This is a genomic window from Streptomyces sp. NPDC051133 (assembly GCF_040682635.1).
GTDB lineage: Bacteria > Actinomycetota > Actinomycetes > Streptomycetales > Streptomycetaceae > Streptomyces.
This window is the reverse complement of the sequence record NZ_JBFBBK010000002.1, coordinates 1-217,304: the sequence shown is the minus strand read 5'-3', so window position 1 is coordinate 217,304 and position 217,304 is coordinate 1. Positions and strand designations below refer to the sequence as shown.

Below are 217,304 nucleotides of genomic sequence, written 5' to 3'. Positions count from 1 at the left end.
TTCGTCCGGCCGCCGGGCCGTGCCCAGCACGCAGTACGAGGTCGGCAGCGCCGGACCGCTCTCCGGCAGCAGCAGCCGCCGGTACGGGCCCAGCCGGAACCCGGCCTCGCGCAGCGCGGCCACCGGGTCCCGGGACACATGGCAGCCGCCGAACAGGGCCGGCCACACGGTGCGGTCCAGCGCCTGCTGGGTCAGCGTCATCACCCGCCCGCCGCCCCGCCCGTGCTCGAAGAACCGCACCTCGCCACCCGGCCGCAGCACCCGCCGTACCTCGCCCAGCGCCCGCGTGAGGTCACGGACGCTGCACAGCACCAGCGACAGCACGGCCGCGTCGAAGGCCTCGCTCTTGACCGGCAGCGCCTCCGCGGCGCCCGGCACCACGTCGACCGGCACCTGGGCGCGCAGCGCGGACCGCAGCGCCAACTGCCTGTGCAGCGCCTCCGGTTCGATCGCCACGACCTCCGCGACGGCCCCCGGATAGTGCGCGAAGTTCAGTCCGTTGCCCGCGCCGATCTCGATCACCCGCCCGGACAGGCCGGCGAGCAGCCGCTGCCGCACCGCGGCCATGCCCAGCCGGGTCTCGGCGCCGGCGCTGAGCCGGGCGTAGCAGCGGGCGAACAGCGGATGGTGGACGGGACTCCGCGCCACCTTGCCGGAGCCGGTGGACAGCAGCCGCATGGCAACCTCCCGGAACAGGGGACGGCCTCAGGGGAATTGTCCCCCGCAGGAAGGCGGCGCACCCGTACCGGGCGAGTCGCGCGCGAGGGGCGCGCGCCCCCGGGGGCGCCGCCCCGCCCCCGTCCGGTCGCGGCAGCCCCTCAGGGCGCCTCCCGCACCTGGAACGCCTCCGCGTTCCAGGTGCCGTCCAGCCGCGGGGCGAGCCAACTCGGTGCCGCCGCGCGGAAGTCGGCCGGCGCCAGGTTCCCCGCCCCGGCGGGCACCGCGCCGAGCAGCGGGGCGTCGGCGACCTCCGGCAGGTCGGCCACGTTGCAGCGGGCGGCCAGATCCGGAGAGCCGGGCCAGCTGCCGATCACCACGCCGGCCGGCTCCAGCCCGCGCCGCCGCAGTTCGAGCGCCGTCAGCTCGGTGGTGTTGAGCGTGCCCAGTCCGGCCTGCGCGACGACCAGCACCGGCGCGCCCAGCAGCACGGCGGCGTCCGCCAGCGTGCCGCCCGCCGCGTCGAACCGCACCAGCAGCCCGCCCGCGCCCTCGACCAGCACCAGATCGTGCTCGGTGGCCAGCTTGGCGGCCCGGTCGGCCACCTCCTGCGGGTGCACCGGAGCCATCCGGGCCCGCCGGGCCGCCGTACCCGGCGCCAACGGCTCGGGATAGCGGGCCAGTTCACCGGCCGTCACCGGACCCGCGAGCCGCACGACCTCGTCGGCGTCCCCGGGTTCGTCCGGCCGGACCCCGGTCTGCGCGGCCTTCAGCACGGCCACCGAACGCCCGGCCGCGAGCGCCGCGGCGGCGACGGCGGCGGTGGTGACGGTCTTGCCGACCTCCGTGCCCGTCCCCGTGATCACCAGTACCGGCATGTCATCCCTCCCGCGCCGCGGCGCACACCGCGCGCGTGATCCGGGCCACGTCCTCGTCGGAGGTGACGTACGGCGGCATCGTGTAGATCAGATCGCGGAACGGGCGCAGCCACACGCCCTCCCGCACGGCGGCGTCCGTGGCGGCCCGCATGTCGACCGCGTGGTCGAGCTGCACCACGCCGATGGCTCCGAGGACCCGGACGTCCTTCACCCCGGGCAGCCCGCCGGCCGCGGACAGCCCCTCGCGCAGGCCCGCCTCGACGCGCTTGACCTCCGCCCGCCAGTCCTGCCCGAGCAGCAGCCCGAGCGAGGCACAGGCCACGGCCGCCGCGAGCGGGTTGCCCATGAAGGTGGGGCCGTGCGCGAGCACCGGCACCTCGCCGCGCGAGATGCCGTCGGCCACCCGCGCGGTGCACAGCGTCGCCGCCAGCGTCAGGTAACCACCGGTCAGCGCCTTGCCCACGCACATCACGTCGGGGGTGACGGCCGCGTGGTCCGCCGCGAACAGCGCGCCCGTGCGGCCGAAACCGGTGGCGATCTCGTCGAACACCAGCAGCACGTCGTGCGCGTCGCACGCCTCGCGCAGCACCCGCAGATAGGCGGGGGAGTGGAAGCGCATCCCGCCCGCGCCCTGCACCACCGGCTCCACGATCACCGCGGCCAGCTCGTCCGCGTGCCGCGCGATCAGCTCGCGCAGATGGTCCGCGTACGACTCCTCGTACTCCGTGGGCGGGGCGTCCGCGAACACCTGGCGCGGCAGCACGCCGGACCACAGCTCGTGCATCCCGCCCTCGGGGTCGCACACCGACATCGGGTTCCACGTGTCGCCGTGGTAGCCGCCCCGCCACGTCAGCATCCGCTGCTTGCCGGACCGCCCGAGCGAGCGCCAGTACTGCAGGCACATCTTCACCGCCACCTCGACCGACACCGAGCCGGAGTCGGCCAGGAAGACGTGCTCCAGGCCGTCGGGTGACATGTCGACAAGGAGCTTCGCGAGCCGTACGGCGGGCTCGTGCGTGAGCCCGCCGAACATGACATGGCTCATCCGGCTCAGCTGCTCGCGCACCGCCTCGTCGAGGACCGGGTGGCGGTAGCCGTGGATGGCCGACCACCACGACGACATGCCGTCGACCAGCTCGCCCGAACCGTCCGCGAGCCGCAGCCGGACCCCGCTCGCCGACTCCACGACGAGCGGGTCCACGCGTCCGGGCATCGGGCCGTACGGATGCCACACGTGCCGCCGGTCCAGGTCCAGCAGCTCGGGCACGCTCAGGGGCGACCGGTCAGGCATTGGGCGCGAGGTCCGTTCCGGCACCGCGGCGGCGGACCGCGACGAGGTCGGTGCGCGGCTCCTGCGTCGCCGCCGCGGCCGCCGTGCCGCAGACACCGCCGCCCTCGTGCGACCCGCAACCCGCCTCGGCGTGCGACCCGCAACCCGCCTCGGCGTGCGACCCGCAGCCCGCGTCCTCGTGCGAGCCGCAGACGGATCCGCAGCCGCCCGCGGCCTCGACCCGGTGCTCGGGCAGCGTCACCTCGCCGGTGCCCTCCACCTCGAAACCGGCGTCCGCGATCATCTCCAGGTCGGCCTTGCCGGCCTGGCCCTCACTGGTCAGGTAGTCGCCGAGGAAGATGGAGTTGGCCAGGTGCAGCGCGAGCGGCTGCATCGTGCGCAGATGGACCTCGCGGCCGCCCGCGATGCGCACCTCCACGTCCGGGCAGACGAACCGGGTCATCGCGAGGATCCGCAGACAGCGCTGCGGGGTGAGGTTCCACTCCTTGGCCAGCGGGGTGCCCTCGAACGGGATCAGGAAGTTCACCGGAACGGAGTCCGGGTCCAGCTCGCGCAGCGAGAAGACCACGTCCACCAGGTCCTCGTCGCTCTCGCCCATGCCCGCGATCAGCCCGGAGCAGGCCGACAGACCGGCCGCGTGCGCCTTGTTCACCGTGTCCACCCGGTCGGCGTACGTGTGGGTGGTGGTGATGTCCCCGTACGTCCCCTCGGACGTGTTCAGGTTGTGGTTGTAGGCGTCCGCGCCCGCCTCGCGCAGCCGCTCGGCCTGGCCGTCGGAGAGCAGGCCCAGACAGGCGCACACCTCGACGCCCTCGTTCTGCTCCTTGATGGCCTTGATGGTGTCCGAGACCCGGTCCACGTCCCGGTCCGTCGGGCCGCGCCCGCTGGCCACCAGACAGACCCGCTTGGCGCCGCCCGCCAGGCCCGCGGCGGCCGCCTGGGAGGCCTCGTCCGGCTTGAGCCAGGTGTACTTCAGGATGTCGGCCTTGGAGCCGAGCCGCTGGGAGCAGTAGGAGCAGTCCTCCGGGCACAGGCCCGACTTGAGGTTCACCAGATAGTTGAGTTTCACCCGTCGCCCGAACCAGTGACGGCGCACCTTCCCGGCCGCGGCCACCACATCGAGCAGGTCGTCGTCGGAGGTGGCCAGTACGGCGAGCGCTTCCTCGCGGGTCGGCAGCTCGCGCCGAAGCCCCTTGTCCACCAGCGTGTTCAGCAGGTCCATGAAGCCTGATCCTGTCCTACGGGACCGCCCCGGGCCAAGGAGAGTTTGCACAACGGAGACGGTTCACCGTGTGGGTATTGCCACACCTCGCGTGGCCGGTCGTCCCGCTAGTGTCTGTCCGCTACCTACAAAAGCCCCGGAGGACACATGGCGTTCGGCTGGATCGACGAGCAGGCCGAGGCGCGCCGCCGCGCCGGACTCGTGCGGACCCTGCGCCCGCGCCCCGCCGCCTCCTCCCTGCTGGACCTGGCGAGCAACGACTACCTCGGGCTGGCCCATCACCCCGAGGTCACCGAGGGCGCGGCCCGGGCCGCCCGGACCTGGGGCGGCGGCTCCACGGGCTCCCGGCTGGTCACCGGCACCACCGAGCTGCACACCGAGCTGGAGCGCGAGCTGGCCGCCTTCTGCGGCTTCGAGGCGGCCCTGGTCTTCTCCTCCGGGTACGCCGCCAACCTGGCCGCGGTCACCGCGCTCGCCCCGCACGGCTCGCTGATCGTCTCCGACGCGGGCAACCACGCCTCGCTGATCGACGGCTGCCGGCTCGCCCGGGCCGAGCGGCAGGTCGTCGGGCACGCCGACCCGCAGGCCGTGCGCAAGGCCCTCGCCACGCACGACGGGGAGGCGATCGTCGTCTCCGACACGGTGTTCTCGGTCGACGGGGACCGGGCGCCGCTCGCCGCGCTGGCCGAGGTGTGCCGGGAGCACGGGGCGGGGCTGGTCGTGGACGACGCCCACGGTCTCGGCGTGCTCGGCGACGGCGGCCGGGGCGCTGTGCAGGCGGCCGGACTCGCGGGCGCGGCGGACGTGGTCGTCACGGCCACCCTCTCCAAGTCGCTGGGCAGCCAGGGCGGGGTGGTGCTGGGGCCGGCGCGGGTCGTCGACCATCTGGTGAACGCGGCCCGGACGTTCATCTTCGACACGGGCCTGGCCCCGGCGGCGGCCGGTGCCGCGCTGGCGGCGCTGCGGCTGCTGACGCGGGAGCCGCAGCGCGCGGCACGGGCCCGCGAGGTGGCCGCGGAACTGCACGCACGGCTGACCGCCGCGGGTCTGGAGGCGGTGCGTCCGGACGCCGCGGTGGTCTCCGTGCGGGCTCCGTCCCCGGAGCAGGCGGTGCGCTGGGCGGCGGACTGCCGTACGGCAGGCCTGGCCGTGGGCTGCTTCCGTCCTCCTTCCGTGCCCGACGGCATCTCGCGGCTGCGGCTGACCGCCCGGGCGGACCTCACCGGGGCCGAGATCGAACGCGCTGTACGGGTGATCGGCGAAACGCGACCATGAGTCGGCGTGACACGGCCGGGCCTCGCGCGTGAACGGCTACTGGACGGTGGTCACGAACCCCGCCCAGCTCCGGGCGGAGAAGAGCAGCGCGGGTCCGGCCGGGTTCTTCGAGTCGCGCACGGCGAGCAGTCCGGCCCAGGGGCCGGAGCGCGGCCGGGCCGTCTCCACGCAGTTGTTGGCTCCCGTGCTGTAGCTGCTGCGCAGCCAGCGCACGTCGTGCAGGTCGGTACTGGCAGGGACGTTCCGAGGCAGTGCTGACATGGTGCCTCCTTACGCGCCGTCACCTATCCCGGCGATGTAGTCCAACGAGTCCTCGGGGGAAAGGGCGTGGAACTGAAGGGTGTCGAAGGCCTCCGAGTAGGCCATGAGGTCTTCTTTCCGTTCCAGATAGAGGCTACTCGTCAACTGGTCGAGAACAACCACGTCCAGATCAGAAGTGCTCGGAAATGAGAAGATAACGAAAGGCCCGGTGAGGCCGACATGCGCTCCCGCGCCGAACGGGAGGACCTGCAGCCGCACCTGGGGCAGCCGGGCCGCCTCCAGCAGCCTCTCCAGCTGACGGGCCATCACCTCCGGGCCGCCGACCTCCCGCCGCAGCACCGCCTCGTCCAGCACCGCGCTCAGCCGCAGCGGCGGGCTGACGCGCAGCACGTCCTGCCGGGCCAGACGCACCTCCACCAGGGCGTCCAGGCGCTCCTCGTCCAGGTCCTTCACGGCCGCCCGGGTCACCGCGCGGGCGTACTCGGCCGTCTGCAGCAGGCCGGGCACCACCGTGGTCTCCAGGGTGCGCATCGCGCTCGCCTGCGACTCCAGGCTGATGAAGTCCCGGTACGTCGGCGGCAGCACCCCGCGGTAGGCGTGCCACCAGCCGTGCCGGCCGCCGGTCTCCTCGGAGCCCGCCAGCATCAGCAGCAACTCGCGCAGGTGCCCGTCCCGCACGTGATAGGCGTCCAGAAGCAATCGCAGATCGGCCGGTTTCACCCCGCTGGCGCCGGTCTCGATGCGGCTCACCTTCGACTGGTGCCAGCCGACCAGCCGGGCCGCCTCACCGCTCGTGAGCCCCGCTCCGGTGCGCAGCGTGCGCAGTTCGGCGCCCAGCTTGCGACGGCGCACCGCCGGCCCGTTCTGCATGGGCTCCTCCTTACTCCTTCCGGGCCGCCCAAATACGGTCTCCCGTCGTAGAGTTCACCGCTTCGAGCGACAGATATATGCATATCTTGGTGGATCGCTCCCCGTGACCGCCCGGTGATGGCAGTCTGACGAAGAAGCACCAGTCCGGGACCGTACTCGAACCATCCGCTCCATGTCGGGCCGCGGTCCCGTGGGAAAGGGACGACGTCGCATGGCAGACCATCTGGAAGCATCCGTCACTCTGCCGAGCGATCCCGCCTCGGTCTCCGCCGCCCGCTCCTACGTCGTCGGCACCCTCGCCGAATGGGGCCTGCCGTCCGACACCGACGTGGCCGACACTGTACGGCTCATCGTCTCCGAACTCGCCACGAACGCCGTACAGCACACCTTCGGTCAGTCACCCACCTTCACCGTCGACCTCGCGCTGCTGCGGGACGAACAGCTGCGCATCGGGGTGACGGACAGTCACCCCCGCTTTCCCAAAAGGCTGCCCGCCGCGGTCCAGCAGGACAACGGCCGCGGGATGGTCATCATCCGCTGGCTGACCGCGGAGTGCGGCGGCAGGCTCCGCGTCCGCCCCACCCGCGAGGGCGGCAAGACGGTGTCCATCGAACTGCCCTGGACGACGGCACAGGACCCGGGACCCGCCCACCCGGCCACGACGGCACCGCAGCCGACCGACACCCTCTAGCTCAGTACGCCTGGCGCCCTGCCCGGCCGAAGGCCCCCCGCAGCAGCGCCCGGAACGCGTCCGCCGCCGGGGCCGCCTCGTCCGCGCGGTGGGCCACCGAGATCGTCCGGCGCAGGTCCGCCTCCAACGGCCGGACACCGACCGGGGTGGCCGCCGTCCGCGCCACCATCTCCGGTACGACCGCCACCCCCAGCCCCGCGCTGACGAGCGCGCACACCACCGCGTACCCCGGGGTCGGCACCAGCAGCGCCGGTGTGGCGCCCGACTCGGCCAGCAGCGCCTCGATCTCCCGCCGGGCCGGATGCCGCGGGGCCATGCTGATCAGGGGCTGCCCGGCCAGCTCCGCCGTCGGCAGCCGGGACGACGACGTGCTCAGCGCGTGCCCCGGAGCGGTCACCAGGACCAGCTCCTCCACCAGCACCGGCTCCAGCCGCACCGAGGACGGCACCGGGACGGGCTCGGCGGGGTGGTAGGTGTGCGTCAGCGCCAGGTCCACCTCGCCGGCCGCCACCGCGGTGACCCCGGCCGGCGGGTCGTAGTCCGCCACCGACAGCGTCACGTCCGGATGCGCCCGGCGGAACGCGCTCAGCGCCGGCGGCAGCAGATGCACCCCCGCCGTCGGAAAGGTCCCGAGGCGCAGCGCGCCGCCGGTGAGTCCGGTGAGCCGGGACAGCTCGTGCCGGGCCTGCGCCAGTTCGTCGAGCACCCGCCGGGCGCGCGCCACCAGCACCTCGCCCGCCTCGGTCAGCCGCGCCCCGCGGTGATGACGGACCAGCAGCGCCGTGCCCGCCTCCCGCTCCAGCTTGGCCAGCTGCTGGGAGAGCGCGGGCGGGGTGTAGCCGAGCCGGTCGGCGGCCCGGGTGATCGAGCCGGCCTCCGCGACGGCCACCAGCGCGGCCAGCCGGGTGGGGTCGTACATGAGCCCAGCCTAAAGCAATGCTTAAGGCTCATCCAGAGAACTCGAAATACCTGCTGAAGGCCCGATCGCGGCAGGCTGGTCGCATGGACGGACAGCTCATCGCCTTCACCGGGATCGCCGCAGGACTCGTCGCCATGCCCGGCGCCGACTTCACCGTGGTGGTGCGCAACGCGCTCGTCTCCCGGCGGGCCGGCGCGGTCTGCGGGCTCGGCATCGCGGGCGGACTCCTGGTGCACACCACCCTGGCGGTGGCCGGGGTCGCGGCCGTGCTGGTGGCCGTGCCCGCGCTGTTCCGGGCGCTGCAGCTGCTGGGCGGCGCCTATGTGCTGCAGCTCGGGGTGCGCACCCTGGTGGAGCTGCGGCGGCCGGCCCGCACGCCCGAGGAGGCCGCGGCCGAGGCCACGCACCCGCTGCGGCAGGGCTTCGTCACCAACGTCCTCAACCCCAAGGCCTCACTGACCTTCCTCAGCCTGCTGCCGCAGTTCGTGCCCGCGGGGAGCCACGCGCTGCCCCGGACGCTGCTGCTCGCGCTGATCGTGTGCGCGCTGGCCCTGGCGTGGTTCCAGGTGGTCGCCCTGCTGGTGGACCGGCTCGGCGGATGGCTGCGCCGGCCCCGGGCCGCCCGTGGGCTTCAGGCGGGCACCGGGGTGGCGCTGACGGCGCTGGGAGCGGCCCTGCTGCTGGAGCCGCTCCTGGCCTGACCCCGGATCAGCTGACCCGGCCGTACCAGACGCTCTTGGTCCAGATCTTCTCGAGCCTGACCACGGAACCGGTCCTCGGGGCGTGCCAGATCTTGTTGTGGCCGGCGTAGATGCCGACGTGGTAGACGCTGGAACCCGAGTGGAAGAAGACCAGGTCACCGGCCTTGCGGTGGCCGGAGGAGATGTGGTGCGTCTTGTTGTACTGCTGGGCTGCGGTACGCGGCAGCGTCTTGCCCGCCTTCTTGAACGAGTAGAGCGTCAGCCCCGAGCAGTCGAACCGGCGCGGCCCGGTGGCTCCGTACTGGTACGGCGACCCCTTCTTGGAGGCCGCGACCTGGAGTGCTTTCGTCGCGAGCGTCGCGGCCGAGGCGTCGGTGGCGAGGCCCGGGACCGCGATGGAGCCGCCCACGGCGGCCAGGGTGAGGGCCGAGGCCGTACCGGCCCGGGCCATGAGCGACGGGACACGATTGAGCGCAGTCATGCGCAACCCTTCGTCAGCCGCCTGTGAAGGATGACCTGTCGGATTCGGGCTGGCGAAGTTGCCCGGCCGCGTTGCCGCGGCTTCACCCCAAGGGCTGCTCGGAACCTCCGCCCGTCTGCCACGAGCAGACGAACATCCGTCCCGGCGACCCGTCTTGCCTGGGTCCTCCACTCCTGCCGATCCACTCCTGTCGACCGGTCATCCGTGCGGCGGCAGGACTCGGCGTCCGCCCGGATCGCCCCGCCGTTGTGGCGGGGGCTTGTCGTCAGACAGGGATCTTCACCTACAGCTGTCCGAAAATCCCAACGGAACCGGGGATTTGTGGCGTTACTCACCACTCACCCGTTCGGGTGGACAGAGCTGTGTTCGAGGCACCGTCAGATGCCGGACGTAGCCCCGGACCTGGGGCGGAACACCGATTCGGGGATCTCGCGACGGCGCGGAGCGCAACTCGAAAGGCCCGGAAAACGACGCGGAAGTACACCGGTCGGCGGTACGTCGTTCGGGCCGTTTCGTGTCCGGCCCGAACGATTCGTGTCGACGCGGCGGCCCCCTCGGGCCGGAGCGGTGTCCGGATCAGCCGACGCAGTCCGGCGGGAGCGCGACGCGCGCGGTCCGGCGTTCCCCGTCCAGCACCCGCAACGCCCGTGCCAGCGTGTCCCCGTGCAGCTCCGTCTCGCCCCGACGGTGCATCAGCGCGAGCGCGTCCCGCAGCTCTGCCGCCTTGCGCACCAGAGCCTGGGCCGCCCGCAGGCCGGCGTAGGTGTCCCCGTGCCGGGCCGGATTGACGCGGCCCAGCAGGTCGGCGGCCTCCAGGTAACGGTCGATCAGTTCCCCCTCGGCGCGGGTCAGTGCGGGCAGCGGGGGCAGTTCGGGTGGCAGCATCCGCGGCTCATCCCGCGTCCCGCGCGCCGGGCATGCTCCGGCGGCTGGGCACGATGCCGTCCACCAGGCCGTAGGCCAGTGCGCCGGGCGCGTCCAGGACCAGGTCCCGCTCCAGGTCCCGGTGCACCTGCTCCGCCGTGCGCCCGGTGTGCCGTACCAGCATCTCCTCGGTCAGGGTGCGGGTGCGCACCAGCTCCGCGGCCTGGATGACCAGGTCGCTGGGCTGGCCCTCGACCGGCTCCGGCAGCTGGGGCTGTTCGATCACCATGCGGGCGCCGGGCAGTGCGAACCGCTTGCCCGGCGCGCCGGCCGCGAGCAGCACCGCGGCCTGGGAGACGGCCTGGCCCAGGCAGTAGGTCCGCACGTCGCAGCCGACGTAGCGCATCGTGTCGTAGACGGCCGTGAGGGCGCTGAACGAACCGCCCGGGCAGTTGATGTACAGCGTGATGTCCCGCTCAGGGGCCGCGTGTTCGAGGTACATGAACTGGGCCGCGACGTCGTTGGCCGCCGCGTCGTCGAGCGGGGTGCCGAGGAAGACGATCCGGTCCTCGAAGAGCTTGCCGTACGGATCGAGCGTGCGGGTGACGCCGCCGGCGCGCTCGGTGAACTCGGGCAGCACGTGGCGGGCGATCGGTCGGGACATGGGCACACCCCTCCTCAGGGCACGGGCCTCCGGTGGGCCCGTGTTCTGTACAGAATGTACAGGACGTACGACGCGTTAGAATGGGGACATGTTCTAGTGATCGTTTAGAACTCGCAGTTCAGAGGCCAGATTTGACCCTCGCAACGGGCCCGGGTCTCACAAAATCTCACAACTGCCCTGTCAGGCAGCGACGTCTTCCCCGAAGCCGAGCAGCGTCGTGAGGTGATCCGAAGCGGCCCGCAGATCCTCGGGCGCCGGGTGGACGTACACCCGCTTCGTGAAGTCCGCCGACACGTGACCGGCCCAGGCCGCGAGGATGACGTCCGGGACGCCGTTCACTGCGAGGAACGTCAGGCAGCTGTGACGGGCGTCGTAGAGCCGCACCTTACGCAGCTTCAGCTGGTGCATGAGCGCGTAGGCGTGCTCCCGCAGGTGCCGCGTCGTGAGCGGCTCGCCGATGTGGTCGACGAACATGTAGCCGGACTCGGCGTAGAAGCCGCCCATCGACATCTGCTCGATCTCCTGCAGCGCCTTGAAGGCGAGCAGCGCCTGGCGTACCGGCTCCGGCAGCGGCAGCACACGCCCGCCGGCCTCTGTCTTCGGGTCCTTCTCCAGGACGCGGGCGTTGCCGATCATCGTGCGCGTGTTCGTGATGGCCAGCGTTCCCGTGTCGAGGTCGATGTCCGTCCACCGGAGGCCGGCCACCTCCGCTGGCCGGAGCCCCATCAGGCTGAGCATGAGGGGAGCGAAGAGCCTGTCGGTCCGCATGCCGAGGAGGAAGTCCTTCACCTCGACGACGTTCCACGGCTTCTCGCGCTGGTTGGTGCGGCGGTCCTCTTTCCAGGCTTTCCGCGGCACCTGCACGTATTGCGCCACGTTCGCGTGCACGTACTTGCGGACCACCGCCCAGCCGAGGGCCTCCTTCAGGCGCGCGAGTACGCCCTCGGCAGTGGACGGCCGCAAACCGGTGCCGACTTTCCCGCCCCGTCGGCGGGCCGCGACGAGCAGCCAGGCCACCATGGACTCGACCTCGTCCTCCGTCAGCTCCTGGAGGCGGAGGTGCCCCAGGTACTCGTGGACGTGGCAGAGGGCGTTGCGGTAGCCCTGGATGGTGCTCTCTTCCAGGTCTCGCGCCTTCTTCTCGATCCACTTGTCGAGCAGCTCGGTGAGGGTCATCTTGTTCGGCAACACGAAGGTGCCGTGGGCCCTCTGGTTCACGATCCGGGCGAGTTCGTTCTGCACCTCCTTCTTCGTGTCCTTGGTGATGGTGATCTGCTTACGCTTGCCGGTCTCGTCGCGGCCGGCGTCGATGACCGTGCGGTAGCGGACCTTGCCGCTACCGAGCACGATCTTCTTGATTTCTGCCACGGGCTCCTTCTCTCGTAGCTCCAGGGTCAGTTCATCTGCCTCCTCGGGAGACAGACGGACAGGTCGAAAACCGGCCGCGCGGCCAGCCCGAGGCATGCCCGGGGCGTGCGGGGCGCATGTGGTGGCGGGGGCGTCGCGGATGGATCAGCCGTAGGCGACGGATCGGGTGGTAATGCAGTGCCCGAGGCCGACGGGCGCGGATCCGCGCTCCGTCCCGATGATGCATCACCAACAGGCGGCCCGGTGGTCGGTTCACTGATGACCACGGTATGGCTGAATGTGCTGCCTGCTGAGCTCGGCAGCGCGTCCGGGGGACTGGCTGCGGAGCTGTGGCTGGGCCGCGGGCCGGCCGATGGTGATTGGGATGGGCCTGGGGGAGTTGTCCCGGCGGTCGGCACGGTCGCCGTCGGAGCGGAAGGCGGCGGAGCGTGGCCATTGTGGGCTGTCGTATGGGTTCCGACGAGGGCAACTGCGGCCGTTGTAGCAACCGCAGCCCCTGCGACCCCGGCAACGACCAGCTGGGGGTTCTTCTTCCAAGCCTTGCGGGCGCTGTTGCCCAGTGCCGCGATGACGGCGGCGCCGCCTTCGCCCAGGAACAGGCCCAGGTGTCGTTTGCGGCGCACTGGCTGCGGGCCGGCGAGGGGTTCGTAGCCGTCGCCGGTGGCAGCCGGTGCTACCTCTTGTTCGTCGGGCGCGGCCCGGAGGGCGCGCAGTATCCATTCGCTGTTGCGCTCGGCACGCATGTCACTGAGCTGCCGGGAGAGTTGCCTCTCCCGCCGGAAAAGCAGCGCAACGAATGTGAAGTTAGCTGTGCAGAGCCCAGCCGCGAGAACGATCCAGATCATTCTCGTCCCCTGTGCACGGATGGTCTCGGTTACCGCACAAGTCGGCGCACGTGTGCGGGGTACACACGATGCGACAGAAGTTGACTCCCGGGATCCTAGTAAACACGGATCGTGGCTGATTCTTTACTATCCGGTATGACGATAGGGCTGACCTGGGGCTTGCGGAGCGTCAGCCTCCGCATCGCCGGACTCCTCCAGTTCGCCGGACTCCACGCGCTCGGCCAGCCTGCGTAGCGCGGGACCCCGGTCCTCTGGGGGGAGTTGCTTGAGCATGTCGACGATGATGCGCTGACGCTCCGCCCCTAGGGCGGCCAGGGGATCCGGCAGGCTCGCCGACTCGCCGGCGCGCTGGATCTGGATCTCGCGCAGGATCGCCGCCGCGCCCTCTCGGCCCACCTCGGTAAGCCGGTTCGGTGCGACGCCGACGGTGAAGGCCATGTGCGCCAGGGTCTTGTCCGGCGCGCGGACGGGGTCGGACTCGCCGATCTTGCCCTTGTAGCCGTTCTCGATCTGACGCCAGCGGAAGCCTTTGATCCGGATTGGGGTCCGGTCGGCTGCTTCCTCCGGGCTGAGGCCGCGCGCCTGGCGGGCGAGGCGGATGAGTTCTCCCTCGGGCGCCGGCTGGGGGGTGCCGTGCTCGGGCGACATCTCTACTTCCTCCTACTCCTGTGGAGTTTCGTCAACTTCAGTCAACTCTCGCAGAGTCCCGGCCCCGCGCCCAGCGGAGAACCCCTCGACACAACTCCTTCACAAACCAGTTTCTACTTTCCGCAACTACAGCCTTGACTCGCTTCTACTTTCATCTACTCTTGAGTTATGGCACACCCCACCCAAGACCCCCAGAGACTGCGTCGACGGCGGATCGAGGCGGGACTGAACCAGGGCGAACTCGCCGAGAAGGCCGGAATCTCCGAGTCCTACATGTCGTGTCTCGCCCTCGGCACTCGCAACGCCTCGCCCCGCGTCCTCCAGCGGCTCGCGAAAGCCCTCAACTGCGACGTCAGCGACCTGATGCCGCCCGAACCCGACACCACCGCAGACGCCCAGGCGGGAGCAGCGTGATGGCGACGACCAACACCCCAACCCTCGACGAAATCCGCTCCTGGCCGGCCACCGTCAGCGTGCCGATGGCCGCCACGGCGATGGGCATCTCGAAGACCTACCTGCACGACCTGATCAAGCGCGGCGAGTCCCCGGTCCAGACACTGCCGCTCGACGGCCGTCACCGCGTCATCACCGCGGCCCTCGTCCGGCTCCTCGAAGGCGCCTGATGCGCCGCATCCGCGCGCGGCTCGGCTGGGTCTGCCCGACCTGCGAGCACCGCAACCCGCCGATCCGGATGGCCTGTCGGCGCTGCCGGCGGGACCGCCCGCTCGGCTCCTGACCCCCTGAAAACGCCGAAGGGCCGCTCCGACTGTGCCGGCCTGAGCAGCCCAACGACTCGGCGACCCCAACAACCAGTGAAAGAGAGGTCCCCGTGACCACCGAGACTACCTTCCTGGCCCCGTGCCCGATCATCGAGCAGGGCGCCGCGGTGGAGGCGCTGGCCGCGTTGATCGAGATGTTCGGTCAGCTGCCCGGCGGCTACATCAAGATCCACCAGCCGGTATTGACGATCCCGGCCTCCCTCGGACTGCAGGTCGACACGGCGCAGAGCTTCGAGCTGTGGAGGGCCGCCCTCGGGATCGCGCCGTCCGGGGTGGAACTGCGCGCGACGTCCGACGACTGCGTGTGGCTGCAGGCCGACGGCGTGTTCCACGGCGTGGCCGTGCACCTGACCGGCTTCAACGTGCCGCTGACCGCCGAGCAGGCGAACACGCTGCAGGACACGCCGGCGGTGGTGGCGTGAACACCAGGCGCGTGAACGCCGCGGCGGACGTGATCTGCCGCGCGATGGAGAACGGGCGCCGGGTGCCGGCCGCTATGGCTGTCGCGCTGGAGTCGGCGCAGATGCTCATGTCGCCGGAGAAGGCGGCCGAGTACGAGCGGCTGCAGGCCCGGGTGGACGAGGTCGAGCGGAAGTACACGTTCGACACGGCCGAGCTGAAGCGGCAGCTGGAGTCGGCTCGCGTCGACGGCGAACGGCTGATCCGGGCGGAACAGCGGCGCGCGGAGTTGGAAGCCGTCCATGCGACGCACCGCAAGGACGACCAGTCCGAGATCGAGCGTCTGCGAGCCCAAGTCGCGGAGCTGGAGCGCCGCATTGCCGCCGAGGAGTGCCGCTGCCCGGAGCCCGCGCCGCTGTGCCAGGGCTGCCGCTGCAAGTGCCACGCCGAGCAGGTCACGGCGTCGGTGGACAAGCTGACGCGGCTGCTGGCACCGACGCAGGCCCCCCGCGAGGGCGAGGCCGCTCCGCTGGTGGTGTTCCGGGCGTCGCACGACGCGATCGTGATGGGCCACTACACCTCGGCCGCTGAGGCGCGGAAGCACTGCGAGACCGAGATGCGTCGCGAGTACGACGAGAGCACGAAGGTGTCGCTCTGGTGGCGCGAGGACGAAGACACCGTCGACCAGCCAGAAGACGGCGAGGCCGAGCTGTACGCGCACGTGACCCCGTCCGGTATGGACCGGGGGCGCACCTGGCGCACCGGCTACGTGATGACGCCGGTGGAGGTCGCCTCCGAGTACGACCCGGACGGTGACGAGTGATGGCCGCCGTCAGCCTCGCCGGCTGGGCCGCATTCCTGTCGCTCGGCCTGTCGATCAGCGCCGCCGGCGCGATCCCGGTCCTGCTGTGGGTCGACGCCGACTACTTGCTCGTCGCCGACTGGCAGGCCGTCGGTGACCGGGTGCTGGTCGAGATCGTCCGCGCCTCCCACACCGTCCGCGCGGTGCCGGTGACCGCCGCCGCGCTGCTCATGCTCCTCTCGCCCGCTGCCCCGGAGGTGGCCCGATGAAGCTCCGCCTCAACCTGCATCGCCTCTTCCGACGGCCGGCCGTCACTGGCCCGTACCGGATCTACGTCTCCGCCACTCCGACCGGCGTGCGCCTCGATGTAGAGCACTACCTGATCGCGATGATCCAGACGATCGCCGACAACGCGGACCTCATGGATCTGCTGGTCGAGATCGAGGACGACCGCCGGACCGCGAAGGCTCACCGGCACGACGGCTGGGAGCCGGACGAGCTGCTCGTCGAACGGCTCACAGCGGCGCTCGGCTACGAACTACCCGTCCACGGTCGGGAGCTGACCGCGCTCGCCGACCGGCTCCGCGCGGCGGACTGGGCCGTGAACAGCACGGCGATCCCGACCCAGCTCCGCGAGAGCGAGGCCGCCGCATGAGCGCCGTCGTCCACTCGATCAGCGAGAACCCGCGCCTGCGAATCGCGTGCCTGGTCCAGCTCCTCGTCGCCCGACAGGAGCTGGCCGCGATCGACGAGATGCGCAGCCACCTACCGCTCGACGACCCCGACCGGCACGACCTCGACCGCGTCGACACCGCGTGCGGCCGGATGACGATCACAACCCCGGATGCGGACGTTGTGACCGCTCAGCGGCGGACCGCGCTCCTGCGCGCCGTGAAGGCGGAAGGCGGCCGGTGGAAGTCCGGCCGCGCCGTCCGCCTGTACGAGCACCTCGGCTACGGCCACCTCGGCCAGGGCACCGCCGCCCGCGACCTCCTCCACCTCGCCGCCGCCGGCCACCTGGCCCGCTACGAAGGCGACGGCTGCCGCTACTTCACCCTCCGCGGAGACGACCGTGCCTGATCTGCTCACCCGGCGCGCATACCTGCTCGACGCCATAAGGACGGACGGCCGCCCCGTCACCACCCAGCTCGCTGCGCAGCTGCTGGCGGACTCGCCGTGGCCGACGGCCGGCCGGAACACCGCTCGGAAAGACCTGCGGGCGCTGGCCGCGCAGGGCCACCTCGCCCCGGCCGGGGCCGAGGGGCGCCGCGCCTACACCCTCAAGGACTGCGCATGAACAAGCCACTCAGCCCGCGCCTGGTCGACGTGCTCCAGGCGCTCGCAGCGGGCGAGACCCTCAGCGAGACCGCGACCCGGCTGTCTCTCTCCGAGGACACGGTGAAGACGCACCGGCGCCGCCTGTACGCGCGGTTGGGCGCACGGACCGGCGCGCATGCCGTAGCGATCGCGAGCCGCAGCGAGCTGCTCACGCCGATTGGCGGTGGCCGCTGATGACCGCACGCGAGATCGGCCGTGCGCTCGCCTACTACGCGGTGGTCGGCACGGTGGCCGCCTGCCTGGCCACGGTCGCAGCAGTCCCGTTCGAAGGCCCCGTCGGCGTCGCAGTGACGGTGGTCACCGTCCTCACGGCCGGCTGGCTGACGACCGTCGTCCTCGACGCCGTGACGGCCCGGGCGAAGGGCGGCCGGTCATGACCGAAACGACGACCCGCCGCTCCTACCTGCTCGCCGTTCTCAGGAACCTCGGCGGCACCGTCACCACCAGGTTGGCGCTGCAGATCTATGCCGTCTCCCCGTGGCGTGCCACGAGCAGGAACACCGCACGCCGCGACCTGCGAGATCTCGCCCGGCGCGCCTATCTCGTCCCGGTGGGCGGTGACGGAGCTCGCGCCTACGTGCTCGGTGACAACCCGGAGCCGGCTCACCCTGTGCGCGGCATCCGGCAGCCCCTGGTGGAGGTGGTCCGCCGTGAAGGCGGCGAGTGGACGGTCGGCCGGATGAAGCGAGCGTGCCGTCGGCTCGTCGGCACGCACATCTACCGGTCGACCGCCCGCCGCTACCTCGCGGAACTGCACAGGCTCGGCCACCTCGACCGGCACGGCGACGACACGCCCCTCCGCTACTACACGCACCGCCAGCAAGGGCCCACCGCATGACCGCCGCCATGGAGCTGGAGGCCGCGAAGGTCGTCGATGGTCTTCCGGCCGAGGCGTACCACGCCGACCGGACGAGTATCTCTTCGTCCGGGCTGCGTGCCCTGCTCGCCCCTGGCTGTCCCGCCCAGTTCAAGTACGACCGCGACCACCCGCAGCCGCCGAAGCGTGAGTTCGACCTGGGGCACGCCGCGCACAAGTTCGTGCTCGGGGAGGGCTCGGACTTCAAGGTCATCGGCTTCCCGGACTACAAGAAGAAGGCCGCCCAGGACGAGCGAGACGCCGCCCACGGCGCAGGCCTGGTGCCGCTCCTGGAGAAGGAACACGACCAGATCCAGGCGATGGCCGACGCCATCCGCCAGCACCCGGTAGCGGGCCCGCTGTTCACCCCGGGCGGCGGTGTCGCCGAACAGTCGATCTACTGGACCGACTGGAAGACCGGCGTCCGCTGCAGGTGCCGCCCGGACTGGATGCCGCACCACGGCGACGGTCGACTCGTCGTCGTCGACTACAAGACGGCCAGAGCAGTGGACGACGCGGCCCTGGCGAAGGCCGTGTACGAGCGCGGCTACCACGCCCAGGCCTCGTTCTACCTGGACGGCGTCAAGGCCGCCGGCCTCCACGGAGGGCAGGAGCCCGCCTTCGTGTTCGTGTTCCAGTCCAAGACCGCGCCATACCTGGTGCATCTGGTCGAACTCGACTTCCCTGCCCTCGCGCTCGGCGCGGCCCGCAACGAGCGCGCCCTGCGCATCTACGCCGAGTGCGAGCGCACCGGCATCTGGCCCGGCTTCAACGACCGCATCACCTACCTGCCGCTGCCCCCTTGGGCCGAGCGGCGCGACCACGAGGAATACGCGTGAACCAGCCCATCCCCATCCCGTCCAACAACGCGCCGTCCCGCATCGGACAGGGCACCGCGGTCGAGCAGTCCAGGGCCGCCGCCGAAGTGCAGGCAGCCGTCGTCGTCGCCCAGCAGTGCCCCCGCAACATCCAGACCGCCGTCGCCGAGATGCGCGACTCGTGCAAGCAGATGACGCTCGCCGAACGCGCCTTCTACCGCTACCCCAAGGGCGGCCAGACCATCACCGGCGCCTCCGTCCACCTCGCCCGCGAACTGGCCCGCTGCTGGGGCAACGTCCAGTACGGCCTGGTCGAAATGCGCCGCGACGACGACTACGGCCAGTCCGAGATGCAGGCCTTCGCCTGGGACGTCCAGACCAACTCCCGCAACAGCAGCACGTTCATCGTCCCCCACCGCAGGGACACCCGGAACGGCCCGCAGAAGGTCACGGACATGCGGGACATCTACGAGCTGAACACCAACAACGGGGCCCGTCGCGTGCGAGAGGCGATCTTCGCGATCCTGCCTCCGTGGTTCGTCGAGGAGGCCAAGGACCTCTGCAACCAGACCCTCAAGAACGGCGGCGGCAAGCCGCTCGCGCAGCGGGTCGCGGACGCCATCAAGGCATTCGAGGGCATCGGCGTCACAACCGACCGGATCGAAGCCAAACTGGACCGCCCGTCGGGAAAGTGGACCGAGCACGACGTCGCGCAGCTGATCGTCGCCTACAAGTCGATCCAGCGCGGCGAGATCACCGCCGAGGACGAGTTCCCGGCGCCCCGTGTCAGCGCGGAGGAACTGACCGGCGGCAAGGAGCAGAAGCCCTCAGCGGCAGGCGAGCAGCCTTCCACTGAGTGGCCGGCAGCGCGGCAGCCGGGCGGTGCGTCGTGACCATGAACCACCGCGACGAAGCCGAGAGGCTGCTGGCGTCCCTGGACACCAGCATGACGGCAGCCCTCGAAGGGACTCTGCCGATCGAGGACCAGCAGCACGCCGCTGTCCTCACCGGGATCCTCACCAACCGTGCGTTGGCCCACGCTGCGCTCGCGCAGAGCGCCACGACGACAGCTGACGTCATGGCGTACCGGCACACGATCCAGACGATGCGGTTCGCGCTGATCCGGCAGGTCGCCGAGGGTCTCGCCCTGAGCGAGGGCGACGAAGCCCACCTGCACGCCCGCGGTCTCTCCCAGTACCTGGACTCGGTGGGCCTGAACGTCGACCTCGAGGTGGATGCCTACATCGAGGGGCACTGCGGCTACAGCGACGCCCGCGACGCGTGGCTGTCGCCCACGGAGCGCCGCGCCAAGCGGGACGCCGAGCCCACTCCCTGGGACAACCCGCCCGCGTAGCCCGCACGCAGAGGCCGCCCCCGCAGCCGACTTTGCGGGGGCGGCCAGCACCAGCAGACCACAGCACCGAACGGAGAACCAGCCATGAAGTGGCCGATCGTCTCCCTCCGTCGCCACGAGCGCGAGCTGGAGGACCTCAAAGCCGATCGTGAGCGGATTCGCGGCGAGCGGGACCAGTTCGCCAAGGACCGTGATGCTCAGCGTGCCGTCGCCAGGACCGCTACCCGCCAGTTCGCCGAGGCCGACGCCACGAACAGGCGCCTGGCGGGCCGCAACCGAGCGCTGGCCGAGCAGTTGGAGGCGGCCCAGGTCGGTTCCGGGTTCAACGCGGCGAAGGCCCAGCAAACCGCGAACCGGATCGAGCGGCTGCGGCGCGCCGTCGCCAAGGCCCGTAGGGAGGCCGCAGAGGCTGCCACGCGGCCCGGCGCCGACCGGGCCCGATTGGTCACCGAGCTGCAGCTGGCTCAGCGCGCGCACCGCTCACTCGACGAGCACGCCCGAACCCTCCAGGCCGCGAACGAGGCCCTCACCCGGGAACTGCACGACACCCGGCAGGACGAGGAGGTGTCGTCGTGAGCCCGATCCGTTACCTGCGGCAGCTCGTCGCCCCGCACGGCCGGCACCGCGCGGTAGCCGCTCCGACGGGGGGCCGGACCGATGACCTTCTCGGCCCGTGGCCGCCGGCCGTCCCGGAGCGGACGCACGGCGCGGCGGTCGTGCAGTCATGGGAGGACTGCCCGCACTGCGACAAGGCGACGGCCGGTGTGTTGCACCGGGACGGCTGGACCTGCGGCGAGTGCCTGAACACCGTCACCCCGGAGGGCGCCTCGTGACGGGCCAGCTGATCACTGACGCCGTGCAGACGGGCGAGACCGTGGTCACCGGTGCCGTGCTCATGTTCGGCGTGCTCTCCATGGTGGCCGCTGTGCTGTTCCTCGGCTCGCTGTATCTCGCCTTCCGCTTCGTCACCCGCCACCGGCGCGCGGCCCAGCCCTACCGGGACGAGCGGCCGGCCGTGTCGCCCGCACAGCCTGCGCCGCAGCCCGCCGTGGCCGTGCTCGATCTCGAGCCCGGCGCCGATCTCGGCCTCCGCGACGAGTGCGAACTGATCTTCGGCATGCCCGCCCGCGAGCCGGGCCTCGACCGCCTGAGGTGGGCCATCCGCGACGAGCAGAAGAAGGGAGACCAGTCGTGACCGGCCGACGCCCGATCGTCGTCTGCACGGCATGCAAGGAGACGCGTGCGCACCGAGCGCATGGCTGGTGCGAGCCGTGTCACCGCCGCTGGCGGTACCACGGCCGCCCGGCCGACGGCCCGCCCCCGGTCCGCGCGCTCGCCCACGAGGACGTGGCGGGCACGCCACGGGGCTGGGACTGGCACAAGCGGCACCACACGGCGCCCTGCCAGCCGTGCCGGGACGCGCACAACGCTGACGTCCGCCTGAGCTATCAGGTCACGGTGATGCGACGTCGGGCGCGGCAGCACTACTTCCCCGCTGAGCAGGCCGTGGGGGTGAGCGCGTGATGCAGATCCCTGTCGACGTCGCCGAACTTCTGCGGGACGGCCAGTCCAACGCCGAAGTCTCCCGGCGCACCGGTATCCATCCCATCAAGATCGGAGACGCCCGGCGCGCGCTCCGCCTGCCCGACCACCGTGACATGCGGGCCGGGTACATCGCACCGCCCAGCCACCGTGACCACGGCAGCCGTGCCAAGTACGTCATCGAGAAGTGCCGTTGCAAGGCCTGCAAGCAAGCCAACCGGCAGGCGCATGCCGAACGTGACCGTCTCCTGGCCTACGGCCGCTGGCAGCCCTACGTCGACGCGGCACCAGTCCGGGCCCACATCCGCTACCTGCAGTCCTGCGGCATGGGCCTGCGCGCCCTGGCCGCAGCCGCGGACGTGGACCGAAAGCGGCTCCAGGCCATTCTCTCCGGGCGACCGGAACGCGGCACGGGTCCCCAGGAAAAGGTCCGGCCGGCCCTCGCCGCCGCGGTGCTGGGTGTCGAGCCGACCCTCGAAACCCTTGCCCCGTCCACGCTGATCAGCCCGATCGGCACCCGTCGCCGCGTACAGGCGCTGGTTGCGGCTGGCTGGCCGCAGCAGTACCTCGCCGTGTATCTCGGCCTGTCGCCGTCCAACTTCGGCGCCATGCTCGACCGCGAGCACGTCCTCGTACGCCGCGCCCTCGCGGTGCGCGCCATGTACGACGCGCTGTGGAAAACCGACCCGGCGAACCACGGCGCAACGGCCGCCGGCATCACCCGAGCCCGGAAGCACGCGGCGGAGCACCGGTGGGCCCCAGTCGGCGCGTGGGACGACGACCGTCTCGACGATCCGGAAGCCTTCCCCGACTGGACTGGGCACTGCGGGACGCCCGCAGGCTACGCAGAGCACCGGCGCCAGAAGCTGCCTCTCTGCCAGCCCTGCAAGGACGCACACACAGCGGCCAGCACGGTCTTGCCGGGGGTGGCGTGATGAGGATCCGCGCCGACATCGCCGAGCTGCTCCGCGAAGGCGTCCCGGAGATCCGTATCGCCCGCCAGCTAGGGGTAGCGCCCGCCACGGTGCGGCGCGCTCGGGAAGCGCTCGGCTTGCCCCGGCCACGCCGTGGACGCAGGGACAGCTACAGCTCCCTCGAGGAGGCATTCCGCGCCCATGTCGAGCGGATGGGCGAGGGACACCTGCGGTGGACGGGCTACGTCGACGCTCGCCGCAACGTTCCGTACGTCTGCCATCGCCAACAGCGGGTCACCGCGGCCCGGGTTGCGTTCCGCCTCCACCACGGCCGCACCCCTGAGGGGCCGGTCTGGCCCAGCTGCGACATGGAGCACTGCGTTGCAGGCGCGCATCTCGAGGACCGGCGGATCCGTGAGGCGAACCGGCGCGCCGATGCCGCAGACGAGGCGCTCTTCGGAGGTGCCGCATGAGTCACGACAGCGGATCCGGTCCTGGCCGCGCCCGAGCCGCCGACTGGCGGCACCGGGCTGCGTGCCGGAACGAGGACAGCGAGCTGTTCTTCCCGAAGGGCACGGATGGCCCGTGGGCGCTGATCATTCAGCAGGCCAAGGCCGTGTGTCGCCGATGCCGGGTCGTTGAGGACTGCTTGCAGTGGGCTCTGGATACGGGAGAGGAGGCCGGCGTCTGGGGTGGGCTGAGCGAGGACGAGCGCCGCGCCAGACGGCGCAGCACCCCGGCGCCAGACCTCCCAACTCCCGTGCGTCCGGCATCGGGTGAACGCAGCTGCCGAGCCCTCCACGCCCAGTTTGCCGTGCACACCGAGGACGGCCACGTCCGCTGGACTGGGAAGCGGGCCATCTCGATCAACCGCCGGTCGTACACCTACCGGCAGATCGCCTACGCCGCCGACCGCGGGCACGCCCCGACGGGCCGGGTCCTGACCGAGTGCGACGTCACCGACTGCATCCACCCACAGCACATCACCGACGCCGAGGAGCGGGACGAGCGCGACCTTCAGCGGCTGGCCGCCGCCGAAGTGGCGGCGGCCGCCGAGGCGCCCCTCCTCGAGGAGCCCGCTGCCGCCGTCGTGCACGAGGAGCCACGGTGCGGGACGCCCGCGGCCGCGCTCGTGCATGAGGAACGCGGCGAGGAACTGTGCGATGCATGCTGGGCAGCCGTCTCGACGGCGGTACGCCAGCTGAGCCGAGTAGGTGAAGCATGACCAGCCGCGACCCGCAGCCGTGCGAGATTCCGGCTGACGAGCATCAGGGCCGCGTCCGGTTCTACATCACGGGCTGGCGCTGCAACGCGCACGCCCCGTGGGCGGAGAAAGGCCTCCCGGAACCGCAGCCAGGTCCGGGCATGCCGGCCGGGGCGTGGTCGACGCCGTCGCCACAGTCGGCGTCCGCGGTCTTCGATAACAGAGCCATCGCCTCCGGCAAGAGGAGGTCGAGCCCCGCGGCGTACCGGGCTGCGCGGGCCGCCGTCGGCCGCGCACCGGAGCCGGCGCCCGGGATTCGCCTCGACCCGGGCCAGCGAGACGCCACCGGCCGGACGTGGATCCGGGTTCCGAACGCGGACTACCTCTGCCCGGCCTGCTGCCAGACCGAGTCCGCTTCCGGCGACCAGGTCGCCCACTTCGCCGCCCACATCGAAGCCGAGCACGCCGAACGCTGCCCGGCCAACCAGCAAGGAGCACCCACCGCATGACGGAGACACGGCCGAAGCGCCGCTACCTGACCAGCGGCGAACGCCACGCCCTGGCCGCCGACCTCAAGACGCGCTACGAGGCTGGAGCCAGCGTTCGCCAGCTCGCTGAGGAGACCGGCCGCTCGTACGGATCGGTCTCCGGCCTGCTGCACCTCGCCGACACGCAGATGCGGCCCGCCGTCTGGCCTGCCGATCGCCTCACTGGCGACGCCCGCGCCACCGCCAAGCAGGCGGCCGCCGACGTGTACGAGGCCGGGCACGCGATCCGCTGCGCCGCCGACGCCATCGGCCGCTCCTGGACGTACACCCGGAATCTCCTCGTCGAGGCCGACATCAAGTTCCGGCCACGCAACTCCCGCTGCACCGCCAGCCACTAACCCGAACGCCCCGACCGCCCGAATCGGCTGGGGCACCCACACCCAACCCTCCCCAGGAGAACAGCACATGACCCGCATCAGTCGCCGCGACGTCGGCGACGCCGCCACCGGCTTCAGCCTCAGCGCCGTCGCCATCACCCTCTCCGTCCTCTTCGTCTGCGGCCTCGCCGCCCTGCTGTGGTGGCTCGGCGTATTCACCTCCGGCATCAAGGGCGCCGGCGATGTCACACGCGACCAGAACGACGCGAAGAACCGCGAGCACTGGTCCGCCACGTTCAACAGCGAGTTCCAGCAGATCCAGGCCGACCAGGGCGTCATCGCCAACCTCGAGCACACCGCCACCTCGGCCGGGGCCACCGTCCAGGACCACGACAACCTCACCGGCGCCCAGAACAACTGCCGCCAGGACGTCGCCCAGTACAACGCCGACGCCTCCTCCACCCTCGGCGCCCCCTGGCTGCCCGAAGGCCTGCCCACCCAGATCAACGCCGACAACTACTGCGGGAGCTGACCCCAGATGACCCTCAACCGCCGCACCGCCGCCCTCACGGCCGCCATCGCCACCACCGGCCTGCTCCTCACCGGCTGCACCAGCTCCAGCAGCGCCGACAAGGCCCAGTCCGCCAACAACGCGCTGGCCGGCAACACCTACCAGAAGTTCAACCAGGCCGTCCCGTACCCGTACGCGAACGGGATGCCGTCGGACCCGCTGGAGCGGAAGAACCTCGCGGCCCGCCTCACCCAGTACAACTCCAAGGGCTCGACGAACTACGTGTACGTCTTCGCCGGGATGACTGACAAGGTCATCGGCTACTACGTCATCCGCGGCAAGGTCTCCTCGACCAGCTCTCAGATGACGTCCACGCAGGTCAACGTCCACTGCGGGTACAGCGGCGACCACCAGTCCTGCACGAACGACGCCATCGGCGACGACGGCTCGTACGGACAGGACGAGGGCGGCGAGAACGGCGTCTTCTTCTTCACGACCTCGGGCGTGCTCGTCGAGACCGATCAGCCGTTCCTCGTCTCCTCCCAGCCGATCAAGGTCTACTCCAGCGTGCCCCAGCTCGACGCGCCAGCAGGCAAGCAGTGAGCCGCTTCCTGGCCGGCCTCGGAGCCGCGCTCATCACGGGAGGCATCACCCGCCTGTTCACGGCCGCCGAGCCCTGGTGGCTCGCGGTCGGCGGAGTCACCGCCCTCATCTGTTGGTTCGGCGCCGGAGCGCTCGACGTCATCGCTGACGCACTGGACGACCTCTTCTGACCTCGCCGACCGGCCGCGCGCTCCCCACTGGCGCGCGGCACCCCGGGCGTCCGGGCCCGACCTTCCCCGCCGCTCACGGGCCCGGACGCCCCCTCTTCGACCTGGAGAACCACATGCGCACCACCAGACACCCCGCCGTCACCGGCGCCGAACGCAGGGCCGTCGCCGAAGACCTCGCCGAGCTGTACCGCGCCGGTTCCAGCATCCGCGGCATCGCCGCTCGCACCGGCCGCTCGTACGGATGCGTCCACCAGCTCCTTCTCGACGCCGGCGTGACCCTCCGGCCCCGCGGCAGCGCCCGCATCCGATCCAACTGACCCGGAGACCACGATGCCCGAACTCCTCGTCCGCCTCGGCGACCAGACGCACCCGCTGCACGACTGCTGCTGGGTGGAGTGGGCGCCGTGCGGCTGCGCCGTCAGCGTCGTCATGGCCGCCATGCACGACGGCGCCCGCGCGCTCCCGACCGAAGACGACGCCCGCCGCCACCTCGAGCCCCACAAGCGGGCCCACGAGAAGCAGATCCGCGAGGGCTACCGGCTCGAGCTGATGCCGATGGACCGCTACCGCGCCGAGGTCGACCTCGCCGTCAGCTGCCCGCACCCCAAGGGACCGACCAGCCAGCAGACCCTCGACGCCGCCACACCCACCGGAGGCGATGCGTGAGGTACTTCCACGGCGGCATCCCCGGCCTCAAGCCCGGCGACCTCATCACCCCACACCCACCGCGCGTCATCGACGACTGCCCGATCTGCGTCGCCCGTGCGGCCGGTCAGAACGCTGTCGTCGAAGGCCTCGGTGTCGTCGACCCGGCGACCGCCCGCCCGGACCGGGTGTACATCACCTCGGACCGCGAGTACGGCCGGTTCTACGCCTCGAAGTACTGGCAGGGCGACCTGTACGTGGTCGAGCCCGTCGGCCAGCTGGAGCCGTCAGTGGAGGACCGGTTCCCGTCGTGGACATGCGAGGCCGCGCGCGTCCGGTCGGTGTACCAGCGGTGCGTCTTGCTCACGCCGAAGCAGCGCCGCGCCCTGCTCAAGCGGTGGACGGCCGCCGACCTGGCCGCAGAAGGGAGACCGCTCCCGTGACGTGCGACCTGCCCCGCTCGAAGCACGAGCTGTACGACACGTGGCGCGCCATGATTCGCCGCTGCCACAACCCCGCCGCCGACAACTACCCCCGGTACGGCGGCCGCGGCATCACCGTCTGCCAGGCGTGGCGCGACAGCTTCGACCAGTTCCTCGCCGACCTGCCGTCCCGGCCCACCGCCGAGTACTCCCTCGAGCGGATCGACAACAACCGCGGCTACGAGCCCGGCAACGTCCGCTGGGCCACGGCCACCGAGCAGGCGCGGAACCGGCGCGACAACCACTACCTCCGCGCGAACGGGCAGACCCGCCTCCTCGAGGAGTGGGCCGACATCACCGGCATCCCGAAGTCGACGCTCTACAACCGCATCGCCGCCGGCTGGACCGACGAGGCCGCCGTCACCACGCCCGTGCGCCCCAAGGCACCGGACAACAGCATCGCCCCGGCTGGCATCCGCAGCATCGCCGCCGACCGGCAGCTCAAGCCCGAGACGGTCATCTCCCGGCTCCGCCGCGGCTGGGACTACGACCGGGCCATATCCCAGCCGCCGGCACCCCGAGCGCATCGAGAGTGAGCGCCCGGATCTTGCCGAAACGTTCCACAACATCACAAAACCCCGCACACCGTACGGGGTCCAAGGAGAAGGGAGGGGCGCAGTGTCAGGAGTCGGCCGCAGGCTTCTTCCGCCGCACGACGACCTTGCGCTTCGGCGCCTGGACGCCCCGCTCCTTACGCCAGGCAGCGACGCGCGCGTGAACGTGCCGGCGGATGTCGTCGGCACGGGAGGTGCCCTCTTCGTCGCACAGCTCGCCGTACGCCGCCCACGTCTCGTCGTCGATGCGGATCATGCGGCCCGGCGTGCCCTTGCTCGTCATGCGGTCAGGGTAGCTGACTGTGCACCGGCAACACACCCTGAGGCACTGTTGTGTATTGCTGATGTATTGCGGGTGACTACACACCCCGCGCTAGACTCTACGCCAGGCAAGGTCATCGTCATGCCGCCCTGAACTGGGGGTTTCTTCGACATGCCCTGACCCAGCACAGCCCAGAGAGAAGACCCAGTTGAGCACTGAGGAGCAGGCCAGTCCGGCGAGCGGCAGCGTGCCGCACGCCTTCGGCAACGCCCTCGCATGGAGGTGGGTACCGAACATGCCTGCCGCTCTGAAGCGGGCGCACCTGCACACGCTGCTCTACGCCGCCAGGTCCATGGCCAACGCCTCCGGGGAACTCCGGTTCCACGGCGACCGGAAGCCCATGCGGATCCGGGACATCGCCCGCGCGGCCGGCGCCGACGAGAAGGACACCCGCGACCGCCTGGAGGCCGCGCGCCTGGCCGGTGTCCTCGGCGTCGTAGGGGAGCGGAAGCGGGGCCGCTCGGCGCTGTATGTCCTCGTGCTCGCCCCGGCGCCGGACTGGTCCGCGGCGGTCGCTCACCTCGAGGGGGCGAAGGCGCTCCGGGAGGAGGCGCGGCAGCGTCGCGAGGCCGAGCGGCGGGCGGCTCCATGGGTCGAGGAGAACGGGGGGCGGACCCCCGAACTTGAAGGACCGGAGAACGGGGGACCGCCCCCCGAACTTCGAGGCCCTGAACAGAAGTCAGAACGAGGGACCGCCCCCCGAATGAGTTCGGGGGACCGCCCCCCGAACGGTTCGGGGGACCGCCCCCCGAACAACCCAGGGAGAACCCAAGACCTAACCCAAGACGGGGCCGAGGTCCTTCCCCAACCTCAGGTGGTTGGGCCCCCCGGAGAGCAGAACGAAGCCCAGGACACCCCACGAGCCGACCCCGCCGACGGCTTCACCCGCTGCGCCCGCTGCGGCGACCCGATGCTCCCCCGCTACGGCCGCACCACCCATGCCCACTGCCAGCCCCTCACCACCGCCGAGAGGACCAGCGCATGACCACCGACGTCCCCGGCATGGCCGCCGTCGAGCGCGGCCTGGCACGCACGGCCAGCCAGCCCACCGACCAGACGACCGGAGTCCCGGAGTGACCGACTGCCCGACCCCGACCAAGATGCGGTACGCCACCAAGGCCGCCGCCGAAGCCGCCGCAGCGCGCGCAGTCGTCCGCACCGACACCACGCTGCGCCCGTACGAATGCCCGTGCACCTGGTGGCACCTCTCCAGCAAGCCCGGCGAAGAGATTCCCGAGCCCGACCTCACCGACCAGGTCACGATCGAACGCCTCGTCTCCATCCCAGACAGCGACTTCCGCGAGATCGTCGTCGCCGACACCCGCGGCGACGGCCTCCTCGAGGAGCGGGCCGCGCTCCGCCACCCCCGCGCCCTCAACCGCTGGCGCGACCACCTCGGCGAACTCACCCGCGACATCGAACAGCAACTCGCCGACCGCCGGACCGACAAAACCCTCATCACCGTGGACTGGCGCAAGCGCGCCACCGCCTACCGCGACACCCTCGTCACCCGCGCCACCGAATGCCGCCGCCGCCGCTCCGAAGCCCACGTCGCCCTCATGCGCCGCCACGACGTCAAACGTCTCGACCAGGCGGTCGCCGCCGCCCTCGGCAAGACCGCCCGCGAACTCCGCGCCGAAGCCGGCGAGGTTGCCGTCGACCAGCTGATCACCGCCCACCGCGACGAGTTCGAGCAGTACCTCGTCGACGCCTACCAGGCGCTCGGCCTCCAGATCCCCGAACGGTTCGAAGAGCGGACCCGCACGAAGACCTCCGAACCCGAGCTGACCGGAGGTGCTACGTGACCAGCCCGTACGACCGACTCATGGCCGAGGACATCCCCACCCGACCACCAGCCCTCCCGAAAGCCGACCTCCCCCCGACCCGCCCCATCCAGCCCTGGACCTCCGAAGAGCAGGCACAGCACCTCGCCGACATGCTCGCCGCCCTCCACGGCTGGACCTACCGCGAACCCGACCCCGAGACCCACCTCCGCCTCGTCGAGCCGACCGACACCGCCGACCCCGACCACGAAAGGCACAGCGCATGACCACCACCACCGAGTCCCGCAAGCTCACCCAGGCCGAACTCCTCGCCGAAGCCACCGAACGCTTCGGTACCGATCCGCTGAAGTGGGCGTTCATCTGCCCGTCCTGCGGTGACACCGCCGACGGCCAGGACTTCAGCGACGCCCTCGCCGCCAACCCCCGCACCCACCGCTCCGGAGAGACCGTCATCGCCTCCGACATCGTCGGCCAGGAATGCATCGGCCGCACCCTCGGCGCCCTCAGCCGCGGCAAGTACACCGGCCGCGGCTGCGACTGGGCCGCCTACGGCCTCATCGCCGGCCCCTGGCAGATCGAACTCCCCAACGGCCACACCATGCACGCCTTCCCCCTCGCACCCGCACCCTGCTGACGAATCTGTCAGCAACCCCACTGACCGAACCCTCAGGAGCAGCACCCGATGGCAACCGAAGCCACACACGCCCCACAGGGGCCCGAACAGCACCACGAAGCAGCCGGAGCCCCAACCGACCCCCAGCGGCCGTCTGGACGGCCGCCGGAAACCCACCACGCGCCTCTCACCGCCGACGAGGGCGCCGCGCTCCTCGGCAAACCCGAACAGCTCCGCAAGGCCCCCCACCAGCCCGCCCCGGCACCCGCGGCCCAAGCACTCACCGACGAGGCCCGCGCCGCCGCGCACTTCGCCAGCGACGCGAAGACCCACAAGCTCACCGTGCACCGCGAGGACGGCGTCTTCCGGCACCTGGAGTTCACCGGCCTCGCCGGGATGTCCCGCATCGCCATCGTGACCTGGCCGTACAACCTCCTCGTCGCTGGGAGCCACGGCAGCTTCCACTTCGAGCGATTCGGGCCGGACACCGAGGACATGTTCAACTGGCTGCGCGGCGCCCGGGTCAGCCCGTCCTCGTGGGCGAGCAAGCTCGTCAACGGCCGCCAGTCCGTCGAGGAGTACGACCGGACCAGGCTGGAGCGCAAGGTGCGCGAGCTGGTCGCCGAGGCGGTCCGGGACGGCTGGGCACCGGCCGGTCTGGAGGCCGAGGTCCAGGAGGAGATCCTCGACAGCCACTGGATGGACGAGGAGCAGAACGCCCTCCGCCTCGTCAGCGAGTTCCAGCTCGGGATGCAGTACCAGTCCGAGTGCTCTTGCGGCGAGGGCGACGATCACGACTCGTACAGCTCGGCCGCCTGCTGGAACCTCCTCACCCACAAGGGCGGCGACGGCCACAAGGTCAAGATCCGGCAGACCGCCGGCTTCTCCTTCGACGACTTCACCGAGTGGAACATCCACACGCTGAACTACCACTACCTGTACCAGTGCCAGGCGATGGTGTGGGCCGTCGCCCAGTACGACGCCGCGCGGAAGCCTGCGGAGGTGTCGGCGTGACGCGCCCGAACACCCCGGACCGCGTCAACGCGGACGGCTCGACGACCATCACCACGAAGCGGGCCTGCAACGGCTGCGGGCAGCTGCTCGGTGACATCACCGCCCAGGAGGTGGCCCTCGCGATCGCCGGGGCCCCGCTGCCGGACGTCCGCCGCGAGTGCCCGGCCTGCGCGCCGACCGCGCCGGAGCCCGTGTGCCGGCCGATGCGGATCGTCGCTGGGGACGCGATGTGCGTGGAGCAGGACTGCGACCACGAGCCCGACGGAACCGGCTACTGCGACGAGGTGACCGAGGAGATCGTCTGCGCCACCCACTCCGACCTCACCACCGCGGGGGACATCGGCCACGCCGAACCCTGGCCCTGCACGCGCACGAAGGCGGTGACCGCATGAACGCGGAGCAGTGGAACGAGCGGTTCCCCGTTGGCACGCCAGTCCTCGCGTACCCGGGGGCCCGCCCGGAGCACGACCCGAGCGCGGAGCCGCTCATCACCCGCACCCGCAGCCACGCCCAACTCATCGGCGGTCACACCGACGTCATCTGGGTCGACGGCCACGGCGCCTACATCACCCTCACCCACGTCGACCCGATCACTGAGGAACAGTGGGCTCAGGCACAGGTCGACCGTGAGGCGACCACGGCGGCTCGACGTGCCGCCCTGCTCGACGCCATCCGGACCCGCCCCCAGGGCGGTTGGAAGCCGGAGCGTGCGGCCTTCGCGATGAAGCGGGCCGGGTTCGGCTGGGTCAGCGAACGCACCGCATCCACCGACCTTGAAGCCCTGGTCGCTGAGGGCCACCTGACGCCGGTCACCGAGGTCGTCATCCGCCACTACGACCTCACGGAGGCCTCCCGATGACCGAGCAGATCGAAGACGACTTCTGGGCCGAGGAGCGGGCCCGCGCCGCGGCCGAGCGCGGCCAGCAGGCCGACCCGTCCGCGTGCGGCACCTGCCGGGGCCGCGTCGCCGCCGGCGGCCAGGTCGAGCACGAGGAGTGCGCGCAGCGGGCCACGCTCCTGCAGGCGCCGGACCACCCGTACTACGAGCTGATCACCGGCATGAGCGAGGAGGAGGTGTGGGCGCTCCCGGCCCGCTTCCACGTCCCCGTCTTCCTCGACTCGTGCACGCCGAAGGCCTGGGTGTGCGCGGTGTGCTGGGGAGACGGCTGGAACACCCAGTGGCCGTGCAAGACCGCGCAGGACCACGGCGCCGCGGTGTTCACCCCGGCGCACCAGGCCGAGACCGCGGCGAAGAAGCAGGCCGCCGAACTGGCCGCCTACCGTGCGCTCGAGCTCGGCGACCTCGACGGCCGCATGTCCGCCTCGTGCGGCAACCCGGACCACCCGGCCTGGCTCCGCGCGCCGGACGATACCCGCGGCTGCCCGTGGTGCCGCATCGCAGAACTCACAGCACCGGCCCAGGACGGCGTAACGGCCGAGCAGGCGCTGATCACCTACGCAACCAGCACCCGCACCGTCACCGCCGACGGCCTCGTGCCGTACCTCACCGCGGTCAAGGCCGAGGCCATGTTCGCCGAATGGGAGCGCCACCGGTCCATGCGGGAGGAACGCAAGCGACTGAGGGCCGAGGTCAAGCAGTGGCGCGCGACGTACGGTCGCGACGCTCTGCCGGGCACCCGGGCTCAGATGGAGCACCTGCGAGCCCGCATCACCGAGCTGGTGGCCGAGCTGGCCGCCGCGGAGGAGCGCTACGCCGCCGGCCTCCGCCGGGCCGACGAGGACGTCAACGCCATGTCCGAGGAGCTGAAGCGCTACGCGGCCGGCGAGGAGCGGCCGGTCCTGTGGTCGGTGTACAACGCGATGCACAACCGCGCGGCCACCGCCGAGGCCCGTGTCGCCGAGCTGGAGCGCGAGCGCGCGAAGTACGTCGGTAAGGAGCCGACGATCGCCGAGGAGATGGCCTACCTCTCCCGCTGCATCGACTCGATCCTCGACCTGTGCACCAAGGCCGAGGAGCAGGCCGGCCGCTGGGAGCAGCCACTCCCCGTCCCCGAGTGGGTCGCCGAGGTCCGCAAAGCCGCCGAGGGCCTCATCGAACGCCAGACGTACCCGCCCGCCCTGCCCTGGGCCCGGCTCATGGACACCGAAGACCTCACCGACTTCCTCCGTGACCTCGACGCCGGCATGCGCGACGCAGCCCGCCAGGCCCACTTCGCCGGACGGCCGCAAGCGCCCGCAGTCCTCGCCGCGCTCGAGCAGGCCTGCTCGACATGGCGCGCCATCGCCGAAGCCCAGCACGCCCACAACACCGCGATCGGACCGGAAGCTGGTGAGACCCGATGACCGCACCCCTCACGCCGGTCGGCTACTACTGCGACCACTCCGACGAGCCGTCCGGCTCCCGTACGCACCACGACTGGGAGTTCGTCGAGGGCGAAGGGTTCGTCTTCCAACACGGGCCCGGCACCAACAGCGCCTTCACCTACGTCGACCGGCCGTACCTGAAGCCGGAGGACCGCGAGCGCCGCTGCCCGCGCGCCGTCCCCCTCTACCCAGGCCCGGCCGTCGACGCCGAGCTCGACCGGCTCCGCGACGAACTCGCCGAGGTCCGCGCCGGGCAGGACCCGCGGCTGCGCTGCCTCATCGTCAAGGCCGCCCCCGACCGGGACCTGTACATCGGTTGGTCGAACAGATGCGAGATGCCCGCGGGCGCCTGGACTCGGGACGAAGCCCTCGCGTACGGCTTCCACCGGTCCCGGCTCGACCGCGCCGACAAGAACGGCAGCAGCGACCTCTCCTGCGGCGACGGCCACTGGGACGACGCCGGGTTCGTCGCCGAGCAGCGCGGCTGGCTCAAGCGGGACCGGCTCGCCGACTACGCACTCCTGTGGCTCGCCGACCGCCAGGCCGAGGCCTTCGACCTGCTGGAGCCCTTCGAAGGCGAGACCGAGGTACGCCGCACGTGACCGATGGCCCGAGGTGCCAAGGCTGCAAACGCCGGCTGAAGCACCCGTCCCCGTCCGGCTACGGCCCGGTCTGCGAGCGCCGCATCAACGGCGCACCACCGGGCCGGGCCGCGAGCGCGGCCCGGCCGGCGGCCGCCGCCGAGGCGATGCCCGGCCAGGGCGAACTGCCCTACGACGACCAACTCGAACTTTGGAGCTCCTGATGTCCTACCCCCACCTGCTGTCCCCGGAAGAGATGCTCGCCACCGCGAAGGAGCGGCTCGATATTCCGCGGATCGTCGTGATCTGCGGATCCATGCGCTTCGAAGCCGACATGCACGCAGAGGCTTTCGCCGCGTCGGTGGCCGGGAAGATCGTGGTGATGCCGCACGTCAACACCAAGCTGTGGCGCCTCGGCGCTGTGGCGAAGGCGAAGCCCGCGCTGGACGACCTGCACCGGGCGAAGATCCGGCTCGCGGGCGAGGTCCTCGTCGTCGGCGACTACATCGGCGACAGCACCCGCGCCGAGATCGCCTACGCCCGCTCGCTGGGCAAGCCCGTCCGGTTCACGCACCCCGAGGTTGACCCCGGCGAGCCCGACGGCGACCCGGCTACCGAGGAGACGCACGTCGTCGCCGACGACAGCGACGACCCCGAGCACGTCGACGACTGCCCCGGCTGCCAATGACCGTCGCCGCCCTGCGCCGCCTCCTCGACGAGATCGACCGCCAGGGCGGCCCCGAAGCCGCCCGCCAGAACCGCCTCAACCTCCCCGACGAAGGAACCCAACCCATGAGCACCGCACCCGCCATCCCGCAACCGCCGGCCGTCGACGTCCGCCTCCGGTCCGTCAGCGAGCAGCCTGCCGAGCAGATCTCCGTCGGCCAGCTCCTCAAGTGGGGCGACGATCACAGCGACCCCACCGTGCAGGACCAGGCCGCCCGCGCCCGCATCGCACTCCACGGCCTCCGCCAGCGGTACGGCGCCGACCGTGAGCTGACCGTCCTCACCAGCGAGGAGGAGCAGCTGGAGAAGCGCCTGGCCGAAGTCCGCGCCCGGAAGGGCGAGCTGGCGCCGGCCAAGGCGAAGAAGCCGCGGAAGACCGTCGACTACCCGGCGGCCGAGGTCCGGGCCTGGGCCGCGGCGAACGGTCACGACTGCCCGTCCGTCGGCCGCGTACCCAAGGCCGTCGTCGACGCCTGGCGCGCCGCCAACCCGGCCGCCTCGTGACCCGCCCGATACCCACGGCCGCCCGCACCCCACCGCGCGGGCGGCCCCCACCCAACCCATGGAGAACAGGATGACCGAGCAGACCGGCCCGCCCGTGTGGCAGCACCTCGTGCAATGGCAGCCCGCCACCGCAGCCGCGCTTGTCCAACACATCCGCGCCCTACCCGACGACTGGCCCCTGCGCGTCTTCGGCGGCGGCCGCCCGGACGCCGCCCTCACCCTCGAGCCCGGAGCGACCGGCGAGCAGTTCCCCGACCGCACCCCTGAAATCGCGCCGTACGACGACACCGCGCCGCTCGAGGACTGTCCGGCCTGCAAGGAGGTCGAGGTCACCTGCCGGTGGCACGAGGGCTACGCGGCCGGGCATCACGAGGCCGTACAAGCGCAACTTGACGCTGTCCGGACACGCCCAGAGATGAGACTGCGGGAATTCATGCGGTGGCAGGCCGATGTGGACGAAGCTGAGGACCAGGGGCAGGAGCCGCCCCTGCTGCCCGCCGCTGTGTCTGCCAGCCCGGCGCCCGCCACCGAACGGACGGCGCTGCGGGAGCGGATCGCCGAGGCGCTGTACGAGCGTGAGCGCTCGCCCCGAGACCCGGCATGGGCCGACGCCTTCGCCATGGACCGGGAGACGTTCGAGCCCATGGCCGACGCGGTCCTGGCCGTGCTGCCCGCGCCCGACCAGCAGGCCGCCATCACTTCGGGAGACGCCGCAGTGATGGGCCGGGCCGCCGACATCGCCGAGGACGTAGCACTCCGCCTGCGCGGCGAATGCCTGCTCGACCAGATGAACGGCGCCTACGAGGTGATGACCGAGCTGCGTCGTCTGGCTGGCGAGGCGCGCGCGGATCGTGACGCGTGGACCGACGCGGCAGACTGGCTGGACGCCCTGCCCCTCAGCGGCGTGGAAGGCGGCGTGCGGACCGCGCTCACTGGCCTGCTGCGGGACCAGGCCCGCGAGGCGCGGCAGGACCCGACACAGGACGGCACCGAGCGCCGCGAGACCGTCCTGTACTTCCTCCAGTCCCGCCCAAACAGCGGCCAGTGGGAGTCCAGCAGCACCGTGACGGCAGACCTCGCCGAGGCAACCCGGCAGTTGGCCAAGCGTCGCGGTCTGGTGCCGGACGTTGAGTACCGGCTGGCGAAGCACACGACGACCGTCGTCGTTCAGCCCCTGGCCGAGCAGCCCACCGCCGTGGCGCGGCCCGGCCAGCCCGAGACGGAGGCCTGACCGTGATCCTCCACGACGCGGCCACCGCCTGGCTCGACTTGATCAACGCCGCCGTCTTGTGGGTGGAGACATTCGCCGCCGCGGCCGCCTTCACCCTGTGCGTGGTCGGCTTCTGCCTCGGCCCGCTCATCGCGCCAGCCGCGCGGACCGTGTGTCGCGCCGTCGTACTCCCGGCCGCACCGGCCCGCCGACGCCCCGTGCCCAGCTGGGCCCACACCGAGCCCTACGACTACGACGAGGCCGCATGAACAGCCGGATCCTCCCCACCCTGACCGCGGCCTGCCCCGCTGCCGCAGTGCTCACCGCCACCCTCCCGTTCGACACCACCACCCGCCACGCCGAACGTGCCGCCCTCACCCACGCCCTCCGCTGCCCGACCTGCCAGCCCATCGCCGACGACCTACGCCGCATGCAGGCCGCGCAGACACGGCGGCTGGCCGCTGAAGCGCGCCGGGAGACGGAGCAGGAGGTCATCTCGGTCCTGGACCAGGCCGCCGACGTCATCGAAGGCAACGGCTTCTACCGGCATTACCTGTGGGACACCCGGCAGCACAACGCTGGAACCCCGATCGACCAGTGCCGTGTCGACATCGCGGGCGCCCTCGCGATCGCCCTGCACGGCAGCCCCACCTACGCCGGCACCCCCGCCGTCCGTACGATCGAAGCACTGCTCGTCGAACAGACCCCCGCGCCCAGCCTCGCCGCCTGGTACACCCACCCCGGCATCGGCCAGAAGCAGGCCACAGCACTCCTGCGGGACACCGCACGCGTGTTCCGCGGCCACGCACTCCGGAACGTCGCATGACCGCCGCGGACCCGCGCCGGGCAGTGCAGCGACCCAAGTGACCGATGGCGGCGGTCGCTGTTGCGTGTCAATTCACCAGAATCAGCTGCGGCTTACACACGCTCCCTGCACACTTCCTCCACACGCCCTCAGTGACGGGAGACGCCATGGTCAGCCCCTACATCACCCAGCCACTCACCCCGGCCCGGCCGCGCATGTTCGCGTCCACGCTGGCCAAGGTCATCTGGACGCTCGTACCGATCGTCACCGTCGGCCTGGCCGGCGCAGTGCCGTTCGTCGTCGCCGCGGTCAAGGGCGTCATCAAGCCGTGGCTGGCCATCACTTACGTAGCAGTGGAGATCGCCGTCTACTCGGTGGCCATCGCGATCAACCCCTCCGCCCACGACGACAACCCGGTGCCCGGCCTCCTGATGGTGCTATGGATCATCGCCGCCGCCACACACACAGCGCTCCTCGACAACGAAAAGGTCAGCGTCGGCAAGTAACGCCGCGGCCCTCTAACCAGACCACGCCCTGGCGCAAAAGCATCGACGACACCTACAGGATCAACGCATGCTCATCTCCCCCAGACCCGGCACCCACCGGGAGAACCTCCTCCAGACGCTCCGGAACGTTCACACCAGCGTCATCAACGCACGTAGTCACGGAGACTCCGGCTACGAACGCCTGCTGCACTACCTTGAGTGGGCTGAAAACGCAGCCCGTCAACTCCGCAACCAGGTCAGCGCCGCGGACCTGACAGCACTCGTCCTGACCCCGCGCCATGACACCCTCCTGGACGGCGTCGGGCATATGGCCGCTACAGCCCAGCAGCGTCTGGTGAACCTCCTGGTCGAGCAGGAACTGTCAGACCGTGCCGAGACACTCGAGGACGCGATCAAGCAGCTGCAGGAACGGATAACCGAGTGGACCGAGCGAGAGTGGTTCGTGGTCGCCGACTCGAGCTTCTATATCCAGAACGCGGAGCCGCTGGCTGACGCCGACCTGCACGCCATCCTCAAACTTCCGCCAGCAGAGCACATCCGACTGCTTTTCCCCATCGCGGTCGTCGACGAGCTGGACGCTCTGAAGGAGTCGGGGAAGCATCGATCCCGCTGGCGCGCCGGTCACACACTCGGTCGCCTGGACGAGGTCCTCGACGGCAACACCTTCGGCATCTTGCGCCACGCCGACTTCGACGGCGAACCGGCCTTGTGGCGCGGCCAAGTAGGCATGGAGATCGTCCTGGACCAACCCGGCCACGTTCGTCTCCCCATCGCCGATGACGAGATCATCGACCGGGCCGTGGCCATCCAGGCCCTCGCCGCGCGCCCGATTCGACTGCTGACGTGCGACACCGGGCAGCACACCCGCGGCCGCGCCGCCGGACTGCGGGTCACGAAAGTACCGGCGAAGGACCCAGGCCCGGAGCCCGACTGGGAGTCCCAGGAAAAGTCCGGCACCGGTGTACGGGCCCAGCGACGCCAGCGGCAAGCGGCGAATGGCGTCACGCCGAAAGAGCCGTAGGTTGATACGACTACCGGTGTTGTGTCCGAACGTCGGTGTCGGGAAGGGGACTAGATGACTTCCGGCCACGGCGGGAGCAGGGCTATTCCCCTGGTCCCGAGCATCCCCGCGGCCGTAGGATCCTGGCCCCGGTTCAGGAGGAGCAGTCGATGGCCCTGAAGAAGATCGAGCACGCCGCACCCAAGAAGCAGATCATGACGCTCGACGAGCTCGAGGCCTTCGTCCGCGACGCTCGCAGCACCGGCGCAGCCGGCAGCGAAGAGATCCTGGCCAGCGTGAGCTGGGGCGGGAAGCTGCAGAGCATCGCCGTCGAGGTCGAGATGGCGCCCGCTGACCGACCGTCCCTCGACAAGCAACCCTGAGACAGTCGCCCTGGATGCCTCAACGCACGCGGCCCGCCGGACGTGTACCCCTACAGCCGGCGGGCCAGGCACCCCCAAGGTGCCCCTTCGCGGGACCGCCGAGGCTACGCCGCGCCCGGCTGAAACGGTAGATGTCTACGACCGTGGGCTTCCCGGTCGTGGACGCACAGCGCACGCGGCAGCAACAGCGGGAGGCGGCCGCCGTGAGGGCCGTGACGGCTGCCAGGCGGAGTGATTGGGTGTCGATCAGGGGTGGCGGCGAGCGCCGGACGGCCGCTCCTACGACGTCGGCGTCGCTGGTGCTGGCACCGAGTCCGACGTCCCACCTGGGACCGCGGAGGCGGCTAGGCGCAGGCCGGCAGATGCCAGGGCGCTCTCCACCGTCTCCTTGATCGCTCGCGCGTTGAAGGCCAGGCCCAGGTTCAGCTCTTGCGCGATCTTCACATGCTCGGCGTTCGCCACCTCTACAGGAAGTTGGGCGTTGCGGAGCAGGGTGGCGGCGATGATGCCGACCAACCTGAGTCGGCTCCCGACGACCAGTGAATTGTTCGCCCCCCTGTAAGACCCCTCGTTGAACAAAAACACGGGGCTGCCGCTGCTCCCTCCAAACACGGAGCCGTCAACGAGGAACGTCGGCTTCCCGGAAAAGTCCAGTTCCATTGGGGTCGCCGTGATGCCGCGCCTGACGAACGGCGTCAAGTGTTTCTCATCGTAGTGACCGTTCGGATAACCAATGAACGTGATCTCCTCGATCGCGTCGACGTAGTGGTTGGCGATCTCAGTGGAGAGGAGGGAGAAGGGGAGCGGCTCAGCGTAGAGGAGGTGACCATACTGCTGAACGACGTGAGCGATCGGAACGACCGCGACGTCAACCTCTGGGTCCGGATGGCCAATCCAATCAGCAGGGCCCAAGGTAACCTCAGCGCCACGTCCGAGGTCCGGCTCGTTCGCATCAGCCTTCCTGGCGATGAAGTGAGCGGACAGCTTGGCAGCGTTCGCCACCACATGCTTGTTGGTGACCAGCAGCGGGGAGAACCCACCATCGTCGAGCGGAACGGTGAGGTGGAAGGCCGTCCCCGTCGTCGCTATGCCCGAGGTCGTGAGGTTGGCTATGCGTACCGTCGAGAACAGCAGCCTTTTGCCCGTCGTATCTACGATCACTTCCGCAGCATGCCACGACATGCGCCGATTGTGTGAAGGTTGTACAGACTCTGTCGCCACTGATGGGCGAAGGTCACGGGCGGCGCGGCAACCACACCTCCGGGCCGCCGCCCCGCCACTCCACCCAGTCCGCGGCTACCACATCCTCTGGATCCTCGATATCCAGGCCGGCCTGCTCCAGGAATTCAGCCACGTCGAGCAGCGTGTACGCCATCCCCACGAACCGGTCCCCGACGCGGACACGGCGGCCGCCGTCCTGGGCGGGTGGGTAAACGACGACCTGCACCATCATGAGACCAGCGTCAGCGATCGCCCCGCCGGTCGCGCGCTGGGGGGGGCACCCTCCGCGTGCACAGCAGTTGGCCAGCGCGTACATGTGGGCTGTGGCCCTCACACCGCCGATCGAACCGATGCTCGCCGAGGCATGGTCCGTGCTCCCACCGGACCGGGCGCTGCAGGGCGGGCATGCCTACGAGCAGAAGCCCGACGGGTACAGAGCCCTGCTCTTCGCTCAGCCCGGGCACGCCTACTTGCAGTCCCGCAACGGCGCCGACCTCACCCCGGCCTTCCCTGACCTGGCCGCCGCCGCGCTCGCCCTCGATCGCCCCCTGGTCCTGGACGGCGAACTGGTCGTCGTCCACGACGGCCGCCTCCACTTCGGAGCGTTGCAGGCCCGGGCCCGGCGCCGAGGGCGCGGCGCAGTACAGGCCGCAGCCGATCAGCCTGCCCACCTGATCGTGTTCGACGTCCTCGAGGCGGGCATCGAGCTACTGGATCAGCCCTACCTCGAGCGCCGCGCGTCCCTCGAGGGCCTCTTCGCCGACGGCGTCCTGGTCGCACCCTTCACCCTCTGCCCGGCCACCACCGACAGGGCTATCGCCGAAGACTGGCTCGACCCCGCATGGGGGACCGCAGGCATCGAGGGCGTCGTCGTGAAGGGCCTCGACCAGCCGTACTGGCCCGGACGCCGAGGCTGGATCAAGGTCCGCGCCCGGGAGACAGCGGAAGGGCTCGTCGGGGGCGTCACAGGCAGCGTGCGTGCGCCGGGCACCCTGCTGCTGGCCCGCTATGACAGTGCTGGCCGTCTCCGGCTGGTCGCCCGCACTGCGGCGCTGCCGGCCGCCGCGCGCCGGGAGGTCGGCGCCCTGCTGACGCCAGCCGGAGCCGATCATCCGTGGCACGGGGCCCGCTTCTCTGCCGGCTGGGGCCGCGGCGACCTCGACTTCACGCCGGTCGAGCCTGAGCTGGTTGCCGAGTTCCTGGCCGACACAGCCGTCGACGATGGCCGGTGGCGGCATCCGGTGCGGTTCGTCCGAATCCGAGCCGACCTCAATGTGGACGAGGCGCCGCTCTTCCAAGGCTGACAGGGGGCCGTTCACCCAGGCACGACACGCCTCAGCAGCAGGCGCAAGTCCAGCCTGTGCAGTACTTTGCGCCCATGTGGGGTGAAGTGCTCAGTGCGGCCATCGGCTCGGTAGCTGGTGCAGCGGCCACTGAGGTGCTCAACTTCCGGAGACGGCGGCGAGAGCAACCCAGCATTCAGCTCATCGTCAAACCCGGTGCCGGGCCAGGCGAGTACGTCCTAAGCAACGCGGGCCACAAGATCGCGTATCGCGTAGCTGTAACCGTCGGCTGGATCTCCCCACGAGGAGGCCATCGCGACACAGAGTTCGTCCGGTCCTGGCGTGATTTCGCAGCTGGCGCAGAAGCGCACTTCACCGTCTCACCCGACCTAGCGCACGTCGATGGCGCAGCGATCTTCGTGAGCTGGCGTGCCACGACTAACCCCATGGAATCCAGAAAGTTGCAATCGTGGCCCATCTGAGCCCGTAGCGCCTGGCAGCCGGCTCAGGCGGCGCACCGCCTAGCTGCGGGCGCCCAGGACCCCGTCGGGCCGACAGTGCATACAGGACGGCACATGCTGGCGGAGCGCGTCGAGGGCCTGTTCTCGGGTCGCTGGGCGGCAGCGGCCACTCTTCTTCGCCGCCCAGCAGTCCCCGCGGTGTACAGCGTCCACGTTGTCCCGGTTGAGGCCGTACTGGATTAGCCACTCCGGGGCCGGTGGACGTCGGTCCTCGCCCTGCTGTCGCTCACGCTGCCGCCGTTCTTCGTCGGCGATCCACCGGTCGATGAGGGCCAGCTGGTCGGTGGTCTGCTGGGCGACGATGCGGCGGGCGAAGCGGAGGGCGTCGAGCCGGGACATGTGGTCGTCCACCTGCAGCTCCTCTCCGCTTGCACCAAAAATCGAACACGTGCTCTAGTCAGAGTATGCACCGCGTAGACCACCTCACCGACACCCAGGAGCGCATCCTCCGCCACATCCGCCAGGCCATCCTCGACCGCGGCGAAGCACCCACCGTCGCCGAGATCGGCGCAGCAGTCGGCATGCGCAGTAGGGCCTCCGTGCACTACCAACTGGTCGAGCTGGAGACCAAGGCGGCAATCGTCCGCGAGCCCGGCCGCTGGCGCGGGATCCGCCTGACATGACCAGCCCCGGCCGCTACCACCTGCTGCTGTCGTCCGATGGCCGGCCGATGATGCACGGCTGGTGGGGGAGCGAGGCCACCGCGCGCAGGAAGCTGATCCGCTGGATCGGTGAGCGCGGCAGCCTGCCCGGCGCCCGGATCACCCTCACCGACGAGGGCACCGGCACCGTGTTGACGACCTGGCCCGAGTAGCAGTGACCGTCTGCCATCCTGGCCGGGACGAAGGGGGACACCCATGGGCCACCGTCCACACCCGAGCCGGCAGCGCGCGCTGCGGCAGATCGAGCGGCACACCTACGAACTCGGCCCAGTCGCCCCGCCGCGGCCACTGACGGACTTCGAGCAGCAGCTCCTCGACGGCACGGCCACCATCGTGAAGGCGGTAGCACCCATGGTCACGTCGCTCACCCGGAGCGTGCCGCCCGTCGGCGAGTACCGCATCTCAACGCGGTGACCGGCGGCCGGCGACTACTCCGCCGGATCCTCATCGCCGTGCCGAACCGCCTTCTTCACGGCCTGCTCCAGCTCGTACCGGTTGCACCCGGCCGCCTCCGCGTGCTCGGAGATCGCCGCCTGCGCAGCCGTCGACGCGGCACGCCAGCGACGCCACTGCTCGTCGTACTCCTCGCCAGCCAGGCCCGCGAGCTTCGCCCGCGCCTCCTCGGCGGAACGTTCCAGCTGGATCAGCTCATCGGGGATATCTGCCACATGCACGGATCCTAGACGCTGCGCTCACCGGACCGTCACAGGCGCCCGGCCCGAGCGCGACGAAGCCCCGGTAGCAGCGACCGGGGCTCCCTTGCCTGTGCCGCTACTCGGCGGCCTGTCGGTGTTGGTACAGGCTCTCACCCTCGATCCGGTAGCGGCTCACGGTCTGCTGCGAGACTCCGATCTCGGTCGCGATCTCGCGGGTGGTGACGCCCTGCTCGACTGCGATGTACACGCGGATCTTGAACGCGTCCTCCGCGGCGCGCGCCGCCTCGTGGGACAGGCGCAGGTCGTCGCCGATCATCTTGCGGACGTGCGGCGGCCAGTCGACGCCCCTCCGCGTCACGACGCCCCCTCCGACGGCTCAGTCTCCTCGGCGAGGATCTGCCGGACGCGACCGAAGCTGATGTCCAGCTCGGCGGCGATCTGCCGGTACGTCATGCCGCCCTGATGCATCTCCCGCACCGCGGCCTGCCGCTCCCGTCGCACTCGCACCTGCACCTCGTCCAGCAGCTCAACCAGCTGCTTGGCGCGCGAGGCGGGCGATTCATTCGCCGCCAGGGCGTCGATGGCATCGAGCACGCGCTGCACCTCCTCCGCCCGGTCTGTCATGTCCGTTCCTCTCCGGGGTGGGGAGGCGGATCCTTCCGTGCCGTCTTGTGTAGGGAGCCTACACGCGTGTAGCTTAGCTACACAACGGCTCGGAGGTCGCCTCCGACCGCTATGCACAACGGCCCCGTCCCGCTGAGTTGGCGCTCCGGGACGGGGCCAGGCCCACCTCAACCATCACGAAAAGGCAGGCCCTGATGGCCAACCGTACCGACCGCCCGCCCGAGCAGCACACCCCCCACACGGCCCGCGACTGCAACCTCTGCGCCAGCCTCCGCCACCCCGGCCTCGCCGCGCAGGGCCGCGCCCTCACCGCCCACCTCGCCGAGCACCCGTTCCCGCACCAGGCCGGCGGTGCCCGATGAACCAGCAGCCCACCCCCGACACCACCCGCGTCCCGCTCTGGGGCCAGGACGCCCTCCGCATCCGCGACGCCCTCCGGCAACTGCTCGCTCCGACCCCCGCGGTCGAGCCGTGGCCCGACGGGGTCATCGCCCGGTACGTCACCAAGGCCGCCGACCTCACCGGCGACGTCGAGCTGACCGTCGACGTCACGAAGATCGACGGCGGATTCCGGCGCCACTGCCGCGGCTGCGGCGACAGCTTCGAGAACTTCTGGGAGCCGGCCGTCCGCGACAGCGCCCAGATCCACGCCGAGCGCTGCCGCGCCCTCCCGAAGCCGGAGGCCACCCGGTGATCGCGCCACTCTGCTCCGGCTGTGGCGACAGGGGCGGCTTCCCCGACACCACCCCGCTCCCCGGCGGTGGACACGTCACGGTCTGGCGACGCTGCACCACCTGCCGAGGATGGGGGAGCCGCTGATGGGCTTCCTCGACAAGCTGCTCGGCAACGACCGCGAGCGCGCCGCCGAGAAGTACCCCGGCGCTGAGTCCGCGAGCGACAAGGCCGCCCGCCAGCGCCGCGAACGCCACCGTGCCCGAGTAATCCGCGACGGCGACCAGGCCGGAACCAAGGTGCCCCGCCGGCACCGCCGACACGGCAACGGCGCCTGGAATTAGCCCCCTGAGGAGACCCATGCGCTGGCTCTACCTGCTCGCCATGGCCTGGCCGCTGGTCATCATCGCCTTCCTCATCGGCCGCCACCTCCACTGACCCACTCCGACCGCCGACCCCGCCTACATCCCCCAGGGCGGGGTCGGCACCGCTCCGGAGGAGCACCGTGAACATCGCAGCAACCGGCCGCAGACTTTCCAACTCCATCCGTGCCGCGTGGGTCTTCGTCCTCGGCATGCTCCTCACCGCCGCCGCCTGGTCCCTGTCCGGGCAGCTCATGCGCTGGGGTATGAACCAGTGGATCGCCTGGCCCCTCTCCATCATGTTCGACGCGGCCGGCCTCATCTGCGCCACCTACGCGCGCCGCGCCGTCGAACGCGGCACCCCTGCAGGCCTCGCCCGCCTGGCACTCGCCGTCTTCGTGGCCGTGGCTGGCCTCCTCAACTGGAATCACGGCCACGACATCGGCGGCGCCCCCGCGGCCGCCGGCTTCGCTTCGCTGTCCGTCGGCGTCGAGCTGCTCTTCGAGCTCCACCGGCGGGACGTCCGCGACGAACAGCGCGCCGCCCGAGGCCTCATCGCCGAGCGCCTCCCGCACATCCCCACCCTCGGCTGGATCATGTACCCCCACCGGTCCTGGCAGACCCTCCGGGCCGCCGTCGGTGTCCGCCTCGACCTCCTCGACCCCGTCCAGACCGAACACCGCCTCACCACCCCGGACACGGACAGCAGGCCGGACAAGCGCGGACAGGCCACCGTCCGCTCCGCTGTCCGCGCCGCCGCCCACACCCTCCCGGACGCGACCGCCGAGGACATCGTCGAGCACCTGTCCGCCGCCGGAATCGACACGGACACGGACACCGTCAACGCCGTCCTGGACGAGGACACGGACACCCGTCCGGACAGCAAGGACAGCAGGTCACAGCGTCCGACCGTCCGTCCCGTCCGGCCGATCGCACCGCCCGGACAGACCATCGCGGACACCATCCGGACAGCCCTCGCGTCCGGCATCACAGACAAGACCGCCGTCCTGTCGTACGTCCGCGACATCCACGGTCAGCAGGTGTCCGCCGACACCGTCCGCCGGACACGCGACCGCATCGAGGGCAAGGCCTCATGACCGTCCTCCTCCTCTTCGCGGCCGCGGTCCTCGGCGCAGCAGCCCTCCTTCACGCCGTCGCCCCGCGCCGAACCCCGCTGCTCTACCTCGGCCCCGCCGCCCGCACCGCCGCCCTGATCGCTGCCGCCACCGCGTACGTGGCCATCATCTGGAGTCACTAGCTATGCCGTACATGGCCATCAACCTCGGCGGAGTCGCCGTAGGGGTCGCCGTTGTCCTCGCCTTCCTCGTCCGATGGTGGTTCCGGGAGAAGCACGAATGGACCGCCCTCGTGCCGTTCGTGCTGGCCCACCTGTACGGCATGCTTGCCGCGCTCGCAGGCCTCGGCACCGTGTCAGCCCTGGGCATGGCCGCCTGGGCCAGCGTGTGGGCCGCGAACGTCGGCGGCTACGTAGGTCTCGTCTGGGGTGTCGGCGGGAGCGCGCCCAACGTCACCCGCGCGCACCAGCTCGCCCTCACCTCAGGCGGCTACGTCATCGTCTTCCTGATGACCGTCCTGTTGTTCGCCCTGTGGAAGTGGGCGCCGCGCGTGCCGAACGGCAAGCTCGCGGCGGGCGCGTTCTCCGGCGTCTCCGTGGCCCTGTCCGGCACGGTCGCCGGCGTGGCCGCGGTCCCGCTGGGCTCCTCAGCGAATCTGCTGGGCACCTGGTTCACACAGGCCTTCGCGTGAGCGGGGGAGAGACGGCCGAGCCGGAAGCCGTCAAGGAGGCCGTCCAGGCGGGAGAGTCGAAGCAGATGAGCGAGCGGACGGCGCGGTTCGTCCTGCTCGTCGTCGCGTGCGGTGCGATGTGGGGTCTCGTGGCCGCGTTCCCGTGGATCGCCTACGTCATCGTCGGCATCCTGAGCACGCTGGCATGGCAGAAGGCGCACAGCTGGATCGCCGCTCGGCGGGGGAGCGACGAGGACTCCGAGGCTGCTCCCGGAGAAGCGACCGCAGACCAGGGCACCCCGTCCCTGCGCCGGGAGATCGTCGTCGCCCTTCACACGGTGGGCGCTCCGCACGCCCACATCACCGCGCTCGCCGAACACCTCGGCGCCCCCAACGACCGCGTTCGGCAGGCCCTCAACGAGGTCGGCATCCCCATCTCCGGCGGGGTGCGCATGAAGGGCCGCAAGGTGGCCGTATCGCCGGGGGTGAAGCGGGAGGACTTCCCGCCGCTCCCCTCTCCTGCTGTAGCTGACGCTCAGGAAGGAGTGTTGACCAGCAACAACAACAGCAACAACGCCTTCGACCTAGTCGATGACGACGAGAATCCTGTGCGTACTCACGTGCGGTGGCGCGCCCAGTAGCCGGTCTGGAATCGTGAAGTCATGCCCGCCACCATCCGGTTCACCGGCGACGACAAAGACCTGACTCTCGACGAGCTGACCAAGTTCGTGAAAGCCGCACGCCAGGCTGGCGTGCCCGGCGACAACCCGGTGCGTGCTGGCCTGTCGACTTCCGGGAAGATCCAGCAGGTTGAGGTCCTGCTAGATGACGACCGCAGCTGACAGTCAAGCCGCCGCCGAAAGGTGAGTGACCCAATGAAATTCGACGAGCGGTACGTGGACGACGTCGACTACGACGAGGACGAACTGGCGGACGAGGACGCCGCTGAGGAGTGGCAGGAAGGCGAGTGCGACATGTGTCTCGGGTCCACACCGGAAGACCTGGCGCGTGCCTCCGAGCCCGACGCCCTGGTCCCCGTCTGCGCATGCGCCCTCGGACAGGGCGCGCCGGCCGACGAGTGCCGATGCGGCCCGGAGGACCTCGAGGACTGACTGAGGGGACACTGATGCCAGGCCCCGCCGTCGCCCCCGTCGACGTCGGGGCCACCGTGTTGTCAGACCCTTCCGGCACGATGCCCTCGTGAACTGTGTGATCTGCGGCAACCCCGAGGGACGTCCCTGGGGTTCGTACGGCCCCACCCCGGCGTGCGACGCCTGCCACTCCGATTGGGTCAGCCAGCACCGGGCCGCCCTGGACGCGAAACCGACCTGCTTGTACCGCCTCTACGACGCTTCCGGCCGACTGCTGTACGCCGGAATCACCGCCAGCATCGCGCGCCGGTGGAAGGAACACCGCACGGAGCATTCGGGGTGGTGGCCGCAGGTCACCGAGCGACGCGTCGTCTGGTACCTCGAGCGCGGCCACGCCTGGTACGCCGAACGCGAGGCCGTACGGGAGGAGCTCCCACTCCACAACGGCGAGGCCAGCGCCTACGCGGCGGGCGCCCTGCTTCCGCTGCCGCCAGGCATCGGGCCGACACCGGCGCCGCCGACTCGCGAGGAGTGGTGGCGGGACGAGCGGGCCGTGGCGGCTTACAGGCTGGCGTGGAAGGCCTGGCTGACGCTGCTGCGCGAGGCGGAACTAGCCGAAGAGGACTGGCTGATCCTCTGACTGCGAGGGTGGGTCAGTCCGCTCACCTTCTGGCTGCCGGGCAAGAGTGGTTCCATCCAGGCCGTGACCTCACCGCCTACATCAACGAGCTGCGCGACGCGGCTGGGATGAAGGCGATCAGCGCGTAATCGGATCGCCATGGCCCTGGCCGTCGTTGGCGGGGGCCGGCGGCCGGGGTACGGCGCGGGCCATCCACCGGTCGCCGCCGATCTGCGCGGGCAGCATGACCGGCACGAGGTCGAGCTGCACGAGCTGCTCCAGGCCCTCGACGCACTCCTCGCGCGTGCTCGCCTGGACGGAGAACCGGATCGCCATGAGCCCAGTGTGGCGGCCGAGTTGGGCGGACGTTACCGGTTCGCGTGGATTCGAGTCACAGATCGGCGACTTCTCCTTCACGTCGCCTCCGCGCAGGCGCATCATGCGGCGGAACGAACGCCACCACATCGGGGGGACCTATGCGTCGCACCGTCGTCGCTCTGCTTGCCGCCGGCCTCGCGCTGGCCGGCTGCTCCAGCTCAACCCACGGGAGTAGACCGGACGCGAAGCCGAGCCCCTCGAAGACCGTCAGCAAGGCTGAGCAGTACCTGAAGGTGGCGCACGAGATCAGCTTCAACGGCAGCCCGTCCGACATCGACCTGCTGCTGTTTCCGCCGGAGTGGTGCAAGGCGCTCGACGCGGGTCACAGCGTGGAGTGGATGCTGTCGATCGCCGGTGGTGGCTTGTACCCGGCTGGGGACGACTGGGGTACGGCGAAGGCCGACGCGTACACGCTCATCGTGTCGGGCACCAAGCAGTTCTGCCCCCGGAACCTGGCCGACGTGAAGGAGCAGCTGCGGGCGTCCGGCGGCTACTGAGGGCGGACCTGCAGCGGCCCCGCACCGGGAGTTGCCCGGGCGGGGCCGTCGTCACGTGGTTGGTGTGCCATCGGGTGGCGGGAAGTGCTCGTCGAGGATCTCTGTCCACCGCTCGAATGGCACGTAGCGGCCGAGATCCTCGGCTTGCTCGCCGAGCAGCTGCAGGAGGGCCGCCACGAATGGCTTCGCGTGGTCATCGAAGTCCTGGGCCAGGCCTGCCTTCATCACGCGCTCAAAGGCGGCCGGGAACGCCTTGTGCGCCCACTCGGTGCGCTCCCTGGACCGTCGAATGGCGTCCTCCGTGAGGATCTGCTCGACGGTGTAGGCCGGGCAGTCACTGCTGTGCCAGGTCTCGATCGTGTAGTAGTCGCCCGTGGTTTCGTCTTTGCGGCCCGTGATGATACGAGCGTCCCGGTTTTCGGGTGTCGCCTGGCAGTCTGGGCAGATCTCTGCGCGACGCTCGTGGCCGCTCATGCGGCCGACTCCTTCCGCGGCCGGCCGCCCTTGCGTGCGCGGCGTTCGGTCAGTTCTTCCTCGGCGGCGGCGAGTTCGGCCTGCTCGTGCTCGTTGCCGTGCTCGGCGAGGTAGGCGCGGACGTGGTCGACGAGGTCGGCGCTGCGGTCGGTTCCTTGGCGTGCGGTGGCGGTTCCGTAGGCGTCCCACATGCGGCGGGGGATGCGGAACTTGGGTGAGTAGGTGTGGTCCTTGTCGTCTGGGGCCATGCAGTCATGTTCCCACACGGTTTTTTCAGCGCAACCCCTTGTGTGGGTACACGGTTCAGGATTACTGTGTACCCACAAGGAAATGAACGAGGGGGCCGCAATGCAGAACACCACCCACACCCACTGCCTCCGCTGCGGTCGCCCCCTCACCTCCGCCAAGAGCCAGGCCGCCGGCTACGGCCCCACCTGCGCCCGCCACATCCGCCGCGCCCAGGTCGAGCTCACCGACTACAAGGCCCACCAGGTCGCGTCTGCCATCGACCTGATCGAGGACGGCGCCATCGTCCTCATCCGCGACCAGGTCTTCGCCGCCGTCTCCACCGACGGCACCGAGACCCACCTGGTCCACCCCGCCGCCTGCAACTGCAAGGCCGGCCTGCGGGGGACGCGCTGCTACCACCAGCTCGCCGCCCGCATGCTGCTCGCCGCCTGACCCCCCGCCATACCCTCAACCCACCGCCACGAAAGGACCCCAGCCGTGCCCCGCTTCACCTACTCCGAGACCGTGGACCGGGCCGCCCGCGTCCTATTCGCCAAGCACAAGGTGTCCGTCAGCGACGAATACGGGAAGTGCACTGCCCCCGGGTACGTCGTCGACGAGAGCAGCGACACCGCGGTCCGGGTCTCCCACCGGATGCCCGAGCCGGACCTGCTGGACGACGACCGGATGAGCGACGACGAGATGGCCGCGGAACGGCACCGCATGGTCGACGCCTACGCGGCCACCCTGGAAGCGGCTGGCTACACGGTGAAGCGGCGAGGCCCGCACTCCCGCAAGCCGTACCTGCTCGCCCGCCCCGCCGCCTGACCCCTGCACGACCGAAGCCCCCGCCTCTGACCTAGAGACGGGGGCTTCCACCTGGGCACACCTCAGTCCAGGAACGACCCATCCGCCCGCCGCTGATGACGTGACGCCAGGTGCCTGCACTGTGGGCAATGCCGCATCCCACCCCGCTTCACCACCCAGCTGATTCCGCATGTCATCAGGTGCATGAACCCCACGCTGAGATTCTGCCCAGCCCGGCCAAATCCCGGCATCGTGCACGTCTGACAGTCCCGACACCCAGCCATCACAACCCCCAACGAGTGGCACGCTCCCCAGCGCGCGGTGTCGGGGATGCTACCGACGGGGGCCACCGTTACCACCCCACTTGCTTCGAACGCACCATCACGAAACCGCCACAACCCAAGCGCGAACCTCAGTAACCCCTCACCATCACCCCCATGAGACGAGCCTTCACTACGGCGGCTGCCGCCGCCGTCGCCGCCCTGATACTCGCCGGCTGCGGCAGCGACGCCCCCAGCGCCAAACAGAAGGAGTACGCGGACGCCGTGGCCGCTGCCGACCCGGACGACTTCGGGGACATCGCCACCAACGACCTCGCCAGCACCCTCGGCGACGAAGGCCAGCAGATCTGCGACCAGCTGAAGATCTCGTTCGCTGATGCGGCGGCGTACGCCAAGCTCGCCCGCTCGCAGAAGGAAGCGTCGGCGCTCATCGCCGCCGCCGTGGTCGTGGACTGCCCGAACCTGAAGAGCAAGCTCCCCCCAAGCTAGGGCGCATGCTGGCGGAGTGCGCCGCGACGCCGCAGACGCCTCTGTCTGCCGTCTCGGCGAGGCGCCTCAGGTCTCCGCAGCCCAGGGCGAGTGATCACCACCTAGGCACACTGGGAACAACACCCTCAGCATCACCTGGGAGGCCCACCGTGCCTGAGCCCACTCCTGAGTCCCCCCTCACCGAACTCGCCGCAGCCGCCGCCCAAATCCACGAGCTGTTCGTCTCGTACGTCAACGCCGGGTTCACCGAGAACCAGGCCCTCCGTCTCGTCATCGGCGTCATCACCGGCAGCGCCGGAGGCGGCCAGTGAGCGTCACACCATGTCCCGGACCCTGCAACAACGCCTGGCGCAAAGCCGAGCAGCAGCTCGCGGCCGACGGCACCGAACACCACCTCACCCCTGCGTGGGGCCAGCCCATCCACTGCCAGTACTGCACCGACCGCGCCCACACACAGCTCGGCGACCTCCCCGAACTCGTGGTGGCCGTGCGGTGTGAAGCGGTCTACGGCACCGCCACGAAACTCACCGGCACCATCGGTCGCACCGCCACCACGCAGTCCTTCCCCGGCCAAGCCTCACGCGTCCTGGCCGAGCACATCATCACGGGCCTCCTCGGCCTCGAAGACGTCATCCGCGCTGGCCGACGCCTGCCCGCCCGGCCCGCCCGCGGCCGTGAAGGCCACGACCTCATCGCCGCCGTGACGTTCCTGCGTGCACACCTCGACTGGGCCCTCGACCGCTACCCAGGGGAGACCGACCCCGAGACCGGGGAGACGATGGACCCGGCCGCGATCATCCGCGGCTGGCACCGTGGCGCCGAGCGGTTCACGCGCCGGGACCCGCGGCTGGAACACCGGCGGGTGCCCTGCCCCCGCTGCGAGCTGCTCACGCTCTTCCGCGCGGAAGGCGACGACTACATCGGCTGCCGGAACATCGCATGCGAGGTGCTGCTCACGCCTGCGGAGTTCGAGGAGCACGCCGAGCAGCTGGCCCGCCAGTACGGGCTGGCGAAGGCGGCTTGACAGATCGTTTCGAGCAGTGTCAGATTTGCGGCGGATCACTATGCCTTCCGAAGGGCCCCGGACACAGCTCCGGGGCCCTTTCGCGTACCGCCGGAAGGGAGCAACGCATGCACCTCGATGGAGACCTCCAGCACACCACCTGGACCACGGCCGAAGCCGCCGAAGCCGCAGGGGTCACCACGGATGTGATCTACCAATGGAAGCGGCGCGGCAAGCTCGTCCCGGTCAACCGGCGCGGCTGGCCCCGCTACCGCGCCATGGACGTCCTCCAGGCCGAGCAGTCCACCCGCCAGCGCGCCGGCCGCACGCACGCGCTCACATAGTCGTCCGCCGTCGGCTGCGTTGAGGGTCGCAGCCGACGGCGGATCACCACTTCCAGGCAAGACGGAGGGGCTCTCGTGCAGCACCACACCGTTCAGCAGCTCGACCGCGGCCCGCGCGCCGGCAAGTGGATCTACACCGGCGGCAACGCCCGCATGGGCCGTTACGCCGAGTGCTGCGCAGACGCCTGGCTGGAGATCCAGCGAACGCCGGCCGAGCAGCGCGACGCGTCCCCGGTCTGGGAGCGGATCGGCCATGACACCGCCGAAGAGGCGTACGCCCACATGCGCACGGTGCTCCTCGAGAAGCTGCGCCTGGACGTGCAGTACGCGGACTGGTCCGGATGCCGCGCGCCCGCTGGTGACAGCCCCTGCGACGTACCGACGAAGCGCGGTGCGTCCATCCCACCGATCCACTTCGAAGCACCTCTGTGCGACGCGCACCGCACCCGAGAGACCGTTGAGGCCATGTGGCAAGGGCCCGGGGACTGGTCAGGCTCCTGGTGAAGCCGGTCACCCAGTCGATCCTGCACGGTGACCCGTCCGGCCGGCCCGGTGACTGCCTGCGCGCCGCAGTTGCGTCGCTCCTCGAACTGCCGCTGCTCGCCGTCCCGCACTTCGTCGAGTACGAGGACTGGGAAGAGCGGCTCGCCGAGTTCTGCCGCGCCCACCGCTACCAGCCAATCCTGCGCAGCCCGGACGCCGACGTGCCGTACGGCATGGCGTGGGGGCCCTCCGAACGCGGCGTACGGCACGCGGTCGTCTGGATCGACGGCGCCATCGCCTGGGACCCGCACCCCACCCGCGCGGGTCTGCTCCGCGTCACCCAACTGATCGCGCTGGAGCCCCTGGACGTGACGGGAGGCTGAGCGGTGGCATCGCTGCTCGGTACGCACGTGCCCGTCGAATGCCCGGCCTGCACAGAAGGGATGAGCCTCCCGGTCAAGGACGGCGGCAGAGAAGGCAACGCCATCACTGTCGTCATCGACCTGGGCCCACTCCACGCCCACATCGCAGCAGCCCACAAGCCGCCCGGGGAGGCGCCGTGACGGAGCCTCCCGCCAAGGCCTCCCACCGAACCGTGCGCACAGAGTTCGTCATCACCCGCGCGGACGGCACCCTGGTCAACCTCGGCGTTGGCGCGTACTGGCACCGCAATCCCCTCCGCCGCGCTTGGTGGCGGCTCTGGGGACAGCCCCGCTTCACCCGCCGCGCACGAGCGGCCAACCGCGCGGCCCGAGCCGCCGACACGCAGGAGAGGTAGCCATGGCCACCACGGTCGCATTCACCAGCAAAGGCCGCGAGATCGTGGCCGGCCGACTCATCGGCACTAGCCCCACCCAGGCCGAGCCGAAGAACCTCGGATGGGGCACCGGCGCTGGCACCGCGGCTGCCACTGACGTCGCTCCGTTCACCGAGGCCGCCGAGTCCCGGGTCGCCGGCACCAGCTCGCAGGTGACGACCACCAGCACCTCCGACACCTACCAGGTCGTCGGGACGCTCACGAGCGCCTCGGGACAGACGATCACCGAGACGTTCCTGTCAGATTCCTCCTCAAAGCCGCAGTCGACGACTCTCTCGGCAGCGATCTCCACCACCGGCGCCACCTCGATCAGCGTCACCAGTGCGAGCGGTTTCCCGGGCAGCGGCAACTACAACATCCAGATCGACTCCGAGGTGCTCACGGTCACCGGCGGCCAGGGCACCACCACCTGGACCGTCACCCGCGGCGTCAACGGCAGCACGGCGGCGACGCACTCCAGCGGTGCGACCGTGACCGGCGGGAACACTCCCGGCTCGACGGCGGTCACGAACGGCAACCTGATGATCCACGCCTCGTTCACAGGCCTGGCCCTCAACACGGGCGATTCGCTCACCGCGACGACAAAGCTCTCCTTCTCCTGACCGCCGGCGCCCGCGGAGGAGAACCTCGTGACCATCTCCGCCGTCGGGACTCTGCAGGCCGCGCGCGGCACCGGCGTGACGACGCTGACGGTGTCCAGCCCGACCGTGGGCAACGCGTGGCTGCTGGCCGTGCGCGTCGCGGACCGGACCATCACGGTCTCGTCGGTCTCGGGTGGCGGCCCCTCCTCCTGGTCGCGGATCGCGTCGGTCTCCGAGGTCACGGTGAACGGCACGCTGGAGATCTGGCTCGGTGTGGTCGCCGCGACCACGCCGACCACCATCACGGTCACCTTCAGCGGGTCCGTGGCCGGCATCAGCACGGAGCTGTGTGCCGAGCAGTTCTCCTCCAGCCTCGCGAACACCGCGTGGGGCGCCGACGGCACCGGCGACAACACCGCGGCGTCCGCCACCACCGCGATCACGTTCCCCACTCTGACACCGACCGCCGGCGCCCGCCTCTACTTCGGGTACGCGTACGTCTCCAACACCGCGGCGGCTGGATCAACCTCCGGGTTCACCTACACGATCACCGCTGCCGGGAACGCCGTCATCTGGAACCCGGGCGTCGCCGCCGCGTCCACGCCGACGTGCACGCAGAGCCCCGCGGGCAATGTTGCCTGCCTCGGCGTGCTCGTCCAGGCGTCGGGAACCCTCAGCCTCCCCAGCGCATCTACCGGGGCGAGCACCTTGGTACGGCAGGCCAAGCCTGTGCAGTCGGCCACCGGCACGAGCAACGCACGCCTCACCCGCGGCGCAGCAGTAGCCCGAGCAACCGCCTCGACCGCTGCGGCGAGCCTGGTCCGTAGCGCGGGCCGGCCGCTCGCCGCCGCAGCTACGGCAGCACGAGCCCTGGCCACGACCATCGGGCGCGTGTTGCTGCTGACCGCCGCTGTTGTCGGCGGCCGATCCGTTGCCCGGGCCGTGGCCCTCCCGCTGACGGGCGGCAGTAACGGGCAGCCGCAGGTACTGCGCGGCCCGGGCCGACTCCTCAGCACGGCGCCCTCCGGCGTTACGGCACTCCGGCGCGGCATTGGCGCGACCGCGGCGACCAACCGGACGGCCGCGACCGCCCTCACCCGGCGCACGCAACTCGGTCTCGCTCAGAGCGCGCACGGCACGAGTCTCCTCACCCGCCTGGTGGGCCTCCGACTGGCCGGGATGGGGACCGGGGCCGGGCAGGCAGCACGGGGCACCGGCCGCATTCTGGCGGCGTCGGCAACCAGCGGAACCGCACTCGTGCGAGGCGTAGGGACCCTGGCTGCAGTCGCTGCCCTGACCGCAGCAAGCCTGCGCCGGGCCGCCGCCCGCGCGTACACCGCCACAGCAGCTGCCGCACCGGTCACGGCCGTGCATGCCGCGCTGCTCCGCGCGTACACCGCGACAGCCACCGCCACGCCCACGCTCGCCGTTCAGGCCGCGCTCTCCCGTACCTACGCGGCAGCAGCGGGCGCGGCCACCAAAGTGACGCGGGCGATCGGACAGCGCCAGACCACGGCAGCCGCCGGCACCGGTGCGGCCGTGGTGGGCACCGTCCGAACGGTCGTCCTGGTCGCGGCCAGTGTGGCCGGCACGGCGCTGATGATTGGCCGGGCCGCGTTCCTCACCGCCGCTGCCGCGGCGACCGGGACGGGCAGCATCCGCCGCGCTCTCTCCCGGCTCTACCCGGGCGCTGGCAGCGGCGCGGGCAGCATGACCCGCGGTGCCACCCTCGGCCAGCAGACCAGCGCCACAGGCGGCCCACAACTCGGCCGAGGCCTCACCCGCCATCTGGCTACCGCCGCAACCGGCACGGCAGCCACGATGGTGGGCACCGCCCTGTCCCTGCTCCTGACCGTCACCGCGACCGTCGGCCGCGCGCTCACCGTCTCCCGGGCCACGCTCCTGAACCTCCCGGCCTCGGCCCTCGCAACCGGCGCCCTCGGACGGCGTACCAGCACCACCGTGGGCGCGGCGAGCAGCGCCGGCGGCGGCCTCACCCGGCAACCTCGGCTGACGGCCGGTGCGACCGCCACCGGGGCCGGCACGCTCGGCCGGTCCCTCGCCCAGACCATCACCACCGCGGCGAGCAGCGTGCGCGACGTCGCCCGTACGATCGGCCGCCCGTTCACCGCCGGGGCCGCGGCGGGCACGGCGGTCACGGTGATGCGGTCCACGCTCGAGCTGCTCCTCGAAGCGAGCGCCACGGTCAGCGTCCGCATGCTGCGGGGCGCGGTGCTCGTCCACGCTGCCAACGCCACCACCAGCCGGGCCATGGCCCGGGCCGCCGCGCTCACCCGGCGCGCGGACGTACTCGGCGCCGCCCTGCTGCAGCGGCGGACAGCCCGCACCACGGCCGCGTCGGCAACTGGCAGCGCCACGGCGAGCATCGCGCGCGGGTTCGCCGTCCTCCTGGCGGCCGCAGCCTCCGTCGTCACCGCGGTGGCCGTGCAGGTGTTCCGGCCGCTGCGCGACCTCACTATCCGCGTGGCCGGACCGTTCGCTCGCTGGACCGCGCACAGCATCACCAGTAGGTGGACGGCCGAACAGACCCAGCCGCGCTGGCCACTTCACGAGCTCGCCGCCCGTTGGCGGGCCCGTATCTCCGGCAGCCGCTGGACCTCAGACGACTGACAAGGGGGCCACGGATGCTGAGCATCGACCGCGACTCCCGCCAGTACATCCAGGTCACCGTCGACGTCACCGTCCAAGGCCAGGTGTACAACCCCACCACCGACGTGGTGGAGTTCGCCTTTACCAGCGTCTCGGACCGTCCCACCACTTGGTACACCGGCACCTGGGACGGCACCAGCCCGATCCCCGGCACGATCGCTTACCGGGCGCAAGTCCTCGTCGGCCCCGGCAGCACCGGGCCCGCGCTCACCGTCGGGAAGTGGGCCATGTGGGTCCGGATCACCGACAACCCCGAGCAGCCGGTCATCCCCGTCGGGCAACTCAACGTCACATGAGGAGGCCGGCGTGGACACCCTCACTACGCCACCACGTGCCGAACAGTCCGGAGTCGCGTGATGGGGCAGCGCGGCCGCGGCTGGGACCGGGAAATCCCTGAGGGGTTCGAGCCGTACTTGAAGGACGGGAAACCCCGCTGCTGGGGCCGCTCGAAGAAGACCGGCAAACAGTGCGGCCAGGCCTCCAGGCCGGGGCAGCACATCTGCCGCTTTCACGGCGGTAACGCGCCCCAGAACGTGGCCAAGGCGCAGGAACGCCTCACCGAGGAGAAGGCACGGGCCATCGTGGAAACCTACGGCCGGAAGATCAACACGACGGCAACCGAGGCCCTCCTCGAAGAAGTCCAGTGGACCGCTGGCCACGTCGCCTGGCTGCGTGAGCGAGTGCAGGAGATCGAGGGTGCTGCGGTCGCCTCTGGGATGGACAGTGAGCACCCTCTGGTCTGGGGCAAGACGCGGGAGAAGCACGGTGGCGAGGACTTCGGGACGACCGAGGAAGCCGCTCCGAGTATCTGGCTGAAGCTGTACCAGCAGGAGCGCGCGCACCTGGTGAAGGTGTGCGCCGAGGCGATCAAGGCCGGGATCGAGGAGCGTCGGATCCGGCTCGCGGAGCAGCAAGGCGCGCTCGTCGCGCAGGCGATCCGGGCTATCCTCGGCGACCTTCAGCTCACGCCGGAGCAGGAGGCCCGAGTCCCGGAGGTCGTGCCGCGGCACCTGCGCGCCCTCGCCTCCTGAACGATCGGGGTGGTGACTATGACCGCCGCCCTCGACTGGGCTGAGTACGCCGCCCGCGCGTTCGAGCCGGCCAGCGCACACCAGCGGTGGGCCACGCCCGGCGCGCTGGCCCGGCACATGGACCCGCACACGGTACAGACCGCCGCCTTGGATCTGCTGGACGCCAACCTCGTTGATGTCGCCGAGGGCCGCTGCCGCCGCCTGATGTGGTCGATGCCGCCCCAGGAGGGCAAGAGCGAGCGCACATCGCGCCGCTTTCCGACGTGGCTGCTCACCCGCAACCCGGACCTGCGGATCGCGATCATCTCGTACGAGATGGGCGTGGCCCGCCGGTGGGGCCGGGCGATCCGCAACGACATCCGCGAGCACCCCGAACTAGGACTCGTCGTCCGGGACGACACCTCCGCCGCGCACGAGTGGCAGCTCGAAGGCCACCGCGGCGGCGTGTACTCCGTCGGCATCGGCGGCGCCCTCACAGGCCGGCCGGTCGATGTACTGCTGATCGATGACCCGCTGAAGGGCCGCAAGGAGGCCGACAGCGAGGCGTACCGGCAGGCATGCAAGGACTTCTACACGGACACCGCTCGGACCCGTCTTGCGCCGGACGCGCTGCAGATCATCATCCAGACGCGGTGGCATGAGGACGACCTGACTGGCTGGCTCCTGGCTGGGGCTTCGGGGCCGGAGTGGCGGTACATCAACGTGCCGGCCCAGGCCGAGACCGACGACGACCCGCTGGGCCGTGCGCCCGGCGAGTTCCTGATCTCCGCGCGCGGCCGCACGACCGCAGACTGGGAGGCCACACGGCGGGACGTCGGCTCCCGCACCTGGGCCGCGCTGTATCAGGGCAAGCCGGCTCCGGCCGAGGGTTCACTGTTCAAGCGGCAACACTGGCGCTGGTACACGGCCCCGCGCGCGGTGCGCCGCGAGGACGGCACGATGTGGGTCCATGGCGCGGACGAGCTGATCCAGTCATGGGACATGGCCTTCAAGGACACCCGCAAGTCCGACTTCGTCGTCGGCCAAGTGTGGGCCCGCTTCGGCGCCGACGTGTACCTGCTCGACCAGATCCGGGATCGCCTGGACTTCCCGGCGACGCAGCAGGCAGTGAAGGCACTGTCGGCCAAGTGGCCCCAGACGCACGCGAAGCTCGTCGAGGACAAGGCCAACGGGCCAGCCATCATCGCGCAGCTGCGGTCCGTGGTCCCCGGCCTGATCCCGATCAACCCGAAGGACTCGAAATACGCGCGGGCCTCCGCTGTGGCGCCGTTCCAGGAGTCCGGCAACGCCTACCTCCCAGACCCGTCGCTCGCCCCCTGGGTCGACGACTACGTCGTCGAGCACACCAGTTTCCCGAACGCCAGCCACGACGACCAGGTCGACTGCACCAGCCAGGCCCTTGAGCGGCTACTCGGCAGCCACACCGGCGTCGAGCAAGCCATGGACTGGCTCAAGCAATTCAGCAGCGCAACCGCCTGACCCGATGGGAGGTGCCGTGGCCCGCTGGAACCCGCTCCGCTGGCTCTCCCGCCCGGAGAAGCCGGCCACCGAGCCCGACACCACGAAGGCCATCGCCCCCGCCGGGGCGCAGACCTTCACGCCAGCCCAGGTCGGCACGCTCGTGGCCGCGACCGCGCAGGCCGCTCGTACGGACGGCACGTTCCAGCCTCTGCCCCGTGTCGAGCCGCAGGTGCCGTTCGGGCCGGGCGTGCCGCTCTCCCCGGCCGCGATCGACCCGCTGCGCCCCGACGGCCGGACAGAACCCCGGTTCAACGAGTACCCCGTCACTAGCAACCTGCCGGGCGTCGGCGACAGGCTCGTCCCCTGGAAGGTGCTCCGCGACGCAGCCGACGCCGGCGGGTTGCCGCGCCGCTGCATCGAGATCCGCAAGGCGGAAGTGACCACGCTCGACTGGGCGATCACGATCACGAAGGAGGCCGTGGAGGCCGCGCAGGCCGCATCCGACCGGCCGCGCGCCGAGGTGGAGCAGGAACTCCGCCAGTCGCTCTCCGCCGAGATGGTGCGCTGCACCCGGTTTTGGCAGAAGCCCGACCCCGGCCAGGACGAGAGCTTCGCAGACTGGGTAGGCAAGATCCTCGAGGAGCACTTCGTCCTCGACGCCATCGCCATCTACCCACGGCTCACCTACGGCGGTGACCTGTACGCCCTGGAGGTCCTCGACGGCTCCACGATCAAGCCGCTGCGCGACCACCGCGGCGGCCGTCCGCTGCCGCCGAACCCGGCGTACCAGCAGATCCTTTGGGGCTTCCCCCGCGGCGAGTTCGTGGCCGACGTCGACGACACCGGTGAGGTGATCGGCGGCTACCGCGCGGACCAGCTGGTGTACAAGCGCAGGAATGTCCGCGCGCACACCCCGTACGGCTACTCCGCGGTCGAACAGGCCCTTGAGGACGTCGACGTGTGGCTGCGGCGCCGGAAGTGGATCCGCGACGAGTACTCCGAGGGCACGGTTCCCGCGGGGTTCGTCACGAACAACGGCCAGACGTCGTGGACACCGCCGCAGCTCGCCGAGTACGAGACCGCGCTGAACGACGCCTACTCGGGGTCGACGGCGGCCCGGCACCGGCTGCGAGTGCTGCCGCCCGGCTTCGACATCGAGACCCCGGAGGACTTCGGTGAGAAGTACAAGCCGGAGTACGACCTGTTCCTGATCAAGCTGTTGGCCGCGCACTTCGACACCACTATCGCCGAGCTGGGGTTCACCGAGACCGGCGGCCTGGGCTCGACCGGCTGGCACGAGGGACAGGCCGCTGTCCAGCAGCGCAAGGCGACGCTACCGACGCTGCGCTGGCTACAGCAGCTCCTGACCGCGATCTCTCGGGCCCACCTGCGGATGCCGCAGGAGCTGGAGTTCCGGTTCCTCGGCCTGGAAGAAGAGGACGAGGCCGGCGCGGACGAGGTGGCCCGCCAGCGGGTCATGTGGGGCCGAATGACGATCAACGAAGACCGGGACAGGATGGGGCAGCCGCGGTTCGACTTCCCCGAGGCAGACATGCCGATGGTCATGACCACCCGCGGTGTGATCATCCTGGAAGGCGCCTCGGAGCGGGCCGACCCTGGCACCAGCGTCGGCGTCCCGAAAGAGGGCGCGGGCCAGCCCGCGAAACTCCCGGGAAGCGACGATGACGCGGAAGCGGACGTCGACGACACAGAGGAGGACGACGACGCCCGGGCCCACGCGGTGAAAGCGGAGCTGGCGTCATACCGACGGTGGGCCAAGCGCAACCCCTCCCCGAGCAGACCGTTCGAATTTCAGACGGCCACCAAGGCAGACGCCCCCGACCTGGCCTTCAACGAGTGGGTCCTGTTCGCGCCGGAGGCTGATGCCGGCCCAAAAGCCCCGACGGCCGCCGTCGCTCGTGACTGGCCCGGCTGGGAAGCGGATCACCGCGCGGTCGCCTACTGGGTGCCACGGATCCGAAAGGCGATGCGGGACGCGTTCGACACCCGGCGGATCGCCGAGCAGTGGATCGCGGAACGCGCCATCGTCGTCAAGGCCGACGAGCCTGACCTTGACGATGTAGAGGACGCCGACTACGACGAGTCCGAGACCAGCAACGAAGACGGCGCCGGTGGATGGCTCACCGCCCACGGCGTCAGCCTTGTCACCGCGCTCGGGTTCATCCACGAGCTGCACGCCGAGGGCTACGTCATCGGCGAGCGGTCCGCCACGGCCGTTGTCAGCGGCCACGCCACGGTCGACTGGTCCAACTGGAAGCCCGGCGACGCCCGGGCAGCGAGCCTGGTCCGTGACGCCGACGGACTGCAGCGGCTCCTGGCCGAGGCCGGCGTCACGATCCGGTCGGTGGCTGCGAACCGCCTGGGCAAGCTCGCCAAGGCCCTGTCCGACGCGCTCGCCCGCGGCGACAGCGTGGACACCCTCGCGCGCAGCCTGCGAGATGTCCTGGACGATGCCCGGTGGGCGGACATGGTGGCCGTAACGGAGATCTCTCGCGCCGTGTCCGCGGCCACGGCCGACATCTACCGGACGAACGGCATCACGCTCGTGTCCTGGGTGACGGCCGCCGACGAGCACACGTGCATGCCGTGCTCCGTCAACGAGGACACCTCGCCGATCCGCCTCGGTGCGTACTTCCCCGGCGGAGTGACCACACCACCGCAGCACCCTCTGTGCCGCTGCTGCCTCGTCCCCGAGATCGGCAGTTTCTGACCCACCAGATCGCGCGCTCACCGAAGGGAGCCGCCAGATGACTGTCGCCTACGCGTGGGCGCCGATCACCAAGACCGAAGAGCAGGACGACGGCACGCTGATGGTCTACGGGCCCGCAGCGTCGAGTGATCTCGACCGGGACCAGCAGCGCCTCAACGCCGACTGGCTGGACCGGGCCATGCCCGAGTGGGCACAGGTCGGGAACATCCGCGAACAGCACGACGCCAAGCGGGCCGTCGGCGTCGGCGTCGGCCTGTCGAAGGCCGCCGACGGCAGCCACCACATCGCCGCGCACATCGTCGACGACTCGGCCATCAAGAAGATCAAGAACAAGGTGCTGAAGGGATTCTCCGTCGGCATCAAGAACCCGCGGGTCGTTCTCGGGAAGGCCGACGCGCCGGGTGGCGAAATCGTCGACGGCAGCATCTGCGAGATCAGTGTCGTCGACCGGCCCTGCAACCCCGGCACGCTCTTCGAGATCGCAAAGGCTGACGGCGCCGGCGCGCTGGAGGTTGTGGAGGGCGCGGTCGTCGAGAAGACGGACGCGGAGGCTTTCGGGATCCCCGCCGACGTGTACGAGCGACTCCCGGAGGGCGTACGCACGGCACTGACCAGCCTGGCGTCGGCCGGTGCCGCGATTTCCACCGAGGCGGCTAAGGCCGAGGGTGCGCAGGGCGGGGCGATCTCGCCGCCGACGTTCCTGCTGAAGCTCGACGGGGTGACCGTATCCGAGACCATGATCCGCGGTCTCGTCGATGCGCGCGTGGCCGAGCTGGAAGACGTGGTCAAGGCCGACACGACGGCCGCTGGACGCCGGGCAGCGGCGGGGACCGGAGCGGCGATGCCGGACGGCTCGTACCCGATCAAGACGAAGGCGGACCTGCGGAAGGCCATCCGGGCCGTCGGCCGCGGGAACGCCGATCACTCCGCGATCAGGAAGCACATCATCAAGCGGGCCAAGGCCCTTGGACTGGAGGCCATGGTGCCGAGCAACTGGAATGCCGACGGATCCCTGAAGGACGCGGCCAAGGCCGACGGCAGCGAGGAGCTGGTCGCCAAGGCCGAGCAGATCCTCCGCGACGCCCGGGCGCTCGCGCCATCGCTGACGAAGGCCGATGACGACAACACCGACGATGCGGCGGCCGCGGGTGGTGAGGACGAGGTTCAGGACATCACCGGCGCGGACGAGGCGATCGCCTGCATCGCACGCCTGATCATCTCGGAGGCCGAGTCGCTCGCGCAGGGCAATCTGAACGAGGCCTGCGACATCGACCTCCTGCTGTCCGCCGTGCGCTCCCTCACCTGGTTCAAGCGGCGCGAGGAAGCCGAGCAGTCGGGCGAAGGCGACGCCGACATGGGCCTCGCCGACAGCGCGAAGTCCGACAGCGCGGAGACCACCGATGGTGCTGGCGCGGCCGGCACCACCGAGACTTCTGCTTCCGCCGAGGAGCAGCAGGCTGCCGCCGACGGCCAGCAGGCCGAGGACGGCACCACCGACGGCACCGAAACCGGCGAGACCGGCCCGGAGCCCGACGCAGTGACGAAGGCCGACGTGGCCGAACTCGTCAAGGCCGCAGTCGCGGAGGCCACCACCGCTTCAGAGGAGCGCACGAAGGCGCTCGAGGCGGAGCTGGCGAAGGCGCAGCGGGCCATCGAGGAGTTTCGGGCCATGCCCACCCCGGGCGGACCCGCGCTCACTCGCACCGCAGCACAGCAGGCCCAGGCGAAGAACTCGGACGCCGACCGCATGCGGCACGAAGCCCAGACCCTGATGGCCAAGGCCGACCAGGTGTCCGACCGCGACCTCCGCGACGGCTACCGCGACCGCGCCAAGGCCCTACTGGCCAAGGCCGACGCCTGACCCCCTGCACCCTTCACCCTTCACCCTTCTCCAGCTCCGGCCCCGCACGGGGCCTTTCGCATGAAAGGAGCCAGCGATGGCTCTGCCCCGCGCCGAAGTCCTCTTCGGTGACTCCCCCGAGGCCCCGACCCTCTCCAAGGCCGAGGTGTCCTCCCGCTTCGACGAGCTGATGGCGGCCGTCGACCAGGCGCCCACCCGTACCCTCGGCCCGGCTGATGTCGTCCAGGCGTTCACCGAAGGCCGCGGCATCAGCTTCGAGCAGCAGCCGACCACGGCGTACGGCGCGCTCACCAAGACCCTGTCCAGCCCGGACCTGGTCAAGGGCCTGTCCGCCGCGTCCCTGGCGTCCATCTCCGGCGCGCTGGACGAGCTGAAGGCCCAGCAGCCCGACCTCGTCAAGGACATCACCACCTCCAGCCCGGTCTCGGGCGGCCTGGTCGCCTTCGACCTGGAGGCGCCGGCGAAGATGCTGACGCCGCGCCCGACTCCGCTGCGGAACCGGATCCCGCGGAAGAAGGGCATCGGCCTGAGCCACCGGTTCAAGGTCATCAGCGGGTTCTCCGGCACGGGCACGGGTGGCGTCGGAAACATCCACCCGGGTATCGCCGACACCACGCAGAACAACTTCGCCCCGTCCGGCGCCAGCAACTCCCTGTACTACGCGCGCGGCCCGAAGATCTCGTACGCGGGCTACGACAAGAACGTCGCCTACAGCCAGTTCTCCGTGTCGGACCAGGTCACCTGGTCCGCGCAGTACTCCGGCCAGGGCTACCAGGACATCCGCCAGCTGTCCCGCACCAGCCTCATGTACTCCAGCATGCTGCTGGAGGAACGCATGCTCCTCATGGGCCGCGGCACCTCCGGCAACGGCTTCCTCGGCGCCCTGGCCGCGCCCACCGGCCTGACCCTGACCGCTCGCTCCGCCGCCGCCGGCGAGACCGCCCTGACCGGTGTCAGCACGAACATCTACGTCAAGGTCACCTCAGACGCCGGCGACTTCGGCCAGTCCGTGCTCTCCTCGGCCGCGAACGTCGCCCCTTCGACGCAGGTCGTCGACGTCACCGTGACCCTCCCGGCCGGCGCGACCGGCATGCGGGTGTACGTGTCGACCGGCGCGTCGGACCCGGGCGACTCCGCCCGCTGGTACGCGGGCAAGTCGGGCACGAACACGTTCACGCTGCAGGGCGCGCTGCCCACCTCCGGCACCGCGGCGTCGACCGTCACCGCGGACACCACGGCGTACGCGTCCGGCTACGACGGCATCCTGCCGATCTGCACCGGCTCGGACTCCGGGTACGTCAACCGGCTCAACGCGGCCCTGTCCACGTCGAACCCGGGCGTGGAGTGGCAGAACGCGTTCGTCTCGCTCTACAACAGCGTGAAGGCCGACCCGGACCGGACGCTGCTGAACGGCGCCGACCGCAAGCAGCTGTCCGACGCGCTGAAGGGCTCGTCGTCCTCGAATTACCGGATGACGATCACCCAGGACCAGCTGACCGGCGTGACCATCGGCGACGTCGTCAACACGATCATCAACGAGGTCACGGGCAAGGGCGTCTCGGTCGAGGTCCACCCGTGGATGCCGCAGGGCAACTCGGTGATCCTCTCCGACAGCCTGCCCATCCCGGACAGCGAGGTCTCCGACATCTGGTCGGTGTTCAACGTCCAGGACCTGATGGGCATCGACTGGCCCGTCAACCAGTTCGCCTTCGAGTCCTCGAGCTACTGGTTCGGAACGCTGCTCTGCTACGCCCCGGCCTGGAACGGCGCCATCACCGGCATCAAGAACGTCTGACCCATCCCCCTCTGATCGTCCGCGGCCCCTCGGGTGCGGGGGCCGCGGACACCCTTCAGGAGCAGACCGTGGCACGACTGTGCATGCCCGACGGCGCCTGCCGCGGCATCGACATCCAAGGCGCCCAGACCGGCGCCACCACTGCCTACACCCCCGGCCGCGACGGCAGCGTGACCGTCGACAACCCTCAGCACGAGCGCGCGCTCCGCGAGTACGGTGCCTTCCCCGCCAACCTCGGCGGCCGCACCCGCGGCGGATACCGCTGCACCAGCTGCGGATTCGGGGCGTTCTTCAAGACGTGCTCCCGCTGCGGCGACACCTGCGAGAGGGAACCCTGATGGCCAGCATCGTCTCCGGGTCCGCTCACCCCGCCGTCACCCAAGGCACCTCCAACCCGAGCAGCCCCGCGGCCATGGCCGTCGCGCTCACGGACGGCGAGGGCCGCCTGCTCCGCAGCACCGACAACGGCGACGGCACCTGGTCCCTCGCCAGCGGCGCCACCGTCCCCCTCGTCTACCCGCCTCAGGCGCGCACGGGGCCGAACACGGGCGACTCGTTCTTCACCGTCGGCTACAGCAGCGTCGCCATCGACATCAACGTCACCACCTTCACCGGCGGCTCTTCGCCCAGCGTGACCTTCTTTCTGAACCGGCTGGGCGGCGACGGTCTGTGGTATCCGATCTGGACGTCCGGCGCGATCAACACCACCAAGCAGCTGTCCGCGTCGCTCGGCCCGGGCCAGTCCGGAGGTTCCAATGGCGCCGGCGGCTTCCCCGCCGTGCTCACCACCCAGGCGCAGTTCGGCTGGACGTACGCCGGCTCGCCGACGTCCGTCACCTTCTCCGGGTCCGTCGCCTCACGCGGCTGACCCATAACTGCCTCCCGCCTGACAAGGAGCGATCCCCATGGCAGCCGCACGCAAAACCACCGCAGCCACGCGCAAGCCGGCCGACGAACCGCCCGCGACCGAGCCGCAGACGGAGCCGCAGGACACCGCCGCCGACGAGACCACGCCCAAGGCCGAGGACACGGAGCCCAAGGAGCCGGCGGAGCCGGACGAGCCGGAGACAGCTGGTGGCGAGGACGGCACCCCGGAGCGCAGCGACCTGCAGGACGGCCTCTGCCAGGAATGCTTCCCGAACGGCTGGCCCGCGCAGGCCTTCGCGGTCGGCTGCACCCACGGCACCTGGGCCCGCGAAGGCTCCTGAGCTGAGAGGAGGGTAGGCGTGCCCGCCACACCGTACGTGTCCGCCGCGGCGTTCCGCGCCCACCCCACCTACCTCGATCTCGACGGCCTCGTCACCGGCAACCCGGACCCGGCCGCGCAGGAAGCCGAGCTGACCACCCTGCTGCTGCAGGCCTCAGCGTGGGCGGACAACGAGTGCAACCAGCCGCTCGGCGCGCACCTGCACACGCAGTCCACCCGGGTGCGCACCGACCGCTCCGGAATGCTCCGGCTTCACGCCGATCACGGCCCGGTGAGCACGGTCACGGCTGTGTCGTACGGCTCGTCGCCAACGTCACTTACCGCGCTCACCTCGCCACAGGCCTGGGTCGAAGACGGCTCCAACCTGGTCATTCCCATGGCTGGCACGTCCACGGCATGGAGCGGATCCCTACAGATGGGGTTCGGCACTGCACCGGGGGCGGAGCTGTTCGTACGGACCTCGTACGTCGCCGGGGCAGTGGCCACCCAACTCACGGCCGCCGCCGTGCAGGGGGCGACGAGTATTTCGGTGGCGGACCCGACCGGCATGGAGCCCGGAGGCCAGTACCGGATCTGGGAGCCGGGCCGCGAGGAGACGATCACCGTCTCCCCGCTGTGGCAGGCCCCCGTTCCAGCCACTGCGCCTACGCCGTCCACCGTGCTGCTGGCGTCGCCGCTCCTCTTCGCCCATGACGCCGGCCACGACCTGTCCGGGCTGCCGGCCGAAGTGCGCCTGGCGGTCGTGAAATACACGACAGCGTTGCTGCTGCGCCCGGACACATCCGCGGAGGACGAATTCCCGGATGCCTCGACGAACTCCACTACGCGCGGAAGCGACTCCCGCAAGACCGGTCAAGGCCTGGTCGACGAGGCCCGTCGCATCCTCAGCTCCTACGGCCGAGTGAGGTGAGCCGTGAGCGTACAGACAGCGCTGGACGGCATGTGCCGCTACTTCGGCGGCCCCTACGACGAGGCAACCCGCACCTACCGCTCCTCTCCGCTCTCCTCGGCCGGCGTGGGCGTCGTGCGGCGCGCCTGGCCGAAGAGAGACGACCACCAGGATTATTTCTGGGGGCTGCCGGACGGCGCCCGCACCGGCTGCCAGATCGTCGTCTACATTCCCCGGCACAGCGAGCGCCGTATCGCTCTCGGCGGCGAGCACAGCGGCATGAAGCAGATCATCTACGAGGTTCAGCTCTGCTGCTACATCCGCTCCCGCACCCCGTACGCCGAGGACGCCCAGGATGACGTCCACGCCCTCAGGGACGCGCTGGTGGAACACATGCGTCTGTCCCGGACGCTCGGCGATGCCGTCTTCCAAGCAGGCGAGCACATCGACGGCGGCATGGACGGCATCGACGTCCGGTACAGCCAGCCGGAGACCAAGGCCGAGCTGACCAAGAGCTACCTCGAAGTGACCTTCGCGGCGATCGAGTTCGTCAACGCGTAGCCGACCCGCCCCATCGTCCTTCTGACCACCTTCTCTGCCTGCGGAGTCCGCATGCCTACTGCCAAGTCCCGACAGGACTCGACCGAGCCGACGCCGCAGCAGGACGAAGCTGCCGTCCCGGCCGCCGAGTCCGCATCCGACGCTCCCGCGGCCACCGACCCGCCGGCCGGGCCCGAGCCGGGCGTGTACGAGTACGTCCACACCGACGACTGCGTCTACCCGCACGTTCCCCTCACCGCCCGCGCCGCACGGTCCGGGCGCCCGGCCACCGACGACGAGCCCGGTGAGCCCGCCGTGGACGCCACGGTCTTCGACTGGCCGTTCGGGCCGCCGGACGACGGCCGTTGGAAGAAGACCCGCAAGACCAAGCCCAACCAGGCCGCGGACAACGCCGGGCCTCTCATCAGCGAGGAGTGACCGGTGCCCACCACATTCGCCCCGGCCAAGCAGTTCGTCGGCATCGCCAACGAGTCCGCGCAGGGCACCCCGGTCGCTATGACCGCGACCGTCCTCGTCAACGAAGTCAAGCCGAAGGACAACCCGACCTGGCTCGACGACAAGTCGTGGCGCGGCAGCATGGTCTCCGACGCCTACGCCAAGATCCAGGGCGTCAAGGTCGCCGAGCTGGAGCTCGGCGGCCCTGCCTACGGCGACGGGCTGGGCTATTTCCTCAGGAACATCCTGGGGGACATGGCCGTCGTCGGGACCTCCACGGGCACTGGTGGCACCACGCTGTCCGCGTCGGCGGCGGCCGGAGCCACGAGCATTTCAACGGTCGCCACGATTCCGAACGGAACCGTCGTACAGATCGGGTCTGGTGCCACGGCCGAAGTGTTCACCACCGGCACGCCGACCGGTAGCGGCCCGTACACGATCCCGCTGGCCACGCCGGCAGGGGGACTGGCCTACGCGCACGCCAGCGCGCAGGCCGTGCAGCCGGTCACCGGCCCGTTCACACAGGCCCACAGCCTCCTCAACTCCGGTAGCGGCCAGCCGATCTCCCACACGATTACGCACTTCCTCGGTCCGACCGCCACGTCCGGTGCACGCCAGTACCCGGGCGCCTGCTTCTCCGAGATCGGCCTGAAGTGGAACGCCGAGTCGGAGCTGCTCACCTGGTCAGGGAAGGCCACCACCTGGCCGTCCGTGGCCCTCGGCTCGGCACCGACAGCCAACCCCTCCACCGTGCTGCCGGTCGCCTCGTGGCGCATGCTCGTCGGTATCGGCGGACCCGCGACCGGCGGAACCCTGATCAACACGGTGACCGACGGCGAATTGACCATCAAGCGCGAGCTCAACCCGTACTACACGGTCACCGGCAGCCAGAACCCCTACGTCATCCAGCGCGGCGGCATCAGCGTCGAGGGCAAGCTGAACTTCGTCGCGAGTGACGAGTCACCGCTGCTGTACATGCTCAACAACACGCAGCCGCAGCTGCAGATCGTCCTCGACAACGGGCTGAGCGGCCTCAACAAGGTCACCTTCCAGATCGACTGCCAGATCGCCGCCTTCACCGACAGCGAGCCCGACGGATCCAAGAGCGCCGTTGAATACGGCAACAGCTTCACGGCCCTGCCGAACACCGTGAACTCCGGCGGCAGCGGCGGCTACAGCCCGATCAAGCTCAGCCTCACCAACAACGTCGCCGCCGGCACCTTCTAGTCCCACAACCCGAGCACCCACGGGAGCACCCGCCCATGTCCACCACCGAACGCATCAAGCTGCCCTCCGGCGCCTGGATCCAGCTCAAGGATCCGAACACGCTGCGCCGCGGCGACCGTCAGTCCGTTCTCCGGGCCATCCGCGACCCGGAAGAAACGATGGGCGCGGGCCTCGACATGATCAACGGCCTGCTGCGGGTCCTCGTCATCGACTGGTCGTACAGCCTGCCCATCCCCAGCGAGTCCCCGGGGAGCCTGGACCTGCTTCCGCTGGAGGACGACGACGCGATCACCGAGGCCATCGAACCGATCCGGCTGAAGCTGTTCCCGAACAAGCCCGACCCAGTCAAGGATGCGACGGATCCGGCGTCCCCTACCGAGCCCTCCGCCGACTGAGAGCACGGCTGGAGGGACACAAGATCCCCGACGGGCACCCGATCACACCCGTCGACGAGGCGTACGACTACCTCTGGTACGCCGAGCGATACAAGTGGACGCCCGAGCAAGTCGACAACCTCCCCGCCTGGGTCGACACATGGCTGCCGCTGATGGCTGCGGAAGTCGACGCGGCCCGGGAAGCCGCTCACGAGAAGGCCATGCGGGACGCCGACCGGAGGTGATCCGTATGGCCGGCGGCGTTGAGTTCCACGGCCTGGCCCAGCTGAACGCGGCCATTGAGGGTCTGGCCACAGCGCTGAACACGGCCACGCGGAAAGCGACCGCGACGGCGTCGCACATGCTGGAGCGGGAGATCAAGCAGCAGCTGGCCACCTCCAGCCACCAGCGCGGGACGCCGACCCCGTCCTCGCCCGGAGAGCCACCGTCCCTGGTATCGGGCACGCTGCGCCGGTCCATCACAGTGGATGGCCCACATCCGCTCGGGCTGGGCCGCTTCGAGTCGCAGATCGGCCCGACCGCCGTGTACGGCCGCATTCAAGAGCTGGGCGGCGTCACCGGCCGCAGCGATGCCACCGTCCTGCCGGCCCGCCCGTACGTGCAGCCCGCCTTCGAAAAGCTCGCCCGGAGCGGGGCACTCGCGGCCGCCTATCAAGCGGCGTGGCGCGCCGTCCTCGCGCACTGACCCATCCCCCCTCACGCGCTCACGGCGCCCAACTCATGAAGGGGGTGCCGTGTCCGAAGGAGGTGGAGGCGGAGGGCTCCTGCCGCCGGTCGTCGTCCGGCTGCTCGGCGACATGACCCAGCTGCGCGGCACGCTACGTGAGGCGCGCACGCAGATCGACGGCACGGCCACAGGCCTGAAGTCCGCCGGGGCCACGGCGTTTGCGGGCATGGCGCGGCTGGGCCGCTCGGTCTCGATCATCGGGGTCGGTGCGGCTGTCGCCTCGGTGAAGATGGCGTCCGCGTTCCAGACGGCCACCACGCAGTTGGTCACCTCCGCCGGGGAGACCGACGACAAGCTGGGCATGGTCCGCAAGGGCCTGCTCGACATGGCCGGTCAGGTCGGTGTGAAGGCGACGGACCTGGCCCACGCCATGTATTACGTGGAGGCGGCTGGCTACCACGCGGCCGATGGCCTGACCGTGCTGAAGGCGTCGGCGCAGGGCGCGGCTGCCGAGGGCGCCGACACCACGACCGTCGCGAAGGCGCTCACGGACGTCCTGAAGGATTACCACCTCGGCGCCAGTCACGCGGGCGACATCACCTCCAAGATGATCACCGCCGTCGCGCACGGCAAGGTCAGCCTGGAGGACTTCTCCTCCGCGTTCGCCAACATCATCCCGGCCGCCTCGGCGGCCGGCATCAGCTTCAACGACGCAGGCGCGGCCCTCGCGGAGATGACCAATCACGGGTTCACCGCCCAAAGGGCGAGCCAGAACCTCGCGCAGGCCCTGCGGTCGCTCCTCAACCCGACGAAGCCCATGCAGAAGGCGTTCTCCGAGTTCGGGGTGTCAGCGAGTGAAGTGTCGAAGAAGCTCCACGGACCCAACGGCCTGACAGACGCCATGCAATACCTGTCCGAGAAGGCGTCCAAGGCGGGCAAGGAAGGCACCCCGGAGTTCGCTGCCGCGCTGAAGCGGCTCATGGGTACGGCGCCCGGTGCGAACGCGGCCCTGACGACGACCGGCGAGAACTTCAAGGACACCGCCGCCACGATCAAGGCGATGGCCAAGTCCACGACCGACAGCTCCGGCAAGGTCAAGGGCTTCGCCGAGGTCCAGGCCAACTTGGGCCAGAAGGTCAAGCAACTCAAGGCAGGCTTCGACAGCCTGATGATCCAACTCGGCACGAAACTGATCCCGATCGTCACCTCGGTGATCACGTGGTTCACGAAGCACCAGCAGGTGGCCGTCGCCTTGGCAGAGGTCATCGGTGGCGTGCTCGCGCTCTCCGTCGTCGCCTACGCCACGAAGCTGGTCATGTCGGCCGCGAAGACGGTCGTGAGCTTCGGGAAGATGGGGGTCGGCGCGGTCAAGGCCGGCCTCAACGTGGCGCGCGGGTTCCGTAGCGCATCGGCTGCCGCGGATGACGCGACGGGTCTCGCGGGGACCTTCGGTGGCAAGCTCCGTAAGGGTTTCGACGCGGTGGTGTCCGGTGCGAAGACTGCTGGTGGAGCCGTGAAGACGTTCGCCACCAGCGTCGGCCGGATCTCGGCCACGGCCGGTAAGGCCGCCTGGACCGGCCTGGTCAACGGCATCAAGGGTGTCGGCTCGGCGATGAAGGCCGCCTCGGTGCAGGCACTGCAGTTCCTGCGCAGCATGGCCGCGTCCGCGCTGACGGCCCTACGGGCCGCTGCGGCGTGGACGGCGGAAAAGGTCGCATTGATCGCGTCCGCGATCGCGGAGAAGGCCGCAGCGATCGCCGAGTGGGCACTGAACGTGGCGATGGACGCCAACCCGATCATGCTGATCGTGCTGGCGCTGGCCGCGCTCGTCGGAGCGCTCATCTACGCGTGGAATCACTTCGCCTGGTTCCGCGACATGGTGAAGGGCGCCTGGTCGTCGATCGTGTCGGTGGCGGAGGCAGCCTGGACTGGGATCAAGCAGGTGCTCGACTGGATCGTCGGGAAACTCGGCGAGGCGGTCGGCCGTGTGACCGGGGCCTGGAAGTCGATCTCGCAGGGCTTTGCGGACGGCTGGCACTGGGCGGTCAAGTTCGGGACGAGCCTGCTGAACTGGGTGAAGGCACTGCCCGGCCGGATCGTCAGCTACTTGGCCGGCCTGGCAGGGCGCCTGGCATCGCAGGCCTCGGCTGCCTGGAATTCCTTCAAGTCGGCGGCCGTCAGCAAGGGGTCTGCGCTGCTGTCGTGGGTGAAGGGCATCCCGGGCCGGATCACGTCAGCGCTCGGCAACCTGGGACGCCTGCTGGTCCACGCGGGTGCCAGCATCATCAGCGGCCTGATCTCCGGTATCAAGTCCGCGCTCGGCAGCCTCGGCAATGTACTGGGCAGCGTCGGCTCGTTCATCACCTCCCACAAGGGTCCGCCCTCGTACGACAAGGTCATGCTGACCCCCGCCGGTCAGATGATCATGCAGGGGCTCGTCGACGGCATCAACAGCCACCTGCCGAAGCTCGCCGCCACAACCGCGAAGGTCGGCGCGACCGTGGAGGATTCGTTCCGTCAGCGACTCGGCATCGCCAGCCCTTCGAAGGTGTTCCGGTCCCTCGGCATCTACGTCAACGAGGGCCTGGTCGACGGGCTCACCGGGTCCACGGCGAAGGTGAAGGCAGCGACCCGCCGGATCGAGACACTGCTCCAGCAGACGTACAACAGGGTCGCGGACCTGCGGGGGTCGGGAGGAAGGGGGCGCAAGGGCCGGGCGATGAATGCCTGGGTGACCGCGCACGAGCACACCATCAAGCGGCTCGAAGCGTACGCCCGTAAGGAAGACAAGGTGATGCGTGGGCTGGCGGCGAAGCGGGACTCGGTCGCCGCGAAGATCAAGACGGCGCAGAAGAAGCTCGCGGACCTGCAGAAGCAGTGGTCCGACGAGGTGAAGAACGTCTCCTCCGGCATCATGCAGGGCTTCAGCATCGTTACCGAGGCCCCGCAGGAGGGCTTCGCTCTGACCGCGCAGGACGTGGTCAACAAGATGCGCGACCAGATGCAGAAGGCTGTGCAGTTCGCCGCCCAGCTCCAGGCCCTGAAGAAAAAGGGACTGAGCGCGGACCTGATCGCCCAGATCGCGGCCGCGGGCGTGGACCAGGGCGGGGCGACAGCCGCCGCTCTGGCCGGCGCCTCGAAGGGGCAGATCGACCAGATCAACGCACTGAACAAGACCACCAAGTCTGCGGCCGACAACGCCGGTAAGGCCGTGGCGGATGCGATGTACGGAGCCGGGATCAAGTCCGCTCAGGGCCTGGTCAAGGGCCTGCAGTCGCAGGAGAAAGCGATCGAGAAGCAGATGATGAAGATCGCCAAAGCCATGCAGAAGGCGATCAAGAAGGCACTCGGCATTCACAGCCCCAGCCGCGTCTTCGAGGAGATCGCCACGTGGATCCCCAAGGGCCTCGCCAAGGGCGTCGACGGCAGCGCGCACCATGCCACCAACGCGGTGAACCGGCTCGCCGGGCAGATGGTCGGGGCGGGCACCTTCGCCGGCGGCGGCCTGGCCACGGCTCGCCAGGGCGCTGGGCCCACGGTCGTCAACCAGCGCTTCGAGTTCCACATCGAAGGCAACGTCACGACCGTCGACAAGCTGGCGAAGGACATCGAGGCGGCGTTCCTGCGGCGCGGCATGCGAAACCCCACCACGTACCCCTCGTACAAGCGCTGACGAAGTTCGGATCGAGGGCGCCACCGGGCGCCAGATTGGTGGTGCCCGGTGGCCAACCCCCAGCTGACCCAGCTGCAGGACGCGTTCGCCGCGTCGTCGCTCAACGCTGCCCTGTGGAACTCGGTCACCGGCGGCGCGGCAACCCTGGACACGGTCAACGACCTCGTCACGCTGGCGGTTCCTACGACCAGTGGCGCCACCAACACCTTCGGGTCAACCCTGCTGTGGGACGCGACCTCCAGCAGCGTCTACGCGCAGGTCGGCGTCGCACCGAACGGGAACGGCGGCACCAAGACGGCGCTCCGGCTGTTCGTGGACTCCAACAACAGCGTGGCGATCCGACTCGAATCGGGCGTCTTCAAGTTCACCCTGCAGACCGCAGGGACGACCGTCACGACGACGCTGCCCACGTACGACCCGCACCAGCATCGCTGGTGGCAACTCCGGGAGACCGGCGGATCGTGGGCCGCCGACACCTCCCCGGACGGCCTGACGTGGACGAACCAGGTCACCAGCAGCTATTCCTGGGCTGGATCCGCCACCGGCATGCAGTTCGTGTTCCAGACCGGCGCCAGCACCACTGAGGTGTCCGGGAACACCGCCTCCATCACCAACCTCAACGTGCGCGGCACCGGACCGTTCAACCCGAACTGGCCGACCCTGGAAGACGCCTGGGCCCCCTACTGGGGCGCCAACGCGGGCAGCCAGCCGCTGGACCGGTACGTGGAGGTCACCGACCGCACCCGCGGCAGTAGCACCATCAGCCGCGGCCGGCAGTACGAGCTCGACCAGGTCCGCAGCGGCGAGGCGGGCCTGACCCTGGCTAACACAGACGCTGCCCTTGATCCGACCAATGCGTCCGGCCCGTGGGCCGGGCACATTCAGCCCTACCAGCCATTCCGTAAGCGCGCGCAATGGCCGCCGACCCGGAACCTGCTGGACCAGGCGGTGGCGAGCGGCGGTGATGCTGGTGGCTACAGTCTCGGTACGCTCCCTACCGGCTCTGCTGGCGTGGACATCGGCTCGGACACCGGCGGCGGCAGCTTCATCTCCTCGACCTCGGCGTGGCAGGGCTCTGTCGTCATGCAGTTCTCGGTGCCGTCCGGCTCGACGGCCCCAGCCCGGATCTGCCACACGCCTCGCTGGTCTCCGATCCCCGGGCAGACGTACACGATGCAGATGCGCGTCCGCGACGTCACCGCCTCCACGAGCCTGTCCGTGCAGCCGTTCATCGGCTGGTTCACCGCCGGCGGTGGCACCTCGCCGACGAGCTTCACCTACGGCAGCAGCGCCACGCTGACGGGCTCGACGACGGCGGGGTGGACGCTCATCACCGTGACGGCCACTGCTCCGGCGAACGTCGCGGGTATGGACGTCGGGGTGGCGCTCGCGGCTACGGCCGCCGCGATTGCGAGCCTCCAGGTGGACGGCTGGCAGCTGGAGAAGGGCGCGACTGCCACGACGTGGCAGTGCCCGGGCGTGTGGTTTCCCCTGTACGCGGGGTGGACGGAGCGGTGGCCGTCTCAGTGGGACATGGCCGGCACGTACGGCACCGTGCAGCCGACGACCGTGGACAGCTTCTCGCTGCTGTCGCAGCAGCAGCTGTCTGACCCGCTAACTCAGGAGATCAACAGCCACAGCCCGCGGTTCGTGTACAAGCTGGATGATCCCGCCGGGTCCTTGTCGGCCACGGACTGGACGGGTAACTATCCGCCGGCGCAGTTGGCGATCAGCAAGTACGGGGCGGGAAGTCTCGTCTTTGGCACCACGATCACTGCCACGGACTCCACGGGCCTGTACACGGGGTCGAGCGGCACGGTGGCTACGCTCAACAATTCCAACCCCGGTACCAACCTGGTGTCTGGTGGGGCGACTTTCCTGAAACTGACAAATTCGGGAATCAAAGGGCCCACCGACCCGACCTTGTGGACGCGGGTGATTGCCTTTCGGTACACGGGGCCTATGCCGGTCACGAATGCTTGTCTGTGGTCGAGCATGGACGCGCAGCGGTCCGGGGGTAACCCGAGCGGCTCGCATATCTACGTCTACCTGTACAGCGACGGCAAGCCCGTCTTCCACATGCAGGGACCGACAGGCACCAACGTCAACACTTACTTCCAAGGCGCCACGAACTGCGTGGACGGAGACTGGCACTTCCTGGCCTTCGGCTACAACCAGGCCCTCAACCAGGTGATGTTGTCCCAGGACGGGTCTGTCGGTTTCATGGGTGGTGTGTCCACGGCCGTCACACCGACGGGGATCGTGGGAGACAACCTGGGTGGCTTCGTCGACATCACCGTCGGTAACGGCACGATTTGGAACTGGAAAGGCGATCTCAGCTTCGCCGCCGAATTCTCGGCCTATCTCACGACGACTCCCGTGCAGAACATGTACAACGCGTGGAAAGCCGCGTGCGCGGGTGAATCCTCCGATGCGCGCTACGCACGGATCCTCCGCTACGCGGGATACACCGGCTCGACGTCGATCCAGACTGGACTGACGACGAGCATGGGCCCGGCCGCCATCGACGGCCAAGACGCCATGTCAGCGCTCCAAGCAGTCGTGGACACGGAGAACGGCGAGCACTACGTCGACCGGTCAGGCGCCGTCACCTTCAAGTCCCGCTCCGCCCGCTACAACGCCACCACCCCCGTCTACGTATTCGGAGAGAACACCGCGGCCGGGGAATGGCCGTACGAGGACTGCACACTGGACTACGACAGCACCCACCTGTCGAACCAAGTCACAGTCACCCAAGAGAGCAGCTCGCAGAACTTCTACGCCACCGACGCCACCAGCGTCACCGCGTACTTCCCCCGCACCATGTCCCGAACGATCAACAGCAACGACACAGGCGAATGCCAGGACGCCGCGAACTACCTCCTCAGCCGCTACAAGCAGCCCGCCACCCGCGTCAGCTCGATCAAGCTCCACCCGAGCGCGAACCCCGCATTGTGGGCTGTGTGCCTGTCGCTGGAGCTCGGCACCCGGGTGCGGGTGATGCGCCGCCCGCCGAACCTGCCCGTGATCCAAGTCGACTGCTTCGTCGAGAACATCCAATGGGACCTGGACGACGCAGGCGAGGCGTGGGTCACGCTCCAGTGTTCACCAGCGGACCTCACCCCCTACGGGATCTTCGCCAGCTTCCACACGACGCTGGCCAGCAGCACCACATCGGGCGTCACGACGATCACCATCAACGCGGGCGCCGACAACACCAACCCTGCCGCGGCGCAGATCGGGCAGGGCCAGCAGCTGGTGCTGGGCCTGGGCACGGCGACTCAGGAGACCGTCACTGTCCTCAGCGTCGCGTCGACGTCGGCGGGCTGGTCGACGGTCGCCATCACGCTGCAGGCTGCGACGACCGCCTCCCATACGGCGGGGGACCTCGTGTGCGAGCCCCTGCCCTCCGGAGTGACGGATCCGACCATGTACGACAGCTCAGCCAAGTTCGATGCCGTCAACTTCGCCTACTGAAGGGCGGTGACCTGTGGCGAACCTGGCAATCCCCACCCTCACCGCGCCGTCGGTCAGCAACTACGACACGGCGGCGTGGTGGAACGCCAACGTGTACCAGCTGCTCACCTACGGCCTGAACCCGCCGATCTTCGTGGGCACGCAGACGATCGCCCAGTCCGTCGCGACCAGCACATGGAGCGCGATCACCCTCGACACCGAGCAGCAGGACACCTACGGCGGACACTCGACGACGACGAACAGCTCCCGATATACGGCGCAGGTGGCCGGCTGGTACACGGTGTGCGGCGTTGTCACGTGGACGCAGAACAGCACCGGCCGCCGAGGCGCGCGGCTCCACGTCAACGGATCCTCCGTCGCGGGTAGCGCGCAGCTTTTCGCCCCCGCCAGTGGAACGACGTTCACCGGCGTGATGACCGCGGTCCGGGCAGTCCAGCTCGGCGTGGGCGACTACGTGGAGGTCGCGGGAACGCAGTCGTCCGGCAGCGCGCTGTCGACCGGTGTCGCGGCCGGTGGCGACCTGGCGAGCGCCCTGTACGTGGCCTGGGCCCACACCTAGGAAGGGAGCAACGACGTGGCGAATCTTCCGGTGCCGACGCTGGCTTCCGAAATCAGCGGCAACTTCTTCACGGCGGCGTTGGCCCGCGCCGGCATCTACAACGCGGGCACGTTCCTGCTGAACCCGCCACTGTTCGTCGGCACGCAGGGCACCACGCAGTCGGTGACAAGCAGCTCGTGGACGGCGCTGACTCTGGATACGGAGCAGGTCGACAGCTACGGCGGGCACAGCACTAGCAGCAACACCTCCCGGTACATCGCGCAGGTCGCAGGCGTGTACGCGGTGTGCGGCGTTGCGTCCTGGGCGTCGAGCGCGACAGGGGTACGCGGAACTCGACTGCACGTGAACGGCAGCGTGGTGCAAGGATCCGCACAGATGACGCTCCCCTCCGGCGACTCCGGCAGCGCGATCGCCACCCCGGTCCGCACCGTCCGGCTCGCGGCCGGCGACTACGTCGAGGTCGCCGGATGGCAATCCTCCGGCGGAGCCCTGGCCACGACCGTCACGACCGACGTCGCCTGCGCCCTGTGGGTGTGCTGGAGCGGCACATGACCTCACGCCGAAGGAGGTGACAGCATGACCAACTTGCCTGTCCCAGTCCCGGCGTCTGAAGTGCCGGGCGGCTCGGTCGCGAGCTCGCTATGGAACTCGCAGGTCCGCGACGGGCTCGGCTTCCTGCTCGCCGATCCGCTCTTCGTGGGCACGCAGACCACCTCGCAGAACGTCCTCACCAGCACGTGGACGCCGATCAACCTGAACACCGAGCAGTTCGACACCTACGGCGGCCACGACAACACAACGAACAACTCCCGGTACACGGCCCAGGTAGCGGGCTACTACGCGGTCTGCGGCGTCGTCTGCTTCGCCACCAACTCCACTGGAGTCCGGGCGGCCCGAATCCACGTCAACGGGGCAGTCGTTCAGGGCACGAGCCAGATGTTCCCGACCCTGCCATCGAACACCTCGGGCGTCGCGACCCCGCTCCGCACGCTGTATCTGAACGTCGGCGACTACGTCGAGGTCGCAGGCTGGAACAACTCTGGCCTCGCCTCGCCGGGGCTCGCCACCGGTGTTGCCCCAGATCTGTCCTCCGCGCTCTACGTCGCGTGGGCTCACGCATGACGAGGAGACCCTCTTGATCACACCCGCCCCCGAGCCGGGCCCGCCGGTCCTTCCGCTGCCACCGTCACCGACACCCGGCTGCTCCTCCGCAGGGTGCCTGGCGGCGCCGCTCGTGCAGTGGCAACGCCGCCCCACCGACGGCGAGCTGGAGGCCGTCGTCGCCGCCGAGCAGGCCCGCCGCGACCAGGTTCTCGCCGTCGCCGCCCCGCACCAGTCGACACCGGTGTTCGGGCCGCTCCCGACAGCAGCAGACACCACGATCGCTGTGTACGCGTGCGGGTCGCACGCCATCTCGATGAACCTAGCGGCGCTCGTCCACGCCTCCAGCTGCACCGCCCCCGACCCGGAGCTGCTGCCTCGCTGCAACTGCACCCCTGAGCCGCCCCCGGCGCCGGCGCCGGTGCACACCGACGCGCTGCCGCTACCGGACCACTGGCAGTAGGCCACCTCCGAGCCCCCGACCGCGGCCCCGATCCCGGGCGCCCGCGCCGCCCTCAGCCCCCGGCCCTGTCGGGGGCTTTCGCATGCCCAGGAGCAGCATGACCAGTCGCACCCGCAAGTACGGCCGGCGCGCGCCGAAGAACGCCCCGGCCCTGAAGTTCGCCCGGTTCTTCACCGGGAAGGTCCCGGCTCACCCGGCTGCGGCCGACTACCTCGCACGGCTGGCCGCGTGGGGGATGTTGGGGAATGACGTGGCCGGTGACTGTGTGGCCGTGACGTGGGCCAACGTCCGGCGTCTCGTCTCCTTCATCGCGGGGGCTGAGAGCTACCCGTCGCAGGACGAGGTCTGGGAGGTCTACCGCACCCAGAACCCCGACTTCGACCTGAACGGCGACCCGAACGTCAACGGGCCTGGCTCATCGGCCGACGGTGGCATGGACATCCAGACCCTGCTGGAGTACCTCCACAAGGTCGGCGGCCCGGACGGCAAGAAAGTGCTGGCCTTCGCGAAGGTCGATCCCTCCTCGCCGGACGAGGTCAAGGCGGCGATCAGCATCTTCGGGTTCGTGTGGACCGGGATCGTCGTCCAGGACGCCAACATGGACGACTTCAACAGCGGTCGCGCGTGGGACTACCACCGCTCCTCGCCGGACGACGGCGGCCACTCCGTCATCACCGGCGGCTACGGCGCGCCCGGCAAGGGCCCGCTCGGCGGTGACGAGCGCTTCATCACCTGGGCGCAGGAGACGAGCTTCACGGACCGGTACTGGTCACGGAAGGTCGAGGAGGCCTGGGTCGTCATCTTCGAGGAGCACCTCGAGCACCCGGCATTCCAGGAAGGCGTCGACCTGGTCTCGCTCGCCGCGGACTACACCGCGCTGACCGGGAAGCCGTTCCCCGCCGTCGTCCCGCCCCAGCCGGCGCCGGTGCCTTCCCCTCCTCCGTCGCCCACTCCTGCTCCGGATCCTCGCCTGGCTCAGGCGGCTGCTCTGGCCCAGCAGCTGGATGCACTGATGCAGCCGTGGGCGTCCAACGCACACGCCGGCTGACCAACCGCCGTACTTCAGGCCCCCGCCTGGCGGGGGCCTTCGCACACCCGGGAGCACCTATGGCAACAACACCCGATTGGAAGCGGCTGCTCGACCACGTGATGGCAGTCCCCGAGAAGATCTACGAGGGCTGGAACTCCGTCGACGGCTGGGACAACCACACGATCTTCGGCGTCGAGTACGGCTGGGACGGCGTCGCCTGGTGCGCCATCTGGAACTGGGACATGTACCACGACGTCGGCCTCGACGCCATCGTCCCCAAGACTGCCAGCGTCGACGGCATGACTGCCTGGGCGAAGCAGAAGGGCCAGTGGAGCCAGTACCCGTCCGTGGGTGCCTGGGTGAACTTCTCCAACGGCGCCCACACAGAGCAGGTCATCGGCTTCGACGGCACGTACGTGTACACCAAGGGCGGCAACAGCCTTCAGACCGGCGCTGTCGACAACGGTCAGGGCAACGGGGTCTGGAGCCACCAGAACCTCCGCCGATCGAGCAAGGTGGTCGGCTACTTCGCCCCGCACTTCCCCGACGGTCAGTGCCCGCCTACGGCGGACCCAGCTGACCCCCGCGGCGGGACGGCGGTCGTCTCGTACACGTGGCCCGGGCCCGACGCGCCGGCCGACCCGACGCCAGCTCCCGGCTCTGACGTCGCCCGCTACCAGGTCACGATCAGCGGTCTGGTCTACGGGTACGGTGCGCACGGCGACCACGTCACGAAGGTCGGCGAGGCCCTCGTCAGCAAGGGCTTCGGCCAGCACTACACGAGCGGCCCCAGTCCGGACTGGACGGACGCGGACACGCTGAACTACAGCGCCTTCCAGCAGTCCCTGGGCTACACCGGGACCGCGCCGCACGAGGACGCCGACGGCGTGCCGGGCCCGACGACGCTGAAGCAACTCCTCGGGTACCTGCCCAGCGCCCCGGTGCCCGCGCCTGTGCCGGCGCTGAAGGCGCCCGCCTTTCCCGGCCGTGACAAGTTCGTCCTCGGAGCGCACAACGACTTCGCCCTCCAGCTGCAGCAGTGGCTGGCGAAGGGCGCCTGGGGTCCGGCGTACACGGTCGGCCCGTCCCGGACCATGACCCAGCTCGACCTCGACAAGGTCCGGGCCCTGCAGCAGCACTACCTCGCTGACCTCGGCCCCGCCGACGGCAAGTGCGGCCCCAAGACCTGGCTGTACGCCTGGCAGGTCGCCCACGGCCTGCGGAAGAAGTAAGCCCACCCCCACCGAACTGGAGTACACCATGCCTCTGTCGAACCCCGAGCTGTGGGCTGCGGCCCTCGCCGTAGTCCTGCCGCCCATCATCGCCATCGTCAACCAGCCGCGATGGAGCGGCGCGGTGAAGGGCCTGTTCATGCTGCTCGTCGCCGCGGCTGACGGCCTCGGCACCGCCTACTTCAACGACAGCTTCCACGGCCGGACGATCGTCTCCTGCATCCTCCTGGCGGTGATCGTCATCGGCGCGACCTACCACACCCTGTGGAGGCCCTCCGGGATCGCGCCGGGGATCGAGCAGGCCACGTCGACCGGTGTTCCTCGGCACGCCGCCAGCCCGGAGGCCTGATCTCGCTCGTAGCGCACCTCAGGGAGGTGGCATGAACGCCGCCATGGTCACGGCGGTCTCCGCGCTGATAGCGGGGCCTCTGGCTGCGGCGGCGGCCATGTACGGCTCCCGGGGCGCGACTCGGGCAACCCGGGAGGGCACCGCGTTGACGGGCTACGACAACCTGACCCAGCGGCTGATCGCCGAGCGCGACAAGGCTGAGCTGGATGAGAAGACGGCTGAGGCCCGGGCCACGACCGCCGAGGCGCAAGCCACAGCCGCCGAGGCGCGGGTGGCCGGGCTGGAGGCGGAGATCGCGCGTCTCCGGCTGCTGGTGACGCAGCTCGGGGGGACACCGTGACGCGTGCCGAGAGTGCGCTGTACCGGGCCAGACATCTCCTGTGGATCGTGGCCGCGCTCCTGTTCCTCGGCGGCGGCCTCGGTCTGGCGTTTCTACTGATCGACGAGCAGTCGCATCGCGCCGATGCTCTGGCACGCGAGGCCGACCTCCGGGGGACCGCCGTGTCGACGCTTGCAGGGGACGTACGGGCGCTACGGCAGCAGGTGAAGGCACGCGGGGGGACACCGGTGGCGCCGGACCCGACCAGGGCGGTGCCGTCGTTGTCGGCGCGTGCTGAAGTGCCGGTGCCGATCCCAGGGCCTGCGGGCCCAGCTGGTGCGCCGGGCGCTTCTGGGGCCCCGGGCGCGCCGGGGTCTAGCGGGGCACCCGGGCGGGCGGGAGAGGCTGGTGCTCCCGGTGCGGCTGGGGCCACGGGCGCCGCTGGTGCCGCGGGCGCGGCCGGGCCTGCTGGACCGCAGGGCCCTGCTGGGCCGGCCGGCCCGCAAGGTTCGCCCGGCCGAGACGGGAAGGATGGCAGTCCGCCAGCGGGGTGGAGATTCTCATACGGGGGCGTGACGTACACGTGCAGCCCGGCCGCCGACTTCGACCCTTCGAGCCCGCGGTACGACTGCACGTCCGATCAACCGGTGCCGTCACCGTCCGCACCGTCGAACCCGCAGGCTGTGCTGCTGGCGGCCAGCGCCGCTCTCGGCCGAAGGAGAAACCATGGCCCACGCTCAGCAACAGCCGCTCCACGCCAGCCCGGATGCCACCGGGCAGCCCACGGCACGCGTGGTGCACACCGCTGACCGCCGGCCGCGCGTGCAGTACGAGGGACTGTTCCTCGAGCCGGACTGGCCGCCGCCAGAGGATGACTCGGAGGTGTGACGCCAGCGCCCACGCTCTGACCCACAGAGCCCCCGCCGCCTTCGGGTGGCGGGGGCTTCTTCGCTTTCAGCTGGCCACAGCGCCGGTGCGGGCGGCGAACTCTCGGACGCCCGCCACCCGGGTTGGCCCGTAGAGCAGGCCGGTCGTTAGCGCCCGCAGCGCAGGCCGACGGACCTCCTGCGGCGCCTCCTGCTCGACTCGTTGCAGCGCGGCGAAAGTCTGCGGCGCGTCGCCGAGCGCGTTCCACATGCGGGCGATGTCCGTCCAGGCTCGCGCGCGCCGCTCCGCTGTCGGCATGTGGTCGACGTCCAGGCGGGCCGCGACGTCGACCCCCTCGTCCGGGGTGCCGAGCGCGGTGAGCACGCTGATCCGGTACGCGTCGACCTGGGCTCGAGTGGCTTCCACGGTGAACAGACCTGGAACGGCCGGCCTGCGGTCGGCTTCCTGCCCAGCCTCTTCCATCAGGGCCAGCGCTGTCGTCCGGTCCCTGCCTGTGGCCGCCGAATATGCGCCGGTGAGCAGCAGCGTCGTTCGAACCGCGCCGGTCTGGTCGTATGACGGGTCGAGGTCGGCGGCTTCCTTGGTCAGCAGACTCACCGCTGAGGTGGGCCGACCTGAGCGGCGCATGGCAATCGCCAGCTGACGAGATGCCTCGCCCACGGCGACCGGGATGCCGCTCGAGCGTGCAGCGGCCAGAGCGCGGTCGGCGGCCACCCACGCTGCGTCGCTGTGCTGCTTGTTGGCGAGTTCTGCAGCCAGCACGTACGAGCGGGCCAGCGCCAGGTTCGCCTCGTCACGGCTCCGGCCTTTCGAGACGTCCCGCGTGGCCGCCGCTGCCGCGATCAGCGCGGGCAGCACCTGCCCGAGGCGAGCGTACTGAGTGGCGCAGTAGTCCCGGCGGGCGGTGGCGATCTGCCCGACCAGGCGGGGCAGCGGTACTGGCTCGCCCTGCGGTAGCCGGAACAATGCCACATCCAGATCCACCGGTGCGGCGGTGGCTGGCCCGGCGCCGACGACGGCCGTCGCCCCCGCTGCCACCACTCCCGTCAGCAGCTCCCTACGACGCACCTCGTCCTCCTCGTCAGACCGGCAACCTCCGGCCACCGTAGCGATATTGGTCATGCCGGGCACGGCAGACGCACGCAGCTGGTCGGGTGTGATCCGTAGGAATGCGGCGAGCTTCAGCAGGGTGGGGTAGTCGACACCCATCTGCCCGCTCTCGATGCGGGACACAGCCGACGGCGAATAGCCACAAGCTGCGCCGACCTGCGCCTGGGTGAGCCGGGCGGAGCAGCGCGCCCCTCGTAAGAGGGCACCGATTTCAGCATCCGCGCCCATGGGCACCTCCTTGGACCCGGGTTGGGGTGGTGCAGAACCTAGCGCCACCCGAGGGACGTTGGGAGGGCGCGCGGATGCACACCGTGTGCCGGATCCGCACACCGCTTGCCGATGCCCGTCTGTCGACTCCGCACGGCCCGTGCGGCCCGCCATCGTGAGGACCGCACCCGGCAACCGCTGGGCGTCTCCACGACCGGACCCCCCAACGCGGCCCACCCATGCCGTCGGCCGGTCATCCTCACCGGAGGCACGACATGAAGCTGTTGGTTACCGGCGGTGCCGGTTTCATCGGCTCACACTTCGTCCGGCGCATGCTGCGCGCCGACGACATCGAGCAGGTCACCGTCCTGGACGCGCTGACGTACGCGGGCAGCAGGGGCAACCTCGGGCAGGCTTTCCTCAACCCGCGGTTGGAGTTCGTCGTCGGCGACATCTGTGACGCCGCCCTGGTCGACGATCTCATGGCCCGGCACACCGCGGTCGTCCACTTCGCCGCCGAGTCCCACGTCGACCGCTCGTTCACGACCGCCGGAACGTTCGTCACCACGAACGTCATCGGCACCCAAACTCTCGCGGACGCAGCCATGCGGCACGGCATCGCCAAGTTCGTGCACGTCTCCACGGACGAGGTCTATGGGCCGCTGCTGGAAGGCGCCGCCACTGAGGACTCCCCGCTGCGCCCGACCGTCCCCTACGCCGCCTCGAAGGCGGCCAGCGACCTGATCGCCCTCAGCTACTGGCAGACGTACGGGGCGCCCGTCTGCGTCACCCGCTCCTCGAACAACTACGGGCCCTGCCAGCACCCCGAGAAGATCATCCCGCTGTTCGTGACCCGCCTACTGCGCGGCGAGCCCGTCACCCTCCACGACCAGGGCCAGCACATCCGCAACTGGCTGCACGTCGAGGACAACTGCGCCGGCGTCGAACTCGTCCTGCGCGCGGGCACGCCCGGCGAGGTCTACAACATCGGCGGCGGCACCGACCTGTCCAGCAAGGAACTGACGGGGGAGCTGCTGCGGATCTGCGGCGCCGACTGGGACCAGGTCACCTACATCCCGGACCGGCTGTCCAACGATCTCCGCTACGCCATGAACTGGGGCAAGCTCGCCGCCCTCGGCTACAAGCCGGCCCGCGACTTCCAGGCCGGGCTGGAGGAGACCGCCGACTGGTACCGGCGCAACGCCGACCGGTGGGCCCCGCTCTCCCGGAGCCCGCTCCCGGCCCTGCCCTCTCCGCGCACGGCCCCGACCTCCCAGAAGGAGCGACAGCATGCCTGACCAGACCTCGCGCCGGATCCTCGTCACTGGCGTCGGCGCCAACCCCGGCTTCGGCCTGGCCCGCAGTCTCCTCAAGCTCGGGCACCGGGTCGTCGCCGTCGACGCCAACCCGCTCGCCCCCGGCTTCTTCCTGGACGACGTCTCGCCGTACGTCATCCCGCTCGCCAAGGACCCCGACTACCCCGAGGCCATCGTCGGACTGTGCCAGGCGCTGGCCGTGGACGCCATCGTCGCCGGCATCGAGAATGACCTGCCGCCGCTGCTCGACCTGCGGCCCCGTCTGGAAGCCGCGGGCGTACGCCTGTGGCTGCCGGACGTTAAGTCGGTGCACGACTGCATCGACAAGGCCCGCTTCCACCAGGTCCTGACCGAGCACGGCATCCCCACGCCACGCACCTGGGACCCCGCAGACCTCGACCTGGTGCCCACCGAAGTCGACCTGGTCGTCAAGCCCCGCAACGGCCACGGCGCCCAGCACGTCTACATGCCGACGTCGCGGCGGCACGCCCGCGCGCTGTGCGATCTGGTACCCGGCGCAATCGTGCAGGAGCGTGTCCTGGGCACTGAGTTCACCGCCGACTGCCTCGTGGACCGTGACGGCCGTGCCTCGGCGATCCTGCGCCGCCGCGACCTGGTCAAGGCCGGATGCGTCGCCGTCTCCACGACATTCGAGGACCAGGCCGTACACGACCTGGTCGTGGACACGCTGCGCGCCGTTCGCGCGCAGGGTCTCAGCTGCGTGCAGGGGTTCATCACCGACAACGACCGAGTCACGATCACCGAGGTGAACGTCCGCGTGGCCGGAGGGTTCGCCCTCACCGAGGCGGCCGGCGCAGACCTCATCGGCCAGATGGCCAACGGCCTGTTCGGACTGCCGGTCGACCACGACCAGCTCACCTACCGCACCGGCATCTTCCTCACGAACTACCTGGAGACGCTACGCGTCGGCGACGTCGCCGAGCTGGAGATCGCAGCCGCCCCGAAGGGAGTCACCGCATGACGATCACCGTCAGGCCGGGCGCCGGGCGCAACGCCAGCCCGTACCTGTTCGGCGAGGAGGCCGCCGCGGTCGCCGAGGTGCTGCAGAGCGGCCAGTACGGGCACACCGACGTCACCGAAGAGTTCGAGCGCCGCGTCGCGGAGTTCCTCGGCGTCCGTGACGCCGTCGCCGTCATGTCCGGCACGGCGGCCCTGCACACGGCGCTGCTCGCCGCCGAGGTCGGCCCCGGGCACGAGGTGGTCGTGCCGTCCATGACGTTCTGCGCGACTGTCCAAGCGATCCTCGCCGTCGGCGCCACCCCGGTCTTCGTGGACGTCGACCCGGCCACGCTGTGCGTCACCGACCAGCTCGTCATGGACGCCGTCACCGACCGCACCCGCGCAGTGATGCCGGTGCTGTTCGGCGGCCGGGCCATCGACTTCTCCCGCTGCCGCAAGGAGCTGGCCGCCCGGAACATCACCATCATCGAGGACGCCGCGCACGCCTTCGGCTCCCGCAACGGCGCCCGCCGTGTCGGCGCGACCGGAGACCTGACCTGCTTCAGCTTCGGCCCGATCAAGAACCTGACCTGCGGCCAGGGCGGCCTCGTCATCCCGCGCGGCCACGTCGAGGCCGCCACGATCCGCCGGATCCGCCTCCTCGGCGTCGTCCAGTCCCAGGCCGAACGCGCCAGCACCACCAGCTACCAGGTGGAGGGCTTCGGGCTGCGCTACCAGATGTCCGGCATCAACGCCGCCATCGGCCTTGCTCAGCTCCCGCACTTCGAGAAGGCGGCCAACACGCGCCGCATCCTGTGGCGCGCCTACCAGCGGGCGCTCGCCGGCCTGGACGGCGTGAGGCTGGTCGACGTCGACCCCGACCGCTCCGTGCCGCACCTGTGCCAGGTCCTCATCCCGCACCGGGACAAGGTGCACGCGCAGATGAAGGCCCGAGGCATCGGCGTCGGCGTCCACTACCCGCCCAACCACCTGCAGCCGGCCTTCTCCCAGTGGCGGCGAGACTTGCCTGCCACCGAGCAAGTCGGCAGGCAGGTTCTCACGCTGCCGTTCCACCAGCACCTCACCGAGGCCGACATCGACCAGATCGTCACCGCCCTCGGACAAGCCCTCAAAACAGTGGGAGCAGCATCGTGCACAAGGTCCTGACCGTCTGCCTCGGCAACTACTGCCGCAGCCCGTTCGCCGCGCTCGCCCTCGCCAAGCGGGGCGCCGGCGAACTCGAGGTCCGCTCGGCCGGGCTGATCGGGAAGTGGGAAGGCGAGCCCGCCAACGATTCGATGATCGTCGCAGCTCGGCGGCTCGGCCTCGACCTCACCGGCCACCGTGCCCAGCAGCTCACCCGGGAGATGCTCGGCTGGGCTGACAGCGTCCTGGCGATGGACGCCTCCGTCCTGGAAGTCCTCCGCGAGATCTCCGACGACGACGTTCAGCCGAAGCTCGGCCTGTACCTCGGCGACCGCGATGTCCCCGACCCGATCGGCAAGGACCAGGAGACGTTCAACTCCTGCGCCATCCTCATCGAGGCAGCGACGACTCTCCACGTCGGCCAACCCCAGCAGTGACCGGCTGTCCCGCCGCGGCGGCCAGGACCTCGTCCACGAGCCTGTCCGCCGCGTCCGGGCGTCCGTACGCGCGGGCCCGCTCCGCCATGCCCCATCGCACCTGGGCATCGGCCAGGAGCGGGCCCACCGCCGTCTGCAGCCGCGCCGTCGTCACCTCACCGGTCAGCGCGACCGCCGCTCCGGCCTGCTCGAGATGCCGGGCGTTGTGCACCTGCTCGTTCCCCGCCGAGGATGCCAGCGGCACGAAGACAGCCGGCTTGCCCAGTGCGGTCAGCTCGGCCAGCGTCCCTGCACCGCTCCGCGACACCACGACGTCGGCCAGGGCCAGGACGTCGGGCAGCTCCGGGCCGACGAACCCGGCCAGGTAGTAGCGGGCCGCCAGCTCGGGAGGCAACCCCGCCGCCCGGGCCTGCGCCCGCAGGCCCTCCTCGTTGGCCGGGCCGCACTGGTGCACCACGTTCGCCTGCTGCAGCAGCCACGGCAGTGAGGCGGCCACCAGCTCGTTGATCTGCTGCGCGCCTTGCGCCCCGCCGGTCACGTATACGGTCGGCAGCTGCCGGTCGAAGCCCCACAGGCCCAACGCCTGGACAGCCCTGTCCGCCTGTCCGGACAGCACCTCGGGCCGCACCGGGTTCCCGGTCACCACGGCGACCGAGCGCGCCGACTCCGACAGCAGCTCAAGCGTCGACTCCGACGACACACAGATCCGGGCGGCCGATGCCGCCAGCTTCCTGTTCGCCAGACCCAGCTTCACCGTCTGCTCGTGCAGCACGAGCGGCCGGTGGCACATACGCGCCGCCAGCCCGGCCGGCACCGCCACGTAGCCGCCCGTGGCCAGCACCACATCGGGCTGGAACTGTTCGATGGCCCGCCTCGCCTGCAATACACCGAGCGGCACCCGAGCCATGTCGCGCACGTTCGCCGGCGACGCCAGCTTGAGCGGGTTCTTCGAGCGGCGGATCTTGCCGGTGGCGACCGTGGTGAAGGCGATGCCCGCGCCCGGGGCGACGCGCGCCTCCAGGCCGTCAGCCGTTCCGATCCAGAGTGCCTCGAGCGCCCGGCCCTCGGCCGCGAGCCGGGCCTGCAGCGCGCGAACCGCGGTCAGCGCGGGATACGTGTGTCCACCGGTCCCGCCGCCCGTGACGACGAGACGGAAAGGGGCGCTGTTCATCTGGGGCTGCTCCAAAATCCTGCGGATCAGGCGGGCCGCCACAGTAGCGTGCGGCCCGATGGTCGAAGGGCCGGACCATGCCAGGGGCCGGAAGTGGTCGGGTTACGCGGCAGTGACGACCTCGGCGCGCATTGACTCTGCCCACTCGGCGACGAGCCGCTGGTAGGTGGGCCGATCCTGGGGCTTCAGGTGCCCGCCCGCGCGCAGCATGAGCCCACGGATCTCTTTGTTCACCTCGGCGGCAGACCGCACAGAATCCGAGGAGGTTGCAGAGGGAGGCATAGCTCTGAGGGTACGGTCGAGCACTGACACTGCCCACCTGGCTGCACATGCCGGTCACCGCGGACGAAGGACCCGCTGTGCCCGGGCAATCACATTCTGCGCGTCAGCCCCGTACACCGCCGACTCTCGGAGCGTCTCCCACACGCGCAGGTAGGTGGCGACGCTGTCGGCGTCGTCCAGCCACAGCTCGGCGTGCCAGTCCTCGGCGATGACAAGGCGGTCGTCCAGCACCCAGAACCCGTTCGCTGCCGGGACCTTGAGCGATGCAGACAGGGGGACAACGCCCAGCTGCACGGTGTCCATTCCGACCATGCCCGCCAGCCGGTCCAGCTGCGCGGCGAGGACGTGGGGCGGGCAGACCAGGGCGTGAAGCGCGGCCTCCCAGACCAGGGCGTGAAACTGTCGCCCGGCCTCGTACAGCCACGCCTGCCGCAGCATCCTGGCGCGCACCGCCTCGGCGGTGTCGCGCACGGTGCCCTGGAGGTCGGCGTACCGGAGGAAGATATGCCGCGCGTAATCGGCAGTCTGCAGCATGCCGGGAATGACGGCCTCCTCCCATGCGTGGATGACCTTGGACCGGGATACCTCGAGGTTCCAGCTGTCCTGGACGGGCCGATGGCCGGCAGCGAGCTGGCGCCGCCAGGACCGGATGTGCGTCTCGAAGCCTTTGAGTCGAGCATCGAGTTCCTCGAACGTGTCTGGCTGTCCGACCGCGACTGCCCAGGCCCGCAGGTCCTCGCTGGTTGCGGTCTGCCGGCCGCCCTCCAGCTTGTAGATTTTTGAATGCGGCCAGCCGAGCCGCTCGGCGAGTTGCGTACCGGTGAGCCGACCACCAGGGGCCGAGATGCGCAGTTCCCGAAGGCGCACCCCGAGAGCCACCCGGGCCTGCTGGTAGTCCGTGCTCACCGGCGCCGCTCACTACTCCTTCGCGCCGAGCTGGGCTGCGAACTGGTCGTACGGAACGGACGCGTGGACGGCGGCGTCCCGGACCTGGCAGTACCGCAGCACTTCGGCCGGCTCGGTGATGACCTCCACGTCGTGGAACTCGTCATCGCTGTCGAACCGCAGCACGGCGACGAGGCGACTATCGAAGATCCAGAAGTCTTCTGCGGGCAGGTGCGCCTGGTCGGCGGTGGCCCGCCACAGGTTCCTCGCGTCCTCGCCCGTGGCCGCGTTGCACCGGGCGTAGCTGAGCAGGAACAGCTGGCCCTCGGTGGGCGGGTTGTCGACCACCCGGACGCGGCCCACGTACTTGCCGGCTGCCGTCTGTGCGCTGATGTTCGCGCACCAGTCGCTGTCGAGGTCCATGGGCGCCTCGCCTGTGTCGAGGAACTCCGCGAAGGCCGGATCATGTCGGTCGGAGGCGTAGCCACGCCGGGTTTCCAGGTGCCAGGCGGAGTGCTCGAAGTGGTGGAAGAGCTGGCCGAACTCCTCCAGACTGATGATCTTCGACACGCGGCCCATCTCCTTCGGCGCGTGGTTGACCAGCAGCTCCCGAGGCACAACCACCGCGGCGTCATCTGGGCCGAAGTGCTGCAGCTGGGCGAGGTCTTCCGGGTCCGTCAGCGGTCGCCCCTGCACGACCACCTCACCTGTGTCGACGTCCTCGTGAATCGCCGGGCAGCCGCCGTTCTTGCTGTCCGTGCCGGTGAACCGCAGTCGTCGCGCCATGTCGCCTCCCTCGGAACGGGTTTGTCGCCACCAGCATCACGGCACCGATGGCCCGCTTCCACAGCGGGACGGCCCCGCCACGAGACCACACGCGAACAATCGGTCATCCTTCGAGAACATTCGAGAACATCACCTGGCTCACGTCAACTCCTCCTTCGTACGGTCCCGTTCATGGCCTCACCAACTGACCAAGACGTTGACCCGTTCACCGCGGTCGAGGCGCTCCGGGCCGCGCTCGACCAGGCTGGGATCGTCCTGCCGTCGCTCGGCGTCGACCCCGGGTCGCCGTCGCTGGCGCTCGTCGACCTCGGCCGCGTCCGCGCCCCTGTCGCCGTGCGTCTGGCTGAGGCCCTCCAGCGTGGAGGGGCGGCGGCATGACGACCGCCGCGCCCACGGCACAGCGCAAGACCCTGGCGTCCCTCGAACTGCCGGGCACCGCGCGGCTGACCGCCGAGCAGTTACGCGGCGCCGACTGTGTGTGGTGCGGTACCGAGCTGCACGGCGACACCTCCGTCGATCTCGAGCAGCGGTACAACAGCATCGCCGGTGTGGTCGGCCGCTGGTTCCCGCGCGGCTGCCGCCGGTGCACGCTGCAGACGGTCCTGGCCGCCTATAAGACCCACCAGGGATCCTGCGAGCAGTGCGTGGACGACCCGACCCTCTGTGACACGCACCGTGCGCTGCGTCGCCTGGCCCTGGAGCTACGCCGATGATGTGCGCACGATGCGAAAAGCCGATCAAGGGTGAGCCAAAGCCGGTCACCGTTGAGACAGGAAGCGGCGCGAGCAGCACGGTCTTCGTGTGCCCCTTGCCTTGCCGGTCCCTGCCGCGACAGACCTACCCGGCGCGCCGGTTCCGCGCATAAGGGGGAGTCAGCGAAGCAGGTGGGCGAGGGGCACGTCGACGGCGTCGGCGACGAGCAGCAGGTCGGTGAGCGTCGGGTTGGTGGCTCCGGCTTCCCATCGGTGGATGGTCTTGTGGTCGCGACCGATGCGCTCCCCGAGTTGGACTTGGGACAGGCTCGCGGCGCGGCGGGCTTCGCGGATCTGTGAGCCGATCTGCTGCCGGCGGCGGAGCACCCAGTCGGGGAAGGGGTCGAGCACCCGACCACGCTGGAATGATCTTGGCAAAAAGTCTTTACCAGCCGGTGGTAAATCTTGCTCACTGCGGGTACCGGCAGATATATGCACCTGTAACCGGTGCACCAGGCGCCCGCCCCGTCCGGAGGACCGGAAACCTCTGACGGGGCGGGTCTTTCTCTCGCTCGCGAGGCATATGCCAGCCAGAGGTCTAGAACGCACGTTCGACCTACGCTACGGTCTGAACGCACGGCCCCGGTCGGCGGAGGAACCGGAAACCTCTGCCGGCCGGGGCCTGTTCTGGCCGTGAGCAGCGCGCTTCGATGGCTGCTCATCTCACACACATCTCACAGCCCCTGCGTGAGACAGCTTCCGCGGCCGCCCTCGGCTACTCCATTCCAGTGAATTCCCGGACCGACCGGAAGCCATGGACGCTCCGTAAGCTAGGGACATGGCCTACGAGATTCCGGTGACGCAAGCCAGGGCTGAGCTCGCCGACCTGATCAACCGCGTGGTGTACGGCGGTGAGCGCGTCGTCGTGACCCGGCACGGCAAGCCGTTGGTCGCGCTGGTCTCGGCCGCCGACCTGGAGCGGCTCGACGCGCTCGACGAGCCGGCCGAGGAGCAGGTCATCAGCTCCGTGTCGGGGGTCCACGAGGTCGGTTCCGCCGTGCGGGAGCAGCAGCGCTTCGGCATCGCGGCCGAGCACCGCAGGCCCGGCATGCGGTGAGCCGCCACCCGTAAGAGTGAGACCATCGCGCGGTCATGCGCTGATCAAGGTCTGGTTAACGTCGTTGAAACTCCGGCGAACTAGCCTGCGGATCCATGCCACCAGGGGATTTTCTGCCCGAATTGACGGCGATCCCGGGGATTTGTCTGTGTGTTACATCTATCCCCGTCGCGGTGGCTGCGGCAGCCGGACCCCGCACGGTCCGGAGCAAGGACTGTGAGGTGGGACGTGCAACTGACCCCGCACGAGCAAGAGAGGCTGCTCATTCACGTGGCGGCCGACGTCGCCGAGAAGCGCAGGGCCCGCGGCCTCAGGCTCAACCACCCCGAAGCGGTCGCCCTCATCACGTCGCACGTCCTCGAGGGCGCGCGTGACGGCCGCACGGTCGCCGAACTGATGTCCTCCGGACGCAAGTTGCTGAGCCGGGACGACGTCATGGAGGGCGTCGCGGAGATGATCCACGACGTCCAGGTGGAAGCCACCTTTCCGGACGGCACCAAGCTCGTCACCGTGCACGAGCCGATCATCTGAGGGGCCGCGATGATTCCCGGAGAGATCCTGTTCGCGGACGGCCCCGTCCCCTTCAACGCCGGCCGCGAGGTCACCCGGCTGACCGTTCTCAACGCCGCCGACCGGCCCGTCCAGGTGGGCTCCCACTACCACTTCGCCGAGGCCAACCCCGGCCTGGAGTTCGACCGCGAAGCCGCCCGCGGCAAGCGGCTGAACGTCGCCGCGGGCACCGCCGTGCGCTTCGAGCCCGGCATCCCCGTCGACGTCGAGCTCGTGGCCCTCACCGGCGCCCGGATCGTGCCGGGCCTGCGCGGGGAGACCGGAGGTGCCCTCGATGCCTGAGATCTCCCGCGGCGCCTACGCGGACCTGTTCGGGCCCACCATCGGTGACCGCATCCGGCTCGCCGACACCGACCTGCTGATCGAGATCGAGGAGGACCGCTCCGGCGGCCCCGGCGCGTCCGGGGACGAGGCGGTCTTCGGCGGCGGCAAGGTCATCCGCGAGTCCATGGGGCAGTCCCGCGCCACCCGGGCCGAGGGCACCCCGGACACCGTGATCACCGGCGTGGTGATCGTCGACCACTGGGGCGTCGTCAAGGCCGACGTCGGCATCCGGGACGGCCGGATCACCGCGCTCGGCAAGGCCGGCAACCCCGACACCATGGACGGTGTCCACCCCGACCTGGTCATCGGCCCCGAGACCGAGATCATCGCGGGCAACGGGCGGATCCTCACGGCCGGCGCCATCGACGCGCACGTCCACTTCATCTGCCCGCAGGTCGCCGACGAGGCGCTGGCCTCCGGCATCACCACGCTGGTCGGCGGCGGCACCGGCCCCGCCGAGGGCTCCAAGGCCACCACCGTGACGCCCGGCCCCTGGCACCTCGCGCGGATGTTCGAGGCGATGGAGGCCTATCCCGTCAACGTCGGCTTCCTCGGCAAGGGCAACACCGTCTCGCACGAGGCGATGCTCTCGCAGATCCGCGGCGGCGCCGTCGGCCTGAAGCTGCACGAGGACTGGGGTTCCACCCCGGCCGTCATCGACGCCGCGCTGACCGTGGCGGACCGGACGGGCATCCAGGTGGCCATCCACACCGACACGCTGAACGAGGCCGGCTTCGTCGGCGACACCCTCGCCGCGATCGCGGGCCGGGGCATCCACTCGTACCACACCGAGGGCGCCGGCGGCGGGCACGCGCCCGACATCATGAGCGTGGTCTCGCAGCCGAACGTGCTGCCCAGCTCCACCAACCCGACCCGGCCCTTCACCGTCAACACGACCGAGGAACACCTCGACATGCTGATGGTGTGCCACCACCTCAACCCGGCCGTCCCCGAGGACCTCGCCTTCGCCGAGTCCCGGATCCGGCCGTCCACCATCGGCGCGGAGGACATCCTCCACGACCTCGGCGCGATCTCGATCATCTCCTCCGACTCCCAGGCCATGGGACGCGTCGGCGAAGTGATCCTGCGCACCTGGCAGACCGCCCACGTCATGAAGCGCCGACGGGGCGCGCTGCCGGGCGACGGCCGCGCGGACAACCACCGGGCCCGGCGCTACGTCGCCAAGTACACGATCAACCCGGCGCTCGCCCAGGGCCTCGCCGCCGAGATCGGCTCGGTCGAGTCCGGCAAGCTCGCCGACCTGGTGCTGTGGGAGCCCGCGTTCTTCGGGGTCAAGCCGCTGCTCGTGCTCAAGGGCGGCCAGATCGCCTACGCGCAGATGGGCGACGCCAACGCCTCCATCCCCACCCCACAGCCGATCCTGCCCCGCCCGATGTACGGCGCGATCGGCCGCGCCCCCGCCGCCAACTCGGTCAACTTCGTGGCCGGGGCGGCGCTCGACGACGGGCTGCCGGAGCGGCTGGGGCTCGGCAAGCGGTTCGTGGCGATCGAGTCGACGCGCGGCGTCACCAAGGCCGACCTGCGCGAGAACGACGCCCTGCCGGACGTACGGATCGACCCCGACAGCTTCGCCGTGCACATCGACGGCGAGCTGGTCGAGGCGACACCGGCCGCCGAACTTCCCATGGCCCAGCGCTACTTCCTCTTCTGATGGCGGCGTGATGTCACGAGCGGCACTTCTCGTCCTGGCCGACGGCCGCTTCCCCGCCGGAGGGCACGCGCACTCCGGCGGGGCGGAGGCCGCCGTCACGGCGGGCCGGATCACCTCCGCCGCGAGCCTGGAGGACTTCTGCCGGGGCCGGCTGCACACCGTCGGACTGGTCGCGGGCGCGCTCGCGGCAGCCGCCGTACTCGGCGTGGACCCCACGGAGCTGGACGCGGCGGCGGACGCCCGTACCCCCGCCCCGGCCCTGCGGGCGTCCGCGCGGCGGCTGGGGCGGCAACTGCTGCGGGCCGCGCGCGCGACCTGGCCGTCGGCCGAACTCGAAGCGCTGGCAGGGGCGTTCCCCAAGGGGGCGCACCAGCCGGTGGTGCTCGGGATCGCGGCGCGGACGGCCGGTCTCGGGCCCGAGGACGCGGCGTACTGCGCGGCGTACGAGAGCGTGAGCGGGCCCGCGAGCGCCACCGTGCGCCTGCTGAGCCTCGACCCGTTCGACGCGACCGGCGTGCTGGCCCGGCTGGCGCCGGAGCTGGACCGGGTCGCGGACGCGGCGGTGGGCGCGGCGCGCAGAGCGCTCGACGAGGGTGTGGACGCGCTGCCTGCGTCGTCCGGGCCCTTGCTGGAGATCGGCGCGCAGTGGCACGCGGCCTGGCCCGCGCGGCTGTTCGCGTCGTAGACACCGCCCCCGCCGTCCCTGCCCGTCCCACCCCCGAGGGCTTCGGCCCCGGGACCCCCGACCGGCCTGAACGGCCTCGGCCCCCGGCCCCGGACGGGCCGAGCGGACCAGGCCGGCCACCTAGGAGCCGTACATGCACCTCGACCACACCCACCACGGCGCCGCCGCCCTCAGCGCGGACGCCCACCGCCCCGACGGCAGCCGCCGCGCCCTGCGCATCGGGCTCGGCGGGCCCGTCGGATCCGGCAAGACCGCCACCGTCGCCGCGCTCTGCCGGGCCCTGCGCGAGGAGCTGTCCCTCGCCGTCGTCACCAACGACATCTACACCCGCGAGGACGCCGAGTTCCTGCTCCGGGAGGCCGTGCTGCCGCCTGAGCGGATCACGGCCGTCGAGACGGGCGCCTGCCCGCACACCGCGATCCGCGACGACATCTCCGCCAACCTCGAAGCCGTCGAGGACCTGGAGGAGGCGGTCGGACCGCTGGACCTGATCCTCGTCGAGTCCGGCGGCGACAACCTCACCGCCACCTTCTCCAAGGGGCTCGTGGACGCGCAGATCTTCGTCATCGACGTGGCCGGCGGTGACGACATCCCGCGCAAGGGCGGCCCCGGTGTCACCACCGCCGACCTCCTCGTCGTCAACAAGACCGACCTCGCCCCGTACGTCGGCTCCGACCTCGCCCGGATGGCCGCCGACGCCAAGGCGCAGCGGGCCGAACTCCCGGTGGTGCTGCAGTCGTTGCGCGGCGAGAGCGGTGTCGCCGACGTGGCCGCCTGGGTGCGCGGGCGGCTCGCCGCGTGGACGGCGTGACGGCCACCGGGGTCCGGGCGGACGCGCGGATCGTCGCCCGCGCCGACGGCCGGGGCGGTACGGCGCTGCCCGTGCTGGACGGCGAGGGCCCGCTGGCCCTGCGCCGCACCCGGTCGGCCGGCGCCGAGGCGAAGGTCATGGTGGTCGGCGCGATGAGCGGCCCCCTCGGCGGGGACCGCTTCACCCTCACCGCGCGGGTGGAGGAGGGCGCCCGGCTGCACGTCGGGTCGGCCGCCGCCACCCTCGCGCTGCCCGGCCAGGCAGGGGGCGAGGCCCGCTACGACGTGCGGCTCGACGTGGCCGACGGCGCCGAACTGCATTGGCTGCCGGAGCAGTTGATCTCCGCCAGGGGCAGCGACCTGTACGTCGCCACGCGGGCCGAACTCGGCGCCGGCGCCCGGCTCGTGCTGCGCGAGGAACAGGTGCTCGGGCGGGCCGGGGAGGAACCCGGGCGGCTCACCAGCCGGCTGACCGTCCGGGTCGCGGGCCGGACTGTGCTGGACCAGGAACTGGCCTGCGGGCCCGGCGCGCCGGGCGGCTGGGACGGCCCGGCGGTGCTGGCCGGGCATCGGGCGGTGGGTCAACTCGTCGTCGTGCGACCTGAGTTCGCAGAGCATCCGGTCGAGCCTCAGGTGGTGGACGAGTGCGCCGCCCTGACACCGCTGGCCGGTCCGGCGGTCCTGGTCGGCGCCGTGGCGCCGGACGCGCTGCGCCTGCGACGGGTCCTGGACCAGGCCTTGGCCCGGCTGGACCGGAACACGGGACGACACGTCGCGGCACGAACATGATCGTCCGGTTATCGGATTGGTAAAGATGGGCGGCGACCCCTGTTCCCAGGCGACTCACAGCCGAGAGGATCCCCGGACTGACCACTCGCAGCGATCCTGATGTAGGGGGAGGGGCCCACGTGAGGGAGAACAGACCGAAGAGCCGCCTTTTGGCGCTCGGTTCGGCCGGAGCGCTCGTCACCGCCACGCTGATCGCCGGTGCCGTCTCGGCGCCCGCGGCCGATGCCGCGGGCCGGCCGAGCCAGGACCGGGAGGCCAAGGGCGCCGAGATTGCCGCCGCCCGCGCGGCCGAGACCGGCATCGACTGGCAGGACTGCCCGGCCGACTGGGGGTTCGCCAAGCCCATCCAGTGCGGCTGGGTCAGCGTGCCCGTCGACTACGCACACCCGTACGGCAAGCAGATCAAGCTCGCCGTCGACCGCATCGGCAACACCGGCACCCAGAGCGAGCGTCAGGGCTCGCTCGTCTACAACCCGGGCGGCCCCGGCGGTTCGGGGCTGCGCTTCCCGACCCGGGTCACGAACAAGAACCCCGTCTGGGCGAACGTCGCCAAGGCCTACGACTTCATCGGCTTCGACCCGCGCGGCGTCGGTCACTCGGCGCCCATCTCCTGCGAGGACCCGCAGGAGTTCGTGAAGGCGCCGAAGGCGGACCCGGTGCCGGACACCGAGGCCGACAAGAGCGCGCAGCGCAAGCTGGCCCGCCAGTACGCGGACGGCTGCCTGGACCGCACCGGCCGGGCGATGCTCCAGCAGATGACCACGCCGAACACCGCGCGCGACCTGGACGTCATCCGCGCCGCGCTCGGCGAGAAGAAGCTGAACTACCTGGGCGTCTCCTACGGCACCTACCTCGGCGCCGTCTACGGCACCCTCTTCCCGGGCCACCTGCGCCGCATGATCGTGGACAGCGTGGTCAACCCCGCCCGCGACAACATCTGGTACCAGGCCAACCTGGGCCAGGACATCGCGTTCGAGGGCCGCTGGAAGGACTGGGAGGACTGGGTCGCCGCCAACGACGCCTCCTTCCACCTCGGCACCACCCGCGCGGCCGTCCAGGCCAAGTGGCTCGAACTGCGCGCCACCGCCAAGAAGAGCCCTCTCGGCGGGGTCGTCGGCCCGGCCGAGCTGATCTCCTTCTTCCAGAGCGCGCCGTACTACGACTCCTCGTGGGTGCCGGTCGCCACGGTGTTCAGCAAGTACGTCGCCGGTGACACCCAGGCGCTGGTCGACGCCGCCGCCCCGGACCTGTCGGACACCGCGGGCAACATCTCCTCGGAGAACGGCAACGCCGTCTACACCGCCGTCGAGTGCACCGACGCCAAGTGGCCCACCAGCTGGCACACGTGGGACCGGGACAACACCCGGCTCAACAAGGACTACCCGTTCATGACCTGGGCCAACGCCTGGATGAACCTGCCCTGCGCCACCTGGCCGGTCAAGCAGCAGAACCCGGTCGACGTCACGACCCACAAGGGCCTGCCCCAGGTGCTGATCGTGCAGTCCACCCGGGACGCCGCCACCCCGTACGAGGGCGCGGTCGAGCTGCACAAGCGCTTCCACGGCTCCCGTCTGATCACCGAGAAGGACGCGGGCTCGCACGGTGTGACCGGCCTGGTCAACCCGTGCATCAACCAGCGCGTGGACGCCTACCTGATCGACGGCAAGCTGGACGGCTCGGACGTGACCTGCACCCCGCACGCCACGCCCAAGCCGTAACCGTTCCGGTCTGACGAGGGGCGGCCGGAGCCTTCGGCCGCCCCTCGCTCATGCCGTGCGCCAGGCGTCCTCCGCCGTGTAGTCGAAGAGGTCGGGATACGCACGGGCGAGGAGCGGGAAGCACTCCCGCCACTTACGCCCGCCGAGCACACCGGTCAGCCACTCGACCGTCGCCGGCAGGCTCTCGGCGTAGGAAACCACCGGGCGGTAGCCCAACTCCCGCTCGGCGGCGGCCATGTCGAAGACGACCGGCAGCGGCACCGACCACGGAGTCTGTCCGACGGAGCCGGCGGGCGGACCGTCGAGGAGGGTCGTCCGCGTGCTGACCCCCATGGCCGCGTCGACCGCCGCGCCGATCTCCGCGACCGTCGGCGCCTCACCGTCACAGGCGTTCAGCACCCGGGAACCGGGCCGGGCCGCGGCCAGCCGGACCAGCTCGGCGATGTTCCGGGCGCTCGACGGATGGAACCGGCTCTCGCCCCGGTACGCCAGCACCCGTTCGCGCCGCCCGTCGAGATTCCGCTTCACGAAGTACAGCTCGCGGGGCAGCGGACTGTGCGGCCCGTGCACCGCGCCCGCCCGCAGCAGGGTCACCGGCAACTTCTCGCCCGCCGCGAGCAGTTCGCGCTCCAGAGCGGCCTTGCGCGTGCCGTACGACGTCTCGCCCGGAGCGGCCGTCGGCTGGGTCTCGGGGACGGGCACCGGATAGGCCGGGAAGCCGTCCGGTCCGCCCTGGGTGTCGAACCCACGTCCCCGGTCGTCCTCGTACACGGCCACGCTGGAGACGACGACCGCCGAGCCGACCCGGTCCGCCAGGGCCGTCAACTGCCGTGCGTGGGCGGCGTCGTAGGCCACCACGTCGAGCAGCAGGTCGCAGCCGTCGCCGACCAGCGCGGCCAGGGCCGCGTCGTCGGCGCGGTCCAGCCGGACCGTTCGTACCCCCTCGTCCCACGCTCCGTCGCGGCCGCCGCGCCGTGAGGCGGCCGTCACCCGCCAGCCGTCCCGCACCAGCGCCTCCACCGCCGGACGCCCGATCTGCCCCGTCGCCCCGATCACCACAGCCGTCTTCATACGGGAAGGCTAGGCGCGCCGGCGCGGTCCGCGATGCTCCTTCTGCCGACGGCAGAGGCTCAACCCAGCGGGGCGCGCGGGAACTTGCGCTCCTTCTTCGCCCCCGCCCCATCCGCCTTGACGACGGCCGCGTACTGGTCGACGTACTCCTGCTCCGACAAGGTCAGGATGGCGTACATGATCTCGTCGGTGACGGCCCGCAGGATCGCCTTCTCGTGCTCCATGCCGGCGTAGCGGGAGAAGTCGAGGGGCTTGCCGAACCGGATGGTGACGGGGTGGATCCTCGGGACCACCGTGCCGGGCGGCTGGGCCTCGAAGGTCCCGATCATGGCGCAGGGCACGACCGGGACGCCGGCCGTCAGCGCCATCACCGCGACACCCACCTTGCCCTTGTAGAGCCTGCCGTCGTGCGACCGCGTCCCTTCCGGGTAGATGCCGAGCAGCTCGTCCTTGCGCAACACCCCGAGGCCCTCCCGGATCGCGGCCTGGCCCGCCTCCTTGCCCGAGCGGTCCACCGGGATCTGACCGGCGCTGCGGAAGAAGAACGCGGTGAGCCGGCCCTTCAGCCCGGGCCCGGTGAAGTACTCGGCCTTGGCGAGGAAGGTGATGCGGCGCTTCAGTATCGCCGGCATCAGAAAGTGGTCCGAGAAGGAGAGGTGGTTGCCGGCGACGATGGCCGGGCCGTGTGCCGGCACGTTCTCCAGACCCTCGATCCGGGGCCGGAACACCAGCCGGAGCAGGGGTCCCAGCAGCACGTACTTGAGCAGGTAGTAGAACACGGCTCACTCCTCACTCGGCCGGCCACCCCGCCGGGCCGGCGTCTCCCCAGGGTCGGTGCAGGGACCACGGTTCGGCTCATGCGCGCCTGGGGTCATCTCTAGCCACGTTCGGCCGGAGTCATGCTGCCACTTCGCTCGGACGGGGACGGCCGATGTCCTGCCCCGCTTCCCGCCGCGGCCGTCATCCCGGCTCCCGTTCCCCGCTGGTGCGACCGGCCGCGACTGCATAGCGTGATCGCATGACCACAGAAACGGCCCGGCCCGCTCTCGACGACCGGCGGTGGAAAGCGCTGGGGGTCTGTCTGACCGCGGGCTTCATCTCGCTGCTCGACGTGTCGATCGTGAACGTGGCGCTGCCGTCCATGGAGCGCGGGCTCGGTGCCTCCGAAGCCACCCAGTCCTGGGTGGTGTCCGGGTACGCCCTCGCCTTCGGGCTCGCGCTGGCGCCGGCCGGGCGACTGGGTGACCTGCGTGGACGCCGCCAGGCGCTGTTGCTCGGCCTCGCCGTGTTCACGGCCGCGTCGGTGGGGTGCGGACTCGCGGCCGGCCCCACCTGGCTGGTGGCGTTCCGGTTGCTCCAGGGCGCGGCCGCCGGTGTGGTCGCCCCGCAGACCTCCGGGCTGATCCAGCAGATGTTCCAGGGCGCCGAACGGGCCCGGGCGTTCGGTTTCCACGGCAGCGTCGTCGCCGTGTCCACCGCGGTGGGTCCGCTCGCGGGCGGGCTGCTGATCCAGGCGTTCGGCACGGACGAGGGCTGGCGCTGGGTGTTCTTCGTCAACGTGCCCATCGGGGTGGCCGCCCTCGTCGCGGGACACCGGCTGCTGCCCCGCCTCCCGGTGCCGGGCGACAGACGGGAGAAGTTCGATCCGTTCGGCGTACTGCTCCTCGGCGCGGGCGTGCTCGCGTTGCTGCTTCCCCTGGTCCAGGAACAGCAGTGGCACGGGCGGGCGAAGTGGGCACTGCTCCCGGTGGGCGCGCTGCTGCTGGGGGCCTTCTGGGTGTGGGAGAGGATCCGGGGCCGCCAGGGCAAGGCGCCGCTGGTCGACCTCGGGCTCTTCTCCCTGCGCTCCTTCACCCTGGGCGCCCTGATCAGCCTCACGTTCTTCGGCGGCCTCACCACCCTCTTCTTCGTCCTGTCACTGTTCCTGCAGAACTCCGTGGCCTACAGCGCCCTCGCCGCCGGTGTGACGATCCTGCCCTTCGCGGTCGCCTCGGCGGTCGGCGCGGCCTTCGGCGGACGGCTGGTGATGAGCTACGGCCGCAGCCTGGTCGTCATCGGCCTGAGCGGGGTGGTTCTCGGACTGCTCGGCGTCGTGCTGGCCGTTGAACTGGTGCCCGGCGTGGGCGTGGGCTGGGCCATGGCGCTGCCACTGGTCGTCGCCGGGCTCGGGTCCGGTCTCACGGTCTCGCCCAACACGACCCTCACCCTCGTGCTCGTGCCGGTACGCCGGGCCGGTGCGGCCGGCGGGGTGATGCAGACCGGCCAGCGCATCGGCTCGGCCATGGGGATCGCCGTGGTCGGCGCCGTGTATTTCGCACACCTCGCCCACCACGGCCGTGCCACGACGGCCCTGCAGCTCGGGCTGCTCACCGCCGTGGCCATCATCCTCGTCGCGCTCGTCCTGGCCGTGGCCGATCTGCGGGAGCGCCGGGTGCGTCCGGGCCGCGACCATCTCTCGGCGACGCTGCGGCGGGGCGCGGGGGAGAGCGGGGCGGGCGAGAAGGCGGGCCACGGGGCCTGAGGCCGGGCCCGGTCCGGGGCGCGTCAGCCCTTCGAAGCGGCCGGGTCAGCCCTTCGAAGCGGTCGCGTCAGCCCTTCGAAGCGCCGGGCAGCCGGCGCGCGGCGAAAAGGGCCATGGAAATCTTCACCGCGGTCGAAATGGTCAAGGCCTGTAGGAAAGGCATTCCCATGAGCCACAGGGCCACCATCATGACCGTGAGGACCAGGAAAGCCGGAAGCAGATGGGCCTGCTTGACCGCGAAACGCGCCACACCCGTGAACGGCCGAGGCCGAACCGCCGTACCGACCGCGTCACCACGGATCTCTTCTTCGTCGGCGTGCGGCATTCTTCTTTCCTTCCCGCGGGCTCGTTTCCGCTAGCGAGCCTAGATACGGCCCGAGGGGGCTGCCACCGCTGCTACTCCGACGTCGTCCGTACGCGGCCGGTGATGTGAACCTTTACGCCCGTTGGGAGGCATGCGGGCGAGTGTCGCGCGGGTGTCCGCCGATTCGGTCCTACGTTCCGGACATGAAACGGAACCATGTTCGCCACGCCGCGTTCGTCGCCGTCCTTCTCGGTGCGGGCCCGGGTGCCTTCCCGGCCTCGGCGGTCTCCTTCCCGGCCTCGGCGGCCCCGCGGACCTTGACGGTGCACCCGGGCGAGTCGATCCAGAAGGCGGTGAATGCCGCCCGTGCCGGTGACACGGTCCTGGTGCGGGCCGGCACCTACCACGAGAGTGTCACGGTCAAGACCTCCGGTCTGACCCTGCGCGGCGTCGGTCCGCGCACCGTGATCGTGCCTCCCCTGAAGAAGGCCCTTTCCGCTCCCAAGGGCACGGTCGGCTGCGTGGAGGGCGGCAAGGGCATCTGCGTGGTCGGCCTCAGGAACAAGCCCGTCACGGGCGTGACCGTCTCCGACCTGAAGGTGACGGGCTTCTCCCGCGTCGGTGTGTGGTCCCTGGCCACCGACCGCCTGACCGTGCAGCGGGTGCGGGCCGAGCACAACGGCCAGTGGGGCATCTCGCAGGAGCACTCCACGCGCGGTGTGTTCAGGAACAACATCGCCCGCGACAACGGTGACGCCGGCCTGTACCTCGCCAACACGACGATGTCGGAGAAGGGGGCCACGGACAGCCGGGGCCTGGTCGTGGAGGGGAACGCGCTGGAGGGCAACCGGAACGGCCTGACGGTGCTGCGCCTGCGCAACCTCACGGTCCAGCGGAACTACCTGACCGGGAACTGCACCGGGATGATCGTGATCGGTGACGAGAACAAGCCCCGGGCCGGCGCGCTCACCGTGAGGGAGAACCACGTGCTGCGCAACAACAAGTATTGCGCCAAGACGGCCCGGCTGCCGTTCGTGCAGGGCTCCGGGATCGTCCTGTCCGGTGCGGAGAGCGTGTCGCTGACGCGCAACGTGGTCGCGGGCAACAGCGGCCGGTCGCCGCTGTCGGGCGGGGTCGTGCTGTTCAAGAGCATGGTGGGCGCGGCCAACGTCAAGAACCGCGTCGAAGGGAACTGGTTCACCGGCAACGCCCCGGCCGACCTGGTCGATCAGAACGCCCCGAAGAGCGGCAACCTCTTCCGCGGCAACTTCTGCCGGACCTCGGTCCCGGCCGGGCTGTGCTGAGCTGAGCCGGGCGGTGTCCCTTCGCGCCGCTCCCCGCGAGCGGTACGAGGGGACACCGCCGGCACACCGGCCGGTGCGGGCGGCCCGCGTGAGGGTCCCGGGCGCGCTCAGGCAGGGGCGAGCGCGGGCAGCAGACGCAGGGCGTTCCCGCGGTTGATGCGGCCGCGTTCCCGCTCGCCGAGCGCGGGGTCCCCGTCCAGGGCGGGGGTGGTCACCTCGGTGACCACGCGCGTGGGGGTGGGCGGCCAGTCGCTTCCGTAGAGGATCCGGGAGGAACCCGCGGCGGCCAGCAGCGTGGGGGTGGCCGAGGGGGACATGGGGGCGGCCGTGTCGTAGTAGAAGCGGTGCAGGTAGTCGCGGACGCGGCCGGGGTCGACGGCGGGGACGAGCTGGCGGCCGAAGACCTCGATCCGGCTCGCGATGTAGGGGAGGTACCCGCCGCCGTGCGGGAGGACGAAGGTCAGCCGCGGGAAGCGGTCCAGGGTGCCGTTCATGATCAGGCTCAGGGCGGCGCGGGTGGTGTCCATGAGGAAGTCGCACACGAACGGCGGTACGCCGTTCGGTGCGCCGGCGGAGTTCACCTGCATGGGGTGCGTGCTGATGACGGCGCCGCGTTCGTCCAGTTCCGCCATGATCGGGTCGAGTGCGGGGTCGCCCAGGAACGTGTCGCCCGCGCTGGTGCGTGCGCTGACGCCCACGGCCCCGAGCCGGTCCATTCCGTAGGAGACGGACCAGCGGGAGAGTTCGGCGTCGTCGAGGAAGACGGGCGTGAAGAAGGCGAAGCGGCCGGAGTGCCGGGTGGTCAGGGCGCCGGCGGCGTCGAGGGCGACACGCGTGCTCTCCTTGCGTGCCGCCGCCTCCTTGAAGCGTCCCAGCATCGCGACGGTGAGGACGCTGGTGCGCGTGCCGGTCCGGTCCATCAGGTCCAGGGCGGCGGTTTCGTCCCACCGGGTCCACGGCGGCAGGCTGTCACGGTGCGCGATGCCGTTCTTCTCGGCCCACGACACCCACTCGGGGGCGGTGTAGTGGTGGTGGACGTCTATTCGTTCGTGTGAGGCGTCGTCACCGCTCAGCGCGGTGCGGTGGCCTATGTCGCCCGGAGCTTGCAGATCGGTCGTCTCGGCGGCGTGCGGCATGGAAGGGCTCCCTAGGGTGGAAGGGTCCGGGGGCGTAAGAGAGCGGGAGAGCGGGATCAGCGGCTGAGGAGGCCTTCGAGGACGTGCGTCAGCACGGCCTCGGGGTTCGCGGGGAGGTCTGCGGAGCGCCAGGCGACGATGCCGTCGGGGCGGACGAGCACCGCACCCCGGGGAGTGACGCCGTGGACGGCGGCCCAGTCCGCGCCGGCGCCACCGCCGTCGGTGCCGTGGGCGGCCGTGGTGTCGAGGTCGAAGTCCGGGCCGGCGCCGACACGGTAGGACACCAGGGGGACGCCGAGCCCGGCCGCCGCGGCGAGGGCGGCCGACGGCCACGGCCCGTCCGGGAGTCCGGAGAGCAGGACGAAGCACCGTTCGTACAGATCCACGGTCGACTTGGTGTCCCCGTCGTGCACGACGGTCATGTGCGGGGCCCGGGTACCGGGGTCCGCCAGCAGGCGGAGTGTCTCCGGGATGATCGGCTCCGCGGTGTCCGCGCCGGACACGGCCGTGGAGAGGTAGCGGTAGCCGAGGGACACGGTCATCAGGTCCGCGCTCTGGCCCGGGCCCTGCGCGGCGGCGTAGCCGGGGTGCTCCTCGCGCGCCGCCTGCTCGATGGCCCGGGCGATCGTGGCGAGGGCGACCGGGCGCCGTTCGTCCTCGTAGGTGTCCAGCAGGCCCTCGCCCGCCCAGCCGCGCAGTACCGCGGTGATCTTCCAGGCCAGGTTGTGAGCGTCCTGGATGCCCGTGTTGGATCCGAACGCGCCGGTGGGGGGCATCTCGTGGGCCGAGTCACCGATGAGGAAGACGCGTCCCTGCCGGTAGCGGTCGGCGACCCGGTCCGCCGCGTGCCACGGGGCCCGCCCGGTGACCTCGACATCCAGGTCCCGTACGCCGGCGGCGGCCCTGATGTGGTCCGCGATGCGCGTGTCGGTGAAGTGCTCGAGCGTCTGGCCGCGCTCGGGGAACCACGGGATGTGGAAGACCCACTTCTCCTCGTTGTCGACGGGCAGCAGGACCCCGTCGCCCTCGGTCCCGTTCAGGTAGCAGACGAGGAAGCGCTGGTCGCCCACCACCTGGCGCAGGAGCTTGCTGCGGAAGGTGACGCTGACGTTGTGGAACAGGTCGCCCCCTCCGCTCTGTCCGATGCCCAGACGCTCGCGCACGGGGCTGCGCGGCCCGTCGGCCGCCAGGAGGTAGGCCGTGCGCATCGTGTACGTCCGGCCGCTCTCCCGTTCGCGCAGGTCGCACGTCACGCCGTCCCGGTCCTCCGCGAAGGAGACCAGCTCCGTACCGAAGCGCACGTCCCCGCCCAGTTCACGGGCGTGGGCCAGCAGGACCGGCTCCAGGTCGTTCTGGCTGCACGCGCACCGGACGGTGGAGCACACGTCCTTCTCGGGGGCTCCGCCGGTGAGCCGGGCCGAGAGCCATCTGCTCTGACCGCCCGACAGCCTGTCCGTCTGCATGATGCCGTGATTGCCGGACAGGTTGGCCGCGGCCTTTCTGATGTCCGGTTCCACGCCGGCGGTGCGGAACAACTCCATGGTCCGCATGTTGTTCCCCCGGCCCCGGGGGTGTTCGGACGTGGCGGCCCGGCGTTCGGCGACCGTATGGCTGACGCCCAGTCTTCCCAGGAACACCGACGCGGACAGTCCGACCAGCGAACCGCCCACGACCAATACCGGCACCATTTCTTCGTCGCGCCTGTCCACGGCCCGTCCTCCTCCAGTGACCCAGCGGTAGATCGGGCAGCGATTCGCATGCATGGCGGCCCTGGGGTCGAACCTGTCATACGCCCCCGGGGTCGGCAATCGAGCATTCCCCCGGACGGCGCACTCCTCTTTTCCGCGTCCGCGCCGTGCCGAAGAGGCAGGCCAGCGTCAGGGTGAATCGCGTTTTCCCGTCACGAGCGGCGTCAATGCATTCCTGCGTTCCGGCGTTCAGCCGACCGGTGCCACTGCGGGAAGAGAAGAAGGGCCGTCGATGACTCAGATGCAAGAGCAGGAGACCGCGGACGAGACAGCCCGGGCAGTGGACGCGGCGTCCCGCGGTTGCCCCGTGTACCGGTCCGATCCGCACCCCGTCTACCGGCATCTGCGTGAGCACGCGCCGGTGTGCCGTCTCACCCCGCCGCACGGTGTGGACTCGTATCTCGTCACGCGCTTCGAGGACGCGAAGGCGGCCCTGGCCGACCCGCGGATCAGCAAGGACATGTACGCGGCCATCGACGCCTACCGTTCCATCTTCGGCGACTCCTCCATCGCCCTGGACGACAACATGCTGTTCGCCGACCCGCCGAAGCACACGCGGCTGCGCCGGATCGTCAACCGCGCCTTCGTCCCCCGCCGCATCGAGGCCCTGCGCCCGCGGATCCAGGAGATCACCGACGCGCTGCTCGACACGTGCTCCACCCTGCGGCCCGTCGATCTGCTGTCGTCCTTCGCCTTCCCGCTGCCCCTGCAGGTGATCTGCGAGCTGATCGGTGTCCCCGAGGAGGAGCGGCAGGAGGTCCAGCAGTGGTGCAGCGTCGTCGCGCGGACCGGTTTCAGCAAGAAGGACAAGGACCGGCTGGCCGAGGCGGAGACCGCGCTCCGGGAGTACTTCGAGGTCCTGATCGCCCGTAAGCGGAAGGCCCCCGAGGACGACCTGCTGAGCGTCCTCATCCAGACCCGGGACGAGCAGGAGTCGCTGACGGACGGCGAGTTGCTGTCCACGCTGTGGGTGCTGCTGTTCGCCGGCCACAAGACGACCGCCTACCTCATCGGCAACGCCGTCTACACACTGCTCACGCATCCCGAGCAGCTCACGCGGGTGATCGACTCGCCCGAGCTGCTCCCGAACGCCATCGAGGAGATCATCCGCTTCGAGGGCTCGGTCGAGAACGCGACCTTCCGTCACGCGCTCGAGGACGTCACCATCGCGGGGACGCTCGTCCCCAAGGGCTCGCTGGTGCAGATCGCGGTCACCTCGGCCAACCGGGACGCCGCCGCGTTCGAGGACCCCGACACCTTCGACATCGCCCGGCCGGGCGTGCAGAGCAACCATCTGGGATTCGGTACGGGCCCGCACTACTGCCTCGGCGCACCGCTGGCGAGGATGGAGATGCAGATCGCCCTGGCCTCGCTCTTCCGCCGCTTCCCGAAGCTCACCCTGGCCGTGCCGGCCGACGAGGCCAAGTGGCTGACCGTGCCCTTCCCCGCGTTCCGCGGCCTGACCGAGCTGCCCGTCGCGCTGGACCCGTCCCGGGTTCTGGAGGACTGGGCCTCCGGGATCCCCGACATCGCGTGAGCCCACGGGCCTCGGCCCCCGGCCCCGGCCAGGCGCACTGCCGGTAGGCAGCAGCGCCGCCGGGGCCGGCGCGCGCCCGCACCCCGGAGCGTTACGCAGCCGCGACAGCACTCCCCGCCCAGGCTTCCCGGAATACCCCCTGGGGGTATAGCGTTGACGCCGGAGAGCCGATCGCGAAGGGGAGAGCGACGATGGACCACGCCGCGCAGGACCACGGGCACGACGCACCTCACGAGCACCGACACACACACCACAACGAGCACGCGCACCACCACGAACAGTCGGCCGGCACCTCCTGGCGCACGGCGGTCCAGGCCACACTGCACTGCCTCACCGGCTGCGCCATCGGGGAGGTCCTCGGCCTGGTCATCGGTACCGCCGCAGGACTGCACAACGGGGCCACCGTGGCCGTCTCCATCGCCCTGGCCTTCGTCTTCGGCTACGCCCTGACCATGCGCGGCGTCCTGCGCGCCGGCGTCCCCGTCCGTCAGGCGCTCAGGGTCGCCCTGGCCGCCGACACCGTGTCCATCGCGGTGATGGAGCTGATCGACAACACCGTCATGGTCGGCGTGCCCGGCGCCATGGACGCGGGCCTGTCCCAGTGGCTGTTCTGGGCGTCGCTGGTGCTGTCCCTGGTCCTGGCCTTCGTGCTGACCACCCCCGTGAACCGGTGGATGATCGGCCGCGGCAGGGGGCACGCGGTCGTGCACGCCTACCACTGAGCCCGCCCGGATGCACTCACCGCGCCCCTGGGCACCGGCCGCCCCCGGCCCCCGTACGATGGCCCCGATGCCCAGTACCGGACCGCACGCCGCGCCCCCGCCCCCACGGCGGTGGCGTGCGCTGCTCGTGCTGTCGGTGCTGGCGGGGCTGCTGGGCATGCACGCCCTGGCGCCCGGCGGGGGTATGGGCCACGCGGAGCACATGCGGTCCGCGCCCCGTGCCGTCGCGGTCTCCGCGCCGGACGACTGTGCGGGCGGCGACGGCCACTGCGGTGGCAGCCGGATGCACCACGCGGACCCCACCTGTGCCTCGGGCGCGGTGAACGGCGGCCCGCAGTTGCCCGCACTCGCCCCCGACCCCGTGGCCGCCCCGGTGTCCGCCCACTGCCCGCGCTCCCGCGCGGCCGCGGCGCCCGAGGGCGCACGAGCGCCGCCCTCGCTGGCCGAACTCCAACTCCTGCGGATCTAGAGGCCGCACCGGCCGCCCGCACCCGACGACGGTGCGGCGGCCGTGTCCACGCGTGCCCGAAAACACCTCAGAACACCAGGAGTTCCCGCATGACCACCCGTACCTCCCTGCGTCGTGCCGCCCTGGCCGCGGTCACCGCGACCGCCGCCCTCGTCCTCACGGCATGCGGCGCGAGCAGCGACGGCGGCGGCCACGCCGGCCCCGGCCACGACGCCTCCGCCACCCCCGGCGCCTCCGCCGGCGCCGGCCGCCACAACGCCCAGGACGTCGCCTTCGCACAGACCATGATCCCGCACCACCGGCAGGCCCTGGAGATGGCGAAGCTCGCCGCGGGCCGGGCCTCCTCGGACCGGGTGAAGGACCTCGCCGCCCGCATCGAGAAGGCACAGGACCCCGAGATCCGCACCATGACCGGCTGGCTGAAGGGCTGGGGCGAGCAGGTGCCCATGGCCGGCATGGACCACTCCGGCCGCTCGGGTCACGCCGGCATGGCCGGGATGGCCGGGATGGCCGGGACGTCCGGGATGATGAGCGACGATGACATGGCCGCACTGCGCAAGGCCGGCGGCAAGGACTTCGACACGAAGTTCCTGACCATGATGGTCCAGCACCACCAGGGCGCCGTCGACATGGCCGGCGCCGAGCGGAACAAGGGCGCCTACGGGCCCGCCAAGGCCATGGCGGGCGACATCGTCACCGGGCAGACCGCCGAGATCAAGGAGATGAAGAAGCTCCTCGGCGGCAGCTGACGCACAACGGCGGGGGCCGGTGCGTGGTGCACCGGCCCCCGCCTGCGTCCGCCGTCCGCTCAGGCCAGCACCTTCTCCAGCGCGGCCAGCGCGGAGCGCAGTTCCTCGGCGGTGATGGTCAGCGGCGGGGCCAGCCGGATCGTGGAGCCGTGGGTGTCCTTGACCAGGATCCCCTCCCGCATCAGCCGCTCGCTGATCTCGCGGCCGGTGCCGATCGCCGGGTCGATGTCCACGCCCGCCCACAGACCGCGCGAGCGGAAGCCGACCACGCCCCGGCCGGCCAGCTCCGTCAGTCCGTCCCGCAGGACGACCCCCAGCTCGGCGGCCCTCCGCTGGAACTCACCGGTCTCCAGCAGCTCGATCACCGCCGTGCCGACCGCCGCCGCGAGCGGGTTGCCGCCGAACGTCGAGCCGTGCTCGCCCGGGTGCAGCACCCCGAGCACCTCGCGCCGGCCCACCACCGCCGACACCGGCACGATGCCGCCGCCGAGGGCCTTGCCGAGCAGCAGCACGTCCGGCAGGACGTCCTCGTGCTCGACGGCGAGGGTGCGGCCGGTGCGGCCGAGGCCGGACTGGATCTCGTCCGCGATGAACAGGCAGCCCTTGCGGCGGGTCAGTTCACGGACGCCGGCGAGGTAGCCGTCGTCGGGGATGAGGACACCCGCCTCGCCCTGGATGGGCTCGATCAGCACCGCCGCCGTCGTCTCGTCGACCGCCGCCTCCAGCGCGGCCAGGTCGTTGTACGGCACGACGCGGAAACCCGGTGTGAACGGACCGAAGCCCGCCCGGGCCGTCTCGTCCGTGGAGAAGCTGACGATGGTCGTCGTACGGCCGTGGAAGTTGTCCGCCGCGACGACGATCGTCGCCCGGTCGGCGGGGACGCCCTTCACGTCGTAGGCCCACTTGCGGGCCACCTTGACGCCGCTCTCCACCGCCTCCGCGCCGGTGTTCATCGGCAGCACCATGTCCAGCCCGGTCAGCTGCGCGAGCCGCTCGGCGAACCCGGCGAGCCGGTCGTTGTGGAAGGCCCGCGAGGTGAGCGTCAGCAGGTCCAGCTGACGGTGCGCGGCCTCGATCAGCGCCGGGTGCCGGTGGCCGAAGTTCAGCGCCGAGTACCCGGCGAGCATGTCGAGGTAGCGGTTGCCCTCGACGTCCTCGACCCAGGTGCCCTCCGCCCGGGAGACGACCACCGGCAGCGGGTGGTAGTTGTGCGCGAGGACCGGCTCCTCGGCCCGGATCAGGTCGGCGGACGTACGGGAGCGCGCGGGTGCGGTCATCAGCGGATCTCCTGGGTGCAGCACTTGATGCCACCGCCGGCCTTGTGGAACTCGGACAGGTCGACGGGGACGGGGACGTAGCCGTGGTCGGCGAGACGGTCGGCGAGGGCCTCGGCGCGGGGCGCGATGAAGACGTTCCGGCCGTCGGAGACGGAGTTCAGGCCGAACGCCATCGCGTCCTCACGGGTGGCGAGCACCGCCTCCGGGTACAGCCGCCGCAGCACCTCCCGGCTGCCCGCCGAGAAGGCCTCGGGGTAGTAGCAGATGTTGTCGTCGTCGAGGACGAACAGGGCGGTGTCCAGGTGGTAGAAGTACGCGTCCACCAGGGTCAGGCCGATCACCGGGTGGCCGAGGAACTCCTGTGCCTCCCGGTGCGCCTCGCGGGTGGTGCGGAACCCGGTGCCGGCGAGCACGTACCGGCCCGTCCACACCAGGTCGCCCTCGCCCTCGGACACCGCTTCGGGGCGGTGGACGTCGTAGCCCGCCGCCTTGAACCAGGTGTCGTAGTGCAGCGACTCGGGGCGCCGCTCCGGTGCGTGGAAGAGGGAGCCGAAGACCCGGCCGCCGACCACGACGGCGGCGTTCGCGGCGAACACCATGTCGGGCAGGCCGGGCACCGGCTCGACCGCCTCGACGGTGTGCCCGTGGGTCCGGTAGGCGCCGATCAGGGCCTGCCACTGTTCATGGGCCAGGTCGACGTCGACGGGCCGGTCGGGATGCATCCAGGGGTTGATCGCGTACTGGACGGCGAAGTGTCTGGGTTCGCAGACGAGAAAGCGCCGGGAGCGCGGCACACGACGTTCGGACACAGAGGGTCTCCTCCGGTTTCCTGTGTGTCACTGGGGGGTGACACCACGGTAGGAAGGGAGGGATACGGACGACAAGAAAAGAAAGCTGCGCGGTGACGCAGCATCGCTGCGTTTTCTGCGGCCCCTGCGCACGGGTACTGCGCACTTTCCGGTCACTGGGGGGCCGGATGGGTGGCGCCCGCCTCCGGACTTTCCGGGAGGAGATGGGACAAAACCATCACGCTGATCGTCTTCCGGATGAACGGCTCGGTGCGGATCCGCTCCAGTACCTCCTCGAAGTGCCCCACGTCCCGCGCCCGCACGTGCAGCAGCGCGTCCGCGCCCCCGGTGACCGTCATGGCGGCCGTGATCTCCGGGTGGTTGCGGACCACCTCCGCCAGCCGCCGGGGCGGGGCGGCGCCCTCGCAGTACACCTCGACGTAGGCCTCCGTGCGCCAGCCCAGCGCCGAGGGCTCCACCGTCGCCGTGAAACCGGTGATCACGCCGGTCTCCCGCAGCCGGTCCACGCGCCGTTTGACCGCGGTGGCCGACAGCCCGATCACCGCACCGATCTCGGCGAAACTGGTCCTGGCGTTCGCCATCAGGGCGGTGATGATCTTGCGGTCGAGCTCGTCGAACGCCGGTGTCCTGCTGTTCATGCGGGCACTGTAATCAGCCCCGCGAGAGGCGGTCGTCCGCTACGACTGCGTGACGACCATGGCGAGCGTCAGCAGACCCAGCACCACCCATCCGAACCACAGCCAGCCGTTGCTGCCGAGCGCGACCGTGTAGGCGGTCACGACGACGAGACCGCCGACCGTGAGAGCCCCCATCGCCTTGGTGGAACCGTTCGTGGAACCGGGCATCGCGACACCCCTCCTCATGGTCCGTCCTCGCCCATGGTGCCCCGATTCCCGTCCGGAGGGGATACGGCGGACCGGCCCGTGCGGGGCCGCGGCCCGCGGGCGTTCAGCTCTCGCGCGCGTTCAGCGAGGCCAGGTAGGCGTTGTACGCCTCCAGCTCCTTGTCGCCGTCCCGGTCGGCGGCCCGGTCCTTGCGCCTGGCCTGCCGCTGCTCGGAGCCGTACCACTGGAACAGCAGCGCGATCAGCACCAGCACGGACGGGATCTCGCTGAACGCCCAGGCGATGCCGCCGGCCGCGTTCTGGTCCGACAGCGCGTCGATCCCGAGCGAGGCGGGCGGGTTCCTGAACGTCTCCACCATCGGCGTCGACGCCATCATCAGCGCGATGCCGAAGAACGCGTGGAACGGCATGCCCGCGAACAGCTCCAGCATCCGCATCAGGTACCCCGGCCGGTGCGGGCCCGGATCGACACCGATGATCGGCCAGAAGAAGACGACACCGACCGCGAGGAAGTGCACCATCATCGCGATGTGCCCGGCCCTCGACCCCATCAGGATGTCGAAGATGGAGGTGAAGTACAGCGCGTACAGGCTCGCGATGAACAGCGGGATCGTGAACGCCGGGTGGGTGACGACCCGCATGTACCGGCTGTGCAGGAGCGCCAGCAGCAGCTCGCGCGGACCCTTGCGGCCCCGGCCCGCCGCCGGCAGCGCGCGCAGCGCCAGCGTGACCGGGGCGCCGAGCAGGATGAGGATCGGCGACAGCATGCTGATCACCATGTGCTGCACCATGTGCACGCTGAACATGACCATGCCGTAGTCGTTCAGCCGGGTGCACATCATCAGGGCGACGGTCAGCACACCGACGACGTAGGAGACGGTCCGGCCCACCGGCCAGGCGTCCCCGCGCCGCCGCAGCCGCAGCACCCCCCAGCCGTACAGGGCCAGCCCGGCCACACAGGCGACGAGGAAGAAGGGGTCCGCCGACCACTGCAGCCCCCGCCCCAGCGTGAACGGCGGCAGATCCATCATCATGCCGTGCCCGCTGTGATCCATCCGGCGGCTCCTGATTCGTGGGGGTTGTGCGAGTTGTCCGCCCCAAGAGTAGAACCGCCCCCGGTCACGATCGTGACCGGGGGCGGGTTGTTCTCGGGTGGACCACGGGTGGGCTACAGCACGCACTCCGCCTCGTCGTACCGCTCCACGGGAACGGTCTTCAGGGTCTCCACGGCCTCCGCCAGCGACACCATCACGATGTCGGTGCCGCGCAGGGCGGTCATCCTTCCGAACTCACCCCGGTGCACGGCCTCCACCGCGTGCCACCCGAAGCGGGTCGCCAGCACCCGGTCGTAGGCGGTCGGCGTGCCACCCCGCTGGACGTGCCCGAGGATGACCGGCCGCGCCTCCTTGCCGAGCCGGTGCTCCAGCTCGACGGAGAGCTGCCGGGCGATCCCGGCGAACCGCTCGTGGCCGTAGATGTCCTTGCCGCCCTCGTCGAAGTCCATGGTGCCGGCCTTCGGCTTGGCGCCCTCGGCCGCGACGACGATCGCGAACCGCTTGCCCGCCTCGAACCGCTCGCCGACCTGCCTGGTCAACTCGTCGATGTCGAAGGGCCGTTCCGGTACGACGATGGCGTGGGCGCCGGCCGCCATGCCGGAGTGCAGCGCGATCCAGCCGGTGTGCCGGCCCATGACCTCCACGATCAGCACACGCTGGTGCGACTCGGCGGTGGTCTTCAGCCGGTCGAGCGCCTCGGTCGCCACGGTGACGGCCGTGTCGAAGCCGAAGGTGACGTCGGTGACAGCGATGTCGTTGTCGATGGTCTTGGGCACGCCCACGATGGGCAGGCCGTTGTCCGACAGCAGCCGGGCCGCCTTCAGCGTGCCCTCGCCGCCGATCGGGATGATCGCGTCCAGACCGAGTTCCGCGACATGGCCCCTGGCGCGCTCCACGCCGTCCCGCAGATGCTCCGGACGGACGCGGGAGGAGCCGAGGATGGTGCCGCCGCGGGCCAGGATGCCGCCCACGGCGTCGAGGTCGAGCTTGAGATAGTCGCACTCCAGGAGGCCCTTCCAGCCGTCCCGGAAGCCGATGACCTCGTCGCCGTGGTCGGCGACGGCACGGTGCACGACGGACCGGATGACGGCGTTCAGGCCGGGGCAGTCGCCGCCTGACGTGAGGACACCAATGCGCATAGCCCGAAATACCTTCTCAACGTGGGCCGGGAACCGGACCACGTCGTCCGGCGGATTCCCGGCCACCCTACCGGCGTGAGGGGGTGGCGCCGTAGCGGGCGTCCGCCTGCTGGACGCGCCCGCACATGTGAGCGGACGGCCCGTCAGGCGGGCCCGCGACGAGCCTGCCGGAGTGCGCTGAAGACTCCCTGACGTGCGTCTTAAGCAGGCTGCTGAGCAGCGGTGATGCGCTCGTTGCGGAGCGCGTCGTACCACCGGTCGTCGACCGGCGGCAGCGCGTTGACGTCGAGCGCCAGCTTCAGCAGCAGGTCGGCGATCAGCGGGTTGCGGGCGAGCACGGGGCCGTGCATGTACGTGCCGAACACGGTCCCGTTGTACGCGCCCTCGGTGCCGTCCCCGGTGCCGTTGCCCTTGCCGATCTTCACGCGGGCGAAGGGGCGGGCGGTCGGGCCGAGGTGGGTGACGCCCTGGTGGTTCTCGAAACCGGTCAGCTGGGGCAGGCCGAGCTGCGGGTCGATGTCGCCCAGCACGTCGCCGACGCACCGCTCGCCCTCGCCGCGCACCGAGACCACGTCGAGCAGGCCGAGGCCCGGCTCGCGCTGACCGAGGTCGTTGATGAACTCGTGGCCGAGGATCTGGTAGCCGGCGCAGACGGAGAAGACGATCGCGCCGTTCTGCACGGCCTGCTGCAGATGCCCGTCACGGCGCAGCCGCTCGGCCGCGAGCCGCTGCGGACGGTCCTCGCCGCCGCCGATCAGGTAGATGTCGCCGGAGGTCGGGATCGGCTGGTCGCTGCGCACGTCGAGCCGGGCCACGTCCAGGCCGCGCTGGCGGGCGCGGCGCTCCACGACGAGGGCGTTGCCCTGGTCGCCGTAGGTGCTCAGCAGGTCCGGGTAGATCCACACCAGCCGCAGTTGGTTGTCGCTCATGAGGTGATCGCCCTTCGAAGATCAGTTGCCGACGCGGCGGCGCAGGTCCTGGAACGCGGTGTAGTTCGCGATGACCTCGATCCGGCCGGGCGGGCACATCTGCACGGCCTGGTCGAGGTTCTCGCAGACCTGGAAGTGCTGGTTCGCGACCTCCAGGCGGACGGCGAGGTCCAGCTTGCGGTCGCCGATCACGAAGATCGGGTGGCCGGTCAGCCGGGTGTAGTCGACGTCCCACAGCCAGGAGGTGTCGGTGCCGTCGGCTCCGCGCGCGTTCACGGACAGGATCACCGGGGCGGGCGGCGGGTCGATCAGGGAGAACGTCTCCAGCCAGCCGGCCGGGTTCTTGGCCAGCAGCAGCCGCAGATCACGGTTCTCGAACTGCACGACGTCGTACCGTCCGGCCACGGCCTGGACCTGGTACATCCGCTCCAGGGCGACCTGCGGCGGCACTCCGAAGACGGCGGCGACGGCCGCGGAGCTGGCCGCGTTCGCCTTGTTGGCGCGGCCGGGCAGCTGCAGGTGGATCGGCCAGGCGGACCCGTGCGGGTCGAGGACGTGGTCGCCGGAGAGCGCCCAGGTCGGCGTGGGCCGCCGGAACCCGCACTCACCGCAGAACCAGTCGTCGCCGGGGCGCTGCATCACGCCACCGCAGGACGGGCAGGACCAGGCGTCGTCCTTCCACATCTGTCCCGCCGCGACCCAGATCACATTCGGGGAGGAGGAAGCGGCCCACACCACCAGCGGGTCGTCGCAGTTGGCGACGACGACGGCCTTCGACCCGGCGAGACCCTCGCGCCAGTTCTCGGCGAGCATCCGGGTCTCGGCGGCGCGGTCGAGCTGGTCGCGGGAGAGGTTGAGCAGGGCGATGCACTTCGGGTCGGTGTCCCGGGCCACCCCGGCCAGGTACTTCTCGTCGACCTCGATGACGCCGAACTTCGCTTCCGAGCCGCCCGCGAGCGCGGAGGTGATACCGGCCGGCATGTTGGCGCCGAGCGCGTTCGACACGACCGGGCCCGCGGCGCGCAGGGCCTCCGCGATGAGCCGGGTGGTCGTGGTCTTGCCGTTGGTGGCGGACACCAGGATGACGTCCAGGTTCTGGGCGAGCCGCCCGAGGAGATCGGGGTCCAGCCGCAGCGCGACGCGGCCACCGATCACCGACCCGCTGCCGCGTCCCGCGGCGCGCGATGCCGCAGCGACCGCCTTGCCCGCGGTCACGGCCAGCTTGGCCCGCGGCGAGAGCGGGTCCGAGTTGCCTGCCATCAGTTCTCGATCCTCCTTGCGTACGCGCCGCGCCTGGGGCCATCCGGCAGCGTGGTGTGGACCTGAAGCCTATCGAGATCCATTCGCACACCCGAATCCCGGCCCACACCTGTGCGGCGGGCATGACCTGAAGGAACCGTACCCTTGCCGCTATGCGACACGGCACGATCCCGGGCGCCCACGGGCGCGTTCGGCCCCTTTCCCTGCTCGGTGACGCCCCGCTGCGCGAGCAATGCCGGGAAGTCACCGACTTCGGCCCCGGCCTGGCGGCCCTCGTGGAGGACCTGTTCGCCACGATGTACGCGGCGCAGGGGGTGGGCCTGGCCGCGAATCAGATCGGGGTGGGTTTGCGGGTGTTCGTGTACGACTGCCCGGATGATGACGATGTGCGCCATCTCGGGCATGTGGTGAACCCGCGGCTGGTCCAGACGGACGGGGTGGTGATCCGTGGGCCCGAGGGCTGCCTGTCCCTGCCGGGGCTGGAGGCGGGGACGGAGCGGTACGACCACGCGGTGGTCGAGGGCCGCACGGTGACGGGGGAGCCGGTCACCGTGCACGGCACGGGGTTCTTCGCCAGGTGTCTGCAGCACGAGTGGGACCACCTGGAGGGCCGGGTGTACGCGGATCACCTCGGCGGCTGGCGCAAGCGAAGACTGACGAGGCAGATCTCCCGGGCTTCCTGGCGCCGGTGAGGCGGGCCGTCCGGGGAGAGCGGCCGTCAGAACCCCGGGCCCCCCATCCTGTCCCCGGCCGCCGCCAGCCGCCCCCACAGCAGGTCCGCGAGGGAGCGCACCAACTCGGCCCGGCCGCACGGGCGTTCACCCAGCCACCAGTCTCCGGCCGCGTGCATCATCCCGACGATCCCGTGTCCCCACACCCGGGCCAGCCGCTGGCTCTCCGGCCCCAGATCGACCCGCTCCTCGATGACCTGGGCCAGCTCCTCGCCCATCCGCCGAAGCAGTGGAGCGCTGTGCTTGCCGACGTCGAAGCCCTGGTCGCCTCCGCTGCTGCCCTCCGCCGGATGCATGAGGAACCGGTACACCTGGGGCCGTGCCTCGATCGCGGCGAGGTAGGTGTCCAGCGTCGACTCGACCCGCTCGCGCCGGCCGGCCGGCGCGTCCAGCGCGGCCCGCAGCGAGTCCAGCAGCGCGTCCGTGTGCCGCTTGGCCAAAGCCGCGTAAAGGCCGCCCTTGTCCCCGAAGTGCCGGTACAGGATCGGCTTCGTGATTCCCGCCTCCGCCGCGATCGCGTTCATCGACGCCTGCGGGCCGTCGCGCAGCACCACCCGGTCGGCGGCCTCCAGCAGCTCACGCCGTCTGCGGTCGGCGGACCGCTGCTGATCGGTCCGCTGTGTGGTGTCCATGTGCTCTCCCCACCCGTGCTGATTCGGTGACGCCTGCGCAAACTAACACTGACTGTGCCCCTGACATCGAACGGGATGCCGACCGTCATCACCGGTTGACTTTTCCTACCGGTCGGTAACACACTCGGGTTACCGCTAGTAACATCGTAGTGCCGCCGCTGGAGGGGACATGGCCGAGTTCACCATGGAGCTGAACGACGAACAGAAGGAAGTCCGGGACTGGCTCCATGGCTTCGCCGCGGACGTGATACGCCCCGCCGCGGCCGAGTGGGACGAGCGCGAGGAGACCCCCTGGCCGGTGATCCAGGAGGCCGCGAAGGTCGGCATCTACTCCCTCGACTTCTACGCGCAGCAGTACTTCGACCCCACCGGCCTCGGCATCCCGATGGCGATGGAGGAGCTGTTCTGGGGTGACGCGGGTATCGCCCTCTCCATCGTGGGCACCGGGCTCGCCGCCGTGGGCGTGCTCGCCAACGGCACCGAGGAGCAGATCGGCACCTGGATCCCGCAGATGTACGGCGACGCCGACGACGTCAAGGTCGCCGCGTTCTGCTCCTCCGAGCCCGACGCCGGCTCCGACGTCGGCTCCATGCGCACGCGTGCCGTGTACGACGAGGCCAAGGACGAGTGGGTGATCAACGGCACGAAGACCTGGGCGACCAACGGCGGCATCGCCAACGTCCACGTCGTCGTCGCCGTCGTCGACCCGGAGCTGGGCTCCAAGGGGCACGCCTCCTTCATCGTCCCGCCGGGCACGCCCGGGCTGTCCCAGGGGCAGAAGTTCAAGAAGCACGGCATCCGCGCGTCGCACACCGCCGAGGTCGTCCTCGACCAGGTCCGTGTCCCGGGCTCCTGCCTGCTCGGCGGCAAGGAGAAGCTGGACGAGCGGCTCGCCCGGGCCCGGGAGAGGGCGAAGTCGGGCGGAGAGCGCCTGAAGAACGCGGCGATGGCGACCTTCGAGGCCTCCCGGCCGGCCGTGGGCGCGATGGCGGTGGGCACCGCGCGGGCCGCGTACGAGGTCGCCCTCGACTACGCCACGACCCGTGAGCAGTTCGGGCGGCCGATCATCGACAACCAGGGTGTGGCGTTCCAGCTGGCCGACATGCGGACGCAGATCGACGCCGCCCGGCTGCTGGTGTGGCGGGCCTCGTGGATGGCGGTCAACGGCAAGCCGTTCACCGCGGCGGAGGGGTCGATGTCCAAGCTGTTCGCGAGCGAGACCGCGAAGAAGGTGACCGCGCAGGCGATCCAGATCCTGGGCGGCAACGGGTACACCCGTGAGTATCCGGTGGAGCGGATGCACCGGGACGCCGCCATCTACACCATCTTCGAGGGCACGAGTGAGATCCAGCGGCTGGTGATCGCCCGGACCCTGACGGGGATGCCGATCCGGTAGTGCCGTGGGGGTCGCGGGAGTCCCGCGCCCCCTCAGGCCGGCCCGCTCACCGGTGTTTCAGAGGGGTGAGCTGCTCGATGTCGTACTTCACCCGCAGCGCCTCGATGGCCTCGTGGTCCGGAGGGCCCCCGTTGCCGAGGATCTCCAGCAGTTCCTCGAAGTAGCGCTCGTGATCCGGGGGCGGCGACGCCTGGAAGAACATCCTCGCGGGCGTCTCCGTCGGATTCGCGAACGCGTGCGGGCACCCCGGCGGCACGACGATCACCGTGCCCGGTGTGGCCCGCACCACCCCGCCGCCCGAACGCGACTGCCACTTCTGCCAGTTGTCGGGGGTGCGGATACGGGGCTCGAAGGCCAGGACGTCCAGTTCGCCCTCGAGGACGTAGAACAACTCCTCGCTGCGGGTGTGCAGATGGGCGCCGACGTCGAAGCCGGGCGGGACGTCCACCTCGAAGGTGGAGGCCATCCGCGAGTGCACGCCGGTGACCTTGTACGTCACCCGCTGCGCGGGCGTCTCGACCACCCGGCCGTGGCCCGGTGGGACGAGCAGCCCGTCGACCGGTGTCGCTTCCTCCCGGGACGGCGGATCCGTCTGGGCCCGCGCCGCATCCCGTGCCGCGGGCCCTTCGGGTACCCCCAGTCCTTCGGCCGCGGTCATCGGCCGCTCACCATGTCACCGGCAGGGACTCGGGCCCCCGGATCAACGCGCCCTTCCTGAAGGGCACCTCGTCCGGTGGCACGGCCGGCCTCATACCCGGCACCCGGTCCAGCAGGGCGTCCACCAGCAGCTCCGACTCCAGCCGGGCCAGCATGCCGCCGGGGCAGTAGTGCGGGCCGAAGCCGAACGCCACGTGCGGGTTCGGGGTGCGGGAGAGGTCGATGGTCTCCGGGTCGGGGAAGACGTCCGGGTCGCGGTTGGCGGCCAGGTAGGAGACGTAGACGGCGTCGCCCGCGCGGATGCGGACCTCCCCGACCCGCACGTCCTCCTGGGCGATCCGGGACAGGCCGACGGCGTTGCGGTGCGGGAGGTAGCGCAGCAGCTCGTCGATGGCCCTCGGCCGGATGCCGGGTTCCGCGCGCAGCCGTTCCGCCAGCTCGGGGCGGCTCAGCAGCAGATGGAACATCTGCCCGGTGTTGTTGGTCACCGCCTCACCGCCGATCTGCAGCAGGACGGCGAGGCCGACCGCCTCCTCCAGCGCGACCTCGCCCCGGCCCACGGCGGCACCGAGCAGCGAGGTGACGTCCTCGGCCGTACTGCCCTCACGCAGCCCGATCAGGTCGGCGAAGTAGGTGCTCATCTCCCGCTTGGCCTGCTCGCTGACCTCCTTGCCGTGCGCGGAGGACAGGATCAGCTGGGTCCAGGTGTGCATGGTGTGCCGGTCGCCGGCCGGGACGCCCATCAGCTCGCAGATCACCGCGATGGGGAACGGGCCGAGGACCGTCGCCGTGAGGTCGGCGGGCGGGCCGTCCTGGAGGAGCTCGTCGATCAGCTCGTCCAGCATCCCCCGTGCCTTCTCCCGCACCCGCCCCACGCCCCTGGCGGTGAACGCGGCGGCGACCGAGCGGCGCAGCCTGGTGTGGTGGGGCGGGTCGAGGAAGCCGACGGCGCCCGGGTCCGGGATGAAGTGCGGGGCGAGCCGGGTCACCTGCCGGCCGATGACCGCCTCCCGGCTGAACCGGGGGTCGTTGGCCACCGCCCGCACGTCGTCGTACCGGGTGACCAGCCACGCCCAGCCCTCGCCGTTGGGCAGCCGGACGCGGGTGACCGGGCCCTCGCGCATCAGCTCGGTCAGCACCGGGTCGAAGTCCGTCCCGGGCAGGTCGAGCGCGGGCCAGTGCCGGACGGGCGGCAGGGTCTCGGGGAGCGGCGCGGGCTCGCTCCGCACGATCTCCTCGGTCATCGCGCGTCCCGGTCCGCGTTGACCCAGCGGCCCACCGTCATCTCGGCGGTGATGCCGGGCCCGAACCCGGCGAGCAGCCCGCGTGCCCGGTCCTCGGCACCGCCCTCGTCGAACAGCCGGCGCAACGCGTCCAGGACGACGGCGCTGGCGATGTTGCCGTACTCGGTGAGCGTGGACCGGCTGAACCGGAAGGCGTGCGGGTCGACCTCCAGGAACGTGCTGAGGTCGTCGAGTATGCGGGGCCCGCCCGCGTGGATGATGTAGAAGTCCAGGTCGGACGCGTCCCAGCCGTGGTCGCCCGCCAGGTCCTTCAGGGCCGGGGCGAGCGGTTCCATGGTGGTGGGCACCCGCTTGTCCAGCAGGAAGTGGAAGCCGGTGGCGCGGACGTCGTACGCGATCCAGTCCTCCGTCTTCGGGATCAGGTACGAGCCGTTGCGCTCCAGGCGGACGCCCGTGCCGCCGCTGCCGCGGACCACGGCGGCGGCGATGCCGTCACCGAACAGGCCGTTGGAGAGCAGCGAGCCGACACCGAGGTCGGTGGGCTGGTAGCACAGCGAGCAGAACTCGCAGGCCACGATGAGCGCGTTGGCGTGGGGGTACGCCGAGCAGAAGTCGTGCGCCCGGTTGATCGCCGCGCCGCCGGCCGCGCAGCCCAGCTGGGCTATCGGGAGCTGGCGGGTGGTGGGGTCGAAGTCCATCTCGTTGATCAGCCACGCGGTCAGCGAGGGCATCATGAAGCCCGTGCACGAGACGTAGACGATCACGTCGATGTCGCTGGTGAGGAGCTCCGCGTCGTCGAGCGCCCGCTGGATCACCGCCGGGACCCGGGCCTTGGCCTCGGACTCGTAGCGCTTGTTGCGCTCCTCGAAGCCGGGGTGCTTCAGGGTTTCCTCGATGGGCTGCACGATGTGCCGGGTCTTGACGCCCGTGTTCTCGATGAGCCGCAAGGCCAGCGGAAGCTGAGGGTGGTCGGCGTGGCGGGAGCGCGCCAGCTCCAGCGTCTCCTCCATCGTGATCACGTGCTCCGGGACCGACACCGAGGGCCTGCACAAAGTCGCCATGAACCGTCCCTGCTTTCAGCCGTCCGGCGGACTCTCACCCACCGGTCAGAAGGTGGTTCACCTCTGGAGGTGCTCCAACCACGGTCACCCGGGAGGGCGATGATCTCGCGTCGGGTTACTCCGAATCGGGGACGCCGTGTCAGGCTCGAAGGACGACTTCCGCGGCCGGACGAGGGAAAACGCCATGACATCTGTTTCCGCGAAGGAGCTGCTGAGCAGGGCCGTCGGGTCGCTCGCCCCCGACCCGTGCGCCAACCCGCTGGTACCGCTCGTCGAAAGCGGCGAGGCCGGCCGGGAGACCCTGGCGGCGCTGGTCCTGGAGCAGCGGTGGGTGATCCCCGCCGACCGCGCCGCCTTCCAGCACCTGGCGGACCGCTCGGCGGAGGCCTCCGAGGCGGCCTTCTTCACCTCGCTGGCGGCGGGGGAGGACCTGGCGTCGCGGCATCTGGCCGCGCTGGCGGACGCCTGCGGCATCACGGAGGAACGCTCGGGGACGTACACCCCCCTGCCGGGCTGCCAGGCCTATCCGGCGTACGTGGCCTGGCTCGCCCTCAACGCGTCCCCGGCGGACGTCGTCGTCGCGCTCACCGCGAACTTCTCGGCCTGGGGCGGCTATTGCGCCCGCATCGCCACCGGCCTGCGCACCCGGTACGGCTTCACGGACGAGGCGTGCGCCTTCTTCGACTTCTTCGCCGAGCCGGCCCCGCGGCTGGAGGCGCAGGCGACGGCGGCGGTCCAGGCCGCCGTGGACACCGGCCGACTCGACCTCGGACTGTCCCACACCTACGGAAGGCTGCTCCAGGCGTACGAGGCGATGTTCTGGCACGCGCTGACCGCGACCCCCTAGGGGCGACGACCTACGGCGCCCCACTGCTGTGCGCGATGCACGCCACGTCGATGCGGTCCGCGAGCTTGGCCAGTTCGATGGTCAGAGCGGCCACCGTGTCCTCGTCGAGTCCGTGCTCCCCCGCCTCGACGAGATGCAGCCACCGTCCGCCCACGGTCCGCAGCAGCTTGCTCACGTCGGCCGCAGCCACCTGCAAGGTACCGCGGTCGTCGACGATCAGAGGCAGGGTCACTTCGCGGTTCACAAAAGGGGATGGTAGCCGCGCAGCGCTCACGCACCCTGCCAAACGGTGGTGATGTTGCAGAACTCCCGGATTCCGTGCCCGGACAGCTCACGCCCGTACCCGGACCGCTTCACACCGCCGAACGGGAAGGCCGGATGGGAGGCGGTCATCCCGTTGACGAACACGGACCCGGCCTCCAGGTCCCGGGCGAACCGCTCGACCTCGCTCTCCTCGCGCGTCCATGCGTTCGAACTCAGTCCGAACGGCGAGTCGTTGGCGATGAGCACCGCCTCGTCCAGGTCGCCGGCCCGGTACAGCGTGGCCACCGGCCCGAACGCCTCCTCCCGGTGGATGCGCATCTCCCGGGTGATCCCGGCGAGCACGGTCGGCGGGTAGAACCAGCCCGGCCCGTCCGGGCGCTGCCCGCCGCACAGCACCTCGGCCCCGGTGCGCCTGGCGTCGTCGACCAGCTCCTCCAGGTCCCGGCGCCCCTGCTCGCTGGAGAGCGGTCCGACCTCGGTGTCCTCCTCCAGCGGGTCGCCGACCTTGAGCGCCTTCATGCCCGCCACGAACCGCTCGGTGAAGGCGTCGTAGACGTCGGTGTGCACGATGAACCGCTTGGCGGCGATGCAGGACTGCCCGTTGTTCTGCACGCGCGCGGTCACCGCGACCCGGGCCGCCTGCTCGATGTCGGCCGAGGGCATGACGACGTACGGGTCGCTGCCGCCCAGCTCCAGCACCGTCTTCTTGATCATCTCCCCGGAGGTGGACGCGACCGCCCGGCCGGCCGGCTCGCTGCCGGTCAGCGTCGCCGCCTTGACCCGCTCGTCGCGCAGGACGTCGTCCACCGCGCCGGAGCCGATCAGCAGCGTCTGGAAGCAGCCCTCCGTGAAGCCCGCCCGATGGAACAGGTCCTCCAGGTACAGAGCCGTCTGGGGGACGTTGGAGGCGTGCTTGAGCAGGCCCACGTTGCCCGCCATCAGCGCGGGCGCGGCGAACCGGATCACCTGCCAGAGCGGGAAGTTCCAGGGCATCACCGCGAGCACGGGGCCGAGCGGCCGGTAGCGGACCCGGACCCGGGATGCGCCGGAGTCCTTCACGTCCGGCTCGGGGGGCTCCTCGTCGGCGAGCAGTCCCTCGGCGCGTTCGGCGTACCAGCGCATCGCCTTGGCGCACTTCGCGGCCTCCGCGCGGGCCTGCTTGATCGGCTTGCCCATCTCGGTGGTCATGACCCGGGCGATCTCCTGCTGGTCCTCGTCCAGCAGGTCGGCGGCCTTGTTCAGCAAGCGGGTGCGGTCGGCGAACGTGGTCGTCCGGTAGGTACGGAACGTGGCCTCGGCGAGCTGGAGCCGGCGTTCCAGCTCCTCCTCGCCCATGGACTCGTACGTTTTGAGCGTCTCGCCGTTCGCCGGGTTCACCGTCGCGATGGGCATGGCTGACCTCCCTGGGAGCGGGCTTGCTTCGACCTTCGCGCGCGGCCGGGCAGGACGCAACGCGAAAGGCCCCTGGTCAGCCCGAGTGCTCCGCCAGCCGGTCGAGAAACGCGGCCTGAGCCGTGATGATCAGCTCACGGGCCCGGTCGAGGGCGAACCACGCCACCCGGTCCAGCTCGGGGAACTCCCGCACCCGGCCCGACCTCGGCGGCCACTCCATGGTGAAGGTGCCGGGGGTGACGGCCCCCGGGTCCAGGTCGCCCTCGACGGCCCACGCCGTGACGATCTTGCCGTTCCTCTGCGCGACCTCGCCCAGCGGTACGGCCTCCCCGTCGGGCGGTGCCAGGCCCAGCTCCTCCCGGAACTCCCGCCGGGCCGCCTCCCAGGCCGGCTCGTCGGGGGCGTACTCGCCCTTCGGCACGGTCCAGGCCCCGGCCTCCTTCTTCGCCCACAGCGGGCCGCCCATGTGCCCCAGCAGCACCTGAAGCCCCTCGTCGGTGTGCCGGAACACCAGCAGTCCGGCACTGCGCTTCGTCGTACGCACCGTCACGGCGTGACCTCCGGGTGGGCCGCCAGCAGGGCCTCCACCGTATCGGCCTCCTCGGGCCGCTTGTCCTCGCGGTAGCGGACGAGGCGGGCGAAGCGCAGGGTGACGCCGGCCGGGTAGCGGGAGGAGCGCTGCAGTCCGTCGTAGGCGATCTCGACGACGAGTTCGGGGCGGACCCGGACCCCCCAGCCGGTGTCCTCGACGGCCAGCTCCTGCAGCCGCCCGGTCTGCCAGGCGAGCAGCGCGTCGGTCATGCCCTTGAAGGTCTTGCCCAGCATGGCGAAGCCGCCGTCCGGGGTGCGGGCGCCCAGGTGGAGGTTGGACAGCCTGCCGGTGCGCCGGCCGTGGCCCCACTCGGCGGCCAGCACCACCAGGTCGAGGGTGTGCACGGGCTTGACCTTCAGCCAGGCGGCGCCGCGCCGGCCCGCGCTGTAGGGGGCGTCCAGCGCCTTCACCACCACGCCTTCGTGCCCGCGGCCCAAGGTGTCGGCGAGGAACCGCTCCGCCTCCGGGATGTCCTCGGGACCGGACGTCACGGTACGGCGCACCCGCATCGGCTCGGGCACCAGCCGGGCCAGCTCCGCGTGCCGCTGCGAGAAGGGCAGGTCGAGCAGGTCCCGGCCGTCGACCGCGAGGGCGTCGAAGAAGACGGGGGAGACCGGCACCTGCGCGGCCGCCCGTGTCACGTCCGTGCGGGAGCCGACCCGGCCCGCCGTCTCCTGGAAGGAGCGGGGGCGGCCCGCGGGGTCGAAGGAGATCACCTCGCCGTCCAGGATGAACCGCTCGCCCACCAACTCCAGTGCGGCCGTGGTCACTTCGGGCAGCCGGTCGGTGATGTCGTCCAGGGTGCGGGTGTGGACGCGGACGGTGTCGCCGTCGCGGTGGACCTGGACCCGGATGCCGTCCAGCTTCTCCTCCACCGCGCAGGCGCCCAGCTTCCGCACCGCCTCGGCGACCGAGGAGGCGCTGTGCGCCAGCATCGGCAGGACGGGGCGGCCGACGGTGAGCCGGAACCGGTCCAGCGAGTCCGGTCCCTCGGCCAGCAGCGCCCGGGCGACCGTCTGCAGCGAGCCGGCGAGCATCACCGCCCGCCGTACGTCCGCCGCGTCGGCGCCGGTCGCCCGGGCGAGGCCCTCCACGGCGACCGCGTCCAGCGCGCCCTGCCGGACCTCTCCGGTGAGCAGGCCCAGCAGGAAGCGCTGCTCCTCCTCGGTGGCCGCGCCCATCAGCTCGCCGACGAGCCGGGCCCGTTCCGCCTGGGAGCCCGGCCCGGACACCTTGCCCAGTTCGCCGAGGCGGGCGTCGACCTCGCGGACGGTGAGCGCCGGCGCGGCGGCCGGCGGCACCGGGCGGCTCAGCACCTTCCAGCCGACGCCGAGCCGTCCCTGCGGGAGACGCCCCGCCAGGTACGGGATGACGATCGGCACGTCGTCCGCCTCCGCCTCCCGGAACAGCTCCGCGAGCAGCGCGGTCTTGCGGGATCGCGCCGCCGTCGCGGCGACCTCCCGGGACACCTGGGCGAGCCGGGTCAGCAGCATGTCATCCAGGGTGCACCGGGGTAGCGGGGTCTACACCCGCGCGGCCGCGTCGAGGCCGGCGAACAGCAGCTCCCCGTTGATCGCCGCCCCCGCCCGGTAGCCCCGGCTCGCCGCGTTGATCACCTGTTCCGCGAAGCCGCTCGTGTTGCCCGCCGCCCACAGGCCGGGCACGGTCGTCAGGCCCCGCTCGTCGATCACCGGGTAGGCGCCGAACGGCGTCTCGCACAGTTCGGCGCCCAGCCGCACGAGCAGGTCGTTGTTCGGCAGGGCGCGCGGCGCGGCGTACAGCACCTCGCGCTCGTGGACCGTGCCGTCCCCGAGCCGGACCCCGGTGAGCCGGTCGCCGGTGACGACGAGTCCCGCGACCCGGCCGGGCACCACCGCGACCCCGGCCGTGGCCAGCCGGCGCCGGTCCTCGTCCGTCAGCTCCGACTCGCCCGTCTCGTGCAGGAAGAGCCGCACGTCCTTCGACCACTGGGTGACCATCAGTGCCTGGTGGACGCTCAGCGGTGAGGTGGCGAGCACCCCGGTCGGCAGGTCGCGGACCTCCCAGCCGTGGCAGTACGGGCAGTGGACCACGTCCCGGCCGAACCGCTCGGCCAGCCCCGGCACCGCCGGCAGCTCGTCCTTCAGGCCGGTGGCGATCACCAGGTGCCGGGCCCGTACCGTGCCACCGCTCGCGAGGTGCACGGTGAAGTCCGTGCCGTCCCCGCGCGCGTCCACGGCCCGGTCCCGGACCAGCTCCACCCCGTACCGGGCGACCTCCTCCCGCCCGGCCGCCAGGAACTCGGCCGGGGACATGCCGTCCCGGGTCAGGTAGCCCTGCATGTGCGCGGCGGGCGCGTTGCGCGGCTCGCCCGCGTCCACGACCAGGGTGCGGCGGCGGGCCCGGCCCAGCACCAGTGCGGCGGACAGCCCTGCGGCGCCGCCTCCGACGACGACCGCTTCGTACGTGTTCATCTCGGTCATGCCCGAGACGGTCGCTCGGCTGCCCCGGGATTGACAAACGACTTTGCCGATTCTGCAATAGAAGACATGAGTACAGACGACGTGCTGGCGGAAGTGGGCGAGCGGCTGCGCCGTATCCGCAAGGAACGGGAGGTGACCCTGGCCGCGCTGTCGGAGGCGACGGGGATCTCCGTGAGCACCCTCTCCCGGCTGGAGTCCGGGCTGCGCAAGCCCAGCCTCGAACTGCTGCTGCCGATCGCCCAGGCCCACCAGGTCCCGCTGGACGAACTGGTCGGCGCCCCGCCGGTCGGCGACCCCCGGGTGCGGACCCGGCCCCTGCAGCGGCACGGCCGCACCTTCTGGCCGCTGACCCGCCAGCCCGGCGGGCTCCAGGCCTTCAAGGTCGTCGAACCGCAGCGCATGCAGGAGCCGGAGCCGCGCACCCACGAGGGCTACGAGTGGCTGTACGTGCTGTCGGGCCGGCTGCGGCTGGTCCTCGGTGAGCACGACGTGGTGCTCGCGGCGGGAGAGGCCGCCGAGTTCGACACGCGCGTGCCGCACTGGTTCGGCTCGACGGGGGAGGGGCCGGTGGAGTTCCTCAGTCTGTTCGGGCCGCAGGGGGAACGGATGCACGTACGGGCGCGGCCGACACGGAAGTGACGCGGCCGACTGTTCCCTGAATGGCAAGCGACCGCTTAGTATGCGACCGGACCGGTCAGACGAAGCAGTCCCGTGGAGGCCCCGCATGCAGGCATGGCAAGTGCACGAGAACGGCGAGCCGGGAGAGGTGATGCGCCTGGCCGAGGTCGAGCGGCCCGTGCCCGGCGATCATCAGGTGCTGCTGCGGGTGCGCGCCGCCAACGTCAACTTCCCGGACGCGCTGCTGTGCCGCGGCCAGTACCAGGTGCGCCCGCCGCTGCCCTTCACGCCCGGCGTGGAGATCTGCGGCGAGACCGAGGGCGGCCGCCGGGTGATCGCCAACCCCGCGCTGCCCTACGGCGGTTTCGCCGAGTACGCGCTCGCCGACGCCCGCGCCCTGCTGCCGGCGCCCGGGTCGCTGGACGACGCGGAGGCCGCCGCGCTGCACATCGGCTACCAGACGGGCTGGTTCGGCCTGCACCGCCGGGCCCGCCTCGAAGCGGGGGAGACGCTGCTCGTGCACGCCGCCGCGGGCGGGGTGGGCAGCGCGGCCGTCCAGCTCGGCAAGGCGGCCGGCGCCACGGTGATCGGCGTGGTCGGTGGCGCCGAGAAGGCCGCCGTGGCCCGCGAGCTGGGTTGTGACGTGGTGGTCGACCGTCGCGCGGAGGAGGTCGTCGCGGCCGTCAAGGAGGCCACCGGCGGCCGGGGCGCCGACGTGATCTACGACCCGGTCGGCGGCGAGGCCTACGCGCAGTCCGCCAAGCTGGTCGCCTTCGAGGGGCGGATCGTCGTCGTGGGCTTCGCCGGCGGCACCATCCCCAGCCCGGCGCTCAACCACGCCCTGGTGAAGAACTACTCGATCCTCGGCCTCCACTGGGGCCTGTACAACACCAAGAACCCGAAACTGATCCTGCGCTGCCACGAGGAGCTGACCGAGCTGGCCGCGCGCGGCGCGATCAAGCCGTTGGTGAGCGAGCGGGTGCCGTTGGCCGAGGCCGCCGGCGCCGTGCAGAAGGTGGCGGACGGCCGGTCCACCGGACGGATCGCCGTGGTGATGGAGGCAACAGCATGACCGACGCCGACGAACTGCGCCGCCGCACCCGCGAGTTGCTGGCCGCGCATCCCCCCGCGGACACCGGCCGCCTGGAGTTCCTGCGCGCCCGCTTCGACGCCGGCCTCGCCTGGGTGCACTACCCGGAGGGCCTCGGCGGACTCGGCGCCCCCCGCTCCCTGCAGGCCGTCGTGGACGCCGAGCTGGAGGCCGCGGGTGCGCCCGACAACGACCCGCGCCGCAACGGCATCGGTCTCGGCATGGCCGCGCCGACCGTCCTGAAGTACGGCACCGAGGAGCAGAAGCAGCGGTTCCTGCGGCCCCTGTGGACCGGGGAGGAGGTCTGGTGCCAGCTCTTCAGCGAGCCCGGCGCCGGCTCCGACCTGGCCGCACTCGGCACCCGGGCCGTCCGGGAGGGCGAGGAGTGGGTCGTCAACGGGCAGAAGGTGTGGACGTCCGGCGCGCACAACTCGCGCTGGGCCATCCTCATCGCCCGCACCGACCCGAGCGTGCCGAAGCACGCGGGCATCACCTACTTCGTCTGCGACATGACCGACCCCGGCGTCGAGGTCCGGCCGCTGCGCCAGATCACCGGTGAGGCCGAGTTCAACGAGGTCTTCCTCACCGACGTCCGCATCCCCGACACCCGCCGGCTCGGCGAGGTCGGCGACGGCTGGCGGGTCGCGCAGACCACGCTCAACAACGAGCGCGTCGCCATCGGCGGCATGCGGCTGCCCCGCGAGGGCGGCATGATCGGCCCCGTCTCGAAGACCTGGCGCGAGCGCCCGGAGCTGCGCACCCACGACCTGCACCAGCGGCTGCTGAAGCTCTGGGTCGAGGCCGAGGTCGCCCGCCTCACCGGCGAGCGGCTGCGCCAGCAGCTCGTAGCGGGCCAGCCCGGTCCCGAGGGCGCCGGGATGAAGCTCGCCTTCGCCCGGCTCAACCAGGAGATCAGCGGCCTGGAGGTCGAACTCCTCGGCGCGGACGGCCTGTCGTACGAGGACTGGACCATGCGCCGCCCCGAGCTGGTCGACTTCACCGGCCGCGACGCCGGCTACCGGTATCTGCGCGCCAAGGGCAACAGCATCGAGGGCGGGACCAGCGAGGTCCTGCTGAACATCGTCGCCGAGCGCGTCCTGGGCCTGCCCGCCGAGCCGCGCACCGACAAGGACGTCGCCTGGAAGGACCTGGCCCGATGAACACACAGCCGGATCTTCTGTACTCCGAGGAGGAGGAGGCGCTGCGCGCCGCCGTCCGTGACCTGCTCACGGACCACTGCGCGGCGTCCGGCGTGATCGTCCGCACCGAGTCGGACGCCCCGCACGACCTCGCGCTGTGGAAGTCCCTGGCCGAGGGCATGGGCCTGGCCGGGCTCCTGGTGCCCGAGGAGCAGGGCGGCCAGGGCGCGTCCGCCCGCGAGGCCGCTGTCGTGCTGGAGGAGCTGGGGCGGGCGGTCGCCCCCGTGCCGTACCTCACCAGTGCGGTCGTGGCCACCGAGGCGCTGCTCGCCTGCGGCGACGAGGAACTGCTGGGCCGGCTGGCCTCCGGGCGCGCCATCGGCGCCCTCGCGGTCGGGCTGCACACGGCACCGGGTGCCGTCTTCCCCGCCGCACGCGCCGAGAACGGCACGCTGCACGGCGAGCTGACCGGCGTCGCGGACGCCGCCGCCGCCGACGTGCTGCTCGTCCCGGCCGACGACGGCGGCCTGTACGCCGTGGCCGCCGACGCCGTGACCCTCACCCCGCAGGTCTCCCTGGACCTGACCCGGCCGCTGGCGACGGTCCGGCTGGAAGGCGCTCCCGGCCGCCGCATCGGCGACGCCGAACCCGCCGTACGCCGGGCCCTGCGCGCCGCGGCCGGACTGCTCGCCTCCGAGCAACTTGGCGTTGCCGACTGGGCGTTGACCGAGACGGTGCGCTACTTGAAGGAGCGCAAGCAGTTCAACCGGCCGGTCGGCGGCTTCCAGGCGCTCAAGCACCGGCTCGCCCAGCTGTGGCTGGAGGTCGTCAACCTCCGCGCCGCCGCCCGTGCCGCCGCCGACGCGCTGGCCACCGGCGAGGACGCCGACGTGTCGGTCGCCGTCGCACAGGCCTATGCGGCCCCGGTCGCCGTCCGCGCCGCCGAGGAGGCGCTGCAGCTGCACGGCGGCATCGGGATGACCTGGGAGCACCCGGTGCACCTGTATCTGAAGCGGGCCAAGGCCGACTCGATCGCGTACGGCACCGCGGGAGCCCACCGGGAGGCGCTGGCCGGTCTGGTCGGCCTCCAGGCACCCTGACACGCGGCACGTGAAGCCCGCCCCGCCCGGGGCGGGCTTCCCCATGTGCCCGCGCCGGAGACGTCCCCGCGCCGGGGAGGTGAACAACGCACCAACTCCCCATCAGGCAGGGCTACTTGAGTGGTGAGCGCACGCATACTCTCCCCGGCCCCGTCTGCCCTGCCCGCGAGCCGCGCGCTCGCCGGCGAGCACGAGCGCCACCCGCGTCCGCTGTGGCGCGCCCACGCGCACAACGACTACGAGCACCCGCGGCCCCTGTCCGACGCCCTCGACCACCGCTTCGGCAGCGTCGAGGCCGACGTCTTCCTCGTCGGCGGCCGGCTCCTCATCGGCCACGACGCCTCGGAGCTGGACCCGGCCCGCACCCTCGAATCCCTCTACCTCGACCCGCTGACCGCCCGCCTCCGGGCCGGCCACGGCAGCGTGTACCGCGCGGAGCGCCGGCCGCTGCAGCTCCTGATCGACATCAAGACCGAGGGCTCCTCGACGTACCTCGAACTCGACCGCCGGCTGCGGCGCCACCCGCACCTGTTCACGCGGTACGCGCACGGCCGGATCCACCCCGGCCCGGTCACCGCGGTCGTGTCCGGCGACCGGGCCGCCCGCGCCCCGATGGAGGCGCGGTCGAGCGCAGCGCCTTCTACGACGGCCGGCTCACCGGCCTCGGTGGCCCCGCCGCCTCTTTCATCTCACTGATCAGCGACAACTGGACGCTCGACTTCACCTGGTCGGGCCAGGGCCCGATCCCGGACGCGGAGCGACGGAAGCTGCGGAGACTCACGGCCGCCGCACACGCGCGCGGGCAGCGGGTCCGGTTCTGGGCCGCCCCCGACACGGCAGGTCAGGCCCGGGACGCGCTGTGGACGGAACTGCCGGCCGCCGGGGTCGACTACCTCGACACCGACGACCTCGCCGGCCTCCAGACCTTCCTCGACGCCCACCCCCGCGCGTGACACCACACGATCGGGGGACACGTCAGCCGCCCGGACGAACCCTCCACTACGCCACACTTGCGGCCGAAACGCCGCACGTGGGGCGTGGCGGAGGAGGTTCCGATGGCGATTTCCATCTCTGTGGTGCTGCTGCTCCTGATCCTGGCCGTGATCTTCATGCGCAACTGCTCGCTGAAGATCTCCCATGCCCTGGTCTGCATGCTGCTCGGCTTCTTCGTGGCCGGCACGAGCATGGCACCCACCATCCACAGCGGTCTGAGGGCGACCGCGGAGCTGGTGAGCAGTCTGCGGCCCTGAGGTCACACGGGGCGGCCTCAGCCGGTGGCGAAGACGCCGACGCCGTTCGGCACCGGACGCTCGGTCTCACCGCTGGGGTGGTTGCGGACCGTCACGGAGCTCGCGCCCGCGGAGCGGGTGACCATCTCCGTCGAGCCGCCGCCGTCGAGGTTGAACGCGTCGGACGCGCCCAGCGACCGCATGACGGCCGCCTCCTCGGCAACGGTCATGCCGCCGCGGTACTCCGCCGCCCCGTCCAGGGCCAGGATGAGCACGTGCCGTCCGCCGGGCCGGAAACCGACGACCGTGCGCACCGCCGAGGTGACGTGGTCCAGGCCGGACAGCGGCTCGCCGCCCCGCAGCACGGGGAAGCCGCCGATCGCGAACACGTACGGCACTCCGGAGCCGGCCGCCACGAGCCTGTGGGTGACGGTCACCCGGTCGCCCACCGACAGCTTCCGCAGCCGCTGCGCGCCCTCCTCGCGGCCCACCAGGACGGTGGTGCCCGAGGGGATGGGCCCCCTCCCGGGGGCGTCGGAGGCGGCCACCACCCGGCCGTTCGCCACCTTCACCTCGTAGGTGTCGGTGCTGCACTTCGCGGCCCGGTCGGTGTCGGTGCCGCAGACGGCGCGCTCGCGTGAGGCGCTGCCCCAGCGGGAGGTGAAGGCGCCGACGGAGTTCTGCGGCAGCGCGTACTGGTTCAGGCCCTTCAGGGGCAGCCTGCCGTCGGGCGTGGTGACGGTGCCGGCGAGGGAGAGGCGGTCCAGGCGCGCCCGCCGGTCGGTCCCCACGCCGAAGACGTCCTGGGTGCCGGTCCCCGGAGGCAGCGCGGGCCCGAACCGCTGGCCCCTCGGCACCGCCGCCTTGAGCACCCGCCCGTCGGCGACGGCGGGACCGACGCTCGCGCCGGTGGCCTCCACGCCCGGGTGCTGGGTCTCGGTGATGTCGAAGAAGTCACCGTTGACCCCCGCGACCGCCCCGGCCGAGTCCGCCAGCCGGGAGACGGTGGCCCGGGCCGCCACGGCGCCCGGGTGGAGCAGGTCGACGCGGACGTGGGGATTGCCCAGGTCGACCGTGAGCAGATGGGCGTGCGTCGTACCGGCGGCCGCGCCGATGTCGAACTGCCGGTAGGCGACCCCCGGCGCGATCCGTCTGGACGCCGGTACGGCACCGGCCGGTGCCGCCCCCGCCAGGGCCGCACCGGCCAGCACACCGAACGCCGTGACAACCGTGAGAACCGTTCTGCCCGCTGCCGAACGCCTGTGACGTCTCGTCACCGTGCCCCCTGATGTCTCGTCAACCGACCCAGCTTTCACGGGCAGTGCACCAGACGGCGGCGGACGGCGGGCGGACTAGGCGTCGACTACGCGAGAACGGGTGAGAAAACGCACCCCCTCGGGTGCCTCCAGCGAGAAGCCGCTGCCCCGGCCGGGCACGACGTCCACGATCAGCCGGGTGTGGCTCCACGCCTCGTACTGGCTGCGTGACATCCAGAAGGTGACGGGCTCCGCCACGCCCTCCACCGTCAGTTCCGCCAGCAGCACGTCCGAGCCGCCGGTGCGGAACTCCCCGTCCGGGTAGCACATGGGCGCGCTGCCGTCGCAGCAGCCGCCGGACTGGTGGAACATCAGCGGACCGTGCGCGGCGTGCAGCCGGCGCACCAGTTCGGCGGCCTGCGGGGTGAGTTCGACGCGGGGGATTTCCTCTTCCATGGTTCACCGTCCTGAGAAGCGGGGCGTCGGATCAGCCCAGTCTCACGGGCCGTCAGGGCCCCGTCCAGAAGGCTTCCGCCGCGCGCCCGGTCAGCGGTGACCGAGCACGTTGACCACACGCCCGTTCGGATCACGTACGAAGAACCGCCGTACGCCCCACTCCTCGTCGGTGAGCGGGTGCACGATCTCCGCGCCGCGCTCCCGCATCGCCGCGTACGCCGCGTCGACGTCGTCCACCTCGATGCTGAGGTCCGGGGCCACCGGCGCGGTGCGGTCCTCGCTCATGAGGCTCAGCTGCGCGGTGGGGTCCCCGGGGGAGGCCAGCGTCATGATCCAGCCGTGGTTCATGACCTCTTCGAGACCCAGCACACCGTAGAACTCCGCGCTCTGCGGCAGCGCGGCCGACCGGACGTTGGGCACCACACGGCGTACCTGCATCTCGCGGCTCTCCTGTGCGTCGGGGCTGTGGCGGACGAGCGGCAAGACTAGGGGGTTTCGTTTGGATCAGGTCGGATCAGGCCGCGGCGTCCGGTGCGGTGCATCGCAAGGCGGAGGATCACCCGCGTACTGGGCGTACTCGGGTGGTCCGACAACGCGGCGAGGTGCCGTGCCGGGCGTCGCGGACCCGGGCTGATCCAAACGGAGCCCCCTAGCCGCGGTGACCGGCTGAGAGGATGGGATCATGCATCCTCACCACTTCCGCCCGCCCGAGCCGCGCTTCGTCGCCGAGGGCGAACTCCCGCACTGGGACGAGGCGCTGGCGGCGGTCAACCGGGACCTCGCGGTGACCCTGCCCGGCCACCGGCCGTTGTGCCTGGTCGCGTACCCGGGCTGGGAGGAGAGCGAGGACGAAGGGGTGTACGTGGCCCTGGCGAGCGGCCTGTTCCACGGCAACGCCCTGCCGCCGGAAACGACCGCGACCGCAGCCCTGCCGGCCGTCGCCGAGGCCGCCCAGGACACGGTCATGGAGTTCCTGTGGCAGACGTGGCCGGTCTGCACCCTGCACGGGCTGGGGATGCACGTGTCCGGGGACGCGGGCCGTCCGTCCTGGTGGTGCGCCGGAGGAAGCCGGCCCGGCGATCCGGACCACGTCCGGACGGCGATAGGCGAGCTGGACACGGTCCACCGTCCCCGCCGCCCGAACCGCAAGCGCCGCAAGGAACGGTGACCCTCCTCGGGGCCGGGAGGGTCACGGCTGCGATCATCCCCGGATGCGAGAGATCGACGAGTTGGCCCGGGTCCAGGACCCGGCGTGGCCGCACCTCCAGGAGGCGTTCGCGGGGAGCGCCGTCCCGCTGCGCGTCCTGCCCGCCGACCCCGACGAGGGCCGCCGCTGTCTGCTGCAGCTGCAGGTCACCGCGCGGTCGGTGCTCGGCGCGCTGACGCTCGACTGCGGCGGGCTCGTGCTGGACGACGGGTGGGTGCGGGTGTACGGCGCGGGCTCCGCCGGGAGCGGTATGCCCGGCCTCGGCCGGGTGAACGGGTTTCCCGCCGCGTTCGAGCCCGGCTGGCACCCGGCGACCGGACTCGTCGTCGGCCATGACGTGCTCGGCGGGGTGTTCGCCCTGAACGGCCACGAACCCGCCCGGGCCGGCCGGCCGGGAGTGCCCGGGCAGATGACGTACTTCGCGCCCGACACCTTGGAGTGGGAGGCGCTGGACATGGGGCATTCCGACTGGGTGTGGTGGCTGCTGTCCGGCCGGCTGGAGACCTTCTACGACGGGCTGCGCTGGCCGGGCTGGCGCGAGGAGGCCACGGCCCTGGACCTCGCGCAGGGAATCACCGTCTACCCCTTCCTGTGGTCGGCGGAGGCGCACGAGGACCTCGCCGCCACGAGCCGACGGGCGGTGGCGATGCGGGAAGTGCTCGGGGTCGCCGCGGACTTCGCCCGGCAGGCGGGCATGGCCGACCCCGGGTTCCTCGGGGAGGTGTGAGTCCCGGTTCCGCTCTCAGGCGGTCGTGCGGAGCCGGCGCATCAGCAGGGCGTAGACCGCCGAGGCCACGAGCAGGCCCGCCGGGAGGGCCAGGTCGATCCCGCCCAGCACCGCGGCCACCGGGCCGGTGTAGACCGTGTCGACGCACAGGGCGGAGGCCGTGACGCCCGAGGCGAGGGCCAGCGCGCCCGGCCGGTTGACGCCGCCGCGGTACCAGAAGGGGCCGGTGGGCGTCTCGTCGGCGAGGGCGAGGCCGTCGTAGCGGTTGCGGCGCAGCAGGATGTCGGTGGCGTAGACGGCGGTGCTGGGGCCGAGCAGGACCACGGTCAGCTGGAGCACGTTCCCGACGGTGTCGAGGAAGTCGGAGACGAGCAGCGCGTACAGGGTCAGCGCGACGGACACGGTGCCGTCGACGAGGACGCTGAGCGAGCGCCGGATGCGGACGCCGACGGCCTGGAGGGCGAGACCGGCGCTGTAGGCGGTGAGCGCGTTGAGGGCGACCGTGCCGAGGACCAGCGCGAGCAGGAACACCGGGCGGAACCAGCCCGGCAGCAGCGGCTGCAGGGCGGACTCCGGGTCGCCCATGTCGACGGCGGTCGCGGCGACCGCGCCGATGCCGCAGACCACGACGCTGGGCAGGAAACCGCCGAGCGCCGTCCAGGCGGCCACCGCCCGCGCCGAGGTGGTGCGCGGCAGATACCGCGAGAAGTCCGCGCTGGTGGTGTACGACAGCGGGCCCGAGGCCATGAGGGCGACGCCGGCCAGTACGGTCGCCCACAGGCCGCCGCCGGTCAGCGGCCGGTCCGGCACGTAGCCGAAGTCGGCGTGCCGGACGACGGCGACGGCGACGACGGCGAAGACTACCGTCAGGGCCAGGGTGATCGGCACGTACAGCCGGACGATCGCGGCATGGCCGTAGACGCTGATGGCGAGGGTGACCGCGGCGATGAGCACCACGACCACCGCCTTCACCGCGTCGTTCACCGGCAGCCCCGTCCGCGCGACCAGCGAGAAGGCCGCGGTGGCCGCGGCCGCCAGGTTGAGCGCGAAGTAGCAGACCGAGATCATCCAGCCGGTCACCGCGTTGTTGACCCGGTTCCCGCGCACCCCGTACATCGCCCGCGTGACGACCTCGCTGGGCGCGCCCGCCGCCGGCCCGGGGATCGCGAGGAGCCCGGTGAGCAGCCAGAACAGATTGCCGACGACGATCACCGCGAGCGCCTGCCACAGGCTCAGGCCCATCAGTACGAGCGCGCCGCCGACCACCAGGCTCAGGTAGTTGACGTTCGCGGCGGCCCACACGGAGAACAGCTCGCGGGGGCGCCCGCGACGCTCGGAGTCGGGGATGTGGTCGATGCCGTGGGCCTCGATGCCGCCGGCCCGCTCGGACGCCGCGGTCATGCCTGTGGTGTTCCCCGTGGCGCCCGCCTGGTGCGCGTCGGGATGGGGGTCGGGGAGCGTGGACGCCATGAGGCCCTCCGGAAGCGGTGGGACCGGCCCGGTCGCTTATTGGGCGCCTGACCAGTTGCTTATTGGTCGCACACTCAATAGCATCGTCGGTATGTCGTCAAGCGTTCAGCGCAAGCGGATCCGCAAGGACCCGGCCGCCCGGCGGGCCGAGATCGTCGACGCGGCCGCCGTCGTCGCCCTGACCGAGGGCCTGGAGTGCATCACCCTGCGCCGGATCGGCGAGGAACTCGCCGTGCGGCCGGGGCTGATCAGCCACTACTTCCCCTCGGCCGAGGACCTCGTCGCCGAGGCCTTCGGCAGCGCGGCGAGCGCCGAACTCGACCGCCTCCTCCCGGCCGGGCGCCCCGACGGCACCGAGGGCACGCCCGCCCGGCACCTGGCCCGCTTCCTCGCCCGCACCTCCGGCGAGGCGTACGACGCCATCAGCCGGCTCTGGATCAACGCCCGGCACCTCAGCCGCTACCGGCCGGTGCTGCGCGACCGGGTCGCCGAACAGGAGGGCGCCTGGCGCGGCCGGCTCGAGGAGCTGATCCGGGACGGCGTGGCCGCCGGCGAGTTCCGCACGGACGACCCGCTCGCCACGGCCATCCAGATCCTGGTCGTCCTGGACGGCCTGGGCGCCCACGCCAACACCGCGACCCCGCGCCGGCCGGACGCGGTGATCCGGATGGCCGTGACCACCGCAGAGCGGGAACTCGGCCTGGCGGCCGGCGCGCTCGCCGCCGACTGACCGATTCCGCGCCTGCCGCAGGTGGCGGCCATCCGGAGGGCCGAGTGGCTGATGCCGGGCCACCGCCCGCCGGGCGGGAACTCGGCCTGGCGGCCGGCGCGCTCGCCGCCGGCTGACCGATTCCGCGCCTGCCGCCGGTGGTGGTCCGGAGGGCCGTGGGGCTGACGCCGGGCCACCGACACCGCCGAGCGGGCGGGAACTCGGCCTGGCGGCCTGCGCCCTCCCACCGACCAACCCCGCATCCCGTTCTTCCGAAGGAGTCCCCGTGTCCGCCGACCTCGTCCTGCTCTCCGCCCGGCTGCTCGATCCCGGTACGGGCCTGCTGCTGCCGCACACCGCGCTCGCCGCGGAGGACGGGCGGATCAGCTTCCTCGGCGGCGACCGGGACGCCCGCGCCCTCGCCGGACCCGGCACCACGGTCGTCGACCTGCGCGGGGCGGTGGTCACCGCGGGCCTCACCGACGGGCATCTGCACCCCGTCTCCGGCGCCGAACGCACCATGGGCGTCGACCTGTCCGCCTGCCGCGACCTGGACGCCGTGCGCGCCGCGCTCGCCGGGGCCGCCCGGACCCTGCGGCCCGGCGACTGGCTGCGCGGCTGGGGCCTCGACCCCAACGCCTTCGGGGGCGCCCCGGTGGGCAACGCGGCCCTCGGGCCGGTCCTCGACGGCATCCCCGCGCTGATCGACCTGTTCGACGCGCACTCGCTGCTCGCGAGCGAGCGGGCGCTGGAACTGGCGGGCGTCGACGGCCCGCGCGCCTTCGACCAGGGCTCAGAGATCGTCTGCGACGCCGGCGGCCGGCCCACCGGCCTGCTGTTGGAGGACGCCGCCTGCGAGCTGGTCGAGGCCGTCGCCCCCCGGCCCACCGAGGCCGAGGCGCGGGCCCGCACCGCCGAGGTGCTCCGCGCCATGGCCGCCTCCGGCCTCACCGGCGGGCACGCCATGGACGCGAACGGCGACAGCCTGGCCGTCTACGCGGCCCTGGAGGCCGAGGAGGTCCTGCCCCTGCGGCTGCGCGTCGCCCCCTGGTGCCGGCCCGAGGCGGACGACGACGCCGTCGCCGAACTCGTCCGGCTCCAGGGCACCGGCGGCGCGCTGTGGCAGGTGGCGGGCGTGAAGCTCTTCATGGACGGCACCATCGACAACGGCACCGCCTGGCTGGAGGCCCCCGACTGCCACGGCCAGTCCGCGCACGCCTACTGGCCCGACCCGCAGCGCTACACCCAGGTGATCGCCGCCCTGCACCACGCGGGCGTGCCGACGGCCACCCACGCGATCGGCGACGCGGCGGTCCGCCATGCGCTCGACTCCGTCGAGAAGGCGCAGGCCGACGCGCCGGGAACGGCACGCCCGGTACGGCACCGGATCGAGCACATCGAGACCGTGCCCGACGACACCGTACGGCGGTTCGCGCCGCTCGGCGTCGCGGCCTCCATGCAGCCCACCCACTGCTGCGAGTTCACCCGGGCCGACCACACCGACAACTGGTCGCGCCGGCTGGGCGGGGAGCGGGCGGGGCGTGCGTTCCGCTGCCGCGACCTGTGGGAGGCGGGGGCGAAGGTCGTCCTCGGCTCCGACTGGCCCATCGCGCCGTACCCGCCGCTCGAGGTCATGGCCGGCGCCCGGCACCGCCGCCCCGCGGACCTCTCCCTGCCCCCGCACGGCCCGGACCAGGCCCTCACCGCCCTGCAGGCGCTCCAGGGCATGACGGTCAACGCCGCCTGGGCCGCGGGCGAGGAGCAGGAGGCCGGCCTGCCGGCCCTCGGTCACCGCGCCGACCTGACCGTGCTGGCCGACGATCCGCTGCGGGTGGCCGACACCGACCTGGCAGCGCTGCCGGTGGTGCTCACGGTCGTGGCGGGGCGGGTTACGTACCGGGCGGCTCATCTGTAGGAGGCGCGGGGTGGGGTGAGGCAGGAGGCGCGGGGTGGGGCGAGGTCCGCCGCTCCCGGTGCGAGCGGCGGGCCTCGAGCAGCAGCGGCAGCAGGGACAGGGCCACGACCACGCCGACCAGCGGCAGCAGATAGTCGTCGACGTGCGGCACGGACGCGCCGAGGGTGTAACCGGCCAGGACGAGCGCCTGCGTCCAGAGGATTCCGCCCACCGTCTGCCACAGGGTGAACCGCCGCGCGGGCACCCCGAGCGCTCCCGCCACCGGGTGCAGCACCGTCCGCACCAGCGGCACGAACCGCCCGATGACCAGTGCCTTGCCGTAGCCGTACCGCGCCAGCAGTTCCTCGGCCCGCTTGGCCGCCGTCCTCACCCGCCGGCTGCTCGTGCGCGCCAGCAGGGCCCGCCCGCCGTGCCGCCCGATCAGGTATCCCACCTGCCCGCCGGCCACCGCCCCCACGGCCGCGCAGAGCAGCACCTGCCACAACGCCAGCCGCGGCGGCTGGGTCGCACTCCCCGCGCACAGCACACCGGCAGGGAACAGCAGGGTGTCGCCGGGCAGGACGAAGCCGACGACCAGCAGGCCCGACTCCGCGAAGATCACCGTCAGGACCCCGAGCGCGCCGAAGGCGGCCAGCACCGAGGCGCTGTCCAACGGATCGACGGCGATCACCGGCCGAGCCTCCTGGCGTCCTCGTAGGGTCGCTCGCACCACCCAGCATCGCGTGTCGGCCGGGAAAACGCCTGCCTCCCCCGACTCGTCCGGCACCTAGGGGCTCCGTCGCGTCCCGGCCCCCCCTCGCCCGGCGGCGCGCGTCCCGGCCGGGCCGCGTTCGCCAGGTCGCGCCGCCCGTCCCCCGCACTCGGGTTCCGTACCCCGCGGGAGGTGTACGGGACGGCCGGTACCCCGCCCAGGCGATCACCGACCGGGGTGCCATGGAACGCGATCACCGACCGGTGTGCCCTGCAACGCGCCCGTCTCAGCTGTCGCCGCAGTGCCGGTGGTGCGCGCGGACGGTCCGGAACCGGGTGGGGCGGGCGCTGCGGCACGAGGCCGCGGGCGGGACCGCCGTCGGCGCACCGGTCACGACGACGCGGCCCGCTGCCCGCCGGCCGCCTCGTCCCGCCGTCCCCGCAGCAGCCGGCCGGTGATGACCGCGACGACGGCGGAGATGACGATGAGGGGCATCTGGTTGTGGGCGTCGCGGCCGAGGAGCAGGACGGCCAGGATCGAACTGGTCAGCGGCAGTCTGGTGACGGTCGTGGCGCCGGCCGCCATGCCGAGGCCGAGCGCGGCCGTGACGCCGAGACCGGGAAGTCCCGCACAGGCCAGGGCCGTCGCGGAACCCAGCATCACGGAGGGGAAGATCGGGCCGCCGCGCATGCTGCCCAGACAGATGCCCCAGGCCAGGCCCTTGCACAGGACGAGCGCGACGAGGGCCCCGACGGACCAGGCGTGCGGGTCCGCGGCCAGCTCGCCCAGCGCGGCCTGGCCCGACAGCGCGGCCTGCGCGGGGGAGCGGCCGGTGAGCAAGGCGTAGGCGGCGAGGAACACGCCGGCCGCCACGGCGCACAGCACGGTGCGGACGGCCGTGGCGCGCCCCGTCGTCCACCGGTGGGTACGCTCCCCGAGCCGGTGCCCGAGGGTCAGGACCACGGTGACCAGCGCGGCCGCAGGGATGCCCCACAGGAAATCGCCCGCGTCCGGGAGCACGTCCGGCGGCACGGTGGGCAGGCCCAGGGCGCCGACGGACAGCCCGGTCCACCGGCCGAACCCGGTGAAGACGAGGGCGCCCGCCGCGCTCGCGGTCAGGCAGGGCAGCAGCAGGACGGCGAGTTCGGGCCCGGCGAGACCGGCCGCCTCCACCACCATGATCGCCGCGACGATCGGACCACCGAGGATGGTGGAGATCGCCGCCGTCGACCCGGCGGTGGCCACGACCGTCGTCTCGTGGGGATCGGCCGCCTTCCGGCGCAGCCGCACGCGCAGCCGCAGCGCGAGCAGCGCGAGCGCCGACCCGACCGCCATCAGCGGCGCCTCGGGGCCCAGCACGACACCCAGGGGCAGGGTCAGGACGGCTGCCAGGAAGACTCCCGGCAGCTCACGCGGCCCGACGGGCGCTCCGCCCAGCCCCCGCGCCGGAATGTGCCCGCCGCGCCCGGGCGCCCGGGTGACGATCGGGGCGATGATCAGGCCGGCCAGGGCCAGGGCGGGCAGCGGCCACCACCAGGGGACACCGGTGTAGCCGACGGCCGCGGGGAGTGCCTCCCACACCTGGTGCTGGAGCCACTGCTGGAGGCTGACGAAGAAGAAGCAGGCGAGCGCGATGGGCACACCGAACACGACCGACAGCAGCAGGAGCCGCAGATAGCCCACGCTGAGCAGCACGGGCCGCCGCGCGGCCCGCTCGGGGGGCGGTGACGGGTCCGCGGTTCCGCTCACGGTCGCTCCTCGGGCCTGTGGTGAGCCTCAGTAAACGGGGCACCGGATCACGCCCCCGCAGAGGCCGCACCACAGCGCCGGCCCGCAGCACTCCAACGGAGCAGTCCCGGTGGCGGACGCGGTCGGCTCCGGCGCCGTTCAGTGGCCGTCCGGCGCCGTTCAGCGGCCATCCGTCGCCTGTTCGCACCAGATGGTCTTGCCCTGCCGCCCGAACCGGGTTCCCCACCGCTCCGCGAGCTGGGCGACGATCTCCAGCCCGCGCCCGCCCTCGTCGAGCGCGCGGGCGTGGCGCAGGTGCGGGGCGGTGCTGCTGCCGTCGGAGACCTCGCACACCAGGCTGCGGTCGCGGATCATCCGCAGCCGGATCGGCGGGCTGCCGTAGCGCAGGGCGTTGGTGACCAGCTCGCTGACGATCAGTTCCGTGGTGAACGCCAACTCCTCCAGCGTCCAGGCCGTCAACTGGTGTTCTGCGAGGCGGCGGGCGGTGCCCACGACGGCCGGGTCCACGGGCAGCGTCCACTCGGCGAGGCTCCGCTCGTCCAGCCCGTGCGTCCGGGCCAGCAGCAGGACCGCGTCGTCCTCGCCCTGCCCGCGCATCAGGGCGTACACCGCGTCGTCGGCGAGCTGCTTCAGCGTGCGGCCGGGATGGGACAGGACGCGGCGCAGGGTGCCCCGGGCGTCCGGCGCCCAGCGCACCAGACCGCTCGTGTACATCATCAGCAGGCTGCCGTCCGGGAGTTCGGCGTGGGCCGGCTCGTACCCGCCGCGGCCGGTGCCGAGCAGCGGGCCGACCGGCGGCTCGAAGGCGACGGGCTCGCCGTCCGCGCCGACGGCCACCGGGGCGGTGTGCCCGGCGCTGGCGGCCGTGCAGATACGGGTCACCGGGTCGTAGACGGCGTACAGACACGACGCGGTGACCGGCTCGCCGCCCTCCCGGGGCAGCGCCGCGGTGATGTCGTCCAGGCACGACATCAGCTCCTCGGGCGCCGGGTCCCGGACCGCGAGCGTCATCAGGGCGGTGCGCAACTGGCCCATGGCGGCGGCGACCTCGATCCCGCTGCCCGTGACGTCGCCGACGGTCAGGGCGACCCTGCTGCCGGACAACGGGAGCACGTCGTACCAGTTCCCGCCCCCGCCCCGGGTGCCGGCCAGGTGCAGGGAAGCGGTGTCGACGGCGGTCAGATCGGGCGGCGTGCGGGGCAGCAGGTGGCGTTGCAGGGTGGTGGCGACGGCACGCTCGCGGGCGTAGTTGCGGGCGTTGTCGATGCTCAGCGCCGTGTGCCGTGCCAACTGCTCGGCCAGGGCCAGATCGTCGTCGTCGTACGGCCGTGGGTCGCTGTGCCGGTAGTACCCGACGATGCCGAGGACGGTGCCGCGCACGACGAGCGGTGTCACGAGGAACGAGTGCACACCGGTCTCGGTCAGCCGTCGGGTCCGCTCCGGATCGGAGGCCAGCCAGGGCTCGTCCGCCGACAGCCGGGCGACGAGCCGGGGCACGGCGTCGTGCAGGCTCTGGGTGAACGGCGTCGGAAAGGGGAAGGTGGTCAGCCCGCCCTCCCGCACCGGTCCCGGCCCGCCGCTCACCGAGCGGAAGGCGGACCGGCGCAGCGGTACGTCCGCCTCGACCGGCCCCGCGGACAGGGGTGCGCCGCGCACCGCCTCGTCCAGCACGTCCACGGTCACCGCGTCCGCGAACCGGCCCACCACCACCTCGGCGAGCGCGTCCGCCGTGGCCCGGACGTCCAGGCGGGTACCGATGGCGCGGTGGGCGTCGTGCAGGACCGCCAGCCGGTCCGCCGCGTTCTGGCGTGCGGTGACGTCCTGGACGACGGCGACACCGAGCACGCGTCCGTCGCCGGTCCGCACCCTGAAGACCGACACCGACACCACCATCTCGTGGTCGGGGTCACCGGGAGGCCGGCCGCGGATCAGGCGGTCGCGGATCTGTCCCTCTCCCGCGAGCACCCGGCGGGCGAGCGCGGGGAGTTCCGCGTCGTCGAAGCCCTCCGCGACCTCGTCGAGCCGCCGTCCCAGCACCGCGTCACGGGGGACCCCGCGCACCCCGCGCGCGGCGGTGTTGTAGCGCACGACCCGCAACTGTTCGTCGAAGACGTACAGCCCCACGGGCGCCTGGGTGAACAGGGCCTCCAGGACGGCGGCGGGCAGGTCCTGGCCGGCGGCTCCGGACATCCTCGCCCCTACGTCCGCGCGGTCTCGGCGGCGCCGGCTTCCACGTCGGGGACCAGGTCAGCCGCCGGCGTCCGCAGCCGGCGGACGGGCGGGACCGGGAGAGAGGCGAAGGCGCTCGCCGAGCCGAACCGCGGCCGGCGGCCCCGGACCGGGGAGCGCCGGCAGGAGACCGGCGCGCAGGTCTGCGGGTCCCCGACGAGACCGCGTGCGTCGATGGGCGGGTAGCTGCGCATCACGTGCCCTTTCGGCGTGGACCTCGGGCTTCTCCTGACGACCCTCCGGGGTGGGGCGCCCGGCAGCCATCGGGGCGAGCCGAGCGGGTGAAGCGCGGCGGCGGGCCCGAACGGCCGTCCGCGCCGCAGTCGCAACCGACGAGCGGGTGCGCACAGGATCGGGGATTCCTCCACTGTCCCCGGACGGGCCATATGCCCAGACTTCCACTCATGACGAATGACGCGCTGCCCGAGCAGCCGGCCGTCGCCGTGGGCTCCCCGGAGCAGCGGCCGGCCGCGCGACCCGGGGACGCAGACGTGCCGGTGTGCGCGCCCCGGCGCACCGGGCGAGCCGGGCGCGTGTCCCGCTCCCTCGCCGCACACCGTACGCCCGGCTCGCTCGGCAGCCGGGTGGCCGCCGAGGCGGTGGGTACGGGGCTGCTCGTGACCGTGGCCGTCGGCTCCGGGATCCAGGCCGCCGCGCTGTCGCAGGACGTCGGCGTGCAGTTGCTGGCCGGCTCGCTCGCCGCCGTGTTCGGCCTGGGCGTACTGCTGACCCTGCTGGGGCCGGTGTCCGGCGGGCACCTCAACCCGGCGGTCACCCTGTGCGCGTGGTACGTCGGCCGCCGCCGCGGCACCGGGCCGACCCTGCGGGACGTCGTCGCGTACATACCCGCGCAGGTGGCCGGGGCGATCGGCGGCGCGGTCCTGGCCGACGCCATGTTCGCCAGGCCGGTACTGCGGCTCTCCACCCACGAGCGGTTCGCCGGACACCTGTGGCTGGGCGAGGCCGTCGCCACGGCCGGTCTGATCCTGCTCATCGTCGGCCTGGAACGCACCGGCCGTGCCGGATTCACCCCGGCTGCGGTGGCCTGCTACCTCGGCTGCGCCTGCTGGTTCACGTCGTCCACCGCCTTCGCCAATCCCGCCCTGACCATCGGCCGCGCCCTCACCGACAGCGCCACCGGAATCGCCCCCGCCTCCGTCGCCCCCTTCATCGGGGCGCAACTGACCGGCGCCGTCCTCGGACTGGCCACGGTGGCGGTCCTGTACGGGCGCGGCCCCCGGACGGCGGACGACGCGCAACGGCCGGGCCGGCCGGAGACGCCGGGGCACTGACGCGCGGGCCGGCCCCAGGCGCTGCCGCTTCTCCACGGTGCGCGGGGCCGACCCGATCGCCGTCCTGGAACACGGCCGTGTCACCGGCACCGGCACCCGCACGCCCCCGTCCACCACCGCCGGCCGCCGCGCCGGACTCCACGGCCTGCAGTACCGCGTGGACGCCCGGCCGCGTTCGCGCCGGCGGTGGGAAGACGGTCCCGCAGGGCGTCTGCCGGGCGTCTGCCGGGCATCTGCCCCGGCCGGGCGCCCTGCGGCGGTACCGCTGCCCGGGCGGGGCGCCCGGTGGGTGCGACACCCGGCGCTCTAGAAGAAGCCCAGCGGCGTAGGTGGTGACAGACGTGTGACGGCGCCCGTGACGGCCCGGTGATAGGGCGAGGGCCGCCGGGGAGCATGCTGGCGGGGCCTCGGCCCGGATCCACTGGACGAAGCCCCACCGGAGCGCTCCGGTGGGGCTTCGTCTCGAGTTCGACCGTGCTTGCGCGCATGACGCGCTCGGCTCCTCATGCTGTTCGTGTTCCTGCGATGCGCTCGGGGACGCTGGATTCGCGATCGCAGCCAGCAAGAAGGGGATCCGCGAGGCGACGCGGTCCTGCGGGGAAACCGGGCGGGTTCTGTGGTGTGGTGGGTTGACGCGGTGTGCTCTGCTCGGGCGGGCTCAGCGGTATGCCGACTGTCGGTGGATGTGTGACGTCGTGGCCGCCATTGATGCTGCACCCGCGACGGAACCCGACTTGGTCGTACGTGCCGGACGTTCTGCGGTGACAGGGCACAATAGTCCGCACGCGGTGGCTGGGGGACCGGCTCTGGGGAGGGCGTCGTGAAGTTCTGAAAGCGAACGCTGGAAATGCTTGGCGACCTCATTTGCGGGAACGTCGGTGCGGCAGATCCTCAAGCTGATGGCGGGCCTGCATATTTCCCGTATCGCTCGAGCACATCACCGAGTTCTTCGCGGAGCTCGACATGGATTGGGAGCACGACGGTTCGACGCGGCACCGCTGGGTCGCGGGGGTGCTGGGACAATTGTTGGCGGAGCCGCACGAGGGGCCTTCACACTCACCGGAGTCCTTCTGTAGGGAGATCGACCACCTGATGAATCCGGCGGATGCCCTCAATGAGGGTCTCGACCGGCCCAATGCCCTGCGCTTGCTGAACAATGCGCTTGCCCGGGAAGGGTTCGAAGCCTTTTGCTGGGAGGACAAGCACTACTACCTGTGGCACATCGGAACGAACACTGTCTCGATGTTGGCCAAGAACCCGCACCGTCCTCCGAGCGCCGCCGAGACGCAGCGGCGTTCAGCACTCGCCGCGTCACACCCTGCCGACCCAGCACTTCCTGTACTTCGGCATCCAGGTGAAGCGCGGGAAACTGGATGCCACCGGAAAGTCCGGGGCGGGAAATGCCAACATCGCAGAGATCCACAATCAGGCTCTGATGCTGCTGGCGCACGAGATCTTCGACCCCGAGACCAACCGACGCGTCCTCGTCGACCATGCGTTCATCGTGGCCGGCGGGGAGATCACCAAGGCTGCACGCAACTGGCTGGGCAACGCGTTGGACGCGGCGAAGCGGAGCCAGATCATGTTCATGGATCGCGACGACATCTTGAACCAGTTCGTGGTGACCAACCTGCCGCTTCCCGTAGGTGTGCTGCCGGCTGCGATGCCATCCGGTGGTACCGCGGAAGCGCCATTCTGATGCTCGTTCAGGGCCTGCGGCCTCAGGCGGACCGGCGGGCGTGACCGGGGATGCGGGCCGTCAGCCTGGCCGCGACCGCGACCGCGACCGCGACCGCGGCCGCGACCGCGACCGCGGCGACGGAGTCGGGGGCGGGCCGGCAGCACGAACCAGACGCTTTCCTGGCCGTTGCGGTGCTGTCGTCGGCGTGCTCCACGAAGGGCCGGCCCTGGGATGCGAGTAGCTGCTGCCCCTCGTCGGTGAGCCGCGCGCTCCAATGGCCCCGGTGCTTGGCTATTTTGATAAGCCCGCGGTTTTGCATAGCTTGAGCGCTGGTCTTGTAGGTCCTGCCCTTCCAGACTCCATGGGGGCATCCCTGGCCTACCCAGTCGAGCACTGCCTGCTGACGTTCGTTGAGGTCCCGCTGCACTTACCGCCTCCACTGGGTCCCTCGTGTGCCGTTCGGACAGTGCCCGACTGCACGCGCAAGCACTCCAGGGGCTACGAGTGCTGGGTGTTGCCGGCCACTCGTCTGGGATTGGGGCGCCGGCATCGAAGGTCGGTCTTCAACGAACGGTGACGCGCGCTTCTCGAACGGCTTGCGGCTGGTGACAGATGCTCCGGCCGCCGCGGGTGGAGTGTCGACGGCTTGGGTGGCTTGATGCCATGGGGTGCTGGGGCGATGCGGCGGGCGGTGGGGCGCTCTTCGGCCTGCCCGATTCGAGGCGGACCTTGATCTTGGGCAGGGAGAGGTCGGGGGCCGATCCTGCCTCCCGGGTGCAAGATCTGTTCACCGTTCTCGTTGTGGTCGCGGGGGGGGAGGAGGAGGAGGGGGGCGGCCGTCGGCGTCACCGGGGAGGTCTCCTGACGGGGCCGCGCCGGGCTAGCGGCGCGGATGCGGTCCTGGAGCCATTCGGGGCTGGTCTGTTCCCAGCCGAGGCGTTCGGCCTTGTGCATCTCGGCCTGGGTGGGCCGACGGGCGCCTGTGCGGTCGCCCTTCTTCAGCCGGCGCAGCCCGCAGTCCTTCTCGATCTCGCGGCATGCGTCACCGACGCGCAGGTCACTGTCGTGGAGTTTGGGGCAGCGGCCGTCCTCGCGGACGGTGGTGGCGAGGATGTGGATGTGATCGCCGGCGTGACGTACGGCGACCACCGGCAGGACAGATCGTGTCCGACCGGGGTGATGCCGGCCGCCCGACGATGCGCTGGGCGATATCACTCCACTCGGCGTCGGAGAGGTAGTGGTCCTCAGGTCCGGCGCGTACGGGGCAGTGTCAGACGTGGTCGTTGACCTTCTTGCCGAACTCGCTGTCGCGCAGCCGCATGTGCTCGTCGACGTGGCGGGCGAGTTCGGTGAGGGTGGCGTTCTCGTCGTGGGCCTGGTCCTGCTGGATAGCGGATTTCCGTATGAGCACTGGCGATGGCTCAGCGCTTGCGGCGTCGCCCCCGACTGGTCCGTGCCACAGCCGGAGCGGAGTCGACCGTCGCCGGTGCCGGCGCCCCCTGCGGGCGGTCGGCCGAGACGACCAGGGCGGCGAGGAGCGTGGTGACGGGGACCGAGGCCACCAGGCCGATCGAGCCGACCAGCGTGCGCACGATCTCCTCGGCGACCAGCTCGCTGTTGGCGACCGTGCCCACGCCGCTCTGCGCTATGGAAAAGAGGAGAAGCAGCGGCAGAGCGGCGCCTGCGTAGGCGAGGACGAGGGTATTGACCACGGAGGCGATGTGGTCGCGGCCGATGCGGATGCCCGCCCGGTACAGCCCGCGCCAGCCCATCGCCGGGTTGGCTTCGTGCAGTTCCCAGACGGCCGAGGTCTGGGTCACGGTGACGTCGTCGAGCACGCCGAGGGAGCCGATGATGACGCCGGCGAGCAGCAGGCCGCTCATGTCGAGCTTCGGGTACAGGCCGTGGATCAGGCCGGTCTGGTCATCCGTGTTGCCGGTCAGGGCGGCCCAGCCTATGAACTGGGAGCCGAGGATGCCGATCAGTGCCAGTGAGGCGAGCGTGCCGAGCACGGCGACCGACGTACGGGCGGACAGGCCGTGGCACATGTAGAGGGCGATCAGCATGATGGCGCTCGACCCGGTCACCGGCACCAGCAGCGGGGTCGCGCCCTGGAGGATCGCGGGCAGGATGAAGAAGTTGAGCACTCCGAAGCTGATGGCCAGCGCGACCAGGGCCATCACGCCGCGGAGCCGCCCGACGACCACGACGGCGAGCGCGAAGATGCCGGCGAGCAGCGTCATGGGGAAGCGCCGGTTGACGTCGGTGACGGAGTACTGCAGGTCCTTCGGGGCGGAGGGCTCGTAGGCGACCACGACCTTTTCGTCCTGGTGCAGCTGTCGTGCCTGGTCGGGCTGCACGATCTCGGTGAAGGTACGGCCTTTGCCCTTGCCGGTGTCGACTCGGATCGTGGCCTTGTGGCAGGTGCCGTTCGCCTCCTGCTGGGCGGAGGTGCCCTCGGCGGTGGAGGTGTCGCCGGTGGGGGTCTCGCCGGAGGCGTTGACCGACTTGCAGCTCACTTCGAGGACTCTGGTGACCGTGGCCTGCTGTGTCTGCTGGTCGAAGCCGACGCCGGTGCGCTTGTGCGGCGGCGCACCGCCCGGCCACAGGACCACGAGCCCCACCACGACGGCGGCGGTGAAGGGGATCAGGATCGCCGCGATCACCTTGCGCAGGTGCCGGGAGACCGGCGCGGCAGCCCCGTGGCTGTGGCCATGACTGCCGACGCCCGCCCCAGGACCGTGATCGGGGTGATGCCCGATGTCACTCGCATGGCCTGCGGCCACGGAGGACGGGACATGGCCCGCGCCGGCATGGTGCCCGTAGTCGGGATGAGGTGCCGACCCGGGAACGCCCCCGTACTCGTAGCCGCCGTGTGCGTACTCGCTCGCGTGTCCACCCATGGCCGGGGGCAGATTGCCGACGCCGTCCCAGTCCCCGGCGCTCTGCCGGTCAGCCGCTCCCATGCCGTCTCCCTCGCGGTGGTCCGTGCCCCCCTCCCGAGCCGAACCTGCGCGGCGGCTCTGGGGAAGAGTACGGGAAGGCCGTGTCGTGGTCTCAGACACGATGACGGCGAGAACATCGAGTGCCTGGTGTTCACCGTGCCGGGAACATGGACCTTCCTGGGGGAGCGGATCGGGTCTGGGTCACCAACTGCTCTTGGTGACGCCGGGGAGCTCGCCCGCGTGGGCCATCTCGCGTACGCGGATGCGGGACAGGCCGAAGGCGCGCAGGTGGCCGCGGGGGCGGCCGTCCACGGAGTCGCGGTTGCGCAGGCGGGTGGCGCTGGCGTCGCGGGGCTGTCGGCGTAGTTCGCGCTGGGCGGCGGCGCGTTCCTCGTCGGACGTCCGGGGTGACGAGATGATCCGCTTCAGTTCGGAGCGGCGTGCGGCGTAGCGGGCCACGACGAGGCGCCGCTGCTCGTTCTTCGCGATCTTGCTCTTCTTCGCCATCAGACCTTCCCTCCCCGGGCGCGGATGCGGGCCACGGCGGCCTCGATGCCGATCGTGTCGACCGTCTTGATGCCCTTGGTGGAGAGGGTGAGCCGGACGTGGCGGCCTTCGCTCGGCAGCCAGTAGCGCTTGCGCTGGACGTTCGGGTCGAAGCGGCGCTTGCTGCGCCGGTGCGAGTGCGAGATCTGGTGGCCGAAGCCGGGCTGCCGGCCGGTGAGTTGGCAGTGGGCGGACATGGTTCCTCCTCGTCTGGTGGCAGCACAGTAGCGCTAAATGAAAATGAAAACCAATCCTGTGTATGGTGCTGCCATGGCCCGTAACGAACTGCGCCCGATCATCAAGCTGAGGTCCACCGCCGGCACCGGCTTCACCTACGTGACGCGCAAGAACCGCCGTAACAACCCCGACCGGCTGACCCTGCGCAAGTACGACCCGGTCGCCGGCCGCCACGTCGACTTCCGTGAGGAGCGCTGAGCGCCGTGAAGCCCGGAATCCACCCCGCCTACCGCCCGGTCGTCTTCCGCGACCGCGCCGCCGACTTCGCTTTCCTGACCCGGTCGACCGCCACGAGCGACAAGACGGTCGAGTGGGAGGACGGCAACATCTACCCGGTCATCGACGTCGAGATCTCCTCGGCGAGCCACCCCTTCTACACCGGCACCCAGCGGGTCCTGGACACCGCGGGCCGGGTCGAGCGCTTCGAGCGGCGCTACGGTCGCGGCGGGGGGAAGCGGTGAGCGGGGACCGGACGCGGCTGCCAGTCGCGATCGTCGCCGGACTGCACGCCGACGCCCGCCGGGCCGCCGTGGAGGAGATCCTGCGTACGGTCCCCGGCTCAGTCGCGCTCCACCACGACCTGACGTCCGCCGTCGACAGCGCCGTGCACCGGACGGTGCGAGACGCCGGCGGCCTGCTCGGCAGCGGTGACGCATCCCTGGTGAACGACTGCGCGTGCTGCGCCTTGCGCGAGGACCTGGTCCCCGAACTGCTGCGGCTCGCGCAGGAGGGCCGATATCGGCTGGCCGTTGTGGAACTGTGGGACTCCGTCGAACCCCAGGCCATGGCCGGGGTCATCGCCGGCGCGGGTGCACCGCTCGCGCTGACCGGGGTCGCTACCGCAGTCGACCCGGCACTCGTCCTGCCGTACCTGGCCAACGGCGACGACCTGGCCGGCGTCGGCCTCGCCGCCGCCCCGACCGACCAGCGCACCGTCGCCGACACCTTCGCCCGGCAGCTGGAGTACCCCACGGTGATCGCCCTGGTCGAGGACGGCTCCGGTGGCGAGGACGGCGAGTGCGCCGACGACAGCGATCGCGCACTGCTCGCGCAGCTCACCCCCGGCGCACGACCGGTACGTGTGGAGAGTGGCGGCGCCCTGGGTGCCGCTCTGCTGGCGGGGTTCGACGTGGGAGCGACCGCCGCGCGCCTGCATCCGGCGTGCGCGCTGCTGCCGCAGGAGTGCGACGAGCACGGCGTGAGCACCCTCGTCTGGCGGCGCGAACGGCCCTTCCACCCGCAGCGCCTCTACGCCGCGCTGGAGGATCTGACCTGCGCCGCAGCTCGCAGCCGTGGGCGCTTCTGGCTGGCCGACCGCCCCGACACGCTGCTGTCATGGGACGCCGCGGGCGGCGCGCTGTGCGTGGAGTCGGTCGGACCTTGGCTGGCTGCCCTGCCTGAGGCCGCCTGGGAGATGGTTCCGGCCGAACGACGCGTCGCAGCCTCGCTGGACTGGCACCCCGAGCACGGTGACCGCTGCCAACACCTCACCTTCACCTCGCCCGGCCTTGACCGCGATGGTCTGCTGACCGTGCTCGACTCGTGCCTGCTCACCGACGACGAGTACGCGGCGGGCAGGAACGGCTGGAAAGAACTGCCGCACGCCTTCGACGACTTGCTCGACCCCGTGGTCTGAGCCCTGCCCTGCCCTGCCCTGCCCCATGGTCCGCATGTCCGACCGCATCCCAAGAGAGAGGACCGACCCGACCGTGCCCCGAGACAAGACCGCCCAGCGTCAGCGTCAGCGCGCCAACCCGCTGGACGCCGCCGGCATCACGTACATCGACTACAAGGACACCGACCTGCTGCGGAAGTTCATCTCCGACCGCGGAAAGATCCGCAGCCGTCGAGTGACCCACGTGACGCGTCAGCAGCAGCGGCAGATAGCGCAAGCCATCAAGAACGCACGCGAGATGGCTCTGCTGCCCTACAGCGCCCGATAGCCGGCCCGCGGCAGCGCTTTTTGCGTCCGGGTCCGACGGCGCCGCAACCTGCCTGGCCGTCCGTGGCATCCAGCACCGGCGGCCAGGCTCCAGGCGATCCCAGCCTGCCCTTCGCATGCCAAATGCCGGTCGCCGTCACCCGACGTGTCCGTCGCCGATGAGTCCGCGCGGCAGACCTCGACTTTGCTCGTTCAGGGCGTTGCGGCAAGTCGCTCTTACGGATGTTGAGTGCAGTGATGCTGGCTGGGGCATGCGTGGGTGCAGGTCAGGGTTCGATGACGAGGTTCTCGATGAGACCGCCGTCGAGGGTGAAGCGATAGTGCAGGTCCACCACCCCGCCAGGGAAGTTGCCCTCGAGGTGGTGTGTGGCGACGTAGTGGTCGGTGTCGACCTTCTGTGCGCTGGTGAGTTCGATCGTGTACGTGTACTCGCTGGAGGAACGGTTCAGCCAGGTCTCGATCGCGGGGGCTCCGCGGTGGGTCTTGCCCTCATCGGTCACGGTGGCGTCCGAATGGAAGGCGCTGAGTGCAGCGGCGGTGTCATGGTCGCGGTGGGCAGCCAGGTAGCGGGTGATCACCTCGGGCAGTACGTCGGGGGCGATGTCCTGGGGCTGGTCGGTGTGCATGGCAATTCCTGACGGTGGTGGGGTTCACACGGTGGGGATGGTGCCGCCGTCGATGACGTGTTCGGCGCCGACGATGGCGGAGGCACGGTCGGAGGCGAGGAAGGCGACGAGCTCCGCGACTTCTTCGGGGCGGTTGGGACGGCCCAGCGGGATACCGCCGAGGGAGCCCATGAGTTGCTTCAGCGCAGCTTCGTGGGTGGTTCCGGCGTTCTTGGCAATCCGGGCGACGAGGTCGTCGGCGGCAGCGGTCTGAACGAAGCCGGGGGCGACCGTGTTGACGCGGACCCCGTGCGGGGCGACCTCGTTGGCCAGGCCCTTGCTGTAGGTGGTCAGCGCGGCCTTGGCGGCGGCGTAGGCGAGGGTGCCGTTCCACAGCGGCATGCGGCGCTGGATCGAGGAGACGTGAATGATGACGCCTTTGCCGGCTTCGATCATGCCGGGCAGCAGGCCGCGGTCCAGACGGACGGCAGCGAGGAGATTGATGTTCAGCTCCCTGGCCCAGTCGTCCTCGCTGAGGACCGCGTATCCGCCCGAGGGTGCCTCGGAGCCGCCCAGGTTGTTGACCAGGATGTCGACGCCGCCCAGACGGCGGAGGGCTTCCTGGACCACTGTGGCGGCCCCCTCGGGGCTGGCCAGGTCGGCGGTGATCATGTCCGAGGCCGCGACACCGTTCGGTCGGCTCCGCGCGGTCACCAGTACGGTGGCGCCGGCCTGGGCCAGCCGTCGGGCGACGGCGGCACCGACCCCCTTCGTGCCACCGGTGACCAGAGTGCGTCGGCCCTTCAGGGATTCGTTGTCCGGGCTTGCGGGGGTGATCATGTCGCATTCCGTTCCCGGGTGCGGGCAGGCACGGGCACCGCACCCCCTCGTTACTGCTAAAATAGAACCAAGTAACTTCGATTTTAGCAGTCACTCTCTGGGGGTGGTCAACCTTGGCAAGCCGTATCAGGGCAGAAGACCTCGAATGCCCGCTGTCGACGACCGTGCAGCACGTTGGCGAATGGTGGACGCTGCTGATCCTCCACGACGCCTTCGACGGCTACACCCGCTTCGACCAGTTCCAGGAGAACCTCGGCATCTCCACCAGCATGCTCACCGCACGCCTGAAAACCCTCGTGAGCGACGGCCTCCTGGAGCGCCGCCCGTACCAGGTCAACCCGGTACGCCACGAATACGTCCTGACCGACCTGGGCCGATCCCTGCGCCCGGTGATCGTCACCCTTGCAGCCTGGGGCAACTCCCGCCTCGCCCCCGAGCAGCGCAGCATGATCCTGGTTGATGCAGACAGCGGTGAAGAGGTCGAACCCGTGGTCGTCGACGCCAAGACCGGCCTCCGCCTCGACGACAGCAACGCATATGTGTTCACCGCCGGCCCCGCCGCCAGCAACGCCATGCGCGCCCGCTATACCCGAATCACGGCGACCTGAGCCTGATGATGCAATCACCACTTGCCGTCCGTCTCACCTACAGGCGACGAGTTGTGCCCTCGGTGCCTGCGGATCCGTTGCCGGGGTGTGAGCAAGCGCGATACTCAACCATGGCTCGTCGGAGACAAGTTCCGGGCAAAGATTGAGCCGTTGCTGCCGGTTCGGCGCCGCCGTGCCCGGCACCCGGGCCGCAACCCCTTGGACAACCGCTGCTCCTGGCCGCCCGGGCTGTCGGCGTCACGGCCGACATAGGGCTCGAAGCGGGCGACGGAGCCGGCCTGGGACCACAATCCCGTCACGTGCGGTCGGCTGGCCAGGGTGAAGAAGCCCTTGGAGCGCAGGATCTGTCCGTACGCGCCGCTGTCCAGCTCCTGGGTTACGAACGTCCACAGCCGGGCGGGGTGGAAGGGCAGTGCTGCGCGGAAGACGGTCGAGGAGATTCCGTACTCCTCCGTCTCGGGGACGTGGTCGCCGTTGAGCTCCCTCACCCAGCCCGGGGCCTGTTGGGCGCGTTCCAGGTCGAACAGCTTGGTGCCCAGCACGTCGCCGACCTTCACGCGACCGTGGACGGCCGGGACGATGCGTGCGGCCGGGTTGAGACGGGTGAGCGTCGCCCGCAGCCGGTCGGCCGACTCCTCGTCCACGAGGTCGAGTTTGTTGAGAACGATGACGTCCGCGAACTCGATCTGGTCCATCAGCAGGTCGCTGACGGTGCGCTCGTCGTCCTCGTACTGGTCCAGGCCCCTCTCGACCAGCTCGTCGCCCCTCGTCAGCTCGGGCAGGAAGTTGGCGGCGTCGACCACCGTCACCATCGTGTCCAGGCGGGCGATCTCCCCCAGCGTGGCGCCGTCGTCGCGGGCGAAGGCGAACGTCGCGGCCACCGGCATGGGTTCGGAGATGCCGGACGACTCGATGAGCAGGTAGTCGAAGCGGCCCTCGCGGGCCAGTCGGTCCACCTCCACCAGCAGGTCGTCGCGCAGGGTGCAGCAGATGCAGCCGTTGGTCATCTCGACCAGGCGTTCCTCGGTGCGCGACAGGGCCGCCTCGCCACCACGCACCAGCGCGGAGTCGATGTTGACCTCGCTCATGTCGTTGACGATGACCGCGACACGCAGTCCCTCGCGGTTGCCGAGGACGTGGTTGAGGAGGGTGGTCTTGCCCGCCCCCAGGAATCCGGACAGGACGGTGACGGGCAGTCGGTTGGACAGCATGGACGCTCAGCCCTCGGGACGCAGCAGTCCGCGCTCGTACGCCTTCACCAGCCGCTGCGGCACGAGGTACGAGACACCGTCGACGGTGATCGGTGCGAGCGCGGGCGTGGCCGCCTTCCACTGGGCCCGGCGGTGGCGGGTGTTGCTGCGGGACATCTTCCGCTTCGGAACGGCCATGGGGTCCTCCTGAATAGGTCGAACAGCGAGGGCTGTTGAGGCTACATGAAAATGAATGCCATTACACTAACTCAATTAGTTCAGGATTCCCTGAATTCAGGAATGCGTGTACCGTCGACGGCGTGCTGACTGTTGCCTCCGACGTCGAGGTGCTGGCCCGGTTCGGCCGGGCGCTCGCCGACCCGATCCGCTGCCGCATCCTGCTCGCCCTGCGGGAAGCACCCGCCTACCCCGCCGACCTCGCAGACGCGCTGGACGTCTCGCGCACCAGGCTGTCGAACCACCTGGCCTGCCTGCGTGACTGCGGCCTCGTCGTCACCGTCCCCGACGGCCGACGCACCCGCTACGAACTCGCCGACGAACGCCTCGGTCACGCGCTTGACGACCTGCGAAACGTGGTGGTCGCCGTCGAGGGCGACCGGACGTGTGCGGAGGCCGCCGAGAAGGGGTGCTGCTGACCATGACCGAGGAGATATCCGTATCCCTCGGCCCCGATCCGGCGAGGCGCAGCGCTCTTGCCAAGCGGATCCGGCTGCTGGTGGCCGCGACCATCGCCTACAACGCCATCGAGGGGATCGTCGCTCTCACCGCCGGCACCCTGGCCTCCTCCACCGCGCTCGTCGGCTTCGGCCTCGACTCCGTCGTCGAGGTCTCCTCCGCCGCCGCGGTTGCATGGCAGTTCTCCGCCCGCGAGCACGCGGTGCGCGAGGCCCGGGAGAAGACCGCGTTGCGGATCACCGCGCTGTCGTTCTTCGCGCTCGCCGCCTACGTCACTGTGGATGCCGTACGGGCCCTGACCGGCACCGGAGAGGCCGGCCGCTCCCTGCCGGGCATCGTGCTCGCCGCCCTCTCCCTGGTCGTCATGCCGGTTCTGTCCGCCGCCCAGCGCCGGGCAGGGCGGGAACTGGGCTCGGCTTCGGCGGTGGCGGACTCCAAGCAGACGCTGCTGTGCACCTACCTGTCCGCGGTGCTCCTAATCGGCCTGATCCTCAATGACACTCTCGGTTGGTCCTGGGCGGATCCGGTCGCCGCCCTTGTCATCGCCGCAGTCGCTTTGAAGGAAGGGCGCGATGCCTGGCGTGGGAAGGGGTGCTGCGCCGCCCCCACGACCCTTGGAGTCCCGGCTGCCCGCGCTGAGCTGAGCGTTTGATGTGGTTGCTGCGACTGACCTCAACGGTCACTGTCGTTCGGTCGCCGCCTGCCCTCCGCCGCAGTCCGGGCACACTCCGGAGAGTTCCACCGTGTGCCGGACGTTCGCGAAGCCGGAGTGCTGTGCGATGCCGTCCGCCCAGTCCTCGATCGGGCCGGAGTTCGACCGGGTGGCTCAGGCCGCATTCGGTGCAGATGAGGTAGTGGCGGTGGTCGGGTCCGGGGCGGTAGCGGAAGAGGCGTTCGCCGCCTGCGTCGCGGACCAGGTCGGCCCGGCCCGCGCCGGCCAGGCGGGTCAGGGTGCGGTAGACGGTGGACAGGCCGACCGGTGTGCCGTCGGCGGCGAGTTGGGCGTGGAGGGCCTGGGCTCCGACGAAGCCGTCGGCCCGGATGAACGCCGCGAGGACGATGGAACGTTGCTGGGTGTGGCGGCCGATCAGCGCGACTTCAGTTGGGGTGCGTTGCCGGGTGGGTGCCATCAGCGTGCCTCGCTCGGGTTCTTATTCCTTGGTGGGGACAGCGGATCGTGCACGGGGGACGTGGGCGGGCCGTCGTATCAGGAACGTGGCGGCGTAGACGGCCGTGGCGACGGCCATGATGGCGAAGCTGGGTGGCATCTTCGGCACCGCGTAGGAGGCGAACAGGCCCGCCCACATCTCCAGCACCGCCAGCCCGGCCGAGAGGGCGAGGGCCCGGTAGGGGTGGTCGGTGAGGCGGATCGCGGCGCCTGCGGGGGCGGCGAGCAGACCGAGCAGGAGGAGGGACCCGACGGCCTGGGTGGCCTCGGCGGCGCTGATGCCGGCGAGGGCGAGGAAGCCGAAGCCGAGCAGCCGTACCGGTACACCACGTGCTGCGGCCACGGCCTCGTCGAGGGTGGCGAACAGCAGCGGCCGGGCGATGAGGACCACCAGCAGGGCGACCCCGGCGGCCACCAGGGCGGCGACGACAGCGCTGTCGGCGGAGATGCCGAAGATGGAGCCGAACAGCACGCTGATCCCGGCGGTGCCGTTGGTGGTGCTGCGGGAGGTCGTGTAGAGGGTGATGAAGAAGGCGCCCAGGCCCAGGATCCAGGAGAAGACGCTGCCGATGACCACATCATCGGGGCGCGCCCGGCGGCCGAGGGTGCCGAAGAGCAGCGCCATGCCGATGGTGGCGGCGAACAGTCCCAGGCGCAGGTCGACGCCGAAGGCGAGGGCGGCCATCGCGCCGGTGAAGGCGACGTGGCTGAGTGCGTCGCCGGTGAACACCTGGGCGCGCAGGACCAGGAAGTAGCCGACCAGTCCGCAGGCGGCGGCGATCGCGGTCCCGGCGAGGAAGGCGTGCTGGAAGAACGGCTGGGACAGCGGCGAGGCGGCGAGCAGGATCGTCTTCATGCCGGCACCTCCCTGGAAGCAGCCGGGAACCCGGTCCGGCCGAGCACTTCGCGCAGCGAGCGATAGCCCAGGGCGAGCAGGTATCCGGCGAAGGCGATGGTCGTCACGAAGAAGCCCAGCGGGTAGGGCGAGTAGTAGGCGGCGGTCAGCCCGAGCCAGGTTGCGGCGAAGGCCAGCAGGACGGCCAGGGCCAGGCTCAGCGCCGGGCGGGCCGTGAGGACCTGGGCGGTGGCGGCCGGGATCACCATGAGGGCGAAGACCAGGAGGGTTCCGGTGATCTGACTCGCCTCGGCAGTGGCAGCGCCGAGCAGGACGAGGAAGACCAACGACAGCGTGCGGACCGGCACTCCGCTTCCGGCGGCCACCTGCGGGTCCACGGAGGCGAAGAGCAACGGCCGCCCGATCAGCGCCAGCACGGCCAGCACCACCGCGCCGACCACGGTCAACACGGTCACCTGCGAGGACGTGATCCCCAGGAAGGTGCCGAAAAGGATGGTCTGCGGGCCTTCCAGCAGGCCCCGGTACAGGGCGGTGAACAGGAACCCGGAGGCGAGCAGGAACGCCTGCACGGTCCCCGTGAGCGCGGATTCCTCATGGTCACCGCCGCCGCGTAGGGTCGCGATGACCAGCGCGGCGGCCACGCACAGCGTGAAGTAGCCGTAGACCGCGCTCACTCCGAGCAGGAGAGCCCCGGCCGCGCCGGGGAAGGCGACCAGGGAGACGGTGTGCGCGGCGAATGTCTGCCGCCGCAGCACCACGAACCACCCCACGAGCGCAGAGACGACAGCCACGACCGCGCCCGCGCGGAAGGCGTTGACCATGAAGGGGTACGACCACATGTCCTGGAAGTCGGTCAGGAGGTTCCACGACCAGGCCGGTGCCCCGGTCTCGGCGAGCATCATGACGGCTCCCCGGAGTGCCGGTCGGTGTGCACCGCGGGCGCTTCCGGCTGGCCGACCACGACGAGGCGTCCGTCCGAAGTCCGCAGTACTTCGACCGGTGTGCCGTACAGCCGGGTCAGCGTCCCGGAGGTGATGACCTCCTCCGGAGTGCCGGCGGCGGCTCCGCCCTCGGCCAGGTACACGACCCGGTCCAGGTGGTGGAGTATCGGGTTCACGTCATGGGCGACCATGACCACCGCCACGCCCTCCTGGTGGCAGATGCGCCCGATCAGCGCGGCGACGGCGCTCTGGTTGGGCAGGTCGAGGCTGTCCAACGGTTCGTCCAGCAGCAGCAGTTCGGGGCGGCGTATCAGTGCCTGGGCGATCAGCAGGCGCTGCTGCTCGCCGCCGGAACACTGTCCGATGGGCCGGTGCGCGTACGCCGACGCCCCGACCAGCTCGATCACCTCGTCCACGCGTGCGCGGGCGGCCCGGCGGCGGGCGCTGGGGAACGGAAGCGGCACCCCCCACCGGTCGCCGTCCAGACCCATGCGCACCACATCCACGCCGCGGATCCGCAGGGATGCGTCGAAGCTGCGTCGCTGGGGGAGGTAGCCGATGCGGTCGTTGGCCTGACCCGGCCGGGTACCGAGCACCCGGACCTCACCGGCCGCCGCGGGCAGGGCGCCGAGCAGCACTTTGATCATGGTGGACTTGCCGACGCCGTTCGGGCCGAGTACGGCGGTGAACTCGCCGGACCCGATGCGAAGGTCCACGCCCGACCAGAGCGTCCGGCCGCCGACCCGCACGGCGGCCCCGCGTAGGGCGACCACCGGGTCGCTTCCGCTGCCCGGTGCCGTGTCGTGGCCGCCTGCGCGGCGGTTGGGGATGGTGTGGGCGCTGTGTGTGACGGCCTCGCGGGCCTTCGCTATCGGGTTCATGGCGTCAGCTCACTTCCCGGTCGCCTTGGCCAGGGCCTGCTCGATGCCCTGCAGTTCGGTGGTCTGCCACTGCTGGAAGGAAGCTCCGGCGGGGGTGAGCGTCTCGGTGACGGTGGCGACCGGGATGCCTTCCGCCTTGGCCTCCTTGACCTGCGCCTGGACGTCCGGCGTGGAGTTCTGGGAGTTGTAGACGTAGACCTTGATCTTCTTGTTCTTGATCTGCTGGTCGATGGTGGCCTTGTCCTTGGCCGTCGGGTCGGAGCCCTCGCTCATCGCGTCCAGGAACGTCTCCGGTGTCAGCATCTTCAGCCCCAGGCCCTCGGCGAGCGGGGTGACGATCGACTCCGAGGCGCCGATCGGGGTGCCCGCGTACTTCGCCTTGACGTCGGCTATGAGCTTGTTGTACCCGGCCAGCGTCTTGGTCTCGAAGGCCGTCTTCTGCTGGTCGAAGTAGGCGGCGTCGGCCGGGTCGATCTTCTTGTAGTCGGCGGTGATTTGCTCGATCACCTTGTGGACGTCATCGGGGGAGTACCAGCGGTGCGGGTTGCCACCCGGCTTGATCCCGACCAGGTCGCCGACCTTCAGCTGCGTGCGCCCGCTGCCGGGGTTGGCGGCCAGGAGCTTGTCGGCCCAGGCGTCGTAGCCGATGCCGTTGACGATCGTGTACTGGGCGCCGGCCACGGTGCGGGCGTCGGCGGCGGTCGGCTCGTAGTCGTGCGGGTCGGTGTCCGGGTTGTTGATGATGCTGGTCACCTTGATGTGGCTGCCGCCGAGCTGCGAGGCGATGCTGCCCCAGAAGTTCTCCGCCGCCACCACCTGGATCGTCTTGCCAGAGCCTCCGCCGTGGCTGGTCGTGTCGGTGTCGCTGGTGTGCGAGGAGGAGGTGGAGCAGGCGGTCGCCGTAGCGGCGGTCAGGGCGGCTGCGGCGGTGATCAGTGCGAGCCTCGCGGACGGGCGGGCCGAGCGGGAGGCGGGAACGGGGGACATGCGGGGCTCCTTCGGGCGGTGCCGATGCCGGACGGGAAGCGGCCACGTGCCGGCGGTGCGGTGACACCACCCACGCTAGATGGAAATGATTTTCACATCAATGTCAGATGAAAACCGTTGCCATCTTTTGACCGGGTGTACGACCACCGCGAAGGGCTGCCGCCGGCAGCAGCGGCGGCAGCCCGGGAGCCGCAAGGTCCACGGACCCCGCATGCGGATCAGCAGTCGCGGAACTCCGGCGACTGATTGAGGATCTGTGCGCGCAGTGAGGTGAAGCGCGCATGGGTCTCACTGCCGCGTGCATCGGGGTGGAAGGCGGCGACGCGGTGGCAGTTCTGGAAGGCGAGGGCCACGCCGAAGTGCCGCTCCAGGCTGCCGCGGATGGCGTCGCTGGACAGGGCCCGCAGAAGCTGACCGCGCTCCTTCTCGGAGGGCGGCGGGGTCTGGTTGTCGGCGAACTCCGTGCCGCCGGAGCGTAGTTCGGCGGCGAGGCGGGCGATGAGGTCGTAGGCGTACGGCAGGGAGGTGCGGACCGTTTCCACGAAGTCCTGCTCCCGTACTTCCCCGTTCTCGGCTTCGGCGAGCAGCTGCGGGGAGACGTCGAGCGACATGAAGGGTTGTCCTGTTCTCTGGTTGTACTGGTCTTGAGGTGGGCGGGGCTCAGGCGAGGGCGGCCAGGGCCTCGGGGCCGTGCTGGAAGTCCGGGTCGACCTGGGTGGCGAGGTCCTGGCCGGTGGCCTCGTTGGCCCAGGCGGCGGCGTTGCGCAGGTGGAACTCGACGGCGTGCCGCTGGAAGGCCGCCCAGTCCTTGGGGCGGGCGTCGACGGCCGCGCGCAGCCGGTCCAGCGTGCGGGTGTTGTGCGGTTCGAGCTCGCCGTGGTCGCGGCCCTACTCCTGCGCGCGGACGTACGAGGACTGCAGACAGTGGGCGAGCAGGTCGTCGCCGACCTGCTCCTTGAGGAAGAGCAGGTAGTCCTCGCCGGTGACCTTGTTGCCGACGACCGCGACCGGAATGCCGAACTCGGCAGCGTGGCCCCGGTACTGGCGGTAGACGGACACACTCTTCCGAGTCGGTTCGACGACCAGGAAGGTCTGTCCATATGAGTGATCGGTCATATATGGTCGCGTCGCGTCTCCCGCGCAGTGGCGTGCAATCGAAGTAGTCAGACGGCACTCGTCCGCCGCACCAGTGCTGGTGTGGGGGGCCATGGGGCCGGTTTCAGCGCGGCAAGGGCTGGACCCGCGCCGCAGTAGTGCGACGCGGGCCCAGCCCCTGTCGGTGAGACGGCGCCACCGTTAACGGTGCCGTTGGGCGTGCCACGCACGGATCAAGGACCGCTGATCGCGGCCTTGTACAGGTCGGCCGCCTGGCTGCCCAGTGTCACGCTGTAGGACACGTCGTCGGTGTCGCCACCCTCGTCATAGCCGCCGAGGACGCCGACGACCTGGCCCTCACTGTTGATCCAGGGGCTGCCGCTGGTGCCTAGGGTGAAGGCGGGGCAGTCAATGCGCTGCTGAGTGCTGCTCTGTGAGGTCGGCTTGTTGGTGCAGCTGATGGGCGTCTCGCGGGAGTCGGGGTAGCCGATGACGGTCACGGCGGTGGCGCCGGTGGCCGTACCGGTTGTGAACCGGTTGGCTCCGACGACGTCCTCGATCGCCTTGCCGTCCTGGTCGTCGACGGTGGCGAAGGCCAGGTCGCTGTCCTCGTCCTGGTCCTTGGTCCATCCGTCGGGCAGATAGCGGTGCTCCAGCTTCCACACCCCATTCGGCGCGTGCCCGTTCCGGTAGCCGGGCACGAACACCAGGTCGGTGCCGGTGTCGCTCACGCAGTGCGCGGCGGTGACGATGAGATCGCCGTGGGGGCTGTGCACGACCGAGGCCGTGCAGAGGTGCCCGCCGGACAGGTCGTCGGCCCGGTCCGCGTCGAACAGCGCGCCGACCCGCGCCGTCTGCCTATCGGCGACGACGTCGCCGGTGGTCCCCATGGCCTGCGTCGGAGGGCCCGTCTGTCCCGTGTGGCCCGCTGTCCGGGCGACGTGCGACACAGCCCCTGAGGGCCTGGGCCTGACCTCGGCGGCCGCCACGGACGAGGTCAGGGTGAGCATCGCCACGGTGCCGAGCAACGCGGGACGCGAGGTGACCAAGATGCGGGAGATGCGCTCCATCAGTGATCACTCTGTCTCACGAATGCGAGACAGGCGCTCCAACTTAATTGAGATTTTCCTGTGAGCCCATCGACGTGGCGTCCTTCGAGCCCGGGCGACGCCGGGTCTGCCCTTGCTCGCAGCACTCCACGACCTCTGCACGCCCTCCACTGCACGGCGAGCATCCGCTTCGGACCGGCGTACGGGATGTGACGGCGCTGTGCTCTGATGCGCTGTAGGGGGTGGATCCAAGGAGGCGGCGCGTCCCACCGTGCCCGGGGGACGCGCCGGCCACGGCCCTACAGGGATCCCGGCGGCCTGGGCGATTGCGGGCAGTATTGTCCGGTTCTGTGGGCAGTGCCGGGCGCCCTCCGCCGGGCCGGTCGGTTCAGGTGTGTGCGTGCCCGGTGCGATGGCGAGTGAGCCGGCCGAGGACGATGTCCACCGCCAGGAAGGTGGCGAGCGGGATGCCGAGCAGCGGGACGTAGTAGCCGAGGACGGCGATCACGGCGGCGCAGGGCACCAGCACGTACACCGGCACCTGCCGCCAGGCGCCGCGGGGGATCGGGCGACCGAAGGCGGAGCCGCGGCCGCGCTGCCACCACATGCGGTAGCCCCAGAGGATGAGGAGAATCAGGGCCAGGGCGAGGGCGGCCAGCGCGATCTGGTTGGCGAGGCCGAACAGGCTGCCGGTGTGGGCGTCGATGCCCCACCGGGTGAGCTTGGCCAGCAGCGGGTAGTCGGAGAAGCGCAGGACGTCGGCGACCTTGCCGGTGGCCGGGTCGACGGCGATCGAGTCCTGCTTCTCCGGCCAGCTGCGCTGGACCTGCCGTACGACGTAGGCGGAGGAGGAGTCGGCGGGCGGCACGATCTCCACCGGGGCGGACAGGCCCTCGGCGCGGGCCGTCTTCAGGACGGCGTCCAGACCGGCGTCGGACCGGTTGCCGGAGCGGGCGCCCATGTTCATGCTGTTCATGGCCGTCCCGGCCATGGAGCCGTGTCCCTCGTGACCGCTGCTCACCGTCGCGGTGACCGACGGGGTGGACTGGCCGAGGGCTTCCCGGAGGTCGCTGATGCTGGCGCCTGCGTAGGTGGACCAGGTCAGGCCGGTCGCGGACAGGAAGAACAGGCCGCCTGCCGCCCACACGCCCACGGTGCCGTGCAGGGTCAGGGAGCGGCGCCGTCCGGTGGTGCCGCGAACCTTGCGCTGGGCGCGGCGCCGGCCGAACAGAGAACCAGTCCGCCGCCCGTGATGACCCACAGCCAGCTCGCGGCGAACTCGCTGTACAGGCGGCCGGTGTCGCCGAGGTGCAGGTTGCTGTGGAGTTCGTCGACCCAGGTGCGCAGCGGCAGAGCGCCGGTGGAGCCGTACTGCTCCAGTGCGTCACGTACCTTGCCGGTGTAGGGGGCCACGAACACGGCGAGCGTGTGGTCGGCGGCTATGACCTTCACGCCGGACAGCAGCACGCGTCTGCTCGCGTCCGGCTGCGGTGACGGCCGCACGGCGGAGATGGTGCCCTCGGGGTGGGCCTTGCGGGCGGCGGCCACCTGTTGGGAGATGGGCAGCTTGTGGTCGCCGACCGGGACGGTCAGTTCGTGGGCGTACACGATCTTCTCGGCCTGTAACGGGCCCGCGTACAGGAGCCCGGTGACCGCCGCGACGAGTAGGAACGGCGCGACGAACACGCCGCGTAGAAGTGCAGGCGCAGCACCAGGGGGCGCAGCGCGCGCAGGGCCGAGGGAGCCGCCGCAGAGGCGGGGCCCGGGGCCGGCTCACCGGCATCGTCAGCCGTGCAGGGTGGGGCGGTGGTGGGCGGTTCGACCGACATGGGCGCTGCTCCTGGGGCGTACGGGTGTCACGTCAGCTGTCGGCTGAGCGGAGGGGTGAGTTCCGCGCCGTTGCTGTGATGTGGAACACCCGGCCGGTCGCGAAGGTCGGGCGGCCCGGCGTCATGCAGCGACTGGAGCAAGGGAGTCGCTGATGCGGGCCGCCTTCGCGTTGCCCTGCGGCGGTCGGTCAGGCGATGCCGTCCAGCTTGCCTGCCTTGGCGTCGTCGATCAGGGACGAGAACTGGTCGGCGCTCATCTGGACGCGCTGGCCGAAGTCGTCGGTCAGGACGATGCGGCGGTCGGTGGGGGCGGCCGGGTCGACGAAGAGCTGGGGGCAGCCGCAGTTGCAGTTCCCGCAGAACGTGGCGACGGGCTCCAGCCCGCTGGTGTCGGTCATGATGCTCTACCTCCGTGGACATGAGGTGCGGCACTCGAGTGGCCGGACGGATCGGACCGACCGGTGGCCGCGGGGGACTGTCCCGGGGATACCCGGCGCGGATGCGGTGGACGCGCGACCCCCTCGTGTGCAGGGGGCGCGGAGGTGGCGGGCATTCGCTCGTGCTCCTTGGAGTGCTACCGGTGCTTCGATTTCGCCAACATGGCCGGGAACTGAACGGCACCCACGTCCGACTCGTAAGGAGGGAGCAGGTCGACCGGGTAACAGCTCCGCGGGCGGTGATGCGTATGCCGGTGCCGGGGGAGAGATCCTTTGGACGCGTGGCAGCATCAGGTGCCGTGAGTGGGTCCCTGATGGTGCGGAGCGTGCGCGCGGCGGTGTTTGCCGTGCTGTGCGTGCTGCTCGCTGCCGGGGGGCATGTCATGGCCACGGGCATGGCGCCCTCGGTGTGGGTACAGGTCGCCTCATTCGTGCCGGTCTTCGCAGCGGGCTGTTTGCTGGGTGGCCGTGAGCGGTCGCTGGCCGCCATCGGCACGGGGACGCTGGCCGCGCAGGGCGGGTTGCACCTTGTCTTCCACGCCGCCGAGCCCCATCACGCCGCGATGGTCATGCACGGAATGCGGATGGTCCAGGCGCCCCATGCGCTGACGCCGCACGCCACCGCCGCGCATGCCGGGGCGGCTTTGCTGCTGACCTGGTGGCTGCGGCGCGGTGAGGCGGCACTGTGGTCGCTGCTGCGCTGGGCGGTCGCGTTCGTGCCGGCGCTTGCCGCCTGGTCGCAGGTGGCCGGCGGGGCGTGGCGTGCACCGGCCGGGCCGGGGCTGGTGCGTCGGGCCGACGGTGAGCCGTGGGCGCCCAGGCAGGTGCGGCTGAGGTACGCCGTTCACCGGCGGGGGCCGCCGACGGGGATGTCGTACGCACTCTGACCCCCGACATCCCTTCTTCCGTACGGAGATCCCTCACCTCATGTCCAGGACCCGCACCACCCTGCGCCGCGCCGGCGCCCTCACCGCCCTGACCGCCGCCGGACTTCTCGCCGCGGCGGGCGTCGCCTCCGCGCACGTCACCGTCTACCCCGACAGCTACGCCAAGGGCGCCACCGACGGCGTGCTGACCTTCCGTGTCCCGAACGAGGAGGACAACGCCTCCACCACCAAGGTCCAGGTCTTCCTGCCCACAGACCACCCCGTCCTCGGCGTGCTGGTCCACCCGCAGGACGGCTGGACCGCCCAGGTCACCACCACCAAGCTCAAGACGCCCGTCAAGACGGACGACGGCACCATCACCGAGGCCGCCTCCGAGATCACCTTCAGCGGCGGGAAGATCGGCGCCGGGCAGTACGAGGACTTCAACGTCGCCTTCGGTCAGCTGCCCGACGACACCGACCAGCTGACCTTCAAGACCCTGCAGACGTACTCCGACGGCAAGGTCGTCCGCTGGATCGAGGAGGCGCAGGGCGGCCAGGAGCCGGAGAACCCGGCACCCGTGCTCAAGCTCACCGCCAAGGGCGCGGAGGACGGCGCCGGCACCTCGACCGCCTCGGCGGCGAGTTCGAACGGCTCCGAGAGCGCCAAGCCGACCGCCTCGGCCAGCGACTCGACCGCCCGCGGTCTCGGCATCGCCGGGCTGGTCGTCGGCGTGCTGGGTCTCGCGGCGGCTGGCTTTGCCGTCGTGCGCGGCCGTTCCGCCGGATCCCGGGCGGAGTAGTTCATCTGCCCTGCCGGCGGTAGCCGTCGGCAGGGCAGCGTTCCGCCGCCGTGCCGTCGGCAGGGCAGCGTTCCGCTGCCGTGAACCCGGCACAGTTGTCCCTCGCGTGACGCGGACCACAACTTGGCTCCGGAACTCGACCCCCGGCGGCCCCGACTCCTTAAAGCAGTACGGCGCGATCCGACCGACGCCGTACGACGTGATCTGGAGACGCGGTTGATGGACGAGTCCCGGCAATCCTCTTCCTCCGGCGCGGGTGCGGTGCTGCGGAAGCTGGTGCCTCCGCCCGCCCTGTGCGGATTCCTTCTCCTGCTGGCCCTGATGTTCACGGTGTCGTACGCCGTCGGTGCCGCCGCAGGGCCCGTCGCGCCCGGCATGCACGGCACCGGCACGAGCCGGGGTGACGGCGATCCCGGCAGGGGCGGCGGCACGGATGACATGGGAGACATGCACGGGGGAGGCCACTAATGGGCGCGGAACCCGTGGCCGTCGACCTGGTCACGACCGACCTGACCGTCGGCGGCATGACCTGCGCGGCCTGCGTGAGACGCGTCGAGAAGAAGCTCGGCAAGCTGGACGGGGTCACGGCGACCGTCAATCTGGCCACCGGGCGGGCCCGGGTCAGCCATCCGGCGCAGATCAGTCCTGAGGAAATCGTCGCGACGGTCGAGCAGGCCGGTTACACGGCTTCCCTGCCCGAACCGCCCGAGCAGCCCGAGACGCGCGAGGACAAGGACGCGGGCGAGTCCGAGGGTGCTCGCCAGGAGCGGGACCGGCTGTTGATCACCGCGCTGCTCGCGGTGCCGGTGCTCGTGCTGTCGATGGTGCCCGCGCTGCAGTTCCGCAACTGGCAGTGGCTGTGCTTCGCGCTGGCCGCGCCGGTCGCGGTGTGGGGGGCGTTGCCCTTCCATGTGCGTGCGGCGCGTGGGCTGCGGCACTCGGCCGCGACCATGGACACCCTGGTGTCGTTGGGTGTGGTGGCGTCCTTCTCCTGGTCCGCCTACGCGCTCTTCCTCGGTGGTGCGGGTGAGCCCGGGATGCGGATGCCGTTCACACTGGTGCCCTCGGCTTCTGACGGCGCGGCGCACCTCTATCTCGAAGCGGCCGTCGGTGTACCTCTGTTCGTTCTGGCAGGGCGCTTCCTGGAGGCGCGGGCCCGGCGCGGAACCGGGGCGGCGCTCAGGTCACTGGCCCAACTCGCCACCAAAGAGGTGACGATCCGCGAGGGCAACGAGGAACGGCTCATTCCCATCGAGCGGTTGAGGGCGGGGCACGTCTTCGTCGTGCGGCCTGGGGAGCGCGTGGCCACCGACGGGCAGGTGGTGGAGGGAAGTTCGGCGGTCGACCTGTCCCTGGTCACCGGGGAGAGCGAGCCGGTCGAGGTCGGGCCGGGCTCGGCCGTGGTCGGCGGTGCCGTCAACGCAGGCGGGCTGCTGCTGGTGAAGGCCACGGCCGTCGGCGCCGACACTCAGCTCGCCCGGATCACCCGGCTGGTGACCGAGGCCCAGGCCGGGAAGGCTCGGGCGCAGCGGTTGGCCGACACGGTGGCAGGCGTCTTCGTCCCCGTCGTGCTGACGCTGGCCGTCACCTGTCTCGGCTTCTGGCTCGGTGCCGGGGCCGACCCGCAGGCCGCCGTCACCGCGTGCGTGGCCGTGCTCGTCGTGGCCTGCCCCTGCGCGCTCGGCCTGGCCACACCGACCGCGCTGATGGCAGCGACCGGCCGCGGTGCCCAACTGGGCGTCCTCGTCAGCGGACCCCAGGCACTGGAGGGGCTCCAGCACCTCGACACGGTCGTGTTGGACAAGACCGGCACGCTCACGTCCGGCCACATGGCCGTCGCCCGGGTCACGGCCGTACCCGGCGGACCGGGCAAGGAGGTGCTGTTGCGGCTGGTCGGTGCCGTCGAGCACGGTTCGGAGCATCCCCTGGGCCGGGCGATCGCCGCGTACGCCCGCAGGGAGCTCCCCGAAGGGCCGCTGCCGGACGTGAGTGAGTTCGCCGCCGTGCCAGGGCAGGGCGTGCGCGGCCTGGTCGAGGGTCGGCGGGTGGAAGTCCTCGCCTGCGACGGTGAGTTGCCCACCGACCTGGCGGACGCGCTGTCGGTGGCCGAGGCCGCGGCCCATACGCCTGTTCTGGTGCGGGTGGACGGGACGGCAGAGGCACTGATCGAGATTGGAGACGTCGTACGGCCCGGAAGTTATCGGGCCGTGGACCGGCTGCGGCGCCTCGGCGTGCGGCCGGTGCTCGCCACCGGTGACCGTGAGGGGCCCGCGCAGGCCGTGACCGCGACCCTGGGCATCGACGAGGTGCACGCCCGCTGCACACCCGAGGACAAGGCCGCCCTCGTACGGGACCTGCAGGAGCAGGGTTACCGCGTCGCGGTCATCGGCGACGGAGTGAACGACGCCGCCGCTCTGGCCGGGGCCGACCTGGGCATCGCCATGGGCAGCGGCACGGACGTGGCCATCGGGGCCGCCGACGTGACGCTGGTACGCGGGGACATCGAGGCGCTCGCGGACGCGGTCCGGCTCGCCCGGCGCACGCTGGGCACGATCCGGGCCAACCTCGTCTGGGCCTTCGGCTACAACGTCGTGACCGTGCCGCTGGCCATGGTCGGCCTGCTCAATCCGATGTTCGCCGCGGCCGCGATGTCGGTGAGTTCGCTGCTGGTCGTGGGCAACAGCCTGCGGCTGCGCGCCTGGCAGCCCTCGCCCGCTCCCGCCCGGAGGCGTACCCGATGACCGAGCAGAACCTCTGGCGCCCCACTCGCCGACGGCTGACCGACACCCTCCTCGCCGCGCTCGCGCCCGTGGCCGCGTGCAGCCTCGCCCTGGGCGGGCTGACGGCCTGGACCGGGGCCGGGAAGGCGGGCGGCCCGGCCCGGATCACCGTCTCGAACGGGCGGGTCCTCCTGCCGTACGGGGACAGCACGGACACCGCTGCCCTCTTCGACATCGCCAACGTCGGTGGCGCGGACGACCGGCTGGTGAACGTGACGTCCACCGCCGCGCACGGCCGGATCACCCTCAGCGGGCACCGCATGCTGGGCGGCCGGGCCGCCTACAAGGCTGACGTGACCTCGGCCACCATCTCGGCGGGCGGCGAGTTGTCCATGTCGCCGCGCGGTGTGGACGTGACGCTGCGGGCCGGGGCCGGCTGGCGGGCGGGTGACCTCGTGCCGTTCACGCTGCACTTCGCCCACAGCGCGCCGGTCGAGACACTCGCGGTCGTGATCCGCCCGGGCGACAGCGGCCCGTGATCGCCGGTCCTCGGGGCGGAGGAATCCTCTCCTAGACGTCGGGGCAGAGTGCCGTCGAGTTCCAGCCCGTTGTCATGGGCTGGATCACACTCAGCGGATTGAGTACGGTCCCCCGTGGATGTCCGTACCCACGCATGACGACCGAAGCCCGGATGCGAGGATGAGGCGCCATGACAGCAGGGTGGTGTGCTCGCGCGATACGGGCCGCGGTGTTCGCGGCCATGTGCGTGCTGCTCGCTGCCCTGGGCCACGTCCTGATGTCCGGCAGCGACGTGCCCGCGTGGGCGCTGGCCGCCGGCGGGGCCGTGACCGGTGCCGTGGGCTGGTGTCTTGCGGGGCGTGAGCGCGGGCTGCCGTTGATCGTGTCGGTCGTGGTCGCCGCCCAGACGGTGCTGCACGAGGCGTTCTCCTACGCCCAGTCGACGTCCGGCCCGTCCGGCGGCTCGGCCTCCACGGGCATGAGCGGCATGGGCGCCACGGACAGCTCCATGGACATGGGCTCGATGCGGATGGGCTCCATGGCCATAGGCGCCATGCACAGGGGCCACACGGGCATGAGCCCCATGGATCACATGGGGCACTCCATGGACGGCGGTTCGTCGTCGTCCGGCATGCTCGCCGCCCACCTGCTCGCCGCGGTGCTGTGCGGTCTGTGGCTGGCGTATGGCGAGAGGGCCGCCTTCCGGATCCTGCGGGCGGCGGCCGGTTGGCTGGCGGCGCCGCTGCGGCTGCTGCTGGCCCTGCCCGTCCCCCCGGACCGCCCGCGCGTCCACCTGCGGCGCCGCCGCTCGGACCGGGCGCCGCGTCTCCTCCTCCTCGTCCACGCAATCACTTCTCGGGGTCCGCCTGCGGGGACGGCTGTCGTCTGAAGACAGCTGGTTTCCCGAGGCTGCCCGGCTGCCCTGTTGCCGTTGTGCGCCTCGGGCCACGGCCGTACGACCGCACCGGCGCCGCAGCGCCACAGCGATGCCGTAGGGCCGTCTTTCCCACTTTCACCGGACCGGCGCGCTGTGACGCCGCCCTGGTCCGGATCATGGCTGACCCGAGAAGGACACCAGGTGATTTCCTCTGCCCTGCCCACTTCGCGCACCCGGAGCGACACCCCGGCAGCGCTCGACGATTCGATCACCGCGTGGGCGCTGGCCGCCCGCGGCGGTGACGCGGACGCGGTCGAGCTGTTCGTGTGCGCCCTGCACCGGGACGTCCAGCGCTATGTCGCCCATCTGTGCGGCGATCCCCAGGCGGTGGACGATCTGGCGCAGGACACGTTCCTGCGGGCGCTCGGCAGTCTGCACCGGTTCGAGGGGCGTTCCTCGGCGCGTGCATGGCTGCTGTCCATCGCCCGCCGCGCCGTGATCGACAGCTACCGGTACGCCGCCGCCCGCCCCCGACTGTCGGACGTACCGGACTGGCAGCTGGCCGTCGAGCTGGCCCAGCCGTGCGACCTGCCCGGCTTCGACGACGGCATCGCCCTGCTGGATCTGCTGGCCGCGCTGCCCGATGACCGCCGGGAGGCGTTCATCCTCACGCAGCTGCTCGGCCTGCCCTACGCGGAGGCGGCCGAGGTGAGTGACTGCCCGATCGGCACGGTCCGCTCCCGCGTGGCCCGTGCCCGCGCGACGCTGATGAACCTACTGGACGAGGCAGACGAGCCCGCCGTGTTGGTGGCCTGAGCGCCAGGAGGGTGCCGGTGCCTGCTGGAAGAACGGCACCGGCACCCTCGCCACCGGAGTTCCGTGAGCGGCACCTGAGATGGATTGCCAACTGGCGGGGAACTCAGGGCGCCTTCGCGCCGACTACTGGAGCGGGTGACGGAAGCTCGCCCGTGTACCGAGTGGATCCGGGAGTTGTTCGATGCGTTCTCGTGTGTGGGGCGGTACGGCAGCCGCCGTGCTGGGCGGCCTGCTGGTGGCGGGCTGCGGCGGCGGGAAGGACACGGCGGACGGGACCGCGGGGCAGGCCGAAAAGGCGGCTTCCGGCGGCTACCCGGTGTCCGTCACCGACTGCATGGGAGCCAAGTCCACCTTCTCCAGCGCCCCGAAGAGAATCGTCACCAGCAACGCTTCCGGCCTGGAGCTGCTGCTGCGCCTCGGCGCCGGCGACAAGGTGATCGGCACGGGTTTCCCGCCCGGCAAGGGCACGCTGCCCGGCACCCTCGACGCGCAGGCGCAGAAGGTCAAGGTGCTCAGCCAGACCGTCATCCCGAAGGAGAGGCTGCTCGGCTCCGGCGCCGACCTCTACATCGACACCTTCGCCGCCATGGGCAGCATGGGCGGCGGAGGGATGGGCGACGCGCCGACGGCGGAGGAGTTCAAGGCCGCCGGGATCAAGCACATCTACCTGAAGTCCACCGCCTGCGCGGCGCAGAGCAAGATTCCGGTGACCGACCTGTCCGCTGTCGAGGAGGACATCACCTCTCTCGGCGCGGTCACGGGCACGAGCGCTCAGGCACAGAAACTCGTCGCCGGGATGAAGGAGAAGGTGGCCGCCGTCCAGAAGGTGGTCGGCGATACGGCGGAGAACAGCCGGCCCACGTACTTCTTCTTCGACTACGACGCCGGTACCAAGCAGCCCAGCGTCACCTGCAACCGTCAGGTCGCCAACGCGGTGATCACACTGGCCGGGGCCCGCAACGTCTTCGCCGACTGCGACGGCGACTACAAGCAGGTCGGCTGGGAGGACGTCATCGCCAAGAATCCGGACTGGATCCAGCTCGGCGTCCGCAACCGCGGCAGCGAGGCGGCGAACAAGAAGGCGTTCGACGAGGCCGAGCAGTGGCTGAAGTCAAACCCGGCCACCAAGGGGCTGAAGGCGGTCAAGGAGGGCCACTTCCTGCGCATCGGTTCCGAGCAGACCACCATCGCTGGAGTCGAGAACGCCGACACGGTCGAGGCCATCGCCAAGACCCTGTACCCGGGCAAGGTCGCCTGACCGTGGCCTTCACACTGGTGCGCCGGAGGACCGCGGCTGCGGAGGAGCGGGGCAGCCTGCCTGCCGGTCCGCTGGCGGCGGTTCTGGCCGTGGCGCTGCTGACCGCGCTGACGGCCGCCGTTGCCTGGGGCTCGACCTCCATCCCGCCCGGCGAGGTGTGGAGCGTGGTGTGGCGGCGGCTGTCCGGCGAGGCGCCGCGACCCGGCACGGACGACCTCATCGTCTGGCAGCTCCGTGTCCCGCGCGCACTGCTTGCCGCCCTTGTCGGCGCCGGCCTCGGGGTCGTTGGTACGGCCGTGCAGGCGTTGGTGCGCAATCCGCTGGCCGATCCCTACCTGCTGGGCATCTCCAACGGCGCCTCCCTCGGCGCGGTCGCCGCGATCGTCCTCGGCCTCGGCGCGGGCGGGGCACTGGGCCTGGGCCTGTCCGGCGCGGCCTTCGCCGGCGCGCTGGCGACGTTCGCGCTGGTGTGGGCGGTGGCCCGGCGCGGCGGAGGCTTCGCACCGCTGCGGCTGGTGCTGGCCGGGGTCGCGATCGGCCAGTTCCTGTCCGGCTTCACCAGCTACCTGGTGTTGCAGGCCGGGGACGAGCAGCAGACCCACAGCGTCCTGTTCTGGCTCATGGGCAGCCTCAGCGGAGCGACCTGGCAGCTGCTCGCGGTGCCCGCGACGGCCGTTCCGCTCGCGCTGCTGTGGCTGCAGGCGCGCGCCCGGGGCCTGAACGCCCTGCTGATGGGCGACGAGACGGCCGCCGGACTCGGCATCGACGTCACCCGGCTGCGCCGCGAACTGTTCACGGTGACCAGCGTGCTGACCGCTGTCCTGGTGGCCGTCTCCGGTGCGATCGCCTTCGTGGCGCTGATGGTGCCGCACGCCTGCCGCCTGGTCGTCGGCGGCGACCACCGCCGCCTCCTGCCGGTCTCCGCGTTGTTCGGAGCCCTGCTCCTGGTGGTGGTCGACATCGTGTGCCGTACGGCGTTGGACACCCAGGAGCTGCCGGTCGGTGTGGTCACCTCTCTGCTCGGGGCTCCGGCCCTGCTGTATCTGCTGGACCGGCGCCTGGGGAGCGGCAGTTGAGGATCGATATAGAGGACCTGTCCGTCGCCTATGCGGGCCGTACGGTCGTCGCGGGTGTCCATCTTGTCGCGGCCGATGGCGAGATCACGGGCTTGGTCGGGCCGAACGGCAGCGGCAAGTCCACGCTCCTGCGCACTGTCTACCGGCACCTCAAGCCCACGGCCGGGCGAGTACTTCTGGCCGGCACCGACCTGCGCGAGATGACCCCGCTCCGGTCGGCGCGACACGTGGCCGCCCTCCCACAGGAGCGCGGGAGCGACTTCGAGCTGACCGCGCGCGAGGTCGTCGCCATGGGCCGCACCCCCTACAAGCGCGCCTTCGCCGGGGAGGACGCCGCCGACCGGGACATCGTCGCGCAGGCGCTCACCGACGTCGGCATGGCGGAGCAGGCCGGACGCCGCTTCACGGCCCTGTCCGGTGGTGAACGCCAACGCGTCCTGCTGGCAAGGGCGTTCGCACAGAACCCGGACGTCCTGGTGCTGGACGAACCGACCAACCACCTCGACATCCGCCACCAGGTCGACCTGCTCGCCCTGTTGCGCGCTCAGCGTCGTACGACCCTGGTGTCGCTGCACGACCTCAACGCCGCCGCCTCCGTATGCGACCGTCTCCATGTCCTGCACGGGGGAGCGGTCGTCGCCTCCGGCACGCCGCGGGAAGTGCTCACGCCCGCGCTGATGGCGGAGGTCTTCGGGGTGCGAGCGGCGGTGGTCGACCATCCCCTGACCGGTGACCCGCTCATCGCCTTCGACCACAGGGCGCCGACGGACGAGGTGCCGACGGCGGTGCCGATGGAGACACCCACTCGGGGATGAACGGGCTCGGGCAGGACGACGGTCGCGTCCTGCCCGCTCGGCCGTCCGCCGGGATCAGGCGGCGATCGAGTCGGCGATGCCGTACCCGGCCTCGACGATCGCGGCGCGCAGCCGCTCGTCGTCAAGGTCCGTGCCGTACACAGTGACGGACTTGGCGGCGAGGTCGACCACGGCCTCGCTCACCCCGGGTACCTCGGAGACCTCTTCCCTGATGCTCGCCGCACAGTGCTCGCAGCTCATTCCCGTGACGTCGTACTGCTTCTGGTCCATGGCGCAACTCCTGGATACGGACGGGACTTTGGCGTGGCGTACGGATGCCCGAACGCGGATGTTCAGGCCGACGCCGTCACCTCAGTAGTCGGCTGAGCGGAGCGCGGAGTTCCGCCGTAGGCACGTTGATTCGATGTCCGGGGGGAGGGAAGGAACCCTCCGCGACACGCACCGGGCAGCGGGCGTGTTGAGCACTTCGGGGGAGGGCAGTCGGATGGCGCGGCTCCGGCACGACGTGCACAGCGGTTCCCACCCGATGTGGCCTTGGGATCCTGAGCCCAGGACGATCCGGTGCGGCGGAACGCGGATCAACGGGGTCGCCTGGCCGTTGCCCGCGGCCACCGTGGCCGTTCTCGTAGCCGGGTACGGCTGGCTGGGCTTCATCGTCGACGGAGCGTTCGGCGCGGCCGTCGGCTGTGCCGCCGGGCTGATCCTCTGCGCGCTGCTGTACCTGTTGGTGGAGTCGGCCGTGTCGGGCAAGGCACCACGCGGCGGCCGCCGCGACTGATCCGCGCGGAAAGTTTCAGCCTGCCCGCCATGATTTTTGGACGCGCCCGGGAACTCATGTGCGATCCCTCCCGACTTGTGGGACGAGGCTGCCGTCCGGCAGCCCACCCACGACCGTGAGGGGCGGCAACGGTGACAGGCCACAGTCCCGGTTCGGAACGGCCCGGCCACATACCCGTCGGCGACGAGGACCGCTGGCTGCTCGTCGCCGTGGCCGGCCTGCTGTCGTTCGTGGCGATGCTCGACATGAACATCGTCAACGTGGCCCTGGCGGACATCGCCGACGGTCTGCACGTCTCCGCCGCGACCGCCCAGTGGGCGGTCCTGGGTTATCAACTTCCCGTGGTCGCTCTGCTGTTGCCTGTCGGCCGGTGGCTGGACGGGGTCGGGACGCGCTCCGCCCTGCTGGTCGCGACGGCCGGCTTCGGTCTGTGCAGCGCGCTGGCGGCCGCCGCACCGTGGCCGGCCTGGCTGATCGCCGCCCGCCTCGCGCAGGGCGCGTTCGGGGCCGTGCTCTTCGTGCTGATGCCGGTGCTCGCCCTGCGTTCGGTACGGCCGGAGCTGCGCGGGCGCGCCATGAGCGTGCCCGCGACACTGGGCCCGCTGGGCGCGGTGACCGGCCCGGCGGTGGGTGGACTGCTGCTGGACCACCTGGGCTGGCGCGCCGTCTTCCTGGTCAAGATCCCTTTCTGTCTGCTCGCCCTGGTCGTGGCGTGGAGGGCGATGCCGAGGGACGGCGGCCTGCGCTTGCCTGACCGGCGGTCGGCGGCGGATGCAGTGCTGGTGGGTTCCGGCGTGACCGCTCTGCTGCTGGCGCTGACCCTGGCGCCGGGAAGTCCGGCGTGGCTGGTGCTCGCGCTTGCCGCTGTACCGCCGTTGCGGTGGTGGCTGCGGGGATCGGGCGGTCGTCCGGTGGCCGGTGCACTGCGGGCGGCGGGGCTGTTCCGGGCGCATACGGCGGTGCTGGCGCTGGCGGCCGGGTTCGCCGCCATGCACTACGTCGTCGCCCTGCACCTCCAGCGCGACGACGGCGTCAGCGCCACCACCACAGGGCTGACCGTCCTCGCCTTCCCCCTCGGCATGGGACTGGCCGGCCCGGTCGGCGGACGCCTCGCCGACAGGTGCGGGGCCCGTCCAGTGGCGGTCATCGGCGCTGCCCTCATCACCGCCGGTCTGCTCCTCCTCGTTCCGCTGGGGGGTGACTGGTCGCCGGTGGACGTGGCCTGGCGGCTGGCGGTGGCCGGCCTCGGCATGGGGCTGAACGGAGGTCCCACCCAGGCCCTCGTCATGGGTGCCGCCCCGCCGGACCACACGGCGACCGTGGGCTCGTCCGTACAGCTGGCCCGAAGCCTCGGCTTCACCCTCGGCCCGGCCCTGGCCACCGCCGCCTTGGGCCTGGCCGGAGGCGGTGACGGCGTGACGGCCGGGCTGGCCCTGGCGGCGGTCGCCGCCTGTGTCGCCGTACCGCTGCTCGCACTGCGGGGACGCAGGCCGGCGCTCGTGCAAGAGATGTCCACCGACGCGGCTCCCGCCGCCCACCGCCCCTGAACCGAGTAGTCGTTTCCCATGTGCGGAATCACCGGCTGGGCGTCCTTCCACCACGACGCCCACACCCAGGCCCCGGTCATCGAGGCCATGACCGCCACCCTCACCCTGCGCGGACCCGACGCCGGAGGCGTCTGGCTCGGTGAGCGGGCGGCGATCGGCCACCGGCGCCTGGCCGTCATCGACCTCGAAGGCGGCGCACAGCCGATGACCGACCGGCCCGAGAAGCCGTCCATCGTGCTCAGCTACAGCGGCGAGGTCTACAACCACCACGAACTGCGCACCGAGCTGCGCGGCCGGGGCCATGCGTTCCACACGCGCAGCGACACGGAGGTGGTGCTGCGCGCGTACGCCGAGTGGGGCGAGGCGGTGGCCGAGCACCTGGAGGGCATGTTCGCCTTCGCCGTGTGGGACGAGCGCGCCCAGCGGCTGCTCCTGGTGCGCGACCGGCTCGGGGTGAAGCCCCTGTTCTGGGCCACTGTCGACGGCGGCCTCGCCTTCGCCTCCGAACCGAAGGCGCTGTTCGCCCACCCGGAGATCCGGCCGCGCGTGGACTCGGACGGACTCCGCGAGGCGTACAGCCTGCTGTTCAACACCGGGCCGACCGTGTGGTCCGGGGTGCGGGAGGTCGAGCCCGGCGGACTGCTGGTCCTGGACCGGGCCGGCTTCCGCGAACGCCGCTACTGGCAGCTGGAGGCCGCCGAGCACACCGACGACCGGGACACGGCCATCGAGCGGATCCGCGCCTTGGTCGGCGGGGCGGCCCGCAGCCAGCTCGAAGCGGACGTCCCGCTGTGCAGCCTGCTCTCCGGCGGCATCGACTCCACCGTCCTGACCGCCCTGCTCGCCGACGAACTCCGCCTGCGCGAAGGCCCGGACGCCCGGATCCGCTCCTACGCCGTGGACTACAGCGACCAGGCGGAACAGTTCACCGGCGACGTCCTGCGCACCGGCCACGACACGCCCTACGCCACTGAAGCCGGCGCCTTCATCGGCACCGACCACAGCACGGTCGTCCTCGACCCGCGCGCCCTGCTCGACCCGGAGCACCGCAGGGCGGTCGTCGTGGCCCGCGACTCGCCCATCGGGGTGGGCGACATGGACACCTCGCTGTACCTGCTGTTCGGCGAGATACGGCGACACTCCACCGTCGCCCTCTCCGGCGAGGCGGCCGACGAGGTCTTCGGCGGCTACCCCTGGTTCCACAACCCGAAGGCCCTGGCAGCGGAAACCTTCCCCTGGCTGCTGGTGACGGGCGACGAGGCCGCCATGCCGCTCAACCCCGAACTCGACCTGCGCATCGGCGAGTTCCGTGACGACACCTACCGCACCGCCCTGGCCGCCGTACCGCACGCGGACGGCGAGAGTCCCGCCGAGCACCGGCAGCGCGAGATGCAGCACGTGTCCCTGACCCGCTGGCTGCGCCAACTCCTCCACCGCAAGGACCGCCTCAGCATGGCCCAGGGCCTGGAGGTGCGCGTCCCGTACTGCGACCACCGGCTCGTCGAGTACGCCTTCAACACACCCTGGCCGCTGAAAAGCTTCGACGGCCGCGAGAAGAGCCTTCTGCGTGCGATGGGTGCCGGCCTCGCTCCGGACTCGGTCCTGTACCGCCCGAAGAACCACTACCCGGCCACCCACCACCCGGACTACAACCGCGGCCTGCAGGACCTTGCCCGCGAAGCCCTGGCCACCGAGCAGGTCCGCGCCCTCGCCGACGAGACCCGCATCAAGCCCTGCCTCGACACGGCGCCCGACCGGTTGGAGTGGGGCCACCGCCTGCGCCTCGAACGCGTCGTCGACCTCTCCCTCTGGCTGGACCACCACCGGCCCGAACTCGCCCTCTGAGGAGCCTCCCCATGACCCTCCACGAACAGCAGTCAGCCGCGGATCCGGACACCTTGCCCGACCCGATGCCGCTGATGGGCTGCCCCTACAAGGCCAACCCGTACCCCCTGTACGAGCAGATGCGCGAGGCCGGACCCGTCCACCGGGTCCTCTTCCCCAGCGGCGTCCAAGCCTGGCTCGTCACCGGCTACGACGCCGCCCACGCCGCGCTGAACGACGACCGCCTCGGCAAGAACCACGACCGCGGCAACGACCGCTGGCGCGCCCGCGCCTCGATCATGCCCGAGCCGCAGCACTCCCAGCTCCAGGTCCACCTCCTCCACCAGGACCCGCCCAAGCACACCCGGATGCGCCGCTTCGTGACGGACGCGTTCACCCCGCGCCGCATCGAGCAGCTCCGCCCGCGCTTCCAGAAACTGGCCGACGCCCTCGTCGACGCACTGCCGCAGCACGGTCCCGCGGACCTCGTCACCGGCTTCGCCGCGCACTTCTCCTTCCAGGTCCTCGCCGAAGTCATCGGTCTCCCGCAGGAACTCGCGGCCCGCTTCGACCGCGACTGGGGCAAGGTCGTCCAGCCGGTCGGACCCACCGACCCCGGACGCCCCCTCTACGAGGGCCGCCTGCACGGCCTGCAGAGCTACATCGCCGATGTCGTCACCCACAAGCGAGAACACTGGGACGACGACCTGCTCAGCCGCCTCGTCGTGGCCCGCGACCGCCGCGAACTGTCCCAGGAGGAGCTGGACTCGATGATCTTCCAGCTCCTGGTCGCAGGCCAGGAGCCGGTCACCAACCAGATCACCACCGCCCTGATCGCCCTCTTCCGCAACCCGGAGCAGCTCACCCGCCTGCGCGACAACCCGGACCTGCTGCCCCGCGCGGTCGAGGAACTCCTCCGCTACGACAGTGCCTTCGAGCTGACCACCTGGCGCTTCTTCGACAAGGACAGTGACCTGCACGGCACGGAGGTCCCGGCCGGTGACTCCGTGATCGTCTCCCTGTGCGCGGCCAACCGCGACCCGCGCCGCTTCCCCGCCCCGGACACCTTGGACTTCGACCGCGCGCCCAACCCCCACCTCGCCTTCGGTCACGGTATCCACTTCTGCCCCGGCGCCGCCCTCGCCCGCGCCGAACTCCAGATCGCCCTCGGCACCCTCCTCGCCCGCCTGCCCGGCCTCCATCCGGCCGTCGGAGACGAGGATATCGAGTGGATCCCGGCCGTCCTGGGCCGCGGCACCAACCACCTGCCCGTCGGCTACGACCGGCGCCTCTGACACCGACGTACCGCTGACCGGGTCCGGCCACACCGGCCGACCCGGCCCCGGCTGACCCACGCCCCCTGACCCCAGGCGCCTGGCTTCCACTCCCTCCCGCCACGGCGCCATGTCGACGTGCCCTCGTACTTCCTCGTACTCCAGGAGAGGCGACATGCCCCTGACGACCGCGCCGGACACCCTGCCCGCGAGCATCGCCACCGAGATCCTGAACCTGCTCCTGCCCCATCACCGCACGACCGACCGCGTCCCCGCTCCCGCGGAAGCGTTCCCGCATCAGCTGCGCCGCATCGCCGCCTTCGTACGCGACGGAGCCCCCATCGTCTTCACGCTGCCCGGCTTCCCCTGCAAGTCCCCCAACCCGACCAAGGTCCTCGGCCACCTCCCCGACCAGGGCGAACGCCTCTCCCTGACCTTCCTGAACACCCTGTGCACCCAGATCGAGCGGATCTACTCGCCCGGCGCCCATGTGATCATCTGCTCCGACGGCCACGCCTTCGGTGACCTCATCGGCGTCCCCGACGACCACATCGACGCCTACGCCGACGACCTACGCATCCAAATGGGCCGGATGGACCTGCACAGACTGTCCGTCTTCGACCTCCGCGACGTCCTCGGCGACCTCCCGCACGACACGAAACGCACCCACATCCACGAGCGCTACGCCCCCACCCTGGAGGCCCTCCGCGCCGAGACCCGCGCCGACGACCAGGCCCTCGCCCTCTACCGGGGCATCACCCGCTTCCTCGTCGAGGACACCGCCGACTGGACCGGCACCCGCTCCGCCCTCCAACGCGGCTGCCGGCAACGCGCCTACGGCGTCATCCAGCGCAGCCGCGCCTGGGGCGCCCTGATCGCCGAACAGCACCCCCGCGCCGTACGCCTCTCCATCCACCCCCAACCCATCGGCGCCCCGAAATTCGGCATCCGCCTCCTCGACGCTCCCGACGCCTGGACGACTCCTTGGCACTCGACGGCCTTGCATCGCAGGGACGACACGTGGACCCTCCTGCCCCACCGGCAAGCCATTCCCAGGGGCCGCCTCATGATGCAGGACGGCAGACCGAGCCATTTCGAGGAAAATCCGGCCGCGTGACCCTTCACGAAGTCCGGACGCGACTTCGCTGGGCCGGGCTCGCTCGGAAGCATGACGTCATGCGAGGCTGATGCGCTCCATCACCGATGGGTGTGAGGGGCTCCTGTGAAGGCGGGCAATCTCAGGGAATGCCCAGCGGTCAGGCAGCCGTAGCGGGGCGCGGTTCGCCGTGGAAGACCTGGCGGGCGTGCCAGTCGCGGTGAGCTGCGGCAACAGGGCGCGCGCCGGGCTGTGGGCCGAGGAGTGGGCGGCCGGCGAGGGCTATGACGTGCTCGTGGGCGGCGGGGCTGTGGCCGACGAAGCGTTGTGAGACCAGGATGCGGTGGCCGTCGCCGACACCGAGGACGCCCTTGTCGAAGAGTTTGTGGTGCAGCGAGCACAGGCACAGCCCGTTGTCGATGTCGTCGGGGCCGCCGAACGCCCACCAGCGCACATGGGCGGCCTCCAGTCCGACCGGCACCGCGCCGATCCTGCCGTCGTAACCGCAGAAGGCGCACCGGTACTCGTAGGCGGTCAGCACCAGTTCGCGCATCCGCCGGTCCCGCTGCCTGGGCACCGTCGCGAGCTGCTCGGTCTCTGCCGGCTCCAGCTCAAGGCCGATGGCTTCGCACAGGTCACCGTGAAGGGAGGGCGGGAAGTGCAGGTCGAGCAGCAACCTGGCGATTCTGCCGAGCAGGGCGGGCTCGCGCCGCAGAGCTGCTCTCAAGTCGGGCGCGAGCTGCCCGGTGGCGCCCGTCTCCCGGAGATCCCGCACTCCGCTTCCCGGGCTGCCGGGCCCGCGATCGGTGCGCACTTCCCACACACCGTCGCTGACCAGGTGGTGGAAGGGGTAGGCGGGCGTGGTCTTGTTGGGCGGGCCGTACTCGGTCAGAAGCCGTTGCAGGTTCTGCTCCACCGCGCTGTAGCGCAGGCCGCCTTCCGCGTCCTCCTGGAACCGGCCGAGGGCGTACAGGAGCAGCAGTGGCTTGTGCGGAGCGCGGGTGCCGCTCCTGGTCCACTGCCTCAGCTTCGCGACCCGCTCCAGCCAGTCCATGAGGGGTGATCGTAGACGGCCTCTCAAGGACATGAGGGGGACCGGAGAGCCCCGCCCACTGCGGGGAAGCGATGGGGCGCCGGCTATGCGGTGGCCGGCAGCACGTGGTCGCCGAGCTCGTCCGTGCTGAGGCACAGGGAGCACACCACCGCGTCGTGGGTGGCGCAGGCGGTCAGGTCCGGGCGCTCGTACGGCTGGTGGCAGACGTGACAGTCGAGCGTGAGCGCGCTCGGGTTGCCGTCGGCGTCCAGCAGGGGCTCCTCGATGCCGTCGTCGGTGCGGCGCAGGTAGTACCTGCCCCTGGTGACGATCGCCATCATGGGGGTGAGGACGAAGGCGATGACGGCGGCGGCGACGGGGGAGTACGGCTGGAGGGTGTCGCCGAGGCCGTGGAAGTACATGGCGATGGACAGGCCGGAGGCGGCTGCGAAGGACACGACGCCGACCGGGTTGACCGCGTGGAGCATGCCCCGGCGGAACTCGGGCTGGAGCGGCGACAGCTTCAGCAGGTACTTGTTGACGCCGATGTCGGTGGCGACGGTGACGACCCAGGCGATGGCGCAGTTCGAGTAGAAGCCCAGGATGCTGTTGAGGAAGCTGAACATGTCGGCTTCCATCAGGGTGAGCGCGAAGCCGAGGTTGACGAGGACGAAGACCATGCGGCCGGGGTAGTGCTTGGTGACGCGGGTGAAGGAGTTGGTCCAGGCGAGCGAGCCGGAGTACGCGTTCGTCACATTGATCTTGATCTGACTGATGACGACCAGGGCCACGGCCAGCGGGATGACCAGCCAGGACGGCATCATCGCGTCGAAGGCGCCGCGGAACTGCTGGATCGGCTCGGTCGCGGTGGGCGGGCCGACCTTGGCGAGGATGTAGACGGCGAGGAAGACGCCGATGGTCTGCTTGAGCGCGCCGAGCACCACCCAGCCCGGGCCGGCCATGACCACGGCGGTCCACCAGGTGCGCTTGTTCGCCTCGGTCTTGGGCGGCATGAAGCGCAGGTAGTCGATCTGCTCGCCGATCTGCGCGATCAGCGACAGGCACACGCCCGCGCCCAGCAGTACGGATGCGGTGTTGACGCCGCCGTCGCCGTTCGTGCCGGCGTAGGAGAGGAAGCGGTCGACGGTGCCGGGGTCAGTGGCGATGAGGTAGACCAGCGGGCCGACCATCAGCAGCAGCCAGATCGGGGTCGTCCATATCTGGAGCTTGCTGAGCGCCTTCATGCCGTAGACGACCAGCGGGATGACCATCAACGTGGAGATCAAGTAGCCCAGCCACAGCGGCAGTCCCAGGCCGAGCTTCAGGCCCTGGGCCATGATCGAGCCTTCGAGGGCGAAGAAGATGAAGGTGAAGCTGGCGAAGATGACGCTGGTGAGGACCGAGCCGTAGTAGCCGAAGCCGGAGCCTCGGGTGATGAGGTCGAGGTCGATGTTGTAGCGGGCGCCGTAGTAGGCGAGGGGGAGGCCGGTGACGAAGATGACGACGGCGGCCACCGCGATGGCGACGAGCGCGTTGCCGGTGCCATGGGCCAGGCCGATGCCGGCGCCGATGGAGAAGTCGGCCATGTAGGCGATGCCGCCGAGCGCGGTGGTCGCCACGACCATGGGGGCCCAGCGGCGGTAACTGCGCGGAGCGAACCGGAGGGTGTAGTCCTCCAGTGTCTCCTTGACCGCTTGTTCGTCGGTGGCTTTCGCCGTGCCTGTCGATGTGAGCCGTGACTCGGTGGTACTCACGTTGCGCCTCCCGATGGTGCCTGTGCGGGTGCTTCGAGGTGGGGAAGAGCCCCGCTTGGCGTCATCGGCAGGACGGGGGAGCCGACGGACCGTCATGCGTCGCGTGCGGCCGTTTATACGGTTCTGATCCCACGGCCGGTCACGCTAGAAAGCGGTTGTTACCGTCGGTTCCCGCCGTCGTGAACGCGACGTTTCCGAGAACTCACCTGCCGTCTCGTGGTCTCGGACTCAGCGGCGGTGGGCTGATGTTCGCCGTCCTGGGAGGCGTGGAAGTTGGCGCAGATGAAGCCGGGTTGGTGCTTCATCGTTTCCTCCGTGGCGCGGGCGAGCAGGTCGATCAGTTCGGGCTGGCGGTCGGGGGAGACGGTGAAGACGTTGATGAGGGTTGCCACGGGGCGGGCGGTGTCGATGTGTGGCGTAACGGTCATGGAGCTGTCCTCTCACTTCGAGTGGCGGAGGTACGCCCCCCGGGATGGACGTGAAGGTCTACGGAGGCAAGGCGGCGAGGGCGCGCGCCGGATGGCGCGGGCCGAGGAAGACGGCAGTGCCTATGCCTTCGGGGGAAGGGTGGGTGGCCTGGGTCCAGCCGTGGCGGCGATAGAAGGCCATGGCCCTGGGGGACCGCACCGAGGTGAGCAGCCAGGAGCGGCCCTCGGGAGCGTCCGCGGTGACCGCCTCCAGCAACGCGTCGGCCAGGCCCGTGCCGCGTGCTGCGGGGCAGACGGCGAGTTCGTCGATCTCGCGGGCTCCGCACAGCCACTCCCTGGTGCGCTCCGGGCCCAGGCCGGCGGCGGCCTGGGGGTAGCAGCGGTCGGTGGGGAAGGGAGCCATGGTCGTCCAGGCGGTGGTGAAGCCGACGACGTCCGATCCCGTGAAGGCGAGCGCTGCTGTGAAGCCGGGGCGCCTGACGTTGTCCGCCAGCCGGATGAGAAACGCGTCGGCCCGCTCCTGGCCCTCGTTCCAGGGCGGGGCGCAGAAGGCGTCGGCGTAGAGGGAGCGCAGGGCGTCGGAGTGCTCCAGCAGGTGCTCGTCGCGGAAGACGTGGATGTCCGCAGTCATCAGGCGGCCACCGCCGTCCTGGCCGTGGGATGAAGGGCGGCGTACTCCAGGGGTGCCGAGGGGTCGATGGACAGGTCCAGGGGTGCCGGTTCGGCTCCGGCCCGTACGAGGAGGTCGCCGACGGCGGCGATCATCGCGCCGTTGTCCGTGCACAGCCGCAGCGGGGGTACGCGCAGCTCGATGTCCGCGGCACGGCACCGCTCCTCGGCCAGCGAGCGGACACGCGAGTTGGCGGCGACCCCGCCGACCACGACCAGGGTGCCCACTCCGTGCTCGACGCAGGCCGCGACCGACTTGCGGGTCAGCACGTCCGCGACCGCCTCCTGAAGGGACGCGGCCCCGTCCGCGACCGGCAGCTCGGCGCCCGTGTGACTCTCGGCCCAGCGCGCCGCCGCCGTCTTCAGCCCGGAGAAGGAGAAGTCGTACGAGCCCGGCAGGGGGCGGGGGAAGGGGACAGCGTACGGATCCCCCGCGCGCGCTGCCCGATCGATGGCCGGGCCACCGGGGTACGGCAGTCCGAAGACGCGCGCGACCTTGTCGAAGCACTCACCGGCGGCGTCGTCGAGGGTGTCGCCGAGATGGGTGATCGGGTCGCGGGCGAGGTCCTGGACGAGGAGCAGAGAGGTGTGGCCGCCGGAGACGATCAGCACCATGCAGGGGTGGGGTAGCGGGCCGTGTTCGAGGGTGTCGGCGGCGACGTGGCCGGCGAGGTGGTGGACGCCGTAGAGCGGGACGCCCAGGGCGTAGGCCAGCCCCTTCGCCCCGGCCAGGCCGACCTGGAGCGCGCCGGACAGGCCGGGCCCGGTGGTCACCGCCACCGCGCCGATGTCGGTCAGCCGCAGTCCGGCCTCGTCCAGGGCGCGCTGGACCACGGGCCGGACCGCATGGACGTGCGCCCGGGCCGCGATCTCCGGTACGACGCCGCCGTAGCGGGCGTGTTCGTCCATGCTCGACGCCACTGCGTGACCGAGCAGCCGCCCGTCCTGGACGAGTCCCGCGCCGGTCTCGTCGCAGGACGACTCGATTCCGAGCACGACGGGAGAGCTCATACTCACCTCTGTCTGCGATGGATAAGTTATTGCGAATAGTGTGCAATAAGGCTCCGCGTTGTGCACCTGGGCGCGAAGATGCTGGTCGGAGCCAGGTGCTGCCGACGACTGGTCGCACCGGCCCGGGGATCCCCTCGACGTCGTCGCCGCCGAGGTCCGCCGCGCACCGGACACCGACCGGCCCCGGCTCGGCGCCGTTCCCGGGCAGCCCGATGGCGCGTACGAGCAAGACGGGCAGCTCACCAGGCGGCATGTCCGGGCCGCCACGCTGGGCGTGCTCGCAGCCGTGCCGGGCGAGCTGTTGTGGGACATCGGCGGGGGATCGGGATCGATCGCGATCGAGTGGCTGCGCACGCAGCCGTCTTGCCGGGCGCTCACCGTCGAGCGGGGCCCGGTGCGTGCGGAGTGGATCGTGCGGAACGCCGAGCGACTGGGCGTGCCCGGGCTCCCCGTCGTCACTGGCACGGCACCTGCCGTGCTGACCGAACTCCCGGCGCCAGACACCGTGTTCATCTGTGGCGGGCTCACCGCGCCCGGTCTGCCAGCTGCCTGCTGGGTCACGCTGCCGGTCGGCGGCCGGATGGGGTGTGCTCGCCTACGAGCCGCTGAGCGGCCGCCTCATCGTCGAAGAGGTCTACGACCACCAGGGCAACGTCGGCCAGGGCTCCACGCCCATCCTGGTCTTCGACGCCTGGGAGCACGCCTTCTACCTGCAGTACAAGAACCAGAAGGTGGACTTCATCGAGGCCATGTGGCAGGTGGTCAACTGGCAGGACGTGGCCAAGCGCTACGCCGCCGCCAAGGAGCGCGGCGACAGCCTGCTGCTCAAGCCGTGACGCCGTAGAGCACTCAAAGCGTCCTGCCTCGTGATCGTCTTCTCACCTTTCACAGGCAGGCGGCACAACGGAAGGCTCCCGCGAGGACATGCTCGCGGGAGCCTTTCTGCTGTCGGTGCAGTAGTGAACCGGGGTCCGTCGGCCGGCCGGTTTGCGGCTGTGCCGTCAGCCGGTGTCGGCGGTGCGGGCGCTCCAGCGCTCCTCGACCTTCGCCAGGCGCCAGTAGCCGATGGCCGCGGCCCAGACGACCACGAACAGGCCGACGATGACGTAGCCCACGTTGTCCAGGTTCAGGTCCGCGATCCAGCCGGAGACGTCGTCGTTCAGTCCCAGTTTGTCGTGCAGCACCCCGACCAGTTCGATGGTGCCGACGAAGAAGGCCACCGCGATGGACAGGCCGGTGATGGTGAGGTTGTAGAAGACCTTCCGCACGGGGTTGGAGAAGGCCCACTGGTAGGCGAAGTTCATGAAGGTGCCGTCGAGGGTGTCGAACAGGCTCATGCCGGCGGCGAAGAGGAGGGGCAGGCACAGGATCGCGTACCAGGGCAGGCCGGCCGCGGCGCCGTTCCCGGCCAGGGCGAGGAGCAGGACCTCGGTGGTGGTGTCGAAGCCGATGCCGAAGAGGAAGCCGAGCGGGAACATCTGGCCGGGGCGGCGGATGGACTTGGTGAGGCGGCCCAGGAGGCGGTTCATGAAGCCGCGCGAGTCGAGGTGGGCTTCCAACTCCGCCTCGTCGTACTGCCCGGCGCGCATGGCCTTGAAGACGCGGGCGATGCCGAGCAGGGCGACCAGGTTGAGGGCGGCGATCAGGTACAGGAAGCCGCCGGAGACGGTGGTGCCCACGGTGCCGAGGACTTGGTGGGTGCTGGAGCCGTCGTTCATCAGGGTGCCGGCGAGCTTGGCGCCGCCGGCGACCAGCGCGGCCATGGCGACCACCACGCTGGAATGGCCGAGGGCGAACCAGAAGCCCACCGAGACGGGCCGCTTGCCGTCGGCCATCAGCTTGCGGGTGGTGTTGTCGATCGCGGCTATGTGGTCCGCGTCGAAGGCGTGCCGCATACCGAGGGTGTAGGCCGTGATGCCGAGGCCCACCCCGAACGCCTTGGTACCGACCTCGTAGTGGTGCGGCACCACGAGCAGGAACAGGATTCCGAAGGCGGCCACGTGCAGAGCGACGATCACGGCCAGCAGGCCGGCGGTGCGGACGGTGTCCTCGCGGCGCCAGCGGAAGGAAGGGGCGGCGGCGGTTTCGGGCACGCCTGGGGACACGGTCATACGGTCACGCTCCAACACCTCGTGGATCAGCTTCGTGCTGCCGTGGCCGGTCTCCTGGCTGACGGGTCATCGCGCCCGCCCCTGCCTTCCCGGCCGTGAGGCCAGTGGCAACGCATGGGGCGGGAACTCCCCGATCACAGTGGCGAGGGCCGCTCCGGACTGAGCCCTTGAGGGGCTGTCACCGGTCTTCCCGAACACCACGGCCCGCCCACCCTAGAAGGCGGCAGCCGGTGGCTGCAAGGTTGCACAACTGATCAGGTATGGAGACGGGGGCCGGTGACTGCGATGATGAGCGCATGCATCTCGTCCCCGCGGAACGTGCAGGGCAGCGGACCATCGACGGCCATCGGGTCTGCGACGCCATCGCGGCCGTCGGCGAGCCCGAGCGGGTACGCGCCTGGGCCGACCGTTTCTCCCTGCTCTCGGATCCTGGGCGCCTCTCCCTGCTGCTGGCCCTCCACGAGGCGGGCCCCATCGCCGTCTCCGACCTCGCCGTTGCCACCGGTATGCGGGACACCGCCGTGTCCCAGGCGCTGCGTCTGCTGCGGGCCGCAGGCATCGTCCAGGGTGAGAAGGACGGCCGGATCGTGCGCTACCGTCTCGTCGACGACCGGATCTCCGCTTTGCTGAAACACTGCGCGTCACACGAGGGGGTGAGCGTCGACGGCGCACTGTCAGGACGAGGAAGCGACACAGGGTGACAGTGAGGGGATCCGCAACCGGCACTCCCGTGTTCCTGCCGGGGCCTTCCGTGCTTTCTGGCCTGACCGAGCAGTTCGATGTTCCCAAACGCTCACCGCAGGCACTTGCCTAAATGTTCACGCGGCAGGGCACTTTTCCGTACGGAATGGGGGCGTGTGATTCGGGTGCCGCCGCATTCCTTGGCCGCCAGTTTCCGGGCGAGGTGTGGCGGGACTGCGACCAACTCCTCGGGCGGGCCGTGGTGGTCAAACTGCTGCATGCCGAGGAGGCGGAAGACACCGAGTGATTCCGCCTGGAGGCGCAGATCGCGGCCCGGCTCAACCACCCCGACGTCGTGGGCATGTACGACTTCGCCGCGCACAACGACCAGCCCCACCTGGTCACACTTCCAGGCTCACGTGGCGCGCCGCGCCATGACGCCTCAGGCGGCGCGGACCGCCCCGGCAGGGACCTGGTGGGCTTCGACGTCCCTGTCTTCACGCCGAACTTTGTGATGAGCCGGATCACCGGCTGGACCGCTCACATCACCGGACAGCTCGCCCACAACGCGCTGACCCAGCCGCTCGCCTCCTACGACGCACCGGTGCAGCGGCCGGTTCCGAGCGCCTCGTAGCCCCACGTCGGGCAGGAGAGGTACTTGTTTGGCAGGGCCGGGGCACGAGCGCCCCGGCCCTGGTTCTCGACAGGATCAGGACTGGGAGAGCTCACCGCGCACGATGCGGGCGGCTGCGACCAGGTTCTCCAGGGCGACGCGGGTCTCCGGCCAGCCGCGAGTCTTCAGGCCGCAGTCGGGGTTGACCCACAGGCGTTCTGCGGGAATGGCCTTCAGGCCGATGCGCAGCAGTTCGGCCGCCTCCTCGGCGCTCGGTACGCGCGGGGAGTGGATGTCGTAGACACCGGGTCCGGCCTCGCGCGGGTAGCCGTGCGCGGCCAGTTCGCGGGCGACTTGCATGTGGGAGCGGGCGGCCTCCAGGCTGATGACGTCGGTGTCGAGGTCGTCGATGGCCTGGACGATGTCGCCGAACTCGGCGTAGCACATGTGTGTGTGGATCTGAGTGTCCGGACGCACACCGGCCGTGGTGAGCCGGAACGCCTCCGTGGCCCAGGTGAGGTAGTCGGGCCGGTCGGCGGCGCGGAGCGGCAGCGTTTCGCGCAGTGCGGGCTCGTCCACCTGAATCACCGAGGTGCCCGCGGCTTCCAGGTCGTTCACCTCGTCACGCAGGGCGAGGGCGAGCTGGCGGGCGGTGTCGCCGAGGGGCTGGTCGTCGCGGACGAAGGACCAGGCGAGCATGGTGACGGGGCCGGTGAGCATGCCCTTGACCGGGCGGTGGGTGAGGGACTGGGCGTACGTCGTCCAGCGCACGGTCATCGGCTCGGGGCGGGAGATGTCGCCGGCCAGGATCGGCGGGCGGACGTAGCGGGTGCCGTAGGACTGGACCCAGCCGTGCTGGGTGGCGAGGTAGCCGGTGAGCTGCTCGGCGAAGTACTGGACCATGTCGTTGCGTTCGGCCTCGCCGTGCACCAGGACGTCCAGGCCGGCCTTCTCCTGGAAGGAGATCACCTCCTGAATCTCGGCCTTGACGCGCTCTTCGTAGCCGGCCGTGTCGATGCGTCCGGCGCGCAGGTCGGCGCGGGCCGTGCGCAGTTCGTCCGTCTGCGGGAAGGAGCCGATCGTAGTCGTCGGCAGCAGCGGCAGCCCGAGGCGGGCGCGCTGGGCGGTGGTCCGCTCGGCGTACGGCTGGGACCGGCGGGCGTCGGCCTCGGTGGCGGCGGCTGCACGGGCACGGACGGCTGGGTCGTGCGTGATGGGGGAGTTCGCGCGGGAGGCCAGATCGGCTCGGTTCGCGGCCAGCTCCGCGGCGATGGCGTCGGTGCCGTGCGCGAGGCCCTGGGCGAGGGTGACGATCTCACGCGTCTTCTGCTTCGCGAAGGCCAGCCAGCGAAGGATCTGTGGCTCGATGCCGCGTTCCATGGCAGCGTCGAGGGGGACGTGCAGCAGGGAGCAAGAAGCGGACACGTCGACCCGGTCGGCAAGACCGAGCAGAGTGCCGAGCGTGGAGAGGGACTTCTCCAGGTCGTTCACCCAGATGTTGCGGCCGTTGACGACACCCGCGACCAGGCGCTTGCCGGGCAGCCCGCCGACGGCCGCGAGCGCGTCCAGGTTGGCGGCGGCGGCCTCGGTGAAGTCCAGGACCAGCCCCTCCACCGGAGCCTTGGCGAGCACCGGCAGCGCGTCACCCAGGCGGTCGAAGTAGGAGGCGACCAACAGCTTGGGACGGTCGGTCAGGGCGCCGAGGTCACGGTAGGCACGTTCGGCGGCACTCAGCTCGGCCGGCGTACGGTCCTGGACCAGGGCGGGCTCGTCGACCTGCACCCATTCCGCGCCGGCCGCGCGCAGATCGACGAGGACCTCGGCGTACACCGGAAGGAGCCGGTCGAGGAGGACGAGGGGGTCGAAGCCGGCGGCCACGCCTGGCGCGGCCTTGGCCAGCAGGAGGTAGGTGATGGGTCCGACGAGGACGGGCCGGGCGGTCAGGCCCAAGGAGAGGGCCTCCTTGAACTCGCCGACCTGCTTGGTCGAGTTCGCGGTGAACACCGTGTCCGGGCCCAACTCCGGCACCAGATAGTGGTAGTTCGTGTCGAACCACTTCGTCATCTCAAGCGGCGCCACGTCCTTGGTGCCGCGCGCCATGGCGAAGTACCCGTCCAGCGCGTCCGCGGCGACGGCGGCCCGATGGCGGGCGGGGACCGCACCGACCATGACGGTGGTGTCGAGCACGTGGTCGTAGTACGAGAAGTCACCGGTCGGCACTTCGTCGATGCCGGCTTCGGCCAGCTGCTGCCAGTTCGTCCGGCGCAGGTTGGTGGCGGCGGCTCGTAGGGCGTCGGCGGTGACGCTGCCCTTCCAGTAGCCCTCGATCGCCTTCTTCAGTTCCCGGTTCTGACCCTGGCGGGGGTAGCCGTACACGGTGGCCCGTGCTGCCGCGGCTGCGGACTTCGCTGTCACGGAGATCTCCTTCGCGAGATGAATCCCTGAGATCCCGGAGACGGGACGAGAGCGCGAAGGGGTGACGAACCTGACAGGAATGACCTGGCGCGGCAAGGCACGGTCGTCCGTCTGGTGTGTACGCCGACCCGCCCTCGAGGTCACCGGGATGTCCGCGCACGAGTGCTTCGAGCGCGGGCAGTTGGCAGGTCTTCGGACTCGCGGGCACGTCCTCACCGAGGAGGACACCTACTGGCCGTCGCTTCCCAGGCCCAGTACGTCGGGCCCAGTGCGTATGACGGCGGTCGTTCCCGCTCACCGCTGCGGGGCAGTCCCGGATTCCCACCGGGTTCCCTCTTGCGACGCATCCCGCCTGGCGGACGGGGCGAACCAGCTGCTCCGGTCAGCGTACGGGGTACTGCGTTCGAGGAACGCGCTACGTCCACCATCCGGATGGTGAAGTGGGAATCTCGACGCCAGGAACGCCACGGGGCGGGAAGCGCCCGCACTCACGCTTCCCGCCCTTCCCCTGAGTCGCCGTGCGGGACCCTCAACCCGCCGGCGGTACGGGCCCCTCAGCCCGCGTCGTACCAGGTCCTCAGCCCTGGTCGTAGGTGTGGAATCCCCTGCCGGTCTTCCGGCCGAGCAGTCCTGCCTCCACCATCCGGTGGAGCAGCGGCGGTGGCGCGTACAGCGGCTCGCGGAACTCGTCGTAGAGGGACTCGGCGATCGAGGCGACGGTGTCCAGTCCGATCAGGTCTGCGAGCTTCAGTGGGCCCATCGGGTGAGCGCAGCCCAGCTCCGTGCCGGTGTCGATGTCGGCGGCCGTGGCGAAGCCGGACTCGGCCATTCGGATCGCGGACAGCAGGTAGGGGATGAGCAGCGCGTTGACGACGAAGCCGGCCCGGTCCTGGGACCGGATCACGGTCTTGCCGAGCACACGGGCCGCGAAGTCCTCGACCGCGGAGGTCGTGCCGGCCGACGTGTGCAGCGAGGTCACGACCTCCACCAGCGGCAGCACGGGGACGGGGTTGAAGAAGTGCAGTCCCACGACCCGGTCCGCGCGGCTCGTGGCCATGCCGAGCCGCATGACCGGGAGGGATGAGGTGTTGGTGGCGAGAACCGCGGCGGGATCCTCGACGATCTTGTCGAGGGCGGCGAACACCTCGGCCTTGGCATCCGTGTTCTCGACAACGGCTTCGACGACCAGCTGCCGGTCGGCCAGGTCCTCCAGATCACCGGTGAAGACCAAACGGGCGAAGGCGTCCCGCGCGGCGGCATCCTCCAGCTTGCCGCGCCGTACGGCGCGGTCGAGTGACGCCGACACCCGATCCCGTGCGGCGCGGGCCGCCACCGCGTCCACCTCGCACACCACGGTGTCGAGCCCTGCCCGTGCGCAGACCTCGGCGATGCCGGCGCCCATCTGACCGCCGCCCACGACGGCCACAGGCCAGATTGACTTGCGATTATGGCAGGTTGGCGTTCCTGCCACGTGTTTCCGATGACCCACCACGTCGGTGTGCCGCGATTGAACCGGTCGCGAAGAGCCACTGAACTGCGGTTGTGTGTGCGCTCACCGTGCGGTGCGGACGTTCAGTAGGTGGGCCGTAAGGGCTCCAGTGCCCGAGGAAGGGTTTCAGGTCGTCGGCTCGTGGCTTGGGGGATGTCGGGCAGCCGGGGCGGTGTGTTCAATGGGTCGCGGCGCTCAACGGTGGCCGCTGCCCAGCTGAGAACTGCTGGCTGTTCGGGCGCCGCTGCCGAGTATCGGCGGGTCGCTGCGCTCGTGAGCGGACGGCTCCTGGAGCGATGTCTTTCGGCGCTATTGGTCCGCGACTGGTCCGGCGGGAACTCTCTCGGATGCCAGTCGGTAACGCGACGAACCCAATTGATTACAGCAGGTACCTACCGGGTCTGGTTGCCTGGAGCCCAATGTTGCCTCCAGGCAAACCGACTTCAGGCTCTAGAAGAACCCGAGCTTCTGAGGACTGTATGAAACTAGAATGTTCTTCGTCTGCTGGTAGTGCTCCAGCATCATCTTGTGCGTCTCGCGGCCGATGCCGGACTGCTTGTAGCCTCCGAACGCCGCGTGCGCGGGGTAGGCGTGATAGCAGTTGGTCCACACCCGGCCCGCCTGGATCGCGCGTCCCGCGCGGTAGGCGGTGTTGGCGTCCCGGGTCCACACGCCCGCGCCGAGGCCGTACAGCGTGTCGTTGGCGATCTTGATCGCGTCGTCGAAGTCGTCGAACGAAGCCACCGAGACGACCGGCCCGAAGATCTCCTCCTGGAAGATCCGCATCCGGTTGTCGCCCTCGAAGACGGTCGGCTGGACGTAGTAGCCGCCCTTCAGCTCGCCGTCGTGCTCGATGCGCTCCCCGCCCGTGAGGACCCTCGCGCCCTCCTGCCGGCCGATGTCCAGGTAGGACAGGATCTTCTCCAGCTGGTCGTTGGAGGCCTGGGCGCCGATCATCGTGTCGGTGTCCAGCGGGTGGCCCGGCTTGATCTGCCGGGTGCGCTCGACCGCCGCCTCGAGGAACTCCGTGTAGTGGCCCCGCTGGACCAGCGCCCGGGACGGGCAGGTGCACACCTCGCCCTGGTTGAGCGCGAACATGGTGAAGCCCTCGAGCGCCTTGTCGCGGAAGTCGTCGTCGTGCGCCCACACGTCGTCGAAGAAGATGTTCGGGGACTTGCCGCCGAGTTCGAGGGTGACCGGCTTGATGTTCTCCGAGGCGTACTGCATGATCAGCCGCCCCGTAGTGGTCTCACCGGTGAACGCCACCTTCGCCACCCGCGGACTGGACGCCAGCGGCTTGCCCGCCTCGACCCCGAAGCCGTTGACGATGTTCACGACACCCGGCGGCAGCAGGTCCGCGATCAGGCTCATCCAGTAGTGGATGGACGCCGGGGTCTGCTCCGCGGGCTTGAGGACGACCGCGTTGCCCGCGGCGAGCGCCGGCGCCAGCTTCCACGCCGCCATGAGGATCGGGAAGTTCCACGGGATGATCTGCGCGACGACCCCCAGCGGCTCGTGGAAGTGGTACGCCACCGTGTCGTCGTCGATCTCGCCCAGCGACCCCTCCTGCGCCCGGATCGCCCCCGCGAAGTAGCGGAAGTGGTCGATCGCCAGCGGGATGTCCGCCGCCAGCGTCTCCCGCACCGGTTTGCCGTTCTCCCAGCTCTCCGCGACCGCGAGGGCTTCGAGGTTGGCCTCCATCCGGTCGGCGATCCTGCGCAGGACGTCACTGCGCTCCGTCACCGACGTACGGCCCCACCCCGGGGCGGCCTCGTGCGCCGCGTCCAGCGCCCGCTCGACGTCCTCCGCGGTACCGCGCGCGATCTCCGTGAACGGCTGCCCGTTGACCGGCGACGGATTCTCGAAGTACTGCCCGCGCGTCGGCGGCACGTACGCACCGCCGATGAAGTGGTCGTAGCGCGCCTGGTAGGAGACGATCGCGCCCTCGGTGCCCGGCGCCGCGTAACGAGTCATGCTGGTCTGCCTCCCGGTGCAGCGCTGCCCGCCGTTGGGCAGCTCTCGCCCGGGAGGCTAGGCAGGCGGACGTTGCACCTACGTTGCGCCGCAGGTCCGCCCCGGTGCCCGGCCGGCCGGCGCGGTCAGTTCGGCCTCGAGCGCGGTGAGCCGGGCCCGCACCGGCGCGGTGGGCCGCACCGCGGCCAGCGCCCGCCACACCTCCAGGTCGTCCTCCCCCCAGGACGCGTGCGCCCAGTCCGCCAGCAGGTCCGGGTCGCGGTGCGCGATCAGTGCCGTGCGCAGCCCGTCGGCGAGACGGTCCCGCAGCCGCACGATCGCCGGGGCCTGCGACCCGGGCAGCAGCGGCCCGGTGTACGCCTCCGTGGCGGCGGTGAGCGCGCCCGCCTCCAGCCGCCGCTCCACCACGGTGGCGTCCGACTCGACCGCCACCGCGAGCCGGTACGGCCGTGAAGCGAGCAGCCCCGGACCCAGCAGCCTGCGCAGCCGGACCAGTTCGGCGCGCAGCGTCACGGGCGTCACCGACTCGTCCGCGTACAGCGCGCACAGCAACTCGTCACCGGTGAGCCCCTCGGGATGCCGGGACAGCAGCACGAGGATCTCGCTGTGGCGGCGTCCGAGCCGGATCCGGCGTCCGTCCAGGACGAGTTCCGCCTCGTGCCGGCCCAGCGCGCTCAGCAGCGGTGTGTCCTGCGTGCGGGGCGGCGGGACGAGCAGGGCCAGCTGCGCCTCCGCCGCCCGCGCCACCGCCTGCACGAACCCCAGGCTGTGCGGGTGCGCCAGCCCGTCCCCGCCGGTGATGTCCACCGCGCCCAGGACCCGGCCGGTGCGCGGGTCGTGCACCGGTGCCGCCGCGCAGGTCCACGGCTGGACCCGGCGTATGAAGTGTTCCGCGGCGAAGACCTGGACCGGCCGGCCCACGGCGACCGCGGTCCCCGGCGCGTTGGTGCCCACCGCGGCCTCCGACCAGCGCGCTCCCGGCACGAAGTTCATCCCGTCCGCCCGCCGCCGGGTCGCCGGATGCCCCTCCACCCAGAGCAGCCGGCCGTGCGCGTCGCACACCGCCAGCAGATGCTCGCCGTCGGCGGCGAACGTACCCATCAGCTCCCGGAACAGCGGCATCACCGGGGCCAGCGGATGCTCCGCACGGTACGCGCCGAGGTCGGCGTCGGTCAGCTCCACACTGGCGGAGCCGTCCGGCCCGACCCCGGCCCGTGCGCTGCGCCGCCACGACTCCGCCACCACCGACCGCACCGGGCGCGGGACCGTGCCCGCGCTGGTGAACGTCTCGTGCGCCCGGCGCAGCACACGGACACGCTCGGCGGGGTCGGCCCCCGGCTCCAGGGCCACCCACGGATCGGTCAAGCCGGCCTCCCCGGACGGTGCGACGGCGGTGTTGCGGCTACGACCATCGTCACGCGCGGTGTTGGCGCGGACAACCGGTTCGACAGCGGTCGGTCGGACGGTGGCGTCCGGCTAGGCGAAGTTGACGAGTCTCAGATAGCGGACCCAGTCCCACTCCGGCCCCGGATCGGTGTGGTCGGTGCCCGGGACCTGGTAGTGGCCGATGATGTGCTCCCTGTCCTTCGGGATGCCGTACAGATCGCAGATCGCCGCGGTGAGCCGCGCCGACTGCTCGTACAGGGCGTTCGTGAAGTAGGCGGGCTGGTCCACCCAGCCCTCGTGTTCGATACCGATGCTGCGGGTGTTGTAGTCCCAGTTGCCCGCGTGCCAGGCGATGTCGGTCTCGTGCACGCACTGGGCCACATGACCGTCGGCCGAGCGGACCAGATAGTGCGCGGAGACCTTCTTCTGCGGGTTACCGAAGATCGCCAGTGTGTCGCTGTACGTCTCCTGCGTGACGTGGATGATCACCCGGTCGACGGTGTAGCTGCCGGGGCGGTCGGACGCGGTGTAGTTGGCGGCGTTCGCCGGCCGCCACTCGGCGGGCGGATAGTCGACGCTGCCGGTCTGCGCACCGGCACGGGCGTCGGGGAGCAGCGCGTAGGGGACGACGGCGAGCGCCGCGCCCTTGAGGAGCCGGCGTCTGTTGAGGCGCGGCTGTGCGGGGCCCGCTGACGCTGTCGGTTCAGCCGGGCCGATCGGGTCCATGTCCATCGGCGGGTGCCTTTCAGGGATGTGGGGGGAGGGGGAGGGGCGGACGCGCGGGGAGGCGCGGACGCGGGGAGGGGGGACGCGGGGAGGGGGGACGCGGCGCCGCCGTGCGGACACGTCCTCGGCGTCGGCCGGATCTCGGCGCCGTGGGGGCCCGCCGACGTCCGTCAGCGGCGCAGGGCTGCCGCGGTCTCCCGCAGCCCCGCGTGCACACCGCGGTACGTCTCCCGCGCGGGCAGCCACTCCTTGCGGAGCTTGGCCACGCACGTGTAGTTCGTGTCGCACACGTTGGCCAACGGTGATTCGACCGCCTGGGTTGCGAATTGATACGCGTCCAGCTCACTGAACCCGTAGTCGCGCACCAGCCACTGCACCAGGTCGAGCTGCGATATCCGGAACGCGTCCTCCAGCGGGCGCGCCGAGCCGGTCGAGACGATGTGCGTGTCCGACTCCAGCCGGGGCCACGGTGTGACGACGCCCTTGAGGAGCTCCACGATCACCACCGTGTGCATGGCGCACTCCACGGCGACCCCGCAGGTCTCGCCCTCGCCCTGCCGGGCGTGTCCGTCGCCGAGGCTGAGCAGGGCGCCCTCGACGTTCACCCCCAGGTAGCAGGTGACGCCGGCCCGCATCTCGGGGGTGTCCATGTTCCCGCCGTGCGCGTCCGGGACCAGGGCCGAGCGCACCTCCAGGTTGGCGGGGGCCACGCCCACCGTCCCGTGCATCGGGTCCAGGGGCAGCTCGATCTCGATGTCACTGTCCTGCGCCCGGAACAGGGCGGTACGCCGTGCGCGGTCGAGCTGCCAGATCCAGACCCGCTCCGGCAGCGGCGGCTGCAGCGTGGCCGTGCTGTGCGTGGAGGTGAGTGCTCCGAACAGGGGGACCGTCGTCGACGCCGCCCAGTCGCGGGCCGGTTCGATCGACACGAAGTGCACGGCCACGGTGTCTCCGGGCTCGGCTCCCTCGATGTGGAAGGGACCTGTCTGCGGATTGAGGAACGGGAACTCGCAGACCTCGGAGACCAGGTCCTTCTCGGAGCGGACCCGCCCGGCGAAGCAGTCCTCGGTGTACAGATCGAGAACGGTGCCGGGCGCGATCCGCGCCATGGGCGCCGCGCCGCCGAACGTCCAGGCGTACTGGTCCGGCTCCGGGCGCACGGTGAGGATCCGGGGGTCGGTCATCGTGACAGGGGTCCCTTCTGGCAGCGGTGGTCGTGGGGCAGGCGGCTCGGGGGTGGGCACGGTCCAGGCGGCTCGGGTCACGCGGCAAGCGGCTTGGGGGCGTGGGGTGGTGGCGGCCCGGGGTGGTGGGGTGATCGTGGCTTGAGGATGTCGGGTGGAGGCGGCTCAAAGGCGTGGTGTGGCGTGGCGTGCGTGGCCACGGTTCGGGGCGATGGCGTGGTGGCACCCGGGCGTGGCCGGCTCCGTTCCTCCGGTTCGAGTGCCGGTCAGCGCGGTACCGTGCCGTCCTGCCGAGGGCCGGCCGTGGGCTCGTACTCCTCGAGGTGCACGCGCGCGGTCTCGGCTATGCGCTCGGGGTGACGTCGCATCAGCACCAGCAGGACCACCACGCCCGCCGCCATCCAGCCGCCGACGACCGGCCCCGCATAGGACACCGGTGGTGTCAGCTCGGTCACGAAGTCGAACACCGGGAGTCCGGCGGCCGTCAGCAGCGCCGGGACGAAGGCCACGATGCCCAGCACCGGGAAGAGCAGATGGCGTACCGGCTTCAGGGCGCCCCGGCCTGCCCGCAGGAAGTGGCCGGGGCAGGCGAGATTGACGACGATGTAGACGCCGACGACGACGGTGACGATCACCGTGGCGAGGAGGAGGAACGCGGTCACGGGGTCGTAGGCGAAGCCGAGCCCCAGCGCCGTGCCGACCGCCACGACGGTCTGCGCCGCTATCCCGGCCACGGGAGAGCGGTGCCGGGGATGCAGCGTGGCGAGCAGACGGGGCAGGACCCGGATGCGGGCCAGGGCGAAGGCCGTACGGGTGGAGACGTTCGCGCACGCGTTGGCGTTGGCGATCGTGGAGTTGACCACCGCGAGGAACACCAGCACCCAGAACAGACCGAAGGACGCCCGGGCGACCCCGTCCCAGGACGCCGCGCCCGACGCGCCGAACTTCGCGAAGCGGTCCGGCCCGAAGTAGACGGTCATCGCGTAGGTGGTGATCACGTAGAAGAGCCCGATGCCCAGCGCCGCGCCGAGGACCGCGCGGTGCATCGTCCGACGGGGGTCGCGTGTCTCCTCGGCGAGCGGCGCCGCCGCCTCGAACCCGGCGAACGCCAGCACCGTGTACACGGACCCGGCGAACACGCCGCCGACCCCCGCGTATCCGTCGGCGGTGTGGGACGTGCCGAACACCGAGAGGGTGTTGGCGTCGCCCGCCTTGCCGATGAGCAGGAGGGCGAACACCAGGAAGACGACGATCTCGAAGACGCCGAGGACGGTGCCGAAGCGGGCCGAGGCGCGGACGCCCAGATAACCGGCGGCGGCGATGACACCGGCACCCGCCAGCGACCAGGGCCACCACAGGTCCGCCGGGTACGAGGACCACTCCTCGTGCAGCGTGCCGGCCGCGGTGAACCCCAGCTGCAGGAGCAACAGGGGTGGGACCAGCATCTCCACGAACACATAGCCCCATCCGACGAGGAATCCGACGGCCGGGTGCAGCCCGCGCGCCGCATAGGTGGCCACCGAGCCCGCGGCGGGCAGCTCGCGGGCCAGCTCGGCCACGCACGAGGCGGTGAACAGACAGGCCACCAGGGCGATCAGCACCGCCAACGGCAGGCTGCCGCCGGCGAAGGCGGCACCGGACGGAATCGACGCGGCCACCGCGGCGGCCGGCGCCATCGCCGTCACGCTCTGGAACAGGACCTCGCGCAGACCGATCGCGTCTCGCCGCAGAGTTCCGGTCGTCTCCCCGCCCACGTGTCCCCCCGATGCGTGTCGGCCCACTGGCTGCCCGATGCGTGTGATGGCTCCTCAGTTCGCGAGCGGCACCGTGGACTTGACCGCCCCACGGCTGCGGCTCGTGTGCATCACGGTACGGCGCGGGAGGGGCGGGCAGAAGGCCGTGGAGCGGTTCCGTGGACAGCGGGCGGCCTGTGGACAAGTCCGTCACCCGATCGGGGGATCCCGGGTGTTGGCCGGGGCCGGGATGGTGAGGCCGCCCGCCGATCCTCGGGCGCCGGCGGGCCGCGGGCGCCCGGCCGTCACAGCGGCACACCCTCCCGCAGGTACACCACGCCTCCGGCACGCGCCGCCGCGTGCAGCGCCTGCAGTGTGGAGAGCCGGGCCGCGAGCCGGAGCCCGGCCAGCTCGGACGGCGCGAACAGTCCGTAGCGGTCGTGCTCGGCGCTCAGCCGTACGGGGACGCCACCGGGCAAGGTGCCGCCGTGGAAGAAGCAGTCGAGGACCGGGCCCGTGCCGAGCACGTCCACCCGGTGATCGACGCCGAGCAGCGCGGGCACCGGGCCGATGTCGATGCCGGTCTCCTCACCCATCTCCCTGCGCGCCGCGGCCCAGGGATCCTCACCATGGTCCAGCATGCCGCCGGGCAGCCACCAGTGCCCGGCATACGGCCCTCCGGTGCCGTAACGCAGCAGCAGGAGGCGCGCCTGCTCGTCGAGCATCAGCACGCACGAGGCGAGCAGCGCCTGCGGCTGCGTCCTGACCCATTCCGTACGCGGCACCCAGTCCGTCACCCGGCCTCCAGGAAGTACGGTCCTCGGAAGCTGGTCGAGCCCCCGTCAGGATCGTTCCGTGACCACCGCCGGATCGTCCAGCACGGAGCGGACGACCGAGTGCGCCGCACCCAGCAGCGGGCCCTGCGAGCCCAGCCGGGACACCGTCACCGGGCAGGCCGGACCCGCCGTACGGCCGGCCAGTTCCGCCTCCAGGGAGGGCAGCAGCCAGGGGGAGAGGCCGGCCAGGGCCCCGCCCAGCACCACCGTCTCCGGGTCGAGGAGGTTCACCGCGCCGGTCAGGGCGATGCCGAGCGCCGTGCCGGCCTCCCGCAGAGCCGTTCGTACGTGGTCGTCGCCCTTCTCGGCGCGGTCCGCGAGCAGGCCCACCAGATCCTCGCGCGGCTCCAGACCCGCCGCACGCAGGACCGCCTCCTCGCCCGCGTACTGCTCCAGACAGCCGCGGCTCCCGCACGGGCAGCGGGGCCCGTCCGGCCGCACCGGAACGTGGCCCAGTTCGCCCGCGAAGCCCCGGGTACCGCGCAGCAGCCCGCCGTCCACGACGACGGCGGCGCCGATGCCGATCTCGGCCGAGACGTGCAGGAAGTCCCCCGGCGTGCCGTCGCCGAGCCACAATTCGGCGAGCGCGCCGAAGTTGGCCTCGTTGTCCACGGTCAGCGGCCAGGCCCCGGGCAGCAGTGTGCCGAGATCCGTGCCGTGCCAGTCGAGGTTCGGGGCGCGTACGACCGTCCGCCCGTCCCTGGCCACCAGCCCGGGCACGGCGACCGCGAGCCCGGCGGGCCAGAGTTCCTCCCGCTCGGCCTCCGTGACGACCCGGTGGATCAGCGCGGTCAGCTCCGCGACCACGTGCTCGGGGTCCCGCCCCCGGTTGGCGCCGTGCCGCACGGCACGCGCGCGGACCGCGCCGCGCAGGTCGACCGCGCACACCGCGAGATGGTCGACGCCGATCTCCGCCCCGATGCCGGCCGGACCCCGGCCGCTGACCGCGAGTGCCGAACCGGGGCGGCCCACCCGGCCGGGCCGCTCCGGGCCCAGCTCTTCCAGCAGCCCCCACCGGATCAGCTCGTCCACCAGCGTTGACACGGCCGCCCGGGTCAGACCGATGCGCGAGGCGACGGCGGCCCGGGACAGTGAACCCTCGGCGCTGACCGCGTGCAGCACACGGGCGAGATTGCGCCGGCGCATGCCCTGCTGGGTGTCCGGCAGGGCGCGGCCGGTGCCGGGCGGGCGGGCCTCGTGCAGCGGTGCGGTCATGCCTGAAGTGATCCTCGGTGTCTGCCGCTCAGCTCGATGTGCGCGACGGGGCGTGTGTCCCCCGCTCCAGCAGCGGGGCCGCGTCGGAGAGTACCCCGGTGATCCGGTTCAGCGTCTCCTGGTCCCGTTCCACGGCCTCCAGCAACGGACCCGCGGCCGTGTTCCAGCGGCGGGCCACGGCTGCCGGATCCTCGCCGGTCAGCAGCCCGGCGGCCTGTGCCGCCGCACCCAGGGCGACCAGCTCCCGCGCCTGCGGCACCTGTACAGGACGCCCCGACAGCCGGCGCACGGTCTGCTGCCAGGCCGCCCCGCGGGCCCCGCCACCGATCAGCAGCAGCGGGGTGCTGCGGTCCGCGTCCTCCTCAAGGACGAGGTCGAGCGCGCCCAGCAGCGTGTGCACCGCGCCGTCGTAGGCCGCCTGCAGCAGCTGGCCCGCGGTCGTGTCGTGCCGCAGTCCGTGCAGCAGACCGGAGGCGTCGGGCAGGTTCGGGGTGCGCTCGCCGTCCAGGTACGGCAGCAGCGTCACGGAGCCGCCCGCCTCCACCGCCTCCCGGTCCCGGCCCAACAGGGTCGCGACGCGGTCGACGGCGAGCGTGCAGTTCAGCGTGCAGGCCAGCGGCAGCCAGTCCCCGTGCGCGTCGGCGAAGCCCGCCACGGTGCCGGTCGGGTCGGTGGGGCGGCGCTTGGAGACGGCGTACACCGTGCCCGACGTGCCGAGGCTGAGCACCGGGGTGCCGGGCCGCAGCCCGAGCCCCAGCGCCGCCGCCGCGTTGTCGCCGGTGCCGGGCGCCACCAGCGTGCCCTTGGAGAACGGCAGGTCGTGGCTGTCGCGCACGGTGCCGGCCACCTCGCCCGGCCGCACCACCCGGGGCAGCAGCGCAGGATCGAGGCCGACGTGCGCCAGGGTCTCCGGGTCGTACGCCTCCGTCCCGGACGCCCACCAGCCGGTGCCGGAGACGTCGCCGCGGTCGGTCGTGCCCTGCCCGGTCAGGCGCTCGGTGAGGTAGTCGTGGGGGAGCCGTACCGCCCTGGTCGCGCGCACCGCGTCCGGCTCGTGCTCGGCCAGCCACGCCCACTTCGTGACCGTGAAGGACGCCCCGGGCACGCTGCCCGTGCGCTCCGCCCAGGCCTTCGGGCCGCCCAGCTCCTCCACCAGACGGCGGGCCTGCGGCGCGGAGCGGACGTCGTTCCACAGCAGCGCCGGACGCACCGGCTCCCCGTGCTCGTCCAGGGTCACCAGACCGTGCTGCTGACCGCCGATCGACACGGCCGCCGCCTCGTGCGCCGCGTCACCGCACTGGCGCAACGCCTCGCACAGGGCCTGCCACCACTGACGCGGATCGCTCTCCCGGCCCGCGCCCGAGGACACGGTGTGCGCGGCCTGGCCGCTCGCCACCACCTGCCCGGTCGACGCGTCCACGACCAGCGCCTTCGTGGACTGAGTGGATGTGTCCACGCCGACGACGAGCGGACCCTCGGCTGCTGACATCGGGCTCTCCCTTTTCCACGACGATCCGTGACGTTCCGTGCCGTTCAGCGACTTCCGTGATCTTCCAAGACGTGTGTGATGTTCCGCGGCGTGCGGGTCAAACACATCTTGTCTCTTCCCAGAGGTGCGCCCGCATACTAATTTGTAAACGGCCATGACGAAATAGTCGTACGCAGCAAGGAGCCGCGGCATGAACTACCAGCCCACCCCCGAGGACAGGTTCACGTTCGGCCTGTGGACCGTCGGCTGGCAGGGCAGGGACCCCTTCGGCGACGCCACGCGCCGTGCCCTCGACCCGGTCGAGACGGTGCAGCGCCTGGCCGAGCTGGGCGCGCACGGGGTGACCTTCCACGACGACGACCTGATCCCCTTCGGGTCCACGGACAGCGAGCGCGAATCCCACGTCAAGCGGTTCCGGCAGGCCCTGGACGCCACCGGCATGACCGTCCCGATGGCCACCACGAACCTGTTCACGCACCCCGTCTTCAAGGACGGCGCGTTCACCGCCAACGACCGCGACGTGCGGCGTTACGCGCTGCGCAAGACGATCCGCAACATCGATCTGGCGGCCGAGATGGGCGCTCGGACGTACGTCGCCTGGGGCGGTCGCGAGGGTGCCGAGTCCGGAGCCGCCAAGGACGTCCGTGCGGCTCTCGACCGGATGAAGGAGGCATTCGACCTCCTCGGGGAGTACGTCACCGCCCAGGGCTACGACCTCCGCTTCGCCATCGAGCCCAAGCCCAACGAGCCGCGCGGCGACATCCTGCTGCCCACCGTCGGTCACGCGCTGGCCTTCATCGAGCGCCTGGAACGCCCGGAGCTGTACGGCGTCAACCCGGAGGTCGGGCACGAGCAGATGGCGGGCCTGAACTTCCCGCACGGCATCGCGCAGGCGCTGTGGGCCGGCAAGCTCTTCCACATCGACCTCAACGGCCAGTCCGGCATCAAGTACGACCAGGACCTGCGGTTCGGCGCCGGTGACCTGCGGGCGGCGTTCTGGCTGGTCGACCTCCTGGAGAGCGCCGGCTACGACGGCCCGCGTCACTTCGACTTCAAGCCGCCACGGACCGAGGACCTCGACGGCGTGTGGGCCTCGGCGGCCGGCTGCATGCGCAACTACCTCATCCTCAAGGAGCGTGCGGCCGCCTTCCGTGCGGACCCGGAGGTCCAGGAGGCGCTGCGCGCGTCGCGCCTGGACCAGCTGGCCCAGCCCACCGCGGCCGACGGCCTGCAGGCGCTGCTCGCCGACCGCTCGGCCTTCGAGGACTTCGACGTGGAGGCCGCCGCCGCGCGCGGGATGGCGTTCGAACGTCTCGACCAGCTGGCGATGGACCACCTGCTGGGGGCGCGCGGCTGAACGGCCCCACGCGCGCGTGCCCGCACTCGGGCACGGCAGTGGCCGGGCGACCCGGGCATGACGAAGGCCTGGCCACCGGGCATGGCGCGGGCCGGGGAACGGCACGAGCACGAGCTGTTCCCCGGCCTGGGCCGAGCGAGGTCCCGGGACCGACCGGGGCCGGAAACCGGTCACAGCCCCCTGGGCAGCCGCAGGTACGTCACGGTCGTCTTGACGCCGCTGTCGACCAGCCGGCCCTGAGCGTCGAAGGCACCCGCGCCGTCCGTCATGCCGAAGTCGTTGTCGTTGACGAGAGCGAGCGTGTCGCGGTCCACGCGCGCGATGCCCTCGATCTTCTGCTGCACCCCGCCGGCCTTGCCGAGGCCGACCACGAGCCGCTTGGCCAGAACCGGCACCCCGGCGGCCGCGGGATCGTCCAGCTGCTCCAGGGACGGCGACGTCGTGTCGTCGTCCCACGGACCGCCGAGAACGCTCGACCCGCGCTTCAGCTCGACCAGTTGCAGCCGGGCCGCCTTGTCCGTGCGCTCCTCCACGAGCAGCCGGTCACCGCCCACCGCCACCATGGAGGAGATCTTCAGCTCGGAGGTGTCGTCGGGTAGTCGGCGCCGGTCAGCCTCAGGCCCTGGGGCACATAGCGGGTGTCCACGAGCCAGAACGTCCCGTCCCCGGTCCGCACGATGCCTTCGGTGTCCAGGCCGTTCGGGTCGTACGACCGCGGCGTCCTCGCGTCGTAGGTGCACGGCGCCTCGTCGCGGCTCTGCTGGTCGGGCAGCCCGGTGACGGCCTCGCCGGACGAGGTGGTCAGCGGGATCGCGTCGACGGCCTTCACCGACTCCCCGACGACCCGGATCTTCACGATCGACGGGTCGAACCCCGGCACCGGGAAGGTGCGGCGCTTCTTGCCGTCCACCTTGATCTGACCGTTCGGGCCGCGGTCGGTCACCGTCCAGTCCTCGCCCTTACGGCCCGCCGGGTAGATGTCGCTGCCGATGCCGCCGAGCGCGATGCCGTGGTCGTCGTCCACGCTCCCGGGCAGGAGCGCGTTGCGCACATTTGGGCCCCCAGCGGAACACGGCGCGACCGCGGGATGAACGGCCGGCGACCGCCGTTCATCGGATCGCGCCGACGGGATGCCGGCGTGTCACTCTCCCTCCGCGGTCGTCGACTCCGATTCGCAGCGGGCCGAGGCCAGGGCCGTCGCGGGATCACGCTCCGCTCCGCCCACCGGGATCCAGCGGTCGTCACCCTCCCGGTACGGCCACCAGCGGCCGTCTCGGCCCAGGCGCAGCTGGATTCCCTCACCCGGGACCGTCCACCGGTTGCCGCTCCTGCGGAACGACGGTCGTTCGTCCCCTTCCCAGGCGACGTCCAGCGCCGCACGCGCGCGTGCGAGCGGCACGCCCTCCACCGGCCACTCCGCGTCGAGCACGGACAGGGCCGCGGCGCCCCCGGCCGACCAGGCCCGGACAGCCGTCGCCAGCCCGGCACGGCCCCGCCCCGACGCTTCGGCGAGCCGCTCGGCGACGGCCCCGGGCGGCGCACCACAGGCGAGCCGTACGGCATCCTGAGCAACCGTCGACTCGGCCTCGCCGCATGGCTCGACACGCGGCGCTTCCGACAGCAGCCGACAGGCCTCCACTGCGGTACGGCCCACCAGGTGTTCCAGTGCCACGGCATCGATTCCGGGCGGCGGCTCCAGGCCGGTGTCGAGGGACGGCGGGGTACCGGGTGTCCCCGGGAGGCCGGGCAGCTCGGGCAGAGGCGGCAGGATGCCCGCGGCGCTCCACGCCTCCGCCGCGTCCACACCCGCGGCGGCGGCCGCGGCCCCGGAAGGCTCCGCCCCGGGCGCGGCGCTGCGCACGTGCAGCTCAGCGAGGAACGTATCCTCGTCCCGTCCGCGCATCAGCAGGAGCAGAAACGGATCCTCGTCCAGCAGGCGCGCCACCTGGTGACACAGCGCCGCCGTGTGGCCGCAGTGGCCCCAGGTGCCGCAGTCGCACTCGGGGTCCAGATCGCCCAGGCCCGGCAGCAACTCGATGCCGCCGACCGCCGCGTCCTCGATCAGGTGCGGGGGAAGCTCCCGGTCGAGGAGCGCCGCCATGTGCCCGGCCTGCTCCACGGCCAGGTCCAGGAACCGTGCCCATTCCTGCCCGGACAGTTCCGGCACCAGCACGTCCGCCCGGTGCGCCGCACCCCCACGATCGCGGACGACGGCGGTGACCCGGCCCGGTCGCACGGTGACCGCGCCCACGCCGCCCGCGCGCGCGAGCCGGCGCCCCGACTTGACCGCCGCAGGCTCCAGAGCCGTGTCCTCCAGCGCCCGCAGCCAGGCGCGTCCCCACCAGCTCTGCGCGAAGCCCCGCCCGTGTGCGGGCGGGAGTGCGGCGATCGTGCGCCCGGCGTCATGGCCCTGCTCGTCGTCGTGGCGGCTCATCGCGTCTCCCCGCGCAGTTCGACCAGTGCGGCCAGTTCCGCGTCCGTCAGTTCCGTCAGGGCTCTCTCACCGGCGCCGAGCACCGCGTCGGCCAACTCCCGCTTGCGGGCCAGCATCTGTGCGATGCGGTCCTCCAGGGTGCCCTCGGCGATCAGCCGGTGCACCTGCACCGGGCGGGTCTGCCCGATGCGGTACGCGCGGTCGGTGGCCTGCGCCTCGACCGCGGGGTTCCACCACCGGTCGTAGTGCACGACGTGCTCGGCGCGCGTGAGGTTCAGGCCGGTGCCGGCGGCCTTCAACGACAGCAGGAACACCGGCACCTCGCCGTCCTGGAAGCGACGTACCAGCGCCTCGCGCGCGGCGACCGGAGTGCCGCCGTGCAGGAGCAGCGAGGGCACACCGCGTTCCGACAGATGCCGTTCGAGAAGGCGGGCCATGCGCACGTACTGCGTGAAGACGAGGACGCCCGAGCCCTCCGTGAGGATGATGTCGAGGAGTTCGTCCAGCAGCTCCAGCTTTCCCGAGCGCCCGGCCGGCTGCGGACCGTCCTCCTTGAGGAACTGCGCCGGATGGTTGCAGATCTGCTTCAGGCCGGTCAGCAACCGCATGATCAGACCCCGGCGGGCCATGTCGTCGGCGGCAGCGATGCGGTCCAGGGTCTCGCGGACCAACGCCTCGTACAGGCCGGTCTGTTCAGGTGTGAGGGCCACCGGATGGTCGGTCTCGGTCTTCGCCGGCAGCTCGGGCGCGATGCCGGGGTCCGACTTGCGCCGCCGCAGCAGGAACGGCTGGACGAGCCGGGCCAGCCGCTCCGCGGCGGCGGGATCCCGGCCGCCCTCGACGGGCTGTGCGTACCGCTCGCGGAAGGTGCCGAGACGGCCCAGCAGCCCAGGTGTGGCCCAGTCCAGGATCGCCCACAGCTCCGTCAGGTTGTTCTCCACCGGCGTGCCGGTGAGCGCCACACGCGCGCGTGTGCCGATGGAACGCAGCGCCCGAGCGGTCGCCGCACCGGGGTTCTTCACGTGCTGCGCCTCATCGGCCACGACCATGCCCCACGGCACCCCGGCGAGCCGCTCGGCGTCCAGGCGCATCGTGCCGTAAGTGGTCAGGACGAACTCGTCGGACGTCACCGAACCGAGCGAGCGCCCGGCTCCGTGGAACCTGCGTACCCGAATGCCGGGAGCGAACCGCTCGATCTCCCGCTGCCAGTTGCCGAGCAGCGAGGCGGGGCAGACGACGAGCGTGGGACCGGCAGTCGAGGCGTCCTGCCGCCGGTGCAGGTGCAGGGCGATCAGCGTGACCGTCTTGCCGAGGCCCATGTCGTCGGCCAGGCAGCAGCCCAGGCCGAGAGAGGTCGTGCGGGCCAGCCAGTCCAGGCCGCGCAGCTGATAGTCCCGCAGAGTGGCGGCAAGGCCCGGCGGCGGCACGGTGGTCCGCTCCACCGCCGGATCCGTGAGCCGGTCCCGGAGCCGCTCCAGCCATCCCGTGGGCCGTACGTCGACCTGCCGGCCCTCGACCTCCACCGAGCCGGTGAGAGCGGCGGCCAGCGCCGCTACGGGGCTGAGGGAGCGGTCCTGACGCGTCCGGGCGCGGCGCGCCTCCCGCGGGTCGACCAGCACCCAGCCGTCGCGCAGCCGGACCAGGGGCCGCTTGGCCTCGGCCAGCCGGTCCAGCTCCTGCCGCGACAACTGCCGCCCGCCCAGCGAGAAACCCCAGGCGAACCCGACGGCAGTGTCCGCCGAGAGGAACGACGACGGTGCCGGACCGGCCCCCGAGGCTGCCGCACCCTCGTCCGACGGGCCGACGGTCACGTGCACGGCGAGATCGCGCGACAGCTCCTTCGCCCAGTGCACCTCGACCCCCGTCGCGGCGAGGGCCCGCGTACCCTCGCCCAGGAGTTCGGTGATCTCCTCGTCGGAGAGTTCGACGGCGTCGGGGACGGCGGCGGAGAGCAGTGGTTGCAGCGGCGGCCAGGCACGGGCGGCGCGGCGGAGCGCCAGCAGTGCGTCCGCACGCCCGCGTGGCCCGAACGCCCGCGGCGCCGCTTCCGCCTCGGTCCACAGCCGGGCGGCGTCCGTGACGTCCATCGAGCCGGTCGCACCGTGCACTTGCAGCACCGCGCGGAACCGGACCGCGGCCCCGTTCCGCTCCGCGGCCTCTTGCTCCTGCGCGGCCTGTTCCTGCTCTGCGACCTCATCGAGACCGGAGGCCTCCACGCGCAGGGACAGCCGCACTCCCGCGTCGTGGCGGGCGGCGATGTCGTCGGCCCAGGCGCGCAGCGCGGGCAGCCGCTGTGGCCCGGGCGCCGTGTACGCGGGGCCGTCGGTCACCAGGGGCGCGGCGGGTGAGCGGGGGAGCACGTCGGCGACGGCATCCAGGAAAGCCCGCAGCAGCCGCTCCGGGTCGGGCAGCCGAAGCGAGTGCCCGGCCGTGAGCGGCACGGCGTGCGCCTCCGGCGGCATGGCGGCGGCGAGTTCGCGGACCAGTTCCACGTCGCCCGCGGACAACGGCCCCACCCGCCAGGCGTCGTGGTCGTCCGGCGTGAGCCCCGGCAGCAGGAGACCGCGCGCCACGAAATGCAGGGCCAGCGAGCAGGCGGCGCTCCAGAAGCCGGCGGACCGGTGGCTTCGGGGCAGGGCACGCGCGCGCGTGAGCAGAGGCAGGGCCCGGCGTACGGGCAACAGGAGGGCGGGCGTGCGGACTTGTTCCACACGGCCACCGGCCGCCGGTACGACGATGTCCAGCTCTGTCACGGAGCCGTCCGCGACGGCGGGAGGGGCGGCTCCGTCCCGTCGCCAGAAGGCGAAGCTGCCCGCACGCGCGGGGTCGGCCGGCAGGAACACGGTGCAGCAGCGGGTCAGTTCGGACAGGTCCAAGGGGGGTGAGGGGGGTCGTGAGGATCGTCTGCACTGCTCTGCCGTACTCCTCAAATTTGACTACCTGGGGGCGGGCCGCCGAGGCTACAGCACGGCGGAGGCGTTGTCGGCATGCTGCGGTGGCAGACCCCCGACCACTTCACAATCTGTTCGACACCGGTGAACGGGTGGCAAACGCCCGCCATGCGCGGACAATGGCCGCTACCGCTGTCGAGCGCAGTGGCCGGGTGAGGGGGAGAGCATGACGGAGGCACGGTCCACGGAGTCCCCGAAGTCAGG

Annotated in this window: 252 protein-coding genes, 10 pseudogenes and 3 riboswitches (1 of these 265 running past the window's edge); of the genes and pseudogenes, 166 read left to right on the top strand and 96 right to left on the bottom strand. The window is 71.1% G+C overall.

All coding sequences use genetic code 11. The features are described from left to right. The 4 genes from AB0N17_RS03480 to bioB form a co-directional block, all read right to left on the bottom strand. Positions 1-678 carry the 5' portion of a class I SAM-dependent methyltransferase gene (locus tag AB0N17_RS03480; protein WP_366009405.1) on the bottom strand. Its footprint begins 15 nt before the window's first position, so only the first 678 of its 693 coding nucleotides appear in the window; it begins with the start codon at positions 676-678; its stop codon lies off the left edge, out of view. 140 nt (positions 679-818) lie between these two features. Further along, complete coding sequence (gene bioD, locus AB0N17_RS03475) at positions 819-1,535, bottom strand: dethiobiotin synthase (RefSeq protein ID WP_366009404.1); 717 nt, start codon at positions 1,533-1,535, stop codon at positions 819-821. Position 1,536: 1 nt separating this feature from the next. After that, positions 1,537-2,826, bottom strand: coding sequence for an adenosylmethionine--8-amino-7-oxononanoate transaminase (locus AB0N17_RS03470; protein ID WP_366009403.1), 1,290 nt, complete (start codon positions 2,824-2,826; stop codon positions 1,537-1,539). After that, positions 2,819-4,048, bottom strand: a complete 1,230-nt coding sequence (gene bioB / locus AB0N17_RS03465; RefSeq protein WP_366009402.1) for a biotin synthase BioB — start codon at positions 4,046-4,048, stop codon at positions 2,819-2,821. The genes AB0N17_RS03470 and bioB overlap by 8 nt, the downstream gene beginning before the upstream one ends. Before the next feature lie 147 nt (positions 4,049-4,195). Here bioB and AB0N17_RS03460 point away from each other — a divergent pair, with 147 nt between their 5' ends. After that, a complete protein-coding gene (locus AB0N17_RS03460; RefSeq protein WP_366009401.1) occupies positions 4,196-5,323 on the top strand; it encodes an 8-amino-7-oxononanoate synthase in 1,128 nt (375 codons plus the stop codon). A gap of 36 nt (positions 5,324-5,359) precedes the next feature. On the opposite strand, the gene AB0N17_RS03455 is transcribed toward AB0N17_RS03460, so the two are convergent. After that, on the bottom strand, positions 5,360-5,584 hold the full coding sequence (locus AB0N17_RS03455) for a DUF397 domain-containing protein (protein WP_366009400.1): 225 nt from the start codon (positions 5,582-5,584) through the stop codon (positions 5,360-5,362). A 9-nt stretch (positions 5,585-5,593) separates the two neighbouring features. Continuing rightward, a complete protein-coding gene (locus tag AB0N17_RS03450) occupies positions 5,594-6,454 on the bottom strand; it encodes a helix-turn-helix transcriptional regulator (RefSeq protein WP_366009399.1) in 861 nt (286 codons plus the stop codon). A 211-nt stretch (positions 6,455-6,665) separates the two neighbouring features. Here AB0N17_RS03450 and AB0N17_RS03445 point away from each other — a divergent pair, with 211 nt between their 5' ends. After that, a complete protein-coding gene (locus tag AB0N17_RS03445; protein ID WP_366009398.1) occupies positions 6,666-7,145 on the top strand; it encodes an ATP-binding protein in 480 nt (159 codons plus the stop codon). A 1-nt stretch (position 7,146) separates the two neighbouring features. Here the strand turns inward: AB0N17_RS03445 and AB0N17_RS03440 are convergent, their stop codons facing one another. Further along, on the bottom strand, positions 7,147-8,064 hold the full coding sequence (locus AB0N17_RS03440; RefSeq protein ID WP_366009397.1) for a LysR family transcriptional regulator: 918 nt from the start codon (positions 8,062-8,064) through the stop codon (positions 7,147-7,149). A gap of 83 nt (positions 8,065-8,147) precedes the next feature. Between AB0N17_RS03440 and AB0N17_RS03435 the strand changes: the two genes are divergently transcribed. Next, on the top strand, positions 8,148-8,765 hold the full coding sequence (locus tag AB0N17_RS03435; RefSeq protein WP_366009396.1) for a LysE family translocator: 618 nt from the start codon (positions 8,148-8,150) through the stop codon (positions 8,763-8,765). A gap of 7 nt (positions 8,766-8,772) precedes the next feature. On the opposite strand, the gene AB0N17_RS03430 is transcribed toward AB0N17_RS03435, so the two are convergent. The 5 genes from AB0N17_RS03430 to AB0N17_RS03410 form a co-directional block, all read right to left on the bottom strand. Next, positions 8,773-9,246 carry a C40 family peptidase gene (locus tag AB0N17_RS03430; protein ID WP_366009395.1) on the bottom strand — a complete coding sequence of 158 codons (474 nt, stop codon included), beginning with the start codon at positions 9,244-9,246 and terminating at the stop codon, positions 8,773-8,775. A gap of 2 nt (positions 9,247-9,248) precedes the next feature. Further along, positions 9,249-9,387, bottom strand: a riboswitch (cyclic di-AMP (ydaO/yuaA leader). 435 nt (positions 9,388-9,822) lie between these two features. After that, a complete protein-coding gene (locus AB0N17_RS03425) occupies positions 9,823-10,131 on the bottom strand; it encodes a hypothetical protein (RefSeq protein WP_366009394.1) in 309 nt (102 codons plus the stop codon). A gap of 7 nt (positions 10,132-10,138) precedes the next feature. Next, positions 10,139-10,774 (bottom strand): ATP-dependent Clp protease proteolytic subunit, encoded by a 636-nt coding sequence (locus AB0N17_RS03420; RefSeq protein ID WP_366009393.1) that lies wholly within the window; start codon positions 10,772-10,774, stop codon positions 10,139-10,141. 180 nt (positions 10,775-10,954) lie between these two features. Next, entirely contained in the window at positions 10,955-12,142 is a 1,188-nt protein-coding gene (locus AB0N17_RS03415; protein ID WP_366009392.1) for a tyrosine-type recombinase/integrase, read from the bottom strand. A gap of 971 nt (positions 12,143-13,113) precedes the next feature. After that, positions 13,114-13,635 (bottom strand): hypothetical protein, encoded by a 522-nt coding sequence (locus AB0N17_RS03410; protein ID WP_366009391.1) that lies wholly within the window; start codon positions 13,633-13,635, stop codon positions 13,114-13,116. 168 nt (positions 13,636-13,803) lie between these two features. Here AB0N17_RS03410 and AB0N17_RS03405 point away from each other — a divergent pair, with 168 nt between their 5' ends. The 31 genes and pseudogenes from AB0N17_RS03405 (at position 13,804) to AB0N17_RS03255 (ending at position 27,453) form a co-directional block, all read left to right on the top strand. After that, positions 13,804-14,049 (top strand): helix-turn-helix transcriptional regulator, encoded by a 246-nt coding sequence (locus tag AB0N17_RS03405; RefSeq protein ID WP_366009390.1) that lies wholly within the window; start codon positions 13,804-13,806, stop codon positions 14,047-14,049. Continuing rightward, on the top strand, positions 14,049-14,258 hold the full coding sequence (locus AB0N17_RS03400) for a DNA-binding protein (protein WP_366009389.1): 210 nt from the start codon (positions 14,049-14,051) through the stop codon (positions 14,256-14,258). The genes AB0N17_RS03405 and AB0N17_RS03400 overlap by 1 nt, the downstream gene beginning before the upstream one ends. 206 nt (positions 14,259-14,464) lie before the next feature. After that, positions 14,465-14,836, top strand: coding sequence for a hypothetical protein (locus AB0N17_RS03395; protein ID WP_366009388.1), 372 nt, complete (start codon positions 14,465-14,467; stop codon positions 14,834-14,836). Then, entirely contained in the window at positions 14,833-15,636 is an 804-nt protein-coding gene (locus AB0N17_RS03390; protein WP_366009387.1) for a hypothetical protein, read from the top strand. Before AB0N17_RS03395 ends, AB0N17_RS03390 begins: the two co-directional genes overlap by 4 nt. Then, complete coding sequence (locus AB0N17_RS03385) at positions 15,636-15,884, top strand: hypothetical protein (protein WP_366009386.1); 249 nt, start codon at positions 15,636-15,638, stop codon at positions 15,882-15,884. Before AB0N17_RS03390 ends, AB0N17_RS03385 begins: the two co-directional genes overlap by 1 nt. Continuing rightward, on the top strand, positions 15,881-16,270 hold the full coding sequence (locus AB0N17_RS03380) for a hypothetical protein (protein ID WP_366009385.1): 390 nt from the start codon (positions 15,881-15,883) through the stop codon (positions 16,268-16,270). The genes AB0N17_RS03385 and AB0N17_RS03380 overlap by 4 nt, the downstream gene beginning before the upstream one ends. Beyond that, positions 16,267-16,695, top strand: coding sequence for a hypothetical protein (locus tag AB0N17_RS03375; protein ID WP_366009384.1), 429 nt, complete (start codon positions 16,267-16,269; stop codon positions 16,693-16,695). Before AB0N17_RS03380 ends, AB0N17_RS03375 begins: the two co-directional genes overlap by 4 nt. Continuing rightward, a complete protein-coding gene (locus tag AB0N17_RS03370) occupies positions 16,688-16,912 on the top strand; it encodes a hypothetical protein (protein ID WP_366009383.1) in 225 nt (74 codons plus the stop codon). Before AB0N17_RS03375 ends, AB0N17_RS03370 begins: the two co-directional genes overlap by 8 nt. Continuing rightward, the gene (locus AB0N17_RS03365) at positions 16,909-17,127 is read left to right on the top strand and encodes a helix-turn-helix transcriptional regulator (RefSeq protein ID WP_366009382.1); all 219 of its coding nucleotides are present in this window, start codon (positions 16,909-16,911) and stop codon (positions 17,125-17,127) included. Before AB0N17_RS03370 ends, AB0N17_RS03365 begins: the two co-directional genes overlap by 4 nt. Next, complete coding sequence (locus AB0N17_RS03360; RefSeq protein ID WP_366009381.1) at positions 17,127-17,330, top strand: hypothetical protein; 204 nt, start codon at positions 17,127-17,129, stop codon at positions 17,328-17,330. The genes AB0N17_RS03365 and AB0N17_RS03360 overlap by 1 nt, the downstream gene beginning before the upstream one ends. Then, complete coding sequence (locus AB0N17_RS03355; protein WP_366009380.1) at positions 17,327-17,791, top strand: hypothetical protein; 465 nt, start codon at positions 17,327-17,329, stop codon at positions 17,789-17,791. Before AB0N17_RS03360 ends, AB0N17_RS03355 begins: the two co-directional genes overlap by 4 nt. Continuing rightward, on the top strand, positions 17,788-18,648 hold the full coding sequence (locus AB0N17_RS03350; RefSeq protein ID WP_366009379.1) for a PD-(D/E)XK nuclease-like domain-containing protein: 861 nt from the start codon (positions 17,788-17,790) through the stop codon (positions 18,646-18,648). The genes AB0N17_RS03355 and AB0N17_RS03350 overlap by 4 nt, the downstream gene beginning before the upstream one ends. Next, positions 18,645-19,520 carry a hypothetical protein gene (locus AB0N17_RS03345; protein WP_366009378.1) on the top strand — a complete coding sequence of 292 codons (876 nt, stop codon included), beginning with the start codon at positions 18,645-18,647 and terminating at the stop codon, positions 19,518-19,520. The genes AB0N17_RS03350 and AB0N17_RS03345 overlap by 4 nt, the downstream gene beginning before the upstream one ends. Before the next feature lie 2 nt (positions 19,521-19,522). Then, positions 19,523-19,981, top strand: a complete 459-nt coding sequence (locus AB0N17_RS03340) for a hypothetical protein (RefSeq protein ID WP_366009377.1) — start codon at positions 19,523-19,525, stop codon at positions 19,979-19,981. 84 nt (positions 19,982-20,065) lie between these two features. Continuing rightward, positions 20,066-20,557, top strand: coding sequence for a hypothetical protein (locus AB0N17_RS03335; protein ID WP_366009376.1), 492 nt, complete (start codon positions 20,066-20,068; stop codon positions 20,555-20,557). Next, positions 20,554-20,814, top strand: a complete 261-nt coding sequence (locus AB0N17_RS03330; RefSeq protein WP_366009375.1) for a hypothetical protein — start codon at positions 20,554-20,556, stop codon at positions 20,812-20,814. Before AB0N17_RS03335 ends, AB0N17_RS03330 begins: the two co-directional genes overlap by 4 nt. After that, positions 20,811-21,176 carry a hypothetical protein gene (locus AB0N17_RS03325; RefSeq protein ID WP_366009374.1) on the top strand — a complete coding sequence of 122 codons (366 nt, stop codon included), beginning with the start codon at positions 20,811-20,813 and terminating at the stop codon, positions 21,174-21,176. The genes AB0N17_RS03330 and AB0N17_RS03325 overlap by 4 nt, the downstream gene beginning before the upstream one ends. Beyond that, positions 21,173-21,505 (top strand): hypothetical protein, encoded by a 333-nt coding sequence (locus AB0N17_RS03320; RefSeq protein ID WP_366009373.1) that lies wholly within the window; start codon positions 21,173-21,175, stop codon positions 21,503-21,505. Before AB0N17_RS03325 ends, AB0N17_RS03320 begins: the two co-directional genes overlap by 4 nt. Next, positions 21,502-22,458, top strand: a complete 957-nt coding sequence (locus AB0N17_RS03315) for a hypothetical protein (protein WP_366009372.1) — start codon at positions 21,502-21,504, stop codon at positions 22,456-22,458. Before AB0N17_RS03320 ends, AB0N17_RS03315 begins: the two co-directional genes overlap by 4 nt. Continuing rightward, on the top strand, positions 22,458-22,910 hold the full coding sequence (locus tag AB0N17_RS03310; protein ID WP_366009371.1) for a helix-turn-helix domain-containing protein: 453 nt from the start codon (positions 22,458-22,460) through the stop codon (positions 22,908-22,910). Before AB0N17_RS03315 ends, AB0N17_RS03310 begins: the two co-directional genes overlap by 1 nt. Then, a pseudogene (locus tag AB0N17_RS03305) lies at positions 22,907-23,167 on the top strand (WhiB family transcriptional regulator); the annotation flags it as partial. The gene AB0N17_RS03310 and the pseudogene AB0N17_RS03305, both read left to right, overlap by 4 nt. Positions 23,168-23,251: 84 nt before the next feature. After that, positions 23,252-23,662: a hypothetical protein gene (locus AB0N17_RS03300; protein WP_366009581.1), complete on the top strand. Its 411-nt coding sequence runs from the start codon at positions 23,252-23,254 to the stop codon at positions 23,660-23,662. After that, on the top strand, positions 23,659-24,150 hold the full coding sequence (locus AB0N17_RS03295) for a hypothetical protein (RefSeq protein ID WP_366009370.1): 492 nt from the start codon (positions 23,659-23,661) through the stop codon (positions 24,148-24,150). Before AB0N17_RS03300 ends, AB0N17_RS03295 begins: the two co-directional genes overlap by 4 nt. Further along, the gene (locus tag AB0N17_RS03290) at positions 24,147-24,527 is read left to right on the top strand and encodes a helix-turn-helix domain-containing protein (RefSeq protein ID WP_366009369.1); all 381 of its coding nucleotides are present in this window, start codon (positions 24,147-24,149) and stop codon (positions 24,525-24,527) included. The genes AB0N17_RS03295 and AB0N17_RS03290 overlap by 4 nt, the downstream gene beginning before the upstream one ends. Positions 24,528-24,594: 67 nt before the next feature. After that, the gene (locus AB0N17_RS03285) at positions 24,595-25,038 is read left to right on the top strand and encodes a hypothetical protein (protein ID WP_366009368.1); all 444 of its coding nucleotides are present in this window, start codon (positions 24,595-24,597) and stop codon (positions 25,036-25,038) included. Between the two features lie 6 nt (positions 25,039-25,044). Beyond that, positions 25,045-25,620: a hypothetical protein gene (locus AB0N17_RS03280; protein ID WP_366009367.1), complete on the top strand. Its 576-nt coding sequence runs from the start codon at positions 25,045-25,047 to the stop codon at positions 25,618-25,620. Then, positions 25,617-25,790 (top strand): hypothetical protein, encoded by a 174-nt coding sequence (locus tag AB0N17_RS03275; protein ID WP_366009366.1) that lies wholly within the window; start codon positions 25,617-25,619, stop codon positions 25,788-25,790. The genes AB0N17_RS03280 and AB0N17_RS03275 overlap by 4 nt, the downstream gene beginning before the upstream one ends. Before the next feature lie 113 nt (positions 25,791-25,903). Then, positions 25,904-26,107, top strand: coding sequence for a helix-turn-helix domain-containing protein (locus AB0N17_RS03270; RefSeq protein WP_366009365.1), 204 nt, complete (start codon positions 25,904-25,906; stop codon positions 26,105-26,107). A gap of 13 nt (positions 26,108-26,120) precedes the next feature. Continuing rightward, positions 26,121-26,456: a hypothetical protein gene (locus AB0N17_RS03265; RefSeq protein WP_366009364.1), complete on the top strand. Its 336-nt coding sequence runs from the start codon at positions 26,121-26,123 to the stop codon at positions 26,454-26,456. Then, entirely contained in the window at positions 26,453-26,878 is a 426-nt protein-coding gene (locus AB0N17_RS03260; protein ID WP_366009363.1) for a hypothetical protein, read from the top strand. Before AB0N17_RS03265 ends, AB0N17_RS03260 begins: the two co-directional genes overlap by 4 nt. Continuing rightward, the gene (locus AB0N17_RS03255; protein WP_366009362.1) at positions 26,875-27,453 is read left to right on the top strand and encodes a hypothetical protein; all 579 of its coding nucleotides are present in this window, start codon (positions 26,875-26,877) and stop codon (positions 27,451-27,453) included. Before AB0N17_RS03260 ends, AB0N17_RS03255 begins: the two co-directional genes overlap by 4 nt. Before the next feature lie 85 nt (positions 27,454-27,538). Here AB0N17_RS03255 and AB0N17_RS03250 read toward each other — a convergent pair whose 3' ends face one another. Next, positions 27,539-27,754 (bottom strand): hypothetical protein, encoded by a 216-nt coding sequence (locus AB0N17_RS03250; RefSeq protein WP_366009361.1) that lies wholly within the window; start codon positions 27,752-27,754, stop codon positions 27,539-27,541. Positions 27,755-28,028: 274 nt separating this feature from the next. Between AB0N17_RS03250 and AB0N17_RS03245 the strand changes: the two genes are divergently transcribed. The 17 genes and pseudogenes from AB0N17_RS03245 to AB0N17_RS03165 all read left to right on the top strand — a co-directional run bounded on the left by AB0N17_RS03245 (position 28,029) and on the right by AB0N17_RS03165 (position 39,244). After that, positions 28,029-28,778, top strand: coding sequence for a hypothetical protein (locus AB0N17_RS03245; protein WP_366009360.1), 750 nt, complete (start codon positions 28,029-28,031; stop codon positions 28,776-28,778). An 88-nt stretch (positions 28,779-28,866) separates the two neighbouring features. Further along, positions 28,867-29,598 (top strand): hypothetical protein, encoded by a 732-nt coding sequence (locus AB0N17_RS03240; protein WP_366009359.1) that lies wholly within the window; start codon positions 28,867-28,869, stop codon positions 29,596-29,598. Then, complete coding sequence (locus AB0N17_RS03235) at positions 29,595-29,843, top strand: hypothetical protein (protein WP_366009358.1); 249 nt, start codon at positions 29,595-29,597, stop codon at positions 29,841-29,843. The genes AB0N17_RS03240 and AB0N17_RS03235 overlap by 4 nt, the downstream gene beginning before the upstream one ends. Then, positions 29,840-30,211 carry a VVA0879 family protein gene (locus tag AB0N17_RS03230; protein ID WP_366009357.1) on the top strand — a complete coding sequence of 124 codons (372 nt, stop codon included), beginning with the start codon at positions 29,840-29,842 and terminating at the stop codon, positions 30,209-30,211. The genes AB0N17_RS03235 and AB0N17_RS03230 overlap by 4 nt, the downstream gene beginning before the upstream one ends. Positions 30,212-30,259: 48 nt before the next feature. Continuing rightward, positions 30,260-31,204 carry a hypothetical protein gene (locus tag AB0N17_RS03225; protein WP_366009356.1) on the top strand — a complete coding sequence of 315 codons (945 nt, stop codon included), beginning with the start codon at positions 30,260-30,262 and terminating at the stop codon, positions 31,202-31,204. Then, positions 31,201-31,596, top strand: a complete 396-nt coding sequence (locus tag AB0N17_RS03220; protein WP_366009355.1) for a hypothetical protein — start codon at positions 31,201-31,203, stop codon at positions 31,594-31,596. Before AB0N17_RS03225 ends, AB0N17_RS03220 begins: the two co-directional genes overlap by 4 nt. Next, positions 31,593-32,063: a hypothetical protein gene (locus AB0N17_RS03215; protein ID WP_366009354.1), complete on the top strand. Its 471-nt coding sequence runs from the start codon at positions 31,593-31,595 to the stop codon at positions 32,061-32,063. Before AB0N17_RS03220 ends, AB0N17_RS03215 begins: the two co-directional genes overlap by 4 nt. Further along, on the top strand, positions 32,060-33,508 hold the full coding sequence (locus AB0N17_RS03210) for a hypothetical protein (RefSeq protein ID WP_366009353.1): 1,449 nt from the start codon (positions 32,060-32,062) through the stop codon (positions 33,506-33,508). Before AB0N17_RS03215 ends, AB0N17_RS03210 begins: the two co-directional genes overlap by 4 nt. Next, the gene (locus AB0N17_RS03205; protein WP_366009352.1) at positions 33,505-34,131 is read left to right on the top strand and encodes a hypothetical protein; all 627 of its coding nucleotides are present in this window, start codon (positions 33,505-33,507) and stop codon (positions 34,129-34,131) included. Before AB0N17_RS03210 ends, AB0N17_RS03205 begins: the two co-directional genes overlap by 4 nt. 202 nt (positions 34,132-34,333) lie before the next feature. Next, positions 34,334-34,699, top strand: a pseudogene (locus AB0N17_RS03200) (hypothetical protein); the annotation flags it as partial. A gap of 95 nt (positions 34,700-34,794) precedes the next feature. Then, positions 34,795-35,340 carry a histone-like nucleoid-structuring protein Lsr2 gene (locus AB0N17_RS03195; RefSeq protein WP_366009351.1) on the top strand — a complete coding sequence of 182 codons (546 nt, stop codon included), beginning with the start codon at positions 34,795-34,797 and terminating at the stop codon, positions 35,338-35,340. Positions 35,341-35,410: 70 nt separating this feature from the next. Next, a complete protein-coding gene (locus AB0N17_RS03190) occupies positions 35,411-36,571 on the top strand; it encodes a hypothetical protein (protein ID WP_366009350.1) in 1,161 nt (386 codons plus the stop codon). A gap of 2 nt (positions 36,572-36,573) precedes the next feature. Beyond that, positions 36,574-36,819 (top strand): hypothetical protein, encoded by a 246-nt coding sequence (locus tag AB0N17_RS03185; RefSeq protein WP_366009349.1) that lies wholly within the window; start codon positions 36,574-36,576, stop codon positions 36,817-36,819. Further along, a complete protein-coding gene (locus AB0N17_RS03180; RefSeq protein ID WP_366009348.1) occupies positions 36,816-37,376 on the top strand; it encodes a hypothetical protein in 561 nt (186 codons plus the stop codon). Before AB0N17_RS03185 ends, AB0N17_RS03180 begins: the two co-directional genes overlap by 4 nt. 146 nt (positions 37,377-37,522) lie before the next feature. Continuing rightward, complete coding sequence (locus AB0N17_RS03175) at positions 37,523-37,861, top strand: hypothetical protein (RefSeq protein WP_366009347.1); 339 nt, start codon at positions 37,523-37,525, stop codon at positions 37,859-37,861. 67 nt (positions 37,862-37,928) lie between these two features. Beyond that, a complete protein-coding gene (locus tag AB0N17_RS03170; RefSeq protein ID WP_366009346.1) occupies positions 37,929-38,882 on the top strand; it encodes a PIN domain-containing protein in 954 nt (317 codons plus the stop codon). 149 nt (positions 38,883-39,031) lie between these two features. Continuing rightward, a complete protein-coding gene (locus tag AB0N17_RS03165) occupies positions 39,032-39,244 on the top strand; it encodes a hypothetical protein (RefSeq protein ID WP_366009345.1) in 213 nt (70 codons plus the stop codon). Between the two features lie 279 nt (positions 39,245-39,523). On the opposite strand, the gene AB0N17_RS03160 is transcribed toward AB0N17_RS03165, so the two are convergent. Together AB0N17_RS03160 and AB0N17_RS03155 are read right to left on the bottom strand one after the other, a co-directional pair. Next, a complete protein-coding gene (locus tag AB0N17_RS03160) occupies positions 39,524-40,426 on the bottom strand; it encodes a trypsin-like peptidase domain-containing protein (protein ID WP_366009344.1) in 903 nt (300 codons plus the stop codon). A gap of 52 nt (positions 40,427-40,478) precedes the next feature. Then, positions 40,479-40,697: a hypothetical protein gene (locus AB0N17_RS03155; RefSeq protein WP_366009343.1), complete on the bottom strand. Its 219-nt coding sequence runs from the start codon at positions 40,695-40,697 to the stop codon at positions 40,479-40,481. Between the two features lie 118 nt (positions 40,698-40,815). Here AB0N17_RS03155 and AB0N17_RS03150 point away from each other — a divergent pair, with 118 nt between their 5' ends. Then, positions 40,816-41,769: an ATP-dependent DNA ligase gene (locus tag AB0N17_RS03150; RefSeq protein WP_366009342.1), complete on the top strand. Its 954-nt coding sequence runs from the start codon at positions 40,816-40,818 to the stop codon at positions 41,767-41,769. A 500-nt stretch (positions 41,770-42,269) separates the two neighbouring features. On the opposite strand, the gene AB0N17_RS03145 is transcribed toward AB0N17_RS03150, so the two are convergent. Beyond that, complete coding sequence (locus AB0N17_RS03145; RefSeq protein WP_366009340.1) at positions 42,270-42,620, bottom strand: DUF6233 domain-containing protein; 351 nt, start codon at positions 42,618-42,620, stop codon at positions 42,270-42,272. Between the two features lie 53 nt (positions 42,621-42,673). Here AB0N17_RS03145 and AB0N17_RS03140 point away from each other — a divergent pair, with 53 nt between their 5' ends. Genes AB0N17_RS03140 through AB0N17_RS03130 form a run of 3 tightly spaced genes read left to right on the top strand, consistent with a single transcriptional unit; the run spans position 42,674 to position 43,345 of the window. Further along, positions 42,674-42,892, top strand: a complete 219-nt coding sequence (locus tag AB0N17_RS03140) for a hypothetical protein (RefSeq protein WP_366009339.1) — start codon at positions 42,674-42,676, stop codon at positions 42,890-42,892. Then, entirely contained in the window at positions 42,889-43,083 is a 195-nt protein-coding gene (locus AB0N17_RS03135; RefSeq protein ID WP_366009338.1) for a hypothetical protein, read from the top strand. Before AB0N17_RS03140 ends, AB0N17_RS03135 begins: the two co-directional genes overlap by 4 nt. Before the next feature lie 43 nt (positions 43,084-43,126). After that, a complete protein-coding gene (locus AB0N17_RS03130) occupies positions 43,127-43,345 on the top strand; it encodes a hypothetical protein (protein WP_366009337.1) in 219 nt (72 codons plus the stop codon). Positions 43,346-43,359: 14 nt separating this feature from the next. Here the strand turns inward: AB0N17_RS03130 and AB0N17_RS03125 are convergent, their stop codons facing one another. The 3 genes from AB0N17_RS03125 to AB0N17_RS03115 all read right to left on the bottom strand — a co-directional run bounded on the left by AB0N17_RS03125 (position 43,360) and on the right by AB0N17_RS03115 (position 44,211). Then, a complete protein-coding gene (locus AB0N17_RS03125) occupies positions 43,360-43,599 on the bottom strand; it encodes a hypothetical protein (RefSeq protein WP_366009336.1) in 240 nt (79 codons plus the stop codon). Positions 43,600-43,702: 103 nt separating this feature from the next. Beyond that, positions 43,703-43,945 (bottom strand): hypothetical protein, encoded by a 243-nt coding sequence (locus AB0N17_RS03120; protein ID WP_366009335.1) that lies wholly within the window; start codon positions 43,943-43,945, stop codon positions 43,703-43,705. Further along, positions 43,942-44,211: a helix-turn-helix domain-containing protein gene (locus tag AB0N17_RS03115; protein ID WP_366009334.1), complete on the bottom strand. Its 270-nt coding sequence runs from the start codon at positions 44,209-44,211 to the stop codon at positions 43,942-43,944. The genes AB0N17_RS03120 and AB0N17_RS03115 overlap by 4 nt, the downstream gene beginning before the upstream one ends. 194 nt (positions 44,212-44,405) lie before the next feature. Here AB0N17_RS03115 and AB0N17_RS03110 point away from each other — a divergent pair, with 194 nt between their 5' ends. The 10 genes from AB0N17_RS03110 (at position 44,406) to AB0N17_RS03065 (ending at position 48,722) form a co-directional block, all read left to right on the top strand. After that, positions 44,406-44,573, top strand: a complete 168-nt coding sequence (locus AB0N17_RS03110) for a hypothetical protein (RefSeq protein WP_366009333.1) — start codon at positions 44,406-44,408, stop codon at positions 44,571-44,573. After that, on the top strand, positions 44,570-44,905 hold the full coding sequence (locus AB0N17_RS03105; protein WP_366009332.1) for a hypothetical protein: 336 nt from the start codon (positions 44,570-44,572) through the stop codon (positions 44,903-44,905). Before AB0N17_RS03110 ends, AB0N17_RS03105 begins: the two co-directional genes overlap by 4 nt. Before the next feature lie 109 nt (positions 44,906-45,014). After that, on the top strand, positions 45,015-45,227 hold the full coding sequence (locus AB0N17_RS03100) for a hypothetical protein (protein WP_366009331.1): 213 nt from the start codon (positions 45,015-45,017) through the stop codon (positions 45,225-45,227). A 161-nt stretch (positions 45,228-45,388) separates the two neighbouring features. Beyond that, positions 45,389-46,342: a DUF2637 domain-containing protein gene (locus AB0N17_RS03095; protein ID WP_366009330.1), complete on the top strand. Its 954-nt coding sequence runs from the start codon at positions 45,389-45,391 to the stop codon at positions 46,340-46,342. Continuing rightward, positions 46,339-46,503 carry a hypothetical protein gene (locus tag AB0N17_RS03090; protein ID WP_366009329.1) on the top strand — a complete coding sequence of 55 codons (165 nt, stop codon included), beginning with the start codon at positions 46,339-46,341 and terminating at the stop codon, positions 46,501-46,503. The genes AB0N17_RS03095 and AB0N17_RS03090 overlap by 4 nt, the downstream gene beginning before the upstream one ends. 2 nt (positions 46,504-46,505) lie before the next feature. Beyond that, on the top strand, positions 46,506-47,012 hold the full coding sequence (locus AB0N17_RS03085) for a hypothetical protein (protein ID WP_366009328.1): 507 nt from the start codon (positions 46,506-46,508) through the stop codon (positions 47,010-47,012). Further along, positions 47,009-47,632, top strand: coding sequence for a hypothetical protein (locus AB0N17_RS03080; protein WP_366009327.1), 624 nt, complete (start codon positions 47,009-47,011; stop codon positions 47,630-47,632). Before AB0N17_RS03085 ends, AB0N17_RS03080 begins: the two co-directional genes overlap by 4 nt. Positions 47,633-47,653: 21 nt before the next feature. After that, a complete protein-coding gene (locus AB0N17_RS03075) occupies positions 47,654-47,833 on the top strand; it encodes a hypothetical protein (RefSeq protein ID WP_366009326.1) in 180 nt (59 codons plus the stop codon). Positions 47,834-47,866: 33 nt separating this feature from the next. Beyond that, positions 47,867-48,103 carry a hypothetical protein gene (locus AB0N17_RS03070; RefSeq protein WP_366009325.1) on the top strand — a complete coding sequence of 79 codons (237 nt, stop codon included), beginning with the start codon at positions 47,867-47,869 and terminating at the stop codon, positions 48,101-48,103. An 88-nt stretch (positions 48,104-48,191) separates the two neighbouring features. After that, positions 48,192-48,722 carry a GIY-YIG nuclease family protein gene (locus tag AB0N17_RS03065; protein WP_366009324.1) on the top strand — a complete coding sequence of 177 codons (531 nt, stop codon included), beginning with the start codon at positions 48,192-48,194 and terminating at the stop codon, positions 48,720-48,722. 117 nt (positions 48,723-48,839) lie between these two features. Here the strand turns inward: AB0N17_RS03065 and AB0N17_RS03060 are convergent, their stop codons facing one another. After that, positions 48,840-49,037, bottom strand: a complete 198-nt coding sequence (locus AB0N17_RS03060; protein ID WP_366009323.1) for a hypothetical protein — start codon at positions 49,035-49,037, stop codon at positions 48,840-48,842. Positions 49,038-49,177: 140 nt separating this feature from the next. On the opposite strand from AB0N17_RS03060, the gene AB0N17_RS03055 reads away from it, so the two are divergent. After that, positions 49,178-49,576, top strand: a complete 399-nt coding sequence (locus AB0N17_RS03055; protein ID WP_366009322.1) for a hypothetical protein — start codon at positions 49,178-49,180, stop codon at positions 49,574-49,576. 51 nt (positions 49,577-49,627) lie between these two features. On the opposite strand, the gene AB0N17_RS03050 is transcribed toward AB0N17_RS03055, so the two are convergent. Continuing rightward, positions 49,628-50,050: a hypothetical protein gene (locus tag AB0N17_RS03050; RefSeq protein ID WP_366009321.1), complete on the bottom strand. Its 423-nt coding sequence runs from the start codon at positions 50,048-50,050 to the stop codon at positions 49,628-49,630. Then, entirely contained in the window at positions 50,047-50,298 is a 252-nt protein-coding gene (locus tag AB0N17_RS03045; RefSeq protein WP_366009320.1) for a hypothetical protein, read from the bottom strand. The genes AB0N17_RS03050 and AB0N17_RS03045 overlap by 4 nt, the downstream gene beginning before the upstream one ends. Positions 50,299-50,398: 100 nt before the next feature. Between AB0N17_RS03045 and AB0N17_RS03040 the strand changes: the two genes are divergently transcribed. The 37 genes from AB0N17_RS03040 (at position 50,399) to AB0N17_RS02860 (ending at position 85,104) form a co-directional block, all read left to right on the top strand. After that, positions 50,399-50,731 (top strand): DUF6011 domain-containing protein, encoded by a 333-nt coding sequence (locus AB0N17_RS03040; protein WP_366009319.1) that lies wholly within the window; start codon positions 50,399-50,401, stop codon positions 50,729-50,731. 45 nt (positions 50,732-50,776) lie between these two features. Further along, entirely contained in the window at positions 50,777-51,106 is a 330-nt protein-coding gene (locus tag AB0N17_RS03035) for a hypothetical protein (protein WP_366009318.1), read from the top strand. Positions 51,107-51,522: 416 nt separating this feature from the next. Next, complete coding sequence (locus tag AB0N17_RS03030; protein WP_366009317.1) at positions 51,523-51,855, top strand: hypothetical protein; 333 nt, start codon at positions 51,523-51,525, stop codon at positions 51,853-51,855. Between the two features lie 149 nt (positions 51,856-52,004). Beyond that, positions 52,005-52,166, top strand: a complete 162-nt coding sequence (locus AB0N17_RS03025; RefSeq protein WP_366009316.1) for a hypothetical protein — start codon at positions 52,005-52,007, stop codon at positions 52,164-52,166. Next, positions 52,163-52,879: a hypothetical protein gene (locus AB0N17_RS03020; protein ID WP_366009315.1), complete on the top strand. Its 717-nt coding sequence runs from the start codon at positions 52,163-52,165 to the stop codon at positions 52,877-52,879. Before AB0N17_RS03025 ends, AB0N17_RS03020 begins: the two co-directional genes overlap by 4 nt. Positions 52,880-52,986: 107 nt before the next feature. Beyond that, positions 52,987-53,202, top strand: coding sequence for a MerR family transcriptional regulator (locus tag AB0N17_RS03015; protein WP_366009314.1), 216 nt, complete (start codon positions 52,987-52,989; stop codon positions 53,200-53,202). Between the two features lie 75 nt (positions 53,203-53,277). Continuing rightward, on the top strand, positions 53,278-53,706 hold the full coding sequence (locus AB0N17_RS03010) for a hypothetical protein (protein ID WP_366009313.1): 429 nt from the start codon (positions 53,278-53,280) through the stop codon (positions 53,704-53,706). Further along, positions 53,703-54,068, top strand: coding sequence for a hypothetical protein (locus tag AB0N17_RS03005; protein WP_366009312.1), 366 nt, complete (start codon positions 53,703-53,705; stop codon positions 54,066-54,068). Before AB0N17_RS03010 ends, AB0N17_RS03005 begins: the two co-directional genes overlap by 4 nt. Positions 54,069-54,244: 176 nt before the next feature. Then, a complete protein-coding gene (locus tag AB0N17_RS03000; protein ID WP_366009311.1) occupies positions 54,245-54,463 on the top strand; it encodes a hypothetical protein in 219 nt (72 codons plus the stop codon). A 2-nt stretch (positions 54,464-54,465) separates the two neighbouring features. Beyond that, a complete protein-coding gene (locus tag AB0N17_RS02995) occupies positions 54,466-55,104 on the top strand; it encodes a hypothetical protein (RefSeq protein ID WP_366009310.1) in 639 nt (212 codons plus the stop codon). A 27-nt stretch (positions 55,105-55,131) separates the two neighbouring features. Then, positions 55,132-57,714 (top strand): hypothetical protein, encoded by a 2,583-nt coding sequence (locus tag AB0N17_RS02990; RefSeq protein ID WP_366009309.1) that lies wholly within the window; start codon positions 55,132-55,134, stop codon positions 57,712-57,714. A 14-nt stretch (positions 57,715-57,728) separates the two neighbouring features. Then, on the top strand, positions 57,729-58,049 hold the full coding sequence (locus AB0N17_RS02985; protein WP_366009308.1) for a hypothetical protein: 321 nt from the start codon (positions 57,729-57,731) through the stop codon (positions 58,047-58,049). 60 nt (positions 58,050-58,109) lie between these two features. Beyond that, positions 58,110-58,784, top strand: a complete 675-nt coding sequence (locus AB0N17_RS02980; RefSeq protein WP_366009307.1) for a hypothetical protein — start codon at positions 58,110-58,112, stop codon at positions 58,782-58,784. Between the two features lie 18 nt (positions 58,785-58,802). Continuing rightward, complete coding sequence (terL, locus tag AB0N17_RS02975; protein ID WP_366009575.1) at positions 58,803-60,263, top strand: phage terminase large subunit; 1,461 nt, start codon at positions 58,803-58,805, stop codon at positions 60,261-60,263. 16 nt (positions 60,264-60,279) lie between these two features. Then, complete coding sequence (locus AB0N17_RS02970; protein WP_366009306.1) at positions 60,280-62,976, top strand: phage minor head protein; 2,697 nt, start codon at positions 60,280-60,282, stop codon at positions 62,974-62,976. Between the two features lie 100 nt (positions 62,977-63,076). Further along, on the top strand, positions 63,077-64,837 hold the full coding sequence (locus AB0N17_RS02965; RefSeq protein ID WP_366009305.1) for a hypothetical protein: 1,761 nt from the start codon (positions 63,077-63,079) through the stop codon (positions 64,835-64,837). A gap of 76 nt (positions 64,838-64,913) precedes the next feature. Continuing rightward, on the top strand, positions 64,914-66,632 hold the full coding sequence (locus AB0N17_RS02960; protein WP_366009304.1) for a hypothetical protein: 1,719 nt from the start codon (positions 64,914-64,916) through the stop codon (positions 66,630-66,632). A 68-nt stretch (positions 66,633-66,700) separates the two neighbouring features. Continuing rightward, on the top strand, positions 66,701-66,970 hold the full coding sequence (locus tag AB0N17_RS02955) for a hypothetical protein (protein WP_366009303.1): 270 nt from the start codon (positions 66,701-66,703) through the stop codon (positions 66,968-66,970). After that, entirely contained in the window at positions 66,970-67,500 is a 531-nt protein-coding gene (locus AB0N17_RS02950) for a hypothetical protein (RefSeq protein WP_366009302.1), read from the top strand. Before AB0N17_RS02955 ends, AB0N17_RS02950 begins: the two co-directional genes overlap by 1 nt. Before the next feature lie 37 nt (positions 67,501-67,537). Next, positions 67,538-67,840: a hypothetical protein gene (locus AB0N17_RS02945; RefSeq protein ID WP_366009301.1), complete on the top strand. Its 303-nt coding sequence runs from the start codon at positions 67,538-67,540 to the stop codon at positions 67,838-67,840. An 18-nt stretch (positions 67,841-67,858) separates the two neighbouring features. Continuing rightward, positions 67,859-68,749 (top strand): hypothetical protein, encoded by an 891-nt coding sequence (locus AB0N17_RS02940; protein WP_366009300.1) that lies wholly within the window; start codon positions 67,859-67,861, stop codon positions 68,747-68,749. A gap of 3 nt (positions 68,750-68,752) precedes the next feature. Continuing rightward, a complete protein-coding gene (locus AB0N17_RS02935; RefSeq protein WP_366009299.1) occupies positions 68,753-69,289 on the top strand; it encodes a hypothetical protein in 537 nt (178 codons plus the stop codon). Between the two features lie 51 nt (positions 69,290-69,340). Continuing rightward, positions 69,341-69,706, top strand: a complete 366-nt coding sequence (locus AB0N17_RS02930) for a hypothetical protein (protein ID WP_366009298.1) — start codon at positions 69,341-69,343, stop codon at positions 69,704-69,706. A 3-nt stretch (positions 69,707-69,709) separates the two neighbouring features. Then, entirely contained in the window at positions 69,710-70,951 is a 1,242-nt protein-coding gene (locus AB0N17_RS02925; RefSeq protein ID WP_366009297.1) for a phage tail tube protein, read from the top strand. 35 nt (positions 70,952-70,986) lie between these two features. Continuing rightward, positions 70,987-71,346, top strand: coding sequence for a hypothetical protein (locus tag AB0N17_RS02920; protein ID WP_366009296.1), 360 nt, complete (start codon positions 70,987-70,989; stop codon positions 71,344-71,346). Between the two features lie 229 nt (positions 71,347-71,575). Further along, on the top strand, positions 71,576-72,031 hold the full coding sequence (locus AB0N17_RS02915) for a hypothetical protein (protein ID WP_366009295.1): 456 nt from the start codon (positions 71,576-71,578) through the stop codon (positions 72,029-72,031). Between the two features lie 49 nt (positions 72,032-72,080). Continuing rightward, positions 72,081-75,686 (top strand): phage tail tape measure protein, encoded by a 3,606-nt coding sequence (locus tag AB0N17_RS02910; RefSeq protein ID WP_366009294.1) that lies wholly within the window; start codon positions 72,081-72,083, stop codon positions 75,684-75,686. A 48-nt stretch (positions 75,687-75,734) separates the two neighbouring features. Then, positions 75,735-79,163 carry a hypothetical protein gene (locus tag AB0N17_RS02905; RefSeq protein WP_366009293.1) on the top strand — a complete coding sequence of 1,143 codons (3,429 nt, stop codon included), beginning with the start codon at positions 75,735-75,737 and terminating at the stop codon, positions 79,161-79,163. A 13-nt stretch (positions 79,164-79,176) separates the two neighbouring features. Next, on the top strand, positions 79,177-79,722 hold the full coding sequence (locus AB0N17_RS02900; protein WP_366009292.1) for a hypothetical protein: 546 nt from the start codon (positions 79,177-79,179) through the stop codon (positions 79,720-79,722). 15 nt (positions 79,723-79,737) lie between these two features. Beyond that, positions 79,738-80,274, top strand: coding sequence for a hypothetical protein (locus AB0N17_RS02895; protein WP_366009291.1), 537 nt, complete (start codon positions 79,738-79,740; stop codon positions 80,272-80,274). 24 nt (positions 80,275-80,298) lie between these two features. Then, positions 80,299-80,844, top strand: coding sequence for a hypothetical protein (locus AB0N17_RS02890; protein ID WP_366009290.1), 546 nt, complete (start codon positions 80,299-80,301; stop codon positions 80,842-80,844). Between the two features lie 13 nt (positions 80,845-80,857). Further along, the gene (locus AB0N17_RS02885; protein WP_366009289.1) at positions 80,858-81,286 is read left to right on the top strand and encodes a hypothetical protein; all 429 of its coding nucleotides are present in this window, start codon (positions 80,858-80,860) and stop codon (positions 81,284-81,286) included. Positions 81,287-81,383: 97 nt separating this feature from the next. Next, entirely contained in the window at positions 81,384-82,334 is a 951-nt protein-coding gene (locus AB0N17_RS02880) for a hypothetical protein (protein WP_366009288.1), read from the top strand. A 59-nt stretch (positions 82,335-82,393) separates the two neighbouring features. Further along, the gene (locus tag AB0N17_RS02875; protein WP_366009286.1) at positions 82,394-83,548 is read left to right on the top strand and encodes a peptidoglycan-binding protein; all 1,155 of its coding nucleotides are present in this window, start codon (positions 82,394-82,396) and stop codon (positions 83,546-83,548) included. A gap of 28 nt (positions 83,549-83,576) precedes the next feature. Further along, on the top strand, positions 83,577-83,897 hold the full coding sequence (locus AB0N17_RS02870) for a hypothetical protein (RefSeq protein WP_366009285.1): 321 nt from the start codon (positions 83,577-83,579) through the stop codon (positions 83,895-83,897). Between the two features lie 31 nt (positions 83,898-83,928). Next, positions 83,929-84,237, top strand: a complete 309-nt coding sequence (locus AB0N17_RS02865; protein ID WP_366009284.1) for a hypothetical protein — start codon at positions 83,929-83,931, stop codon at positions 84,235-84,237. A gap of 705 nt (positions 84,238-84,942) precedes the next feature. Beyond that, on the top strand, positions 84,943-85,104 hold the full coding sequence (locus AB0N17_RS02860) for a hypothetical protein (RefSeq protein WP_366009283.1): 162 nt from the start codon (positions 84,943-84,945) through the stop codon (positions 85,102-85,104). 66 nt (positions 85,105-85,170) lie between these two features. On the opposite strand, the gene AB0N17_RS02855 is transcribed toward AB0N17_RS02860, so the two are convergent. Further along, positions 85,171-86,442 (bottom strand): helix-turn-helix transcriptional regulator, encoded by a 1,272-nt coding sequence (locus tag AB0N17_RS02855; protein WP_366009282.1) that lies wholly within the window; start codon positions 86,440-86,442, stop codon positions 85,171-85,173. 254 nt (positions 86,443-86,696) lie between these two features. Between AB0N17_RS02855 and rfbB the strand changes: the two genes are divergently transcribed. Genes rfbB through AB0N17_RS02835 form a run of 4 tightly spaced genes read left to right on the top strand, consistent with a single transcriptional unit; the run spans position 86,697 to position 90,280 of the window. After that, the gene (gene rfbB, locus AB0N17_RS02850; RefSeq protein ID WP_366009281.1) at positions 86,697-87,719 is read left to right on the top strand and encodes a dTDP-glucose 4,6-dehydratase; all 1,023 of its coding nucleotides are present in this window, start codon (positions 86,697-86,699) and stop codon (positions 87,717-87,719) included. After that, positions 87,712-88,719 (top strand): ATP-grasp domain-containing protein, encoded by a 1,008-nt coding sequence (locus AB0N17_RS02845; RefSeq protein ID WP_366009280.1) that lies wholly within the window; start codon positions 87,712-87,714, stop codon positions 88,717-88,719. The genes rfbB and AB0N17_RS02845 overlap by 8 nt, the downstream gene beginning before the upstream one ends. Next, complete coding sequence (locus tag AB0N17_RS02840; RefSeq protein ID WP_366009279.1) at positions 88,716-89,864, top strand: DegT/DnrJ/EryC1/StrS family aminotransferase; 1,149 nt, start codon at positions 88,716-88,718, stop codon at positions 89,862-89,864. Before AB0N17_RS02845 ends, AB0N17_RS02840 begins: the two co-directional genes overlap by 4 nt. Further along, the gene (locus tag AB0N17_RS02835; protein WP_366009278.1) at positions 89,849-90,280 is read left to right on the top strand and encodes a low molecular weight protein-tyrosine-phosphatase; all 432 of its coding nucleotides are present in this window, start codon (positions 89,849-89,851) and stop codon (positions 90,278-90,280) included. The genes AB0N17_RS02840 and AB0N17_RS02835 overlap by 16 nt, the downstream gene beginning before the upstream one ends. Here AB0N17_RS02835 and AB0N17_RS02830 read toward each other — a convergent pair. From AB0N17_RS02830 to AB0N17_RS02815, 4 genes are all read right to left on the bottom strand, one after another. Further along, a complete protein-coding gene (locus AB0N17_RS02830; protein ID WP_366009277.1) occupies positions 90,234-91,451 on the bottom strand; it encodes a UDP-N-acetylglucosamine--N-acetylmuramyl-(pentapeptide) pyrophosphoryl-undecaprenol N-acetylglucosamine transferase in 1,218 nt (405 codons plus the stop codon). The genes AB0N17_RS02835 and AB0N17_RS02830 overlap by 47 nt on opposite strands. Positions 91,452-91,553: 102 nt before the next feature. Beyond that, positions 91,554-91,733: a hypothetical protein gene (locus AB0N17_RS02825; protein ID WP_366009276.1), complete on the bottom strand. Its 180-nt coding sequence runs from the start codon at positions 91,731-91,733 to the stop codon at positions 91,554-91,556. Positions 91,734-91,787: 54 nt separating this feature from the next. Next, complete coding sequence (locus tag AB0N17_RS02820; protein ID WP_366009275.1) at positions 91,788-92,639, bottom strand: helix-turn-helix transcriptional regulator; 852 nt, start codon at positions 92,637-92,639, stop codon at positions 91,788-91,790. Positions 92,640-92,651: 12 nt separating this feature from the next. Further along, on the bottom strand, positions 92,652-93,404 hold the full coding sequence (locus tag AB0N17_RS02815; RefSeq protein WP_366009274.1) for a DUF6879 family protein: 753 nt from the start codon (positions 93,402-93,404) through the stop codon (positions 92,652-92,654). 171 nt (positions 93,405-93,575) lie between these two features. Between AB0N17_RS02815 and AB0N17_RS02810 the strand changes: the two genes are divergently transcribed. Both AB0N17_RS02810 and AB0N17_RS02805 read left to right on the top strand, forming a co-directional pair. Then, positions 93,576-93,782, top strand: coding sequence for a hypothetical protein (locus AB0N17_RS02810; RefSeq protein ID WP_366009273.1), 207 nt, complete (start codon positions 93,576-93,578; stop codon positions 93,780-93,782). Next, complete coding sequence (locus AB0N17_RS02805) at positions 93,779-94,117, top strand: hypothetical protein (protein WP_366009272.1); 339 nt, start codon at positions 93,779-93,781, stop codon at positions 94,115-94,117. The genes AB0N17_RS02810 and AB0N17_RS02805 overlap by 4 nt, the downstream gene beginning before the upstream one ends. 159 nt (positions 94,118-94,276) lie before the next feature. Here AB0N17_RS02805 and AB0N17_RS02800 read toward each other — a convergent pair whose 3' ends face one another. Further along, positions 94,277-94,507, bottom strand: a complete 231-nt coding sequence (locus AB0N17_RS02800; RefSeq protein WP_366009271.1) for a helix-turn-helix transcriptional regulator — start codon at positions 94,505-94,507, stop codon at positions 94,277-94,279. 427 nt (positions 94,508-94,934) lie between these two features. Here AB0N17_RS02800 and AB0N17_RS02795 point away from each other — a divergent pair, with 427 nt between their 5' ends. From AB0N17_RS02795 to AB0N17_RS02760, 8 genes are all read left to right on the top strand, one after another. Further along, positions 94,935-95,213 carry a type II toxin-antitoxin system Phd/YefM family antitoxin gene (locus AB0N17_RS02795; RefSeq protein ID WP_366009270.1) on the top strand — a complete coding sequence of 93 codons (279 nt, stop codon included), beginning with the start codon at positions 94,935-94,937 and terminating at the stop codon, positions 95,211-95,213. A gap of 228 nt (positions 95,214-95,441) precedes the next feature. Next, a complete protein-coding gene (locus tag AB0N17_RS02790; protein WP_366009269.1) occupies positions 95,442-95,744 on the top strand; it encodes an urease subunit gamma in 303 nt (100 codons plus the stop codon). Between the two features lie 9 nt (positions 95,745-95,753). Then, positions 95,754-96,065, top strand: coding sequence for an urease subunit beta (locus tag AB0N17_RS02785; RefSeq protein ID WP_366009268.1), 312 nt, complete (start codon positions 95,754-95,756; stop codon positions 96,063-96,065). Beyond that, positions 96,058-97,779, top strand: coding sequence for an urease subunit alpha (locus tag AB0N17_RS02780; protein ID WP_366009267.1), 1,722 nt, complete (start codon positions 96,058-96,060; stop codon positions 97,777-97,779). The genes AB0N17_RS02785 and AB0N17_RS02780 overlap by 8 nt, the downstream gene beginning before the upstream one ends. 10 nt (positions 97,780-97,789) lie before the next feature. Beyond that, positions 97,790-98,464 carry an urease accessory UreF family protein gene (locus AB0N17_RS02775; RefSeq protein WP_366009574.1) on the top strand — a complete coding sequence of 225 codons (675 nt, stop codon included), beginning with the start codon at positions 97,790-97,792 and terminating at the stop codon, positions 98,462-98,464. Between the two features lie 133 nt (positions 98,465-98,597). Further along, positions 98,598-99,275, top strand: coding sequence for an urease accessory protein UreG (gene ureG, locus AB0N17_RS02770; protein WP_366009266.1), 678 nt, complete (start codon positions 98,598-98,600; stop codon positions 99,273-99,275). Next, the gene (locus AB0N17_RS02765) at positions 99,263-100,063 is read left to right on the top strand and encodes an urease accessory protein UreD (RefSeq protein ID WP_366009265.1); all 801 of its coding nucleotides are present in this window, start codon (positions 99,263-99,265) and stop codon (positions 100,061-100,063) included. Before ureG ends, AB0N17_RS02765 begins: the two co-directional genes overlap by 13 nt. Before the next feature lie 119 nt (positions 100,064-100,182). Continuing rightward, complete coding sequence (locus AB0N17_RS02760; protein ID WP_366009264.1) at positions 100,183-101,781, top strand: alpha/beta hydrolase; 1,599 nt, start codon at positions 100,183-100,185, stop codon at positions 101,779-101,781. 48 nt (positions 101,782-101,829) lie between these two features. Here the strand turns inward: AB0N17_RS02760 and AB0N17_RS02755 are convergent, their stop codons facing one another. Beyond that, positions 101,830-102,840: an NAD(P)-dependent oxidoreductase gene (locus AB0N17_RS02755; RefSeq protein WP_366009573.1), complete on the bottom strand. Its 1,011-nt coding sequence runs from the start codon at positions 102,838-102,840 to the stop codon at positions 101,830-101,832. A gap of 71 nt (positions 102,841-102,911) precedes the next feature. Further along, complete coding sequence (locus AB0N17_RS02750; RefSeq protein WP_366009263.1) at positions 102,912-103,631, bottom strand: lysophospholipid acyltransferase family protein; 720 nt, start codon at positions 103,629-103,631, stop codon at positions 102,912-102,914. Between the two features lie 239 nt (positions 103,632-103,870). Between AB0N17_RS02750 and AB0N17_RS02745 the strand changes: the two genes are divergently transcribed. Continuing rightward, positions 103,871-105,373 carry an MFS transporter gene (locus AB0N17_RS02745; protein ID WP_366009262.1) on the top strand — a complete coding sequence of 501 codons (1,503 nt, stop codon included), beginning with the start codon at positions 103,871-103,873 and terminating at the stop codon, positions 105,371-105,373. 67 nt (positions 105,374-105,440) lie between these two features. On the opposite strand, the gene AB0N17_RS02740 is transcribed toward AB0N17_RS02745, so the two are convergent. Beyond that, positions 105,441-105,698: a hypothetical protein gene (locus AB0N17_RS02740; RefSeq protein ID WP_366009261.1), complete on the bottom strand. Its 258-nt coding sequence runs from the start codon at positions 105,696-105,698 to the stop codon at positions 105,441-105,443. A 182-nt stretch (positions 105,699-105,880) separates the two neighbouring features. Between AB0N17_RS02740 and AB0N17_RS02735 the strand changes: the two genes are divergently transcribed. Further along, complete coding sequence (locus AB0N17_RS02735) at positions 105,881-106,981, top strand: right-handed parallel beta-helix repeat-containing protein (RefSeq protein ID WP_366009260.1); 1,101 nt, start codon at positions 105,881-105,883, stop codon at positions 106,979-106,981. A 107-nt stretch (positions 106,982-107,088) separates the two neighbouring features. Here AB0N17_RS02735 and AB0N17_RS02730 read toward each other — a convergent pair whose 3' ends face one another. Together AB0N17_RS02730 and AB0N17_RS02725 are read right to left on the bottom strand one after the other, a co-directional pair. Continuing rightward, positions 107,089-108,117: an amidohydrolase family protein gene (locus AB0N17_RS02730; RefSeq protein WP_366009259.1), complete on the bottom strand. Its 1,029-nt coding sequence runs from the start codon at positions 108,115-108,117 to the stop codon at positions 107,089-107,091. A 56-nt stretch (positions 108,118-108,173) separates the two neighbouring features. Further along, the gene (locus tag AB0N17_RS02725) at positions 108,174-109,805 is read right to left on the bottom strand and encodes an FAD-dependent monooxygenase (protein WP_366009572.1); all 1,632 of its coding nucleotides are present in this window, start codon (positions 109,803-109,805) and stop codon (positions 108,174-108,176) included. Between the two features lie 292 nt (positions 109,806-110,097). On the opposite strand from AB0N17_RS02725, the gene AB0N17_RS02720 reads away from it, so the two are divergent. The 4 genes from AB0N17_RS02720 (at position 110,098) to AB0N17_RS02705 (ending at position 113,342) form a co-directional block, all read left to right on the top strand. Next, entirely contained in the window at positions 110,098-111,402 is a 1,305-nt protein-coding gene (locus AB0N17_RS02720) for a cytochrome P450 (protein ID WP_366009258.1), read from the top strand. Between the two features lie 191 nt (positions 111,403-111,593). Beyond that, complete coding sequence (locus AB0N17_RS02715) at positions 111,594-112,124, top strand: DUF4396 domain-containing protein (RefSeq protein ID WP_366009257.1); 531 nt, start codon at positions 111,594-111,596, stop codon at positions 112,122-112,124. Positions 112,125-112,191: 67 nt separating this feature from the next. Then, entirely contained in the window at positions 112,192-112,593 is a 402-nt protein-coding gene (locus AB0N17_RS02710) for a DUF6153 family protein (RefSeq protein WP_366009256.1), read from the top strand. 89 nt (positions 112,594-112,682) lie between these two features. Then, positions 112,683-113,342: a DUF305 domain-containing protein gene (locus AB0N17_RS02705; protein ID WP_366009255.1), complete on the top strand. Its 660-nt coding sequence runs from the start codon at positions 112,683-112,685 to the stop codon at positions 113,340-113,342. A 59-nt stretch (positions 113,343-113,401) separates the two neighbouring features. Here AB0N17_RS02705 and rocD read toward each other — a convergent pair whose 3' ends face one another. The 8 genes from rocD to AB0N17_RS02665 form a co-directional block, all read right to left on the bottom strand. Further along, positions 113,402-114,619 carry an ornithine--oxo-acid transaminase gene (gene rocD, locus AB0N17_RS02700; RefSeq protein ID WP_366009254.1) on the bottom strand — a complete coding sequence of 406 codons (1,218 nt, stop codon included), beginning with the start codon at positions 114,617-114,619 and terminating at the stop codon, positions 113,402-113,404. Next, positions 114,619-115,428, bottom strand: a complete 810-nt coding sequence (ddaH, locus tag AB0N17_RS02695; protein ID WP_366009253.1) for a dimethylargininase — start codon at positions 115,426-115,428, stop codon at positions 114,619-114,621. Before ddaH ends, rocD begins: the two co-directional genes overlap by 1 nt. Positions 115,429-115,580: 152 nt before the next feature. Next, positions 115,581-116,066, bottom strand: a complete 486-nt coding sequence (locus AB0N17_RS02690) for an Lrp/AsnC family transcriptional regulator (protein WP_366009252.1) — start codon at positions 116,064-116,066, stop codon at positions 115,581-115,583. Between the two features lie 39 nt (positions 116,067-116,105). Then, positions 116,106-116,273 carry a hypothetical protein gene (locus AB0N17_RS02685; RefSeq protein ID WP_107093214.1) on the bottom strand — a complete coding sequence of 56 codons (168 nt, stop codon included), beginning with the start codon at positions 116,271-116,273 and terminating at the stop codon, positions 116,106-116,108. A 103-nt stretch (positions 116,274-116,376) separates the two neighbouring features. Beyond that, entirely contained in the window at positions 116,377-117,327 is a 951-nt protein-coding gene (locus AB0N17_RS02680) for a cytochrome c oxidase assembly protein (RefSeq protein ID WP_366009251.1), read from the bottom strand. A gap of 113 nt (positions 117,328-117,440) precedes the next feature. Then, positions 117,441-118,466 carry a 6-phosphofructokinase gene (locus tag AB0N17_RS02675; protein WP_366009250.1) on the bottom strand — a complete coding sequence of 342 codons (1,026 nt, stop codon included), beginning with the start codon at positions 118,464-118,466 and terminating at the stop codon, positions 117,441-117,443. Positions 118,467-118,666: 200 nt separating this feature from the next. After that, positions 118,667-119,395 carry a glutamine amidotransferase gene (locus AB0N17_RS02670; RefSeq protein WP_366009249.1) on the bottom strand — a complete coding sequence of 243 codons (729 nt, stop codon included), beginning with the start codon at positions 119,393-119,395 and terminating at the stop codon, positions 118,667-118,669. Positions 119,396-119,416: 21 nt separating this feature from the next. Beyond that, positions 119,417-120,655 carry a MurT ligase domain-containing protein gene (locus tag AB0N17_RS02665; RefSeq protein WP_366009248.1) on the bottom strand — a complete coding sequence of 413 codons (1,239 nt, stop codon included), beginning with the start codon at positions 120,653-120,655 and terminating at the stop codon, positions 119,417-119,419. 152 nt (positions 120,656-120,807) lie between these two features. Between AB0N17_RS02665 and def the strand changes: the two genes are divergently transcribed. Next, positions 120,808-121,347 (top strand): peptide deformylase, encoded by a 540-nt coding sequence (def, locus tag AB0N17_RS02660; RefSeq protein WP_366009247.1) that lies wholly within the window; start codon positions 120,808-120,810, stop codon positions 121,345-121,347. Between the two features lie 26 nt (positions 121,348-121,373). Here the strand turns inward: def and AB0N17_RS02655 are convergent, their stop codons facing one another. Continuing rightward, the gene (locus AB0N17_RS02655) at positions 121,374-122,018 is read right to left on the bottom strand and encodes a TetR family transcriptional regulator (RefSeq protein WP_366009246.1); all 645 of its coding nucleotides are present in this window, start codon (positions 122,016-122,018) and stop codon (positions 121,374-121,376) included. Between the two features lie 169 nt (positions 122,019-122,187). Between AB0N17_RS02655 and AB0N17_RS02650 the strand changes: the two genes are divergently transcribed. Beyond that, positions 122,188-123,414 carry an acyl-CoA dehydrogenase family protein gene (locus AB0N17_RS02650; protein WP_366009245.1) on the top strand — a complete coding sequence of 409 codons (1,227 nt, stop codon included), beginning with the start codon at positions 122,188-122,190 and terminating at the stop codon, positions 123,412-123,414. 46 nt (positions 123,415-123,460) lie between these two features. Here the strand turns inward: AB0N17_RS02650 and AB0N17_RS02645 are convergent, their stop codons facing one another. The 3 genes from AB0N17_RS02645 to AB0N17_RS02635 are packed head-to-tail and all read right to left on the bottom strand — an operon-like array spanning position 123,461 to position 126,376. Beyond that, a complete protein-coding gene (locus tag AB0N17_RS02645) occupies positions 123,461-124,072 on the bottom strand; it encodes a cupin domain-containing protein (RefSeq protein WP_366009244.1) in 612 nt (203 codons plus the stop codon). A 7-nt stretch (positions 124,073-124,079) separates the two neighbouring features. Continuing rightward, positions 124,080-125,315, bottom strand: a complete 1,236-nt coding sequence (locus tag AB0N17_RS02640; protein ID WP_366009243.1) for a cytochrome P450 — start codon at positions 125,313-125,315, stop codon at positions 124,080-124,082. Next, the gene (locus tag AB0N17_RS02635; RefSeq protein ID WP_366009242.1) at positions 125,312-126,376 is read right to left on the bottom strand and encodes a type III polyketide synthase; all 1,065 of its coding nucleotides are present in this window, start codon (positions 126,374-126,376) and stop codon (positions 125,312-125,314) included. Before AB0N17_RS02635 ends, AB0N17_RS02640 begins: the two co-directional genes overlap by 4 nt. A 184-nt stretch (positions 126,377-126,560) precedes the next feature. Between AB0N17_RS02635 and AB0N17_RS02630 the strand changes: the two genes are divergently transcribed. After that, positions 126,561-127,223: a transcriptional regulator gene (locus AB0N17_RS02630; protein ID WP_366009241.1), complete on the top strand. Its 663-nt coding sequence runs from the start codon at positions 126,561-126,563 to the stop codon at positions 127,221-127,223. A 10-nt stretch (positions 127,224-127,233) separates the two neighbouring features. Here AB0N17_RS02630 and AB0N17_RS02625 read toward each other — a convergent pair whose 3' ends face one another. The 5 genes from AB0N17_RS02625 to AB0N17_RS02605 form a co-directional block, all read right to left on the bottom strand. After that, positions 127,234-127,467: a DUF6213 family protein gene (locus AB0N17_RS02625; RefSeq protein WP_301975264.1), complete on the bottom strand. Its 234-nt coding sequence runs from the start codon at positions 127,465-127,467 to the stop codon at positions 127,234-127,236. Between the two features lie 26 nt (positions 127,468-127,493). Next, entirely contained in the window at positions 127,494-128,879 is a 1,386-nt protein-coding gene (locus AB0N17_RS02620; RefSeq protein ID WP_366009240.1) for an NADP-dependent succinic semialdehyde dehydrogenase, read from the bottom strand. Between the two features lie 76 nt (positions 128,880-128,955). Next, entirely contained in the window at positions 128,956-129,429 is a 474-nt protein-coding gene (locus tag AB0N17_RS02615; RefSeq protein ID WP_366009238.1) for an NUDIX domain-containing protein, read from the bottom strand. After that, positions 129,426-130,964 carry an ATP-dependent DNA ligase gene (locus AB0N17_RS02610; protein WP_366009237.1) on the bottom strand — a complete coding sequence of 513 codons (1,539 nt, stop codon included), beginning with the start codon at positions 130,962-130,964 and terminating at the stop codon, positions 129,426-129,428. The genes AB0N17_RS02615 and AB0N17_RS02610 overlap by 4 nt, the downstream gene beginning before the upstream one ends. Before the next feature lie 30 nt (positions 130,965-130,994). Continuing rightward, positions 130,995-131,933 (bottom strand): NAD(P)/FAD-dependent oxidoreductase, encoded by a 939-nt coding sequence (locus AB0N17_RS02605; protein WP_366009236.1) that lies wholly within the window; start codon positions 131,931-131,933, stop codon positions 130,995-130,997. Between the two features lie 66 nt (positions 131,934-131,999). On the opposite strand from AB0N17_RS02605, the gene AB0N17_RS02600 reads away from it, so the two are divergent. From AB0N17_RS02600 to AB0N17_RS02575, 6 genes and pseudogenes are all read left to right on the top strand, one after another. After that, positions 132,000-132,572 carry an XRE family transcriptional regulator gene (locus AB0N17_RS02600; RefSeq protein WP_366009235.1) on the top strand — a complete coding sequence of 191 codons (573 nt, stop codon included), beginning with the start codon at positions 132,000-132,002 and terminating at the stop codon, positions 132,570-132,572. An 85-nt stretch (positions 132,573-132,657) separates the two neighbouring features. Next, positions 132,658-133,623, top strand: coding sequence for an NADPH:quinone oxidoreductase family protein (locus AB0N17_RS02595; RefSeq protein WP_366009234.1), 966 nt, complete (start codon positions 132,658-132,660; stop codon positions 133,621-133,623). Further along, the gene (locus tag AB0N17_RS02590) at positions 133,620-134,801 is read left to right on the top strand and encodes an acyl-CoA dehydrogenase family protein (protein WP_366009233.1); all 1,182 of its coding nucleotides are present in this window, start codon (positions 133,620-133,622) and stop codon (positions 134,799-134,801) included. Before AB0N17_RS02595 ends, AB0N17_RS02590 begins: the two co-directional genes overlap by 4 nt. Then, positions 134,798-135,880: an acyl-CoA dehydrogenase family protein gene (locus AB0N17_RS02585; RefSeq protein ID WP_366009232.1), complete on the top strand. Its 1,083-nt coding sequence runs from the start codon at positions 134,798-134,800 to the stop codon at positions 135,878-135,880. Before AB0N17_RS02590 ends, AB0N17_RS02585 begins: the two co-directional genes overlap by 4 nt. A 135-nt stretch (positions 135,881-136,015) precedes the next feature. Then, positions 136,016-136,833: pseudogene (locus tag AB0N17_RS02580) on the top strand (phosphatidylinositol-specific phospholipase C/glycerophosphodiester phosphodiesterase family protein). 102 nt (positions 136,834-136,935) lie between these two features. Beyond that, entirely contained in the window at positions 136,936-137,130 is a 195-nt protein-coding gene (locus AB0N17_RS02575; RefSeq protein ID WP_366009231.1) for a hypothetical protein, read from the top strand. A gap of 17 nt (positions 137,131-137,147) precedes the next feature. On the opposite strand, the gene AB0N17_RS02570 is transcribed toward AB0N17_RS02575, so the two are convergent. The 3 genes from AB0N17_RS02570 to AB0N17_RS02560 all read right to left on the bottom strand — a co-directional run bounded on the left by AB0N17_RS02570 (position 137,148) and on the right by AB0N17_RS02560 (position 139,259). After that, positions 137,148-138,320, bottom strand: a complete 1,173-nt coding sequence (locus tag AB0N17_RS02570; RefSeq protein ID WP_366009230.1) for a phosphodiester glycosidase family protein — start codon at positions 138,318-138,320, stop codon at positions 137,148-137,150. A 141-nt stretch (positions 138,321-138,461) separates the two neighbouring features. Next, positions 138,462-138,821 carry a DUF779 domain-containing protein gene (locus AB0N17_RS02565; protein WP_366009229.1) on the bottom strand — a complete coding sequence of 120 codons (360 nt, stop codon included), beginning with the start codon at positions 138,819-138,821 and terminating at the stop codon, positions 138,462-138,464. A gap of 90 nt (positions 138,822-138,911) precedes the next feature. Next, a complete protein-coding gene (locus AB0N17_RS02560; RefSeq protein WP_366009228.1) occupies positions 138,912-139,259 on the bottom strand; it encodes a VOC family protein in 348 nt (115 codons plus the stop codon). 244 nt (positions 139,260-139,503) lie between these two features. Here AB0N17_RS02560 and AB0N17_RS02555 point away from each other — a divergent pair, with 244 nt between their 5' ends. Together AB0N17_RS02555 and AB0N17_RS02550 are read left to right on the top strand one after the other, a co-directional pair. Then, positions 139,504-139,989, top strand: coding sequence for a hypothetical protein (locus tag AB0N17_RS02555; protein WP_366009227.1), 486 nt, complete (start codon positions 139,504-139,506; stop codon positions 139,987-139,989). Between the two features lie 43 nt (positions 139,990-140,032). Then, positions 140,033-140,755, top strand: coding sequence for a DUF2625 family protein (locus tag AB0N17_RS02550; protein WP_366009226.1), 723 nt, complete (start codon positions 140,033-140,035; stop codon positions 140,753-140,755). Between the two features lie 15 nt (positions 140,756-140,770). On the opposite strand, the gene AB0N17_RS02545 is transcribed toward AB0N17_RS02550, so the two are convergent. Next, positions 140,771-142,225, bottom strand: coding sequence for a cytosine permease (locus AB0N17_RS02545; RefSeq protein WP_366009225.1), 1,455 nt, complete (start codon positions 142,223-142,225; stop codon positions 140,771-140,773). A gap of 91 nt (positions 142,226-142,316) precedes the next feature. Here AB0N17_RS02545 and AB0N17_RS02540 point away from each other — a divergent pair, with 91 nt between their 5' ends. Further along, positions 142,317-142,955 (top strand): TetR family transcriptional regulator C-terminal domain-containing protein, encoded by a 639-nt coding sequence (locus tag AB0N17_RS02540; protein ID WP_366009224.1) that lies wholly within the window; start codon positions 142,317-142,319, stop codon positions 142,953-142,955. A 265-nt stretch (positions 142,956-143,220) separates the two neighbouring features. After that, positions 143,221-144,849: an amidohydrolase gene (locus tag AB0N17_RS02535; RefSeq protein WP_366009223.1), complete on the top strand. Its 1,629-nt coding sequence runs from the start codon at positions 143,221-143,223 to the stop codon at positions 144,847-144,849. Here AB0N17_RS02535 and AB0N17_RS02530 read toward each other — a convergent pair. The 4 genes from AB0N17_RS02530 to AB0N17_RS02515 all read right to left on the bottom strand — a co-directional run bounded on the left by AB0N17_RS02530 (position 144,824) and on the right by AB0N17_RS02515 (position 149,712). Next, positions 144,824-145,519, bottom strand: coding sequence for a DedA family protein (locus AB0N17_RS02530; RefSeq protein WP_366009222.1), 696 nt, complete (start codon positions 145,517-145,519; stop codon positions 144,824-144,826). The two genes, AB0N17_RS02535 and AB0N17_RS02530, sit on opposite strands and share 26 nt — an antisense overlap. Before the next feature lie 411 nt (positions 145,520-145,930). Further along, a complete protein-coding gene (locus tag AB0N17_RS02525; protein WP_366009221.1) occupies positions 145,931-147,289 on the bottom strand; it encodes a chloride channel protein in 1,359 nt (452 codons plus the stop codon). A 159-nt stretch (positions 147,290-147,448) separates the two neighbouring features. Next, complete coding sequence (locus AB0N17_RS02520) at positions 147,449-149,479, bottom strand: SpoIIE family protein phosphatase (RefSeq protein WP_366009220.1); 2,031 nt, start codon at positions 149,477-149,479, stop codon at positions 147,449-147,451. Between the two features lie 8 nt (positions 149,480-149,487). Continuing rightward, positions 149,488-149,712: a hypothetical protein gene (locus AB0N17_RS02515; RefSeq protein WP_366009219.1), complete on the bottom strand. Its 225-nt coding sequence runs from the start codon at positions 149,710-149,712 to the stop codon at positions 149,488-149,490. Positions 149,713-149,922: 210 nt separating this feature from the next. Between AB0N17_RS02515 and AB0N17_RS02510 the strand changes: the two genes are divergently transcribed. Both AB0N17_RS02510 and AB0N17_RS02505 read left to right on the top strand, forming a co-directional pair. Beyond that, positions 149,923-150,810, top strand: coding sequence for an aquaporin (locus tag AB0N17_RS02510; RefSeq protein ID WP_366009218.1), 888 nt, complete (start codon positions 149,923-149,925; stop codon positions 150,808-150,810). 1,354 nt (positions 150,811-152,164) lie between these two features. Further along, positions 152,165-152,509: a hypothetical protein gene (locus AB0N17_RS02505; protein WP_366009217.1), complete on the top strand. Its 345-nt coding sequence runs from the start codon at positions 152,165-152,167 to the stop codon at positions 152,507-152,509. A gap of 616 nt (positions 152,510-153,125) precedes the next feature. Here AB0N17_RS02505 and AB0N17_RS02500 read toward each other — a convergent pair. From AB0N17_RS02500 to rpmB, 4 genes and pseudogenes are all read right to left on the bottom strand, one after another. Then, a pseudogene (locus AB0N17_RS02500) lies at positions 153,126-153,860 on the bottom strand (mobilization protein); the annotation flags it as partial. 52 nt (positions 153,861-153,912) lie between these two features. Then, positions 153,913-155,457 carry a YibE/F family protein gene (locus tag AB0N17_RS02495; protein WP_366009216.1) on the bottom strand — a complete coding sequence of 515 codons (1,545 nt, stop codon included), beginning with the start codon at positions 155,455-155,457 and terminating at the stop codon, positions 153,913-153,915. A 180-nt stretch (positions 155,458-155,637) separates the two neighbouring features. After that, positions 155,638-155,943 carry a 30S ribosomal protein S14 gene (gene rpsN / locus AB0N17_RS02490; protein ID WP_366009215.1) on the bottom strand — a complete coding sequence of 102 codons (306 nt, stop codon included), beginning with the start codon at positions 155,941-155,943 and terminating at the stop codon, positions 155,638-155,640. Next, positions 155,943-156,179 (bottom strand): 50S ribosomal protein L28, encoded by a 237-nt coding sequence (rpmB, locus tag AB0N17_RS02485; RefSeq protein WP_366009214.1) that lies wholly within the window; start codon positions 156,177-156,179, stop codon positions 155,943-155,945. Before rpmB ends, rpsN begins: the two co-directional genes overlap by 1 nt. A gap of 73 nt (positions 156,180-156,252) precedes the next feature. Between rpmB and rpmG the strand changes: the two genes are divergently transcribed. The 4 genes from rpmG (at position 156,253) to rpsR (ending at position 158,162) form a co-directional block, all read left to right on the top strand. Next, positions 156,253-156,417 carry a 50S ribosomal protein L33 gene (gene rpmG, locus AB0N17_RS02480; RefSeq protein ID WP_019888385.1) on the top strand — a complete coding sequence of 55 codons (165 nt, stop codon included), beginning with the start codon at positions 156,253-156,255 and terminating at the stop codon, positions 156,415-156,417. A gap of 5 nt (positions 156,418-156,422) precedes the next feature. Continuing rightward, complete coding sequence (locus AB0N17_RS02475; protein ID WP_366009213.1) at positions 156,423-156,680, top strand: type B 50S ribosomal protein L31; 258 nt, start codon at positions 156,423-156,425, stop codon at positions 156,678-156,680. Further along, the gene (locus AB0N17_RS02470) at positions 156,677-157,855 is read left to right on the top strand and encodes a GTP-binding protein (RefSeq protein WP_366009212.1); all 1,179 of its coding nucleotides are present in this window, start codon (positions 156,677-156,679) and stop codon (positions 157,853-157,855) included. The genes AB0N17_RS02475 and AB0N17_RS02470 overlap by 4 nt, the downstream gene beginning before the upstream one ends. A 73-nt stretch (positions 157,856-157,928) precedes the next feature. After that, positions 157,929-158,162, top strand: a complete 234-nt coding sequence (gene rpsR, locus AB0N17_RS02465) for a 30S ribosomal protein S18 (RefSeq protein WP_366009211.1) — start codon at positions 157,929-157,931, stop codon at positions 158,160-158,162. Positions 158,163-158,427: 265 nt separating this feature from the next. On the opposite strand, the gene AB0N17_RS02460 is transcribed toward rpsR, so the two are convergent. Next, entirely contained in the window at positions 158,428-158,787 is a 360-nt protein-coding gene (locus tag AB0N17_RS02460) for a nuclear transport factor 2 family protein (protein WP_366009210.1), read from the bottom strand. Positions 158,788-158,811: 24 nt separating this feature from the next. Next, a complete protein-coding gene (locus tag AB0N17_RS02455; protein WP_366009209.1) occupies positions 158,812-159,606 on the bottom strand; it encodes an SDR family oxidoreductase in 795 nt (264 codons plus the stop codon). A gap of 113 nt (positions 159,607-159,719) precedes the next feature. Here AB0N17_RS02455 and AB0N17_RS02450 point away from each other — a divergent pair, with 113 nt between their 5' ends. Then, a complete protein-coding gene (locus AB0N17_RS02450; protein WP_366009208.1) occupies positions 159,720-160,214 on the top strand; it encodes a helix-turn-helix domain-containing protein in 495 nt (164 codons plus the stop codon). 104 nt (positions 160,215-160,318) lie between these two features. On the opposite strand, the gene AB0N17_RS02445 is transcribed toward AB0N17_RS02450, so the two are convergent. Together AB0N17_RS02445 and rpmF are read right to left on the bottom strand one after the other, a co-directional pair. After that, on the bottom strand, positions 160,319-161,425 hold the full coding sequence (locus AB0N17_RS02445) for a GTP-binding protein (RefSeq protein WP_366009207.1): 1,107 nt from the start codon (positions 161,423-161,425) through the stop codon (positions 160,319-160,321). 6 nt (positions 161,426-161,431) lie between these two features. Further along, positions 161,432-161,602, bottom strand: coding sequence for a 50S ribosomal protein L32 (gene rpmF, locus AB0N17_RS02440; RefSeq protein ID WP_366009206.1), 171 nt, complete (start codon positions 161,600-161,602; stop codon positions 161,432-161,434). 122 nt (positions 161,603-161,724) lie between these two features. Here rpmF and AB0N17_RS02435 point away from each other — a divergent pair, with 122 nt between their 5' ends. Continuing rightward, positions 161,725-162,060, top strand: coding sequence for a metalloregulator ArsR/SmtB family transcription factor (locus tag AB0N17_RS02435; protein WP_366009205.1), 336 nt, complete (start codon positions 161,725-161,727; stop codon positions 162,058-162,060). Positions 162,061-162,062: 2 nt separating this feature from the next. After that, on the top strand, positions 162,063-162,752 hold the full coding sequence (locus AB0N17_RS02430) for a cation transporter (RefSeq protein WP_366009204.1): 690 nt from the start codon (positions 162,063-162,065) through the stop codon (positions 162,750-162,752). On the opposite strand, the gene AB0N17_RS02425 is transcribed toward AB0N17_RS02430, so the two are convergent. The 10 genes and pseudogenes from AB0N17_RS02425 to AB0N17_RS02380 form a co-directional block, all read right to left on the bottom strand. After that, positions 162,640-163,230: a transcriptional repressor gene (locus tag AB0N17_RS02425; protein ID WP_366009202.1), complete on the bottom strand. Its 591-nt coding sequence runs from the start codon at positions 163,228-163,230 to the stop codon at positions 162,640-162,642. The genes AB0N17_RS02430 and AB0N17_RS02425 overlap by 113 nt on opposite strands. A gap of 21 nt (positions 163,231-163,251) precedes the next feature. Beyond that, positions 163,252-164,124, bottom strand: a complete 873-nt coding sequence (locus tag AB0N17_RS02420) for a metal ABC transporter permease (RefSeq protein ID WP_366009200.1) — start codon at positions 164,122-164,124, stop codon at positions 163,252-163,254. Further along, the gene (locus AB0N17_RS02415) at positions 164,121-165,026 is read right to left on the bottom strand and encodes a metal ABC transporter permease (RefSeq protein ID WP_366009199.1); all 906 of its coding nucleotides are present in this window, start codon (positions 165,024-165,026) and stop codon (positions 164,121-164,123) included. Before AB0N17_RS02415 ends, AB0N17_RS02420 begins: the two co-directional genes overlap by 4 nt. Beyond that, positions 165,023-165,946, bottom strand: a complete 924-nt coding sequence (locus AB0N17_RS02410) for a metal ABC transporter ATP-binding protein (RefSeq protein WP_366009198.1) — start codon at positions 165,944-165,946, stop codon at positions 165,023-165,025. The genes AB0N17_RS02415 and AB0N17_RS02410 overlap by 4 nt, the downstream gene beginning before the upstream one ends. 9 nt (positions 165,947-165,955) lie before the next feature. Then, positions 165,956-166,933 carry a zinc ABC transporter substrate-binding protein gene (locus AB0N17_RS02405; RefSeq protein WP_366009197.1) on the bottom strand — a complete coding sequence of 326 codons (978 nt, stop codon included), beginning with the start codon at positions 166,931-166,933 and terminating at the stop codon, positions 165,956-165,958. 218 nt (positions 166,934-167,151) lie between these two features. After that, a complete protein-coding gene (locus AB0N17_RS02400; RefSeq protein WP_366009196.1) occupies positions 167,152-167,544 on the bottom strand; it encodes an SCO5389 family protein in 393 nt (130 codons plus the stop codon). Positions 167,545-167,593: 49 nt separating this feature from the next. Then, positions 167,594-168,025, bottom strand: a pseudogene (locus tag AB0N17_RS02395) (ATP-binding protein); the annotation flags it as partial. Between the two features lie 236 nt (positions 168,026-168,261). Further along, entirely contained in the window at positions 168,262-169,098 is an 837-nt protein-coding gene (locus AB0N17_RS02390) for a trypsin-like peptidase domain-containing protein (protein ID WP_366009195.1), read from the bottom strand. 367 nt (positions 169,099-169,465) lie between these two features. Continuing rightward, positions 169,466-170,906, bottom strand: a pseudogene (locus AB0N17_RS02385) (PepSY domain-containing protein). A gap of 188 nt (positions 170,907-171,094) precedes the next feature. Further along, a complete protein-coding gene (locus AB0N17_RS02380; protein WP_366009194.1) occupies positions 171,095-171,304 on the bottom strand; it encodes a hypothetical protein in 210 nt (69 codons plus the stop codon). Between the two features lie 365 nt (positions 171,305-171,669). On the opposite strand from AB0N17_RS02380, the gene AB0N17_RS02375 reads away from it, so the two are divergent. The 10 genes from AB0N17_RS02375 (at position 171,670) to AB0N17_RS02330 (ending at position 181,092) form a co-directional block, all read left to right on the top strand. Next, positions 171,670-172,230, top strand: a complete 561-nt coding sequence (locus AB0N17_RS02375) for a hypothetical protein (protein WP_366009193.1) — start codon at positions 171,670-171,672, stop codon at positions 172,228-172,230. Between the two features lie 40 nt (positions 172,231-172,270). After that, on the top strand, positions 172,271-173,011 hold the full coding sequence (locus AB0N17_RS02370) for a YcnI family protein (RefSeq protein WP_366009192.1): 741 nt from the start codon (positions 172,271-172,273) through the stop codon (positions 173,009-173,011). 219 nt (positions 173,012-173,230) lie between these two features. After that, positions 173,231-173,479 (top strand): hypothetical protein, encoded by a 249-nt coding sequence (locus AB0N17_RS02365; protein WP_366009571.1) that lies wholly within the window; start codon positions 173,231-173,233, stop codon positions 173,477-173,479. Then, the gene (locus AB0N17_RS02360; protein WP_366009191.1) at positions 173,479-175,752 is read left to right on the top strand and encodes a heavy metal translocating P-type ATPase; all 2,274 of its coding nucleotides are present in this window, start codon (positions 173,479-173,481) and stop codon (positions 175,750-175,752) included. Before AB0N17_RS02365 ends, AB0N17_RS02360 begins: the two co-directional genes overlap by 1 nt. After that, a complete protein-coding gene (locus AB0N17_RS02355) occupies positions 175,749-176,270 on the top strand; it encodes a copper chaperone PCu(A)C (RefSeq protein WP_366009190.1) in 522 nt (173 codons plus the stop codon). Before AB0N17_RS02360 ends, AB0N17_RS02355 begins: the two co-directional genes overlap by 4 nt. Before the next feature lie 170 nt (positions 176,271-176,440). Beyond that, positions 176,441-177,139, top strand: coding sequence for a hypothetical protein (locus AB0N17_RS02350; RefSeq protein WP_366009189.1), 699 nt, complete (start codon positions 176,441-176,443; stop codon positions 177,137-177,139). Between the two features lie 189 nt (positions 177,140-177,328). Then, positions 177,329-177,943: a sigma-70 family RNA polymerase sigma factor gene (locus AB0N17_RS02345; RefSeq protein ID WP_366009188.1), complete on the top strand. Its 615-nt coding sequence runs from the start codon at positions 177,329-177,331 to the stop codon at positions 177,941-177,943. Between the two features lie 181 nt (positions 177,944-178,124). Beyond that, complete coding sequence (locus tag AB0N17_RS02340) at positions 178,125-179,201, top strand: ABC transporter substrate-binding protein (RefSeq protein ID WP_366009187.1); 1,077 nt, start codon at positions 178,125-178,127, stop codon at positions 179,199-179,201. A gap of 2 nt (positions 179,202-179,203) precedes the next feature. Beyond that, the gene (locus AB0N17_RS02335; RefSeq protein WP_366009186.1) at positions 179,204-180,277 is read left to right on the top strand and encodes an iron ABC transporter permease; all 1,074 of its coding nucleotides are present in this window, start codon (positions 179,204-179,206) and stop codon (positions 180,275-180,277) included. Next, entirely contained in the window at positions 180,274-181,092 is an 819-nt protein-coding gene (locus AB0N17_RS02330) for an ABC transporter ATP-binding protein (protein ID WP_366009185.1), read from the top strand. Before AB0N17_RS02335 ends, AB0N17_RS02330 begins: the two co-directional genes overlap by 4 nt. Positions 181,093-181,146: 54 nt before the next feature. Here the strand turns inward: AB0N17_RS02330 and AB0N17_RS02325 are convergent, their stop codons facing one another. Continuing rightward, entirely contained in the window at positions 181,147-181,362 is a 216-nt protein-coding gene (locus AB0N17_RS02325; protein ID WP_366009184.1) for a heavy-metal-associated domain-containing protein, read from the bottom strand. A gap of 343 nt (positions 181,363-181,705) precedes the next feature. Between AB0N17_RS02325 and AB0N17_RS02320 the strand changes: the two genes are divergently transcribed. The 5 genes from AB0N17_RS02320 (at position 181,706) to AB0N17_RS02300 (ending at position 187,632) form a co-directional block, all read left to right on the top strand. Further along, positions 181,706-181,870 carry a hypothetical protein gene (locus AB0N17_RS02320; protein ID WP_366009183.1) on the top strand — a complete coding sequence of 55 codons (165 nt, stop codon included), beginning with the start codon at positions 181,706-181,708 and terminating at the stop codon, positions 181,868-181,870. Positions 181,871-182,001: 131 nt separating this feature from the next. After that, a complete protein-coding gene (locus tag AB0N17_RS02315) occupies positions 182,002-183,417 on the top strand; it encodes an MFS transporter (RefSeq protein WP_366009182.1) in 1,416 nt (471 codons plus the stop codon). Between the two features lie 18 nt (positions 183,418-183,435). Next, entirely contained in the window at positions 183,436-185,262 is a 1,827-nt protein-coding gene (asnB, locus tag AB0N17_RS02310) for an asparagine synthase (glutamine-hydrolyzing) (protein WP_366009181.1), read from the top strand. 11 nt (positions 185,263-185,273) lie between these two features. Further along, a complete protein-coding gene (locus AB0N17_RS02305) occupies positions 185,274-186,536 on the top strand; it encodes a cytochrome P450 (protein ID WP_366009180.1) in 1,263 nt (420 codons plus the stop codon). Positions 186,537-186,690: 154 nt separating this feature from the next. Continuing rightward, positions 186,691-187,632 carry an isocyanide synthase family protein gene (locus AB0N17_RS02300; RefSeq protein ID WP_366009179.1) on the top strand — a complete coding sequence of 314 codons (942 nt, stop codon included), beginning with the start codon at positions 186,691-186,693 and terminating at the stop codon, positions 187,630-187,632. 139 nt (positions 187,633-187,771) lie between these two features. Here the strand turns inward: AB0N17_RS02300 and AB0N17_RS02295 are convergent, their stop codons facing one another. From AB0N17_RS02295 to tsaD, 5 genes are all read right to left on the bottom strand, one after another. Then, complete coding sequence (locus tag AB0N17_RS02295) at positions 187,772-188,665, bottom strand: phosphorothioated DNA-binding restriction endonuclease (protein ID WP_366009178.1); 894 nt, start codon at positions 188,663-188,665, stop codon at positions 187,772-187,774. A gap of 83 nt (positions 188,666-188,748) precedes the next feature. Continuing rightward, positions 188,749-190,398 (bottom strand): allantoin permease, encoded by a 1,650-nt coding sequence (locus tag AB0N17_RS02290; RefSeq protein WP_366009177.1) that lies wholly within the window; start codon positions 190,396-190,398, stop codon positions 188,749-188,751. 158 nt (positions 190,399-190,556) lie between these two features. Next, positions 190,557-190,826 (bottom strand): antibiotic biosynthesis monooxygenase, encoded by a 270-nt coding sequence (locus tag AB0N17_RS02285; protein WP_366009176.1) that lies wholly within the window; start codon positions 190,824-190,826, stop codon positions 190,557-190,559. Positions 190,827-190,884: 58 nt separating this feature from the next. After that, positions 190,885-191,457 (bottom strand): GNAT family N-acetyltransferase, encoded by a 573-nt coding sequence (locus AB0N17_RS02280; protein ID WP_366009175.1) that lies wholly within the window; start codon positions 191,455-191,457, stop codon positions 190,885-190,887. Continuing rightward, positions 191,457-192,506, bottom strand: coding sequence for a tRNA (adenosine(37)-N6)-threonylcarbamoyltransferase complex transferase subunit TsaD (gene tsaD, locus AB0N17_RS02275; protein WP_366009174.1), 1,050 nt, complete (start codon positions 192,504-192,506; stop codon positions 191,457-191,459). The genes AB0N17_RS02280 and tsaD overlap by 1 nt, the downstream gene beginning before the upstream one ends. Positions 192,507-192,606: 100 nt before the next feature. Here tsaD and cbiT point away from each other — a divergent pair. Together cbiT and AB0N17_RS02265 are read left to right on the top strand one after the other, a co-directional pair. After that, a pseudogene (gene cbiT / locus AB0N17_RS02270) lies at positions 192,607-193,089 on the top strand (precorrin-6Y C5,15-methyltransferase (decarboxylating) subunit CbiT); the annotation flags it as partial. After that, a pseudogene (locus tag AB0N17_RS02265) lies at positions 193,082-193,342 on the top strand (Fe-Mn family superoxide dismutase); the annotation flags it as partial. The pseudogenes cbiT and AB0N17_RS02265, both read left to right, overlap by 8 nt. A 165-nt stretch (positions 193,343-193,507) precedes the next feature. Here the strand turns inward: AB0N17_RS02265 and AB0N17_RS02260 are convergent. After that, complete coding sequence (locus AB0N17_RS02260; protein WP_366009173.1) at positions 193,508-194,617, bottom strand: HoxN/HupN/NixA family nickel/cobalt transporter; 1,110 nt, start codon at positions 194,615-194,617, stop codon at positions 193,508-193,510. A 26-nt stretch (positions 194,618-194,643) separates the two neighbouring features. Then, positions 194,644-194,834: riboswitch (cobalamin riboswitch) on the bottom strand. Positions 194,835-194,913: 79 nt separating this feature from the next. Between AB0N17_RS02260 and AB0N17_RS02255 the strand changes: the two genes are divergently transcribed. From AB0N17_RS02255 to AB0N17_RS02245, 3 genes and pseudogenes are all read left to right on the top strand, one after another. Continuing rightward, positions 194,914-195,318 carry a metalloregulator ArsR/SmtB family transcription factor gene (locus tag AB0N17_RS02255; protein WP_366009172.1) on the top strand — a complete coding sequence of 135 codons (405 nt, stop codon included), beginning with the start codon at positions 194,914-194,916 and terminating at the stop codon, positions 195,316-195,318. 113 nt (positions 195,319-195,431) lie between these two features. Beyond that, positions 195,432-195,605, top strand: coding sequence for a hypothetical protein (locus AB0N17_RS02250; RefSeq protein ID WP_366009171.1), 174 nt, complete (start codon positions 195,432-195,434; stop codon positions 195,603-195,605). A 165-nt stretch (positions 195,606-195,770) separates the two neighbouring features. Further along, positions 195,771-195,932: pseudogene (locus AB0N17_RS02245) on the top strand (citrate/2-methylcitrate synthase); the annotation flags it as partial. Positions 195,933-196,007: 75 nt separating this feature from the next. On the opposite strand, the gene metE reads toward AB0N17_RS02245, so the two are convergent. The 10 genes from metE to xylB all read right to left on the bottom strand — a co-directional run bounded on the left by metE (position 196,008) and on the right by xylB (position 210,358). Then, complete coding sequence (gene metE, locus AB0N17_RS02240) at positions 196,008-198,326, bottom strand: 5-methyltetrahydropteroyltriglutamate--homocysteine S-methyltransferase (RefSeq protein WP_366009170.1); 2,319 nt, start codon at positions 198,324-198,326, stop codon at positions 196,008-196,010. 165 nt (positions 198,327-198,491) lie between these two features. After that, positions 198,492-198,715: riboswitch (cobalamin riboswitch) on the bottom strand. A 188-nt stretch (positions 198,716-198,903) separates the two neighbouring features. Beyond that, the gene (locus AB0N17_RS02235) at positions 198,904-199,752 is read right to left on the bottom strand and encodes a 3-hydroxybutyryl-CoA dehydrogenase (protein ID WP_366009169.1); all 849 of its coding nucleotides are present in this window, start codon (positions 199,750-199,752) and stop codon (positions 198,904-198,906) included. 513 nt (positions 199,753-200,265) lie between these two features. After that, positions 200,266-201,789, bottom strand: coding sequence for an aldehyde dehydrogenase family protein (locus AB0N17_RS02230; protein WP_366009168.1), 1,524 nt, complete (start codon positions 201,787-201,789; stop codon positions 200,266-200,268). 78 nt (positions 201,790-201,867) lie between these two features. Next, positions 201,868-203,154 (bottom strand): GAF domain-containing protein, encoded by a 1,287-nt coding sequence (locus AB0N17_RS02225; protein ID WP_366009167.1) that lies wholly within the window; start codon positions 203,152-203,154, stop codon positions 201,868-201,870. 111 nt (positions 203,155-203,265) lie between these two features. After that, positions 203,266-203,901: an N-acetylmuramoyl-L-alanine amidase gene (locus tag AB0N17_RS02220; protein ID WP_366009570.1), complete on the bottom strand. Its 636-nt coding sequence runs from the start codon at positions 203,899-203,901 to the stop codon at positions 203,266-203,268. A gap of 170 nt (positions 203,902-204,071) precedes the next feature. Next, complete coding sequence (locus tag AB0N17_RS02215) at positions 204,072-205,085, bottom strand: acetamidase/formamidase family protein (RefSeq protein ID WP_366009166.1); 1,014 nt, start codon at positions 205,083-205,085, stop codon at positions 204,072-204,074. Between the two features lie 266 nt (positions 205,086-205,351). Then, positions 205,352-206,839: an APC family permease gene (locus AB0N17_RS02210; protein ID WP_366009165.1), complete on the bottom strand. Its 1,488-nt coding sequence runs from the start codon at positions 206,837-206,839 to the stop codon at positions 205,352-205,354. 284 nt (positions 206,840-207,123) lie between these two features. Beyond that, positions 207,124-207,615 (bottom strand): NUDIX hydrolase, encoded by a 492-nt coding sequence (locus AB0N17_RS02205; RefSeq protein ID WP_366009164.1) that lies wholly within the window; start codon positions 207,613-207,615, stop codon positions 207,124-207,126. 45 nt (positions 207,616-207,660) lie between these two features. Continuing rightward, a complete protein-coding gene (locus AB0N17_RS02200; RefSeq protein ID WP_366009163.1) occupies positions 207,661-208,869 on the bottom strand; it encodes an ROK family transcriptional regulator in 1,209 nt (402 codons plus the stop codon). A gap of 28 nt (positions 208,870-208,897) precedes the next feature. Continuing rightward, entirely contained in the window at positions 208,898-210,358 is a 1,461-nt protein-coding gene (gene xylB / locus AB0N17_RS02195; RefSeq protein WP_366009162.1) for a xylulokinase, read from the bottom strand. A gap of 190 nt (positions 210,359-210,548) precedes the next feature. On the opposite strand from xylB, the gene xylA reads away from it, so the two are divergent. Continuing rightward, on the top strand, positions 210,549-211,715 hold the full coding sequence (gene xylA, locus AB0N17_RS02190) for a xylose isomerase (RefSeq protein ID WP_366009161.1): 1,167 nt from the start codon (positions 210,549-210,551) through the stop codon (positions 211,713-211,715). A gap of 170 nt (positions 211,716-211,885) precedes the next feature. Here xylA and AB0N17_RS02185 read toward each other — a convergent pair. The 3 genes and pseudogenes from AB0N17_RS02185 to AB0N17_RS02175 form a co-directional block, all read right to left on the bottom strand. Next, a pseudogene (locus AB0N17_RS02185) lies at positions 211,886-212,760 on the bottom strand (esterase-like activity of phytase family protein); the annotation flags it as partial. Positions 212,761-212,856: 96 nt separating this feature from the next. After that, on the bottom strand, positions 212,857-214,149 hold the full coding sequence (locus AB0N17_RS02180; protein ID WP_366009160.1) for an SWF or SNF family helicase: 1,293 nt from the start codon (positions 214,147-214,149) through the stop codon (positions 212,857-212,859). Then, complete coding sequence (locus tag AB0N17_RS02175; RefSeq protein WP_366009159.1) at positions 214,146-217,025, bottom strand: DEAD/DEAH box helicase; 2,880 nt, start codon at positions 217,023-217,025, stop codon at positions 214,146-214,148. Before AB0N17_RS02175 ends, AB0N17_RS02180 begins: the two co-directional genes overlap by 4 nt. Positions 217,026-217,304 lie beyond the last annotated feature (279 nt).

Bases quoted from the DNA above. Each gene is read 5' to 3' on its own strand.
- AB0N17_RS02945 (WP_366009301.1), top strand. From the start codon at position 67,538: ATGGCAGCCGCACGCAAAACCACCGCAGCCACGCGCAAGCCGGCCGAC.
- AB0N17_RS03060 (WP_366009323.1), bottom strand. From the start codon at position 49,037: ATGGCGATCCGGTTCTCCGTCCAGGCGAGCACGCGCGAGGAGTGCGTC.
- AB0N17_RS02180 (WP_366009160.1), bottom strand. From the start codon at position 214,149: ATGAGCCGCCACGACGACGAGCAGGGCCATGACGCCGGGCGCACGATC.
- AB0N17_RS03230 (WP_366009357.1), top strand. From the start codon at position 29,840: ATGACCACCACCACCGAGTCCCGCAAGCTCACCCAGGCCGAACTCCTC.
- AB0N17_RS03440 (WP_366009397.1), bottom strand. From the start codon at position 8,064: ATGTACGACCCCACCCGGCTGGCCGCGCTGGTGGCCGTCGCGGAGGCC.
- AB0N17_RS03425 (WP_366009394.1), bottom strand. From the start codon at position 10,131: ATGCTGCCACCCGAACTGCCCCCGCTGCCCGCACTGACCCGCGCCGAG.
- AB0N17_RS03090 (WP_366009329.1), top strand. From the start codon at position 46,339: ATGACCGTCCTCCTCCTCTTCGCGGCCGCGGTCCTCGGCGCAGCAGCC.
- AB0N17_RS02620 (WP_366009240.1), bottom strand. From the start codon at position 128,879: ATGCCCATCGCGACGGTGAACCCGGCGAACGGCGAGACGCTCAAAACG.
- ureG (WP_366009266.1), top strand. From the start codon at position 98,598: ATGCACCTCGACCACACCCACCACGGCGCCGCCGCCCTCAGCGCGGAC.
- AB0N17_RS02680 (WP_366009251.1), bottom strand. From the start codon at position 117,327: ATGGATCACAGCGGGCACGGCATGATGATGGATCTGCCGCCGTTCACG.
- AB0N17_RS02390 (WP_366009195.1), bottom strand. From the start codon at position 169,098: ATGGAGCGCATCTCCCGCATCTTGGTCACCTCGCGTCCCGCGTTGCTC.
- AB0N17_RS02810 (WP_366009273.1), top strand. From the start codon at position 93,576: ATGGCCTCACCAACTGACCAAGACGTTGACCCGTTCACCGCGGTCGAG.
- rpmF (WP_366009206.1), bottom strand. From the start codon at position 161,602: ATGGCCGTTCCGAAGCGGAAGATGTCCCGCAGCAACACCCGCCACCGC.
- AB0N17_RS02445 (WP_366009207.1), bottom strand. From the start codon at position 161,425: ATGCTGTCCAACCGACTGCCCGTCACCGTCCTGTCCGGATTCCTGGGG.
- AB0N17_RS03380 (WP_366009385.1), top strand. From the start codon at position 15,881: ATGAAGCTCCGCCTCAACCTGCATCGCCTCTTCCGACGGCCGGCCGTC.
- AB0N17_RS02650 (WP_366009245.1), top strand. From the start codon at position 122,188: ATGGCCGAGTTCACCATGGAGCTGAACGACGAACAGAAGGAAGTCCGG.
- AB0N17_RS03105 (WP_366009332.1), top strand. From the start codon at position 44,570: ATGAACCAGCAGCCCACCCCCGACACCACCCGCGTCCCGCTCTGGGGC.
- rpsN (WP_366009215.1), bottom strand. From the start codon at position 155,943: ATGGCGAAGAAGAGCAAGATCGCGAAGAACGAGCAGCGGCGCCTCGTC.
- AB0N17_RS02845 (WP_366009280.1), top strand. From the start codon at position 87,712: ATGCCTGACCAGACCTCGCGCCGGATCCTCGTCACTGGCGTCGGCGCC.
- AB0N17_RS03195 (WP_366009351.1), top strand. From the start codon at position 34,795: ATGACCGTCGCCGCCCTGCGCCGCCTCCTCGACGAGATCGACCGCCAG.
- AB0N17_RS03285 (WP_366009368.1), top strand. From the start codon at position 24,595: ATGACCCGCATCAGTCGCCGCGACGTCGGCGACGCCGCCACCGGCTTC.
- AB0N17_RS02590 (WP_366009233.1), top strand. From the start codon at position 133,620: ATGACCGACGCCGACGAACTGCGCCGCCGCACCCGCGAGTTGCTGGCC.
- AB0N17_RS03435 (WP_366009396.1), top strand. From the start codon at position 8,148: ATGGACGGACAGCTCATCGCCTTCACCGGGATCGCCGCAGGACTCGTC.
- AB0N17_RS02550 (WP_366009226.1), top strand. From the start codon at position 140,033: ATGCGAGAGATCGACGAGTTGGCCCGGGTCCAGGACCCGGCGTGGCCG.
- AB0N17_RS03015 (WP_366009314.1), top strand. From the start codon at position 52,987: ATGCACCTCGATGGAGACCTCCAGCACACCACCTGGACCACGGCCGAA.
- AB0N17_RS02555 (WP_366009227.1), top strand. From the start codon at position 139,504: ATGCATCCTCACCACTTCCGCCCGCCCGAGCCGCGCTTCGTCGCCGAG.
- AB0N17_RS02325 (WP_366009184.1), bottom strand. From the start codon at position 181,362: ATGGACCAGAAGCAGTACGACGTCACGGGAATGAGCTGCGAGCACTGT.
- AB0N17_RS02890 (WP_366009290.1), top strand. From the start codon at position 80,299: ATGACCAACTTGCCTGTCCCAGTCCCGGCGTCTGAAGTGCCGGGCGGC.
- AB0N17_RS02585 (WP_366009232.1), top strand. From the start codon at position 134,798: ATGAACACACAGCCGGATCTTCTGTACTCCGAGGAGGAGGAGGCGCTG.
- AB0N17_RS02365 (WP_366009571.1), top strand. From the start codon at position 173,231: ATGGACGAGTCCCGGCAATCCTCTTCCTCCGGCGCGGGTGCGGTGCTG.
- rfbB (WP_366009281.1), top strand. From the start codon at position 86,697: ATGAAGCTGTTGGTTACCGGCGGTGCCGGTTTCATCGGCTCACACTTC.
- AB0N17_RS03365 (WP_366009382.1), top strand. From the start codon at position 16,909: ATGAACAAGCCACTCAGCCCGCGCCTGGTCGACGTGCTCCAGGCGCTC.
- AB0N17_RS02285 (WP_366009176.1), bottom strand. From the start codon at position 190,826: ATGACCGTTACGCCACACATCGACACCGCCCGCCCCGTGGCAACCCTC.
- AB0N17_RS02805 (WP_366009272.1), top strand. From the start codon at position 93,779: ATGACGACCGCCGCGCCCACGGCACAGCGCAAGACCCTGGCGTCCCTC.
- AB0N17_RS03360 (WP_366009381.1), top strand. From the start codon at position 17,127: ATGACCGCACGCGAGATCGGCCGTGCGCTCGCCTACTACGCGGTGGTC.
- AB0N17_RS03210 (WP_366009353.1), top strand. From the start codon at position 32,060: ATGACCGAGCAGATCGAAGACGACTTCTGGGCCGAGGAGCGGGCCCGC.
- AB0N17_RS02300 (WP_366009179.1), top strand. From the start codon at position 186,691: ATGCCCCTGACGACCGCGCCGGACACCCTGCCCGCGAGCATCGCCACC.
- AB0N17_RS03445 (WP_366009398.1), top strand. From the start codon at position 6,666: ATGGCAGACCATCTGGAAGCATCCGTCACTCTGCCGAGCGATCCCGCC.
- AB0N17_RS02875 (WP_366009286.1), top strand. From the start codon at position 82,394: ATGGCAACAACACCCGATTGGAAGCGGCTGCTCGACCACGTGATGGCA.
- AB0N17_RS02600 (WP_366009235.1), top strand. From the start codon at position 132,000: ATGAGTACAGACGACGTGCTGGCGGAAGTGGGCGAGCGGCTGCGCCGT.
- AB0N17_RS03410 (WP_366009391.1), bottom strand. From the start codon at position 13,635: ATGTCGCCCGAGCACGGCACCCCCCAGCCGGCGCCCGAGGGAGAACTC.
- asnB (WP_366009181.1), top strand. From the start codon at position 183,436: ATGTGCGGAATCACCGGCTGGGCGTCCTTCCACCACGACGCCCACACC.
- AB0N17_RS02610 (WP_366009237.1), bottom strand. From the start codon at position 130,964: ATGCTGCTGACCCGGCTCGCCCAGGTGTCCCGGGAGGTCGCCGCGACG.
- AB0N17_RS02220 (WP_366009570.1), bottom strand. From the start codon at position 203,901: ATGGACCCGATCGGCCCGGCTGAACCGACAGCGTCAGCGGGCCCCGCA.
- terL (WP_366009575.1), top strand. From the start codon at position 58,803: ATGACCGCCGCCCTCGACTGGGCTGAGTACGCCGCCCGCGCGTTCGAG.
- tsaD (WP_366009174.1), bottom strand. From the start codon at position 192,506: ATGAGCTCTCCCGTCGTGCTCGGAATCGAGTCGTCCTGCGACGAGACC.
- AB0N17_RS03180 (WP_366009348.1), top strand. From the start codon at position 36,816: ATGAACAGCCGGATCCTCCCCACCCTGACCGCGGCCTGCCCCGCTGCC.
- AB0N17_RS02740 (WP_366009261.1), bottom strand. From the start codon at position 105,698: ATGCCGCACGCCGACGAAGAAGAGATCCGTGGTGACGCGGTCGGTACG.
- AB0N17_RS03075 (WP_366009326.1), top strand. From the start codon at position 47,654: ATGCCCGCCACCATCCGGTTCACCGGCGACGACAAAGACCTGACTCTC.
- AB0N17_RS03450 (WP_366009399.1), bottom strand. From the start codon at position 6,454: ATGCAGAACGGGCCGGCGGTGCGCCGTCGCAAGCTGGGCGCCGAACTG.
- AB0N17_RS03350 (WP_366009379.1), top strand. From the start codon at position 17,788: ATGACCGCCGCCATGGAGCTGGAGGCCGCGAAGGTCGTCGATGGTCTT.
- def (WP_366009247.1), top strand. From the start codon at position 120,808: ATGCGACACGGCACGATCCCGGGCGCCCACGGGCGCGTTCGGCCCCTT.
- AB0N17_RS02840 (WP_366009279.1), top strand. From the start codon at position 88,716: ATGACGATCACCGTCAGGCCGGGCGCCGGGCGCAACGCCAGCCCGTAC.
- AB0N17_RS02655 (WP_366009246.1), bottom strand. From the start codon at position 122,018: ATGGACACCACACAGCGGACCGATCAGCAGCGGTCCGCCGACCGCAGA.
- AB0N17_RS02815 (WP_366009274.1), bottom strand. From the start codon at position 93,404: ATGGCGCGACGACTGCGGTTCACCGGCACGGACAGCAAGAACGGCGGC.
- AB0N17_RS02595 (WP_366009234.1), top strand. From the start codon at position 132,658: ATGCAGGCATGGCAAGTGCACGAGAACGGCGAGCCGGGAGAGGTGATG.
- bioD (WP_366009404.1), bottom strand. From the start codon at position 1,535: ATGCCGGTACTGGTGATCACGGGGACGGGCACGGAGGTCGGCAAGACC.
- AB0N17_RS02735 (WP_366009260.1), top strand. From the start codon at position 105,881: ATGAAACGGAACCATGTTCGCCACGCCGCGTTCGTCGCCGTCCTTCTC.
- AB0N17_RS03340 (WP_366009377.1), top strand. From the start codon at position 19,523: ATGAACCACCGCGACGAAGCCGAGAGGCTGCTGGCGTCCCTGGACACC.
- AB0N17_RS02830 (WP_366009277.1), bottom strand. From the start codon at position 91,451: ATGAACAGCGCCCCTTTCCGTCTCGTCGTCACGGGCGGCGGGACCGGT.
- AB0N17_RS03420 (WP_366009393.1), bottom strand. From the start codon at position 10,774: ATGTCCCGACCGATCGCCCGCCACGTGCTGCCCGAGTTCACCGAGCGC.
- AB0N17_RS02780 (WP_366009267.1), top strand. From the start codon at position 96,058: ATGCCTGAGATCTCCCGCGGCGCCTACGCGGACCTGTTCGGGCCCACC.
- AB0N17_RS02360 (WP_366009191.1), top strand. From the start codon at position 173,479: ATGGGCGCGGAACCCGTGGCCGTCGACCTGGTCACGACCGACCTGACC.
- AB0N17_RS02675 (WP_366009250.1), bottom strand. From the start codon at position 118,466: ATGCGCATTGGTGTCCTCACGTCAGGCGGCGACTGCCCCGGCCTGAAC.
- AB0N17_RS02495 (WP_366009216.1), bottom strand. From the start codon at position 155,457: ATGGGAGCGGCTGACCGGCAGAGCGCCGGGGACTGGGACGGCGTCGGC.
- AB0N17_RS02825 (WP_366009276.1), bottom strand. From the start codon at position 91,733: ATGCCTCCCTCTGCAACCTCCTCGGATTCTGTGCGGTCTGCCGCCGAG.
- AB0N17_RS03385 (WP_366009386.1), top strand. From the start codon at position 15,636: ATGGCCGCCGTCAGCCTCGCCGGCTGGGCCGCATTCCTGTCGCTCGGC.
- AB0N17_RS02745 (WP_366009262.1), top strand. From the start codon at position 103,871: ATGACCACAGAAACGGCCCGGCCCGCTCTCGACGACCGGCGGTGGAAA.
- AB0N17_RS03190 (WP_366009350.1), top strand. From the start codon at position 35,411: ATGACCGAGCAGACCGGCCCGCCCGTGTGGCAGCACCTCGTGCAATGG.
- AB0N17_RS02960 (WP_366009304.1), top strand. From the start codon at position 64,914: ATGGCTCTGCCCCGCGCCGAAGTCCTCTTCGGTGACTCCCCCGAGGCC.
- AB0N17_RS03270 (WP_366009365.1), top strand. From the start codon at position 25,904: ATGCGCACCACCAGACACCCCGCCGTCACCGGCGCCGAACGCAGGGCC.
- AB0N17_RS02520 (WP_366009220.1), bottom strand. From the start codon at position 149,479: ATGTCCGGAGCCGCCGGCCAGGACCTGCCCGCCGCCGTCCTGGAGGCC.
- AB0N17_RS02920 (WP_366009296.1), top strand. From the start codon at position 70,987: ATGTCCACCACCGAACGCATCAAGCTGCCCTCCGGCGCCTGGATCCAG.
- AB0N17_RS03470 (WP_366009403.1), bottom strand. From the start codon at position 2,826: ATGCCTGACCGGTCGCCCCTGAGCGTGCCCGAGCTGCTGGACCTGGAC.
- AB0N17_RS02995 (WP_366009310.1), top strand. From the start codon at position 54,466: ATGGCCACCACGGTCGCATTCACCAGCAAAGGCCGCGAGATCGTGGCC.
- AB0N17_RS02690 (WP_366009252.1), bottom strand. From the start codon at position 116,066: ATGAACAGCAGGACACCGGCGTTCGACGAGCTCGACCGCAAGATCATC.
- AB0N17_RS02665 (WP_366009248.1), bottom strand. From the start codon at position 120,655: ATGGCAGGCAACTCGGACCCGCTCTCGCCGCGGGCCAAGCTGGCCGTG.
- AB0N17_RS02460 (WP_366009210.1), bottom strand. From the start codon at position 158,787: ATGCACACCGACCAGCCCCAGGACATCGCCCCCGACGTACTGCCCGAG.
- AB0N17_RS03110 (WP_366009333.1), top strand. From the start codon at position 44,406: ATGGCCAACCGTACCGACCGCCCGCCCGAGCAGCACACCCCCCACACG.
- AB0N17_RS03295 (WP_366009370.1), top strand. From the start codon at position 23,659: ATGACCAGCCGCGACCCGCAGCCGTGCGAGATTCCGGCTGACGAGCAT.
- AB0N17_RS02340 (WP_366009187.1), top strand. From the start codon at position 178,125: ATGCGTTCTCGTGTGTGGGGCGGTACGGCAGCCGCCGTGCTGGGCGGC.
- AB0N17_RS03460 (WP_366009401.1), top strand. From the start codon at position 4,196: ATGGCGTTCGGCTGGATCGACGAGCAGGCCGAGGCGCGCCGCCGCGCC.
- AB0N17_RS03130 (WP_366009337.1), top strand. From the start codon at position 43,127: ATGGGCCACCGTCCACACCCGAGCCGGCAGCGCGCGCTGCGGCAGATC.
- AB0N17_RS02255 (WP_366009172.1), top strand. From the start codon at position 194,914: ATGCATCTCGTCCCCGCGGAACGTGCAGGGCAGCGGACCATCGACGGC.
- AB0N17_RS02635 (WP_366009242.1), bottom strand. From the start codon at position 126,376: ATGGCGACTTTGTGCAGGCCCTCGGTGTCGGTCCCGGAGCACGTGATC.
- AB0N17_RS02510 (WP_366009218.1), top strand. From the start codon at position 149,923: ATGACGAATGACGCGCTGCCCGAGCAGCCGGCCGTCGCCGTGGGCTCC.
- AB0N17_RS02775 (WP_366009574.1), top strand. From the start codon at position 97,790: ATGTCACGAGCGGCACTTCTCGTCCTGGCCGACGGCCGCTTCCCCGCC.
- AB0N17_RS02730 (WP_366009259.1), bottom strand. From the start codon at position 108,117: ATGCCGCACGCCGCCGAGACGACCGATCTGCAAGCTCCGGGCGACATA.
- AB0N17_RS02420 (WP_366009200.1), bottom strand. From the start codon at position 164,124: ATGAAGACGATCCTGCTCGCCGCCTCGCCGCTGTCCCAGCCGTTCTTC.
- AB0N17_RS03280 (WP_366009367.1), top strand. From the start codon at position 25,045: ATGACCCTCAACCGCCGCACCGCCGCCCTCACGGCCGCCATCGCCACC.
- AB0N17_RS03115 (WP_366009334.1), bottom strand. From the start codon at position 44,211: ATGACAGACCGGGCGGAGGAGGTGCAGCGCGTGCTCGATGCCATCGAC.
- AB0N17_RS02260 (WP_366009173.1), bottom strand. From the start codon at position 194,617: ATGACCGTGTCCCCAGGCGTGCCCGAAACCGCCGCCGCCCCTTCCTTC.
- AB0N17_RS02250 (WP_366009171.1), top strand. From the start codon at position 195,432: ATGTTCACGCGGCAGGGCACTTTTCCGTACGGAATGGGGGCGTGTGAT.
- AB0N17_RS03140 (WP_366009339.1), top strand. From the start codon at position 42,674: ATGCACCGCGTAGACCACCTCACCGACACCCAGGAGCGCATCCTCCGC.
- AB0N17_RS02855 (WP_366009282.1), bottom strand. From the start codon at position 86,442: ATGGGCGCGGATGCTGAAATCGGTGCCCTCTTACGAGGGGCGCGCTGC.
- AB0N17_RS02545 (WP_366009225.1), bottom strand. From the start codon at position 142,225: ATGGCGTCCACGCTCCCCGACCCCCATCCCGACGCGCACCAGGCGGGC.
- AB0N17_RS03175 (WP_366009347.1), top strand. From the start codon at position 37,523: ATGGTCAGCCCCTACATCACCCAGCCACTCACCCCGGCCCGGCCGCGC.
- AB0N17_RS02415 (WP_366009199.1), bottom strand. From the start codon at position 165,026: ATGATGCTCGCCGAGACCGGGGCACCGGCCTGGTCGTGGAACCTCCTG.
- AB0N17_RS02880 (WP_366009288.1), top strand. From the start codon at position 81,384: ATGACCAGTCGCACCCGCAAGTACGGCCGGCGCGCGCCGAAGAACGCC.
- rpmG (WP_019888385.1), top strand. From the start codon at position 156,253: ATGGCCCGTAACGAACTGCGCCCGATCATCAAGCTGAGGTCCACCGCC.
- AB0N17_RS03055 (WP_366009322.1), top strand. From the start codon at position 49,178: ATGCGTCGCACCGTCGTCGCTCTGCTTGCCGCCGGCCTCGCGCTGGCC.
- AB0N17_RS02405 (WP_366009197.1), bottom strand. From the start codon at position 166,933: ATGTCCCCCGTTCCCGCCTCCCGCTCGGCCCGCCCGTCCGCGAGGCTC.
- AB0N17_RS02965 (WP_366009305.1), top strand. From the start codon at position 63,077: ATGGTCTACGGGCCCGCAGCGTCGAGTGATCTCGACCGGGACCAGCAG.
- AB0N17_RS02645 (WP_366009244.1), bottom strand. From the start codon at position 124,072: ATGACCGCGGCCGAAGGACTGGGGGTACCCGAAGGGCCCGCGGCACGG.
- AB0N17_RS02705 (WP_366009255.1), top strand. From the start codon at position 112,683: ATGACCACCCGTACCTCCCTGCGTCGTGCCGCCCTGGCCGCGGTCACC.
- AB0N17_RS03170 (WP_366009346.1), top strand. From the start codon at position 37,929: ATGCTCATCTCCCCCAGACCCGGCACCCACCGGGAGAACCTCCTCCAG.
- AB0N17_RS02430 (WP_366009204.1), top strand. From the start codon at position 162,063: ATGACCGAGGAGATATCCGTATCCCTCGGCCCCGATCCGGCGAGGCGC.
- AB0N17_RS03165 (WP_366009345.1), top strand. From the start codon at position 39,032: ATGGCCCTGAAGAAGATCGAGCACGCCGCACCCAAGAAGCAGATCATG.
- bioB (WP_366009402.1), bottom strand. From the start codon at position 4,048: ATGGACCTGCTGAACACGCTGGTGGACAAGGGGCTTCGGCGCGAGCTG.
- AB0N17_RS03045 (WP_366009320.1), bottom strand. From the start codon at position 50,298: ATGGCCCCAGACGACAAGGACCACACCTACTCACCCAAGTTCCGCATC.
- AB0N17_RS02280 (WP_366009175.1), bottom strand. From the start codon at position 191,457: ATGACTGCGGACATCCACGTCTTCCGCGACGAGCACCTGCTGGAGCAC.
- AB0N17_RS03150 (WP_366009342.1), top strand. From the start codon at position 40,816: ATGCTCGCCGAGGCATGGTCCGTGCTCCCACCGGACCGGGCGCTGCAG.
- AB0N17_RS02425 (WP_366009202.1), bottom strand. From the start codon at position 163,230: ATGGCACCCACCCGGCAACGCACCCCAACTGAAGTCGCGCTGATCGGC.
- AB0N17_RS03030 (WP_366009317.1), top strand. From the start codon at position 51,523: ATGAGACGAGCCTTCACTACGGCGGCTGCCGCCGCCGTCGCCGCCCTG.
- rocD (WP_366009254.1), bottom strand. From the start codon at position 114,619: ATGACCGCACCCGCGCGCTCCCGTACGTCCGCCGACCTGATCCGGGCC.
- AB0N17_RS02980 (WP_366009307.1), top strand. From the start codon at position 58,110: ATGGGGCAGCGCGGCCGCGGCTGGGACCGGGAAATCCCTGAGGGGTTC.
- AB0N17_RS02230 (WP_366009168.1), bottom strand. From the start codon at position 201,789: ATGACTCGTTACGCGGCGCCGGGCACCGAGGGCGCGATCGTCTCCTAC.
- xylA (WP_366009161.1), top strand. From the start codon at position 210,549: ATGAACTACCAGCCCACCCCCGAGGACAGGTTCACGTTCGGCCTGTGG.
- AB0N17_RS03040 (WP_366009319.1), top strand. From the start codon at position 50,399: ATGCAGAACACCACCCACACCCACTGCCTCCGCTGCGGTCGCCCCCTC.
- rpmB (WP_366009214.1), bottom strand. From the start codon at position 156,179: ATGTCCGCCCACTGCCAACTCACCGGCCGGCAGCCCGGCTTCGGCCAC.
- AB0N17_RS02715 (WP_366009257.1), top strand. From the start codon at position 111,594: ATGGACCACGCCGCGCAGGACCACGGGCACGACGCACCTCACGAGCAC.
- AB0N17_RS02540 (WP_366009224.1), top strand. From the start codon at position 142,317: ATGTCGTCAAGCGTTCAGCGCAAGCGGATCCGCAAGGACCCGGCCGCC.
- AB0N17_RS02215 (WP_366009166.1), bottom strand. From the start codon at position 205,085: ATGACCGACCCCCGGATCCTCACCGTGCGCCCGGAGCCGGACCAGTAC.
- AB0N17_RS03085 (WP_366009328.1), top strand. From the start codon at position 46,506: ATGCCGTACATGGCCATCAACCTCGGCGGAGTCGCCGTAGGGGTCGCC.
- AB0N17_RS02670 (WP_366009249.1), bottom strand. From the start codon at position 119,395: ATGAGCGACAACCAACTGCGGCTGGTGTGGATCTACCCGGACCTGCTG.
- AB0N17_RS03355 (WP_366009380.1), top strand. From the start codon at position 17,327: ATGACCGAAACGACGACCCGCCGCTCCTACCTGCTCGCCGTTCTCAGG.
- AB0N17_RS02565 (WP_366009229.1), bottom strand. From the start codon at position 138,821: ATGGAAGAGGAAATCCCCCGCGTCGAACTCACCCCGCAGGCCGCCGAA.
- AB0N17_RS03375 (WP_366009384.1), top strand. From the start codon at position 16,267: ATGAGCGCCGTCGTCCACTCGATCAGCGAGAACCCGCGCCTGCGAATC.
- AB0N17_RS02685 (WP_107093214.1), bottom strand. From the start codon at position 116,273: ATGCCCGGTTCCACGAACGGTTCCACCAAGGCGATGGGGGCTCTCACG.
- AB0N17_RS03290 (WP_366009369.1), top strand. From the start codon at position 24,147: ATGACGGAGACACGGCCGAAGCGCCGCTACCTGACCAGCGGCGAACGC.
- AB0N17_RS02200 (WP_366009163.1), bottom strand. From the start codon at position 208,869: ATGACCGCACCGCTGCACGAGGCCCGCCCGCCCGGCACCGGCCGCGCC.
- AB0N17_RS02950 (WP_366009302.1), top strand. From the start codon at position 66,970: ATGGCCAGCATCGTCTCCGGGTCCGCTCACCCCGCCGTCACCCAAGGC.
- AB0N17_RS02870 (WP_366009285.1), top strand. From the start codon at position 83,577: ATGCCTCTGTCGAACCCCGAGCTGTGGGCTGCGGCCCTCGCCGTAGTC.
- AB0N17_RS02370 (WP_366009192.1), top strand. From the start codon at position 172,271: ATGTCCAGGACCCGCACCACCCTGCGCCGCGCCGGCGCCCTCACCGCC.
- xylB (WP_366009162.1), bottom strand. From the start codon at position 210,358: ATGTCAGCAGCCGAGGGTCCGCTCGTCGTCGGCGTGGACACATCCACT.
- AB0N17_RS02380 (WP_366009194.1), bottom strand. From the start codon at position 171,304: ATGACCGACACCAGCGGGCTGGAGCCCGTCGCCACGTTCTGCGGGAAC.
- AB0N17_RS02295 (WP_366009178.1), bottom strand. From the start codon at position 188,665: ATGGACTGGCTGGAGCGGGTCGCGAAGCTGAGGCAGTGGACCAGGAGC.
- AB0N17_RS02860 (WP_366009283.1), top strand. From the start codon at position 84,943: ATGGCCCACGCTCAGCAACAGCCGCTCCACGCCAGCCCGGATGCCACC.
- AB0N17_RS02575 (WP_366009231.1), top strand. From the start codon at position 136,936: ATGGCGATTTCCATCTCTGTGGTGCTGCTGCTCCTGATCCTGGCCGTG.
- AB0N17_RS03405 (WP_366009390.1), top strand. From the start codon at position 13,804: ATGGCACACCCCACCCAAGACCCCCAGAGACTGCGTCGACGGCGGATC.
- AB0N17_RS03205 (WP_366009352.1), top strand. From the start codon at position 33,505: ATGACCGCACCCCTCACGCCGGTCGGCTACTACTGCGACCACTCCGAC.
- AB0N17_RS02725 (WP_366009572.1), bottom strand. From the start codon at position 109,805: ATGGTGCCGGTATTGGTCGTGGGCGGTTCGCTGGTCGGACTGTCCGCG.
- AB0N17_RS03225 (WP_366009356.1), top strand. From the start codon at position 30,260: ATGGCAACCGAAGCCACACACGCCCCACAGGGGCCCGAACAGCACCAC.
- AB0N17_RS03400 (WP_366009389.1), top strand. From the start codon at position 14,049: ATGGCGACGACCAACACCCCAACCCTCGACGAAATCCGCTCCTGGCCG.
- AB0N17_RS02865 (WP_366009284.1), top strand. From the start codon at position 83,929: ATGAACGCCGCCATGGTCACGGCGGTCTCCGCGCTGATAGCGGGGCCT.
- AB0N17_RS02630 (WP_366009241.1), top strand. From the start codon at position 126,561: ATGACATCTGTTTCCGCGAAGGAGCTGCTGAGCAGGGCCGTCGGGTCG.
- AB0N17_RS03335 (WP_366009376.1), top strand. From the start codon at position 20,066: ATGAAGTGGCCGATCGTCTCCCTCCGTCGCCACGAGCGCGAGCTGGAG.
- AB0N17_RS03155 (WP_366009343.1), bottom strand. From the start codon at position 40,697: ATGATGGTGCAGGTCGTCGTTTACCCACCCGCCCAGGACGGCGGCCGC.
- AB0N17_RS02355 (WP_366009190.1), top strand. From the start codon at position 175,749: ATGACCGAGCAGAACCTCTGGCGCCCCACTCGCCGACGGCTGACCGAC.
- AB0N17_RS03100 (WP_366009331.1), top strand. From the start codon at position 45,015: ATGGGGGAGCCGCTGATGGGCTTCCTCGACAAGCTGCTCGGCAACGAC.
- AB0N17_RS03160 (WP_366009344.1), bottom strand. From the start codon at position 40,426: ATGTCGTGGCATGCTGCGGAAGTGATCGTAGATACGACGGGCAAAAGG.
- AB0N17_RS02710 (WP_366009256.1), top strand. From the start codon at position 112,192: ATGCCCAGTACCGGACCGCACGCCGCGCCCCCGCCCCCACGGCGGTGG.
- AB0N17_RS02560 (WP_366009228.1), bottom strand. From the start codon at position 139,259: ATGCAGGTACGCCGTGTGGTGCCCAACGTCCGGTCGGCCGCGCTGCCG.
- AB0N17_RS03455 (WP_366009400.1), bottom strand. From the start codon at position 5,584: ATGTCAGCACTGCCTCGGAACGTCCCTGCCAGTACCGACCTGCACGAC.
- AB0N17_RS02985 (WP_366009308.1), top strand. From the start codon at position 57,729: ATGCTGAGCATCGACCGCGACTCCCGCCAGTACATCCAGGTCACCGTC.
- AB0N17_RS02930 (WP_366009298.1), top strand. From the start codon at position 69,341: ATGCCTACTGCCAAGTCCCGACAGGACTCGACCGAGCCGACGCCGCAG.
- AB0N17_RS02400 (WP_366009196.1), bottom strand. From the start codon at position 167,544: ATGTCGCTCGACGTCTCCCCGCAGCTGCTCGCCGAAGCCGAGAACGGG.
- AB0N17_RS02795 (WP_366009270.1), top strand. From the start codon at position 94,935: ATGGCCTACGAGATTCCGGTGACGCAAGCCAGGGCTGAGCTCGCCGAC.
- AB0N17_RS02605 (WP_366009236.1), bottom strand. From the start codon at position 131,933: ATGACCGAGATGAACACGTACGAAGCGGTCGTCGTCGGAGGCGGCGCC.
- AB0N17_RS02350 (WP_366009189.1), top strand. From the start codon at position 176,441: ATGACAGCAGGGTGGTGTGCTCGCGCGATACGGGCCGCGGTGTTCGCG.
- AB0N17_RS03245 (WP_366009360.1), top strand. From the start codon at position 28,029: ATGCCTGCCGCTCTGAAGCGGGCGCACCTGCACACGCTGCTCTACGCC.
- AB0N17_RS03250 (WP_366009361.1), bottom strand. From the start codon at position 27,754: ATGACGAGCAAGGGCACGCCGGGCCGCATGATCCGCATCGACGACGAG.
- AB0N17_RS03265 (WP_366009364.1), top strand. From the start codon at position 26,121: ATGCCCGAACTCCTCGTCCGCCTCGGCGACCAGACGCACCCGCTGCAC.
- AB0N17_RS02410 (WP_366009198.1), bottom strand. From the start codon at position 165,946: ATGAACCCGATAGCGAAGGCCCGCGAGGCCGTCACACACAGCGCCCAC.
- AB0N17_RS03430 (WP_366009395.1), bottom strand. From the start codon at position 9,246: ATGACTGCGCTCAATCGTGTCCCGTCGCTCATGGCCCGGGCCGGTACG.
- AB0N17_RS02785 (WP_366009268.1), top strand. From the start codon at position 95,754: ATGATTCCCGGAGAGATCCTGTTCGCGGACGGCCCCGTCCCCTTCAAC.
- AB0N17_RS03215 (WP_366009354.1), top strand. From the start codon at position 31,593: ATGAACGCGGAGCAGTGGAACGAGCGGTTCCCCGTTGGCACGCCAGTC.
- AB0N17_RS03050 (WP_366009321.1), bottom strand. From the start codon at position 50,050: ATGAGCGGCCACGAGCGTCGCGCAGAGATCTGCCCAGACTGCCAGGCG.
- AB0N17_RS02515 (WP_366009219.1), bottom strand. From the start codon at position 149,712: ATGCGCAGCTACCCGCCCATCGACGCACGCGGTCTCGTCGGGGACCCG.
- AB0N17_RS02640 (WP_366009243.1), bottom strand. From the start codon at position 125,315: ATGACCGAGGAGATCGTGCGGAGCGAGCCCGCGCCGCTCCCCGAGACC.
- AB0N17_RS02455 (WP_366009209.1), bottom strand. From the start codon at position 159,606: ATGATCACCCCCGCAAGCCCGGACAACGAATCCCTGAAGGGCCGACGC.
- AB0N17_RS03135 (WP_366009338.1), top strand. From the start codon at position 42,889: ATGACCAGCCCCGGCCGCTACCACCTGCTGCTGTCGTCCGATGGCCGG.
- AB0N17_RS03070 (WP_366009325.1), top strand. From the start codon at position 47,867: ATGAAATTCGACGAGCGGTACGTGGACGACGTCGACTACGACGAGGAC.
- AB0N17_RS03310 (WP_366009371.1), top strand. From the start codon at position 22,458: ATGAGGATCCGCGCCGACATCGCCGAGCTGCTCCGCGAAGGCGTCCCG.
- AB0N17_RS02915 (WP_366009295.1), top strand. From the start codon at position 71,576: ATGGCCGGCGGCGTTGAGTTCCACGGCCTGGCCCAGCTGAACGCGGCC.
- AB0N17_RS02305 (WP_366009180.1), top strand. From the start codon at position 185,274: ATGACCCTCCACGAACAGCAGTCAGCCGCGGATCCGGACACCTTGCCC.
- AB0N17_RS02720 (WP_366009258.1), top strand. From the start codon at position 110,098: ATGACTCAGATGCAAGAGCAGGAGACCGCGGACGAGACAGCCCGGGCA.